This window comes from Pseudomonas poae (genome assembly GCA_028869255.1).
Lineage (GTDB): Bacteria > Pseudomonadota > Gammaproteobacteria > Pseudomonadales > Pseudomonadaceae > Aquipseudomonas > Aquipseudomonas poae_C.
This window is the reverse complement of sequence record CP110972.1, coordinates 2,076,137-2,306,822: the sequence shown is the minus strand read 5'-3', so window position 1 is coordinate 2,306,822 and position 230,686 is coordinate 2,076,137. Positions and strand designations below refer to the sequence as shown.

The 230,686-nt window shown below is 62.0% G+C and carries 179 protein-coding genes, 1 tRNA gene and 17 pseudogenes (2 of these 197 cut by a window edge); 115 read left to right on the top strand and 82 right to left on the bottom strand.

The features are described 5' to 3' along the window. Nucleotides 1-1,028 (top strand): annotated as a pseudogene (locus LRS56_10630) (efflux RND transporter periplasmic adaptor subunit); it begins 84 nt to the left of the window's first position. A 9-nt stretch (nucleotides 1,029-1,037) separates the two neighbouring features. Continuing rightward, the gene (locus LRS56_10625; protein ID WDU64871.1) at nucleotides 1,038-4,082 is read left to right on the top strand and encodes an efflux RND transporter permease subunit; all 3,045 of its coding nucleotides are present in this window, start codon (nucleotides 1,038-1,040) and stop codon (nucleotides 4,080-4,082) included. A gap of 7 nt (nucleotides 4,083-4,089) precedes the next feature. On the opposite strand, the gene LRS56_10620 is transcribed toward LRS56_10625, so the two are convergent. From LRS56_10620 to LRS56_10610, 3 genes are all read right to left on the bottom strand, one after another. Further along, nucleotides 4,090-4,287: a hypothetical protein gene (locus LRS56_10620; protein WDU64870.1), complete on the bottom strand. Its 198-nt coding sequence runs from the start codon at nucleotides 4,285-4,287 to the stop codon at nucleotides 4,090-4,092. A 113-nt stretch (nucleotides 4,288-4,400) separates the two neighbouring features. After that, the gene (locus LRS56_10615) at nucleotides 4,401-4,577 is read right to left on the bottom strand and encodes a hypothetical protein (protein ID WDU64869.1); all 177 of its coding nucleotides are present in this window, start codon (nucleotides 4,575-4,577) and stop codon (nucleotides 4,401-4,403) included. 78 nt (nucleotides 4,578-4,655) lie between these two features. Continuing rightward, nucleotides 4,656-5,402 (bottom strand): hypothetical protein, encoded by a 747-nt coding sequence (locus LRS56_10610; GenBank protein ID WDU64868.1) that lies wholly within the window; start codon nucleotides 5,400-5,402, stop codon nucleotides 4,656-4,658. Between the two features lie 253 nt (nucleotides 5,403-5,655). Between LRS56_10610 and LRS56_10605 the strand changes: the two genes are divergently transcribed. Continuing rightward, complete coding sequence (locus LRS56_10605) at nucleotides 5,656-6,261, top strand: cysteine hydrolase (protein ID WDU64867.1); 606 nt, start codon at nucleotides 5,656-5,658, stop codon at nucleotides 6,259-6,261. Nucleotides 6,262-6,323: 62 nt separating this feature from the next. On the opposite strand, the gene LRS56_10600 is transcribed toward LRS56_10605, so the two are convergent. Continuing rightward, nucleotides 6,324-6,731, bottom strand: coding sequence for a hypothetical protein (locus LRS56_10600; GenBank protein WDU64866.1), 408 nt, complete (start codon nucleotides 6,729-6,731; stop codon nucleotides 6,324-6,326). A 140-nt stretch (nucleotides 6,732-6,871) separates the two neighbouring features. On the opposite strand from LRS56_10600, the gene LRS56_10595 reads away from it, so the two are divergent. After that, the gene (locus LRS56_10595; GenBank protein WDU64865.1) at nucleotides 6,872-7,150 is read left to right on the top strand and encodes a hypothetical protein; all 279 of its coding nucleotides are present in this window, start codon (nucleotides 6,872-6,874) and stop codon (nucleotides 7,148-7,150) included. 20 nt (nucleotides 7,151-7,170) lie between these two features. Here LRS56_10595 and LRS56_10590 read toward each other — a convergent pair whose 3' ends face one another. From LRS56_10590 to LRS56_10565, 6 genes are all read right to left on the bottom strand, one after another. Beyond that, on the bottom strand, nucleotides 7,171-8,109 hold the full coding sequence (locus tag LRS56_10590) for a DUF4880 domain-containing protein (protein WDU64864.1): 939 nt from the start codon (nucleotides 8,107-8,109) through the stop codon (nucleotides 7,171-7,173). After that, complete coding sequence (locus LRS56_10585) at nucleotides 8,106-8,615, bottom strand: sigma-70 family RNA polymerase sigma factor (GenBank protein WDU64863.1); 510 nt, start codon at nucleotides 8,613-8,615, stop codon at nucleotides 8,106-8,108. The genes LRS56_10590 and LRS56_10585 overlap by 4 nt, the downstream gene beginning before the upstream one ends. A 228-nt stretch (nucleotides 8,616-8,843) precedes the next feature. Next, entirely contained in the window at nucleotides 8,844-10,391 is a 1,548-nt protein-coding gene (locus tag LRS56_10580; GenBank protein WDU64862.1) for an MFS transporter, read from the bottom strand. Between the two features lie 14 nt (nucleotides 10,392-10,405). Continuing rightward, a complete protein-coding gene (locus LRS56_10575) occupies nucleotides 10,406-11,623 on the bottom strand; it encodes a cytochrome P450 (GenBank protein WDU64861.1) in 1,218 nt (405 codons plus the stop codon). Beyond that, entirely contained in the window at nucleotides 11,623-12,300 is a 678-nt protein-coding gene (locus tag LRS56_10570; GenBank protein WDU64860.1) for an HAD family phosphatase, read from the bottom strand. Before LRS56_10570 ends, LRS56_10575 begins: the two co-directional genes overlap by 1 nt. Further along, nucleotides 12,297-13,334: a ScbA/BarX family gamma-butyrolactone biosynthesis protein gene (locus LRS56_10565; GenBank protein WDU64859.1), complete on the bottom strand. Its 1,038-nt coding sequence runs from the start codon at nucleotides 13,332-13,334 to the stop codon at nucleotides 12,297-12,299. Before LRS56_10565 ends, LRS56_10570 begins: the two co-directional genes overlap by 4 nt. Before the next feature lie 285 nt (nucleotides 13,335-13,619). Between LRS56_10565 and LRS56_10560 the strand changes: the two genes are divergently transcribed. The 9 genes from LRS56_10560 (at nucleotide 13,620) to LRS56_10520 (ending at nucleotide 25,263) form a co-directional block, all read left to right on the top strand. Next, nucleotides 13,620-16,313, top strand: coding sequence for a TonB-dependent receptor (locus LRS56_10560; GenBank protein ID WDU64858.1), 2,694 nt, complete (start codon nucleotides 13,620-13,622; stop codon nucleotides 16,311-16,313). 17 nt (nucleotides 16,314-16,330) lie between these two features. Further along, on the top strand, nucleotides 16,331-16,990 hold the full coding sequence (locus LRS56_10555) for a class II aldolase/adducin family protein (GenBank protein WDU64857.1): 660 nt from the start codon (nucleotides 16,331-16,333) through the stop codon (nucleotides 16,988-16,990). Nucleotides 16,991-17,276: 286 nt separating this feature from the next. Continuing rightward, entirely contained in the window at nucleotides 17,277-18,074 is a 798-nt protein-coding gene (locus LRS56_10550; protein ID WDU64856.1) for a transporter substrate-binding domain-containing protein, read from the top strand. Further along, the gene (locus LRS56_10545) at nucleotides 18,067-18,810 is read left to right on the top strand and encodes an amino acid ABC transporter permease (protein ID WDU64855.1); all 744 of its coding nucleotides are present in this window, start codon (nucleotides 18,067-18,069) and stop codon (nucleotides 18,808-18,810) included. Before LRS56_10550 ends, LRS56_10545 begins: the two co-directional genes overlap by 8 nt. Then, on the top strand, nucleotides 18,800-19,477 hold the full coding sequence (locus LRS56_10540) for an amino acid ABC transporter permease (protein ID WDU64854.1): 678 nt from the start codon (nucleotides 18,800-18,802) through the stop codon (nucleotides 19,475-19,477). Before LRS56_10545 ends, LRS56_10540 begins: the two co-directional genes overlap by 11 nt. An 8-nt stretch (nucleotides 19,478-19,485) precedes the next feature. Further along, complete coding sequence (metC, locus tag LRS56_10535) at nucleotides 19,486-20,688, top strand: cystathionine beta-lyase (protein ID WDU64853.1); 1,203 nt, start codon at nucleotides 19,486-19,488, stop codon at nucleotides 20,686-20,688. Continuing rightward, entirely contained in the window at nucleotides 20,685-21,719 is a 1,035-nt protein-coding gene (locus LRS56_10530) for an ABC transporter substrate-binding protein (protein WDU64852.1), read from the top strand. Before metC ends, LRS56_10530 begins: the two co-directional genes overlap by 4 nt. Before the next feature lie 26 nt (nucleotides 21,720-21,745). Continuing rightward, nucleotides 21,746-24,040, top strand: coding sequence for a TonB-dependent receptor (locus tag LRS56_10525; GenBank protein ID WDU64851.1), 2,295 nt, complete (start codon nucleotides 21,746-21,748; stop codon nucleotides 24,038-24,040). Nucleotides 24,041-24,042: 2 nt separating this feature from the next. Further along, nucleotides 24,043-25,263: a dipeptidase gene (locus LRS56_10520; GenBank protein WDU64850.1), complete on the top strand. Its 1,221-nt coding sequence runs from the start codon at nucleotides 24,043-24,045 to the stop codon at nucleotides 25,261-25,263. A gap of 458 nt (nucleotides 25,264-25,721) precedes the next feature. Here the strand turns inward: LRS56_10520 and LRS56_10515 are convergent. The 3 genes and pseudogenes from LRS56_10515 to LRS56_10505 all read right to left on the bottom strand — a co-directional run bounded on the left by LRS56_10515 (nucleotide 25,722) and on the right by LRS56_10505 (nucleotide 31,373). Next, nucleotides 25,722-27,092 (bottom strand): annotated as a pseudogene (locus LRS56_10515) (efflux transporter outer membrane subunit). Beyond that, a pseudogene (locus LRS56_10510) lies at nucleotides 27,089-30,201 on the bottom strand (efflux RND transporter permease subunit). Before LRS56_10510 ends, LRS56_10515 begins: the two co-directional pseudogenes overlap by 4 nt. Before the next feature lie 2 nt (nucleotides 30,202-30,203). Continuing rightward, entirely contained in the window at nucleotides 30,204-31,373 is a 1,170-nt protein-coding gene (locus LRS56_10505; protein ID WDU64849.1) for an efflux RND transporter periplasmic adaptor subunit, read from the bottom strand. 146 nt (nucleotides 31,374-31,519) lie between these two features. Here LRS56_10505 and LRS56_10500 point away from each other — a divergent pair, with 146 nt between their 5' ends. Both LRS56_10500 and LRS56_10495 read left to right on the top strand, forming a co-directional pair. Further along, a complete protein-coding gene (locus LRS56_10500) occupies nucleotides 31,520-32,905 on the top strand; it encodes an ATP-binding protein (protein WDU64848.1) in 1,386 nt (461 codons plus the stop codon). Between the two features lie 3 nt (nucleotides 32,906-32,908). Continuing rightward, nucleotides 32,909-33,604: a response regulator gene (locus LRS56_10495; GenBank protein WDU64847.1), complete on the top strand. Its 696-nt coding sequence runs from the start codon at nucleotides 32,909-32,911 to the stop codon at nucleotides 33,602-33,604. An 18-nt stretch (nucleotides 33,605-33,622) separates the two neighbouring features. Here LRS56_10495 and treS read toward each other — a convergent pair whose 3' ends face one another. The 4 genes from treS to LRS56_10475 form a co-directional block, all read right to left on the bottom strand. Next, entirely contained in the window at nucleotides 33,623-35,686 is a 2,064-nt protein-coding gene (treS, locus tag LRS56_10490; protein ID WDU64846.1) for a maltose alpha-D-glucosyltransferase, read from the bottom strand. Nucleotides 35,687-35,801: 115 nt separating this feature from the next. Further along, entirely contained in the window at nucleotides 35,802-36,359 is a 558-nt protein-coding gene (locus LRS56_10485) for a hypothetical protein (GenBank protein WDU64845.1), read from the bottom strand. 69 nt (nucleotides 36,360-36,428) lie between these two features. After that, nucleotides 36,429-38,246 carry a hypothetical protein gene (locus tag LRS56_10480; GenBank protein ID WDU64844.1) on the bottom strand — a complete coding sequence of 606 codons (1,818 nt, stop codon included), beginning with the start codon at nucleotides 38,244-38,246 and terminating at the stop codon, nucleotides 36,429-36,431. A 397-nt stretch (nucleotides 38,247-38,643) separates the two neighbouring features. Further along, on the bottom strand, nucleotides 38,644-39,417 hold the full coding sequence (locus LRS56_10475; protein WDU65722.1) for an AraC family transcriptional regulator: 774 nt from the start codon (nucleotides 39,415-39,417) through the stop codon (nucleotides 38,644-38,646). Nucleotides 39,418-39,602: 185 nt separating this feature from the next. On the opposite strand from LRS56_10475, the gene LRS56_10470 reads away from it, so the two are divergent. From LRS56_10470 to LRS56_10450, 5 genes and pseudogenes are all read left to right on the top strand, one after another. Continuing rightward, nucleotides 39,603-41,228 (top strand): APC family permease, encoded by a 1,626-nt coding sequence (locus LRS56_10470; GenBank protein WDU64843.1) that lies wholly within the window; start codon nucleotides 39,603-39,605, stop codon nucleotides 41,226-41,228. A gap of 12 nt (nucleotides 41,229-41,240) precedes the next feature. Continuing rightward, nucleotides 41,241-42,167 (top strand): 4-hydroxyproline epimerase, encoded by a 927-nt coding sequence (locus tag LRS56_10465; protein ID WDU64842.1) that lies wholly within the window; start codon nucleotides 41,241-41,243, stop codon nucleotides 42,165-42,167. 40 nt (nucleotides 42,168-42,207) lie between these two features. Continuing rightward, on the top strand, nucleotides 42,208-43,155 hold the full coding sequence (locus tag LRS56_10460; GenBank protein WDU64841.1) for a dihydrodipicolinate synthase family protein: 948 nt from the start codon (nucleotides 42,208-42,210) through the stop codon (nucleotides 43,153-43,155). A 61-nt stretch (nucleotides 43,156-43,216) separates the two neighbouring features. Further along, nucleotides 43,217-44,788: an aldehyde dehydrogenase (NADP(+)) gene (locus LRS56_10455; GenBank protein ID WDU64840.1), complete on the top strand. Its 1,572-nt coding sequence runs from the start codon at nucleotides 43,217-43,219 to the stop codon at nucleotides 44,786-44,788. A 2-nt stretch (nucleotides 44,789-44,790) separates the two neighbouring features. After that, nucleotides 44,791-46,049, top strand: a pseudogene (locus LRS56_10450) (FAD-dependent oxidoreductase). A gap of 24 nt (nucleotides 46,050-46,073) precedes the next feature. Here the strand turns inward: LRS56_10450 and LRS56_10445 are convergent. Beyond that, complete coding sequence (locus LRS56_10445) at nucleotides 46,074-47,057, bottom strand: GlxA family transcriptional regulator (GenBank protein WDU65721.1); 984 nt, start codon at nucleotides 47,055-47,057, stop codon at nucleotides 46,074-46,076. Between the two features lie 194 nt (nucleotides 47,058-47,251). Between LRS56_10445 and LRS56_10440 the strand changes: the two genes are divergently transcribed. Beyond that, entirely contained in the window at nucleotides 47,252-47,395 is a 144-nt protein-coding gene (locus LRS56_10440) for a hypothetical protein (protein WDU64839.1), read from the top strand. Nucleotides 47,396-47,398: 3 nt separating this feature from the next. Here the strand turns inward: LRS56_10440 and LRS56_10435 are convergent. Beyond that, a pseudogene (locus tag LRS56_10435) lies at nucleotides 47,399-48,006 on the bottom strand (LysE family translocator). A 1,399-nt stretch (nucleotides 48,007-49,405) separates the two neighbouring features. Between LRS56_10435 and LRS56_10430 the strand changes: the two are divergent. From LRS56_10430 to LRS56_10420, 3 genes are all read left to right on the top strand, one after another. Next, a complete protein-coding gene (locus LRS56_10430) occupies nucleotides 49,406-49,960 on the top strand; it encodes a hypothetical protein (GenBank protein ID WDU64838.1) in 555 nt (184 codons plus the stop codon). Between the two features lie 427 nt (nucleotides 49,961-50,387). Beyond that, nucleotides 50,388-51,332: a glycosyltransferase gene (locus LRS56_10425; GenBank protein ID WDU64837.1), complete on the top strand. Its 945-nt coding sequence runs from the start codon at nucleotides 50,388-50,390 to the stop codon at nucleotides 51,330-51,332. 20 nt (nucleotides 51,333-51,352) lie between these two features. Further along, entirely contained in the window at nucleotides 51,353-51,625 is a 273-nt protein-coding gene (locus tag LRS56_10420) for a hypothetical protein (protein WDU64836.1), read from the top strand. Nucleotides 51,626-51,782: 157 nt separating this feature from the next. Here LRS56_10420 and LRS56_10415 read toward each other — a convergent pair. Beyond that, nucleotides 51,783-51,856: transfer RNA gene (locus tag LRS56_10415), tRNA-Cys, on the bottom strand. 233 nt (nucleotides 51,857-52,089) lie between these two features. Continuing rightward, the gene (locus LRS56_10410; GenBank protein ID WDU64835.1) at nucleotides 52,090-54,357 is read right to left on the bottom strand and encodes an acylase; all 2,268 of its coding nucleotides are present in this window, start codon (nucleotides 54,355-54,357) and stop codon (nucleotides 52,090-52,092) included. A gap of 234 nt (nucleotides 54,358-54,591) precedes the next feature. Here LRS56_10410 and LRS56_10405 point away from each other — a divergent pair, with 234 nt between their 5' ends. Then, the gene (locus LRS56_10405; protein WDU64834.1) at nucleotides 54,592-54,972 is read left to right on the top strand and encodes a fe2+ zn2+ uptake regulation protein; all 381 of its coding nucleotides are present in this window, start codon (nucleotides 54,592-54,594) and stop codon (nucleotides 54,970-54,972) included. Nucleotides 54,973-54,981: 9 nt separating this feature from the next. On the opposite strand, the gene LRS56_10400 is transcribed toward LRS56_10405, so the two are convergent. After that, nucleotides 54,982-55,170 carry a hypothetical protein gene (locus tag LRS56_10400; GenBank protein ID WDU64833.1) on the bottom strand — a complete coding sequence of 63 codons (189 nt, stop codon included), beginning with the start codon at nucleotides 55,168-55,170 and terminating at the stop codon, nucleotides 54,982-54,984. Between the two features lie 173 nt (nucleotides 55,171-55,343). Here LRS56_10400 and LRS56_10395 point away from each other — a divergent pair, with 173 nt between their 5' ends. Continuing rightward, nucleotides 55,344-55,484, top strand: a complete 141-nt coding sequence (locus tag LRS56_10395; protein WDU64832.1) for a hypothetical protein — start codon at nucleotides 55,344-55,346, stop codon at nucleotides 55,482-55,484. Between the two features lie 39 nt (nucleotides 55,485-55,523). Here LRS56_10395 and LRS56_10390 read toward each other — a convergent pair whose 3' ends face one another. The 5 genes and pseudogenes from LRS56_10390 to LRS56_10370 all read right to left on the bottom strand — a co-directional run bounded on the left by LRS56_10390 (nucleotide 55,524) and on the right by LRS56_10370 (nucleotide 59,927). Next, a complete protein-coding gene (locus tag LRS56_10390) occupies nucleotides 55,524-56,285 on the bottom strand; it encodes an ABC transporter permease (GenBank protein ID WDU64831.1) in 762 nt (253 codons plus the stop codon). After that, nucleotides 56,282-57,480: pseudogene (locus LRS56_10385) on the bottom strand (ABC transporter substrate-binding protein). The gene LRS56_10390 and the pseudogene LRS56_10385 overlap by 4 nt, the downstream one beginning before the upstream one ends. Next, nucleotides 57,467-58,270 carry an ABC transporter ATP-binding protein gene (locus LRS56_10380; protein WDU64830.1) on the bottom strand — a complete coding sequence of 268 codons (804 nt, stop codon included), beginning with the start codon at nucleotides 58,268-58,270 and terminating at the stop codon, nucleotides 57,467-57,469. Before LRS56_10380 ends, LRS56_10385 begins: the two are co-directional and overlap by 14 nt. Then, nucleotides 58,267-59,326 (bottom strand): annotated as a pseudogene (locus LRS56_10375) (acyl-CoA/acyl-ACP dehydrogenase). Before LRS56_10375 ends, LRS56_10380 begins: the two are co-directional and overlap by 4 nt. Nucleotides 59,327-59,366: 40 nt before the next feature. Beyond that, complete coding sequence (locus LRS56_10370) at nucleotides 59,367-59,927, bottom strand: carboxymuconolactone decarboxylase family protein (GenBank protein WDU64829.1); 561 nt, start codon at nucleotides 59,925-59,927, stop codon at nucleotides 59,367-59,369. A 101-nt stretch (nucleotides 59,928-60,028) separates the two neighbouring features. Between LRS56_10370 and LRS56_10365 the strand changes: the two genes are divergently transcribed. Next, entirely contained in the window at nucleotides 60,029-60,934 is a 906-nt protein-coding gene (locus tag LRS56_10365; GenBank protein ID WDU64828.1) for an AraC family transcriptional regulator, read from the top strand. Here the strand turns inward: LRS56_10365 and LRS56_10360 are convergent. Then, nucleotides 60,931-61,842: a LysR family transcriptional regulator gene (locus LRS56_10360; protein WDU64827.1), complete on the bottom strand. Its 912-nt coding sequence runs from the start codon at nucleotides 61,840-61,842 to the stop codon at nucleotides 60,931-60,933. The two genes, LRS56_10365 and LRS56_10360, sit on opposite strands and share 4 nt — an antisense overlap. Nucleotides 61,843-61,960: 118 nt before the next feature. Here LRS56_10360 and LRS56_10355 point away from each other — a divergent pair, with 118 nt between their 5' ends. From LRS56_10355 to LRS56_10260, 20 genes and pseudogenes are all read left to right on the top strand, one after another. After that, complete coding sequence (locus LRS56_10355) at nucleotides 61,961-62,956, top strand: aldo/keto reductase (protein WDU64826.1); 996 nt, start codon at nucleotides 61,961-61,963, stop codon at nucleotides 62,954-62,956. Nucleotides 62,957-63,097: 141 nt separating this feature from the next. After that, nucleotides 63,098-65,092 (top strand): methyl-accepting chemotaxis protein, encoded by a 1,995-nt coding sequence (locus LRS56_10350; protein WDU64825.1) that lies wholly within the window; start codon nucleotides 63,098-63,100, stop codon nucleotides 65,090-65,092. Nucleotides 65,093-65,173: 81 nt separating this feature from the next. Continuing rightward, nucleotides 65,174-65,632: an SRPBCC family protein gene (locus LRS56_10345; GenBank protein WDU64824.1), complete on the top strand. Its 459-nt coding sequence runs from the start codon at nucleotides 65,174-65,176 to the stop codon at nucleotides 65,630-65,632. 98 nt (nucleotides 65,633-65,730) lie between these two features. Further along, nucleotides 65,731-66,176, top strand: a pseudogene (locus LRS56_10340) (DUF411 domain-containing protein). A gap of 3 nt (nucleotides 66,177-66,179) precedes the next feature. Next, complete coding sequence (locus tag LRS56_10335; GenBank protein ID WDU64823.1) at nucleotides 66,180-66,623, top strand: DedA family protein; 444 nt, start codon at nucleotides 66,180-66,182, stop codon at nucleotides 66,621-66,623. Between the two features lie 44 nt (nucleotides 66,624-66,667). Beyond that, on the top strand, nucleotides 66,668-67,681 hold the full coding sequence (locus LRS56_10330; protein WDU64822.1) for an alpha/beta hydrolase: 1,014 nt from the start codon (nucleotides 66,668-66,670) through the stop codon (nucleotides 67,679-67,681). Nucleotides 67,682-67,708: 27 nt separating this feature from the next. After that, entirely contained in the window at nucleotides 67,709-68,662 is a 954-nt protein-coding gene (locus tag LRS56_10325) for a D-2-hydroxyacid dehydrogenase family protein (protein WDU64821.1), read from the top strand. 513 nt (nucleotides 68,663-69,175) lie between these two features. Beyond that, nucleotides 69,176-70,728, top strand: a pseudogene (gene glgA / locus LRS56_10320) (glycogen synthase GlgA). Between the two features lie 19 nt (nucleotides 70,729-70,747). After that, nucleotides 70,748-72,493, top strand: coding sequence for a malto-oligosyltrehalose trehalohydrolase (treZ, locus tag LRS56_10315; GenBank protein WDU64820.1), 1,746 nt, complete (start codon nucleotides 70,748-70,750; stop codon nucleotides 72,491-72,493). Continuing rightward, nucleotides 72,490-74,573: pseudogene (gene malQ / locus LRS56_10310) on the top strand (4-alpha-glucanotransferase). Before treZ ends, malQ begins: the two are co-directional and overlap by 4 nt. Continuing rightward, nucleotides 74,570-77,320, top strand: coding sequence for a malto-oligosyltrehalose synthase (locus LRS56_10305; GenBank protein ID WDU64819.1), 2,751 nt, complete (start codon nucleotides 74,570-74,572; stop codon nucleotides 77,318-77,320). Before malQ ends, LRS56_10305 begins: the two are co-directional and overlap by 4 nt. Before the next feature lie 23 nt (nucleotides 77,321-77,343). Further along, nucleotides 77,344-77,613, top strand: coding sequence for a DUF2934 domain-containing protein (locus tag LRS56_10300; GenBank protein ID WDU64818.1), 270 nt, complete (start codon nucleotides 77,344-77,346; stop codon nucleotides 77,611-77,613). A 122-nt stretch (nucleotides 77,614-77,735) separates the two neighbouring features. Then, nucleotides 77,736-79,895 carry a glycogen debranching protein GlgX gene (gene glgX, locus LRS56_10295; GenBank protein WDU64817.1) on the top strand — a complete coding sequence of 720 codons (2,160 nt, stop codon included), beginning with the start codon at nucleotides 77,736-77,738 and terminating at the stop codon, nucleotides 79,893-79,895. A gap of 1 nt (nucleotide 79,896) precedes the next feature. Further along, nucleotides 79,897-80,895, top strand: a complete 999-nt coding sequence (locus LRS56_10290) for an acyl-CoA/acyl-ACP dehydrogenase (GenBank protein WDU64816.1) — start codon at nucleotides 79,897-79,899, stop codon at nucleotides 80,893-80,895. Continuing rightward, the gene (locus LRS56_10285) at nucleotides 80,892-81,650 is read left to right on the top strand and encodes a PIG-L family deacetylase (GenBank protein WDU64815.1); all 759 of its coding nucleotides are present in this window, start codon (nucleotides 80,892-80,894) and stop codon (nucleotides 81,648-81,650) included. Before LRS56_10290 ends, LRS56_10285 begins: the two co-directional genes overlap by 4 nt. Continuing rightward, nucleotides 81,647-82,246 carry an SAM-dependent methyltransferase gene (locus LRS56_10280; GenBank protein ID WDU64814.1) on the top strand — a complete coding sequence of 200 codons (600 nt, stop codon included), beginning with the start codon at nucleotides 81,647-81,649 and terminating at the stop codon, nucleotides 82,244-82,246. Before LRS56_10285 ends, LRS56_10280 begins: the two co-directional genes overlap by 4 nt. Then, complete coding sequence (locus tag LRS56_10275; GenBank protein WDU64813.1) at nucleotides 82,243-82,902, top strand: glycosyltransferase family 2 protein; 660 nt, start codon at nucleotides 82,243-82,245, stop codon at nucleotides 82,900-82,902. The genes LRS56_10280 and LRS56_10275 overlap by 4 nt, the downstream gene beginning before the upstream one ends. A gap of 177 nt (nucleotides 82,903-83,079) precedes the next feature. Continuing rightward, nucleotides 83,080-83,841 (top strand): PIG-L family deacetylase, encoded by a 762-nt coding sequence (locus tag LRS56_10270; protein WDU64812.1) that lies wholly within the window; start codon nucleotides 83,080-83,082, stop codon nucleotides 83,839-83,841. 257 nt (nucleotides 83,842-84,098) lie between these two features. Next, nucleotides 84,099-86,647, top strand: a pseudogene (locus LRS56_10265) (autotransporter outer membrane beta-barrel domain-containing protein). A gap of 261 nt (nucleotides 86,648-86,908) precedes the next feature. Further along, nucleotides 86,909-87,019 (top strand): annotated as a pseudogene (locus LRS56_10260) (alpha/beta hydrolase). Between the two features lie 36 nt (nucleotides 87,020-87,055). Here LRS56_10260 and LRS56_10255 read toward each other — a convergent pair. Both LRS56_10255 and LRS56_10250 read right to left on the bottom strand, forming a co-directional pair. Then, on the bottom strand, nucleotides 87,056-88,453 hold the full coding sequence (locus LRS56_10255) for an amino acid permease (protein ID WDU64811.1): 1,398 nt from the start codon (nucleotides 88,451-88,453) through the stop codon (nucleotides 87,056-87,058). A gap of 67 nt (nucleotides 88,454-88,520) precedes the next feature. Further along, on the bottom strand, nucleotides 88,521-89,555 hold the full coding sequence (locus LRS56_10250; GenBank protein ID WDU64810.1) for a histone deacetylase family protein: 1,035 nt from the start codon (nucleotides 89,553-89,555) through the stop codon (nucleotides 88,521-88,523). Nucleotides 89,556-89,676: 121 nt separating this feature from the next. Here LRS56_10250 and LRS56_10245 point away from each other — a divergent pair, with 121 nt between their 5' ends. The 4 genes from LRS56_10245 (at nucleotide 89,677) to LRS56_10230 (ending at nucleotide 95,112) form a co-directional block, all read left to right on the top strand. Then, on the top strand, nucleotides 89,677-90,174 hold the full coding sequence (locus LRS56_10245; protein WDU64809.1) for an Lrp/AsnC family transcriptional regulator: 498 nt from the start codon (nucleotides 89,677-89,679) through the stop codon (nucleotides 90,172-90,174). 56 nt (nucleotides 90,175-90,230) lie between these two features. Continuing rightward, a complete protein-coding gene (locus tag LRS56_10240; GenBank protein WDU64808.1) occupies nucleotides 90,231-91,079 on the top strand; it encodes a DUF5677 domain-containing protein in 849 nt (282 codons plus the stop codon). Between the two features lie 202 nt (nucleotides 91,080-91,281). Then, nucleotides 91,282-93,438: a TonB-dependent siderophore receptor gene (locus LRS56_10235; GenBank protein WDU64807.1), complete on the top strand. Its 2,157-nt coding sequence runs from the start codon at nucleotides 91,282-91,284 to the stop codon at nucleotides 93,436-93,438. Nucleotides 93,439-94,419: 981 nt separating this feature from the next. Next, nucleotides 94,420-95,112 (top strand): methyl-accepting chemotaxis protein, encoded by a 693-nt coding sequence (locus LRS56_10230; protein WDU65720.1) that lies wholly within the window; start codon nucleotides 94,420-94,422, stop codon nucleotides 95,110-95,112. Nucleotides 95,113-95,119: 7 nt separating this feature from the next. Here LRS56_10230 and LRS56_10225 read toward each other — a convergent pair whose 3' ends face one another. Further along, nucleotides 95,120-96,013, bottom strand: a complete 894-nt coding sequence (locus LRS56_10225; GenBank protein WDU64806.1) for a LysR family transcriptional regulator — start codon at nucleotides 96,011-96,013, stop codon at nucleotides 95,120-95,122. A gap of 93 nt (nucleotides 96,014-96,106) precedes the next feature. Here LRS56_10225 and LRS56_10220 point away from each other — a divergent pair, with 93 nt between their 5' ends. The 3 genes from LRS56_10220 to LRS56_10210 are packed head-to-tail and all read left to right on the top strand — an operon-like array spanning nucleotide 96,107 to nucleotide 97,759. Beyond that, nucleotides 96,107-96,526, top strand: a complete 420-nt coding sequence (locus LRS56_10220; protein WDU64805.1) for a cupin domain-containing protein — start codon at nucleotides 96,107-96,109, stop codon at nucleotides 96,524-96,526. Further along, nucleotides 96,523-97,359: an SDR family oxidoreductase gene (locus tag LRS56_10215; protein ID WDU64804.1), complete on the top strand. Its 837-nt coding sequence runs from the start codon at nucleotides 96,523-96,525 to the stop codon at nucleotides 97,357-97,359. Before LRS56_10220 ends, LRS56_10215 begins: the two co-directional genes overlap by 4 nt. 43 nt (nucleotides 97,360-97,402) lie before the next feature. After that, nucleotides 97,403-97,759, top strand: coding sequence for a VOC family protein (locus LRS56_10210; protein WDU64803.1), 357 nt, complete (start codon nucleotides 97,403-97,405; stop codon nucleotides 97,757-97,759). A gap of 14 nt (nucleotides 97,760-97,773) precedes the next feature. Here the strand turns inward: LRS56_10210 and LRS56_10205 are convergent. Next, a pseudogene (locus LRS56_10205) lies at nucleotides 97,774-97,908 on the bottom strand (RidA family protein). Nucleotides 97,909-98,139: 231 nt separating this feature from the next. Between LRS56_10205 and LRS56_10200 the strand changes: the two are divergent. The 3 genes from LRS56_10200 (at nucleotide 98,140) to LRS56_10190 (ending at nucleotide 99,938) form a co-directional block, all read left to right on the top strand. Next, nucleotides 98,140-98,775, top strand: a complete 636-nt coding sequence (locus tag LRS56_10200; protein WDU64802.1) for a DUF3885 domain-containing protein — start codon at nucleotides 98,140-98,142, stop codon at nucleotides 98,773-98,775. 139 nt (nucleotides 98,776-98,914) lie between these two features. Further along, nucleotides 98,915-99,535: a LysE family translocator gene (locus tag LRS56_10195; GenBank protein WDU64801.1), complete on the top strand. Its 621-nt coding sequence runs from the start codon at nucleotides 98,915-98,917 to the stop codon at nucleotides 99,533-99,535. A 10-nt stretch (nucleotides 99,536-99,545) separates the two neighbouring features. Further along, nucleotides 99,546-99,938, top strand: a complete 393-nt coding sequence (locus tag LRS56_10190; GenBank protein WDU64800.1) for an ester cyclase — start codon at nucleotides 99,546-99,548, stop codon at nucleotides 99,936-99,938. 232 nt (nucleotides 99,939-100,170) lie between these two features. Here LRS56_10190 and LRS56_10185 read toward each other — a convergent pair whose 3' ends face one another. Next, complete coding sequence (locus tag LRS56_10185; protein WDU64799.1) at nucleotides 100,171-100,866, bottom strand: GntR family transcriptional regulator; 696 nt, start codon at nucleotides 100,864-100,866, stop codon at nucleotides 100,171-100,173. Between the two features lie 2 nt (nucleotides 100,867-100,868). Continuing rightward, the gene (atzF, locus tag LRS56_10180; protein ID WDU64798.1) at nucleotides 100,869-102,665 is read right to left on the bottom strand and encodes an allophanate hydrolase; all 1,797 of its coding nucleotides are present in this window, start codon (nucleotides 102,663-102,665) and stop codon (nucleotides 100,869-100,871) included. A gap of 228 nt (nucleotides 102,666-102,893) precedes the next feature. Between atzF and LRS56_10175 the strand changes: the two genes are divergently transcribed. Next, entirely contained in the window at nucleotides 102,894-104,270 is a 1,377-nt protein-coding gene (locus LRS56_10175; GenBank protein WDU64797.1) for a cystathionine beta-synthase, read from the top strand. Continuing rightward, the gene (locus LRS56_10170; protein WDU64796.1) at nucleotides 104,267-105,433 is read left to right on the top strand and encodes a cystathionine gamma-synthase; all 1,167 of its coding nucleotides are present in this window, start codon (nucleotides 104,267-104,269) and stop codon (nucleotides 105,431-105,433) included. The genes LRS56_10175 and LRS56_10170 overlap by 4 nt, the downstream gene beginning before the upstream one ends. A gap of 115 nt (nucleotides 105,434-105,548) precedes the next feature. Here LRS56_10170 and LRS56_10165 read toward each other — a convergent pair whose 3' ends face one another. Next, entirely contained in the window at nucleotides 105,549-107,747 is a 2,199-nt protein-coding gene (locus tag LRS56_10165; protein WDU64795.1) for an OsmC domain/YcaO domain-containing protein, read from the bottom strand. Between the two features lie 163 nt (nucleotides 107,748-107,910). Here LRS56_10165 and LRS56_10160 point away from each other — a divergent pair, with 163 nt between their 5' ends. The 4 genes and pseudogenes from LRS56_10160 (at nucleotide 107,911) to LRS56_10145 (ending at nucleotide 111,507) form a co-directional block, all read left to right on the top strand. After that, a complete protein-coding gene (locus LRS56_10160; protein WDU64794.1) occupies nucleotides 107,911-109,476 on the top strand; it encodes a PAS domain-containing methyl-accepting chemotaxis protein in 1,566 nt (521 codons plus the stop codon). Between the two features lie 314 nt (nucleotides 109,477-109,790). Continuing rightward, nucleotides 109,791-110,303 (top strand): hypothetical protein, encoded by a 513-nt coding sequence (locus LRS56_10155; protein WDU64793.1) that lies wholly within the window; start codon nucleotides 109,791-109,793, stop codon nucleotides 110,301-110,303. Between the two features lie 85 nt (nucleotides 110,304-110,388). Next, nucleotides 110,389-111,009 (top strand): LysE family translocator, encoded by a 621-nt coding sequence (locus tag LRS56_10150; GenBank protein ID WDU64792.1) that lies wholly within the window; start codon nucleotides 110,389-110,391, stop codon nucleotides 111,007-111,009. 30 nt (nucleotides 111,010-111,039) lie between these two features. Next, nucleotides 111,040-111,507: pseudogene (locus LRS56_10145) on the top strand (hypothetical protein). A 1-nt stretch (nucleotide 111,508) separates the two neighbouring features. Here LRS56_10145 and LRS56_10140 read toward each other — a convergent pair. Further along, nucleotides 111,509-112,915 carry a hypothetical protein gene (locus LRS56_10140; GenBank protein WDU64791.1) on the bottom strand — a complete coding sequence of 469 codons (1,407 nt, stop codon included), beginning with the start codon at nucleotides 112,913-112,915 and terminating at the stop codon, nucleotides 111,509-111,511. A 138-nt stretch (nucleotides 112,916-113,053) separates the two neighbouring features. Between LRS56_10140 and LRS56_10135 the strand changes: the two genes are divergently transcribed. Continuing rightward, a complete protein-coding gene (locus LRS56_10135; GenBank protein WDU64790.1) occupies nucleotides 113,054-114,601 on the top strand; it encodes a hypothetical protein in 1,548 nt (515 codons plus the stop codon). Between the two features lie 19 nt (nucleotides 114,602-114,620). On the opposite strand, the gene LRS56_10130 is transcribed toward LRS56_10135, so the two are convergent. Further along, nucleotides 114,621-115,079, bottom strand: a complete 459-nt coding sequence (locus LRS56_10130; GenBank protein ID WDU64789.1) for an NUDIX domain-containing protein — start codon at nucleotides 115,077-115,079, stop codon at nucleotides 114,621-114,623. After that, nucleotides 115,072-115,725, bottom strand: a complete 654-nt coding sequence (locus LRS56_10125; protein ID WDU64788.1) for a TetR/AcrR family transcriptional regulator — start codon at nucleotides 115,723-115,725, stop codon at nucleotides 115,072-115,074. The genes LRS56_10130 and LRS56_10125 overlap by 8 nt, the downstream gene beginning before the upstream one ends. Before the next feature lie 72 nt (nucleotides 115,726-115,797). Between LRS56_10125 and LRS56_10120 the strand changes: the two genes are divergently transcribed. Beyond that, on the top strand, nucleotides 115,798-116,664 hold the full coding sequence (locus LRS56_10120; protein ID WDU64787.1) for an aldo/keto reductase family oxidoreductase: 867 nt from the start codon (nucleotides 115,798-115,800) through the stop codon (nucleotides 116,662-116,664). 5 nt (nucleotides 116,665-116,669) lie between these two features. On the opposite strand, the gene LRS56_10115 is transcribed toward LRS56_10120, so the two are convergent. Further along, a complete protein-coding gene (locus LRS56_10115; GenBank protein ID WDU64786.1) occupies nucleotides 116,670-117,101 on the bottom strand; it encodes a hypothetical protein in 432 nt (143 codons plus the stop codon). 76 nt (nucleotides 117,102-117,177) lie between these two features. Between LRS56_10115 and LRS56_10110 the strand changes: the two genes are divergently transcribed. After that, complete coding sequence (locus tag LRS56_10110; protein ID WDU64785.1) at nucleotides 117,178-117,855, top strand: Asp/Glu racemase; 678 nt, start codon at nucleotides 117,178-117,180, stop codon at nucleotides 117,853-117,855. Here LRS56_10110 and LRS56_10105 read toward each other — a convergent pair. After that, nucleotides 117,812-118,459, bottom strand: a complete 648-nt coding sequence (locus LRS56_10105; protein WDU65719.1) for a glutathione S-transferase — start codon at nucleotides 118,457-118,459, stop codon at nucleotides 117,812-117,814. The two genes, LRS56_10110 and LRS56_10105, sit on opposite strands and share 44 nt — an antisense overlap. A gap of 171 nt (nucleotides 118,460-118,630) precedes the next feature. Here LRS56_10105 and LRS56_10100 point away from each other — a divergent pair, with 171 nt between their 5' ends. From LRS56_10100 to LRS56_10075, 6 genes are all read left to right on the top strand, one after another. Further along, the gene (locus tag LRS56_10100) at nucleotides 118,631-119,203 is read left to right on the top strand and encodes a TetR/AcrR family transcriptional regulator (protein WDU64784.1); all 573 of its coding nucleotides are present in this window, start codon (nucleotides 118,631-118,633) and stop codon (nucleotides 119,201-119,203) included. 273 nt (nucleotides 119,204-119,476) lie between these two features. After that, nucleotides 119,477-120,541 carry an AMP-binding protein gene (locus tag LRS56_10095; protein WDU64783.1) on the top strand — a complete coding sequence of 355 codons (1,065 nt, stop codon included), beginning with the start codon at nucleotides 119,477-119,479 and terminating at the stop codon, nucleotides 120,539-120,541. Between the two features lie 10 nt (nucleotides 120,542-120,551). Further along, nucleotides 120,552-121,328: an ABC transporter ATP-binding protein gene (locus LRS56_10090; GenBank protein ID WDU64782.1), complete on the top strand. Its 777-nt coding sequence runs from the start codon at nucleotides 120,552-120,554 to the stop codon at nucleotides 121,326-121,328. Nucleotides 121,329-121,330: 2 nt separating this feature from the next. Then, nucleotides 121,331-122,212: a branched-chain amino acid ABC transporter permease gene (locus LRS56_10085; protein WDU64781.1), complete on the top strand. Its 882-nt coding sequence runs from the start codon at nucleotides 121,331-121,333 to the stop codon at nucleotides 122,210-122,212. A gap of 22 nt (nucleotides 122,213-122,234) precedes the next feature. Continuing rightward, nucleotides 122,235-123,302 carry a branched-chain amino acid ABC transporter permease gene (locus LRS56_10080; protein ID WDU64780.1) on the top strand — a complete coding sequence of 356 codons (1,068 nt, stop codon included), beginning with the start codon at nucleotides 122,235-122,237 and terminating at the stop codon, nucleotides 123,300-123,302. A gap of 57 nt (nucleotides 123,303-123,359) precedes the next feature. Next, nucleotides 123,360-124,691, top strand: coding sequence for an ABC transporter substrate-binding protein (locus tag LRS56_10075; GenBank protein ID WDU64779.1), 1,332 nt, complete (start codon nucleotides 123,360-123,362; stop codon nucleotides 124,689-124,691). A gap of 55 nt (nucleotides 124,692-124,746) precedes the next feature. Here the strand turns inward: LRS56_10075 and nirD are convergent, their stop codons facing one another. Next, nucleotides 124,747-125,106 (bottom strand): nitrite reductase small subunit NirD, encoded by a 360-nt coding sequence (gene nirD, locus LRS56_10070; protein WDU64778.1) that lies wholly within the window; start codon nucleotides 125,104-125,106, stop codon nucleotides 124,747-124,749. Beyond that, complete coding sequence (gene nirB, locus LRS56_10065; protein WDU64777.1) at nucleotides 125,106-127,649, bottom strand: nitrite reductase large subunit NirB; 2,544 nt, start codon at nucleotides 127,647-127,649, stop codon at nucleotides 125,106-125,108. Before nirB ends, nirD begins: the two co-directional genes overlap by 1 nt. A gap of 489 nt (nucleotides 127,650-128,138) precedes the next feature. Here nirB and LRS56_10060 point away from each other — a divergent pair, with 489 nt between their 5' ends. After that, nucleotides 128,139-132,113, top strand: a complete 3,975-nt coding sequence (locus tag LRS56_10060; protein WDU64776.1) for a bifunctional nitrate reductase/sulfite reductase flavoprotein subunit alpha — start codon at nucleotides 128,139-128,141, stop codon at nucleotides 132,111-132,113. Nucleotides 132,114-132,261: 148 nt separating this feature from the next. After that, nucleotides 132,262-134,202, top strand: a complete 1,941-nt coding sequence (locus tag LRS56_10055) for a methyl-accepting chemotaxis protein (protein WDU64775.1) — start codon at nucleotides 132,262-132,264, stop codon at nucleotides 134,200-134,202. Here the strand turns inward: LRS56_10055 and LRS56_10050 are convergent. The 5 genes from LRS56_10050 to LRS56_10030 all read right to left on the bottom strand — a co-directional run bounded on the left by LRS56_10050 (nucleotide 134,192) and on the right by LRS56_10030 (nucleotide 138,307). Then, nucleotides 134,192-134,986, bottom strand: a complete 795-nt coding sequence (locus LRS56_10050; protein WDU64774.1) for an alpha/beta hydrolase — start codon at nucleotides 134,984-134,986, stop codon at nucleotides 134,192-134,194. The two genes, LRS56_10055 and LRS56_10050, sit on opposite strands and share 11 nt — an antisense overlap. A gap of 78 nt (nucleotides 134,987-135,064) precedes the next feature. Beyond that, nucleotides 135,065-135,967, bottom strand: coding sequence for a LysR family transcriptional regulator (locus tag LRS56_10045; GenBank protein WDU64773.1), 903 nt, complete (start codon nucleotides 135,965-135,967; stop codon nucleotides 135,065-135,067). A 55-nt stretch (nucleotides 135,968-136,022) separates the two neighbouring features. Further along, a complete protein-coding gene (locus tag LRS56_10040) occupies nucleotides 136,023-136,799 on the bottom strand; it encodes a nucleotidyltransferase domain-containing protein (protein ID WDU64772.1) in 777 nt (258 codons plus the stop codon). Beyond that, nucleotides 136,796-137,260, bottom strand: a complete 465-nt coding sequence (locus LRS56_10035; protein ID WDU64771.1) for an ATP-binding protein — start codon at nucleotides 137,258-137,260, stop codon at nucleotides 136,796-136,798. Before LRS56_10035 ends, LRS56_10040 begins: the two co-directional genes overlap by 4 nt. Nucleotides 137,261-137,278: 18 nt before the next feature. Further along, nucleotides 137,279-138,307: a UV damage endonuclease UvsE gene (locus tag LRS56_10030; protein WDU64770.1), complete on the bottom strand. Its 1,029-nt coding sequence runs from the start codon at nucleotides 138,305-138,307 to the stop codon at nucleotides 137,279-137,281. 174 nt (nucleotides 138,308-138,481) lie between these two features. Between LRS56_10030 and LRS56_10025 the strand changes: the two genes are divergently transcribed. The 3 genes from LRS56_10025 (at nucleotide 138,482) to LRS56_10015 (ending at nucleotide 141,174) form a co-directional block, all read left to right on the top strand. Further along, on the top strand, nucleotides 138,482-138,895 hold the full coding sequence (locus LRS56_10025) for a hypothetical protein (GenBank protein WDU64769.1): 414 nt from the start codon (nucleotides 138,482-138,484) through the stop codon (nucleotides 138,893-138,895). Continuing rightward, entirely contained in the window at nucleotides 138,892-140,184 is a 1,293-nt protein-coding gene (locus LRS56_10020; protein ID WDU64768.1) for a sorbosone dehydrogenase family protein, read from the top strand. The genes LRS56_10025 and LRS56_10020 overlap by 4 nt, the downstream gene beginning before the upstream one ends. Before the next feature lie 69 nt (nucleotides 140,185-140,253). Next, nucleotides 140,254-141,174, top strand: coding sequence for a bifunctional helix-turn-helix transcriptional regulator/GNAT family N-acetyltransferase (locus tag LRS56_10015; protein ID WDU64767.1), 921 nt, complete (start codon nucleotides 140,254-140,256; stop codon nucleotides 141,172-141,174). Between the two features lie 38 nt (nucleotides 141,175-141,212). Here the strand turns inward: LRS56_10015 and LRS56_10010 are convergent, their stop codons facing one another. Together LRS56_10010 and LRS56_10005 are read right to left on the bottom strand one after the other, a co-directional pair. Next, the gene (locus LRS56_10010) at nucleotides 141,213-142,616 is read right to left on the bottom strand and encodes an MFS transporter (protein WDU64766.1); all 1,404 of its coding nucleotides are present in this window, start codon (nucleotides 142,614-142,616) and stop codon (nucleotides 141,213-141,215) included. Between the two features lie 144 nt (nucleotides 142,617-142,760). After that, the gene (locus tag LRS56_10005; protein WDU64765.1) at nucleotides 142,761-143,285 is read right to left on the bottom strand and encodes a GNAT family N-acetyltransferase; all 525 of its coding nucleotides are present in this window, start codon (nucleotides 143,283-143,285) and stop codon (nucleotides 142,761-142,763) included. 236 nt (nucleotides 143,286-143,521) lie between these two features. Between LRS56_10005 and proP the strand changes: the two genes are divergently transcribed. Beyond that, nucleotides 143,522-145,024, top strand: a complete 1,503-nt coding sequence (proP, locus tag LRS56_10000) for a glycine betaine/L-proline transporter ProP (protein WDU64764.1) — start codon at nucleotides 143,522-143,524, stop codon at nucleotides 145,022-145,024. Nucleotides 145,025-145,074: 50 nt separating this feature from the next. Next, nucleotides 145,075-145,581 carry a GAF domain-containing protein gene (locus LRS56_09995; protein ID WDU64763.1) on the top strand — a complete coding sequence of 169 codons (507 nt, stop codon included), beginning with the start codon at nucleotides 145,075-145,077 and terminating at the stop codon, nucleotides 145,579-145,581. Nucleotides 145,582-145,583: 2 nt separating this feature from the next. Here the strand turns inward: LRS56_09995 and LRS56_09990 are convergent, their stop codons facing one another. Continuing rightward, on the bottom strand, nucleotides 145,584-146,405 hold the full coding sequence (locus LRS56_09990) for a helix-turn-helix transcriptional regulator (protein WDU64762.1): 822 nt from the start codon (nucleotides 146,403-146,405) through the stop codon (nucleotides 145,584-145,586). A gap of 97 nt (nucleotides 146,406-146,502) precedes the next feature. Here LRS56_09990 and LRS56_09985 point away from each other — a divergent pair, with 97 nt between their 5' ends. Then, the gene (locus tag LRS56_09985; protein WDU64761.1) at nucleotides 146,503-147,714 is read left to right on the top strand and encodes an MFS transporter; all 1,212 of its coding nucleotides are present in this window, start codon (nucleotides 146,503-146,505) and stop codon (nucleotides 147,712-147,714) included. Between the two features lie 109 nt (nucleotides 147,715-147,823). Beyond that, nucleotides 147,824-148,991 (top strand): annotated as a pseudogene (locus tag LRS56_09980) (GGDEF domain-containing protein). A gap of 70 nt (nucleotides 148,992-149,061) precedes the next feature. On the opposite strand, the gene LRS56_09975 reads toward LRS56_09980, so the two are convergent. Next, nucleotides 149,062-149,424: a DUF2834 domain-containing protein gene (locus LRS56_09975; protein ID WDU64760.1), complete on the bottom strand. Its 363-nt coding sequence runs from the start codon at nucleotides 149,422-149,424 to the stop codon at nucleotides 149,062-149,064. Nucleotides 149,425-149,591: 167 nt separating this feature from the next. On the opposite strand from LRS56_09975, the gene LRS56_09970 reads away from it, so the two are divergent. Beyond that, nucleotides 149,592-151,286, top strand: coding sequence for an amidase (locus LRS56_09970; protein ID WDU65718.1), 1,695 nt, complete (start codon nucleotides 149,592-149,594; stop codon nucleotides 151,284-151,286). 36 nt (nucleotides 151,287-151,322) lie between these two features. Here the strand turns inward: LRS56_09970 and LRS56_09965 are convergent, their stop codons facing one another. From LRS56_09965 to LRS56_09950, 4 genes are all read right to left on the bottom strand, one after another. Beyond that, nucleotides 151,323-152,060 (bottom strand): CPBP family intramembrane metalloprotease, encoded by a 738-nt coding sequence (locus tag LRS56_09965; protein WDU64759.1) that lies wholly within the window; start codon nucleotides 152,058-152,060, stop codon nucleotides 151,323-151,325. Nucleotides 152,061-152,067: 7 nt separating this feature from the next. Beyond that, nucleotides 152,068-152,538, bottom strand: a complete 471-nt coding sequence (locus tag LRS56_09960) for a RidA family protein (protein ID WDU64758.1) — start codon at nucleotides 152,536-152,538, stop codon at nucleotides 152,068-152,070. Further along, a complete protein-coding gene (locus tag LRS56_09955) occupies nucleotides 152,535-152,753 on the bottom strand; it encodes a DUF6434 domain-containing protein (protein WDU64757.1) in 219 nt (72 codons plus the stop codon). The genes LRS56_09960 and LRS56_09955 overlap by 4 nt, the downstream gene beginning before the upstream one ends. A gap of 99 nt (nucleotides 152,754-152,852) precedes the next feature. Then, a complete protein-coding gene (locus tag LRS56_09950; protein WDU64756.1) occupies nucleotides 152,853-153,950 on the bottom strand; it encodes an SMP-30/gluconolactonase/LRE family protein in 1,098 nt (365 codons plus the stop codon). Nucleotides 153,951-154,170: 220 nt separating this feature from the next. On the opposite strand from LRS56_09950, the gene LRS56_09945 reads away from it, so the two are divergent. Beyond that, nucleotides 154,171-154,602, top strand: a complete 432-nt coding sequence (locus tag LRS56_09945) for a nuclear transport factor 2 family protein (GenBank protein WDU64755.1) — start codon at nucleotides 154,171-154,173, stop codon at nucleotides 154,600-154,602. A 3-nt stretch (nucleotides 154,603-154,605) separates the two neighbouring features. On the opposite strand, the gene LRS56_09940 is transcribed toward LRS56_09945, so the two are convergent. Beyond that, nucleotides 154,606-155,931: a PLP-dependent aminotransferase family protein gene (locus tag LRS56_09940; protein WDU64754.1), complete on the bottom strand. Its 1,326-nt coding sequence runs from the start codon at nucleotides 155,929-155,931 to the stop codon at nucleotides 154,606-154,608. Between the two features lie 90 nt (nucleotides 155,932-156,021). On the opposite strand from LRS56_09940, the gene LRS56_09935 reads away from it, so the two are divergent. Next, the gene (locus LRS56_09935) at nucleotides 156,022-156,912 is read left to right on the top strand and encodes a DMT family transporter (protein WDU64753.1); all 891 of its coding nucleotides are present in this window, start codon (nucleotides 156,022-156,024) and stop codon (nucleotides 156,910-156,912) included. On the opposite strand, the gene LRS56_09930 is transcribed toward LRS56_09935, so the two are convergent. Next, nucleotides 156,909-157,463, bottom strand: coding sequence for a YceI family protein (locus LRS56_09930; protein WDU64752.1), 555 nt, complete (start codon nucleotides 157,461-157,463; stop codon nucleotides 156,909-156,911). The genes LRS56_09935 and LRS56_09930 overlap by 4 nt on opposite strands. A 122-nt stretch (nucleotides 157,464-157,585) precedes the next feature. Here LRS56_09930 and LRS56_09925 point away from each other — a divergent pair, with 122 nt between their 5' ends. After that, nucleotides 157,586-158,080 (top strand): PaaI family thioesterase, encoded by a 495-nt coding sequence (locus tag LRS56_09925; GenBank protein ID WDU64751.1) that lies wholly within the window; start codon nucleotides 157,586-157,588, stop codon nucleotides 158,078-158,080. 43 nt (nucleotides 158,081-158,123) lie between these two features. Further along, nucleotides 158,124-159,011: a dienelactone hydrolase family protein gene (locus tag LRS56_09920; GenBank protein WDU64750.1), complete on the top strand. Its 888-nt coding sequence runs from the start codon at nucleotides 158,124-158,126 to the stop codon at nucleotides 159,009-159,011. A 125-nt stretch (nucleotides 159,012-159,136) separates the two neighbouring features. On the opposite strand, the gene LRS56_09915 is transcribed toward LRS56_09920, so the two are convergent. Together LRS56_09915 and LRS56_09910 are read right to left on the bottom strand one after the other, a co-directional pair. Next, nucleotides 159,137-160,321: a DUF2252 family protein gene (locus LRS56_09915; protein ID WDU64749.1), complete on the bottom strand. Its 1,185-nt coding sequence runs from the start codon at nucleotides 160,319-160,321 to the stop codon at nucleotides 159,137-159,139. A 76-nt stretch (nucleotides 160,322-160,397) separates the two neighbouring features. Continuing rightward, entirely contained in the window at nucleotides 160,398-161,264 is an 867-nt protein-coding gene (locus tag LRS56_09910; GenBank protein ID WDU64748.1) for a LysR family transcriptional regulator, read from the bottom strand. Nucleotides 161,265-161,383: 119 nt separating this feature from the next. Between LRS56_09910 and LRS56_09905 the strand changes: the two genes are divergently transcribed. Both LRS56_09905 and LRS56_09900 read left to right on the top strand, forming a co-directional pair. Continuing rightward, nucleotides 161,384-162,526, top strand: a complete 1,143-nt coding sequence (locus LRS56_09905; GenBank protein ID WDU64747.1) for a beta-lactamase — start codon at nucleotides 161,384-161,386, stop codon at nucleotides 162,524-162,526. 187 nt (nucleotides 162,527-162,713) lie between these two features. After that, a complete protein-coding gene (locus LRS56_09900; protein WDU64746.1) occupies nucleotides 162,714-163,202 on the top strand; it encodes a GFA family protein in 489 nt (162 codons plus the stop codon). Here the strand turns inward: LRS56_09900 and LRS56_09895 are convergent. Both LRS56_09895 and LRS56_09890 read right to left on the bottom strand, forming a co-directional pair. Then, the gene (locus LRS56_09895; GenBank protein WDU64745.1) at nucleotides 163,199-164,482 is read right to left on the bottom strand and encodes an ATP-binding protein; all 1,284 of its coding nucleotides are present in this window, start codon (nucleotides 164,480-164,482) and stop codon (nucleotides 163,199-163,201) included. The genes LRS56_09900 and LRS56_09895 overlap by 4 nt on opposite strands. Further along, nucleotides 164,483-165,190, bottom strand: coding sequence for a response regulator (locus LRS56_09890; protein ID WDU64744.1), 708 nt, complete (start codon nucleotides 165,188-165,190; stop codon nucleotides 164,483-164,485). Between the two features lie 157 nt (nucleotides 165,191-165,347). Between LRS56_09890 and LRS56_09885 the strand changes: the two genes are divergently transcribed. Then, complete coding sequence (locus LRS56_09885; GenBank protein ID WDU64743.1) at nucleotides 165,348-166,547, top strand: MFS transporter; 1,200 nt, start codon at nucleotides 165,348-165,350, stop codon at nucleotides 166,545-166,547. Here the strand turns inward: LRS56_09885 and LRS56_09880 are convergent. Continuing rightward, nucleotides 166,503-167,105, bottom strand: coding sequence for a tRNA-(ms[2]io[6]A)-hydroxylase (locus LRS56_09880; GenBank protein WDU64742.1), 603 nt, complete (start codon nucleotides 167,103-167,105; stop codon nucleotides 166,503-166,505). The two genes, LRS56_09885 and LRS56_09880, sit on opposite strands and share 45 nt — an antisense overlap. 149 nt (nucleotides 167,106-167,254) lie before the next feature. Here LRS56_09880 and LRS56_09875 point away from each other — a divergent pair, with 149 nt between their 5' ends. Further along, nucleotides 167,255-168,118 (top strand): universal stress protein, encoded by an 864-nt coding sequence (locus tag LRS56_09875; GenBank protein WDU64741.1) that lies wholly within the window; start codon nucleotides 167,255-167,257, stop codon nucleotides 168,116-168,118. A 128-nt stretch (nucleotides 168,119-168,246) separates the two neighbouring features. Here LRS56_09875 and LRS56_09870 read toward each other — a convergent pair whose 3' ends face one another. Beyond that, complete coding sequence (locus LRS56_09870) at nucleotides 168,247-168,717, bottom strand: DUF1289 domain-containing protein (GenBank protein WDU64740.1); 471 nt, start codon at nucleotides 168,715-168,717, stop codon at nucleotides 168,247-168,249. A 398-nt stretch (nucleotides 168,718-169,115) separates the two neighbouring features. On the opposite strand from LRS56_09870, the pseudogene acnB reads away from it, so the two are divergent. Beyond that, a pseudogene (gene acnB, locus LRS56_09865) lies at nucleotides 169,116-171,724 on the top strand (bifunctional aconitate hydratase 2/2-methylisocitrate dehydratase). Nucleotides 171,725-171,938: 214 nt separating this feature from the next. Here the strand turns inward: acnB and LRS56_09860 are convergent. Further along, nucleotides 171,939-173,216: a serine/threonine transporter gene (locus tag LRS56_09860; protein ID WDU64739.1), complete on the bottom strand. Its 1,278-nt coding sequence runs from the start codon at nucleotides 173,214-173,216 to the stop codon at nucleotides 171,939-171,941. A gap of 284 nt (nucleotides 173,217-173,500) precedes the next feature. On the opposite strand from LRS56_09860, the gene LRS56_09855 reads away from it, so the two are divergent. The 5 genes from LRS56_09855 to LRS56_09835 all read left to right on the top strand — a co-directional run bounded on the left by LRS56_09855 (nucleotide 173,501) and on the right by LRS56_09835 (nucleotide 177,826). Beyond that, nucleotides 173,501-174,094 carry a TetR family transcriptional regulator gene (locus LRS56_09855; protein ID WDU64738.1) on the top strand — a complete coding sequence of 198 codons (594 nt, stop codon included), beginning with the start codon at nucleotides 173,501-173,503 and terminating at the stop codon, nucleotides 174,092-174,094. A 181-nt stretch (nucleotides 174,095-174,275) separates the two neighbouring features. Continuing rightward, nucleotides 174,276-174,800 (top strand): cysteine hydrolase family protein, encoded by a 525-nt coding sequence (locus tag LRS56_09850; protein WDU64737.1) that lies wholly within the window; start codon nucleotides 174,276-174,278, stop codon nucleotides 174,798-174,800. A 94-nt stretch (nucleotides 174,801-174,894) separates the two neighbouring features. Next, nucleotides 174,895-175,848 (top strand): 2-hydroxyacid dehydrogenase, encoded by a 954-nt coding sequence (locus LRS56_09845; protein WDU64736.1) that lies wholly within the window; start codon nucleotides 174,895-174,897, stop codon nucleotides 175,846-175,848. Nucleotides 175,849-175,977: 129 nt separating this feature from the next. Then, complete coding sequence (locus LRS56_09840; protein WDU64735.1) at nucleotides 175,978-177,045, top strand: phosphotransferase family protein; 1,068 nt, start codon at nucleotides 175,978-175,980, stop codon at nucleotides 177,043-177,045. Nucleotides 177,046-177,058: 13 nt separating this feature from the next. Then, nucleotides 177,059-177,826 (top strand): SDR family oxidoreductase, encoded by a 768-nt coding sequence (locus LRS56_09835; GenBank protein WDU64734.1) that lies wholly within the window; start codon nucleotides 177,059-177,061, stop codon nucleotides 177,824-177,826. A 131-nt stretch (nucleotides 177,827-177,957) separates the two neighbouring features. Here the strand turns inward: LRS56_09835 and LRS56_09830 are convergent, their stop codons facing one another. Continuing rightward, nucleotides 177,958-178,401, bottom strand: a complete 444-nt coding sequence (locus tag LRS56_09830; protein ID WDU64733.1) for a carboxymuconolactone decarboxylase family protein — start codon at nucleotides 178,399-178,401, stop codon at nucleotides 177,958-177,960. Between the two features lie 155 nt (nucleotides 178,402-178,556). On the opposite strand from LRS56_09830, the gene LRS56_09825 reads away from it, so the two are divergent. Together LRS56_09825 and LRS56_09820 are read left to right on the top strand one after the other, a co-directional pair. Further along, nucleotides 178,557-179,990 carry a PLP-dependent aminotransferase family protein gene (locus tag LRS56_09825; GenBank protein ID WDU64732.1) on the top strand — a complete coding sequence of 478 codons (1,434 nt, stop codon included), beginning with the start codon at nucleotides 178,557-178,559 and terminating at the stop codon, nucleotides 179,988-179,990. A gap of 84 nt (nucleotides 179,991-180,074) precedes the next feature. After that, a complete protein-coding gene (locus LRS56_09820; protein ID WDU64731.1) occupies nucleotides 180,075-180,476 on the top strand; it encodes a cupin domain-containing protein in 402 nt (133 codons plus the stop codon). 135 nt (nucleotides 180,477-180,611) lie between these two features. Here the strand turns inward: LRS56_09820 and LRS56_09815 are convergent, their stop codons facing one another. Further along, nucleotides 180,612-181,241 carry a DNA-3-methyladenine glycosylase I gene (locus tag LRS56_09815; protein ID WDU64730.1) on the bottom strand — a complete coding sequence of 210 codons (630 nt, stop codon included), beginning with the start codon at nucleotides 181,239-181,241 and terminating at the stop codon, nucleotides 180,612-180,614. Nucleotides 181,242-181,458: 217 nt separating this feature from the next. Here LRS56_09815 and LRS56_09810 point away from each other — a divergent pair, with 217 nt between their 5' ends. The 3 genes from LRS56_09810 to LRS56_09800 all read left to right on the top strand — a co-directional run bounded on the left by LRS56_09810 (nucleotide 181,459) and on the right by LRS56_09800 (nucleotide 184,358). After that, nucleotides 181,459-182,784 carry a C4-dicarboxylate transporter DctA gene (locus LRS56_09810; GenBank protein ID WDU65717.1) on the top strand — a complete coding sequence of 442 codons (1,326 nt, stop codon included), beginning with the start codon at nucleotides 181,459-181,461 and terminating at the stop codon, nucleotides 182,782-182,784. 169 nt (nucleotides 182,785-182,953) lie between these two features. Next, nucleotides 182,954-183,655, top strand: coding sequence for a FadR/GntR family transcriptional regulator (locus tag LRS56_09805; protein ID WDU64729.1), 702 nt, complete (start codon nucleotides 182,954-182,956; stop codon nucleotides 183,653-183,655). A 16-nt stretch (nucleotides 183,656-183,671) separates the two neighbouring features. Next, nucleotides 183,672-184,358: a GntR family transcriptional regulator gene (locus tag LRS56_09800; protein ID WDU64728.1), complete on the top strand. Its 687-nt coding sequence runs from the start codon at nucleotides 183,672-183,674 to the stop codon at nucleotides 184,356-184,358. Nucleotides 184,359-184,555: 197 nt separating this feature from the next. Here the strand turns inward: LRS56_09800 and LRS56_09795 are convergent, their stop codons facing one another. Continuing rightward, complete coding sequence (locus tag LRS56_09795; GenBank protein WDU64727.1) at nucleotides 184,556-189,424, bottom strand: NAD-glutamate dehydrogenase; 4,869 nt, start codon at nucleotides 189,422-189,424, stop codon at nucleotides 184,556-184,558. A gap of 491 nt (nucleotides 189,425-189,915) precedes the next feature. Here LRS56_09795 and LRS56_09790 point away from each other — a divergent pair, with 491 nt between their 5' ends. The 11 genes from LRS56_09790 to LRS56_09740 all read left to right on the top strand — a co-directional run bounded on the left by LRS56_09790 (nucleotide 189,916) and on the right by LRS56_09740 (nucleotide 203,956). Further along, complete coding sequence (locus LRS56_09790; protein WDU64726.1) at nucleotides 189,916-190,269, top strand: hypothetical protein; 354 nt, start codon at nucleotides 189,916-189,918, stop codon at nucleotides 190,267-190,269. A gap of 375 nt (nucleotides 190,270-190,644) precedes the next feature. Beyond that, nucleotides 190,645-191,604, top strand: a complete 960-nt coding sequence (locus LRS56_09785) for a MoxR family ATPase (GenBank protein WDU64725.1) — start codon at nucleotides 190,645-190,647, stop codon at nucleotides 191,602-191,604. A 5-nt stretch (nucleotides 191,605-191,609) separates the two neighbouring features. Then, nucleotides 191,610-192,542 carry a DUF58 domain-containing protein gene (locus tag LRS56_09780; protein WDU64724.1) on the top strand — a complete coding sequence of 311 codons (933 nt, stop codon included), beginning with the start codon at nucleotides 191,610-191,612 and terminating at the stop codon, nucleotides 192,540-192,542. Further along, nucleotides 192,539-193,033, top strand: coding sequence for a DUF4381 domain-containing protein (locus LRS56_09775; protein ID WDU64723.1), 495 nt, complete (start codon nucleotides 192,539-192,541; stop codon nucleotides 193,031-193,033). Before LRS56_09780 ends, LRS56_09775 begins: the two co-directional genes overlap by 4 nt. Then, nucleotides 193,026-194,114, top strand: a complete 1,089-nt coding sequence (locus LRS56_09770) for a VWA domain-containing protein (protein WDU64722.1) — start codon at nucleotides 193,026-193,028, stop codon at nucleotides 194,112-194,114. Before LRS56_09775 ends, LRS56_09770 begins: the two co-directional genes overlap by 8 nt. After that, nucleotides 194,111-195,850, top strand: coding sequence for a tetratricopeptide repeat protein (locus LRS56_09765; GenBank protein WDU64721.1), 1,740 nt, complete (start codon nucleotides 194,111-194,113; stop codon nucleotides 195,848-195,850). Before LRS56_09770 ends, LRS56_09765 begins: the two co-directional genes overlap by 4 nt. Then, on the top strand, nucleotides 195,847-197,487 hold the full coding sequence (locus LRS56_09760) for a BatD family protein (protein ID WDU64720.1): 1,641 nt from the start codon (nucleotides 195,847-195,849) through the stop codon (nucleotides 197,485-197,487). Before LRS56_09765 ends, LRS56_09760 begins: the two co-directional genes overlap by 4 nt. Nucleotides 197,488-197,981: 494 nt before the next feature. Further along, nucleotides 197,982-198,266: a hypothetical protein gene (locus tag LRS56_09755; protein WDU64719.1), complete on the top strand. Its 285-nt coding sequence runs from the start codon at nucleotides 197,982-197,984 to the stop codon at nucleotides 198,264-198,266. Between the two features lie 220 nt (nucleotides 198,267-198,486). Next, a complete protein-coding gene (locus tag LRS56_09750; protein ID WDU64718.1) occupies nucleotides 198,487-199,728 on the top strand; it encodes an exonuclease SbcCD subunit D C-terminal domain-containing protein in 1,242 nt (413 codons plus the stop codon). Next, nucleotides 199,725-203,363 (top strand): AAA family ATPase, encoded by a 3,639-nt coding sequence (locus LRS56_09745; GenBank protein ID WDU64717.1) that lies wholly within the window; start codon nucleotides 199,725-199,727, stop codon nucleotides 203,361-203,363. Before LRS56_09750 ends, LRS56_09745 begins: the two co-directional genes overlap by 4 nt. Continuing rightward, the gene (locus tag LRS56_09740; GenBank protein ID WDU64716.1) at nucleotides 203,360-203,956 is read left to right on the top strand and encodes a glutathione S-transferase; all 597 of its coding nucleotides are present in this window, start codon (nucleotides 203,360-203,362) and stop codon (nucleotides 203,954-203,956) included. The genes LRS56_09745 and LRS56_09740 overlap by 4 nt, the downstream gene beginning before the upstream one ends. A 189-nt stretch (nucleotides 203,957-204,145) precedes the next feature. Here LRS56_09740 and LRS56_09735 read toward each other — a convergent pair whose 3' ends face one another. From LRS56_09735 to LRS56_09725, 3 genes are all read right to left on the bottom strand, one after another. Then, on the bottom strand, nucleotides 204,146-204,325 hold the full coding sequence (locus tag LRS56_09735; GenBank protein WDU64715.1) for a hypothetical protein: 180 nt from the start codon (nucleotides 204,323-204,325) through the stop codon (nucleotides 204,146-204,148). 155 nt (nucleotides 204,326-204,480) lie between these two features. Then, nucleotides 204,481-205,656, bottom strand: a complete 1,176-nt coding sequence (locus tag LRS56_09730; protein ID WDU64714.1) for a lactonase family protein — start codon at nucleotides 205,654-205,656, stop codon at nucleotides 204,481-204,483. Continuing rightward, on the bottom strand, nucleotides 205,643-205,930 hold the full coding sequence (locus tag LRS56_09725) for a DUF5629 family protein (GenBank protein WDU64713.1): 288 nt from the start codon (nucleotides 205,928-205,930) through the stop codon (nucleotides 205,643-205,645). The genes LRS56_09730 and LRS56_09725 overlap by 14 nt, the downstream gene beginning before the upstream one ends. Before the next feature lie 150 nt (nucleotides 205,931-206,080). On the opposite strand from LRS56_09725, the gene LRS56_09720 reads away from it, so the two are divergent. Beyond that, entirely contained in the window at nucleotides 206,081-210,949 is a 4,869-nt protein-coding gene (locus LRS56_09720) for a hypothetical protein (GenBank protein ID WDU64712.1), read from the top strand. 45 nt (nucleotides 210,950-210,994) lie between these two features. Here LRS56_09720 and LRS56_09715 read toward each other — a convergent pair whose 3' ends face one another. Next, nucleotides 210,995-213,370 (bottom strand): RND family transporter, encoded by a 2,376-nt coding sequence (locus tag LRS56_09715; protein ID WDU64711.1) that lies wholly within the window; start codon nucleotides 213,368-213,370, stop codon nucleotides 210,995-210,997. Nucleotides 213,371-213,385: 15 nt separating this feature from the next. Then, on the bottom strand, nucleotides 213,386-214,426 hold the full coding sequence (locus LRS56_09710; GenBank protein WDU65716.1) for a YCF48-related protein: 1,041 nt from the start codon (nucleotides 214,424-214,426) through the stop codon (nucleotides 213,386-213,388). 299 nt (nucleotides 214,427-214,725) lie between these two features. Between LRS56_09710 and LRS56_09705 the strand changes: the two genes are divergently transcribed. After that, complete coding sequence (locus LRS56_09705) at nucleotides 214,726-215,841, top strand: Gfo/Idh/MocA family oxidoreductase (protein WDU64710.1); 1,116 nt, start codon at nucleotides 214,726-214,728, stop codon at nucleotides 215,839-215,841. 125 nt (nucleotides 215,842-215,966) lie between these two features. Here LRS56_09705 and LRS56_09700 read toward each other — a convergent pair whose 3' ends face one another. The 10 genes and pseudogenes from LRS56_09700 to LRS56_09655 form a co-directional block, all read right to left on the bottom strand. Next, entirely contained in the window at nucleotides 215,967-217,670 is a 1,704-nt protein-coding gene (locus tag LRS56_09700; protein WDU64709.1) for an AMP-binding protein, read from the bottom strand. A 31-nt stretch (nucleotides 217,671-217,701) separates the two neighbouring features. Continuing rightward, nucleotides 217,702-219,000 (bottom strand): acetyl-CoA C-acetyltransferase, encoded by a 1,299-nt coding sequence (locus tag LRS56_09695; protein ID WDU64708.1) that lies wholly within the window; start codon nucleotides 218,998-219,000, stop codon nucleotides 217,702-217,704. Further along, the gene (locus LRS56_09690; GenBank protein WDU64707.1) at nucleotides 218,997-219,887 is read right to left on the bottom strand and encodes a MaoC/PaaZ C-terminal domain-containing protein; all 891 of its coding nucleotides are present in this window, start codon (nucleotides 219,885-219,887) and stop codon (nucleotides 218,997-218,999) included. The genes LRS56_09695 and LRS56_09690 overlap by 4 nt, the downstream gene beginning before the upstream one ends. Before the next feature lie 3 nt (nucleotides 219,888-219,890). Continuing rightward, nucleotides 219,891-221,233: pseudogene (locus LRS56_09685) on the bottom strand (3-oxoacyl-ACP reductase). 154 nt (nucleotides 221,234-221,387) lie between these two features. Then, nucleotides 221,388-223,913, bottom strand: a complete 2,526-nt coding sequence (locus tag LRS56_09680; protein WDU64706.1) for an acyl-CoA dehydrogenase — start codon at nucleotides 223,911-223,913, stop codon at nucleotides 221,388-221,390. A gap of 283 nt (nucleotides 223,914-224,196) precedes the next feature. Further along, complete coding sequence (locus LRS56_09675; protein ID WDU64705.1) at nucleotides 224,197-225,612, bottom strand: outer membrane protein transport protein; 1,416 nt, start codon at nucleotides 225,610-225,612, stop codon at nucleotides 224,197-224,199. A 127-nt stretch (nucleotides 225,613-225,739) separates the two neighbouring features. After that, a complete protein-coding gene (locus tag LRS56_09670) occupies nucleotides 225,740-226,243 on the bottom strand; it encodes a protein activator (protein WDU64704.1) in 504 nt (167 codons plus the stop codon). Between the two features lie 131 nt (nucleotides 226,244-226,374). Next, entirely contained in the window at nucleotides 226,375-226,869 is a 495-nt protein-coding gene (locus LRS56_09665) for a protein activator of alkane oxidation PraA (protein ID WDU64703.1), read from the bottom strand. A 132-nt stretch (nucleotides 226,870-227,001) separates the two neighbouring features. Next, the gene (locus LRS56_09660) at nucleotides 227,002-228,282 is read right to left on the bottom strand and encodes an alkane 1-monooxygenase (GenBank protein ID WDU64702.1); all 1,281 of its coding nucleotides are present in this window, start codon (nucleotides 228,280-228,282) and stop codon (nucleotides 227,002-227,004) included. A 306-nt stretch (nucleotides 228,283-228,588) separates the two neighbouring features. Continuing rightward, nucleotides 228,589-229,587, bottom strand: a complete 999-nt coding sequence (locus LRS56_09655; protein WDU64701.1) for an alpha/beta hydrolase — start codon at nucleotides 229,585-229,587, stop codon at nucleotides 228,589-228,591. A 264-nt stretch (nucleotides 229,588-229,851) separates the two neighbouring features. Here LRS56_09655 and LRS56_09650 point away from each other — a divergent pair, with 264 nt between their 5' ends. Then, nucleotides 229,852-230,686, top strand: the 5' portion of a protein-coding gene (locus LRS56_09650; protein ID WDU64700.1) for an NAD(P)/FAD-dependent oxidoreductase. Its footprint extends 704 nt past the window's final position; the window shows 835 of its 1,539 coding nt (coding positions 1-835); the start codon lies at nucleotides 229,852-229,854; its stop codon lies beyond the right edge, outside the window.

Sequence of the window (230,686 nt, the reverse complement as noted above, 5' to 3'; positions counted from 1 at the left end):
CAGTCCAAACTCACCCCGCCGCCCGCCGTGGTCACGGCCCTGCAGGTGCCGTTCGAGGACTGGCAGCCAAGTGTGTCCGCCGTGGGCTCGATGAAGGCGGTCAGGGGTGTGGATGTGACCACTGAAGTCGGCGGCATCGTGCGCACCCTGGGGTTCACGCCCGGGCAGCAAGTCGAGGCCCAAGCGCTGCTGGTGCAGTTGAATGCCGATTCGGACATTGCGCAACTGCACTCACTGGAGGCCACGGCGGACCTCGCGGTTATCGTCCTCAAGCGCGACAAGGCACAATTGGCGGTCAACGCCGTGTCCCAGGCCCAAGTCGACACCGACACCGCCGACCTGAAAGCCAAACTGGCTGCCGCCGAACAGCAGCGGGCGCTGGTGGCGAAAAAACCATTCGCGCACCGTTTGCCGGGCGCATCGGGATTACCAGCGTCAACCCCGGCCAGTACCTCAACCCCGGCGACAAGATCGCCACGCTGCAGACCTTCGATCCCATCTACATCGACTTCACCGTGCCCCAGACCCAGCTGGAAGCCATCGCCCTCGGCCAGAGCGTGAGGGTGACGGCCGAAGGTCTCGCCAACCAGACCTTCAACGGTCGTATCAGCACCATCGACACCCAGTTCGATTCGACTACGCGCAACGTCACCGTCGAAGCCACCGTGGACAACCCCAAACACAGCCTGGTGCCCGGCATGTTTGCCCGCGCCGTCGTCAACTCCGGCCCGCCGCAGCGCTACCTCACCGTGCCCCAGACGGCGGTCACCTATAACCCCTACGGCACCACGGTGTTCATCGCAACCTCACAGAAAAACGACAAGGGTGAAGCCGTGCTGACCGCGCAACAGAGCTTCATCAAGACCGGGCCGACCCGTGGCGATCAGGTCGCCATCCTGTCTGGCGTGAAGGAAGGCGACCTGTTGATTACCAGCGGCCAGATGAAGCTGAAAAATGGCTCGCCGGTGCAGGTCGATAACAGCGCCGCGCCGCTGAACGACCCCGCGCCGACTCCCCAAGAACACTAAGGGTGTCCCATGAAACTCACCGATACCTTTATTCAACGACCGGTCTGGGCCGTGGTCGTTTCACTGTTCATCCTGATCCTGGGGCTACGCTCGATCTTCGAATTGCCGGTCAACCAATGGCCACGCACTGAAAACACCGTGGTCAGCATCACCACCGCCTACTACGGCGCGGACGCATCCACGGTCGCGGGCTTTATCACCCAGCCGCTGGAATCCGCCATCGCCCAGGCCCAAGGCATCGACTACCTGGCCTCGTCGAGCATCACCGGCCTGTCGACCATCACCGCCACGCTGCGCTTGAACTATGACGCGAGCAAGGCACTGACCGAGATCAATACCCAGGTCAACTCGGTCAAGAACCAACTGCCCGCGCAGTCCCAGGAGCCGGTGCTGTCGGTGGCGGTCGGGCAGACCACCGACGCCATGTACCTGGGCTTCTACAGCGACACGCTGCCCACCAATAACATCACCGATTACCTGGTGCGGGTGGTCAAGCCCAAGCTCGATTCGATCCAGGGCGTGCAAACCGCCGAGATTCTTGGCGGGCGCCAGTTCGCCCTGCGTGCCTGGCTGGACCCGGACAAGCTGGCGGCGCACAACGTGACCGCGCAGGACGTGTCCACCGCTCTGGCGAACAACAACTACTTGTCCGCCGTCGGCTCCACCCGTGGGCAAACGGTAACGGTCGACCTCACCGCCGGCACCGATTTGCACACGGTGGATGAGTTCAAGCGGCTGGTAATCAAGCAAAAAGGCGATGCCCTGGTGCACCTGGAGGACGTTGCCACCGTCACCCTCGGCGCCGAAAGCTACGACAGTAGCGTGGCGTTTTCCGGCAAGCGCTCGGTGTTCATCGGCATCAAGGTCGCGCCCACGGCGAACATCCTGACGGTCGCCACCAGCGTGCGCGAGGCGTTCCCGGAGCTGCAATCGCAATTGCCCAGCGGCGTGCGCGGCGACATCGTTTACGACTCCACGGCGTTCATCAATACCTCGATCGTCGAGGTGGTGAAGACCCTGGTCGAGGCCATGATTATCGTCTCGGTGGTGATCTACCTGTTCCTCGGTTCGTTCCGCGCCGTGATTGTGCCGTTGGTGGCCATCCCGCTGTCGCTGGTCGGGACGTTCTTTGTCATGTACCTGTTGGGCTATTCCATCAACCTGCTGACCCTGCTCGCCCTGGTCCTGGCCATCGGCCTGGTGGTGGATGACGCGATTATCGTGGTCGAAAACGTCGACCGGCATATCAAGGAAGAAGGCAAAGGCGTGCTGGAGGCGGCACTGATCGGGGCGCGGGAGCTGGGCGGGCCGATCATCGCGATGACCGTGGTATTGATTGCCGCGTATGTGCCCATCGGCCTGCGCAGCGGGCTCACCGGGGCACTGTTCAAGGAGTTCTGCTTTTCGCTGGCCGGGGCCGTTACCGTCTCGGCCGTGGTGGCGTTGACCCTGTCACCGATGATGACTTCCCGGCTGTTCAAACCCGGCCAGGAAGAAGGCCGCTTCGCCAAGCGCCTCGACCGTTACTTTGACTGGCTGCGCGGTCGCTATCACCGCGTGCTCGCCAGCGGCCTGGACATCTGGCCGGTGCTGGTGACGTTTGGGTTCGTACTGTTCCTGCTGGTGGCTGCCAGCGGCATGACCGCCAAGAGCGAGCTGTCGCCGACCGAGGATCAGGGCCTGGTGTTCATGCAGATCAAAGGCCCGCCGACCGCCTCGCCCCAGCAGATGGAGCGCATTGCCGACCAGGCGTTCCGGATTGCCAGCAAAGAGGCGGAATACGCGCAGATGTTCCAGCTGACCGGGCTGCCTGCGCTCAACCAAGGCCTGGGCGGCGTGCTACTGAAATCGTGGGGCGACCGCACGCGCTCCCAGGCCGAGCTGGTGCTGGACCTCCAGCAAAAGTGGAACCAGGTGCCGGGCGCGACCATTGCGGCCTTCCCGTTGCCGTCGTTGCCGGGCGCCCAGGGCCTGCCGGTGCAGTTTGTGATCACCACCACCGACTCGGTGGAAAACCTCAATGAAGTGGCCCAAGCGGTGATGGCCGAGGCGCAGAAGCAACAGCTGTTCTGGTTTGCCGACATGGACTTGAAACTGGACAAGCCCCAAGCCAGGCTGGTGGTCGACCGCGAAAAAATTGCCGCACTGGGCATGACCCAAGCCGATATGGGGGCCGCCCTGTCGGCCGCGCTGGGTGGCAACTACGTGAACTACTTCTCGACCGCCGGGCGTTCGTACAAAGTGATTCCCCAGGTGCTGCAGGTGGACCGCCTTAACCCCGAGCAGATCCTCGACTACTACATCCGCACCCCCAGCGGCGACATGATCCCGGCACGCACGGTGGCGCACATCGAGACCTCGACCCAGCCGGAATCGATCAACCACTTCCAGCAACTCAACTCGGCCACGCTGGCCGGCGTCAGTGGCGTGGCCCAGGGCGAGCTGCTGGCGAGGCTCAACACGATCCTGGGCACTGTAGCGCCATCGGGTTATACCTCGGACTTTTCCGGCGAATCACGCCAGTTCATGCAGGAATCCGGCGGGTTCTTCGGGCTGCTGATGTTTTCGATCCTGATCGTTTACCTGGCGCTGGCCTTCCAGTTCGAGAGTTTCCGCGACCCGGTGGTGATCCTGTTTTCAGTGCCACCGGCGCTGTTTGGCGCGCTGGCCTTTATCACCATGGGGTTTGCCTCCATCAACGTGTATACCCAGGTCGGCCTGGTGACGCTGCTGGGGTTGATCACCAAGCACGGGATCCTGATCGTGCAGTTCGCCAACGAGCTGCAGCGCGCCGGTCACAGCAAGCGGGAGGCGATTGAAGAGGCGGCGGCGGTACGCCTGCGACCGATCCTGATGACCACAGCTGCGATGGTGCTGGGCGTGGTGCCGTTGGTGTGGGCGTCCGGCGCAGGCGCCGCGGGGCGGCATGACATGGGCCTGGTGATTTTCGCCGGGCTGTCCATCGGCACCCTGCTGACGCTGTTTATGGTGCCGGCGATGTACATGTTTATCGGCGCCACACACCGGCACGAAGACGCTGTGGAGCCGGGTTAACACCCGATCACGAATCAGGATGCTCACTCGCGACCGAATCGGCGGCGTCTACATCCGACATATCTTCTTCGAGCGGCGCATCGTCTTCCGGCGGCAGCGGAATTTGACCTTCGTCGCGTTTCGGGTCGGGGCCGGTTTCGTTGTCCGTGGTGCGCGTTACGGCCTGCTGGGATTGGTTGCCGGGGGCTTTTTCGTCAATGTGCATGCTGTTTCTCCAGTCTGGCGCACGGCGGTGCGCTTAAAGATCAGAGACAGCCAGCCTTGCAGAGTGCCGGGCAATGGACGAACGGCGGAAACCACCGACGCCCAGGGGTAGCCTTATTCCTTGGTCGACAGGAAAAACGCCCAGGTAAAAATAATGCCCATGACCACCGGTTTCACCAGGTCCGTGACCGGTACTTGCCCGGCGAAGGCCCTCCACCCCGTGAGCAGGAACCCAAAGATCGAGAGGACTACGGCCAGCACACACCACAGACGCATAGATTTCGGAAGCATGGTTTCATTCCTTTGAAGAGGGCCCGATCCTACGGCGCCAAACTGCGTCGTAGGGGCCAATGGATGCATATTTTCGCGTCAGAATTCTTTCACGAAAGTCACGGCAGAGCCCATTCGCGATAGGTCTATTAAAAACATAGCGGCCCCTATCGTTTCTAGAATCATCAACGCTAAAAGTGTCTGCCACTCGAACGAAACAGAAGCAAAAGCCTGGGGACGAAGAAGTATCCCAGTTAGCAAGGTTCCACATAAAACAATATGAATTGGAAACACCAGCCACAAGACAAAGCCGATTGTGTGATAACGCCCTGTGTTTTGATCTTTCAAACTAAACGACTGACCAGACCAGACAACATTGTTATGACAATACTTAAACAGCTTTAGAAATTTATCCACATTAGTCTTATGACCCAGCACTTGGCGCGCTGCCAAAACATTCGCATCTTTAATACCATACAGGTGTTCCAGGCCGTCTTGAATTTTGGCATCACTCCATCGCAAGTGCCCTGCCTTAAACTTGACTTTCTCTGCCCGCAGATTCTTTTTGTAGGCCGTTATCCAACGGTAGAAGGGTATAAGCAACCCCATCACTAACAAGGCCACCCCCAGGATTTCTATCGTTCCAAAGCTGCTACCTGGCGGGGGCGAACTGGCTTTCTTCAGGATCATTGTTTGAAACGCATACAACAAAATATCTTTCCAGCCAAACGATATAAGACCGATACCTAACAGCATCAAACGACTTGACGTCGTACCAAAAACAAAATTTGCCGCACGAGCTAGCAGTGCGCCGAAGTCGATTTTCGTCTGGTTCAAATTTGTCATACACCTGCGTCCTTTGCTGATTATTCCTGGCTCTATAGGTTTTCGACGAGTGCCTCATGACACCCATTCGAAGAAAGGGGTATTGCCGAACAAAAAACCGCCGCCCTGATTGGCAAAAGGCGTAATCCTAATTGCATTGTGCCCTTGCATCAACAGCCGCCGCACGGCCAGCATCCGCTACCAAACAAATCCCCCCATCGCTCGCGCCTGATCTACGATTAACGACCTACGGCCTTCCCATCGGAGAACAACCATGAACCCGCATGCCACTGCCCTTGTTTTGATCGAATACCAGAACGACTTCACCACTGAAGGCGGCGTGTTCCACGACGCCGTCAAAGGCGTCATGCACAGCACCGACATGCTGGCAAACACCGCAACCACGGTGGCACAGGCGCGCAAGCTCGGCGTGAAGATCATTCATATGCCGATCCAGTTCGCCGAGGGCTACCCGGAGTTGACCACACGCTCCTATGGCATCCTCAAAGGCGTCGCCGACGGCAGTGCGTTCCTGGCTGGCAGCTGGGGCGCCGAGATCACCGATGCGCTAAGCCGCGAGGCCGGCGATATTCTGGTAGAAGGCAAGCGCGGGCTGGATGCGTTTGCCACCACCGGCCTGGACCTGGTGCTGCGCAACAATGGCATCCACAATCTGGTGGTCGCGGGTTTCCTCACCAATTGCTGCGTCGAAGGCACGGTGCGCTCCGGGTATGAGAAAGGCTACGACGTGGTCACGCTGACCGATTGCACCGCGACCTTCACCGACGAGCAACAACAGGCGGCGGAGAACTTCACCCTGCCGATGTTTTCCCAGACGCTCAAACACACGCAGTTCCTGCAGGCATTGACCGCCCAATGAAAAAACCGGCGACTCTGCAAAGCGTCGCCGGTGTTTTCGTTATGCCGCCTGCGCGTACTGCATCAAGGCACCGTCACAGCAGCGCTTTGGCCCGTCTCGATATCACGAATATCGTAGCTCCAACGGTCCATCGATGCTTCGCCGTACAGCCCGTAGGTACGCCCGCCGACCAGGTTTACCGTCTTGCCAAGCGGCGCGCTGTAGCCCTGGCCGATCGCCCAGGTGGCTTGCAGCCTGTGGGTGCCGGCGCCCAGGCGGTATTCGTTTTGGCGGCCGAGCCAGAACAGCGTCGACTCGCCATCGATGCGGGTGATCGCCAAATGCTTGTCGAACTGTTGGATGGTCGCGACCTCGGCGCCGGGTTTGCCTTCGGCGCTCTGGTGTTCGTAATGAATACAGCCGCTCAGGCCAGCAGCGGCGAACAGCAGCGCGGCGCCGCGCAACACAGTGTGCAGGCGTGTGGTCGGCATGGTTTCAGTCCCTTGAAAAAGGCGTGATCCTAAGGGCAATCGGCAGCAGAATCCAGGCAAAGCGCTAAACCCGCATGAACTGGCAGCGAAAAAAAGTAACATCCCAGGCTCTGCTCAACGACTCATGGAAGACCTGACCAATGAACAAACTGCCTGGCTCCCTGCGCCTCGTGGCCTCCCTGCCGATTTACGCCGCCTCCGTCCTGGCCTGGATCCTCAGCATAAAACCCCCGCTCGATGCAGCGTTCATCTTGTTTTCGGGGTTCTTGACGCCTTATCGAATCGGGCAAGCGCTGGGTAATCTGTTCGCGTGCGCCGTGCTGGCCGCCATTGCCTGTGGCCTGTGGATACTGGCCCGCTACGTGCGCACCTCACAGTGGCGCAAACAGCCCAAACCGGTGAATGCGCCCCTGCCCTGATCCGTTAAAACGTGTGCTGGTCAGCCATTGGCGGCCCCGATCAGCACCACCACCCCGCCCCATTGCCTCACCCTGATCGGCAGGCTTTGTTCCAACGCCTCCAGGGTCTGGTGCGCATCATCCAGCGGAAAGCGCCCGGTTACGCGCAACCCCGCCACCGCTGAGTCGAGGCGCACGATGCCGTTGCGATAAGGCCGAATCGCGTCCACCACGCTGGCCAGGGTTTGGTTGCGCACCACCAGCCAGCCGTCGAGCCAGGCGGTTTCCGTGGCCGCCATGGGCATTTGGGTAAGGATGCGCTGGTGATCGAACAGCGTGCTCTGGTGCATCGCCACCCGTTGTTGCGCACCGCCGTCGAAGTGCAACACCGCGTCAGCGTCAAGGGTCACCAGGCGCACGGCGCTGCCCTGTTCGCTGAGCATCAGCCGGCCACTGCCGGCCGTGATGCGCCCGGCACGCGTGCTGATCTGCAGCGGACGCAGCGCATTCACCAGCATTTCCCCCGCACGCAGTTCAAGGCTGCGTTGCTCGTCGGCAAACGTCGAGACCACCTGGCTGCGGGCATTCAATTTGAGGGTGCTGCCGTCTGCCAGTTGCCAGGTGCGGCGTTCGCCCGTGCCGGTGGCATAGGACTGCCCCGCCCCCTCGAACCGCGATACCCAGCCCACCCCCGCCGCCAGCCCCACCGCGCACAGGCTGGTGCGCAGGAACGCCCGCCGGCTGCTGGGCTGCTCGAGGCTGCGCAACAGCTGCGCGCTGGAGCGCCCGCGCCACGGCGACGCCTTGAGCTGGTCCAGGCCGGCGATCAGTTGCTCGTACACCCGGCGATGATGGGCCGAGGTTTCACGCCACTGATCCAGCGCCTCCTGCTGCGCGGCACTGAATTCCCCGGACTGGATCTGCACCAGCCAGCCGATGGCCTCCTCGGCCACCGGGTCGCTCAAAGGCTGTTTGCTCACTCGCTCAACCCCAGGTAGCAGGCGCGCAGGGCCTGGGTCATCAGTTGGTGGATGCGCCCCAAGGACAGCCCCAGCCGTTCGCTGATCTGCGTGTACGTCATGCCATCGAGCTGGCTGTGCACGAACACCGCCTTGGCTTGCCCCGACAAGCCATCCAGCAGGCGGTCGATGGCCAGCAGGCTCTCGATCAGGATCAACTGCTCCTGGGGCGACGGGTGCACGTGTTCGGGCACTTCGGCGAGGATCTGCAGGTAGGCCCTTTCCAGATCGCGCCGCCGCCAGCTCTCGTACATCAGGCGCTGGGCGATAGTGGTCAGCAGCGCACGCGGTTCACGAATCGCGGTGGGATCGGGCAGCATCCATACCTTGAGGAAGGTCTCAGCGGCGATGTCCTCGGCACTATGGCTGCAACCGGTGCGGTACGACAACCGCGCACACAACCAGCTGTAGTGCTGCTGGAAAATTTGCCCGATAAGGCGGGTCTTGAGCAAAGCATTCGGGTCCATAGGTCCATAATTCTCATGGACTGCACACGCCAGCGGACAAGTGGTGGTGGGCCTGTCGGTTTGAGGTAGACCTGCATCCGGGCAGGTAAATCCAGTTTGCCCCAGCAGGCATCACCAGATAAAAGAATAAAAAAAACCAACAAACTGCATTTTTTGCATAACCTGCGACAAGCTTCCGGGCGCGCAAAAGCACCGCCTGCGGCCAGCACAGGCGGTGTGAAAGCAGGCTCAGTGCGCGGCCAGTTGCGCCTGCGTCCGCTCCTGTTCACGCAGCGGGCGCACCAGCCAGGTGATCACCACTGTCAACACCAGCAGAATCACCGCCAATGCCCACAGCACGCCGTGGAAGGCACTGTCATAGCCACCGATAAACAGGTTGTGCACGGTGCCGGCCTGGTCAGCGGCCAACGCCTGCAACGAACCCACCAGGTTGCCGGCGGCCACTTCGTCGATCCAACGTTGCAGGGTGCTCGGGTCGGGCGCCAGGCGGCTCAACGTGCCGCGCAACTGGCTGTCGAGCAGGGTCGCCAGAAGCGATCCGTACAAGGCCACGGCGATCGCCTCGCTGCCCAGGCGGAAGGTGTTGAGCAAACCGGCGGCCATCCCGGCCTTCTGCTCCGGCACGGTCTTCAAGGCCAGGCCATCCACCAGCCCGGCAGACAGCCCCATGCCGATCCCCACCAGCAGCAACGGCAGCGCCAATTGCCACAGCACCACACCGACGTGGCTGACCAACGCCAGCGACACCACGCCCACCAGCAACGCAATCAGGCTGGCCTTGAGGATGCCGATGGCCGACACCCCACGCGCCGCCCACTTGCCGGCCAGAATCGGGCAAAACAACATCGGCACCGTCAGCAATAACATCGCCAGCCCGGCATGCGTTGCGCTCAACTGCAACACGCCGAACAGGTAGCTTGGCAGGTAGGTGAGCAACGTCACGAAGCCGAACGAGGCCGCCACGGTGACCAGCGCCAGGCCGACAAAGGGCCCGCTGGCCAGCAGTGACAGGTCCAGCATCGGCTGGCGATGGCGCCGCTCCTGCCAGGTGAACGCGGCCAGCAACACCACCGCAACCGCCACCAGGCCGAGCACGCCCGAGCTGCTCCAGCCCCATTGCGAGCCCTGCACAATGGCGACCATCAGCGCCAACAGCGCCAGCACAAACAACGTCGCGCCCGGCACATCGAAGCGTGCGGTACGCTCAGCCAATTCACCGTCGCGAGTGATCAATGGGCTGCCCAGCAGCACGATCACCAGGGTGACGGCATGTGCCCAGAAAATCGCACGCCAGCCGACGCTGTCCAGCAGCAGCCCGGACAAGGTCGGCCCCAGGCTCACGCCCAGGCCGGCCACGGTGCCGAACAAGGCAAACGCCCGCAGCCGCGCCGGGCCGCTGAAGTGGGTGGACAAAATGGCGATGCCGCACGAGAAAATCGCCGCCGCCCCAATGCCCGCTAGCCCGCGTGCCGCATCCAGCAGCCACGCGCTCTCGGCCAGTGCGGATAACACCGAAGCCAGCACATACAGCGACGCACCGGCCACAAAGCAGCGCTTGCGCCCCAGCCGATCGGCGAGCGCGCCCCACGCCAGCGTGAAGCAGGCGAACGCCAGGTTGAACGCGTTGACCACCCATTGCAGGCTGGTCAGCGGCGCCTGAATATCGGCGCCGATGGCCGGCAGCGCGAGGGCCGTACCGGAGATGGAGCTGGGCACCACAAATATCGCCAGCAGGATGATGGTCAGTAGAGCCGTATCGGCAAAGGAGTTTTTCATGGGTCCTTCCAGGGTCAGGTTGAAGTAAAGCCGTGCACCGGCAAGCGGGCAGGACGGCGCAGGATGATGCCGTCGACCCAGGGCACCTGGTCCGCCGGCACCGCCAGGCGCAAGTTGGGGAAGCGCTGCACCAGTATCTGCAGCACCGTGGTGATTTCCAGGCGTGCCAGGGCCGCGCCCATGCAGTTGTGCATGCCGTAGCCGAACTGCAAATGCCGCGCATCCTTACGGTCCAGGCGAATCGCCAGCGGATCGGGAAATGCCAGCGGGTCACGGTTGGCGGCAAACGCATCGGCATAGATGATGCTGCCCTCGGGGATCAACCCCCATGGCCCTTCCAGGTCCACGCTGGCCAGGCGCGGAAAGGTCGAAATGGTGCCCAGCGGGATCAGCCGCAGCAGCTCTTCGACAGCATCCGGAATCAACCCTGGGTCCTCCACCAATTGCTGCCACAGCTCGGGCGCTGCCAGCAGGGTGTACACCGACTTGGTCAGCACGGTGAGGATATTCTGGTCGCCACCGATCAATACGCCGAGCAGGATGCCCACCAGTTCCTTGTCGTTCAGCGCAGGTTCACTGTCGGCGCGGGTGGCGACAAAACGCTGGATCAGCCCATCGGGAGAGGTCGGCCGTGCGCCGGTGACCATGTCCGTGAGGTAGTTGTACACGCCCCAGAACTGGTTCAGCAGCTCCGGCACATCCGCATCCGACGCCACCTGCACGGTATGGCTGAGCGGCCGGTAATACTCACGATCACTCAAGGGAATGCCGAGCAACTGGCAATCCACCGTCGCGGGGATGTGGTCGAGCACCTGGGCAAACAGATCCGCACCGGGCGCCTGGCGTTGCAGTACATCGAGGCGCTCATGGGTGGCCTGCTCGACCTTGTCGCGCAGCACGGCCACGCCACTGGGGCTGAAGTCCCGGGCGACCACTTTGCGCAGGCGGCCGTGGTCGGGGATGTCATTGTTAAGCAGCAGTTCGGGCGGCGTGATCGTGGGTAAAAAGCTGGCGCCATCCTCTTCGTTGCACGGTGCACGGATCGCACGGTTGTCCAGCAGCAACGCTTGCACGTGCTCGTAACGGGTCAGGTGAAACGCCAGGTGGCCGCTGGGCAGCACAATTCTCGGCAGGCCATTGGCGGGGCTGGCGGGTTGATAGGCCGGCGGCGCATCCAGATGTGGGATACGCGCCACGGTGACCTGCGGTGTGGCAATCACGGCGATATTCATCAGGCAGGCTCCACGGCAGCGGGTAACAGACTCACAGCGGTAAGCCGCTGCAACTGGGCAAGGGCCTGGTGGTTGTCGATAAAGTGCAGCACTTGCCAGCCCAACGCCGCGGCGGCTTCGATGTTTTCCGCCACGTCGTCGATCAACAGGCTGTGCTGCGGCGCGACGCCCGAGCGAGCGGTGGCCACCTGGAAAAACGCCGCGTCCGGTTTGCGGCTGCCTTCCTGACTGGAATCGACGATCAGGTCCACCACCTCATCCAGGCCCACCATGGCCCGCCAGTGCAGTTCCCACTCCACGACATTGTTGGTGAGAATGCCGACACGAAATCCGGCACGTTTCAGCGCCCGCACAGCGGCCACCAATGGCGCATTGGCCGGCACCCCGGCGAACCATTGCGCGCCGAAGGTCGTCAGGTGCGCACGGGACAAATCAATCTGCGGGTCACGGCGGCGCAACGCGTTCGCCAGGCGCGTACCCCACTGCTCTTCGGTGAGCAAGGCGTTCTCCACCGGGGCCAGCATCGGCACCCCCAGCTCATCGGCCACATCGCTCATGGCCTGCTGCAGCACACGCGGGGCCAGGCCGGTCTTGACCTGATATTGCTCGAACAGGGCCGGGATCGGCGGCGACAGCACGCCGCCAAAATCGAACCAGATAAACTGTAAATCACTCATCGCACACCCCCTGCCACCAGGGCCAGGGGCTGGCTCGCAACCACCGGCAGCAACTCCAGCTCGGCAGTGGCGATCACCACCGCGCCCTGCTCCACATCCAGCGCCAGGGTGATACGACCTTGTTCATCGCTGGCCAGGGAGTTGAGGTCGGCACGTACACGCGTCGGCAGGCCAAACTCGCCAAAGCGCGTGAACACCACATGGCAGCGCGACAACAACAATTGCTCGGGGCCGACCTGCAATTGCCGGTCAGCCACCACCAGCGCCACTTGCCGGAAACCCTCGAGCAAGAGCATGCCGGGGATATGGTCCAGGGGGTGGTCGAAGATCGCCGGGTTGTTCAGGTCCACGATCAGCGGCGCCACCAGGCTCTCGGCGCGCTGCTCCAGCTCGCGGCCCAGCACCACATTGTTCAGCCAATGCCGCCCCACGGCGGAGGGGCTCAAGGGTGGCGGTAGCTGCACCAGCGGGTCGGCATCCACCGGGATGGCCGCCAGGCCACGGGCGCGCATCTTGTTCCACGCCGCACTGCTCATCCAGCGAATGCTCATGCGCTCATGCCGTGCGGCAACTTCGCCATTGATGCTCAGCGACATGTTCAAGGTGACGCCACTGCGCTCGCCGTGGCGCAGGTACTCGTCCACGACCTGCACGTCGATCTGCGCGGAGGCCGGGCGATCGCCGACTACCAGCAAACTACGTTCGGTCACGCGGGTGACACTGTCCAGGTAAATAAACTTGTCCTGGGCACTCACACCAAGGAATGCATGGGAAATATAAATCGACGCCTGGCGGAACACTTCAAGCAATAACAGCATGTCGTAGTGTGCGGCGCGGTGAGTATGTTCGCTGAAGTAACTGTGGGTGCGCGGTAGTTGCGCACTGCAACGAAAGTGTCCTTCTTTCACCCACTCTGCGCCGGTAAGGAATACTTCGCTGACGGCAGCACGGTGCACCATGCTGCGTGGCACGGTGTTTTCGCAATGGACGCTAGGCACCGGGCCAAGCGGGTTTAACACTGATATTTCAGACATGGGCATCTGTCTCCTGATGAGCTTTTCCGTAAGCGTGCAGACCGCCGTACGCGTTCGTGAAGTTGAACGTCGTATGCTGTGCGCGGACAACCGGTGCTGGCTGTCAGTACCCTTGTGCAGATACTCCCTTATATTTTCACTGCGCACTTAGATCAGTTTGTTCGAAGCTTATACGCGCAACAAAATCATCTAGAGACCCAACTAATCGGTCTAACTTATTAGTGAAAATCTGCGCTCGAAGTTGCTCAAGGTCGTAAAGAACATCACGACCCGGAGCAGATTTGCATGTTGAAAACAGGATTCACCCTGGCGCCGCTGGCCTGCGCATTGGCCTTGGGCGGCCTGGCGCTGCCGAACCTGGCGTTGGGGCAAAACGCGGCGGCGTCCATACAGTCGGTGATTGATTTCGATATACCCGCAGGCCCACTGGATGAGGTGCTGCTGAGCATCTCCCAGCAAAGCGGCCATCCCATCGCGTTTGACCCGCCGCTGGTGGAAGGCCGTGCGAGCCGTTCGATCCAGGGCCGCCTGAGCCAGGAACAGGCGCTGGACATTGCCTTGAGTGGTTCCCAGCTGGGCTTCAGCCAGACCGCCAGCGGTGCCGTATTGATTCATCGGCTGGCCAGCCCCGGCGCTCCCGCAGCCGCCGTCAACAGCGAGCCATTGGTGCCTCGCTTGAAATCGGTGGAGGTCATCGGTACCCGCCGCAGCGACGTCACCGCCCTGCAAAGCTCGGCCCCGGTGGATGTGATCAGCAGCGCGCAGTTAGAGCGCGCCGGCACCGACAACCTGGCCAAAGCCCTGGAAAGCCTGGTGCCTTCGGTGAACTACCCGCAGGTCAACGGCACCGATGGCGTGTCATCGCAACGGCCGGTGTCGTTGCGCGGGCTGGCGGCCGACCAGGTGTTGGTGCTGGTCAACGGCAAACGCCGGCACGCCTCGGCGTTCGTCAATACCAAGGCCACCCTGGGCCGTGGCTCCCAAGCCGTGGACCTGTCGACCATACCGGTCAGCGCCGTCGACCATATCGAAGTGCTGCGTGATGGCGCCTCGGCCCAATACGGCTCCGATGCGATCGCCGGGGTGATCAATATTGTGCTCAAGGAGCAGGACCACGGCGGTGCCGTGCAAAGCACGTTTGGCCAATACACCAAAGGCGATGGTTTTCGCCGCTCGGTAGGTGGCTGGAGCGGTTTCACCCTGCCCGGTGACGGCTTCCTTACCCTCAGCGGCGAAGGCTTGCGCAGCGAACGCACCTCGACCGACGGCAAGGATGGCCGGCAGTTCTACCCCGCCGGCGATACTCGCGAAGCGGATGCCGACCGCCACTGGCGCTACGGATCGCCAGGCCTTGAGGATTGGAACCTGGCACTCAATACCGGCCTGTCGCTGAACGACGCGGTGGACCTGTACGGCTTCGCCACCTACCAGGACCGCACCGGCGAATCCCAGGCCACCTTTCGCCGCCCCATCGACCCCAACAACCTGGTGGCGGTGTACCCCAATGGTTTTTTGCCGCTGCTCGATGTGCGCTCGCGGGATGCCTCGGCCACCGGCGGGGTGAAGATTCGCGATGAGCAACTGGGGACCTTCGACCTCAGTGCCAACTACGGGCGCAACCGCATCGACTATCACCTCAGCGACTCGCTCAACTCCAGCCTCGGCCCTGCCAGCCCCACAAGCTTCAACGCCGGGGCGCTGGTCAACGAGCAAACCAATATCGGCCTGGACCATGTCAAGGAATTCAAGGTCGGCTGGGGCGCCGGCCCCCTGGTGTTTTCCAGCGGCCTGGCATGGCGCAACGAATCGTATGAGGTGATCGCCGGCGACCTCGCCTCATGGGCCCACGGCACGGCCCTGCCCACTCGCGCCGGTGGCGCCCAGGGCTTTCCCGGCACCCAGGATAGCGACGAAGGCCGCTATGCCCGCCACGTATTCGGCGGCTACCTGGGCCTGGAACAGCAAGTCACCGAGCAGCTGCAACTGGGCCTGGCCGGGCGCAGCGAGCACTACGACGATTTCGGCACCACGACCACCGGCAAGTTTTCCGCTCGCTATGACTTCACGCCCCAGTGGGGCCTGCGCTCGACCCTGAGCAGCGGTTACCGCGCCCCCACCCTGGGGCAGATCGGCACCTCCGCCACCCAGACCGAATTCAAGGCCGGTGACCCCACCGCCTACCAGGTCGGCACCGTCAGCGTGAATACCCCGGTGGCACGCGCCCTCGGCGCCAGCGACCTGAAACCGGAGAAATCCACCAGCCTGTCCCTGGGCGTGGTGTGGCAGCCGATTGAACGGGCGAGTGTCAGCGTGGATGCGTATCACATCCGCATCAAGGACCGTATCGCCCTGTCGGAAACCCTCAGCGGCCCCCAGGTCAGCCAGATCCTCGCGAACCAGGGCTATGGCAACTACTCCGGCGTGAGCTTTTTTACTAACGCGCTGGACACCAAAACCAGCGGCGTCGACGTAGCCGCCCAGTATCGCCTGGACCTGGCGGATGCCAGCCAGCTGACCCTCAACGGCGCCTTCAATTACAGCAAGACCCAGGTCACCGACATCAAGGACAACCCCGGCCCGTTGGCCGGCACCGGCATCACCCTGATCAACCGCGAAGCCCTGAGCTACGTGGAAAGCGCCTCGCCCAACAGCAAGCTGATCCTCGGTGCCGACTGGCGCAAGGGCGCCTGGCAGGCCAGCGTCAACACGATTCGCTACGGCACCTACACCCTCGATTCAAACCTTGGCGAAGCCCGCGACCAGCGGTTTTCCGCGCAATGGGTGAGCAACGCCAGCGTGTCCTACGACATCAGCCAGGCCCTCACCCTGACGCTGGGCGGCAACAATATTTTCGACAGCTACCCGGACAAGATCGACGTGGCCAACCGCTTTGTCGGCGGGCGCGTGGCCTACCAGAGCATCTCGCCAGCGGGTGCCGAGGGCGCCTTCTACTACGTGAAAGCCGACTACCGCTTCTGACCCGACAAGGAGTTCCCATGAGCTTTGATCCTGTGCGTTTTACCCAAGTGTTCGAACACGAATTTGCCCTGGCCAAACAGTTGCTGATCAAGCACCAGGTGTTGTCGAGCAATGAGGCCGGCAACATCAGCCTGCGGCTGCCGGGCGAGGAACGGCTGGTGATCGCCTCGCTCAGTGGCGCCGACAGTGGCGTGGCGGCGATTGTCGATTTCGACCTGCAACACAGCCAGGGCAGCCTCACCGATAACCTCAAGGAAGTGGCGGCGCTGCATGTGGCGATCTATCGCGAGCGGCCGTTGGTGAATGCGGTGATTCACACGCACTCGCTGTACCTGACCGCCTTCGCGATTGCCGGGCGCCCGCTGCGTGCGCATGCCACGCAGTTGCTGGGGGTGCTGGATGAAGACCAGGAGATTCCGCTGACCGCCTGGGGCCCGCGTTATGCGCCGGAGCCGGTGGTGGCGGCGTTGCGTGAACACCCTCGGGCGCCGGCGGCGTTGCTGGCCAATCATGGTCCGTTTGCCTGGTCGGAGCGGGGTGTGTTGGCGACGACGCGGTTGTTGGTGAATCTGGAGGAGGCAGCGTACCTGACATTTCTGGCGCAGCAGCTCGGTACGCCGCAGCCCTTCCCGAGTGGGGCGGCGCAGCGTTCGCGGTTGGGTTGGAGTGCGGCATGAGTGCGGTTGCTGAGGCGCGGCTGTTCAAATGTGGGAGCAGGATTGGTTGTGATGGCGGTGTGTCAGGTGCTGATTTTGGGGTACATATCCGTTGTTTTGGTGATGGCTGGTACGGGTTCCGCCCTTACGGCGGGTCACTTTTGGAAAAGAGCCCCAAAAGTAACCAAAGGGCTCTTGCCCCACCACTCGGCACCTCGCCTGCGGCCAGCGTGGTCGATGGGGCGCTCAGGATCAACAGCGAAGCGCGGCGGCCTTGGAGCCGACCGGTTTTTTTAAGCGTGCGATCTTGGTTGTAGTTGCATTGGGGGCACTGCATGCCCACGCCGAGCCCTTGCTGGAACGTGCTCTTTCGCGTGGCACTCTCAACGTGTGCACCAGCGATGAGTTCCCGCCGTTCAAGACCCTCGACGCTCAGGGCAAGCCGGCTGGGTTGATCATGGATTTGATCGTCGACCTGCAACACCAGCTGTCGGCCAAGGTGGGCCAGCCGCTGAAGCTGCAACTGGTGCAGGTCAACCCGATGAACCGTTTGCTGTTCCTCGATCAGGGGCGCTGTGAAGTGTTGGTCACCTCGCTGCTCGACACTGCGGCGCGGCGGCGGGAGGTGGATTTTGCCAGCCCGGGTTTTTACAGCTCGGCCGCTACGGTGTTTGCGCCCAAGCGCACGGCCGTGCCGGACTGGCAAAGCCTGCGCGGCAAAACCCTGTGCGCGCCGGCTACCAGTGTGTGGGTGCGCCCGTTTGAAAGCCGCTATGGCGTGCAATTCGCCTCGTTCAACGGTACCGCCGAAGTGCGCAAGGCGGTGGCTGACAGCCGCTGTGTGGGCGCAATGGGCGACGATGCGCTGTACAGCGCCCTGGCGCGCCAGCCGGAATGGGCCGACTACGAGGTCAAGTTGCCCGGGCAGGACCCGGCGCCCTGGGGCATCGCCTTGCGCAAGGGCCAGCCCGAGTTGCTCGCGGCGGTGTCGGGCATCGTCGAAGGCTGGCACGCCAACGGCGTGATTATCGGCCTGGAACAGCGCTATGGCCTGGCACCAAATGCCTGGGTGGCGCAGCAACATGCGCGGGCCAGCCATGAATGAGGTCAACCTGCGCCTGTGGCTGGAACAGCATGGCCTGCTGCTGAGCATCCTGTGGGACCCGATGGACCGCCAGCGCTTCCTGCTCGGCCTGGGCCTGACCCTGTTGCTGTCGGTGGCGAGCATTGCGCTGTCGCTGGTGATTGGCGTAGCGGGCGCCGCCGGCCTGGGCTCGCGCCGGGCGTTGTGGCGCAATCTCAGTGCGGCTTACGTCGCGCTGTTTCGCAATACGCCGCTGTTGGTTCAATTGTTCTTTTTCTACTTCGGGGTGGGTGCATTGCTGCCGTTGGTGGATGGCGCCAGTGTGCGCCTGCTCAACGGTACGCAGTGGGCAATCATCGTGATCGCCCTGCACAGTGGCGCCTTCCAGGCTGATAACCTGCGCGCCGGTATCGACGCCGTGCCTCGTACCACCCTCGATGCGGCAGCAGCCCTGGGCATGCAGGGGCGCACCGTGCTGTTGCATATCGTGCTGCCGCTGGCGCTGCGCAACAGCTTGCCGGCGATGGGCAATACGGTGGTGCAAACCATCAAATCCACCTCGATTGCCTACGCGATTGCGGTACCGGAACTGCTCTATGCAAGCAACCGGATCTGGTCGGACAACTTCAACGTCGCCGAGATGATGCAGGTGTTATTGCTGGTCTGGCTGCTGCTGATCGGCGCCAGCAGTTGGCTGTTGCGCCGCCTGGAAAACTACCTGCGCCTGCCCGGCCAGGAGCTGCCCGATGCTGCCTGAACCTACCCCGCTCACGTTGCTGTGGCAGTGGGCGCCGGCACTGCTGCAAGGCTTTGGCTTGAATATCCTGATGGGCATCACCGCCATGCTGGTGGCGACGCTGGCCGGCGTGTTGCTGGGCAGCCAGCAGGTCAGCGCTCACCCGCGCCTGCGCCGCGCCGCCGGCCATCTGAGCCGCTGGCTGCGCAACCTGCCGTGGCTGGTGGTGATGTTTTACGTGGCTTACCTGCTGCCCTATGAAGTGCAGTGGGCCGGGCGCTGGTGGCAGTTGCCGGACTGGCTCAAGGTTGCCCTGGGCCTGGCGCTGCCTGCCATCGGCTACGTGTCGGAGATCGTGCGCGGCGCCGTGCGTGCGGTGCCTACCGGCCAATGGGAGGCCGCCCAGGCCCTGGGCATGAGCCACGGCCAGGCGCTGCGCCACGTGATCATCCCACAGACCCTGCCGAGCCTGGTGGCGCCGTGGATGAACCTGTATTGCGCGGTGACCATGTCCACTTCCCTGGCCAATCTGCTGGGTGTGGAAGAGCTGATGACCACCGTGCAGTCGCACCTCGCCAGCCAATTGCGCAGCGACCTGCTGCTGCCCGCCTACGGCTTGGTGTTTATCGCGTTCTTTATCTACATCTACCCCCTTTCACGCTGGGCCAAGCGGCTGGAACGCGCATGAGCCTCTCCATGAGTACCCAACCCGTGCGCGACGACACCCTCCTGACTCACCTGGGCCGCGACCCAGCCAACCACGCCGGTACCGTCAACACTCCGGTGTACCGCAGCTCGACCTTTATCTGGCCCGACACCGGCACCCTGCAAAACCACCTGCAACAAGCTGATGACCCGCACTATCGCGGGCATATCTATGGGCGTAACGGCAACCCCACCACTGCCGCCTTCGAAGATGCCGTGGCGCAGCTGGAAGGCGGTTTCCGGGGGCTGATCATGCCCAGCGGGCTGGCCGCGATTGTCGGCGCGGTGCTGGCAGTGGCACGGGCCGGCGACCATATCCTGGTAACCGACAACTGCTACTGGCATGCCCGCCAGGTTTTCGACCAGGTGCTGCCGCGCTACGGCATCCAGGCCAGCTATTTTGCGCCGATGCTCGGTGCCGACATCGCCGGGTTGCTGCGCCCCAACACGCGCCTGGTGTATGCCGAGGCGCCGGGCTCCGGCACCTTTGAAGTGCAGGACATACCCGCACTGGCGCGTGCCGCTCACGCCCACGGCGCGTTGCTGATGCTCGACAATACCTGGGCCACGCCGCTGTTTTTCAAAGCCTTCGAGCACGGCGTGGACATCTCGATTCATGCCGCTACCAAGTACCTGGTGGGGCACAGCGACGCCATGCTCGGCGTGATCGTCACCACCCAGGCCCTGTATTCGAGCGTGCGCGAACACGTGCGCCAATTGGGCTATATCGCCAGCGCCGACGACGCCTACCTGGGCCTGCGCGGCCTGCGCACCCTGGGCGTACGCCTGCGCCAGCACCAGGATTCGGCGCTGACCCTCGCGCACTGGCTGCAACAGCGCCCCGAAGTGGCCCAGGTGCTGCACCCCGCGCTGCCGCACGCCACGGGCCACGCGCTGTTCAAACGCGATTTTCTCGGTTCCACCGGGCTGTTCGGCGTGGTGCTCAAACCGGTCCATGCGCCGCTGACCAAGACCTTTCTCGAAAGCCTGCAGCTGTTCGCCATGGGCGCCAGTTGGGGCGGCTTCGAAAGCCTGATTCGCCAACAACAACCCCACCCCTCAGCCCAGATTGAACCCGGCGTGCTGCTGCGCCTGCATGTGGGCCTTGAAGCGGTCGAGGACTTGCTCGCCGACCTGCAACAGGGCCTCGAACGCCTGAATGCCACCCCACCCGCCCCAAGGAGTCTGCCATGAGCCAAGCACTGCCCACCCACTACAGCATTTGCCCCCTGCTGGTTGCGTCGAATATCGCCGTGGAATTCGGCTGGCTGGATGAGGAATACCAACGCGTCGGCGCCGAAGCGATCTACTTGCGTTCGCTGCCCGATAACCGCGGCTGGTTGCCGCACTTCACCCATGCCGAGCCACGCTTGATTCGCGACGGCGGCGCAGTGCCGGCCTTGTGGGCGCGTGCCGACCAGGCCGATACGCTGCTGGTCGCCACCACCGCCACCCAGCGTGCCGGCCAGGTACTGGTGCGTGCCGAAGGGCGTATCCGCCAGGTCGCCGACCTGTTCGGCAAGCGCATCGGGGTGCCGGTCAGCCGCAACAAGGCGCGGGTCGATGTGCTCAAGGCGCTGGCCGAGCACGGCCTGTTCAACGCCCTGCAGTTGGCGGGGCTGGAGCCATCACAAGTACGCCTGATCGAACTGGAGGATGAAGGCGATCCCCATACCTTGCAGCCAGCGGTGCGGCCGTCGGCGTTCTGGTCGCAACTGCATGGCCTGCATGGCAAGCCCGGGCATGAGGTGCAGGCCCTGGCCGAAGGCCGCGTCGACGCTGTGCATGTGGCGGCCGGGCATGTGCCGGCGCTGCTCGCCAGCGGTGAGTTCACGGTCATCGAAGACCTGGAGCGCTACCCCGACTGGACCCTGAAAAACCACAACGGCCCCTACGCCACCACCGTCAACCGGGCCTTCGCCGAAGAACACCCGGAGGTGGTGGTGGCCTTTCTACGCGCCGCGATCCGCGCCGGGCGCTGGATCAACCAGCACCGCGACGCCGCGGCCGAACTGTTCACCCGGGTCACCTTCCTGCCGGATGCCGGGTTTATCCGCCGCGCCATCGCCGAGCTGGACTTCGTGCCGCAACTGACGCCACAGAACCTCGCCGCCCTGGAGCTGAAAAAGGACTTTCTGGTGCAGCGCGGCTTCCTGCAGAACGACTTCAGCGTGCATGAGTGGGCCCACCCCGAGTTTCTCGCCCAGGCCCACGCCGAGGCTTAACCCCACACTTTTGCCAAGGACCGACAATGATTGCTCAGTACCGTAAAACCCTGCTCGCCAGCCTGTTGGTGGCCGATTCAAGTTGGGCGGCGCAGGCCGCCAGTTCCACCGAAGCGCAACTGAGCAAAGTCGAGGTGGTGGGTGCACGCGTCACCGAAGCCAGCGCCGCCATCGGCGAAGACAAGATCAGCAACACCCTGACCATCTCCCACCAGGCTTTGCTGTCGGCGCCGGCCGGCACCTCGGGGCTGAAAATGCTCGAGGCGCTGCCCGGCTTCAACGTGCAGGTCAACGATGCCCTGGGCCTGTATGAGTTCGGCAATTCGGTGTTCGTGCGCGCCTTCAACTTGCAGCAGATCGGGTTTTCCATTGACGGCGTGCCGCTGGGCCGCACCGACCAGTTCGGCGGCAGCCCGATCTACCGCTACGTCGACAACGAAAACACCGAGCGCGTCACCGCCTCCACCGGCGCCGGCGATGTGTCGCAATCGGGCTACGCCTCGCTGGGGCCGTATGTGGATTATCAGACCAGCAACCCCACGCTCAAGCCCGGCGCCAGCCTGTCCTACACCCTGGGCAGCGACAGCTTGCGGCGCAGTTTCGTCAAGCTGCAAAGCGGTGAGTATCAGGGGCTGTCAGGGTATTTCAGCCGCTCGAAAATCGACGGAGACCTGTGGCGCGGCCCCGGCACTATCGACCGCGAACACCTGGAAGCCAAGGTGCGCTATCGCTTCGGCGACCGCGATGAGGTGTGGCTGCGGGCGGTGCACAATTCCTTCTATGACTACGACTCGCCTTACGTCAGCATCGCGCAGTACGACGGCACCGCCAACGACCCGTTTGGCCGTTCGGGCCGCTACTTCGCCTACCTCGACAGCCTGCCGGACCTGCCCGAAACCGTGCCCGGCGTGCGTTACAGCAACACCAACTACAACCAGTTCTACAAACAGGCGGTCAACCAGCGGCGTGACACGCTGTACAGCCTGGGCGGCCAGTTCGAGATCCGCCCGGACCTGCTCAACTACACCACGCTCTACTACGAGGCCAAAAAAGGCTTTGGCGTATCCCCCGAGGCCTATGGCACCTCGCTGGCGCTGCACAATGCTGAAGGCAATGTGGACGGCTTGTTTGCGCCACGCGGCGTGCAGTATGGCTTGTCGTCCCTCAGCGGCCATCGTTTCGGCGGGCGCACCGGGCTGCAATGGGAGGTCGGCCAACACCAGATCGACACCGGCCTGTGGGCCGAAACCGATGTATTCAACCGCCAGCAAGCGCGCTACAACCTGACCGATGGCAGCCCGGCCGGCGAGCCTTTGTTCGATGAGCCGGTGCACCTGCAGGGCGATTTCAGCTCCACGCGCAACTCGCTGCAGTACCACCTCAAAGACACCTGGACGCTGCTCGACGACCGCCTGCGCCTGCAGTTCGGCTTCAAGAGCCTGCACCTCAAGTACCGTATCGAGGGCTATCGCAACGCCGGCGACTACATCAACAACCGCCAGCCGCGCCTGGCCACCCAATGGAATGACGCGTTCCTGCCCCAGGCCGGGTTGGTCTACAACCTGACCGACGACACCCAGGTGTTCGCCTCCTATTCGCAAAACATGGCGCTGCCACGCGGCGCCGACGATATATTCCGCGCCGCCAGCCCCAGCGCACCGCCACCCGAGGCCGAGGCCGAACGGGCGAAGAACTACGAGGTGGGCTACCGCATCAACCACCCGACCTTCAACGCCGCCTGGGCGCTGTACCGCACCGACTTCGACAACCGCCTGCAAGCCTTCGCCTCACCGGTGCCCGGCAGCAGCCAGGTGGAAACCTACTACCAGAACGTCGGCAAGGTGCAGGCGTACGGCACCGAACTGAGCGGGCAATGGAAGCTGCCGATATTGGCTGACAAGGTCGTGCTCAACGGCAACCTGACCTACAACAAATCCACCTTTCAGAACGATGCCGGCGGCCTGTCGATTCGCGACAACGACGTGCCCGACAGCCCGCGCTGGCTGGCCCAGGCCGGGGTCACTTACGAGCTGGCGCCGTGGGCGTTGCTGAACTTTTCGGCACGCTATATCGGCGAGCGCTACAGCAACTTCACCAACAGCGAATCGGTGCCCGGCTACACCCTCTACAACGCCTACCTGGACCTGGGTGGCGAGCGCCTGCATTACGGCCCGCTGAAAAACCTCAAGCTGCGCTTCAACGTCGACAACCTGTTCGACAAGGACTACCTGGGCTACATCCTCACCAGCACCAGCGGCCCCGCCGTGTTCCGCCCGGGCTCGCCACGCACCTTCCAAAGCACCCTGAGCATGGAGTTCTGACGATGCAAAAACGCCTGCTGCTGCTTGCCTTGCTACCGCTGTTGGCGAACGCCGACACCCTGGTCAGCCCGACCACCCTGGCCTTGCACCAACGCCTGCTGGTACTCGACAGCCATCTGGATACGCCGCTGACCCTGACCCGCCCCGGCTGGAACATCCTCGAACGCCATGATTATCGCCAGGATGGCAGCCAGGTCGACTTGCCGCGCATGCGCGAAGGCGGTCTGGACGGTGGGTTTTTCGCGGTCTACACGCCCCAGGGCCCACGCACCGAAGAAGGCCGCGCGTACGCCAGCGCCTATGGCCTGGCCACCCTCACCCGCATCCGCGATGTGATCGACCGCAACCCCGACAGCTTTGCCCTGGCGCGCACCGCCGACGACGCCCGGCGTATCGCCGCCCAGGGTAAGCGCGTGGTGTTTATCAGCATGGAAAACGCCGACCCGCTCAGCTCCGACCCCGAGTTGCTCAACACCTACTACCGCCAGGGCCTGCGCATGCTCGGCCTGGTGCATTTCATGAACAACGACCTGGCCGACTCCGCCACCGCGCTGCCGGAATGGAAAGGCTTGAGCCCCAAGGGTCGTGACCTGGTGCAACGGGCCAACCGCCTGGGCATTCTGCTGGATGTGTCCCACGCCAGCGACGCGGTGTTCGACCAGATGCTGGCGTTGTCCAGCGCGCCGCTCATCGCATCGCACTCCAGCAGCCGCGCAGTCAACCCGCACCCGCGCAACCTCGACGACAACCGCGTGCGCCAACTGGCGGCCAAGGGCGGTGTGATACAGGTCAACGCCTACAGCGACTACCTGATCCCCCTCACGCCCAACCCGGACCGCAACAAAGCCATGGCCGCGCTCGGCGCACGCTTCCACAACCTCGCCGCCCTCAGCCCGGAGCAGACCAAAGCGCTGTACCAGGAACGCGACACGATCAACCAGCAATTCGCCCAACCCAAGGCCAGCCTCGATGTCTTCATGAAGCACCTGCTGCATCTGCTGGAAGTGGCCGGCCCGGACCACGTGGGTATCGGCGCCGACTGGGACGGCGGTGGCGGCGTGACAGGGCTGGAAGATGTCAGCCAGTTGCCGGTGATCACCCAGCGGTTGCTGGACGCCGGGTATAGCGAGCAGCAGGTGGCGAATATCTGGAGCGGGAATTTGTTGCGGGTATTGCAGGCGGCGCAGGACTCTGCGCACGCCGATTTTTCAGACCCGTCTTAATCCAATCCGTACCTGTCATCGCTACGCTGGGCCCTTACCCACTCGTACGCTGACAGGTACTTTCCATGATCGACAAACACCTGCGCATCCTCATCGTGGACCCCCTTCACGCCCATGTCCTGCAGATCGAAAAAATGCTCAACCGCATGGGTTACTTCTGCATTGCCACGGCAAGCAGTGCCACTGAAGCGCTGAGACTCAGCCATGCCGGGCGGACACCGTTCGACGTGTTGCTGGCGGCTGACCATCTGCTGCGAAAGCCCGGCGTGAACGGGCCTTGGTTTGAGCTGTACGACATCGAAAACGTGTTTATCTACAGCCGCCCGGCCAACGCTGAAGACCTGCACCTCCCCCGCCAGGGCGAACGTTACTGGCGCTGCGGCTTGCCGGAATACCTGGTGCTGGAATGGTTCATGGCCCGCTCCAGGCGTCGGCCGCCTGAGGCTATTGCCAACCACCCCCATCACCTTGTACAGCGTCACCCGGTTACTTTGCTCTGCCAGGCGCAGGGTAATCAGGTCCTGCTGGGCGCTGTACAACGTGCGTTGGGCATCCAGCGCTTCGAGGTAGCTTTGCGAGCCGGCGCGGTAGAGTGCATTGGACAGCTCGTAGCTTTTCTGGCTGGCATCGGTCAGCGCTTGTTGCGCGCTGAGGCGCTGATCCAGGGTGCTGCGCACGGCCAACGCATCGGCGACTTCCTTGAACGCGGTTTGCAAGGTTTGTTGGTAGGTCTGCACCTGGATCTGCTTCTCGACCTTGGCCGCATCCAGGGTTGCGCGGTTACTGCCGGCGTCGAAGATCGGCAGGCTGATGCTCGGCGCAAAGGTCCAGGCGCCGCTGCCGGCCTTGAACAGGCTGGACAGTGACGAACTGGCGGAGCCGGCATTCGCCGTGAGGCTGATGCCGGGAAAAAACGCCGCCCGCGCTGCACCAATGTCGATATTCGCAGACTTGAGGCTGTGTTCCGCCGCCAGCACATCAGGGCGCCGCTGCAACAGGCTCGACGGCAGTTCGGCCGGAACCTGTACCAACGCCGCCGCCGATTGCAGATGCGCATCGGGCAGCCATGCGTCGGGGATATCGCTGCCTACCAGCAGGCGCAGGGCGTTGCGGTCCTGGAGGATCTGGCTCTGATACTCGGCCACATCGACCCGCGCCGACTCCACGGTGGTTTGCGCCTGGGCCACGGCCAACCCCGTCGAACCACCCGCAGCGTGGCTGCGCTGGGTCAGTTCGTAGGTGGATTGCTGGCTGGCCAGGGTCTCCTGGGCCAGGTGCAGGTGCGCGTTGTCGGCCGCCAAGGTCAACCAGGCGGTGGCCACTTCGGCCACCAGGCTGATTTGCGTGCTGCGCCGGGTTTCGGTCAGCGCCAGATAGTCTTCCAGCGCTTCGTCCTGCAGGTTCTGTACGCGGCCGAACACATCGACTTCATAGCTGCTAAGCCCCAGTTGCGCGCTGTAGTCGTGGCTGGTGACCGCCGTGCCACCGCTGGACAACGAGCCCGGCGTACGGCTGTGGGTGCCGCTGACTTCGGCGTCGATGGTCGGGAACGCCGCTGCGCGCTGGATGCGGTATTGCGCCTGGGCCTTCTCGATGTTCAGGCTGGCCAGGCGCAGGTCGCGGTTATTGGCCAGGGCCAGGCTTTGCAGTTGCGCCAGGCGGCGGTCGGTAAAGAACTGCTGCCACTGGATATCGGCCGGCACCTCGCCCAGGACGCCGGCTTGCCATTCGGCCGGTACCGGGGCCTCGGGCTGCTGGTAGTGCGGCGCCAGATTGACGCAGCCACTCAAGACCAGTGCGGCGACTAACGGGCAGAGAAAGCGGATCATGCGTCACCTTTTTCGACGATGGGCGTGGTGCCGACACGGCCAAAGCGGCGGCGGATCAACACAAAAAACAGCGGAACAAAGAAGATCCCCAGCAGCGTGGCGCTGAACATGCCGCCCAGCCCCCCCGTGCCGATGGCCCGGCGCCCGGCGGAACCTGCACCGCTGCTCAAGGCCAGCGGTAACACGCCGAACATAAAGGCCAGGGAGGTCATGAGGATCGGGCGCAAACGCTGGCGCACAGCGATCAGCGTGGCCTCGCGCAGGCTGTTGCCCTGCTCTTGCAGGTGCTTGGCAAACTCGACGATCAGGATCGCGTTCTTCGCCGCCAGCCCTACGGTGGTCAGCAGGCCGACCTGGAAGTACACGTCATTGCTCAACCCGGTAAAGCGTGTGGCCCACACCGCGCCGACGATGCCCAATGGCACCACCAGAATCACCGAGAACGGCACCGACCAACTCTCGTACAGCGCGGCCAGGCACAGGAACACAAACAGGATGGACACCGCATACAGCAACGGCGCCTGGGACCCGGAAAGACGCAGCTGGTAGGACTGCCCGGTCCACTCATAGCCGATACCCTCGGGCAGTTGCCGGGCAAGCGCTTCCACCGCATCCATCGCAGCGCCGGAACTCACACCGGGTGCCGGGTCACCGACCACTTCCAATGAGGAGGTGCCGTTGTAGCGTTCCAGCAAGGGTGAACCATAGCTCCAGGCGCTGCTGGCAAATGACGAAAACGGCACCATTTCGTCGTTGCTGTTGCGCACGAACCAATGGTCCAGATCAGCCGCTTGCATACGCGTGTTTGCGTCGCCTTGCACGTAGACCTTTTTCACGCGGCCCTGGTTGAGGAAGTCGTTCACATACGTGCCGCCCAGCGCGGTGGACAAGGTGCTGTTGATGTCGCTGGTGCTCAGGCTCAAGGCCCCCGCTTTGCGGTCATCAATGCTGATTTTGAGTTGCGGTGCGTCGTCCAGGCCGTTGCTGCGCACGCCCAGCAGGCGCGGATCCTGTCTGGCCGCTTGGATAAATTGCTCACGCGCCGCCACCAGCGCATCGTGGCCAAGACCCGCGAGGTCCTTGAGCTGCAAATCAAACCCCGAACTCTGGCCCAGGCCGCGCACGGCGGGCGGTTGCATCACGAACACATCGGCATCGCCAATGCTTGCCAGGGCCAACGTGGCCCGCTGGGCAATCGTGGCGGCATCGTCTGCGCGTTCACTCCAGTCCTTCAACCGAATAAATGCCCGCGCCGTATTCTGGCTGTTGCCACCCATGCCCAGGCCGCTGATGCTGATCATGGCCTCGACTTCCGGCTGCTTGAGCATGTACTGCTCAAACTGGTGAAGGACCGCCTGGGTACGGCTGTCGGTGGCCCCCACTGGCAACTGGATTTGCGCCATGAGAATGCCCTGGTCCTCGTCCGGCAGAAACGAGGTGGGCAAGCTGGCGTAACCCGCCGCCATGGCCGCAGCGATCAGCGCGTACACCACCAGGCTGCGCCGTGAGCGTTGCAGCACACCGCCGACCCACCCTTCATACGCACTCGAGCAGCGTTCGAAAGAACGGTTGAACCAACCGAAAAAGCCCCGTTGAACAGCGTGACCCGGCTTGAGCATGGTGGCGCACAAGGCCGGCGTGAGGGTCATGGCCACCACCACCGAAAGCACCATGGCCGAGACGATGGTCACCGAAAACTGCCGATAGATGATCCCGGTGGAACCGCCAAAAACGCCATGGGGATAAACACGGCGCTCAACACCAGGGCGATGCCGACCAGTGCGCTGGTGATTTCATCCATCGACTGGCGTGTGGCGGCGAGGGCCGACAAGCCCTGCTCGGCCATTACCCGTTCGACGTTTTCCACCACCACAATCGCGTCGTCGACCAGCAAGCCAATGGCCAGGACCATGGCAAACATGGTCAGGGTATTGATCGAGTAACCGAACAACGCCAACACGCCAAACGTACCCAGCAACACCACCGGCACGGTGATCGCGGGGATCAGCGTGGCCCGCAGGTTTTGCAGGAACAGGAACATGATCAGCACCACCAGCACGATCGCCTCGCCCAGGGACTTGACCACTTCCTCGATGGACAGACTCACAAACGGCGTGGTGTCGTAGGCGATTACGTTCTTCAATTGCATTTCGGTCGGGTAAAACGGCGCCAGTTCCTTGAGCTTGGCCTTGACCGCCTCCCCCACGTCCAGCGCATTCGCGCCCGCCGCCAGTTGCACGCCCATGGCGGCGGCCGGCTTGCCGTTGAGGGCCGAGTTGATGTCATAGCTCTCGCTGCCCAGCGCCACGGTCGCCACATCACCGAGCAGTACCACCGCGCCGTCGCTGGTGGACTTGACTACCACATTGCGGAACTCTTCGGCCGTCTGCAGCTTGCTGCGCGCACTGATGGTGGCGTTGAGTTGTTGCCCCTTTACTGCCGGCAATGCGCCGAGTTGACCGGCAGACACTTCGGTGTTTTGCGCCTCCAATGCGCTGCTCACATCCGACGGCATCAGCGCATATTTTTCCAGCAGCGCCGGGTCCAGCCAGATACGCATGGCGTAGCCCGAACCCAGGGTCTGCACATCGCCCACACCGTCGATGCGGCTGATGGAATCGAGCAAGGTGCTGGAGATGTAGTCGCCGATCTGGGTGCCGGTGACGCTGGGGTTATCCGAGGCCAGGGCGGCAATCATCAGGAAGTCCGAACCGCCTTTGGTCACGGTCAGGCCCTCACTCTGCACCGACTGCGGCAGTCGCGACTCGGCCTGTTGCAGTTTGTTCTGCACCTGCATCTGCGCCACATCCGGGTCGGTGCCGGCGCCAAAGGTCAGGCTGATACTGGCGCTGCCCGCCGAGCTGCTGGAGGCCGACATATAGGTCAGGTTATCGAGGCCCTTCATCTGCTGCTCGATGACCTGGGTCACCGAGTCTTCGACCGTCTTGGCCGAGGCGCCGGTGTAAGTCGCGGAAATACGCACGGTGGGCGGCGCGATATCCGGGTACTGTTCCAGTGGCAATTGGCTGATGGACAACGCGCCGCCGAGCATGATCACGATAGCAATGACCCAGGCGAAAATCGGTCGATCAATAAAGAACCGCGCCATGCTCAACCCTCCTGCGCCAAGGTGCCGGCCTCTGCGGGCTGGGTCTGGACCACCGCACCGACGCGGACTTTTTGCCCGCCCTCGACGATCACCTGGTCACCGGCCTGCAAGCCGGCGGTAACCCACCACTGGTTGCCCACGGCGCGCTCAACCGTGAGCACGCGCTGTTCGACCTTGCCGTCCACCACCAGCAACACCGAGGTCACGCCGCTGGCGCTGCGGCTCACGGCTTTTTGTGGAACCAGGATCGCCTGGTCATCGCGGGCCTGCTCCAACACGCCGCGCACATACATGCCGGGCAGCAGCAAATGCTCCGGGTTGTCGAATACCGCACGCAAGGTCACGGTACCGGTGCTCTGGTTGACGCTGACCCCGCTGAACGTGAGGCGACCTTCGTGGTTATAGGCGCTGCCGTCGTCCAGCTTGAGGCTGATGCGAGCCTCGCCGTTGCCATTGGCCTGCAACGCGCCACGCGCCAGGTCGCGTTTGAGGGCCAGCAATTCTGTGGTGGACTGGGTCACATCCACATAGATCGGGTCGAGTTGCTGCACCGTGGTTAGCGCGCTGTCCTGGTTGGCCACCACCAATGCGCCGGGGGTGACCGTGGAGGTCTCGATGCGCCCGGCCACCGGCGAGCTGATGCGGGTGTAGGCCAGGTTGATGCGTGCGGTGTCGAGGTCGGCCTCGGCCACCTTTACATCGGCGGCGGCGGTCAGCAGGGTGGCTTGTGAATCCTCGTTGGTTTGCTGGCTGATGGCATCGATCTTCACCAGCCGGGCATTGCGCGTGGCGGTGGTCTGGGCCGACTTCAAGGTGGCACGGGCCTTGGCCAGGCTGGCCTGGGCCTCGGCGAGCGCGGCCTTGTAGGGTGCCGCATCGAGTTGGTACAGCGCCTGCCCAGCTTTCACTTCGGCACCTTCGACAAACAGCCGCTGTTGCACGATACCGCCGACCTGCGGGCGAATCTCGGCGACCATAAACGCCTGGGTGCGCCCGGCCAGCTCAGTGGTCAGCACCTGGCTTTGGGGTTGCACGGTAATCACTGAGACCTTGGCAACCGCGATGGCGGGTGCGGGGTCGCCGGCCGAGCAGCCGCCCAGCAGTACCAGAATGACGAAGGACAGGAGAACCGCGGCGGTTACCAGGTATTTGGCGAACAGTTTGGTGGACATAGTTGCCTCTGCAAGACGGGGTGGTGCAAGCCTTACCGTCATGCTGCGAGGCAAATGTGCAGGAAAATTGAAGATTGCCCGCCTGGCTTGAATCTTTAGTCCCCGGGGGCCTAAATGGGCGGGACTACTTTTTACGGCGCCTGTTCATGAAGCTGAGTATCTCCACCAAACTGTTTGTCGCCGTATCGGCCGGTGTGCTGCTGGTCATCCTTTGCATGGGCCTGGCCACCGGTTGGAGTTTTGGCCGCGGGTTTCTCGGCTATATCAATGAGCAGGCGCTGGAGCGCATGGCCACGGTGGTGCCGCGCCTGGCCAGCGCCTATGCACGCGAAGGCAATTGGGACTTCATGCGCAACCACCCGGATCGCTGGTTCGACATCATGCGGCCAGACCCCGGCGAAGAGCGCGTCACGCATGATCTGCGCACACCGTTGGCTTCGGACTTGACGGGCGCGCTGTTTCGCATCGCCCTGCTCGACAAGGACAAGAAACGCGTCACCGGCTACCCGGCGATTGGTGAGGACGCGCTGGTGAGCGCCATTGTGGTCGCGGGTGAAACCGTGGGCTGGCTGGCAGTGACCCCGTTCCAGAGCGTGACCGAGGCCGGTGGCGAACGCTTCCAGCAATACCAACTGCGCGCAAGCCTGGTGATGGGCGTGTTCTCGTTGCTGCTGGCGATGCTGGTTGCCTGGTGGATCGCCCGTACGCTGCTGGAACCGGTCAAGCGCGTGGCCGCCGCCACCCATCGCTTGGCCAGCGGCGACTACAGCAGTCGCGTGGCCGTAGCCTCCCACGACGAAGTGGGCCAACTGGCCCGCGACTTCAACCAGTTGGCCTACACCCTGGAACGTAACGAGACCATGCGCCGTGAGTTCATGGCCGATGTCTCCCACGAACTGCGCACCCCGCTGTCGGTGCTGCGCGGCGAGCTGGAGGCGATTGAGGACGGTGTGCGCAGCCTGAACCCAAGCACCCTGAAATCGCTGCTCGGCGAAGTCGGCATGCTCAGCAAGCTGGTGGATGATCTGTATGAGTTGTCCTTGGCGGATATCGGCGCCCTGACCTACCGCAAGGCCCCGTGCGTGCTGAACGAGCTGCTGCAAAACAGCCTGGCGATGTACCAGGAACGCTTTAACGCCCGCCAGTTGCAGATCGACCTGGAGCTGCCGCGCCAGTCCGTCGAGCTGCTGGCGGATGCCGGGCGCTTGCAGCAATTGTTTAGCAACCTGCTGGAAAATGCCGTGCGCTACACCGACGTCAACGGCACGTTGCGCATCAGCGTCGGCGTGGACCGCGACACGGTGCGTGTCGACTTTCTTGACTCCGGGCCAGGCGTGTCGGCGAAGCAGTTGCCACGCGTGTTCGAGCGCTTCTACCGTGGCGAGGCATCGCGCAACCGCGAGCATGGTGGCGCGGGCCTGGGCCTGGCAATCTGCCGTAGCATCGCCAATGCCCACGATGGCAGCCTGGTTGCCGATCACTCGCCCTACGGCGGTTTGTGGCTGACCCTGCGCCTGCCCCGGAGCCTGTGAACCATGCACGATGAACAGCCGATCCTGATCGTTGAAGACGAACCCAAGCTCGCCGCACTGATGCGCGATTACCTGGCAGCAGCCGGCTACGCGACGGTGTGCCTGGACAATGGCTTGCAGGTGGTGCCCGCCGTGCGCGCCCACCCGCCTAAATTGATCCTGCTCGATTTGATGCTGCCCGGCCGTGACGGCATGCAGCTGTGCCGGGACCTGCGCGGTTTCAGCGCGGTGCCGATTATCATGATCACCGCCCGTGTCGAAGAAGTGGACCGCCTGCTCGGCCTGGAACTGGGCGCCGACGATTACATCTGCAAGCCCTTCAGCCCCCGCGAAGTGGTGGCGCGGGTCAAGGCCATCCTGCGCCGCGGCCCGCAGTTGCTGGGCACCAGCGCGTCACGCCTGCTGATCGACGAGGCGCACTACCAGGTCTCGCTGGACGGCATCGCGCTCGACCTCACGCCGCTTGAACTGCGCCTGCTCAACACCTTCGCCCGCGCCGCCGGCCGCGTATTCTCCCGCGACCAGTTGCTGGATCACCTCTACTCCGATCACCGCGTGGTGACCGATCGCACGGTGGACAGCCATATCCGCAACCTGCGGCGCAAGCTGGAACAGGTGTGCCCAGGGGAAACGCCGATTGAGTCACTGTATGGGGTGGGGTATCGGTTTCAGTTGGCTGAAAAGCCCACCCCTCCCTGAAAACACCGCTACCGGGGGTCAGATCGGTGAGTTGCTGATCACACGCAACGCCAGCCCCTCATACGCATCCAGCGTAATAGTGAACTCGCCCTCGGCGGTCAGATCGCCTTCCACCCGTTCGTTGATGATGTCCACCACCATCCCCGCCGCGATGTCCGGCAGGTGCAGGGTTTCGGTGATGGGCGTGGCACCAAAGTTGAGCGCGGTGATTTGCGTACCTTTGCCGGCCGGCAATTCGTGAACCATGATCAACAGGGCCGAGTTCTCTACCTCCGGCACCTGGATCTGGCGGCTGGCGGCAATGTCATAGGCGCGGCGTACCCCAAGGATTTTCTGCAGTTGCGAGGCGAATGACTCCGGGTCCTGCAACTGGCTGTTCAAGCTGCCGTACAGGCTTTTGGAACGCGGCATTTGCCCGGCAGACAGCTCTGCATCCGGGTTCAGGTCCACCAGGTCATACGCGCCGCGATGAATCCAGCGCGTATCGCCATCCTGCATCAGGTGCTCCACCTCTTCGGCGGCCAATGGCAGCGCACCCACCAAGTCCCAACCCGACAAGGCGAATACCCCTGGTTGCATGGCGTTGTACATCACCAGCAGCAAATGAATCTGGCGAATCTGCTGGATATCGGCCGGGGTAATCGCATCCAGGTCACGAATACCCAGCGCCGCCGTGATGATGCTGGCGGTGGTGCAGGACACGCCATTGGTCACGAACTTGAGGTTGTACGGCGCATGTTCGCCCGCCAGGCGCTCATACATCTGCTCGCGGATGTGCTCGCGCAGGATATTGCCGGGGAAGGTCTGGCCTTGGTAAAGGAAGGTGTCATGGGCGTGCAACGTCCAGAAATGCACCAGTTCCAGCGTCAGCTCATCGTGGTTTTGCAAGGCATGGATCAGCGAGCCGGGGTCGATGCCCTGGCGGTGCATTTCGCGCAGCATCAGGCGCAGGAATTCGGCATCGCCCATCAGCAGCGCATGCTGGTACGCCGGGCGGGTGATGAAGTCATAGGACAGGTCGGCGCCGCCATGCGACATCGATGCAATGTCATCCACGGTGAGGTTCAATTCCTGAAAACTGAACCCGCCGGCCTTGCGAATCGCCCCGCCGAGCAACTGGTTACCGGTGATCGACAGCGGATGGCTTTCCGACCAGGCCGTGCCGTCGAGCTTGCGCTCCACCCCGAGAAAACCATTGGCGTCCAGGCGCAGGATTTTTGCGCCCATCACGTCAATGGCATGCAGGGCGTCACCGATGATCATCTGCTGCGCGGCAAAGGTCGGGTCCAGCCAGTTCAACGATGGCTGACCTTCCTTGAAATAATGCAGGTACACCCAGCGACGCGGCTTGCCATCCACGCCCAACACCACGTTGGTGGCACTCCAGTCGGTTTCCTTGACCCCGGGCTCAAAGAAAATCACCCGCTGCAGCTGACCGACGATGTAGTGCTTGTCACGCAGCGCGTCCACCTGCGGCGGGCTGAGGTTCTGCGCATCGCGCCCCTCGGCCACCTCGGGCAGCAGCGACCAGTCTTCCTCACGGATTTCGACCATGTGATACAGGCCGGGATAGTCCTCATAGGCCATCTCGGCCAAACGAAAATCCGCGCCCTTGCCGGTATGGGACGGGATCACGTCGTCAATGATCACCGCGTTGTGCGCCGCTGCCATGCGCGTCAACGCCTGCAACTGCGCTTCAGTGCCCAGTTGCGGGTCGATCTCGAAACTGATGCGGTCAAAATTGCCGTCGATGGTCGGCGTGTGCTCGGTGCCGCTCAGGCCGCCGGACTTTTTCAGCGGGCCGTTATGGATGCCCTGAATGCCGATCTTCGACAGCGCATGCCACAGGCTTTCATCCCCCAGCGCCTCCAGCACCGTGCCGCCCTCGCGGGTCACAATCGACGCCGGATAGGCGGTAAACCACACCGACGACAACGCCGAAGCATCCCGCGGCCGGGTCTGCGCGTAAGGCTGTTGCCACAACCGGCCCTGCCCCGAATAGAGCTTGGCGCGCTGGCGTGCCGCATGCAGCATCGATTGCTCTACCAGCCAGTTCACATGGTTGTTTTCAGCCGCGGTCATAAGCGTGGTACCTGTCGTGGAGAAGGAGCACAACGCGGTGGTTTTAACCGGTTGTACTCATATGAGGCGTCAGGCTGCTAATCGTTGCATCGAATCCGCGATTGCGGCGGATTGTTCACACTCCTGGTTCTATTTGTTCGAAGGCGTATAGCCAATACAGCGTGTTGCTTCCTTCCCACGCCTTGACCTCGACAAACCCGCGATCTTCGGGGAGCCAGGTGTTGTCCCAGCTTCTGCTGTTATCTCGCGCCACCCACCAGTCCACGGTCTGTTTTTGCCACGTTTCGGTGAGCATGACGCGGTAGACCTTGCGCTTGGTACGCTGAAACGCTTCTAACTTCTTCACTATAGGCGTTAGGTTCGCCGCGTTCATTCGCTCGAAATCCTTGCTGAGCTGGTCGGCCTTTTCCGGGCTGTACAGGCGCTTGCATTCGACGAAGGCGACTATTTTAGGGTCAACCAGCATGCAATCTATACGGTACGAAAAGCGCTTGGTATTTGAATTCTGAAAGGGTACTTCCATAAACGCGTGTGCGCCCTTTCGCGTTTCGAACACCTTTGCCAGTTGATAGCTCAGGTTGCGTTCATTGAAGCCATTGCGTCCGTGGGCCGGATAAAACACATCCAGGCTCGCGCTCAGGTTTGCGGCGGCCTGCTTGATGACCTGCTTCATTACATGTTTCAAAGCCCTGCTCCATTCACATCCAAGAAGTTGACGGGTTACGCACTATATTGAATCCATTTACTCACTGCGCCTGGCCTCAAGTGACACTTGCACACGGCCATGTCGTGCGAGGTATGCAGCCTCATGCTGACGCGCACTGTTCTGGATGATTTTAAGAATCTCGACCGAGTACGGCAGGAATTTTGAGGTTACAAGCATCTCCCAACGCACCGCCGGTACCGTACTCAAAACGTCCATTGATTTCAGGTCTGTCGTCGACAACAACTTTGCGAGGGTGGCATTCGTGAACACCTCCGTGCGAAGCAAGTATTGTTGAAGTTCGCGATGCCGGTCGGGATGGCGCTCCCACAACGTGGGCTTCAAAACGTCTACGTGCCGCTCAATAAACCCAGCCAATATCGTCTTGTCGAAATTAAACCGTTCAACCCCATCGTTCTCGATAAAATAATCATCCTCACTATTTGCAACTGTTGGCTGCAAAAAGTAGGTCCAAACAGCATCAGCCCTGTTACTGATTCGATCGACATTGAGCAACAGTTCCCAGGTTTGAGTAGGCACGCTTTCAAGTGACCTCAATTGGCAGCTTGTACGTTCGAGCAATGGCGCAACCCAATTCGACTTGCCACCGACAGCGGCCAACAAAGCGCTCAAGGACTCTGAGGATTCGTCCAACATCCCCTCCTGGCTGAGTAATTGCCCAACAAACTCATTCGGATCCAGCGATAGCAAACTGTCTATACCGTCCAGTTGCAACGCCTGTAGCCGACGAAAGGTAACCGGACCATCACCCTCGCCGTCTGCGTCAGAACTAAAACAGATCAGGCGCAGCATCTCGAGTCGGGGCGCAACACAGCCCCAACTCAGCAGCTGCTTGAGGTCATCGGCTGGCGTCGTATCACTGAGGTTATAAAAGTGCACGGGATTGTTGCGTAGCCACTCCCATGTATCGTTGCCATGGGCGAGTAGCGGCATCACCTGGGTGACATCCTCCAACCCAGCAAGGCTATCCAGAATCCCGGCGTCACTCAGGGCCTGGACCTGTTCCGGTGTCAAGCTGCTGAAAACTGCGCATACGAATGCCTGTCGGGGCCCACTAGCCTGAAAACGCGTTGAAAAAGTGAACAGATCAATCAAAAGCAGGGGATCGGTGCGGTGGATCGCCTGAATCAACACCCGTGTGTTCGGGCCCGGCAGAAGGGAGTCAATTACCTCAGCCAAACGGTCCATAGAGAGCCTGGCCATTTTGAGTGTCGCATCAAGCGCACCCGCGAAAGGATCGTCAGTCTGTCCCTCTATCGAATCTGCATCCGGGTCGATGTATTGGCTGCACATATAATCAACCAAACCTGCGATCAGGCCGCGGCCACCTTCAAGTAATTCATGGTCCAGTTTACCGAGCACTAACCCCGGATTATTGACGAGGGTACTAACCTCGGGCATCTCACCCTGCCGCAGAGCAAGGATCAGGTTCTTGTCACCCTGCGTGAGCGAGCCCTCGTAGAAGAAGCCAAGGTAATCGTTGTAATCCGTATCGAAATACCCCGCGCGCATCAGATAGGTCACGGCACTTATGCTTTTGAGCCTGCGACCAATCACTTCGCCGAATTCATTCTTTGCGGCCACCCTGAATGGCATTCGTTTGATGAGTCGGCACTTATCGTTCAGCGCGCCTATTTCCAGTCGAACGTTTTCTCGCTGCCAGGTCAGGCGTAAAGCGCGCTCCCGGTAAGAGGTCAGTTCCAGGATGGAATCACTGTTCACGGGCTTTTTCCGAACACCTCCGACAAAGAGCGTACTCACATCCATCGACAGCAATTGGTTTGAGTTAAATATCTCGTCAAAAACTTCGTCCTGTACAAACTCTGGCAAGGTCACGGTCTGATCATGGCCATACTTCAACTTTGTGGGGTCTACAGGCTGCAGCGATTTAACAATCTGATACCAGACGCACACGCGCAACTCTTCCAGCTACATCCAACCCGACACAGCCCAAGGCCGGCAATGCATCAAGGACCTCGATCAACGCGTCGCTGAATGCGTGAAAAAAGCCGCAGACAGCGTCCAGGGGCAAAAGCTGATTTACGACGCGCAAATGCACACTTACCAAAGCTGCCTGCAAAACAACCCTCGCGACACACAGGGCCAGCCGATGTGCCCGCCTCCGCCGATGGAGCCGACGGTGGACAGCGCTTACTGCCGCCGGGCTTACGACTCAAGCTTTGTAAAGTGTGGTGGGCGCAAGAAGCAACTCACCAAAGATTAACCGGTGCCGTTACTCGTTTGAGCCCCCCGTGGCCTGCCGGTACTGCCTCGGCGTAAACCCGGTCAACGCCTTGAACTGGCGGGTAAACGCGCTGTGGTCGGTGTACCCGCATTGCAGCGCAACGTCGGTGATCGGCAAGTCGGTATGCAACAGTCGGTGCGCATGCTCCAGCCGCACTTTCTGGATCATCTGCCGGGGTGTGAGGTGGAATACCCGTTTGCAGTAGCGCTCCAACTGCGCCACGGAAACACCGGCGATGCGGGTCAGTTCACCGAGGGTGACGCGGCGGTTGAAGTGCGTACGGATGTACTCATCCACCGCCGCCAGGCGCTGGTACGCCGGGTGGGTTTCGCTGGCTGATTGCAGGTCGACGGAGATCCCCGCCAGGCCGATGATCTCGCCGGCATGGTTATACAGCGGCCATTTGTGCGTCAGGCACCAGCCCGGTTCACGGGTGCCGTAAAGGTGCAGCTCAAGCTGATCTTCCAGCACAAAGCCCTGCTCCAGCACACGCCGGTCCTGCTCGGTGTAACCCGGCCCCAGTTGCGCCGGGAACACTTCGGCGCTGGTCTTGCCCAGCAGCGGCTGCAGCTGCTTGAGGCCACAGCGTTGCACCAGCGTGTGGTTGGCGAGCACGTAACGGGCGTCGACATCCTTGATGAAAATTGTGGCGTTGGGGATCACGTCGAGCATCGGCAACACCTGCGCCATACCCGCCAACAGCTGCTCGATGCTGTGTGGGCGACTCCCCTGAACAAGGGCCGCAAACGCGCTCTGCACCATGATATTCACCGCCCATATACGCCTTGATGGCGAGCAGATTGCGCTATGTCGCAGGCACTGTCGAGCGTGGAAACTGTGCCGAATTCGTCATCCTCGCATGCGCAAAACATCAATCGCCCGAGCTTTGACGAGTTCAGGATATGGCCACTGCATGCCTATCCAATAACTCACAAGAAGGCGCCGCCATGTCTGCTCAAGGCAAGTTCAAGAAACAACTTTCACTGATGGACCTGACCTTTATCGGGCTGGGCGCCATCTTCGGTTCGGGTTGGTTGTTTGCGGCCAGCCACGTGTCTGCGATCGCCGGCCCGGCGGGGATTTTCTCCTGGTTGCTCGGCGGTTTTGCGGTGCTGCTGCTGGGTATCGTGTACTGCGAACTCGGCGCCGCCCTGCCCCGCGCCGGCGGCGTGGTGCGTTACCCGGTGTACTCCCACGGGCCGTTGCTGGGTTACCTGATGGGGTTTATCACGCTGATTGCATTCTCCAGCCTGGTGGCCATTGAAGTGGTCGCCTCGCGCCAATACGCCGCAGCCTGGTTTCCCGAGCTGACCAAGGCCGGTTCCAGCGACCCGACCACCCTCGGCTGGCTGGTGCAACTGGCGCTGCTGTGCCTGTTTTTCGTGCTCAATTACCGCAGTGTGAAAACCTTCGCCATCGCCAATAATCTGGTGAGTGTCTTCAAGTTCATCGTGCCGCTGCTGGTGATCGGTGTGCTGTTCACCTTCTTCAAACCGGCGAACTTCCAGATGCACGGGTTTGCGCCGTTTGGCCTGTCGGGCATCGAGATGGCGGTGTCGGCTGGCGGGGTGATTTTTGCCTACCTGGGGCTGACGCCGATCATCTCGGTGGCCAGCGAAGTGAAGAACCCGCAACGCACAATTCCCATCGCGCTGATCCTGTCGGTGCTGCTGTCGACCGCCATTTACGTGCTGCTGCAAACGGCATTCCTGGGTGGTGTGCCGACTGAAATGCTCGCCAATGGCTGGGCCGGCATCAGCAAGGAACTCGCGTTGCCTTATCGCGATATCGCCCTGGCGTTGGGCGTGGGGTGGCTGGCTTACCTGGTGGTGGCCGACGCGGTGATCTCGCCCAGCGGCTGCGGCAATATCTATATGAACGCCACGCCGCGTGTGGTGTACGGCTGGGCGCAGACCGGCACGTTCTTCAAGATTTTCACGCGTATCGATGAGAAATCCGGCATCCCGCGCCCGGCGCTGTGGCTGACCTTCGGCCTGTCGGTGTTCTGGACCCTGCCGTTCCCGTCCTGGGAAGCGCTGATCAATGTGGTGTCCGCCGCGCTGATCCTCAGCTACGCCGTGGCCCCGGTGACCGTCGCCGCCTTGCGCCGCAATGCACCGGACATGGCCCGCCCGTTCCGCGTCAAGGGCATGGCGGTGCTCGGACCGCTGTCGTTCATCATCGCGGCGCTGATCGTGTACTGGTCCGGCTGGAGCACCGTGTCCTGGCTGCTCGGCCTGCAGATCCTGATGTTTGTGGTGTACCTGCTGTGCGCCCGCTGGGTGCCGACCGCGCACCTGAACCTCAAGCAACAAGTACGCTCGTCGGCCTGGCTGATTGGTTTTTACGCGGTGACTATCCTGCTGTCCAAACTCGGCAGTTTTGGGGGCCTCGGCGTGCTCAGCCATCCGTTCGACACCTTGGTCGTCGCACTCTGCGCCCTCGGCATTTACTACTGGGGCGCTGCCACCGGTGTGCCGGCTCACCAGGTACGCCTGGAGCATGAAGCGGATGAAAGCGAAGCCGTCGATGAACCTCACGCCCACACCACGCTGACCCCGGCCACCCACTGATTGGAGCGTTTTATGAAGCGACTGCATGTGATCGACTCCCACACCGGCGGTGAACCCACGCGCCTGGTGATGACCGGCTTCCCCACCCTTGAGGGCGCCAGCATTGCCGAGCAGCTGGAGCACCTGCGCAGCGAGCACGACCAATGGCGCCGAGCCTGCCTGCTGGAGCCGCGTGGCAACGATGTACTGGTCGGTGCGCTGTACTGTGCGCCGGTCACGCCGGGGGCTACCTGCGGGGTGATCTTCTTCAATAACGCCGGTTACCTGGGCATGTGCGGCCACGGCACCATCGGGTTGGTCGCCTCATTGCATCACTTAGGAAGCATTGCACCCGGGGTTCATCTGATCGACACCCCGGTCGGCCCGGTCAGCGCCACCTTGCACGAGGACGGCGCGGTGACCCTGGGCAACGTGCCCGCCTACCGGCATCGCCGCCAGGTGTCGGTGGATGTGCCCGGCCATGGCGTGGTGCAGGGCGATATTGCCTGGGGCGGCAACTGGTTTTTCCTGGTCTCGGAACATGGCAAGACGCTCGACATGCAGCACGTCGACGCCCTCACCGACTACACCTGGGCGATGCTCAAGGCCCTGGAGGCCCAGGGCATTCACGGCGCGAACGGCGCACTGATCGACCATATCGAACTGTTCGCCGATGACGACCACGCCGACAGCCGCAACTTCGTGATGTGCCCCGGCAAAGCCTACGACCGCTCCCCCTGCGGCACCGGCACCAGCGCCAAGCTGGCGTGCCTGGCCGCCGATGGAAAACTGAGCCCCGGTGAGCCCTGGATACAGGCCAGCATCACCGGCAGCCAATTCGAAGGCCGCTATGAATGGGACGGCGAACGCGTGCGCCCTTTCATCACCGGCCGCGCCTATATGACCGCCGACAGCACCTTGCTGATCGACGAGCAGGACCCGTTTGCCTGGGGTATCTGAGCCCGCCAAATTCAACTGAACGCTGCAAGGAGTTAGAACAATGAGCGACAACATCTTTACCGGTTGCATCCCCGCGCTGATGACCCCGTGCACCGCTGCGCGCACGCCGGACTTCGACGCCCTGGTCGCCAAGGGCCGTGAGCTGATCAATATCGGCATGAGCGCCGTGGTGTACTGCGGCTCCATGGGTGACTGGCCGCTGCTGACCGAGGCCGAGCGCCAGGAAGGCGTGGCACGCCTGGTGGCGGCCGGTGTGCCGACCATCGTCGGCACCGGCGCGGTAAACAGCCGTGAAGCCGTGGCCCACGCCGCGCACGCGGCGAAGGTCGGTGCCCACGGTTTGATGGTGATCCCACGAGTGTTGTCCCGTGGCGCCTGCGCCACCGCGCAAAAGGCGCACTTCTCGGCAATCCTCAAGGCCGCGCCAAACCTGCCGGCGGTGATCTATAACAGCCCTTATTACGGCTTTGCCACCCGCGCCGAGCTGTTCTTCGAACTGCGCCGCGAACACCCGAACCTGATCGGCTTCAAGGAGTTCGGCGGTGGCGCCGACCTGCGCTATGCGGCGGAACACATCACCTCCCAGGACGACAGCGTGACCTTGATGGTCGGCGTTGATACCCAGGTGGTGCACGGTTTCGTCAACTGCAACGCCACCGGCGCCATCACCGGCATCGGCAACGCCCTGCCACGGGAAGTGCTGCACTTGGTGGCCTTGAGCAAACAGGCCGCCACGGGGGACGCCAAGGCCCGCCGCCAGGCGCGTGAGCTGGAAGCCGCGCTGGCGGTGTTGTCGTCGTTCGACGAGGGCTGTGACCTGGTGCTGTACTACAAGCACCTGATGGTGCTTAACGGCGATAAAGGCTACGAATTGCACTTCAACCAAACCGATGCGCTCAGCGACGCCCAGCGCCGGTATGCCGAAACCCAGTACGCCCTGTTCCGCCAGTGGTACGCCAATTGGTCGGCCGAGCAGAACGTTGCCTGATGCTTTACGCGCCGCTGTGGTTCTCACGGCGGCCAACCCCTCTTTTTTCCAGGACGACCCCATGACTCTGACGGGCAAGATGCTGATCGGTCAGCAAACCCTTACCGGCACTCGCGACGCGATCCGCGCGATCAATCCCGCCACCGACACGCCCATGGAGCCGGCCTACGCCGGCGGCAGCGCTGAGCACGTCGAGCAGGCCTGCGCCTTGGCATGGGCGGCGTTTGACGGTTATCGCGAAACCTCTTTGGCGGATCGCGCCAGGTTTCTTGAAACGATTGCCGACAACATCGAAGCCCTGGGCGACGCGTTGATCGAGCGTGCCGTCGCCGAAACCGGCCTGCCGACGGCACGCATCCAGGGTGAACGCAGCCGCACCTGCGGGCAGCTGCGCAGCTTTGCCCGCACCGTGCGGGCGGGTGAATGGCTGGACGTGCGCGTGGACACCGCACAGCCGCAGCGCCAGCCCCTGCCCCGCGCAGACCTGCGCCAGCGCCACGTAGCGCTGGGTCCCGTGGCGGTGTTTGGCGCCAGCAATTTCCCCTTGGCGTTTTCAGTGGCGGGTGGCGATACCGCTTCGGCGCTGGCCGCCGGTTGCCCGGTGGTGGTCAAGGCGCACAGCGCGCACCCCGGCACCAGTGAGCTGGTGGGCCGTGCCGTGGCCCAGGCGGTTAAGGATTGTGGGTTGCCCGAAGGCGTGTTTTCCCTGCTCTACGGTTCCGGCCGCGAAGTAGGGATTGCATTGGTGAGCGACCCGCGCATCAAGGCGGTGGGTTTTACCGGCTCGCGCAGTGGCGGTGTTGCGCTGTGCCAGGCGGCGCAGGCGCGGCCGGAGCCAATTGCGGTGTATGCGGAAATGAGTTCGATCAACCCGGTGTATCTGTTTGCTGGCGCGCTCGAGGCGCGCAGCGAAGCCCTGGCCCAAGGGTTTGTGGCGTCGCTGACCCAGGGCGCCGGGCAGTTTTGTACCAACCCGGGCCTGGTGATTGCCGTCCAGGGCCCAGCCCTCGACCGCTTCATCCAGGCGGCCGGCGAACGGCTGTCGCACTGCGCGGCACAGACCATGCTCACACCGGGCATTTTTGCTGCTTACGAATCGGGGGTCGGCGCCTTGACCGCACACGCCCAGGTGGCCGCGCAGGGCTTGCCGTCACACAGCCCCAACCAGGGCCGGGCGCGTCTGTTCGTGACCCAGGCCACAGCGTTCCTCGCCAACGAGCACCTGCAGGCGGAAGTGTTCGGCGCGGCATCGTTGGTGGTGGTGTGCGCTGACGGCGATCAAGTACGCCAGGTGTCCGAACTCCTGGAAGGCCAACTGACCGCCACCCTGCACCTGGACGACGCGGACCTGGCGAGCGCCAGGGCCCTGTTGCCGGTGCTGGAGCGCAAGGCCGGTCGCCTGCTGGTCAACGGCTGGCCGACCGGGGTGGAAGTGTGCGACGCCATGGTGCATGGCGGGCCATTCCCGGCCACCTCGGATACGCGCAGCACCTCGGTGGGCACGGCGGCGATCCAGCGGTTCCTGCGGCCGGTGTGCTACCAGGACTTCCCTGACGCATTGCTGCCGCAGGCGCTCCAGCACGGCAACCCCTTGCTGTTACGCCGCCTGCTCGACGGCGAGCGGGAGGCTTGACTATGGCGGACCCCAACCGTGCAGAGATCGCCGTGGTCGGCGCCGGTATCATCGGCGTCGCCTGCGCCCTGCAACTGGCACGTCAGGGCCGGCAAGTGGTGGTGATCGACCAGCAGGCCCCCGGCATGGGCGCCTCCTTTGGCAATGCCGGCCACCTGGCCACCGAACAGGTGTTTCCGATTGCCGACCTGTCGATCTTAAAACGCTTGCCCGCCATGCTGATGGACCCGATGGGCCCATTGCGCCTGGACTGGAAATACCTGCCCCGCGCCCTGCCCTGGTTTGTACGCCTGTTGCTCAACTTGCGCCCAAAGAGCTACCAGCAGACGGTAGCGGGCATCCGTGCCCTGAACGAAGGCAGTTTGGCCGCGTGGCAACGCTTGCTGCACAGCATCGACCGGCCGCAATTGCTGCGCGAAGACGGCTCGTTGCTGGTGTACGAGCGAGCGGATTCGCGGGCGGCCCTGGACGCCTTGCAACACCGCATGCAACAGCAGCAGGTGCCAGTGCAATTCTGGTCGGGCGATGCGGTACGCAAGGCCGCCCCGGGCTTGAGCGAGGCCATCCTGGGTGGGCTGTTTTTTCCGGGCACCGGGCACTTTCTGGACCCGTACCAGGTGGTGTGTGAGTTGGCACAGGCGGCCAAGGCCAGTGGCGTGCAATTCCTCAAGCGCGAGGTGCTGGATGCACGCGTTGAAGAGCATGGTGTTGCGCTGAGTACCGATCAGGGCCCTTGGCGGCGCGACAGGTGCTGATCGCTTGCGGTGCCCACTCGGCCAGGCTCACTGGCGCACTGACCGGCAAAAAAGTCCCGCTGGACACCGAACGCGGTTATCACCTGATGCTGCCCCATGAGCCGCAACGCCTGCCCTTCGCCGTCACCTCGCTGGAACGCAAGTTCATCATGACGCCGATGGCGGGCGGCTTGCGCCTGGCCGGCACGGTGGAATTCGCCGGCCTCGACCGCCCGGCAAATATGCAGCGCGCCTGGCAGTTGCATCGGTTGAGCCAAGGCTTGTTTCGCCAGGACTTGAGTGCGCAGGATGCGACCCCGTGGATGGGGTTTCGGCCATCGTTGCCGGACTCGCTGCCGGTGATTGATCGAGTATGCGCGGGCAAGGTGTTGCTGGCATTTGGTCACCAGCATCTGGGCTTGACGCAGGCGGCGCTGACGGCGGAGCTGGTTGCGCAGCTGGCGAGTGCGGCCCCGCTGATGTCGGGGTTACCCGCGCTCGGGCCTTATCGCCTGCAGCGTTTCTGACACACGCCCGGCTGCCGGGGCGGGCTACTTGACCAACCGCTTTTCCTTGGAGGGGCGATAACCGAAATATGCGCTGTAGCACTTGCTGAAGTGGCTCGGGGACACAAACCCGCACGCCACCAGCACTTCCACCTGTGACAGTTCGGTGTGCTGCAACAGCCGTCGCGCCTCGGTCACGCGCAATTCCATGTAGTAACGCTGCGGTGTGGTGCCCAGTTGTTCCTTGAACAGGCGTTCGAGTTGGCGGCGGGAGCGGCCGGCATACACGGCGAGTTGGTCGAGTTCCAGGGGTTCTTCGAGGTTGGTGTCCATCAGCTTCACCACTTCGCGCAATGGCGCGCTGACGCTGATGTTTTCGGTGGGTTTGATACGGCGGTAGCGCGACTCCTCAAACGCCAGGATGTCTTCGATGCCCTCAACCAGGGCCTTGCCGTGCAGGCCCTTGATCCAGTCCAGCGCCATGTGGAAGGACCCGGAGGGGCTGGAGGCGGTGAGGCGGTCGCGATCGATAACGTAGGGTTCACTGGTAACCTGCGCGGCCTTGGACACTTCGGCCAGCGCCGGGCGATGTTCGGGGTGGATCGCGCAGCGGTAGCCTTGCAACAGGCCCGCACGCCCGAGAAACCATGCGCCGTTCCACAACCCGGCAAGGCTCACGCCCAGCTCGGCAGCGGTGCGCAGCAGTTGGATAACGTCGTCGCCGGCTTTGAGCTCGGTGCGAAAGCCACCGCAAATTACCAGCAAGTCAAGGTTCTGCAGTGCAGCGGCATCCAGTTGCGCATCGGGGCGGATCACCAGGCCCAGGTCGCTGATGACTTCCCCGTCGCAGCAGCCGAACGTGCGCGAGGCGAACAGCTCGGGGCGCAGCAGGTTGGCCGTGACAAAGGTGTCGAGGGTCTGGGTGAACGCAGGCAGGGAGAAGTGTTCGAGCAGCACGAAGCCGACGCGGGTCTGCGCTGCCGCCTGCCGGGAGGTGTCGTTGAGGTAGCGCAGGTTCTTGCCTTGCATGCCACCGCTGAACTGGCGTCTTTCCATCGGGGGTGTGCCCACTTTTATTGTTGATGCAGTGGGCGCCATCTTAGGGGGAAATCCGGTGGCTGTCTCAAGCACTGATCTTGAGAAAACCGTACCCGCCCAAAGCCCGTAGCAGAACACTCGCAGGCGCATCTGATACGGTTTTTTCTTTGCCATCTGGGTCTGTATTGAAACGTCGCCTGGGCGGACAATGGCGCCAATTCCACCCCCTTCCCTTCGGAGGCCTTATGACCAAGATGGCACTTTTCCTGTTCGGTTTTCTGGTATTGACCATCGGCATCGGCCTGCTGGCGACCATCTCACCGGTCTGACCTTCATCCGGCAAACACCATCGGGTACAGCGACAGTACCAGCAACGCCGCCATCGACCCGTTGAACAGCCGCAGCCAGCGCGGCTCGCGCAACACATTGCGCAAGCCACTGCCACACCCCACCCATACACACACGCTGGGCAGGTTGACCACTGCAAACACCAACGCGATGACCAGCACGTTGGTGACGTACCCTCCGCCGGCGTATAGGTGGTGATGGCCCCCAGTGCCATGATCCAGGCCTTGGGGTTGACCCACTGGAACGCGGCGGCGCCAAGAAAGGTCATGGGTTTGCCGTGTTCATCACTGCTATCGGACATGCCGCCTGCCGTCGCGATCTTCCACGCCAGGTACAGCAAATACGTCGCGCCGACATAGCGCAACAGCGTATACGCCCACGGGAATACCTTGAACACCTCGCCCAACCCCAGGCCGACCGAAATCACCAGTAGCATGAAACCGATGCTGATCCCCAGCGCATGGGGCATCGAGCGGCGAAACCCGAAGTTCACCCCCGAGGCCAGCAACATGGTGTTGTTGGGGCCTGGAGTGATCGAGGACACAAAGGCAAACAGCACAAAGGCTGACAGTAAGCTGGTAGACATGAACATGACGCGGTATCCAAGCGGGGTGATAGGCCTGCGACAGTAAAGGCATATGCCACCCACCGCCCCGTACAGCTAGAAGCGGATCGAGGAATACACTTTGGTAGTGCTTGAAAATGTCGGCAGCCCCGCTGATTTTTCACAAACCTTTCACAGATAGGCGCCTATGGTTGATCCAGCTCCTAAGCGAACACCTTTTAGCCCGCACTCCCCATCGCGGGCTTTTCTTTGCCCGGGATTTGGCACAGGCAAAAAAAAGGCAAGCCATTTGGCTTGCCTCGCTTGGCTACCCGTCAGCGCTGGCCGCCACCGCCCCCAGGACCGCCACCTTGACCATGCCCACCGCCAGGGCCGCCCCCGCCGCCACCGCCCGGTGGCATAAATATCCAGCAGCCGGACAACGTGGACAACAGCGCGACAACCACCGCTGCCTTAGTTAGGTAATTCAACTTCATAACCACACTCTCTTACTTGACGAGATTAACTTCTCGTTGGGTATGACAGCGCAAAATGAAGTGCGTCACGACTATCGTGTAACCTGTTGGTAGGCTTTGTAAGGTTAACGGTACACCGTGTTTTTAGTTCTGCGAACCGTTGCGTGGTCGAATCCAGCTCTGCTTTTTTATCAGTGGAGAGTTCCGTGATTTGCGCAGACTTGGCAATTGCAAAATCGAACGGGACGGTAGCTTGGGCATGTGAACAATTCATAAACGGATTAACCGGTTTGCGAGCCACAACCCTGACCGCCGGTCAGCTACCGGCTGAATCCGAAGCGCGCCGAGCCGTGAGCGTGATTACGCTCAGCTAGCTATAGGTGAAGCTCGTCAATGTATCTCGGCCTTTGATGGCTCTAGGTCGACCACACCGTGGGCAGCATAAGGGACAAGCATGGACGCTAGCTCAGAGCCGTCCATCAAATGCAGAAGGCACGGCTGAGAGACGGCTAACGTGATTTGGACGGGCCCTCTTTAGGTAAACAGGATGTTGAGGCTCACGACCAAAACGTGCTATTTAAGATGAGTTTTTCAAGAAAGCAGCCTAAAAGCAGCCTAATAGAAAAGCATCCGGGCGCACGGCAACGCTCTGCGACGCACCAGTGCTTGAGCCTGAACTTGATCGGCGTGGAGAATTTTCCGGAACTCACCGATCAAAATAAATGATATGACAAGGATTACTTTACTTCCCCAATGAAATCAATCATCCCAAAAGAAAAGAACCCTTTTTATATCGTTACGCCCCCCTACACAAAAGTCTCCGCAGGCGTAACCACACTTCATCTACTGTGCCACTATCTAAACCTGGCTGGAGAATCAGCCTATATAGTGCACTACCCTGCGGCACAAGTTGCGATCAGAAGTCTCCCAGGTTACGTGACGATCCAGGGCAATCCGAGTTCCCGGGCGGGATGATAGTTCCAGCGCTGACACAGGACATAATCGACCACTACGACCAACGCAAGCTCACACCGATCGTGGTCTATCCAGAAGTTTTTGATAACCCGCTGAAAGCCAGTTTCTTTGGCCGTTTCATCCTGAACTATCCAGGAAAACTCAATACAAAATACACGCAGGCAGCCGATTTTGGGGTGGCTTACGCCAAAACCCTCAGCGAATTTTGTGCAACCGAATTCCCGGATCACCCGCCAATCAACGACATACTGTTCGTACCCACGGTTGATCTGGATTTCTGGCACTACCCTGAAGACGACGTGAAGCGCCAAGGCAGCTGTTATTACGCTGGCAAACTGAAAGGCATTCACGGGGAAACACCTGAAAACGTCCCGGAAGGTTCTATAGAGATCCTGCGCAGCGACAAAATGAGCACAGAGGAAGTTCGCGACTTATTCTGGCGCTCTGAGGTGTTTTACTGCTACGAGGACACGGCGCTGGCTATTGAAGCAATACTCTGCGGTTGCCCCACCGTGTTCGTTAAAAACAAATACTTCGAGGGCCGCCGTTAGCGGCCAATGAAACCGGCAAACTCGGATGGTGCATGTTGGGTGAAGCGGGTGGGCTCGAACACGCTCGCGCAACCACTGGCCAATTTGCAGAGCACATCAGCAGTTACTTGCAAAACATTCCAGCGCACATTGCAACGCTAGGCGCCGCATGGAGAATGCAAGCCAGCGGCAAGCCCTATGCGGGCACGATTACATTGCCTCTAAAACCGCGCATCATGCTGTTTGACCAACCCCTAACGCCTTCATACGCACTCGGGCAGGATGAGTTCAGTTCACTCTCCAGGTCTCCCCGAGATCGGGTATCCGAGACACTCAGAAGTCATGGCATACGCGGCACCGTTCGCGGCGCACTTCGAGTCTTGAAAAATCATGGCCCTGCCGGGGTTTTGCGTGTCCTCTCCGGCAAGCCAGCAAAAAGGCAGGAATAATGAGCTATAAGATCACTATTCTTATCCCTAATTACAACCGCGTTGACGCGCTTGATCGCTTACTTGAAAGTGCATTTGCCTCTATTGAGAAGGCGGGCGCAAAAAATCAGTGCGCGGTACTGGTCGTCGATGATTTTTCCACAGACGACCTGTCAACAGTAGTCACCAAGTACAGCAAACACTCAAATTTCAGCTTTAAACTTCAAGACAAAAAATGCGGAAATGCGGAAACCGCGTTCTTGAACGCGCTGTCATGCGTCGAGAGTGAATATTTCTGGCTGCTGGGCAATGATGACAAGATCACAGTGTTCGGTGTTGCACATGTGCTGCGCTTGATCGAAGACTCAACAGTCGGCTTTATACTGCTTAACCCGACTATACATAAAGAAAAAATCTCTCATAGTTTCGTGCCGCTGCAAGTCACCAGCCCGACAGTTTACTATGAGCGGGGCGCAGATCTGTTTTTTGATTTCGGCTTTGTCACATCAACCACGACATTCCCGTGCTTGCTGGGTAAAACCGCACCCGTGCTGAATCATCACAACCTTTATAACCTTAACGAATTTGCAAGGGTCTATTCTCACAGCTTCACACTGTTCGGAGCCTTCAAGGATGCACCCGCACTTTTCGTCAATACGCCGATCGTCAGTTTCACACTAAATGAAGCACGCGAAGAATTTCATAAACTATTGAAACAAGCGCCGGCAGGGATCGCCTTTTACCACCAGACACTCGGGTTAATTCGCCTGATACGCGAGTCCGCACGCGTAACCGGAACCACTATCGCCGAGTTCGGGGCGTCGGTAGAGGATGAAATAGATAAAAATGACATGCGCGTCTATACGACTTGCTTATCGCATTTCGTAGGTGCTTTTTTCATTGAACAACTGTGTCGGGAACAGAGCAACATCATTAACCCTGACCCCAACTTTGGCCACCTGTAGTTCGCTCGGAACTGGATGAAATGATGCAGGTTATAGAAGCGTTCGACGACATCGATCTCTATACGCTTTGTACTGATGCGCTTGCAGTATTTAACTGGCAATCGCCGCCTGCACAGTGGAAATATGGTTTTCTGCGAACCGCCCAGTCAAAACTGAGAAAACTGGCAGGCATAAAAAACCGTGCTGGCTCACTCAAGACGCCGAGCAGCAACCCGAGAAAGATAGCCGTCGAGACCCAGGTGGCAGCGAAGTTACGCGGGATTTCGGCCGGGTTTAACGGGAAACCGGTTTAGGTTGAAACACGGCTTGCGCCTGACGGCACTCGGCCAAAACTAGCGCGTATATACGTATCAGCCCCCTGCGCCCAGAGACGCAGGGGGTTGCACAAGCGATCATAAAACCCAGGCAATAAAAAACCCCGTAGACGTTAATCTACGGGGTTTTCAAGAGTGGAGGCCGAGGTCGGAATCGAACCGGCGTAGGCGGATTTGCAATCCGCTGCATAACCATTTTGCTACTCGGCCTCAAACGATCAGTGTCAAAACCTCTAACACCCACCGCATAAAAACTTGAGTGGGCTATAAAACCCTGCCTCTACTCTAACTCATTGAATACATTGAAGTTTTTAATGCTTCATTGCGTTCGATGGGCGCCATTATGTACTCATTTGCTTTTGCCTGCAACCCCTTGATTTCAAAAATATTTCGTATTGACATCAAGGGGTTGCGTGCCCGCCCTACTCCTTGATGTGCTGCTCCTAGTACTGCGGATCAGCCTTGATCTGGGCTTCGGTGAAGGGCAGCGGGCGCAGTTTTTTCTCGGAGAACATTTGCGTCTGGTCCTTGGCGTATGGGGAGCCGGGGTTGCTGGACAGGGAGAACGCCAGCACGCCTTGGGCATGCGGGCCCTGGTCGTCGAAGGTGACGATTTGCAGGTAGCTGCTGCCGCTGACCACTTCGCGTTTGCCATCGGCCCTGGGCACGGTTTGCATGGCGTTGTAGATCCCCAGCTCCTGCGGGCCGCCGTGGATCGGGGTTTGGCCGGAGAGCTGGATGTCGCCCCATTTACTGTTTGCGTCCAAGCCGAGTTTGGCGACGTCGGCGCTGGAGGCCAACATGGCTTCGCGCAGGGCTTTGGCCACCGGTTCGCGGTCGATGGCCAGGCCGCGTGGTGTCGTCAGGGGTTGGGCAGGGTCGAAGGCAACGCGCCAGGCATCCGGGATTTGTTGCAGGTGTTCGACCAGATTGATGAAGTGCACAAGGCCCACGCCGCTGTCGAGGTTGGCGCGCCGGTCCCAGGTTTTCAGGCTGGTGCACAGCGGCTGCAACGCGGCGGCGTCGGTGCCGAGGTGTTTGGCACAGAATTCGAGCAGGTCAGGCATGACCTGGCCGGCCAGGTACACCTCGTTGTCCATGACCATGTTTTGCAGGTCGGTGACGCTGATCGGTTGCGTCTCCAGGGATTGCAGGCGTTGCACGGCGAAGCGCGCACGCGGGCCGAGGCCGATATGATCCTGGCTGATCACCGGGGAGAAACCGGTCAGCGGCGCCTTGGGGTTGGCCAGCCAGGCCGAGTCGTTGGAGTGCTGGACGTAGTCGGTGCGCTCCAGTTGTGGGAGTTGGTCGGCCGCGAAGATACCGGGCTGGGCCGCACGCGGGTCCACATCCCAGGCGCAGGCACTGTGGGCGCCGTCGAGCATGATCATCTGCAGGCCGGCGCGTGGGTCGCTGCATTGAGCCAGTTTGGCCGCGCTCACGTTGGGCACCACAGACAGGTTCATGTACAGGCTCTGGCCCTGGTCATCGGCGGCCAGAGTGTTGACCCACGGGATGCCTTGCAGGGTGTGCACCGAGGCTTGCAGCGCCTTGAGGCTGGTGGCGCGGTTCATCGCGTACCACTGCTGCAGCACGCGGTCATTCCCCAGGTTGGCGTCGCGCAGGCTGAACGCGTAGTGGTTGTCCCAATCCAGCTTGCCGGGCCATTGCACCACCGGGCCGAATGGCGAGCTGTAGACCGTGTGTGCCACAGGTTTGAGACTGCCATCCGCCTGCTTGACCTGTACCGTCACCGGGGTTTTTTCCAGGGCGATGGATTTGCCGTCGAGCATGTAACGCGTGGCATCCTTGGGGTCCAGCGTCAGGCGGTACAACGTGAAGTGCTTGGACGTATCCACCGTGTGGGTCCACGCCACATGCTGGTTAAAGCCGATATTGATCACCGGCAGGCCCGGCAAGGCGGCGCCCATCACATCCAGTTGGCCGGGGATGGTCAGGTGCATTTCATAAAAACGCATGCCACCCACCCACGGGAAATGCGGGTTGGCCAGCAGCATCCCGCGCCCATTGAACGAACGATCACGGCCCACCGCCACGGCGTTACCGCCACGGTCCAGGGTAAAGCGCTGTTGATTGGCGGCGGCCAGTGCGAAGGCCTTGGCGCTTGGTTGCACACCAGCCGTGGCCTGGGGCGGGGCCGCGCCGACCAGGGCTTCGGCGAATTGGCCGACACCGCCCTCCACTAACAGCCTACGGGTCAACTTCACCAGGTCCTCAGCCACCAGCGGCCTCACCCAGGCGGCCTGACACTGGGCAGGCGCGCCCTGCTCTTTCAGGTAGCGGTTATAGCCGGCTACGTAGCCTTCTATACGCTGTTGGATCTGCGGGGTTTGTGCCTTCCAGAACGCGGCGACGGCGTCCGGGCTGTTCAACCAGGTGAAAAACACATCGCTGGCGAGGTTGTTGCGCTCTTCCAGAGTCGACTGTTCCGGGCCGAAAAATTTTGCCCGCTCGCCATTCACCGTAACCACTTCATTGGCCAGCAGGCACAGGTTGTCCTGGGCGTAGGCGTAACCAATGCCAAAGCCCAGGCCGCGCTCATCGCTGGCGCGAATGTGGGGTACGCCGAAACTGGTCCGCCGGATATCCGCCGACGCCTGTGTCACCTGCTCCCGCGCCGCTGCGGCCAGGCTCAACCCGAGCAACAGTCCCGCCACGCCTACCCTGGACAACCGATTGGAAATAATCACGCCGACTCCACCGTCAAATTGAACACCCTCACGGGGTAGCTACCCCACCGTAAGGACGCAAATTAAGCGCAATAATTTAGTCGCGAGGCTTATGTCTATCGGGTCCGCACGCGTGACAAAGCCGATACCGACAAAATTTCTACATCCAACACTTCATGATTTTGCTCGCTCGTTCGTCTTATTACTTAAGAGCGCTCATTTTTCCTGATCAGGCTCTGATAAGGAGTTTTTTGCATGTACAACCCGCAAGTGCCCACGGATGGACATTCATCGGCCACAGATGCCGGTTTTGGCAACGGCGCGCACACGTTCGGCAAAGCACCCGAACAGCAAGGCAACCAGCGTATTCGCCATCTGCTCAAGTGTTTCGGCTTGCGCACCAGCCTGATCCGGCTGAAGGTCATCGACGCGCTGCTCACCGCAGCCGACAACCAGCGCACCCTCGGGGTGCGCGGCGTGCACAGCCATTTGCTGGAACTGGGCATACCGTTGTCGTTTCTGAGTGTGCGCGAGGTGCTCAAGCGCCTGTGCAGCGAAGGGGTCATCACCCTCAACGCCGATAAAAGCTACAGCCTCCATGAAGAGGCTGCCAAGGTACTTGAAGGTCGGGCCTGACGTCAGCGCTTAGAGCTTGACCTTGCGGCGCATGATGCCGTTGATCACCACCACAACCACTGCGACGGCAATGGCGATGGTCTGGAACGTCTTCTCACTGATAACCCCGGTGTTCTGCAGATAGGACAGGCCAAACATCGTCGCCAATACGGCCAGGGCGATCAGAATCGAGTATTTCAAACGTTGCTTTTGGGTCATGACGGGTTCCTGAACCTGAAAAAATGTATCCACTGTGTATCGCCGAACATGCCAAGTGCATACCCGGCGACGGGGATGGACCGGGGTCGGCAGGGTCTCATGTTACAGGCGCTGAGAAAATTTGGCTTGCCCAGCGCCTGATCGACCCTGTGAGTACCTGAGAGGATTCCCAAATGTTGCGTCGAATCACACTGCTGATTCCCGTGCTGATCATGCTGACCATGAGCGGCTGTTTTTTCTTCCCCCACGGTGGCGGAGGCGGCTGGCATGACCACCGTTATGACGACGGCGGGCACGGTTACTACCACCGTTGATTGATCAGGGGCCTGGCTTTCCCATAGGAAAGCCAGGCATCAGCCGGCATGCACCCAGCGCTGATGCAGCCACCGCGCAAATGCATCCAGGGCAAAGCCCAGCAGCCCGATCAGCAGCACCATCGCCATCAGCTCGGAGTAGGCCAGCCGATCTCGCGTATCGAGGATGTAATACCCCAACCCCGCACTGACCCCGAGCATTTCGCACGGCACCAACACGATCCACAGGATGCCGATGGCCAGGCGCACGCCGGTCAACACGTGCCCCACCACCCCGGGAATGATTACCCGGCGCAACGTTTCCCAGCGCGTGGCGCTCAGGCTGCTGCTCAATTGCAACCAACGCGGGTCGAGTTGCCTGACACCGGCTGCAGTATTGAGCATGATCGGCCACACAGCGGCAAACGCCAGCAGGAAGTAGATCGGCTGGTCCCCTACCCCCATCAGCATGACCACGATAGGCATCCACGACAGCGGCGAAATCATCCGCAGAAACTGGAACGCCGGCGTGGTCGCCGCCTCCAGGTTGCGTGAACTGCCCACCAGCAACCCCAACGGCACCCCCACCAGCAAGGCCAGGAACAGCCCGACAAAAATCCGCTTGAGGCTCACGGCAATGTGCAGATACAACTCGCCGCGCCCAAGCAATTCCCACAGGCTGCTGAAGGTGGCCGCCAGTGAGAAGCGTGCCGACAAACCATCGGCATCGCCAAACACCTTTACACCCAGCCACCACAGCAACAGCAAGCCCGCCAAGCCGATCAACCCGAGCAACCAGCCCGGGATTCTGCGGTTGTTCAAACGCCAATCTCCTCGGTTCGCTCAAAGCCCTCAGGCAAGCCGAAGGTCTGCATGCCGCCCACCGCCGTGATCGCGTTGCGCACAAAGCGGTCGTCCACCAGGTCCTTGGCGACAAAAGCCGGGTCGAGGTCGGCGAGGAATTTCTTGTCGCCTTCGATCAGCGTGTCTTTCAGGCGGCGCACCAGTTCCTCGGTGTAGCTGGGGAACGGGTAAGGCTGGAAGTCGATGCGGTGCTCATCCCAGTTGGCGTGCTGGATCGCGCCGTCAGCCAGGTAGGCGGCGCGGTCGCCGGCAGCCGGGGCCAGGACTTTGCTCAATACCGGTTCGGCATGCGGGGTGTACCGGTTCGGGCCGTCCTTGGACAGCAGCTTCACCGCCTCTTCGCGGTTGTCGCGGGTCCAGACCTGGGCCTTGACGATGGCATTCACCACCTTCTGCGACCACTCCGGGCGGTTGGTCAGGTCGTGTTCATGCATAAACACCACGCAGCACGCATGGTTGCGCCACACGTCCCCGGTAAACCGCTGCACACGCCCCACCTTGAGGTTCTCCGCCAAAGCATTGAACGGCTCGGCGACGATATAACCGTCGATGCGTTTGCTGGCCAGGGCCGGAGGCATGTCCGATGGCGGCAGCACGATCAGGTTAACCTCATTGGCCGCAATCGCACTGCCCGCCGCACGCGCCACCGGTGTCAGGCCGTTGTCGCGAAACAGCTGCTGCACCACCACGTTATGGATCGAATACCAGAACGGAATCGCCACCGATTTGCCGCCCAGTTGCTTCACATCGTTGATCCCCGGCGCCACGGTCAGCCCCGAACCGCCGACGTGGTTCCACGCCACCACCTTGGCCGGCACCTTGCTGCCATAACGCGCCCACACGGTCATCGGCGACAGCAGGTGAATCACATTCACCTGGCCCGAGATAAACGCTTCGATCACCTGGGCCCAACTGCGCAACAGCACCGGGCGTTCGGCCTTGATGCCCTCGGCTTCGAACAGGCCATTGTTATGCGCCACCAGCAGCGGCGTGGCGTCGGTGATCGGCAGGTAGCCGATGCGCACCGGCGCGTCCGGCTCGCTGGCGGCACGTGCCTGTAAGCTGCTCAGCAGCGGCAGGCACCGGCGGCGCTGAGCACCGCCGAAAGTTTGAGAAAGTCACGCCGCGAGTGGGTCAGGTCATCCAGGCACATGGCTAGGCTCCAGCAGGTCAAGGGGGTTGGGTTGAGGGCGGCTCGCCTGCCGTAAGGTTTTAAGAATCTCGATACGCAGTGCGCCGATGGCTTCCACCTGTTCTTCGCGGGGTTGCGGCAGGTCGATCAGCCATTCGCCCAGGGTCCGCGCCGGGCGGTTACCCAGGAGCAGGATGCGGTCGGACAACAGCAACGCTTCATCAATATCGTGGGTGATCAAGACCGCCGCCGAACCTTGCTCGCGATTGACCTTGAGCAACAGGTGCTGCATATCGGCGCGGGTCACTTCGTCCAACGCGCTGAATGGCTCATCCAGCAACAGCACTTGCGGCTGGCGTGCCAGGCAACGGGCCAACGCCGTGCGCTGGGCCATACCGCCGGACAACTGCGCCGGAAATTTCTGACGCGCATGTTCCAGCCCGACTGCAGCGATCGCATGGTCGACGCGCTGGCGCCGCTGTTCGGCGCTCAAGTGTGGCTGGCGGGTGAAATCGAGGCCAAAGGCCACGTTCTTTTCGAGGCTCAGCCAGGGCAACAGGCTGGGGTCCTGAAACGCCACCGCCACCCGTGGATGCGGGCCGTCCAGCGGCTCACCCAACACCCGTACGCTGCCGCCCTGGGGCGCCTGCAAACCAGCGAGCACGCGCAACAGGCTCGACTTGCCGACGCCGCTGGGGCCAAGAATCGACACCACTTCACCGGGCTGCAACTGCAGGTCGAACCCTTGCAGCACCGGGCCACTGGCGTACCCCAGGCAAACCGCCTGGGCGCTCAATACGGCGTGGCTCATAGGCTGGCCTGACGCTGCAGCTCTGTACGCAACTGCACCAGGCTTGGCGTCACGATCGGCACAAACGCCGACTCCCGCCAGCGCCGCGCAAACCCGCTGCCGTGCGCGGTGAGGTAGGCCTTGCCGCCACTGGCCTGCAACTCCAGCTGCACCGCACTCGCGGCGGTTTCCGCCAGGGCGATGCGCAGCTTGAACAGCGGCACCGGCTCGGCGCCAGCGCCCGGCCAGCAGGCCATTTTTAAGTTCGGTAACCAGGTGATCAAGGGTCACGCGCAAGGCTTCCAGCTCCTCGCGCAACACGGTGCGGGTCGCCCCCAGGTGGTTGGCGACTTCCGCCAACGAACGGCGGGCCAGGCCAATCGACATCCCACACTGCAAACCAAGAAACGCCGGGCGTACGGCCGGCAAAAACTTGCGCGCATCGTCATGCAGCAGCCAGTCGCGGCTCAATTCCACGCCTTCCAGGCCCAGCGCCGCGGTATTGCTCGATTGCAGGCCGAGCAGATCCAGGTCGCGGGAGCGCTGCAAGCCGGCGACCGAATCCGGGATCGCCAAGATAAATGGCGCGCCGCCACCGGCATGCTCGATGGCAGCAGCCGCCACAAACCCGTTCTTGCGCAGGTTGGTCACCCAATGCAGGCGGCCGTTAAGGGTCCAGCCGTGGTCGTTGGGCGCGGCGCTGATCTGCAGCGTCTCGATACCCGACAAAAACTTCATCGCATTCGACAGCCCGGTCGCCCCGGCCAGCTTGCCGCCCAGCAGGTCCGGCAGCAGTTGCTCGCGCAGCCGCTCATTCGGGCTTTGCAGCAGATACTCGATAAACGAACGCTGGCCCCAGCATACAAACGCCGCCGCCAGGGAATGGCTGGCGACATTGGCGATGGCTTCCACCGCGCCGGCGACATCGCCGCCCAGGCCACCGAGGTGTTTCGGCACACCGATACGCAATACATTGGCTTGCGCCAGCCGTGGCAGCACTTCCTGTGGATCGCAACTGCCCACATCCAGGGCCTGCGCTTGAACATCGAGCCAACGGCTCAAGATTGGGTCAAGCATTCATGTTTCTCCTTGTTGCAGCAAATGGACCATCGCCGATTCAGCTTGCCGGTTTTTCCCAACGGTATTGCGCCAGCTCCGGGTTCAGCGGGGTACGGGCAAACACGTTAGCGAAGTTGCACAGGGTTGCCAGGCTCACGCCCAAAATAACTTCCAGCGCGTTGCCTTCGGAGTAACCCGCGGCGCGGAACGCGTCGTAGCCGGCATTGCTGACATCGCCACGGGTGGCGATCACTTCACGCGTGAAGGCAGCGAGTGTTTCATAGCGGGCGTCGGGCAATTCACCGTGGCGGCGCAGGGCGTCGATCACCTCTTCCGGCAATTTGGCTTTGTTGCGCGCCACGGCAGTGTGGCCCGCCACGCAAAAATCGCAGCCGTGGGTGGTGGCCGCAATCAACTGCACCACTTCGCGGTCTGCCAGGCTCAAATCAGACTTGGCGTTCAGCCCTGAGACGGTGATGTAGGTTTCCAGCGCCGCCGGGGCATTGGCCAGCACGCCCAGCAGATTGGGAATGAAGCCCGAGGCTTTCTGCGCGTTTTCCAGGAAAGGCTTGGCAGCCTCCGGGGCGGTTTCAGGGGTGAGCAGCGGTACACGGGACATGGAGTGGTCTCCTGATGGGTTCGTGTACCAGTCTGTTGGTTATAAAAAATCGCCTCAATAGGCTAAAGTAGCGATTACTTGCTCTTGAGTCTTTCCATTAGATGAATTCGTCCAGTGCACTTGTCGATTGGTTATTAGACAGCCTCGAACTCAACACCAGCCTGTTTCATATCGGCCGTTATTGCGGCGACTGGCACGCCAGTACCCATGGCCTGGCCAGGGCGAGTTTCCACCTGATTGTGCAGGGCCAGTGCTGGCTGCATATCGACGGCGAACCCACGCCGGTGCTGTTGAATAACGGCGATGCGGTGTTCCTGTTGCGCGACCTTGAGTACCGGCTTTCCGGCGCAGCCACGGCGGCCGCTGCACAGGAATGCCCGCCCCGGCCGATGCTGCCCCTGGACAGCAGCGCCACTGACGGCGTGGGCTTGGTCTGTGGTTTTTTTCATTTCCAGTCCGGGCTGTCGGCGATGATTGTCGATAGCCTGCCCGCGTGGATCATCCTGCGCGCCGGCGACCCGTCGCTGATCGCTGCGCGCAACCTGTTCGAACTGATCCTGCATGAATGCGAACGCACGCCGGCACCGTCTTCGGCCTTGCTCGAACGCCTGTGTCACTTGCTGTTTCTGTATGTACTGCGCCAACAGGTGCTGGATAACACCGAGCTGGGCGGCCTGGCTGCGTTGGCGCGCCAGCCGGCGTTCGCCAACTTGCTGGAACAACTGATCGCCCACCCGCAGGAAGCCTGGAGCCTGGAGAGCATGGCGGCCTGCACCGGGCTGTCGCGTTCGGCGTTTTTCAAGCGTTTTAATGAACTGTGCGGGCAATCACCGGGGCAAGTGCTGCTGATGATGCGCATGCGCCACGCCTGCCAGTTGTTCAAGCAGGACCAGACCGTGGCGGATGTGGCGCTGGCGGTGGGCTATCAGTCGGTAGCGGCGTTTACCCGCGCCTTTCACAAAGTCACCGGGCAGCAGCCGGGGGCTTATCGCAAGGCGCAAGCCTAGCGTTGCAACCCGCTGCCGGGTTGCGCGCACAACTCAACCAGCCAATCCACAAACACCCGCACCCGCTGCGACAACTGCCGATGCGGCGGGTACAACGCGGTCAGGGCCATTTTCGGTACGGCCAACTGCGGCAGCACCTCCACCAGCGTGCCCTCGGCCAATCGCCGCATCGCATGGTAATGCGGCGCCTGGATCAGCCCGTAGCCGGCCTCGCAGGCACAGAAGTAGCCGTCGGCACTGTTGACGGCGACCACCTTGGGCAGGTTGACCGCACGCACTTCGCAACCCAGTTGAAACTCCAGGCCAAAGCGTTTGCCACTGGTGCTGGACACGTACTCGACCATCTGGTGATGGGCCAGGTCCTCAAGGCACTCGGGCACGCCCATGCGCGCCAGGTAAGCCGGGCTGGCCAGGGTGACTTGATCCATCATCGACAGGGGCCGTGCCACCAGCGATTCGTCCAGCGCCAGGCCACCGCGCAGCACGCAATCCACGCCTTCGCGGATCAGGTCCACGGTGCGGTCATTAAGGCCGATTTCCAACTCGATCTGCGGGTACCGGGCGGTAAACGCCGGCAGGGCCGGAATCACCAGGAAGCGCCCGATGCCCGACGGCATGTCTATGCTCAGCGTGCCCCGTGGATTCTGGCGACGGTTGGAAAACACCGCCTCGGTTTCCTCCAGGTCGGTCAGCAACTGTACGCAACGCTGGTAATACGCGGCGCCATCCAGCGTCGGGCTGACTTGGCGCGTGGTGCGTTGCAGCAACTGCACACCCAGGTGAGCCTCCAATTGCTTGATCAGGATGGTCACCGAAGCGCGTGGCAGTTGCAGGCTGTCCGCCGCCTTGGCAAAACCGCCCAGCTCGACGATCCGGGTGAAGACGCGCATTGCATTGAAACGATCCAAGAGAAAGCTCCGCACGTGATTATTTAGAAAATACGAATAGTGATAGTGCTTTTAGCCGGTTTATCCCGGTTTTGTCGAGGGTAACAATGGAGCCCTTCCCCACCCCGGAGCTGAACTCATGCACACTCGTCAACTCGGCAACAATGGCCCTCACGTGTCCGCCATCGGCCTCGGCTGCATGGGCATGACCGATTTCTACACCACCGGCACCGACACCCACGAAGCCGTCGCGACCCTGCACCGCGCCCTGGAGCTGGGCGTCAACTTCCTCGACACGGCTGACATCTATGGCCCGCACACCAATGAACAACTGATCGGCAAAGCTATCGCCGGCAAACGTGACCAGGTGTTCCTGGCCAGCAAGTTCGGCATCGTTCGCGACCCGGCGAACCCGGCGCTGCGCGGCGTGAATGGCCGCCCCAATTACATCCGCAACGCCATCGACGGCACCCTGCAACGGCTAGGCGTGGAAACCCTGGACCTGTACTACCAGCACCGCATCGACCCCGACGTGGCCATCGAAGAAACCGTTGGCGCCATGGCCGAGCTGGTACAACAGGGCAAGGTGCGTTACCTGGGGCTCAGCGAAGCCTCGGCCGCCACCTTGGAGCGCGCCCACAAGGTTCACCCGATCAGCGCCCTGCAAAGCGAATATTCGCTGTGGAGCCGTGATCAGGAACCCAACGGCTGCCTCGCCGCGTGCCAACGCCTGGGCATCGCCTTTGTGCCCTACAGTCCGCTCGGCCGGGGTTTTCTGACGGGCGCATTAAAAAGTCCGGATGACTTCGCCGCCGATGACTACCGCCGCTTCAGCCCGCGTTTCCAGGGCGAGAACTTCGCGAAAAACCTGCAGTTGGTCAAACAGGTCCAGACACTCGCCGCCGACAAAGGCGTGACGGCCGGGCAACTGGCGCTGGCATGGGTGCTGGCACAGGGCGACTTCATCATCCCGATCCCGGGCACCAAGCAGCGTAAATACCTGGAAGAGAACGTGGCCGCCGTCTCACTCACCCTCAGCAGCGCCGAATTGGCCGCCCTGGAGGCGATTTTCCCGGCCGAGGCAACCGCCGGCCTGCGCTACCCCGAGGCGGTGATGGCGATGCTCGACATCTGACCCGCCCGCTGGAGCACCTCGCTACGGGTGCTCCAACTTTCTTGCACGCACGTACCTAAAGCTCCTCCTCGCCAAGCCGATAGCCCTACGAAGCTCTAACAAAGCCGCGTCGATAATAAACGCTTCGTAAGGACGACCCTCATGCCCCCACTGCGCTCCATCCAAGCCCGCTATACCCTGTTCCTCGTGCTGTTCGTCCTTGTTTTATCGGTGTTGACGGTTGTCGGTATCGGCCAGTTGGTCGCGCCCACGCTGCGCCACACTGAAGAACAGGTGGTGCTCAACCGCATCGCCGAGGTGGCCGAACAGATCCAGGGCGAACTGAACAAGGTTCAGGCCCAGCAACGCAGCATCACCCAAACCATTCCGCTGCTCGACAGCGATGCCATCGACAAGGTCCTGCCCGGCCTGGTGGACCAGTACGGCGAGCTGAAAGTCTTCGGCGGCGGCATCTGGCCTTTGCCGAACCAGCGCACTCCCGGGCGCAACAAGCACAGCACCTTCTGGCACCGCGATGCCTCGGGCAAGCTGGCGGTGAACACCTTCTGGAACAGCGACCCAGCCCCCAACTATTACGACCAGAGCTGGTACAAGGGCGGCCTCGCCTCGCCTCGCGGCCAATGTGCCTGGGCCGCCGCCTACAAGGACGACGCCAGCCAGGAGCCGCGCACCAACTGCGCCATGGCGATCCAGCGCGACGGCGCAGCGTACGGCGTGGCCACCATCGACGTGACCCTGGGTTTCTTCAACACGCTGGTGGCCAGCAAGGAAAAAGACATCGGCGGGCAGATGCTGATCGTCGAAGGCGACGGCAAGATCATCAGCAACAGCACCCGCCTGAGCAGCCCCGTGGTGTTGAAAAACATCAGCGAGCTGGCCGGCACCTCGGCGTTTGCCGCCCAGGTCAGCAAGGCCCTCGCCCACCGCGACCAAGGCTTGCAGCGCAGCGAGTTCGACAACCAGGGCGTGGCCAGCACCTTCTATATGCGCCCGATTGAAGGCACGCCATGGTTCCTGGCCACCGCCCTGCCCACCTCCTTGATTACCGCGCAGCGCGATGATGTGATCGGCAGCCTGGCCCTGCTGCAAATCCCCATGGTGTTGTTGCTGGTGCTGCTGGCGTTCTATGCGATTCGCCAACTGGTACAGCGCATGAAGGCGCTGAAGACCAATATCGACGCACTCTCCGCCGGCGACGCCGACCTGACGCGGCGCATCACCATCCGCGCCGAAGACGAACTGGGCGCCATCGGCCACTCGGTCAACCACTTTATCGTCTACCTGCAAAACATGATCGGCGAAGTCACCCAGGCCACCGGCGCCATGTCTTCGGGGCTTGAGCAACTGCAGAAAACCTCGGCGCACACTAACCAGATCCTGGTGCGCCACGCCTCGGAGACCGACCAGACCGTCACGGCCATCACCGAGATGAGCTCCACCGCCGACACCGTGGCGCAGAACGCCGCAGAAACCGCCTCGTTCACCCAGCGCGCCAACGAGCACGCCGACCGTTCCCGTGTGGTGGTGGGCGAAGCGTCCAACAGCGTCAGCGCCTTGATCGGCGAAGTCGCGAGCGCCACCCACACCGTAGAAAACATGCGCCAGGACGCCGCCCGCATTACCGAAACCCTCGGAGTGATCGGCGCGATTGCCGGCCAGACCAACCTGCTGGCCCTCAACGCAGCCATTGAAGCGGCACGGGCCGGCGAGCAAGGCCGTGGTTTTGCGGTGGTGGCCGACGAAGTGCGCGCCCTGGCCGCACGGACCCAGGCCAGTACCTCGCAGATCAATGAAATGCTCGCGCGCCTGACCACCGGCGTGAGTTCGTCGGTGGCGGCCATGGAAAATACCCAGGCCAGTTGCCAGTCGGCGGCGGATGCCACGGCGCGGGTCAACACCGGCCTCGACGAAATGGCCGGTTCGGTCAGCCACATCAACAACCTCAGCACCCAGATCGCCACTGCCGCCGAGCAACAGAGCGCGGTGACCGAGGAGATCAACCGCAGCATGGTGCAGATCCGACATATGGTCGAAGAATTGGTGGAGAGCGGCCATGCCACTGAAACCAATACCCAAAGCCTGCTGGACGCCAATGGTCGGGTGATTGCGCTGATGAGCCGCTTCAAAGTCCGTTGACGATTTGCCTGGATGCTCCCGTGCAATGCGCGGGAGTCGGACTATTCTGACAGTTCGACGTCGCTACACAGGAGGTGTGCCATGCGCGCAGCCGAGCAGTCGGTCCGCTTGGAGCGGATCAGTCAGGAACGCTTTATCCAGGCCCCCATTGATGCCGTTTACGACTATGTGACCCAACCGGATCGCTGGCACGAGTGGCATCCCACGTCCCTCGGTGCCGAGACCGGCACCACCGGGCCGCTTCCCGCCGGTGCGCGGTTTACCGAAATGATCGACCTGCTGGGCGTACGCGTGCCCATGAGCTACCGCGTGCAGGTTGCCCGGCGCCCGGGCGAGTTCAAAACCGTGTTCACCTCCCTGGCCGTCGATGGCTCGATTCACTACTTCCTGCAGCCCTTTCGCGGCGGCACGCTGTTCAAGCGGGTGCTGACCTATGAAACCGAATTGCAACTCGCCACCTTGCCTGAGCGCATGATCGAACTGTCGGCCATTGCCCTGGACCAGCTCAAGCATCGGCTGGAGAATCCGCCCTTCGTATAATTTTGAAACATTACCGGCGCAGTTGCTCACCTGGGGCGCTGGCTTGCCTGCGATGACGTCGTCATGATCGCCGCCATCCCAACGTTTGCGAGCCCCTCATGAAAACCACCCCGCGCCTGGCGTTACTCTGCGCCCTGTTCACCACCCCCTGGCCCAGGCGGCCGACTTGATCCCGATCGATGTGCACCGCGACGCCAATTGCGGTTGCTGCAAAAAGTGGATCAGCCACTTGGAGAGCAACGGTTTCAAGGTCAACGACCATGTCGAAACCAATATGAGTGAAGTCAAGCAACGCCTCGGCGTGGCCCCGCGCCTGGGCTCGTGCCACACCGCGGTGATCGACGGCAAGTTCGTTGAAGGCCATGTGCCCGCCGAGCAAGTGCTGGCCCTGCGCAAGCGCACCGACCTGCTGGGCATTGCGGCGCCGGGCATGCCCATGGGTTCGCCGGGCATGGAAGTGGACGGACGTGGCGAGGCCTATCAAGTCATCGGCCTGACCCGAGACGGTGAAGACGTGGTGGTGGCCGAATACCCGGCGCACTGACTGGTGCTGGCCGGTTACCTGGGGCTGTTTTTCGCGGCATTTGGCGCCGCGACGCTGCTGCCGCTGCAATCCGAAGCCGTGCTGGTGGGCCTGCTGGTCAGCGGGCATTACAGCCTGTGGTGGCTGCTGGGGGTTGCCACCTTGGGCAATGTCCTGGGTTCAGTGGTGAACTGGCTGCTGGGGCGCGGGGTGGAACATTTCAAGCAGCGGCGCTGGTTTCCGGTCAGCGACAAGCAACTGGACAAAGCGCGTAAGCATTACGCACGCTGGGGGCATTGGACGCTGTTGCTCAGTTGGGTGCCGATCATCGGCGACCCGCTGACCCTGGTGGCCGGCGTGATGCGCGAGCCCTTTTGGCGGTTCTTGCTGCTGGTGACCCTGGCCAAAGGCGTGCGGTATGGCGTGCTGGCAGCGCTGACCTTGCAGTGGGTGTTAATCCCTGCTTAATCCCCTCGCAACAGCATCCGAGCATCTTGTTTGGAGCCCCGCCCATGCCATTGATCCGCGCTTTTTGCATCGCCAGCCTGCTCGCCGCCGGCGCCACGCCGGTTTTCGCCGCCACGCAAGGACCGACCTACGGCCCCGAGCTGCAAGGCTTCCAATACCCCTATCCCCTCGAGCATTTCACCTTCCAATCCCAAGGCAAATCCCTGCAGATGGGGTACATGGACGTGCCGGCCAAGGGCAAGGCCAACGGACGCAGTGTGGTGCTGATGCACGGCAAGAACTTCTGCGGCGCCACCTGGGAAGGTACGATCAAAGCCTTGAGCGACGCCGGCTACCGGGTGATCGCCCCCGACCAGATCGGCTTTTGCAGCTCCAGCAAGCCTGATCATTACCAGTACAGCTTCCAGCAACTGGCGACCAACACCCATCAATTGCTGGAAAAACTCGGGATTCAAAAGGCCACGATCGTCGGCCACTCCACCGGTGGCATGCTTGCGACCCGTTACGCGCTGATGTACCCCACACAAACCGAACAACTGGCGATGGTCAATCCCATCGGCCTGGAAGACTGGAAAGCCCTGGGCGTGCCCTCCATCACCGTCGACCAGTGGTATGAGCGTGAGCTGAAAGTCAGCGCCGAGGGCATTCGCAAATACCAGCTCAACACCTATTACGTGGGACGCTGGAAGCCGGAGTACGAGCGCTGGGTCGACATGTATGCCGGCCTGAGCAACGGCCCCGGCCATACCCAGGTCGCCTGGAACTCGGCATTGATTTACGACATGATCTTCACCCAGCCGGTGTACTACGAGTTCAAGAATCTGCAGACGCCGACCCTGCTGCTGATCGGCACCGCGGATAACACCGCCATCGGCAAGGACCTGGCGCCACCTGAGGTCAAGGCCAAGCTCGGCAACTACGAGGTCTTGGGCAAGCAGGTGGCCAAGCTGATCCCCCATGCCACCCTGGTCGAATTCCCGGGCTTGGGGCATGCACCACAAATGGAAGAACCGGCCCGGTTTCACACAGCGCTGCTGCAGGGTTTGAACGCACTTTAATCCACGCTTTTTTCGAGGCACTCGTGAATGTCGGTACAGATCGCAGTCATTGATGATTGGCAGAATGTGGCCAGTGGCATAGTCGATTGGTCGGCTCTGGCGTCGGTGGGCCAGGTGCATTTCCTGCACGACTACCCGGCGGAGACCGCCACCATGGTCGAGCGCTTGAAGGGCTTCGAGGTGATTTGCGTGATGCGCGAACGCTCCACCTTCGACAAGGCGCTGTTGCAGGGCCTGCCCAAGCTCAAGCTGCTGGTCACCGGCGGCATGCGCAATGCAGCCATCGACATTCCCGCCGCCAAGGCGCTGGGCATTCAGGTCTGCGGCACCGACAGCTATAAGCAGGCGGCGCCGGAGCTGACCTGGGCATTGATCATGGCCAGCACCCGCAACCTGCTGGCCGAAGCCAACGCCCTCAGAGCCGGCGGCTGGCAGGTGGGCCTGGGCGGCGACCTGTATGGCAAGACCCTGGGCATTCTCGGCCTGGGCAGCATTGGGCAAAAGGTCGCGCAGTTCGCCCAGGTGTTCGGTATGCGCGTGATTGCCTGGAGTGAAAACCTCACACCGGAGCGTGCGGCCGAGTCAGGGGTCACCTGGGTCAGCAAACAACAGCTGTTCGAGCAGGCCGACATCCTGACCATCCACCTGGTACTCAGCGACCGCAGCCGTGGCCTGGTAGATGCCGAGGCACTGAGCTGGATGAAGCCCAGTGCGCGCCTGGTGAACACCGCCCGTGGCCCGATTGTGGATGAGCAGGCGCTGGTGCAGGCCCTGGAAAGTGGCCGCCTGGCCGGGGCGGCATTGGACGTGTACAGCGCGGAGCCGCTGCCGGCCGATCATCCGTTCCGCCGCTTGCCCAATGTCTTGGCCACGCCGCATGTGGGCTATGTGAGCGAGCAGAATTACCGGCAGTTCTACCAGCAAATGCTCGAGGACATTCAGGCATGGGCAAACGACATGCCCATTCGCGTGCTCGGCTAACGCACCCTTTCAGGGCATCTGCCCTACTGTGGCGAGGGAGTTTGCCCGCGTTGGGGCGCAAAGCGGGCCTAAAAACCAGGTAACGGCTGCGCAATCAGGCCCCCTCGCCACCGAATTTTCCCTCTCCAGCCAACGTGCCGGGCACGCTGCGCCCGCGCACTCGCTCCATATCGCATATCGTTACAAGTTTTTTGTCCTACAAAAACATCTCACAAACCCTACAGGCTCTGGAATCTGTCCTAGACTGGTGACCGATGGGTCCGTTCCAAAACAAAAACCCCGCGAAAAAATCTAAACTTTCCAACTCTGCCATGGGTCAGGTTTAGGGTAAGGCGTGCACAAGCGGTTCACACCAACTGCCGTCTATCCATTCTTTTTGAGCTAACCGTGCAACTGGCATACGCCTTGCGAAGTATGTAATGAGCGTAATTGCGCTTGTGCGCCTGGCCGCAGGATGCGGTCTTCGGAGCTAGTGGCAGCGGGCCATTAGCCGACCAACACGTGGAGAGAACTATGATCAGTGCCGCTGCAAGTATTCAGGGAGAGCGTGTTAGTCAGCCAGTTGGCGGGTCGACCTCTTTGGTTGACCTCAACACGGTGCGGCCGGTCCCTAGTCATAACCCAAATCGCAAGAAAGTCCTGTTTGTAACCTCCGAATTCGCTGACCTGGTGAAAACCGGCGGCCTGGGTGACGTGTCCGCCGCCCTGCCCCGCGCCATGGCGCACCTGCACGATGTGCGAGTGTTGATTCCGGGCTACCCACAGGTCATGGAGAGCGACAACCCGATCCACATTATTGGTGAGCTGGGCGGCCATGCCGCGTTGCCGCCGTGCAAGATCGGGCGCATGGACCTCAAGGACGGCCTGGTCATCTACGTGCTGATCTGCCCCGAGCTGTATGAGCGCGAAGGCACTCCGTACGGCGCCAACAACGGCCGCGACTGGCCCGACAACCATATTCGCTTCGCCCGCCTGGGTTTGGCCGCCGCCGACATGGCCGCCAACCTCGCCCAGATCCACTGGTGCCCGGACCTGGTGCACGCCCACGACTGGCCTGCCGGCCTGGCCCTGCCTATATGCACTGGCGTGGGTCACGCACGCCCACCCTGTTCACCATCCATAACCTGGCCTACCAGGGCGTGGTCAGCCTGGCTTCCACGCCGGAGCTGGGCATTCCGCCCCACGCGCTGCAACAGGAAGGCATGGAGTTCTACGGCAAGATGTCGTTTCTCAAGGCCGGTATGGCGTATTCCAGCCATATCACCACCGTGAGCGCGACCTACGCCCAGGAAATCACCACCCCGGAATTCGGCTGCGGCCTCGACGGCTTCCTCGCCGCCAAGACCCAGCAAGGCTTGCTCAGTGGTATTCCGAACGGCATTGATGAAAGTTGGGAAACCTCTACCGACACGCACCTGACCCACAACTTCAATATCGGTGACTGGGAAGGCAAGGCGGTCAATGCCGCCCATGTGCGCGAACTGTTCGGCCTGCATGACTCCACCGGCCCGCTGTTCGCGGTGGTCTCACGCCTGGTGTACCAGAAGGGCCTGGACCTGACCGAAGCGGTGGCCAGCTTTATCGTCGAACACGGTGGCCAGATCGCCATCATCGGTCGCGGCGAACCGGAAGAAGAACAAGCCATGCGCGAACTCGCACTGCGCTTCCCGGGCCAGGTGGGCGTGCGCATCGGCTTCAACGAAACCGATGCTCGGCGCATGTTCGCCGGCAGCGATTTTCTGCTGATGCCTTCGCGCTACGAGCCTTGCGGCCTGAGCCAGATGTACGCCCAGCGCTTCGGCTCGCTGCCGGTTGCACGCAATACCGGCGGGCTGGCGGACACCATCGAAAATGGCGTCACCGGGTTCCTGTTCAATGAATCCACGGTAGAAAGTTATGAAGAAGCGCTGAGCCGTGCGCTTCGCGTATTCGACAACAAAGGCTTGCTCAACGCCATGCGCAGCCGAGCCATGACCCAACCCTTCAACTGGTGCCAGGCGGTAGAACCCTACGCCGAACTGTACGAACAACTGGTGGCCAAGGCTTTGGGGAAGTCGACTAAATAATCAAGGGAGGTCTTCATAGATGCCGTTACGGACTCTGGAAACCTGGCCCCACGGCGCAATCATGCTGGACGCGCAACACACGCGTTTCGCCTTGTGGGCGCCAGACGCGTTTTATGTCAGCGTTGAATTGGAAGGTGGTAAATCAGTCGCCATGCTGCCTCAGGCAGAGGGTTGGTTCGAGGCAGAAGTGAAGTGCCCTGCGGGCACTCGCTACCGCTACAACATCGATGGAGAAATGGATGTACCCGACCCCGCGTCCAGGGCCCAGGCCACGGACGTGCATGGTTGGAGCCTGGTGGTCGACCCGCTCGCCTACCCATGGCGGCATACCGCCTGGCAAGGCCGCCCGTGGCATGAGGCGGTGATCTACGAGTTGCACGTGGGCGCGCTGGGGGGCTACGCCAACGTTGAAAAACACCTGCCACGCCTGGCCGAGCTGGGCGTCACCGCGATTGAACTGATGCCTTTGGCGCAATTTCCCGGCGAACGCAATTGGGGCTATGACGGCGTGCTGCCGTATGCGCCGCAGTCTTCCTACGGCACCCCCGAACAGCTCAAGCATCTGATCGACAGCGCCCATGAACACGGCCTGGCCGTGATCCTCGACGTGGTCTACAACCACTTTGGCCCTGATGGCAATTACCTGGGCCAGTACGCCGCAGGTTTCTTCCACGAAGACGTGCACACGCCCTGGGGCGCCGGGATTGATTTCGAACGCCGTGAAGTGCGGGACTTCTTCCTCGATAACGCGCTGATGTGGTTGCTCGAATACCGCTTCGACGGCCTGCGCCTGGACGCGGTGCACGCCATCGACAACCCGGGGTTCCTGCAGCAACTGGCGCATCGCGTGCGTGAGCAGGTGGATATCGGCCGGCATGTGTGGCTGGTGCTGGAGAACGAACTGAACCAGGCAAGCCTGCTCAAGCACGATTTCGACGCGCAATGGAATGATGACTTTCATAACGTGTTGCACGTGTTGCTGACCGGCGAAACCGATGCCTATTACAGCGACTTCGCCGAAGACCCCACCGCCAAACTCGCCCGCTGCCTGGGCGAAGGGTTTATCTACCAGGGGCACACCACCCGTCACGGCCATGCGCGCGGCGAGCCGAGCGGCGACCTGCCGCCCACGGCTTTTGTGGCGTTCCTGCAGAACCACGACCAGATCGGCAACCGCGCCATGGGCGAGCGCCTGCACCAGCTCTGCCCGCCCCAGGCGCTGGAGGCCGCCACCGCCCTGCTGCTGCTGTCGCCGATGATCCCATTGATGTTTATGGGCGATGAGGTCAATGCCGAGCAACCTTTCCTGTTCTTCACCGACCACCATGGCGAACTCGCCGAGGCGGTCCGTGAAGGCCGGCGCGATGAGTTTGCCGACTTTGCCGCCTTCAAGGACCCCGAGCGACGCGAACGCATTCCCGACCCCAACGCGCTAACGACCTTTGAGCAGTCGGCGCCGTCCTTTGCCGATACCCCGCACGCCCGGCTCTACCGCCAACTGTTGAGCCTGCGCCATCGCCACATCGTGCCGCGGCTGCCCGGCAGCATGGCACTGGGCGCGCAGGTGCTTGGCGATGCGGCCGTGAGTGCACGCTGGCGCCTGGGCGACGGCAGCCTGTTGCAGATCGACCTGAACCTGAGCGCCATCGCGCTGCAGCACCCGGCGACCGCGCATGTCCTGTTCCAAACGCCTGCCGACCACGGCGCCAACCTGCCGCCGTACAGCGCACGCGTCACCCTATTCCCTGTTGGAGAGCACCCTTGAGCGAAGCGAACCTGGAAATCCTCGCCAGCCGAGCGGGCCTGGCCGTCGATTGGATCGACGCAAACGGCCGCCCGCAACGAGTGAAACCCGACGCCCTGCGCGCCGTCCTCAAAGGCCTGGGCCACCCGGCCGACACCGATGCCGAGATCGACGCCAGCCTGCTGGAACTGGAGCAGGTGCAACAAGACAAACACCTGCCACCCTTGATGACGGTCGAGACCAGCATTGGCCTGGACCTGGCGCGTTATTTCGAACCCGACACCCTGTGCCGGGTCAACCTCGAAAACGGCGAAACCCTGGAGTTGCGCCTCGATGGCGACGCGGTGCTACCGGGCGTCATTGCCCTGGGCTATCACCAGGTGCATATCAACGACCAGACCTTCACCCTCGCCGTCGCCCCCACCCATTGCTACAGCGTGGCCGAAGCGGTAGACACCCAACCGGCCCGCGCCTGGGGCCTGAGCGCCCAGCTGTATGCACTGCGCCGCCTGGGCGATGGCGGCTTCGGCGACACACTCGCCCTGGAACACCTGGCGCGTGCCGCCGCCGAACGCGGAGCCGATGCCCTGGCAATCAGCCCGATGCACGCGATGTTCAGCGCCGACACCGAGCGCTACAGCCCGTACTCCCCCTCCAGCCGCTTGTTCCTCAACAGCCTCTATGCCTCGCCGGCGTGCATTCTGGGCGAGCGCGAAGTACGCAACGCGATTGAAGCCCTGGGCCTGGCCGAAGAGCTGCACACCCTGGAGCAGCACACCCTGATCGACTGGCCTGCCGCCGCCAAGGCCAAGCAACGCCTGTTGCGCGCCTTGTACGAAGATTTCCGCCACGGCCAGCATCCGCAACATGCGGACTTTCTGAGTTTCCGCCAGGCCGGCGGCGAAGCCCTGGAAAACCACTGCCGCTTCGAAGCCGTGCAGGCGCACCGCGCCGCTGCGGGCGAAGACCTTGACTGGCGCCACTGGCCCGAAGCCTGGCGCTCGCCACAAAGCCCGGCGCTGGTGGAGTTTGCCGAAGCCAATCAGAGCGAAATCGGCTTTTACGCTTTCGGCCAATGGTTGATCGCCCGCAGCCTGGAACGCGCCCAACAAGCTGCGCGAGGCAGCGGCATGGGCGTGGGCCTGATCGCCGATCTGGCGGTGGGCGCCGACGGCGGCGGCAGCCAGGCCTGGAGCCGTCAGGATGAACTGCTGGCCGACCTGACCGTGGGCGCGCCGCCGGACATTCTCAACCGTGCAGGCCAAGGCTGGGGGATCTCCGCGTTCTCCCCGAAGGTCTCAAGCGCAATGGCTTTCGCGCGTTTATCGAAATGCTGCGCGCCAATTTCGCGCATGCCGGCGGCCTGCGCATCGACCATGTGATGGGCCTGCAACGCCTGTGGGTGATCCCGATGGATGCCTCCCCTCGCGAGGGCGCCTACCTGTATTACCCGGTGGACGACCTGTTGCGGTTGCTGGCGCTGGAGTCGCACCGCCACCAGGCCATCGTACTCGGTGAAGACCTCGGCACAGTACCCGACGGCCTGCGTGAAAAACTCATCAGCCGCTCGATTCTGGGCATGCGCGTGCTGCTCTTCGAACAGGGCCACGATGGCCAGTTCAAGCCGATTCTCGACTGGCCGGATAACGCACTGGCCACCACCAGCACCCACGACTTGCCCACGCTTAATGGGTGGTGGCACAGCCGCGATATCGACTGGAATATCCAGCTCGGCCTGATCGACGCGCCCACCGTGGAGCAATGGAGCGAACACCGCCTGCGCGAACGCCAGGCCCTGCGCCAGGCCTTGAGCCAGGACCCGCAGAATTTTGTCGAAGAGATCCGCAACGAAACCGACCATATGATCGACGCCAGCGTGCGCTACCTGGGCCACACCCGTGCGCCGCTGGTGCTGCTGCCGCTGGAAGACGCGCTGGGCCTTGAAGAACAAGCCAACCTGCCCGGCACCACCGACACCCATCCCAATTGGCGCCGCCGCCTGCCGGGCGAGGCTTCGAGCCTGCTCGACAACGCAGGCGCCGCCCGCCGCCTCGAACTGCTGGCCGTCGCGCGCAACCAAGCCTATGAGCGTGACCGATGAACGTACTGCCCCTGCGCGCTACCCAGCGCCTGCAATTCCATAAAGGTTTTACCCTCGATGATGCGGTGCCCCTGGTGCCGTATTTTGCCCAACTGGGCATCAGCCACCTGTACGCCTCCCCTCTGCTCAGCGCCCGTGCGGGCTCGATGCATGGCTATGATGTGGTCGACCCCACCAGCGTCAACCCGGAGTTGGGCGGCGAAGCAGCCTTGCGGCGCCTGGTCGGCGCCCTGCGTGAACACGATATGGGGTTGATCCTGGATATCGTGTCCAACCACATGGCCGTGGGCGGTGCCGATAACCCCTGGTGGCTGGACCTGCTGGAATGGGGCCGTTTAAGCCCGTACAGCGAGTTTTTCGACATCCAGTGGCATTCGCCCGACCCGTTGCTCAAGGGCCAATTGCTCATGCCGTTCCTCGGCAGCGACTACGGCGAAGCCTTGCAAACCGGCACGCTGACCCTGCATTTCGACGCCGAGCATGGCGCGTTTTACGTCGAGCATTACGAACACCGCTTCCCGATCTGCCCGCGTGATTACGCGCTGATCCTGGGCAGTGATGAGCGGCTCAAGCCCCTAGGCGACCGCTTCAGCGCCCTTGCCTATCAGGACGATGCCTACGCCGAAGCGGCCTGGCTCAAGCAGGTATTGGCCGAACGCGCGACCGAAGTGCTGCCCGCCATCGAACACCGCCTGGGCGAGTTCGACGGGCGCGACCCCGAGGGTTTCAAGCGCCTGCATCAGTTGCTCGAGCAACAGGCCTATCGCCTCGCCAGTTGGCGCACGGCGGCGGACGATATCAACTGGCGGCGCTTCTTTGATGTCAACGAACTCGGCGGCCTGCGCGTGGAACGCAGCGCCGTGTTCGAAGCCACCCACGGCAAGATTTTCGAACTGATCAGCGAGGGCCTGGTGGACGGCTTGCGTATCGACCATATCGACGGCCTGGCCGACCCACGGGGGTATTGCCGCAAGCTGCGGCGCCGCGTGGATTCGCTGTCCCCCGAGCGGCACTTGCCGATTTTCGTCGAAAAGATTCTTGGCGAAAGCGAGACGCTGCGCGAAGACTGGCGTGTGGACGGCACCACCGGTTACGAATTCATGAACCAGCTGTCGCTGCTGCAACACAACCCTGAAGGCTTTGCGCCGCTCGCCGAGTTGTGGACGCGCCACAGTGAACGGCCGTCGGCGTTTATCGAAGAGGCGCGGTTGGCGCGCCAGCAGATCCTCAACGGCTCCCTCGGCGGGGATTTTGAAAGTGTGGCCCAGGCCCTGCTGCAAGTGGCCCGTGATGATGTGATGACCCGCGACCTGACCCTGGGTGCGATCCGCCGCGCCCTGCAGGAGCTGATCGTGCACTTCCCGGTGTACCGCACCTATATCAGCGCCCGTGGCCGCAGCGCGGCCGACGACAAGGTGTTCCAGCAAGCCCTGGACGGCGCCCGCAGCACCCTCGGCGAAGGCGACTGGCCGGTGCTTGAGCACCTCGAAAACTGGCTCGGCGGCCAGCCCTGGCGTGAGCGCCCGGTGGGCCGCGAGCGCAAGATCCTCAAGCATGCCTGCGTGCGCTTCCAGCAATTGACGTCGCCGGCTGCCGCCAAGGCCGTGGAAGACACCGCGTTCTATCGCTCGGCGGTGCTGCTGTCGCGCAACGATGTAGGCTTCAGTACCGAGCAGTTCAGCGCGCCGCTGGCCGAGTTTCATGCGGTCAACCAACAGCGCCTGCAAGCCTTCCCCGACAACCTGCTGGCCACTGCCACCCACGACCACAAACGCGGTGAAGACACGCGTGCGCGCCTGGCGGTGCTCAGTGAGTGCGCGCCGTGGTACGCCAAACAAGTGGAGCACTGGCGCAGCCTCGCCGCGCCGTTGCGCAGCAATGCCGACAGCCCCTCGGCCGGTGATGAACTGATCCTCTATCAAGTGCTGCTGGGCAGCTGGCCGCTGGACCAGGCGGATGACTTCGAGGGCTACCAGCAACGCCTGTGGCAGTGGCAGCAAAAAGCTTTGCGTGAAGCCAAGCTGCAAAGCAGCTGGAGCGCGCCCAACGAAGCCTATGAACAAGGCGTCGAAAGCTTTCTCTCACGCCTGTTGCTCAGTGAGGAGGGCCGCCCGTTACGCACCGCCATCGGCAACGCCGCCCAGGCCATTGCCCCGGCCGGCGCCCTCAACGGGCTGGCGCAATCCTTGCTTCGCATCACCGTGCCGGGTGTACCGGACCTGTACCAGGGCGATGAGTTCTGGGACTTCAGCCTGGTGGACCCGGACAACCGGCGCCCGGTGGATTTCAACGCACGGCAACACGCGCTGGCAACCCCACCGGACATTGGCGAGCTGCTGTTCAACTGGCGTGACGGGCGCATCAAACAGGCATTGATTGCCCAGGTGCTGGCCTTGCGCAAGGCCGATCCCGAGCTGTTTCGCAGCGGCACCTATACGCCACTGGAAGTGGTGGGCCAACACGCCGAGCGGGTGCTCGCGTTCTGCCGCGAGCACCACGGCAAACGCCTGTTGGTGGTGGTCCCGCGCTGGCCGTTGCAGCTGCTTGAAAACGGTGTGCATCCCCAGATCAATGCGCAGGTTTGGGGCGATACACGGGTGAAATTACCGTTCGCCGCGTCAACCCAAAACTGGAAGGGACTTTTTCACACAGGCGCAGTCACACCAGACAAGGAGCTGTTGATCAGCACTGCCCTGGGGGATTTCCCGGTCAATGTCTTTATCAATCCTGATGATCAAGAAAGCTGAAATTTTCTGTGAGGAGCATTGCGATGAGTACTGAAGACAAACGCATACGCGAGTTAGCGCATCAGATCTGGGAATCTGAGGGCAAGCCCCATGGGGAGGATGCGCGACACTGGGAAATGGCGCGCAAGCTGGCGGAAGCCGAAGCCCTGACGCCGAGCAAACCCAAGGCTGCGGCCAAGCCCAAGACCGCACCCAAACCGCCCGCCAAGGCCAAGCCACCCGCGCCGGCAGCCAGTAAGCCGGCGCCCCCGGCCGCTAAAAAGCCTGCGGCGCCGAAAAAGCCCAAGGCTTGACCTTCAAGCCTCCTGCCGGCGCTGCCGGCAAGAGGTGATTTCACTTTTTCCCTACTGTCCGCTGAATTCTCGTCAGCAAGGCCGCGTTCGGCCTGAAAAAAGACCTTTGCAGGAGCAACTCCATGAGCAAACCCCATAAAACCCCTTCGACGCCGGGTAACGAGCCGTCGCGGATTCGTGAAGGTTTGCCCTTCCCTCTCGGCGCCACCTGGGATGGCCTGGGTGTCAACTTTGCGCTGTTCTCCGCCAATGCGACCAAAGTCGAACTGTGCCTGTTCGACGACGCCGGTGAAGTAGAACTGGAACGTATCGAACTGCCTGAATACACCGACGAGATTTTCCACGGCTACCTGCCCGACGCCCACCCCGGGCTGATTTACGGCTATCGCGTGTACGGTGCTTATGACCCAGCCAATGGTCATCGCTTCAATCACCACAAACTGCTGATCGACCCCTACGCCAAACAGCTGGTGGGCGAGCTTAAATGGTCCGAAGCGCTGTTCGGCTACACCATCGGCCACCCCGATGACGACCTCAGCTTCGACGAGCGCGACAGCGCGCCGTTCGTGCCCAAGTGCAAGGTCATCGACCCGGCGCACACCTGGGGCAACGACCAGCCGGTGCGCGTGCCATGGGACCGCACGATCATTTATGAGACCCACTTGCGCGGCATCAGCATGCGTCACCCTTCGGTGGGCGAGTCGGTGCGCGGCACCTGCGCCGGTCTGATGGAAGACGACGTGCTCAAGCACATCCGCCAACTGGGCATTTCGTCCGTGGAGTTGCTGCCGGTACACGCCTTTGTCAACGACCAGCACCTGCTGGAAAAAGGCATGACCAACTACTGGGGCTACAACAGCATCGCTTTTTTTGCCCCCGACCCGCGCTACCTGGCCAGCGGCAAGATCGCCGAGTTCAAGGAGATGGTCGCGCACCTGCACGAGCAGAAGCTCGAAGTGATCCTGGACGTGGTCTACAACCACACCGCCGAAGGCAACGAGCGCGGCCCGACCCTGTCCATGCGCGGTATCGACAACGCCTCGTACTACCGCCTGATGCCCGACGACAAGCGTTTCTATATCAATGACTCCGGCACCGGCAACACCTTGGACCTGAGCCACCCGTGCGTGCTGCAAATGGTCACCGACTCCCTGCGCTACTGGGCCAACGAGATGCACGTCGACGGCTTCCGCTTCGACCTGGCAACCATCCTCGGTCGCTACCGCGATGGCTTCGACGAGCGCCACAGCTTCCTCGTGGCCTGCCGCCAGGACCCGGTGCTGCGCCAGCTCAAGCTGATCGCCGAACCGTGGGATTGCGGCCCCGGCGGTTATCAGGTGGGCAACTTCCCGCCGGGCTGGGTGGAATGGAACGACCGGTTCCGCGACACCGTACGCGCATTCTGGAAAGGCGATGACGGCCAACTCGCGGACTTCGCCGGGCGCATGACCGCCTCGGGCGAGATGTTCAACCATCGCGGCCGTCGCCCCTACAGCTCGGTGAACTTCATCACCGCTCACGACGGGTTCACCCTGCACGACCTGGTGTCGTACAACGACAAGCACAACGAAGACAACGACGAGAACAACCAGGACGGCAGCAACAATAACCTGTCGTGGAACCACGGCGTCGAAGGCCCCACCGACGACCCGGAAATCAACGCACTGCGCCTGCGCCAGATGCGCAACTTCTTCGCCACATTGCTGCTGGCCCAGGGCACGCCGATGATTGTGGCCGGGGATGAATTCGCCCGCACCCAGCACGGCAACAACAACGCCTACTGCCAGGACAGCGAGATCGGCTGGGTCAACTGGGAACTGGATGACGACGGCAGGGCCTTGCTCAAGTTCGTAAAACGCCTGATCAAGCTGCGCCTGGCGTATCCGATCCTGCGCCGTGGCCGCTTCCTGGTGGGCGACTACAACGAAGATATCGGTGTGAAGGACGTGACCTGGCTGGCGCCGGATGGCAACGAGATGACCACCGAACAGTGGGAAGACAGCCACGGCCGTTGCCTGGGCATGTTGATGGATGGCCGCGCCCAGGAAACCGGGATTCGCCGCGCCGGTGCCGATGCCACGCTGCTGCTGGTGGTAAACGCCCACCACGACATGGTGAATTTCCGCCTGCCGCCGGTGCCCGAAGGTGAGTTCTGGACCTGCATGCTCGACACCAATGAGCCCGCAGTACGTGGCCAGGAGCGTTTCGAGTTTGATCACGAGTACGCCGTAACCGGCCGCTCGCTGCTGCTGTTTGAATTGCAGCGTGACGAAGAGGTGTGACATGGCACTGCATGGATTCCTTCAAGGCTTCCCGGGCTATGCGGACACGCAAGCCCTGGGCACAGCCCTGAAGGCACTTCAGGAGGAAGGCCTGGACCAACTGCCGCTGCCTGGCGGCGGGGAAACACTGGCGCGGTTCAGCCGCTTGGCACAGGTGGCAGGCCATGACCTGCGCTTGTGCAAGCTGTTCGAAGGGCATACCGACGCCTTGGCGATCATTGCCGAACTTGGCAGCCCACTGCCGCCTTTGGGCAGCACCTGGGGCATGTGGGCGGCTGAGCCGCCGAACGCTAAAGTGCAGGTACGCCAGCAAGGTCATCGCCTGTTGATTGAGGGGCGTAAAGCCTGGTGTTCCGGCGCCGCGGTGGTCAGCCACGGGTTGCTGACGGCCTGGGATGAACAGGGTTGCCAGCAACTGGTCGCGGTGCAGATGGACCAACCCGCCGTCACGGTGACTGACCAGGGCTGGCATGCTGTGGGCATGGCCGCCACCGGCAGCGTAGAGGTGATATTTGAAGGCGCCGGCGCCATTGCGGTGGGCGGCCCCGGCGACTACCTCGCCCGCCCCGGCTTCTGGCAAGGCGGTATCGGCATCGCCGCGTGCTGGTACGGCGCGGCGCAACGTCTGGCCGAGGTGCTGCGTGAACACTGCAGCAAACGCTCGGACCCGCATGCTCTCGCCCACCTTGGCGCCGTCGACAGTGCACTCAACAGTGCGGCCTGTGTGCTGCGTGCCAGCGCGGAGCAAATCGACCGCGAACCCAAGGCCAATGCCAGGCAACTCGCCCAGCAAGCCCGGGCCTGTATCGAAGATGCCGTTGAACAGGTGATGCACCATGTGGGGCGTGCCGTGGGCGCTGGCCCGTATTGCAAGGACCCGCACTTTGCCCAGTTGATGGCGGACCTGCCGGTGTATGTGCGCCAAAGCCACGCCGAACGTGACCTGGCGGCCCTCGGCGAACGGGTCGCCGCTGAACCCGCTGGGAGGTGGCAGTTATGAAGCCCAATCCAATTGTTGGCCAGGGTACGCCGCTGCACCACTGGCAGGCCTCATCGATGATGGCCGAGCTGCCGCAGATCAGCGTTCAAGCACTGGTGCCCGACGGCCATCGCGCCGTGATCATCGCCCCGCACCCGGACGACGAAGTGCTGGGCTGTGGCGGCTTGTTGCAAGGCTTGGCCGCATTGGGGCGACCCATGCAACTGATTTCGGTAACCGACGGCAGCGCCAGCCACCCCGGTTCCAAACGCTGGCCGGTGGAGCGTTTGAGCGTGGTACGCCCGCAGGAATCGGCGCAGGCTCTGCATCGCCTCGGTTTACCGTTGCACAGCCTGAAATGGCTGCGCGCAGGTTTTACCGACAGCCAAGTCGCTGCGCGGGAAGACGAACTGGCCGCGTTTATCCAGCGCTACCTCAAACCCACTGACGTGGTGTTCACCACCTGGCGTGAAGACGGCCATTGCGACCATGAAGCCGTTGGCCGCGCCAGCGCCAAGGCGGCACACGCAGCAGGCGCCACCCTGTACGAGCTGCCGGTATGGACCTGGCACTGGGCCTCACCCGAAGACAGCCAGGTGCCGTGGCACCGCGCACGCAAAATCCCTCTGACCTGTGAAGCGGTGGCCCGCAAGCGCCACGCCATCCATGCGTTCGCCAGCCAGTTGGAGGGCGACCCGCAGATCGGCCTGCCACCGGTGCTGGCGCCCTATGTGGTGGAACGCCTGCTGCAACCTTTTGAAGTGGTGTTTGTATGAGTGTGGCAACGCCTTATTTCGATCAACTGTTTGCCGATAACGATGACCCTTGGGCGTTCCGACAACGCTGGTATGAGCGCCGCAAACGTGCGCTGACCCTGGCCATGTTGACCCGCCCGCGCTATGCCTCGGTGTTCGAACCCGGTTGCGCCAACGGTGAACTCAGTATCGAGTTGGCCACCCGTTGTGACCGCCTGCTGTGTTGCGATACCGCCTCGGCCGCTGTGGACCTGGCCCGTGGGCGGCTGCTGGGTTTTGCCCATGCCCAGGTGCAGCAAAGCCGCTTGCCTGAACAATGGCCGGCGGGCCAGTTCGAACTGATCGTACTGAGCGAGCTGTGCTACTACCTCGACGCCGATGACCTGGGCCGCGTGATCGATCGCGCCCTCGCCTGCCTGACCAGTGACGGCCAGGTGCTGGCCTGCCACTGGCGGCCGTCTATCGAAGGTTGCCCGCAGACCGCCGAGCAGGTGCACGCCTTGCTCCATGAGCGGCTGGCGATGCCCCTGGTCGCCAGGCACCACGAGCACGACTTTCTCCTCGACCTCTGGAGCCGCGACGGCACCTCGGTCGCCACCCTTGAGGGCCTGCGATGATCGGCATTCTGATCCCGGTGCACAACGAAGAAGCGCTATTGGGCGAGTGCCTGAAAGCCGCATTGATTGCGGCCAACCACCCGGAGTTAATGGGCGAGCCGGTGCAGATCCTGGTGATGCTCGACAGTTGCAGCGACGCGAGCGCGGCGATTGCCGAAGATTTCCCGGTACAACGCTTGGAAATCCAGGCGCGCAATGTGGGCCAGGTGCGTGGAGTCGGCGCACGGCACCTGCTCAACCAGGGCGCCCGCTGGATATCCTGCACCGACGCCGACAGCCGCGTGGCCCCCGATTGGCTGGTGGCCCAGTTGGCACTGGAGGCCGACGCCGTCTGCGGCACGGTGACCGTGGACGCCTGGAGCGAAGACTTCGACCCGGCCGCGCAGATCCGCTATCACCAGGCGTACGAGGCGCGTGAGGGCCACCGCCATATCCACGGCGCCAACCTCGGTGTGAGTGCCGGCGCCTATGTGCGCGCCGGCGGTTTTGAGCCGCTGGCCTGTCACGAAGATGTGCAACTGGTGCGCAGCCTGGAACGCTGCGGCGCGTCCATCGCCTGGAGCCATACCCCGCAAGTCATCACCAGCGCACGTCTGCAAGCGCGTGCTCAAGGCGGGTTTGGCGATTATTTGAAGAGCCTGACACTCGCCTCCTGAAAAAAACGACGTTGCCGAATGTAAAAGCAGCCGATCCTTGTCTATGCTGATAACGCCTTGCTGGCAATCCAGGGTTGGATTGCCACGCAACCCCCACGGCGGAGTCTGTGGGGAATAAAAGAGAGTCGTCCCGTCAACGGGGCACGACCCGCATCAATCGACAAGGATGTGACACCCATGAAGCTTGCCTCCTTAAGCGAGGGCCGCCGTGGTCCTGCGCAAATCTGGAACAGTGCCCCGCAGTTGGCGCAGATCCCCCCTATCACGCCGGCCGCACTGGTCCCGTCTGGCGCACGGGTGGTGATCGTCGCCCCCCATCCCGGTGACGAGGTGCTGGCCTGCGGTGGTCTGCTGCAATTGCTCAGCACCCTGGAACACCCCCTGCAATTGATCTCCATCACCGACGGCAGCGCCAGCCATCCGGGCTCGCATGTATGGCCGGCCAGCCGCCTGAGCGTGGTGCGCCCCCAGGAAAGCGCCGAAGCCCTGCGCCGCCTGGGCATGCCGCTGCACAGCCTGAAGTGGATTCGCGGCGGCTTCTGCGATAACGCCCTCGCCGCACGCGAACCGCAGATGAGCCAATTTATCGCACGCTACCTGCAGCCGGGCGATGTGGTGTTTTCCACTTGGCGCCACGACGGCAATGACGACCACGACGCCGTCGGCCGGGCCAGCGCCCAAGCCTGCAACCTGGTGGGCGCGCAGCTGTATGAACTGCCGATCTGGGCCTGGCACTCGCCGGTACGCGACGGTGCGCTGATCCCCTGGCAACGTGCGCGCAAAGTACGGCTGGACTCCTGGAGCGTGGCCCGCAAGCTCCACGCCGTGCATGCGTATGCCAGCCAATTGGTCGGCGACCCGCAGATCGGCCTCGCGCCGATGCTGGCCCAGGTGCTGCTGGAGCGCATGCGCGAGCCTTACGAGATTGTACTGTCCTGAGGTTAGCCAGGCTTTCAACTGGTCTATACGTGTTATTTCTCACAGTAGCGACCTCCGCCGGGCGTGGTTATGGTGCTTCAAGCACTGCATGAGTTGAAGCGCAGTCGAGAAAGACATGCCAACCCTTTGCATTGGCCGGTGTTTTCGAACAGGTAACACGCTCTCCCTGATCCGTATCGCGCATCCCGTTGTCATGGTCTGGCCCCGCCCGCCGCAGCAGGCGCCGGGGCAACAATCCCCTCGAACGAGGTTGGATCATGCACACACGGATTCCACGCCAGTGCTACGTGAGCGTTGCCACGGCAATCGCTCTCAGCGTCTGGCCATTGCCGTCCCACGGGGCCTGTAACATCGCCCCCACCGCCGGCAATGACACCTTCACCTGTGACAGCGGCAGCAGCCCGGGTTTCAGTGACCTTGGGGGCAATAATCAGCTGCTGTTCCCCAGCGGCAACGGCTCCATTACCGGCAATGTCACCTTGGGAGCCGGTAATGACCTGCTGCAATTGGACGCAATGGCCGCGAGGCTCACTGGCTCAGTGAACATGGGGGATGGCGCCAATGTATTGCGGCTCAACAGCGGCACCGTCACCGGGGCGCTCAGCCAGGGGCGGGAGCGGATGCGGTGCAGATCAGCGGCGGCAACGCGGGGGCGATCAGCCAGGGTGCCGGTATCGACAGTTTTTCCATGAGCGCCGGTACGATTGCCGCGCTGGCCCAGGGCGACGGGCACGATCAGTTCTTGATGAGTGGCGGCACCATCACCGGCGCCTTCGAGGATGGCGATACCGCGCTGATGACGGGCGGCAGCATCGGCCGAGTGGACATGAAGCTGGATAACAACCTTTTCGACATGCGGGGCGGCACAATCATCGGCAACCTGGTCACCGGCTTTGCCAACGATACCGTGCGGGTGTCGGGCGCAAGCTTGATCGGCGGCAACCTCAGTACCAGCGGCGGTACTGACACGATTACCGTCACGGGCGGCACCGTCAACGGGCAGATCCTCGCCAGCACCGGCGCAGACACCTTCAGCTGGATCGGCGGCGGGAAAATCAATGCGCCGATTCTACTGGGCCCGGACAACGACATCGCCCTGCTGCAAAACCTTAACGAAACCCTGCTGGCCTCCACACCGCTGATCGATGGCGGCACCGGCACCGACACCCTGACCTTCGACAATTCCCAGACCAATACGCCGGGGCGCTACGCCCACTGGGAACGGGTGGCGCTGAGCAACAACGCCACCGTAACCCTGGGCGGCAGCTTCGTGCTCGGCGATGCGGGCACGGGGTCCGGCACGCTGGCGATCAATAACGGCAGCACCTTGCGAGTCACTTCCGGCCTCCTCCGCCCGTTCAGCAGTGGCCAGGCGGTTAACCTCAACAACAGCGGCCTGATCGACATGGCCACCGGCAGCACCCTCGCCACCGACACCCTGACGGTCAATGGCAATTACACCGGCAACACCGGGCTCCTGGCCCTGCAAAGCGTGCTGGGCAGCGACGACTCGCCCAGCGACAAACTGGTGGTCAGCCAGGGCACGCTCCAGGGCGCCACAGGGATCCGCATCAGCAACCTGGGCGGCGCGGGCGCGGCAACGTTGCAGGACGGTATCCAAGTGGTGCAGGCCAGCAACGGCGCCACCGGCAGCAGCAGTGCGTTCAGCCTGGCGGGGCGCGTGTCTGCCGGCGCGTTCGACTATTACCTGTTCAAGGGCGGCGTAACGGCCGGCACGGCGCAAAACTATTACCTGCGCTCCACGCTGCCTGTTGCGCCTGCGCCCCAGGTGATTGACCCGCCCGTGCCTGAGCCCGTCAGCGGCTCACCAGCGTTGCCGCCCAACCCCGACGTTTCCCCGCTCCCCCTTTACCGCCCCGAAGTACCGCTCTACACCGCGCTGTATCCGGCCGCGCAACAGATTGTGCAAGGCATGCTGGGGACGTATCACCAACGCATGGGTGAGCCCGGCACGCAACACTATAGCGGTACCTTGCCGACGGGCTGGGGCCGGGTGTATGGCAGCAGCCGCCGCCAGTCCTTCGCCGGCACGGTCAGCCCGACACTGGACAGCTCAATCACCGGCTTCCAAGTGGGCAGCGATGTGTACGCCAGTCGGCGCCAGCGCGGTGGTTTTTTTATCGGCCACAGCACCCTCAAAGGCGACGTCAAAGGCTTTAACGCTGGCCGGCAGAACCAGCACGCCGGCCGCACCACCTTGCGTGGCGACAGCCTGGGCGTGTACTGGACGCTGATCGGCACCCACCGCGCCTACCTCGACCTGGTGCTGATGGGCACCCGCTTCGATGGCAGCAGCCGGTCCGCCCCGGGCATCCAGTTGCAGACCCGTGGGCACAACCTGCTGGCCTCCGCCGAAGTCGGCTGGCCGTTTGCGCTGAGCCCACGCTGGGAGCTTGAGCCCCAGGCTCAATTGATCGTCGGTCGCACGCAACTCGATAGCCGCAATGACGGCATCGCGGACGTTGCCTTTACCGCCGACAGCAACCTCGTCACCCGTCTCGGCGTGCGACTGCGCGGCAGCTACCCGGTGCGCGGTTTGCCGTTGCAGCCTTATGTGCGGGCCGATGTGTGGCACGCCAAGGGCGGGACCAACACCGTGACGTTCAACGATGTGACCGCCATCGACACCGAGCAACGATCCACCACCCTGGGCCTGAACCTCGGCGCCAGGCTGCAGGTCGCCAACGGCGTAAATCTGTATGGCGAGGTGGGCTACATGCGCAACCTGGACAGCCACGCACTGAACGGCCGCGACGCAACGCTGGGCGTGCGTGTTGAGTTCTAGTTGTGTATCGCAATGTGTACGCAAGGCACCGCGATACACAGGCTTAAACCCGACGGGTTTCCAGGCACAGGCCAGATACAGCACGGCGTTCAACTGAGCCCCAGGCACCCTCAGTTCAAACCTCACGCCCTGTTCCTGGCCTTCACCGCGTTGCAGTTCGGCATCCTTGGCACAGCCAGCGCCGAAATGCCCGAGCCACCGGCAAATCCCGTGGCGGCGGCCAATCAGCCCTCGGCACGCTCAAGCATATCAAGGCCGGCCTACGCCAAGCGATTCACCGGCAAGTACGAATGCCGCCTGATCAGCGGCGGCATTGGCCACAACTTGCCGCAGGAAGCACCCGCGGCGTTCGCCAAGGCCGTGATCGACGCGGCCCCCCCCTGTGATCCGCATCGGGTGAGGCCGCGACTAGGTTTTCACCAGGCTGGCCCCGCGAAAGCGCGAGAATTGAAAGGCGATGCCCAGCCAGATAAACCAGGCGGGCATCACGCACAGTGCCAGCCGGGTATCCGGGCGCAGCGCCAGCAAGCCGAGCACAAAGGCCAGAAACGCCAGGGAAAACCAGGCCATCGGCACCCCGCCGGGCATCTTGTAGATGGATTTGGCATGCAGGTCCGGGCGCTTTTTGCGGTAGGCGATGTAGGACGCGAGGATGGTCGACCAGGTAAAAATCACCAGGATCGCCGAGACCGTCGACACAATGGTGAAAGCCGTCATCACCTCCGGCACCACAAACAGCAACACCAGCCCAAGCAGCATCAACAGCGTGGTAAACGCCAGGCTGATAAACGGCACGCTGCTGGTCGACAGGCGCCGGAATATGCCCGGCGCATCGCCCAGATCAGCCAGGCCGAACAACATGCGGCTGGCGGAAAACACCCCGCTGTTGGCCGACGACGCCGCCGACGTCAGCACCACGAAATTCACGATACCCGCCGCAGCCGGAAATCCCGCCACCAGGAACAACTCAACAAACGGGCTTTTGCTTGGCGACACCTGCTGCCACGACGTCACCGCGATGATGCACGCCAGGGCCAGCACATAGAACAGGATAATGCGCAGCGGAATCGAGTTGATCGCCTTGGGCAAGGTCTTCTCCGGCGCCCGTGTTTCAGCGGCTGCGGTGCCGATCAGCTCGGTGCCGGCAAAGGAAAAGATCGCCATCTGGAACCCGGCGAAGAACCCGAACAACCCGTTGGGAAACGCCGCCTGTTTATCCAGCAGATGGCTCAAGGAGGCGGTAACCCCGGTGGGCGAGACAAATGAACTGGCGATCAGCACCACGCTCACGCCGATCAAGGTCACCACGGCGATGATCTTGATAATCGCGAACCAGAACTCCACTTCGCCAAACAGCTTGACCGTCAGCACATTCAGCGCGAACAGCGTGAGCAACATGCCCACGGCGGGCATCCAGGCCGGCACATCGGGAAACCAGTACTGGAAAAACCCGCCGACCACCACCGCATCCCCCACCACCGCCACGCTCCAGCTCAGCCAGTACGACCAGCCCAGAAAGAACGCCGCGCGCGGCCCCAGGTACGCCCCGGCAAAGTCGGCAAAGCTCTTGAAGTTGAGGTTGGACAGCAGCAGCTCACCCATGGCGCGCATCACGAAATACACGAACAGGCCGATGATCATATAGATCAGGATGATCGAGGTACCGGAGAGCGCAATGATCTTGCCGGAGCCCATGAACAGGCCGGTTCCGATTGCACCGCCCATGGCCATCAGCTGGATATGGCGGTTGCTCAGGGTGCGTTGCAACGCAGGCTTTTCATAAAGCCCGGGCGTGGTTGTTTTCATCACAAAACCTCTTGTTATGTTTTTTGAGTTTTGGCAGAAAAAAGTTGAGCGTTGCTTGTTATGGGTATCAGGCGGTCTGGCTTTCAAAACCGTGCAGCACGTTGACGGCATTGATGCCGATCTCATCGACCATATAGCCGCCTTCCATCACAAACAGCGTCGGCACGCCCACGCCGGCGATGATCTCGCCCATGCCGAGGAAATCCTGGCTGTCGAGCAGAAAGTGGCTGATGGGGTCGTCCTTGAAGGTGTCCACGCCCAGGGAAATCACCAGCACCTCGGGGGCAAAAGCGCGCAGTTGGCGGCAGGCGTCGGTCAGCGCGGTTTGGTAGTGGGCCCAGGTGGTGTTTTTCGGCAACGGGTAGTTCAGGTTGAAGCCCTCCCCGGCACCGGCACCGCGCTCACTGCTGAAGCCGGAAAAATACGGATAGGACACCGACGGTTCGCCGTGCAGGGAGATGAACATCACATCCGGGCGGTCGTAGAAAATATTCTGCGTGCCGTTGCCATGGTGGAAATCCACGTCCAGTACCGCCACGCGCTTGGCGCCTTGGGTAATGGCCTGTTGCGCGGCAATCGCGGCATTGTTGAGGTAGCAATAGCCGCCCATGTACTCGCGAGCCGCGTGATGCCCCGGCGGCCGACACAGCGCGAAGGCACTGTTATGACCTTCATCGATCAGCGCCAGGCCGGTCAGGGCGATATCCGCACTGGTTTTCACCGCGTTCCAGGTGGTGCCGGTAATTGGCGAACCGGCGTCCATGGCATAGAAGCCCAGCTTGCCGTCGATGAAATCCGGTACCTGTTGATTGGCCAGGTCACGCACCGGCCACACCAGCGGCAGTGCGTCATGGCTGCGCCCGATGGCAGTCCACTCGGCCCAGGCGGTTTCGAGGAACGCCACGTAGCGCTCACTGTGGGCATTGACGTAACAGGCACGCTCAAAATGGCGCGGCACGATGATGTCGCCCAGGCCCACCTGCCGCACGCGATCACGCACGGTGTCGGCGCGACTCGGTTGCTCGAACGAGGGCTTGAGCACGCCGTCTTTCAGTTCGGTGCCATGGTGCAAACGGTGGTCATCACTAAAAACAGTCAGCATTTCTCTAGATCCGCCAGTAAAAGACAGGATCTATTTTGTTCTGGCAGCCCAGGGCTTTCTTTGCTTTTAGTTGCGACGCTGTTAGCTTTATCGGGCGTTTTTACCCCCGGGATAGCCGAACATGAAAAATAAAACCAAGCAGGTCGCACTTGACGACACTGATCTCGCCATCCTCGCCCTGCTGCAGGCAGACGCCAGCATTTCCAACGCGCAACTGAGCGAGCGCCTGTCCCTGAGCCTCACACCCTGCTGGCGGCGCCGCAAACGCCTGGAAGAAGAAGGTGTGATCAAGGACTACCAGGCCAACCTCGACCGCAAGATGCTCGGCCTGGATATCATGGCGTTTGTGCACGTGCGCTTCGCGATCCACACCGACCACGCGCCCGACGCCTTCGAGGCCGTGGTCAAGGAACTGCCCCAGGTGCTGTCGTGCCACAAGATCACGGGCGATGCGGACTACCTGCTGCAAGTGCTGGCGGAGGACCTGGACAGCTACAGCGAGTTCGTGGAAAGCGTGCTGCGGCGCCAATTGGGGATTGCGTCGATCCAGTCGAGCCTGGCGTTGCGGGAGGTGAAGGCGACGAGTCGGGTGGCGATTGCGACGCGCGATACTCGATGACATCACCCACCACTGCGCGGCGTTATACCGTTCGCATTCAACGTTAAGGACAACCGATGCAAAGCTACAACGAGGACCTCGCGTCCATCACCCAGTGCGTGATTGCCCTGCAGAAACTGGTGACGACACACAAAGAAATCGCTTATGGCAACCTGCCCTGCGCCAAACAAAAAATAGTCGTTCAACGCTATGCGCAGATCGTGGAAGAACTGACCCAACAGCTGTGTATCAGCCTGAAGTTGCGTGCGATATCGACCGCAGAATCACTCAACCGGGTGCTCATCGAACAGTCGGTGAACTTACTTTACGTCGCCCTGGATACCGATGGCAGCAAGCTCAAGGCATTGCTTGAAAACAGCATCATAGAGACGCGAAAGAGCGCCACGCGCTGGCTCAAGCACCTTGAATCCATCGGCCAGGAAAGCCCGGTTGCCCAGGCCAGGTTCGATAATGCGGTACGGATCAAGGCTGACTTTGAACAGCGCAATGGCCGGGCCGACGATTTCCCGAAAATCCGCGAGCGATTCGCAGCGGTGGGTTGGGAGGATTACTACTACATGTTTTACGCGCCGCTTTGCGACTCGGTGCACACCTACTCCGATGACATGCTGAACCTGGTCAACTTCGAGATCCATATGGCCGACGACGTGAACGCGCACGCCATGCGCGGGTTGATGGAGAGCGAACGCAGGCGGCTGACAATCTATCACTCGGCTGTATCCGTCAGCCTGTACGCGGAAAGCTTCGGCCGCATCTTCATGATGTCGGCAACGACCGACGTGATAGAGGCTATTCGCCTGGCGTTGAAGCCGGTGATTTCACTGGTGGAACGCCATGAATCCCACGACGCGGATAATCGTGAACGCGCAGACCTGGGCAACCTGTTCAAAGGCTACGAGATCTGAAACCCGCCGAGCAATACACCGCGTTAACGGGCCTTGCTCGGCCGCAATAGCGGCAATCTGCCTTCAACGAAGATGTGAAAAATTCGTTAACCAATTCTCCCCAAAGGCTTTTTTACGCGGACATACTCTGTCACACTGATGCGAATAATTATCAACATCTTTATTATTCGCTAGGGACGGCGTTTTGGGGAGAGTCCGCTCGATGTCTGCGCAACACTACGCCGCTAAAGGTTTTACGCCCAGCTTGATGGCTTTGGCTGTCTGTCTCGCCGCCTCACACGCGGCCTTCGCCGACGACGCGCCGGCCACCACCCTTGAATTGGGGGCCACGCAAATCTCCGGTGAAGGGCAACTGGCCGAAACCACTGAAGGCACGCAGTCCTACACCACCGGCTCGATGAAAACGGCGACCAAGCTGCCACTGACCCTGCGTGAAACCCCGCAGGCCGTCACGGTCATTACGCGCCAGCGTATGGATGACCAGGCGATGACCAGCATCAACGACGTGGTCAATGCCACGCCCGGGTTGTTTCTGAACTACTCCAACGGGCCTGGACGGCAGTCCTACACCTCGCGTGGGTTCGACATCGACAACCTCATGTATGACGGCATCCCCAGCGGCTATAACGGCGTTTCCGTGGGCGCCCAGCCGAACCTGGCGATGTTTGATCGGGTTGAGGTGGTGCGCGGCGCCACCGGCCTGGTCACTGGCGCGGGCAACCCTTCGGCCGCCATCAACCTGATCCGCAAACGGCCGCTGGATGAGCAGAAAGTCACCCTGACCGGCGCCGCCGGCAGTTGGGACGATTACCGTGGCGAGATCGACGCGTCCAGCCCGCTCAACGACAGCGGCACACTGCGGGGCCGAGTCGTCGCCTCGTATCGCGACGCCAACAGTTTCATCGATAAAGTCGAGGAAGATCACGGCCTGTTCTATGCCGTCACCGAAGCCGACCTGAGCGAGGACACCACCCTGACCCTCGGCTTTTCCAACCAGAAGGATAAAACCAACTACTTCTGGGGCGCCTCGATGATCGGCCAGGATGGCCATCACCTGAACCTGCCGCGCTCCTACAACCCAGGCACCCCCTGGGAGAACAAGGATCAGGAAATCAACACGGTGTTCGCCGAACTGCGCCAGCGCCTGGCCAACGACTGGAAGCTCCAGGTCAACGCCAACTACGCCCAGCAGGACGCGTTGTTCTCCGGTTCCTATCAGTCGCGCTGGGTCAACAACACACTGGCCCGCACGGTCTACCAGGCCGCCTACGATGAAAACCAGGCCGGCGTCGACGCCTTTGCCAGCGGGCCTTTCGAAGCGTTCGGGCGTAGCCATGAACTGGTCGTGGGGGCCAGCCGGCGCATCTATGACATGACCACCCACAACTACAGCCCGTACAACCTGAACTGGCCACTGACCGCGGGCAAACCGGACTTCGTCCATACCACCAACGACCGCGAAGTCACCACCCAGGACGGCGTCTACGTGACCACGCGCCTGAGCCTGGCCGACCCACTGAAGCTGATCCTCGGCGCCCGTCTGGACTGGTATGACTACGACGCCCATGGCAGCAACGACGGCGACTACCACGTCACCCGCAACCTCACCCGCTACGCAGGCTTGATCTACGAGCTGGACGAGCACCACTCGGTCTACGTCAGCTACAGCGACATCTTCACGCCGCAAACCGGCAAGGACACCTCCGGCACCCCGCTCAAGCCGATTGTCGGTAAGAACTATGAGGTCGGCATCAAGGGCGAATACCTGGGTGGCGCGCTGAATGCGAGCGTCGCGCTGTTCAACGTCGACCAGGAAAACCGTGCCGTGCAGGTGTTCGTGGCAAATTGCCCGCAGGCATCCTGCAATGAAGCTTCAGGCAAAATTCGCAGCCAGGGTATCGACTTCGAACTGCAAGGCGCGCTGACCGAGAACTGGCAGGTTGGCGGTGGCTACACCTACGCACGTACGCACACCATCAAGGATGACGCCAACCCACAGAACGTAAACAAGCAGTTCGACACCGACACCCCGGAGCAACTGTTCAAGCTGACCACCAGCTACCGCTTCCAGGGCCCGCTGGAAAAACTCCGCGTCGGTGGCAACGTCTCGTGGCAGAGCCGTATGTATAACGACGTCAAGCTGGCTGACGGCAGCACCTATCGCCTCAAACAGGGCGCTTACGCCGTGACCGACCTGATGGCCGGCTACCAGGTCAACCAGAACCTCGACCTGCAGCTCAACGCCAACAACATCTTCGACCGCCGTTACTACTCCGCGATTGCCAGCGACATCAGCTATGGCGGCGACTCCTACGGCAACCCGCGCAGCTTCGGCGTCACCGCAAAATACACCTTCTAACCCCGCCCCCCTGCGGCTACCCACCCGGGTAGCCGTTGCTAAAGTCCCCTGCCCCAACGCCGATAACCCATTGGCATTTCTGAATCTGCAAAAACCCGGATTTCTGCTTTGCTGTACCAGCGGGCCATCGTGGCACGCCGCATGCTTTGTTCCTGGCTCGCCCACATGGAGTAAGAGTGTATGCCCGCACGCGCACGTTTCCTGGAGCACTACCGCAAGGCCGACCGCATCATGCTGGCGTTGGTCTGGCTGATGTTCCTGTTCTCCCTCGGCCTGGCGTTCTGGCACGACACCTTGCTGCAAGCCGTGATTGTCGGCGGCGGCACCAGTGTGGTGCTGACCGCGCTGTATCGCGCATCAAGCGGAACCCGCTTGATGCGTTGCGCACTGGGCGCCGGCCTGATGGTCATGGCCGCGCTGCATATCAACCAGGCGCAGGGCGTGATCGAATCGCACTTCGGGATCTTCGCACTGCTGGCGGTGCTGACATTTTACCGGGACTGGCTGCCGATCCTGGTCGCGGCGCTGACCATCGCGCTGCACCACGTGGTGTTCCATGCGCTGCAGCATCAAGGGTTCCCGGTGTTTGTGATGGAACACCACGGCGGCTGGACCATGGTGTTCGTTCATGCCTTCTATGTAGTGATGGAAACCGTCGCCCTGCTCTACCTCGCCGTGCACAGCCAGGCCGAAGCCGTGGAAAGCCAGGAAATGCTCGAGAAGATGCTCGCCGTCACCTCGCAGTTCACCGTAGAAACCGCCCAGGGTGAGGGCAAGGTGCATGTGTCCCTCGCCAAGCGTTTCGACCACTTCCTGCAGCAGATCACCCACCTGATCGACGGTGTGGCCCGCGACTCCCATGGCCTCGGCCAACTCGGCCAGGAACTGGCCAGCGCCAGCGGCACCCTGGAAAAAGGTGCGCGGCATCAACTCGCCGAAATCAGCCAGATGACCGGCTCGATGCAGCGCATGGAAGACGCCATGGGCCACATCGCCGTGCACGTCGAACACGCGGTGGAGCACGCGGGCAAGGCCAGTCAACAAATCATCCGCGGCCAGGAAAGCGTTGGCCGCGCCCAACAAGAAATCAGCCAACTGGCCTCACGCCTCATCGGCACCAACCAGACCGTGGAAGGCCTGGCCGTACAAGCCGAGCAGATCGGCACCGTCATGGAAGTGATCAACAGCATCGCCAACCAGACCAACCTGCTGGCCCTCAACGCCGCCATCGAAGCCGCCCGCGCCGGCGAACAAGGCCGTGGCTTCGCCGTGGTCGCCGACGAAGTACGCAGCCTCGCGCAACGTACCGCCGTGTCCACCCAGGAAATCAAAACCATCATCGAAAGCTTGCAACACGGCAGCCGCCAAGCGGTTGAAGCCATGCACGACAGCCGCCAGGGCGTGGAGCGCTGCGTGGAAGACAGCCAAGTGGCAGTGGACATGCTGCGGGCGGTGGGCGCCGATATTCAGCAGATTGATCAGCTTAACGGGCATATCGTCAACACCACCCGTGAACAGACCTCGGCGAACCTGGAGATTGTGGGGCGGTTGCAGGCGGTGCAGAGCATTGCGCAGAGCACGGCAGACGATGTGGAAACCCTGGCAAGAAGCAGTGAGCAGTTGCCGCCGATTGCAGTGCGGTTGGATGCGTTGGGGAGGCGGTTTCATCAGTGAGCAACACTCACCCCCGATAACGCAACGCCTCCACCAACAACGCAAACGCCGGCGATGCCTGCCGCCGGCTGGGGTAGTAAAGATGAAAACCGGCAAACTGCGGCGACCAGTCTTCCAGCACTTGCACCAGGTGGCCGCTCTTGAGGTGAGGCGCGACCACGTCGTGGGGGATGTAACTCAACCCGAACCCGTCCAGCGCCGCCTCCAATAGTTGATAAACGCCGTTGTAGGTGACCTGGCCCGTCACGCGAACCTTGAGGGTTTCGTCACCCTTGGCGAACTCCCAGGCGTAGAGACCGCCATTGGTGGGCAGGCGCAGGTTATTGCATAAGTGCCCGGTCAACGCCCGGGGCGTATCGGGCGGTGTGCGCTGGGCAAAATAGGCGGGCGAGCCGACCACCGCCATCCGCATGTCCGGCCCGATGCGTGTGGCAATCATGCCCTCGGCCACGTCTTCACCCAGCCGCACACCGGCATCGAAACCTTGCGCGGCGATGTCGACAAAACCGTAGTCGCAACACACTTCCACCGAGATGTCGGGGTACTTGGGAAGGAATGTCTTCAGCACCGGCCGGATGATCTGGTCCAGGGCATGGTCCATGGCGTTGATGCGGATCGTGCCGGAGGGCGTGTCGCGCAGATCGCTCAGGCCCGCCAACTCGAACTCGATGTGCTCAAAGTGCGGCCCTACCCGATTGACCAAACGTTCACCCGCTTCGGTAGGCGAAACACTGCGCGTGGTACGCGTCAGCAAGCGCAGGCCAAGACGCGCCTCCAACCCGCGAATCGTGTGGCTGAGTGCCGACTGTGAAACGCCCAGCCGCGCCGCCGCCTTGGTGAAACTTCGCTCCTTGGCGACGGCGAGGAAGGCAAGCAGATCGCTGGCGTTTTCCCTAAGCATTGATGAGCTACCCACATAAGTATTATCGGATTTTAGCCGCTAATTACATCAATGCGCAGCTGGTAGATTAATCGCCATCAAGAGGAGAACGCCATGCTCATCATCAACCCCAACGGTTCACAGCCCTCGGCCAGCGGGCCGGCGGATTATTTCACCGGCACCGTGCGTGTCGACGCGCCCTTCAAGGGGACCGATGACGCACGTGTCAGCGGCGCCACCGTAACGTTCGAACCCGGCGCCCGCACGGCCTGGCATAGCCATCCTCTGGGCCAGACGCTGATCGTCACCGCAGGATCGGGCCTGGTCCAGGAGCTGGGGCAGCCGGTACGCGCCATCAACCCCGGCGACACGGTGTGGATTGCGCCCAACGTCAAACATTGGCACGGCGCGACCGCCACCACCGCCATGACGCATATCGCGATTGCCGAAGTGCTCGACGGCAAGGTGGTGGACTGGATGGAACAGGTCAGCGATGAGCAATTTTCCTACGAACCCCACACGAGGTCGGCATGAAAAATACGCGTAACGTCACCGTCGTGATTGGCGCCGGTTCGATCGGCCAGGCCATTGCGCGTCGCGTCAGTGCAGGCAAGCACGTGGTGCTGGCGGACCTGCGCCTGGAACAGGCAGAAGCCGCCGCCAAGGTGCTACGGGATGCCGGTTTTGAGGTGACCACAACCAGCGTCGACGTGGCGTCTCGCGCATCGGTCGAAGCCTTGGTGCACACCGCCACCGCCCTCGGTGAGATCACCGGTGTGATCCACGCCGCCGGGGTTTCCCCCTCTCAGGCGCCGGTGGCGACTATTCTGCGGGTCGACCTCTACGGCACCGCCCTGGTGCTGGAGGCATTCGGTAACGTGATCGCCGAAGGCGGTGCTGCAGTCGTCATCGCCTCGCAATCCGGTCACCGCCTGCCTGCGCTGTCGGCTGCCGAGAACACAGCATTGGCCAGCACCCCCACCGAAGAGCTGCTGGCCCTGCCGATGCTGCAGGCCGACAAGGTGCTGGACCCGCTCCACGCCTATCAGCTCTCCAAACGCGGCAATTCGCTACGGGTGATGGCCGAGGCGGTGCGCTGGGGCAAGCGCGGCGCGAGGGTCAACACCATCAGCCCCGGCATTATCTTCACCCCGCTGGCCAGGGATGAATTGAGCGGGCCACGCGGTGAAGGCTATCGACGCATGATCGAATTGAGCGCCGCCGGCCGAGGCGGCACACCGGATGAAGTGGGCGCCGTCGCGGCATTGCTGATGGGGCCGGAGGGCACGTTTATTACCGGCAGCGATTTCCTCATGGATGGCGGGGTTACCGCAGCGTATTGGTATGGCGACCTGGCGGCCGGATGATGCGTTACACTCGCCGCCTTCAACATCCGCCAGGAAGGCAAGCATGAGTGTTCGCGGTAAAGACCGGCAAATCGACAATATCGAATTCAATGTGGGCGACATTACCCGCAGCAAAGCCTTCTACGGCGGCGCATTCGGCTGGACCTTCGTCGACTACGGCCCCACCTACACCGAGTTCAGCGATGGCCGGCTGACCGGTGGCTTCACCACCGGCGAGCCGGTCCGACCGGGCGGACCTTTGATCATTTTGTACGCGGAACATCTCGCCGACACACAACAACGGCTTCAAGCCCTGGGCGCTGTGATCACCCGTGAGACGTTCGCATTTCCGGGTGGAAGCCGGTTTCACTTCACTGACCCGGACGGTTATGAACTGGCCGTCTGGACCGCGCACGAATAGGCCGGCCCCTCCCCTCACTCCCCAGTAGCTTGCGGCAGCTTGGCGATCACCTTGATCTCGAACTGGTAACCGTACAGCCACGTCACACCGACGCCGGTCAGCGTCGGGTGTGGCACGTTGCCCCAGAACTCGGGCAACCATACCGCTTTATGTGCCCTTGCGCCGAACCGGCATATCAGCCTCAAGTTGCGCGTGTTTATCGATTGGGTCGCGGAGTTGATGGCGCAGCATGCGCCTGTTGGGCGTGCATAGGGTTCTGGAGTACGTTATCCGGGTTGGGCCAAGCAATAAATATTGAGCGGCCTCCAGTGCTGGATTTTCGATAACATCGATAAACCACCGACAAGAAGGGTCGGCTTCGATTTTCAGGACGATACCCAGTGACGCTTAAACACAGAATTCTGCAAACTTTCGGTGAGAATATTTTCGACAGACCGCTGTTCTACACCTATCCAGGCGGGCTGCGTTTTGAGCTTTCAGAAGCGGGGAACTCCATTGAGCGGTTCCTTACGGCGTTACGTAAGGCGACCGCGATATGCCAAAAGATTTTCACCGCCGAAGACTCGCTGGTGATCACTTTGCGCGTCCACTCTGGAAGCAACGCGTTCAATCACCGGCAAACGCTCAGATCGCTGAGGTCCGCCGAAATCCACATCCCTGCGCAACGCTGGATATGGAGCGAGGAAATAGACCCGGGCGACTGGCTCAGTGAGTCTGAGCCCGAATATTGGCTCAACCTGGCATTCGAAGCGCCGGTTGCGCTGCTGGAGACTTGTTTGTGGTGTGCGTTGGCCAGCGACTTTCACGCCATAAAGCCTTCGCCTTGGTGCGACTTCTACCTGTTTAACCTGGACAAAAGCATTCTGGTATTACCTTACGACGACCGAGGAATGGACGTGGTGGGACCCAATAAGGAACTGCTGTCTGCACTCTACAGAGCACATCAGGCATACCTACTGGACTACGACCGTCCGATCATGGATCACACCTTCAGCATCACACCTGTGTCGCCATAATCCAGTGCCCTACGTGCAAGTAATGCGTTCGACGCAGATTTCGTTGTGATGATAAATTTCTGCAAGAGCCATTCATTGTCCAACCACACTCACTCCCCTTATCCTCCAACCTTCCCGCCCCCGCGATCCCGGAGCCGCCATGGACCTCGCCACCCTCGCCCTTTTCCTCCCCGCCTGCTTCGCCCTCAACATGGCCCCTGGCCCGAATAACCTGTTGTCGGTGAGCAACGCCACCCGCTACGGCTACGGCACCTCGTGCCTTGCCGGTATCGGCCGGCTGCTGGCCTTCGCCGGCATGATCGCGCTCGCCTCCGCCGGGCTGGCGGTGGTGTTGCAGACGTCGGAATTGTTGTTCTACGGGCTCAAGATCCTGGGTGCGGCGTATCTGTTTTATCTGGCGGTTCAATTGTGGCGGGCCAACCCCGAGGCAGAGGCGCAATCGGCGGGCGCTAAGGTGGGATTGTGGGCGTTGGCGCGTCAGGAGTTTCTGGTGGCGGCGGGCAACCCCAAAGCCATCCTGATCTTCACCGCTTTCCTCCCACAATTCGTGGTGCCCGGACAACCGGTCACCCCGCAGTTCGCCCTGCTGGGTGCGATGTTCCTGGTGCTGGAATGGGTCGCCATCAGCGCCTATGCGTATATGGGCCTGCATATGCGCCGCTGGTTTGCCGAGCCGCGGGGCAAGCGGATGTTCAACCGCTGCTGCGCCGGGTTGTTGTCGGCGGCGGCGAGCGTGTTGTTGATGGCGCGTCGCGCTTGAGGAAAAACCGATGACCGCAAACCAGCTCGCCGAGCTTTACCGTGGCTACATTGACTGCCTGAACCAGCAAGACTGGGACCGCCTGGGCCGCTTCGTCCACCCGGACGTGACCTACAACGGCATACGGGTCGGTCTGGAGGGCTACCGCGCGATGCTGGAGCGCGACTTCCGCGAAATCCCCGACCTGGTGTTTCGCATCCAACTGCTGGTGGCCGATCCGCCCACGGTTGCCAGTCGCCTGAATTTTAATGTCACGCCCAGAGGTGAATTCTTCGGACTGCCGATCAATGGCAAGAAAGTGAGCTTCGATGAAAACGTCTTCTATGAGGTCGTCGATGGCAGGTTTGCGCAGGTCTGGTCAGTGATCGACAAGGCGGCGATTGAACAGCAGCTTGTCGTCTAAACGCCAGCTCCCGACTGCACAGTGCAGCCGCGCCATGCCCACAAAACCACGCTACTGGAATGCCATCCTCAACAGCGCCTGCGGCTGGTATGTGGCGAGCGGGCTTGCCCGCGTTGGGCTGCGCAGCGGCCCCAAAAATCACCTGACGAGGTCTACCTGATACACCCGGTGCCTCTTTGATCAAGCTGCTGCGCAGCCCAACGCGGGGCAAGCCCGTTCACGGCTGAGGACATCAGCCCGACCTGGCCATATGCAACCTGTGCAAAGTGATCTCGCGCACCGCCTGCTTGCTGAGTTGGATATGACGTTCAAGCAACTGCTGCGCCAGCTCACCGCGCCGTTGCAGGATGGCCGTGAGTATTTGCCCATGCTCCTCGTAGGTCGCCGCAATCCGTGCAGCCTGGGTAAAGTCGAGCCGGCGAATGATGCGAATCTTTTCCGTAATACCGTAGTGCATGCGCGCCATTTCACGGTTGCCGGTAGCCTCCACCAACGCGCAGTGAAAGCGCTCATCCAGCGCGGACACCGCCTGAGTGTCCTGCAGGCGCTCGCTCGCCGCCACCAGCCAGGTGGCCTGCAGCGTTTGCAACACCGGGCTCGGCGCCTGCATCGCGCATAAACGGCTGACTGCCGCCAGTTCCAGCACGATGCGCAGGTCATACAGCTCTTCGAAATAGGCAAAGTCGAAGGGTTTGACTTGCCAGCCGCTGCGGAAATACACCTCCAGATACCCCTCCTTCTCCAAGCGATACAGCGCCTGACGCACCGGCGTGCGGCTGGCGTTGACGCGCCCGGCCACTTCGCCTTCGCTGAAGCGATCACCCGGCAGCAGGCGAAACTCGAAGATATCCGCCTTGAGCTGCGTATAAATCTGCTCCGCCAGGCTGTCCGGCCGCGCTTTGGCGGTTCTCGCCGTTGCCAGTTGCATGCTTACTCCCGGCTCGCAATAAAGGCGCGCCAGCCGCCGAACTCGGTGATATCAAGGGCATCGGCCAACGCCCAGGGCTCGCAGATAAAGCCTTTGACGCTGCGACCGTCCGCCAGCACCAGGTTGCCGATCCCCAACGGTGCGGGAATTTCGGCGACAAATTCGCCGAAACGCGCGATGGGCATGTCCCACAATTCGACGATGATCGCCCGCCCGCTGTCCGCTTTGGCCAGCCCCGGTTTGGGCGGGACGGTGCCTGGCAACGCGTAAAGACGGTAGTTGTCGCCAGTGTGGGTCTGTTCCACCAGCACCGCGTTGCGGCCAGTCAGCTGGAAATTCAGCGGCATACCGCGAAGGTGAGCGCCCACCACCGCCACGCGCACGGTGCCAGGCGCTTGCAGCGCCGCAGCCGCTGCAGGCAGGCGCCGTTGCGTGGCGCCCAGTGGCAGGTCGAGGCTGGCTTGCCAGCGTTTGCCCAGATGGGCCAGGGCACGGTCGTGCCAGGCCGGCGCGAGCAAGGTGATGCCGCTGGGCAAACCGTCGTCGCGCAGGCCGGCAGGCAGCGCCAGAGCCGAGAGGTCCGCCAGGTTGGTGAAGTTGGTGTAATAGCCGAACTGCGAGTTGTAGCGCACCGGTTCCTCGGCCATTTCCGCCTGGGTGCGAATCGTCGGTGAAGTGGGCACCAGCAACGCGTCAAAATCGGCCAGGCTGTGGTTGATGCGTCGGCTCAGTTCGGCGCGCAGGTATTCGGCCTTATAGGCATCACAGGCAGTGTATTGGCGCCCGCTTTCGACAATGCCGCGCACCACCGGGTTGATCGCCTCGGGTTGCTGTTCCAGCATGCTCTCCAGGGCGACGGTGCGCTCGGCGACCCAAGGGCCGAAATACAGTTGGTCCGCCAGCGCCTTGAATGGCGTGAAGTCCACCGGGGTGATGACTGCGCCCAACGCCTTGAAGCCCTCGACCGCCTGCTCGAACACCGCCTGGTTTGCGGTGTCGCCAAAAAACTCCAGGGTCGCCGGGATCGCCAGCTTGATCGCAGCGCCCACCGCGACCGGCGCGGTATTGGGGTTGGCACGCGAATAGGCATCACTGGCGTCATAGCCCTCGGCGAGGTGCGCCACGGTTTCGGCGCATTCCACGGTGAGCGCGAATACCGAGATGCAATCCACCGTGCGGCACGCGGGCACCAGGCCGGTGTTGGACAAACGGCCCTTGGTCGGCTTCAACCCCACGATATTGCTGAACCCCGCCGGCACACGCCCGGAGCCTGCGGTGTCGGTGCCCAGGGAAAACGCCACCAGCCCACGGGCCACCACCGATGCCGAGCCGGAGCTGGAGCCGCCGCTGACATACTCGGCATTAAAGCTGTTGTCCACCGCGCCATACGGCGAGCGCGTGCCCACCAGGCCCGTGGCGAACTGGTCGAGGTTGGTCTTGCCCATCAGGATCGCGCCGGCTGCGCGCAGCTTTTGGACGACAGAGGCATCCTGCGCCGCACTGTAGGCAAATTCGGGGCAGGCGGCGGTGGTTTCCCAGCCGGCCGCGTCAATATTGTCCTTGATCGCAAACGGCACACCGTACAGCGGCAATTGGGCGATATCGCCGCCCACTGCCGCCAGGCGCTCACTCAGTTGGGTGAGCTGCGCGGCCAGTTGCGCCGGTGTGGCGCGGGCGATCCAGGCCGTGTCGGCGGAGGGGTATCCAGCGGCCAAGGTCAGCAAAAGATCCGGAGTGATGGCGCCGCTGCGGTAAGCGCTTTGCCATTCGCCGACGGTCCAGCCTGTAGGGTTGTGCATGGGGAACTCCATCTTGTATCCAAGTTTGAATTTCTTAAAGCAAACCTCAGGCCAATCCCAAGGCCCAATGAATACGCGGATATGGCGTTACCGCGTGCGCACTGATGGCGCATCCCCCGTCGCCCATGCGCCAAAAAAGACATTCAGCGGACCGCCCGGTTGCGACCCGTCCGATACCGGCCTATGTTCCAAGCCATGCTTTGCATTTTGCTCTCCATAGGTGACGACATGCCCACGCCTTCGCGCCCCGCCGTACTCGAACTGATCGGTAACACACCATTGGTTCGGGTCAGCCGTTTCGATACCGGCCCTTGCACGCTGTTCCTCAAACTTGAGTCCCAGAACCCCGGCGGTTCCATCAAGGACCGCATCGGCCTGGCGATGATCGACGCCGCCGAACGCGATGGCCGCCTGCGCCCCGGCGGCACGATTATCGAAGCCACGGCGGGCAACACCGGCCTGGGCCTGGCACTGGTAGGCCGCGCCAAAGGCTACCGCGTGGTGCTGGTGGTGCCCGACAAGATGTCCACCGAAAAGGTGCTGCACCTCAAGGCCATGGGTGCCGAGGTGCATATCACCCGCTCGGACGTCGGCAAGGGCCACCCCGAGTATTACCAGGACGTGGCCGCACGCCTGGCCAAGGACATCCCGGGTTCATTCTTTGCCGACCAGTTCAACAACCCGGCCAACCCGCTGGCCCACGAAACCAGCACCGCGCCGGAGATCTGGGCGCAAACCCAGCATGATGTGGACGCGATTGTGGTGGGCGTCGGCTCGGCGGGCACCCTCACCGGCCTGACGCGCTTCTTCAAACGCGTGCAACCCGAGCTGGAGATGGTGCTGGCCGACCCGGTGGGCTCGGTGATGGCTGAATACAGCCGCAGCGGCCAGCTGGAAACGCCGGGCTCCTGGGCGGTAGAAGGCATTGGCGAGGATTTCATCCCCTCGATTGCCGACCTCTCCAGCGTGCGCCACGCCTATTCCATCAGCGATGAAGAAAGCTTCGACCACGCCCGCCAACTGCTCAAGGCCGAGGGAATTTTGGGAGGCTCGTCCACCGGCACCCTGCTGGCCGCCGCGCTGCGTTACTGCCGCGAACAGACCGCGCCCAAGCGCGTGGTCACCTTTGTGTGCGACACCGGCACCCGCTACCTGTCCAAGGTCTACAACGACCAGTGGATGAACGACGCCGGCCTGCTGCAATACAAGCACTACGGCGATTTGCGCGACCTGATCGCCCGCCGCTTCGAAGACGGCCGCGTGATCAGCGTGAGCCCTGACGACAGCCTGCTGACCGCCTTCCAGCGCATGCGCCTGGCGGATGTGTCGCAGCTGCCGGTGCTGGTGGAGGGCCGCCAACTGGTCGGGGTGATCGATGAATCCGACATCCTGCTGGGCCTGCACCAGGACGCCACGCACTTCACCTTGAACGTCGCCAGCGCCATGACCAACACCCTGCAAACCCTGGCCCCCAGTGCCAGCCTGGCCGAGTTGCAGGCGGAACTGGATCGCGGCCTGGTCGCGATTATCGCCGATGCATCGGGCTTTCATGGCCTGATCACCCGCGTCGACCTGCTCAACCACCTACGGAGATCCCTTGCATGAGTCAGCCCGATAACACTGCATTTGCCACCCGTGTGATCCATGCCGGGCAGTCCCCCGACCCGACCACGGGCGCGCTGATGCCGCCGATCTACGCCAATTCCACCTACCTGCAAGACAGCCCCGGTGTGCACAAGGGCTTCGACTACGGCCGCTCCCACAACCCCACGCGGTTTGCCCTGGAACGCTGCGTGGCCGACCTGGAGGGCGGCAGCCAGGCGTTTGCCTTCGCGTCCGGGCTGGCGGCGATTTCCACGGTGCTCGAATTGCTCGACGCCGGCGCCCATATCGTCTCCGGCAACGACCTGTACGGCGGCACCTTCCGCCTGTTCGACAAGGTGCGCCAACGCAGCGCCGGGCACCGTTTCAGCTTTGTCGACCTGAGCGATGTGTCGGCGTTTGAAGCCGCACTGCAGGACGACACGCGCATGGTCTGGGTCGAAACCCCGAGCAACCCGCTGCTCAGCCTCACCGACCTCAGCGCCATCGCCCGTATCTGCCGTGACCGCGACATCATCTGCGTGGCCGACAACACCTTTGCCAGCCCGTGGATCCAGCGGCCGCTGGAGCTGGGATTTGATGTGGTGGTGCACTCCACCACCAAATACCTCAACGGCCACTCGGATGTGATCGGCGGCATCGCCATCGTCGGCGACAACCCGGCGCTGGCCGAACGGCTGGGCTTCCTGCAGAACTCGGTCGGCGCCATCGCCGGGCCCTTCGACGCCTTCCTGACCCTGCGCGGGGTAAAAACCCTGGCGCTGCGCATGGAGCGCCATTGCAGCAACGCGCTGGACCTGGCCACCTGGCTGGAACAGCAACCCCAGGTGGCGCGGGTGTATTACCCGGGGCTCAAATCCCACCCGCAGCACGCACTTGCCCGCACACAGATGCGCGGCTTTGGCGGGATGATTTCAGTGGACCTGAACAGCGACCTGGCCGGTGCCACGCGCTTCCTGGAAAACGTCAAGATCTTCGCGCTGGCCGAGAGCCTGGGCGGCGTGGAAAGCCTGATCGAACACCCGGCGATCATGACCCATGCGAGCATCCCGGCGGCGACGCGGGCGCAGCTGGGGATTGGCGATGGTTTGGTGCGGCTGTCGGTGGGGGTTGAGGACGTGGAGGACCTGCGGGCAGACCTGGCCCAGGCCTTTGCGCGCATCTAACCGCAAAAATCGATCACCTGTGGGAGCTGGCTTGCCTGCGATAGCATCACCTCGGTACACCTGACACAACGCGGTGTGCGCATCGCAGGCAAGCCAGCTCCCACAGGAACGTAGGTCAGGCCGAAGTGATGTTGGCCCGCGCCGAGTGCAGCTTCTTGTAACTGTCGATCAAGCGCAAATGCCGGTCCAGGCCTTCCAGCTTCATGCTGGTCGGCGTCAGCCCGTAGAACCGCACGCTGCCATTGACCGAGCCGATCACCGCATCCATCCGCTCATTGCCGAACATGCGCCGGAAGTTGGCCTCGTAATCCGCCAGCTCCAGGTCGTCGTCCAGCTCCATTTCCAGCACCGCATTCATCGCTTGATAGAACAGGCCGCGCTCGGCCGTGTTGTCGTTGTACTGGAGGAACATCTCCACGCACTCCTTGGCTTCTTCGTACTGCTGCAAGGCGAGGAAGATCAGCAGCTTCAGTTCCAGAATGGTCAGCTGGCCCCACGCGGTGTTGTCGTCGAACTCGATGCCGATCAAGGTGGTGATATCGGTGTAGTCGTCCAGCTCGCTTTCGATCAGGCGCTCAACCAACGCGTTCAGCTCGGCGGCGTCGAGACGGTGCAGGTTGAGGATGTCTTCGCGGAAAAACAGCGCCTTGTTGGTGTTATCCCAGATCAGGTCGTCCACCGGGTAGATTTCCGAGTAGTCCGGCACCAGGATGCGGCAGGCGGTTGCGCCGAGGTGTTCGTACACCGCCATGTAGGACTCTTTACCCATGTTTTCGAGGATGCCGAACAGGGTCGCGGCCTCTTCGGCGTTGGAGTTTTCACCCTGGCCGCAGAAATCCCACTCCACAAATTCGTAGTCCGACTGGGCACTGAAGAAGCGCCACGACACCACGCCGCTGGAGTCGATGAAGTGCTCGACGAAGTTGTTCGGCTCGGTCACGGCCTGGCCTTCGAAGGTCGGCTGCGGCAGGTCGTTCAAGCCTTCGAAACTGCGGCCTTGCAGCAGCTCGGTCAAGCTGCGCTCCAGCGCCACTTCCAGGCTTGGGTGCGCACCGAACGAGGCGAACACGCCGCCGGTACGCGGGTTCATCAAGGTCACGCACATCACCGGGAATTCACCGCCCAGGGACGCGTCCTTGACCAGCACCGGGAAGCCCTGGGCTTCCAGGCCCTGGATGCCGGCCAGGATGCTCGGGTATTTGGCCAGCACCTCGGCCGGTACGTCCGGCAGTGCGAACTCGCCTTCGATGATTTCGCGCTTCACCGCCCGCTCGAAGATTTCCGACAGGCACTGCACCTGGGCTTCGGCCAGGGTGTTGCCCGCGCTCATGCCATTGCTGAGGTAGAGGTTTTCGATCAGGTTGGACGGGAAATACACCACCTCGCCGTCCGACTGACGCACGAACGGCAGCGCAACAATGCCGCGTGCTTCATTGCCGGAGTTGGTGTCGAACAGGTGCGAGCCACGCAGCTCGCCATCGCGGTTGTAGACCTTGAGGCAGTAGGCGTCGAGGATTTGCGTCGGCAACTCATCCTCAGGCCCTGGCTGGAACCAGCGCTCATCCGGGTAATGCACAAACGGCGCGTTGGCGATTTCTTCGCCCCAGAACTGGTCGTTATAGAAGAAGTTGCAGTTGAGCCGCTCGATAAATTCGCCGAGTGCCGACGCCAGCGCGCCTTCCTTGGTCGCGCCCTTGCCGTTGGTGAAGCACATCGGCGAGTGCGCATCGCGGATGTGCAGCGACCATACGTTCGGCACGATATTGCGCCACGAGGCGATTTCAATCTTCATGCCCAGGCCCGCGAGGATCCCGGACATGTTGGCGATGGTCTGCTCCAGCGGCAGGTCCTTGCCGGCGATGTAGGTGCCGGATTCGGAAGTGGCGCTTGGCATCAACAACGCCTGGGCATCGGCGTCGAGGTTTTCCACTTCTTCGATCACGAACTCGGGACCGGCCTGCACTACTTTCTTCACGGTGCAACGGTCAATGGAACGCAAAATGCCCTGGCGGTCCTTATCGGAAATGTCAGCGGGTAATTCCACCTGAATCTTGAAGATCTGGTTATAGCGATTTTCCGGGTCGACGATATTGTTCTGCGACAGGCGAATATTATCGGTGGGGATATTGCGCGTTGCGCAGTACAACTTCACGAAGTACGCCGCACACAAGGCCGACGAGGCCAGGAAGTAATCGAATGGCCCCGGCGCCGAGCCATCGCCTTTATAGCGGATCGGCTGGTCGGCAATCACCGTGAAGTCATCGAACTTGGCTTCAAGTCGGAGGTTGTCGAGAAAGTTGACCTTGATTTCCATGGGGGCACACCAGAATAACGGGCTATATAAAAATGGCCGCCATTATGAAGTGTTTCACCCACAAGTTTCAGGCTTTTGACCAGCGGCTGGCGAAATAGCCAATGTGCATTAATCTTCTGCCAGTTGGCGCCGATGGACTGAGTGCAACCAGGGAGTAGTCGGAATGCGCAACAACCAGCCAGTTACACAACGCGAGATTTCACTCGCGCCGCAACAAAAGCTCATCTCGGCGACGGATGTTCGAGGTGTGATCACTTACTGCAACGATGCCTTCGTCGATATCAGCGGCTTTGAGCGTGACGACCTGATCGGCGCGCCACAGAACATCGTGCGTCACCCCGATGTGCCGCCGGCCGTATTTGCGCACATGTGGGGTGCACTCAAGCAAGGTCTGCCGTGGATGGGCATCGTCAAGAACCGCTCGAAAAACGGCGACCACTATTGGGTCAACGCCTACGTCACACCGATCTTCGAAGGCAACAATGTGGTGGGTTTCGAGTCGGTGCGGGTCAAGCCCACGGCCGATGAAATCCGCCGCGCGCAGGCCCTGTACCTGCGCATCAGCCAGGGCAAGCCAGCAGTGCCGCGCCAGGATGCCTGGCTGCCGACAGTCGCCAGCTGCATACCGTATGCGGCAACCGCAGTCGCCGGCAGTGTTGCCGGGCTGTTTCTCAGTGCACCGCTGGCCATCGCGGTGGCTGTGGCGGTCGCCGTGCCGGTGGGGATGCTCTGCTCGCGCTGGCGCCAAAGCAGTACCTTGCGCCTGTTGGCGGGTGTCGAACCCTCGACCTCGGATGCCTTGATCGCCCAGATGTACAGCGACGCCCGTGGGCCCCAGGCCCGGTTGGAAACGGCGTTCCTCAGCCAAACCGCACGCCTGAAAACCTGCCTGACGCGCCTGCAGGACAGTGCCGAACAACTCAGCGCGCTCGCCGGGCAATCCGACCAGTTGGCCACGGCCAGCGCCAAGGGTCTGGACCGCCAGCGCGTCGAAACCGAGCAGGTGTCGGCCGCCGTCAACCAGATGGCTGCGACCACCCAGGAAGTTGCCAGCCACGTGCAGCGCACCGCCGACGCCACGCAGCAGGCCAATGGCCTGACCGGGCGCGGGCGCGAGGTGGCACGCGATACCCGTGAAGCCATCGAGCGCCTGTCCGCCGTGGTCGCCGAGACCGGGGTTACCGTGGCGCAATTGGCCCGGGACAGCGATGAAATCGGCAGCGTGGTTGACGTGATCAAAGGCATTGCCGATCAAACCAACCTGCTGGCCCTCAACGCCGCCATTGAAGCCGCCCGCGCTGGCGACATGGGCCGCGGCTTTGCGGTGGTCGCCGATGAAGTGCGTCAACTGGCCCAGCGCACGTCCCAATCCACCACCCAGATCCATGGGCTGATTACACAGCTCCAGGCGTCCTCCAGCAATGCCGTGCATAGCATGGAAAATGGCCAGCGCCAGGCCCAGGAAGGCGTGGCCTGGGTGCTGGAAGCGGACAAGGCGCTGGTGGGCATCAGCGAGGCCGTGTCGCATATCACCGACATGACCACCCAGATTGCCGCCGCCACCGAAGAACAAAGTGCGGTGGCCGAGGAGATCAGCCGCAACATCACCACCATCGCCGAGCTGGCCGATCAGACCTCGATCCAGGCCCATCAATCCACGGACCTGAGCAAGGAACTGACCAATACCGCGTCCACCCAATACGCGCTGGTTGAGCGTTTCAACCGCTGACCACCGGCCAAACAGCGCCCGCCATCGTGCATGACGGGCGCCGTGCTGTTTTTTTTCGACGAATCCGGCACCCTGTTCTAACCTTGCAAAGCGCCCCGACAGCTTAAGCTGTTGGTGGCCAAGGTCATGGATGAGAGAAGGACAAGCCGTAACGGAAGCTGGTGATCCTCGCCAAGTCGTAGCACAGGCCCAAGCAGTTGTGCACAGGGCGCAACCTGAATTATTCCCGCGATCCTCCCCTGCGTTATCCCCCCGCATTATGGCTTTGGCCCGGGCGATTGATCCCTTGTATCAATCCGCTAAGGAGTAAACCCATGAGTGACTCAACGATCCCTTCCAAAGACGACCAGCCCTTCATCCCTGAAGGCGCGCCCCTGCCTGCACGTGGCTCCGGCCAGGCCCTGCCGGAAAACAAGTGGTACAACCTCAAGCTCGACTACACCGATGACAATGGCGAAGTACGCAGCAGTTGGGCCTATTTTGTCGGCAACCAGGCCAGTTGGAGCTTTTGGGACTACATGAGCGCCACGCCGTCCAACGGCGATAAAGCCAAGTTCAAGAATGTCTCCACCGAAGACAACCGAATGCAGCTTGAGATGCAAGATGGTAACTACCTGTCGTGCCGTGCGGCCCCCCGCCTTTGGCTGTACCGTTCCACCGCGCACTACTCAGTGCGCTGGGAGATCGTCAACGGCCAGCTGTTCACGAGCTACCACGAGGGGCCGGTAGGCACTTCCCATGAGCGGGTCCTGGCGCCGGATGCGTACTACCTGCGCGTGGGTGGAACGCCGTTGACCAACTGCCAATGGGTCGAAGCCGCCGATTAATGGCGGTAAAGGCAGGGCCGCCCGTTTGCAGGGCGGTTCTGCCTGCGCTAACGTCCTTGCTCGTCCTTTTATGATGCCTGCGCCCATGTCCGTCGCCGACAACCTCCTCGCCTTCACCTTCGCCGCCACCCTGCTCACCCTCACGCCCGGGCTCGACACGGCCTTGGTCCTCAGGACCGCCACGGTGGAAGGCAAACGCCAGGCGCTGCAGGTCACGTTGGGGATCAACGCCGGTTGCCTGCTGTGGGGAGCTGCCGTTGCCTTTGGCCTTGGCGCGTTGCTCACCGTGTCGCAAGTGGCCTTCAACCTCCTCAAGTACTGCGGCGCCGCCTACCTGGCCTGGCTGGGCCTGAATATGCTGCTGCGCCCACGCCGCTCGTTGGCGCTCGCCGTGGTGGACGGCAAAGCCAGCGGCAACTGGTTTATCAAGGGCCTGCTGGGCAATGTACTGAACCCCAAGATAGGGATTTTTTACGTGTCGTTCCTGCCGCAATTCATTCCCCAAGGCCAATCGATGGTGGGCTGGACCTTCGGCCTGGTCAGCATCCATGTGGTGCTCGGGCTGGTGTGGTCGCTGGTACTGATCGGCGCCACGCAGCAACTGTCCGGATTCCTGCGCCGCGAGCCGGTCATTCAGTGGATGGACCGCACCACCGGCGTGATCTTTGTGCTGTTTGCCGCACGGCTGGCGTTCAGTAAGCGCTGAGCGCGAAGTGCATAAGGTGAGGACTCACTTATCCCAGGCGGATGGAAAGTTCGATGTCATCGGCAAAGGGCACAGACAGGATTTGCCAAGCGCAAACAGCCGCAGAAAGCCCGGCCCACCTAGCTGGTGGCCGCGATTATGTTCCAGCTACAGAGTGATGAATGCCAGCAAACCACGCAGATGCTGCGCGCAACTTTCGAAAAAACCGAGGAAACGCCGCTGGATCGTCTGCGCACGTTGGTGCACGCCTTTAGGAACTGCGGACGGGGGGCAGCAGGCATTTCAGACATTCATGCTGGAGTTGCTGCCGCAGGTATCGCCGGATACCCGCGCACTGGTGTGCGATTTGATCCTGACCACGCTCAGTTCAGTGGGCAAGGATTTTCCGGGAGCCCACGCACGGACGCAGAAATTACTGTTTATGCCGATGGGATGGCTGATATGTTTCGCGCTTACGTGATCATGCTGACGACGGCCCAACTTAGGATTCGTGATTAACTCAAAGCCGCTTCCGATACTTCCCAGTCAAATAGTCCTGACTGTCCGGCGCCGAGTTGTGTTCGATCACTGCGAAGCCTTTCACCAGTTGAATGTGATACGGCCCGGTGCGTGGGGTCGCCAGGGGTTGCGGCACGATGATCAGGTTGTCGGTTGTCATCGGCATGCGGTGCTGGGCGGTGAAGATCACGTTCGCGGTGCCGGCGTGCTTCATCGTTACGCTGAACTCTGCGACTTCCCGGCCCTGGGCGTCGCGCTCGGGCAGGATGTTCAGCTCCAGGTCGCCGTCGCGGTCGAGGAAGTCGTCGCGCAGTTGGTAATGACCGTTGCGTTGGTCCCGGGGGACTCCGCTGAGTTTGCTGTACTCGGGCTCGCGGTCCTCCTGGTGCAGCTGGATTGGCAACTCAGGCGCGTCGCCCTTGGCGCTGCTGACCCAGGTGCCGCTGTAGCGATAGGGTTCGACGGTTTCGCGGGTGATCCGCCAGATTCCGGTCTGGTGGCCATCGTCGGCATATTCGAAGAGGTAATCGAACGCCTTGCCGTCGTACTCGCCCTGCTCGCCCACCAGTTTGATCGGCTTGCCGCTGCCACTTTTGGTGTAACGCACCTCGCCAATCAGCACCGCGCCCTGCTGCTGGTACCAGAGTTGTACCGGGATCTTGCCGTTGAGTGTGCCGACGAGCGTCTGCGGGTCTTCATTCACCGGGCCTTCGAGGCGCGGTGTTTCCTGCCATTGGCCGTCCTTCCACTCACCCGTCGTGCGCAACATGTAGCCACGGGGCATGCTATCGGTCTCGCTCCAATCCGTAGCGGGCACTGCTTCCTGGGTGTAGAAACCCAGCCGCACCAACTCGCCGCCCTGCATCTGCCATTGACTGGAGCGTGTCCAGCAGCAACCACGGTCGGTTTGCGAATGGATCATGCCGTCCTTGGGATTGACCGAAAACATCCCGCCTGAGGTCTCGTTTGCCAAGTCGGTCAATGCGCGGTTCAGCACCCACTGAGGCTGCTGCGGGTCTTGCAGGTATACGTCGTAATTGGACTGGAAATCCGCATCGGCGCCGTTGCCGTTACGGATCGCCAGGTCCTGGCGACCATCCTGGTTGATGTCGGCGAAGTACACCACGCCGTTCTCCCCCAGCAATCGCCACTCTACGGTTTTGCCGTGCTGGTCCAGCGGCACACTGGCAGCTGGCGTCTGCAATTGCTGAAGGATGGCGAGCGTGGTTCTGTCACGCACGGTGATCAGCGCCCGCGCCAGTGCTTGCAGGTCCTCGGGCACGTCCGGGAACAACACCTCGACCAGGTACTGGCCGCTGGGATCATTGACCGAGAACGAGCGTGGCTCGGCCATGGCAGGGGCCGCGAGTGTCATTGAAAGGAGTACACCGCTGACGAGCGAACGCATCCAAAGCATCCTTGCTGAAATTCGGGCCGGCAGTGTAATAGCAAATGGCCCGGTGTTTCGAACAAAACCCTATTGAGTCCCGCGCCAAGGCTGATATGTTGCGCGCCTGACCTCGTCGCACCAGGAACACCGCGAATCATGGAAGAAGCCGCCGTACCCGAGTCTCGCCCCAACTACTTCACCCGCCACTGGCGTGGCGAGCTGTCGCTGGCGCGGTCGTTCTGGATCAATGAAGTGTTACTCGGGCTGTTGGTCCTGCTCGCATTGGCGCCGCTGTACTTCCTGTTGATACGTTACCCGCCAAGCCCTGCCAGCTTGCTGATGTTGCTCGCCGTGTTCCTCACCTTCACACTGGCCATGGCCACCTGGCAAGGCGTGGGGGTATGGCGCTCCGCCAGGCTGCACAAGCAACGGGGTGGAAAACAGCGCTGGGTGCTGGTGGTGCGCCTGCTGATCATTGCCGGGGTGATTCATACCGGCGTGTCCATGGTGGAGCTCCTCCCCACGCTTAAGTCGGCCCTACAACTGGCGCTGAACCCCAACGCGTTCGCGTCTTATCGAATCACACCGCTGAGTGAAACCGAGCTTGAATTCAGCGGCGGCATTGCGCCCGGCAGCCTGGCGGCGTTGGAACAGGCGCTGGCGGCTCAGCCGACGGTCAAGGTTATTCAGCTGGACAGTGGTGGCGGGCTGTTTGGCGAAGCACGGGCCATGGCCATGCTGATCGAAGAAAAGCGCCTCACCACCTTCACCAACGGCGAATGCATGAGTGCCTGCGCGCTGATGTTCATGGCTGGCAAGGAGCGACTGCTGGGCAGCCAGGGCGTATTGGGGTTCCATGCCGCGACGCTGTTCGCCTCCCATGAACAATCATCGGCGGTGGTGGATCAGTACCGCGATGCCCTGCTGCATTACGGCGCGTCCAAGGGTTTTGTGGCCAAGGTGTTGGCCACCGGTCACGACGACATGTGGTTTCCGAATGCGCAGGAACTCAAGCGTGAGCACATCATCACCGACACCGTGGACGCAAAGCGCTTCACCGATGCGCGCCTGGTCCGGCTTCGGGAACCCGGGGTACTGGACAACTACCTGCTCAAATTCTTCCAGTTCAAGACGCTTGCACAGGTCGCGCCGGAGCAGTTCCAGAGTGAAAAGGCCGAGGCACTGGCGGCGTTGAACAGCGCCGCGACCTTCGCGCAATTCAACGGGCAGCTACGCCAACGCAATGCCTGGCTGGGCGACGACTACCTGCGCAAGACCCCCAACCCGCAATTACTGCAGTTCTGGCAGACCCAGGTGGCGTTGCTGCAGGCACTCTACGAGAGCAGCGCGCAGGACTGCATCGCGCATATCACCGGGCAATACCCTGCGGCTTACCACACCCGGCGGGAGATCCCCCAGCCGATCTTCATGGCGGCGCAAGAGGCCGGCAGGGAAATGATCAAGGCCGCCGTCGGGGTCACGCAGAACGTCGCGCCCTCAGTGGCCGCCAAGGCTGATCTGGACGCAGTGTTCGCTGCCGCGCCAGCCGGGACCTACGAGGTCTATGCACGCCCGCGCAAGCATAGCGACGACCCCGAGAAGCTCTGTACGACCTACCTCGACCTGTACCGGCGGCTGCTCGCACTTCCCGATAACGACCGCGCCGCAGCGGCGTTTCGGCAGTTGCCAGGCTACCGGCCCTGAGTCGAGATTCTCGAGCGTGTCATTCGGGCCTGAACACCCCCGCTTGCACCAGCATGTCGGCGAGCCCTTCGGGCCATACCTGTTCCTCGGTGGATCGCAGCGCCTGGGCAGACCACCAGCGGTGGTCCTCCATCACCTGGGTTTCCTCCAGCGTCCATCCGACTTTTGACAGCACGGTGCTGGAGGTGTGAACCACAAAAAACTGCTCGATGGCCAGCACCGTTTCGCCGCTGGGCAGCATCATGGGGAACCTGCGGTCTGCGATCGAGGCATCCACGCCGCTCACCTGAATACCAGTCTCTTCGCGCAGCTCACGGATGGCCGCCGTCTCGAACGTCTCCAAGGCTTCAACCCCACCGCCAGGGGTGGCCCAGTAATTTTTACCGGCCAACGCGCCGTCTTTATGGACGAACCTGAACAGCAGCACCTCGTGCGCGGGGCTGATCACCAGTAGCCGTGCGGCCTTTCGTTCACGCATCTGAATCTATCGTCCTTGAAGGGGTGTGATGGGCTTGCAGGTACGCGCTCAGCAGCAACGTGGTCTGTTGCTCAAGCGCGGCTTCAAACGCCGGCGGCGCGTTACCTTCCAGCAGGGTACGCACCGGGCCGACGATGGCACTCAGCGAAATCGCCGCGATCAGCGCAGGGTCTTCAAAGTGCGCATCGGGCGCCGTCGCCAGCATGGCGGCAATCGCGCTCACCATACGCGTGTTGATCCGTGCGACCAACTGCGCCCCGCCCCGCTCGGCCGCAATCGCATACAGCGCCTTGGACACCGCCTGCTCACGCAGTTTGGCAGCCAATAGCGTCGTGACCAGCCCGGCAGCCATCTCGGCCACCGGGCTGCACTGCAGCTCAACGCACACGCCCTCAACGGTCTCGGCCACCCGCACCAGGTGCTTTTCCAGAATGGCCGCGAGCAACGCATCTCGATTGGGGTAGTACTGATAGACACTGCCCACCGACATGCCGGCGCGTTCCGCCACACGGGTGGTGGTACAACGCACCAGGCCCTGCTGGGTCAAAACCTGAAGGGTTGCCTGGTGCAACGCCTCGACGGTGGCGGCCGAGCGTGCTTGAACGGCCGATTTCCGGGGCTTTAAAGACGCTTTGACGGTGCTCATGGAATGCGAATTCCAAAATCTGAAGGTTCCTTCATATTAGAGGCTTACTCAGTTGAAGCAAAGGCGATGGTCATGAGCAACCTGGCACACGGCGGTACCTTCACCCTCGGCGACCGCACGGTCAACCGCATCGGCTACGGCGCGATGCAACTGGCAGGCCCGCACGTGTTCGGCCCACCCAAGGACCGTGAAGCGGCACTGGCGGTGCTGCGCGAGGCTGTCGCAGCCGGTGTGAACCATATCGATACCAGCGACTTCTACGGGCCGCACGTCACCAACCAGATTATCCGCGAGGCGCTGCACCCGTATCGGGACGCTCTGACCCTGGTCACCAAGATCGGTGCCCGTCGCGACAGTGAGGGCGGATGGCATGCCGCCGCCTCCAAGGAAGAACTGACCCAGGCCGTGCACGACAACCTGCGCAACCTGGGGTTGGACGTGCTGGACGTAGTGAATTTTCGCTGCGCATACAACCTGATGGGGCCGGGCGAAGGCTCGATCGAAGCGCCCTTGACGGCGCTGGCCGAACTGCAACATCAGGGCCTGGTGCGGCATATCGGCATCAGCAACGTGACCCCGACACAAGTGGCCGAAGCGCGCAGCCTGATCAAATTCGTTTGCGTGCAGAACCTGTACAACATTGCGCATCAACACGACAACGCCTTGATCGACGAACTGGCCAAGGATGCGATTGCCTACGTACCGTTCTTCCCGCTGGGCGGTTTTACCCCGCTGCAGTCAGCCTCATTGACCAACATTGCCGAGCGCCTGGGCGTTACGCCCAAGCAACTGGCACTGGCCTGGTTGCTGCGCCGCTCACCGAATATCCTGTTGATTCCCGGCACCTCATCGGTCGCCCATTTGCATGAAAACCTCGCCGTTGCTGAACTGCAACTGACGGACGAGGTGCTGGCGCAACTGAACGCAATAGCAGACTGAGCGCGTCAGGCTGCCAACCAGTGCGCAATCGCCTTACGCAGATCGCCATGCACGGATTCTGCATAAGGCACCGCGTTTTTCCAGTCGTAAAACCACGCGGGCATCCGGCGCTTGTCATCTGGCTCCGAGGCGTAGCGCGGGAAGAGATGACAATGCAGCTCCGGCTCTGAATTGCCGAGGATCTCGTAGTTCATGCGCAGCGCGCCGGTGGCCTGCAGCACCGCATCGCCGAGGCGCGCCATATCCAGCAGGTAGGTGGCCCGGGCGTCGGCGTCCAGGTCGTTGAGGCTAGCCACCACCGGGTCGGGCAACAACAGGCAGTACCCGGGCAGAAACTGCACATCCCCCATCACCGCCCAGCCTGAGGCCATGCGGCAGATAACCTTGCCGTTGGCGCCGTTGCGGGCCTGCTCCACGCGTTCCATGATCAGTGCCATAAGCGGTCCTTGATTAAGCTGAGTGCGGGCGGCATCTTAACGCGCCATGACCCATATTTTCAGCACAGGACACCCCATGCGAATTGCCTGCCTGCATACCGCTGCCAGCAATATCGGCGTGTTTGACGCGGCGGCGCACGCATTGGGGCTCGGCCCCGAAGTGCTGCACCACGACGTTCGCGCCGACCTGTTGGCCGCAGCCGAAAGCGCGGGCCATGTGACGGACGATATCGCCGCGGCAACCGCATCGGCGCTGGTTGCCCTTGCTTTGCACGCCGATGTGGTGGTGCTCACGTGTTCGACCCTGGGCCCGGTGGTTGACGGCATCGCCACCCTCATCCCGATTCTACGAACGGATGCAGCCCTGGCCATCTCAGCGGTTCAGGGCGGGGGCAAAATCGTGGTGTTGTGCGCGGTGCAAACCACGCTTGAGCCTACCTCGCAGCTGTTCCACAGGGCTGCGCTGCCATCGGGCGCCACCGTCGATGTACGGCTGGTTGCGGGCGCATGGGACCTGTTCAAAGCGGGCAACATCGAAGCTTACCTGGCGACGGTCGCCAAGGCCGCCGATGCCGCCTACGTTGAAGGCGCAACACGGGTTGCGCTGGGCCAGGCCTCAATGAGCGCTGCCGCAGTGCAAGTAACGGCAGGCCCGACGCCGCTTACCAGCGCCTGCGCCGGGCTGGCCGCTGCGCTGCAAGCCATGGGTATCAGCGCGGCTGCGCGACCCTCTCACGCCACGCCTGCACACTAGCGCGCTCATTCACCTTGGCATGCCAGCGGTGCAGGGCCGCACACTCCGCAGGTACCGGCAGCTCCACCAGCGCGGCGAAAATCAGGCCGCCAAGCAATGCGATATCGGCCATCGAGAACTCATCCCCCGCCACAAAGGGTCGGCTCTTCAGAACGTTATCGAAGTAGTGCATGCCTCTGACCGCCTTATCCTTCATGCGCAGGCCCCATTCGGCGTTCTGATAAAGCTCGACTTCCGGCCCCAGCCCCGGCGTTGCATGGTGGAAATACACGCTGACCGCGTCCATCAGTTCAATCTCCGCACGCTTGGTCATCATATGGATAAGGCCCTGCTCGGTCGGCGTCTTGCCGGTGAGGGTCGGGTTGGCGTCCAGGGCATCCAGGTACTGGGTGATCGCAGTGCATTCGGCGATCAAGGTGCCGTCTGCCAATTGCAGCACCGGTAACGTACCGGAGTAGTTGAGGGCCAGGAACGCAGGCTGTTTGTGCTCGCCCTTCCACAGATTCACCGACACAAATTCGATGCTGGGCAGCAAGCCCTTTTCGGCCAGCGCAATCCGCACGCGTGCCGGATAAGGGCCGTTGTACCAGTCGAAGATTTTCATCGTCGGTTGTTTGAACGGTTGAACAGTCATGATTTCAGAACCTACCTGTCAAATGGTAGGTAAAGACTGGAAGCTTTTTCCACTCCCGTCAACCTCTACCTGTCAGTTGGCAGGTAAACCTGACGAGCGTAGACTGCGCTCCACTCCCCCCACCTGCCGAGGAATCACAACGTGAGCGAAAACGCCCGTGAAGCCATCTTGGAAGCCGCCAAGGTCGCAGCTCAGCACTACGGCTACAGCGGCATCAATTTTCGTAGCATCGGCGAGACGGTGGGGATCAAGAACGCCAGTATCTATTACCACTTCCCAAGCAAGGCGGACCTCGGTGCGGCCGTCGCCAAACGTTATTGGGAGGATGCCGCCGGGGTCCTTGAGGCCATACGCCGCGAAAACCCGGAGCCGCTGCGCTGCCTGCAGCTGTACCCGAGCATCTTTCGAACCTCACTCGAGAGCGGCAACCGGTTGTGCCTGTCCAGCTTTATGGCTGCCGAGTACCAAGACCTGCCCGACGCCGTGAAGAACGAAGTACTGGCGTTTGCCGATCTCAATGTGGCGTGGCTGGCGCAGCGGCTGAATGAAATCGGCACCGGCAGTACCGAGGTCTGCGAACGACGCGCCCGTGCCATCTACACCGCCATTGCCGGCGCGCAATTGATCGCCCGCACGCGCGCCGACATCAGCCTGTACGACGAACTGGTGCAAACCTATCAGGACTCGGGGCTTATCCCGACCTGCAACCCGTAAGCCTCCAACAGCGCCAACTGCTGCGACGACACAATCGCCTCGACATACCCCCATCAGGGCGTTTGCCGACGAACTCAAGGATGATTCGATTCGGGCCACCCAAGACATCTACTGAAAGCACTGTTGGCGCAACAACAGTGCTTGGACAGCTTGTGCTGAATCAACACACGCCAATTTCCCCAAAACAACACGTATGTATTTGAATTAAAACGATTAAACCCACTGGCATGGCGCGTGCAAACACCTTCGCATCCCCCCTCGAAGGATGCACCCATGCCACAGACACTGCCCCAGGCATTGTTGCTCCAGGCCCAACAACGCGGCGCGGCGATTGCCTTGCGCTTCAAACGCCTGGGCATCTGGCACGAGCGTAGCTGGAGCGCACTGGCAGTCGACGTCAACCACCTAGCAGCGGCCCTGCACTCACGGGGCCTCGGCCACGGCGACAACCTACTGATCATCAGCCAGGCGCGCCCCGAAGCCCTGTTACTCGCACTGGCCGCGCAATGGCTGGGCGGCAGCGTCACGCTGCTCGACCCGGACCGCGACAACCGCACGCTGCTGGCGAGCCTCAACCCGGGCTTTGTGCTGGCAGAAGACTTGGAGGCGGTACGGCAAGTCCGTGAAACCCGCCACCCTCGGCGGGTCTTGCTGTGCCTGGACGGGCGCGGACTCACGGATCAAGACAGCGACGTGCTCGCGTATGCCGACTTGAATACGACTGCAGCTGCGCCGGCCTGTGCCACTGAGTCAACCGCGACGGCCTTCGCCTTTCACACCAACACCGCCGTGCAATTGAGCCATGCGCAATTGTTGGCGGACGCACGCACGCTGGTGGCCAGGGAACACCTGAGCAGCAACGAAGAGGCGCTTGCGGCGCGTGTGTTCGCCGCCAGCGGGCAGGCGCGCTACTTGCTCGCCCCCTGGCTGCATAGCGGCTTTTGCCTGAACTTCCCCGAGGCCCTGGCCACCCGCGATACCGACCGTCGAGAGCTTGGGCCCACGCTGGTACTGGGCACCCATGAATCCTATGCACGCCTTGAGCAATGGGCACGTGAGCGCCTGCCCCTGCCGGGCACCTTCAGCCATCGCCTGTACCACTGGGCCATGCAGCCAACACCTTCACCGCTGGGCCGCTGGCTCGGGTACTGGCTGGTGCGGCGCCCGCTGCGCGATGTACTGGGCATGAGCCGCCTGCGTGTGCCGTTGCTGGTCGGGCCACCGCTGGCGGCGCCAAGTGCGGCGTTTTTTGCGGCCCTGGGCATTCACCCCGGCCACTGGCATGAACCGGCCAGCCGCTACGAACCCAGCGCCCCCCAGCTGTCTCACACTGTCTGACGAGCTCCCCATGCACGCACCCACTGAATCGGTATTACTGCGGCTCGATGACATCTCCCTGTCGTTCAAGGGCATCAAGGCCATCACGTCCATCAGCTTCGACGTCAAGGCCGGCGATATCTGCGGGCTGATCGGCCCCAACGGCGCCGGTAAAAGCTCGCTGCTCAATGTGATCAACGGGGTCTACCACCCCCAGAGCGGCAGCATTCACTACGCCGGCAAAACCCGCCGGCGGATGCGCGCCCATCAAGCGGCCGAAGGCGGGATTGCGCGCACCTTTCAAAACATCGCGCTGTTCAAGGGCATGAGCGTGCTCGACAACGTGCTCACCGGGCGCAACCTCAAGCGCCGCAGCAGTTGGGTTGAGCAGATGCTGCGCCTGGGCCGCGCCCCTCGCGAAGACGACGCGCACCGCCTGTATGCGGAAACGGTGATTGCCTTCCTGCAGATTCATCCCTGGCGCCACGTGCTGGTGGGCACCCTGCCCTATGGCCTGCAAAAGCGTGTCGAGTTGGCCCGCGCCCTGGCGGCCGAGCCTACCTTGCTGTTGCTGGATGAACCCATGGCCGGCATGAACGCGCAGGAGAAGGCGCAGATGAGCCAGTTCATCCGCGACATCAACCGCGAGTTCGGCACGACCGTGGTGTTGATCGAACACGATATCGGCGTGGTCATGGGCTTGTGCGACCACGTAGTCGTGCTCGACTACGGCCGCAAGATTGGCGACGGCACCCCGGAACAGGTGCGCGCCAACCCCGATGTAATCGCAGCCTACCTGGGGGCCTGAACATGCAATTCTTCTTTGAAGTGCTGATCGGCGGGCTGCTGGCGGGCGTGATGTATTCCCTGGTGGCGATCGGTTTTGTGCTGATCTACAAGGCCTCGGGCGTCTTCAATTTTGCCCAGGGCGCCATGGTGCTGTTCGCCGCCCTCACCTTTGTGAGCCTGCTGGAGCGCGGCTTCCCCTTTGCCTTGGCGTTCCTGATCACCCTGGCAAGCATGGTGGTGCTGGCGTTGCTGATCGAAAAGGTGGTGCTGCGGCCCCTGGTCAATCGCCCGCCGATCATCTTGTTTATGGCGACCCTCGGTCTGTCTTACATGATCGAAGGCTTCGCCCAGTTTCTCTGGGGCGCGCAGGTGCATGGGCTGGACCTGGGCATCGCCGATGAGCCGCTGGAAATCCGCGGCATGCTGTTGTCGCAATTCGATCTGTTTGCCGCCGGCACCGCCGCCGTCCTGGTGATCGCCCTGTCGCTGCTGTTCAACAAGACACGGGTCGGCCTGTCGCTGCGGGCAGTGGCCGATGACCCGTTGGCGTCCATGGCGGTGGGCATTCGCCTGCCGCGCATCTGGGCACTGGTGTGGGCGGTGGCAGGGTTTGTCGGGCTGGTGGCCGGGTTGCTCTGGGGCGCACGCCTGGGGGTGCAGTTCTCGTTGTCGCTGGTGGTGCTCAAGGCGTTGCCGGTGCTGATCATCGGCGGTTTCTCCTCGATTGGCGGCGCAATTGTCGGCGGTTTGATCATTGGCGCGGCCGAGAAAATCGCCGAGATCTACCTTGGCCCGATCATCGGCAGCGGCATCGAAAACTGGGTGCCGTACGTGCTTGCCTTGCTGTTCCTGCTTGTACGCCCTGCCGGTTTGTTCGGCGAGCGCGCCATCGAACGCGTCTGATAGCCCTTGAGGAAATGCCTGCATGCTGTATCAGGAAGTCGGTCAAATCAGCACCTCTTACGCGGCCGAGCGCCGCACCTTTCGCTTGCGCCAGGACCGCGTCGCACTGTGGCTGCTGCTGGGTTTCGCCTTTGCAGTAGTGCCCTGGCTGGGCAATGACTATTGGTTCAGCGCGATTCTGGTGCCGCTGTTGGTGCTGTCGCTGGCGGGGCTGGGGCTTAACCTGCTGACCGGCTATGCCGGGCAACTCTCCCTCGGCTCGGCGGCGTTTATGGCGGTGGGCGCGTTCGCCGCCTACAACCTGCAATTGCGCGTGCCCGGTTTGCCGCTGCTGGTGAGTTTCGCCCTGGGTGGCGTGATCGCCGCGCTGGTGGCGGTGCTCTTCGGCTTGCCGAGCCTGCGCATCAAGGGGTTCTACTTACTCGTGGCGACCCTGGCCGCGCAGTTCGTGGTGGAGTGGGTGCTCACCCGCTTCAGTTGGTTCACCAACGATAACGCCTCGGGGGTCATCACCTCGCCGCCTTTACTGATTGCAGGGCTGGATTTCAGCTCACCGCGAGGCCGCTATGTGCTGACCCTGGCCGTGGTGGCGGCGCTGTTCTGGCTGGGTAAAAACCTGGTGCGAAGTGAACTGGGCCGCAACTGGATGGCCGTGCGCGACATGGACACCGCCGCCGCCGTGATCGGTATTCGCCTGTTGAAAACCAAGCTGCTGGCGTTTGCGATCAGCGGGTTCTACCTGGGCGTCGCCGGTTCGTTGTGGGCGTTCGCCTACCTCGGCACGGTAGAGCCCCACGGCTTTGACCTGAGCCGTTCGTTCCAGGTGCTGTTCATCATCATTATCGGCGGCCTGGGCAGTGTGCTTGGCAACTTCCTGGGGGCCGCGTTCATCGTGCTGTTCCCGATCCTGCTGGGCAATCTGTTCGCCCTGCTGCCCGCCGGGCTGATGGACGCCGGGCAACTGGAAAACATCCAGAAGATGCTGTTCGGCGCCCTGATCATCGCCTTCCTGATCAAGGAACCGGAAGGCCTGGCGCGGCTGTGGCAGCGCTTTCGCCAGCGGGCCAGGGCCTGGCCGTTACGTTACTGAATTCGCTGCGTTCTTACCCAACCCCCAACCCCCAGCTTCTCCCGAGGAACCGCCTCCATGACACACCGTACAGCGCTGCGCCGCCTGGCATTGGGCCTGGCTTTGATCACCGCCGGGCTCTCGGCCGGTGCCCAGGCTGCCAACGAACAATACTTCCCCTTGCAGAGCTACCGGGTCGGCCCATACGCCGCCGGCGGCACGGGCTTCTTCGGCGGGTTTATCGACTACCTGCAATACATCAACGCAAAAGGCGGGGTGAACGGCGTCAAGTTGACCTGGAGCGAATGCGAAACCGAGTATGTGGTGGAAAAAGGCGTCGAGTGCTATGAACGCCTCAAGGGCGGGCTCAATGGTGCCCCGGCAGCGGCCACCAACCCGCTGTCGGTGGGCATCGCCTACGCCACACTGGAACGCTCGACGGCCGACAAATTACCGCTGATCACCATCAACCACGGTCGCACCGACTCCACCGACGGCAGCGTGTTCCCCTACGTGTTCCCGCTGCAGCTCAACCCGTATTCGGAAGTTTCGGCGATCATCAATTACATCGGCCAACGCGAAGGCGGTGCCGACAAGCTCAAGGGCAAAAAAATCGCGGTGCTCTACCACGGCTCGCCGTACGGCAAAGAAACCAATGGCGTCCTGGAAACCCTGGCGAAAAACGCCGGTTTCGAACTGACCCTGCTTGAAGTACCGCACCCCGGCAACGAGCAACAATCGCAATGGCTGAATATTCGCCGCCTCAAACCGGATTGGGTGATCCTGCGCGGCTGGGGCGTGATGAACCCGGTGGCGCTCAAATCCGCGCAAAAAGTCGGTTACCCGGCGGATCACATCATCGGCAATATCTGGAGCAACTCGGAAGAAGACGTGGTGCCGGCCGGTGCTGCCGCCAAGGGCTTTATCTCGATCACCACCCACCCTTCGGGCACTGACTTCCCGGTGCTGCAAGGCATCAAGCAAAGTGTGGTGGATGCGGGCAAGGGCAACCTGGCCGACCCCAAGCGTTTTGGCACCGTGTATTACAACCTGGGCGTGGTCAACGGCATTCTGAATGTCGAGGCACTGCGCCTGGCCCAGGAAAAATACGGCCAAAAACCGCTCACCGGCGAGCAAGTACGCTGGGGGTTCGAGCACCTGAACCTGGACGATGCGCGGCTACAAGCGCTGGGCGCCAAGGGCCTGGTACAACCGCTGAAACTGTCCTGCGCCGACCATGAAGGCGGCGGTGCCGTACGCTTCCAGCAATGGGATGGCCAGCGCTGGAACCTGATCAGTGATTGGGTGCAGGCCGACCGCGCCTTGTTGCGGCCGATCATCGAAGCCTCTGCGGCGCAGTACGCCAAGGAAAAAGGCATCACGCCGCGTGATTGCAGCAAGGAACAGTAACGCAGCTCAAAGGGGGGAGCGGGCTTGCCCGCTCCCACATTTTGGCCCAGGCGTATCAGTCCACGCCCAACTCCACTACCCCGCCATTGAGCCGCACCGGCCACACCCGCAGTTGGTGCGGCGCCTCCAGGCATTGGCCGTCTTGCAGACGGTAATGCTGCTTGTAGATCGGCGCGGCCACCACCAGCTCGCCCTTGATGCTGCCGACCAGGCCGCGACCGATCACGTTGGCACCGGATTGCGGGTCATGGTTGTCGATGGCGTAGAGGGTCTGGTCCTGCGCGCCCGGCAGGTAGAACAGCGCCACCTGCGCGCCGTCCAGCCACACCACCACGCCGGAGTCGCGCACCAGGTCTTGCTCATTGCACACGCTTTTCCAGGTGGCGAGGTTTTGCTGCGGGTTGGGCTGGTTCATCAGGCAATCTCCTCGATGACGGGAATCAGGTTGAGTTCAGCAGCCATGATCGGCCGACGCTGGCCGCGTTCCTGGACAAAGTGGATGTCCGGGTCGGGGCGTTTGTCGTTGACGAAGGTGCGGAAACGCTTGAGTTTTTCCGGGTCCTTGAGGGCATTGGCCCACTCGCATTCATAGCGGTCCACCACCAGCTGCATCTGCGCTTCGAGTTCCGCGCCCAGGCCCAGGCTGTCGTGCAGGATCACGTCCTTGAGAAAATCCAGGCCGCCTTCCAGGCTTTCGCGCCACACCGAGGTGCGCTGCAGCTTGTCGGCGGTGCGGATGTAGAACATCAGGAAGCGGTCGATGTACTGGATCAGCGTGGCGTCATCCAGGTCGGTGGCGAACAGTTCCGCATGGCGCGGGCGCATGCCGCCATTGCCGGCGATATACAGGTTCCAGCCCTTCTCGGTGGCGATCACGCCCACGTCTTTGCTCTGGGCCTCGGCGCACTCGCGGGTGCAGCCGGACACCGCAAACTTGAGCTTGTGCGGCGAGCGCAGACCCTTGTAGCGGTCCTCGATCAGCAGCGCCATTTTCACGCTGTCCTGCACCCCGTAGCGGCACCAGGTACTGCCCACGCAAGACTTCACGGTACGCGTGGACTTGCCATAGGCATGCCCGGTTTCAAAGCCCGCGGCGATCAGCTCGGCCCAGATGTCCGGCAGCTCATGCAACTGCGCGCCAAACAGGTCGATGCGCTGGCCGCCGGTGATTTTGGTGTAGAGGTCGTATTTCTTCGCCACTTCGCCAATCACGATCAGCTTGTCGGCGGTGATCTCACCGCCCGGAATCCGAGGCACCACCGAGTAGGTGCCGTTCTTCTGCATATTGGCCATGAAGGTGTCGTTGGTGTCCTGCAGCGGCACCAGGGAGGCGTCCATGATCGGCTGGTTCCAGCACGAGGCCAGGATCGAGCCCACCGCCGGTTTGCACACATCGCAACCGGTGTGGCCACGGCCGTGCCTGGCCAGCAGTTCCTCGAACGTGGTCACTCCTTCTACGCGCACCAGGGCATACAGCTCCTGACGGGTGTAGGCGAAATGTTCGCACAGGCTCTTGTCGACGCTGACGCCACGGGCAATCAGCTCGTGCTCGAATACCTGCTTGAGCAACCCGGCGCAGCCACCGCAGCCGGTGCACGCCTTGGTCTGGGATTTGAGCAAGCCGAGGTCGCTGCAACCGCCGTCGATGGCCGCGCAGATCGCGCCTTTGGTCACGTTATGGCACGAGCAAACCGTGGCCGACTCCGGCAAGGCGCCCGGGCCGAGGGTCGGCGCGCCAGACGAGGACGGCAGGATCAGGCTGGCCGGTTCCGACGGCAGCGCGATGCTGTTCTGCATGTATTGCAGCAGGGTGTCGTAGTAGCTGTTGTCGCCGACCAGCACCGCGCCGATCACATGCTTGCCACTCGCATCCACCACCAGGCGCCGGTAGCTGGCGCTGGCCTCGTCGATAAATTGGTAGCTGCGCGCACCCGGCGTGTGGGCGTGGGCGTCGCCGATGGAGCCCACGTCCACGCCCAGCAATTTGAGCTTGGTCGACATATCGGCCCCGATAAAGGGCTCGGCGGCCTGCTCGCACAACAGGGCGGCCACGCCACGCGCCATCTGATAGCCCGGCGCAACCAGGCCGAACAGGCTGCCGTTCCAGGACGCGCACTCGCCGATCGCGTAGATATGCGGGTCGCAGCTCAGGCACTCGTCATTGATCACCACCCCACCGCGTGGGCCGATCTCAAGGCCAGCCTGGCGGGCCAGGGCATCCTGGGCGCGGATCCCGGCGGAGAACACAATCAGGTCGGTTTCCAGAAATTCGTCATTGGCAAAGTTCATGCGGTAGCGGTACTGCTCGCCCGCACTGATCGAGGCAGTGGCGCGGGACAAGTGCACACCGACGCCCAACCGTTCGATCTGGGCCTTGAGTGCCAGGCCGCCAAAATCATCCAGCTGCACCGGCATCAGGCGCGGCGCGAACTCCACCACATGCGCCTCAAGGCCCAGGCTCTTCAGGGCGTTGGCAGCCTCCAGGCCCAACAGTCCACCGCCGACCACCACCCCGCGCCGGGCGTTGGCCGCCGCAGCGCGGATCGCATCGAGGTCTTGGAGAGTGCGGTACACCAGCCGCGAATTGCCCTCGGCGCCTTCGATTGGCGGCACGAACGGATAAGAGCCGGTGGCCAGCACCAAATGGTCATACGCCACGCAGCCATTGGCTGTGATCACCTCACGCCGGGCACGGTCGATCTCCAGCACCGGCACGCCCAGGTGCAAGGTCACACCCGGCGTCTGATACAGCGCCGCCTCGGACAATGCCAACGATTCGGCATCGCGGCCGGTGAAGTACTCGGACAGATGCACACGGTCATAAGCGCGCATCGGCTCTTCGCTGAACACATGCAACTGGTAATGCTGCAGCGCACCGCGCTCGATCAGTTGCTCGACACAATGGTGACCGACCATGCCATTGCCAACGACGATCAGGTTTTTCAGCTGTTTATTCATATCAAGCACCCGACAACGCTCATCACGGTTTAAAAAAGCAAAAAAAAACGCCTGAAACCTTGCGGTTCCAGGCGTCTTTGCCTGTTCTTATTGCGGGATCGGATCCGGCGACTGCGCCGGATCTACCGCTATTGCCCTTGTAGTCGATCGTCGTTGACCGAGTGGGTTGCAGGTGGACTTGCAGGCGCCGTGCCAACCGGCGGATATGCCCATTTCAATGGCTCCAAGCGGTATCCGTCGCGACCCGACACGCCTCCAACTGGTGCGCTGCGCTTCATAAGCGTGCACGCCCGCTTCGGTGGCGAGGGCGCGTGCTCCCGTTAGAACAGGCCGGCGTCAAACCTGGCGCGTGACTTGCTAGGGAGACACCTACCAAGCAGTCAACGCTGATTGCCCACTCACGACAAAGGCGCCGTGCAGCCCCCGTTTCCAACGGAGGGCTGCAGGGCGCTTTTTTTGTTGGCGGCAAATAAGTTTCGAGGGTTACGGATGGCAATTCAAAACGTGCGCAGCGTGTGCCCCTATTGTGGTGTGGGCTGCGGCATCGTCATGCAGGTCGAGCACAACAAGGTGGTCAAGGTGATCGGCGACAAGGCCCACCCCACCAACTTCGGCCGCCTGTGCACCAAAGGCACCACCTGCGGGCAAGCCATCGCCGAGTCCGGCCGCATGGAAAACGCCTACCTGCGCGAAAAGCGCGAAGCCGACCCGGTGCGCATCGCCATGGACAAGGCCATCAGCGAGACGGCCAACCGCTTGCGTCACCTGCTCGATACCCACGGGCCCGATGCGCTGGCCTTCTACGTGTCCGGGCAGATGTCGCTGGAAGCCCAGTACCTGATCAATAAACTGGCCAAGGGTTTTGTGCGCACCAACAACATCGAATCCAACTCCCGCCTGTGCATGGCCAGCGCCGGCAGCGGCTACAAACTGTCCCTGGGCTCCGACGGGCCGCCCGGCTCCTATGAGGACTTCGACCGCGCCGACCTGTTCTTCGTGATCGGCGCCAACATGGCCGACTGTCACCCGATCCTGTTCCTGCGCATGATGGACCGGGTCAAGGCCGGGGCGAAGCTGATCGTGGTCGACCCCCGGCGCAGCGCCACGGCGGACAAGGCCAACCTGTTCCTGCCGATCAAGCCTGGCACCGACCTTGCCCTGCTCAATGGCCTGTTGCACCTGCTGGTGAAAAACGGCCACACCGACCCGGGTTTTATCGCCGCGTTTACCGAAGGCTGGGACGCCATGCCCGGGTTCCTGGAGGACTACCCGCCACACACCGTGGCTGAAATCACCGGCCTGCCCGAAGCGGATATCCGCCAAGCCGCCGACTGGATCGGCCAGGCCGCCGAGTGGATGAGTTGCTGGACCATGGGCCTTAACCAGAGCACCCATGGCACCTGGAACACCAACGCGCTGTGCAACCTGCACCTGGCCACCGGCGCCATCTGCCGCCCCGGCAGCGGGCCGTTTTCCCTGACCGGCCAACCCAACGCCATGGGCGGTCGCGAAATGGGCTACATGGGCCCGGGCCTGCCGGGGCAGCGCTCGGTGCTGGTCGAGGCCGACCGCGCCTTTATCGAAGACCTGTGGCAACTGCCGTCCGGCAGCTTGCCGCGCAAGGTCGGCGGCGGCACCGTGGCGATGTTCGAGCAGATGGCCGCGGGGCAAATCAAAGCCTGCTGGATCATCTGCACCAACCCGGTGGCCAGCGCGCCCAATCGGCGCAAAGTCATCGAAGGCTTGCAGGCCGCCGAACTGGTGATCACCCAGGACGCCTTCCTCGACACCGAGACCAACCGCTACGCCGATATCCTCTTGCCCGGCGCGCTGTGGGCCGAGGCCGAAGGAGTGATGATCAACTCCGAGCGCAACCTGACCTTGATGCAAAAAGCCGTCGACGCCCCCGGCGAGACCTTGCCCGATTGGCAGATTATCGCCAGGGTCGCCTGCGAAATGGGGTTTGCCGAGGCGTTCACCTATGCATCCGCCGCCGAGGTATTCGACGAAATCAAACGCGCCTGGAACCCCAAGACCGGCTATGACATTCGCGGCGCCAGCCACCAGCGTTTGCGTGAAAAACCCTTGCAGTGGCCCTGTGCAGCCGATGACGGCGCGGACCGCAACCCGATCCGCTACCGGCACGGCAACACCCTCAAGTTCGCCACCGAAAACGGCAAGGGCCAGTTCCTCGCCCGCCCGCATATGCCGCCGGCGGAGATGCCCGACCAAGCCTTCCCCTTCGTGCTCAACACCGGCCGCCTGCAGCACCAATGGCACACCCTGACCAAGACCGGCAAAGTCGCCACGCTGAATAAACTCAACCCCGGCCCGTTCGTTGAACTGCACCCCGAAGACGCCGCCCACCTGGGTATCAAGGACAAAGACCACGTCGAAGTGCGTTCCCTGCGCGGGCGCGCCGTGCTGCCGGCGGTGGTCACCGACCGTGTGCGCCCCGGCAACTGTTTTGCGCCGTTTCACTGGAACGATGTGTTTGGCGAAAACCTCGCGATCAATGCCGTGACCAACGACGCGGTCGACCCGATCTCGCTGCAGCCGGAGTTCAAGTTCTGCGCCGTTGCGCTGGCGCGGGTCGAGTTGATCGACCATGCATTCCTTTCGCCTTCCACAGAGGACCCCGCCATGTCGCACCTCGACGCCTTCGCCGAAATCACCGGCCTCCGTAACGTGCCGACGCCGCAACTGAGCGACAGCGAGCGCACTTACCTCGCGGGCTTCCTCAGCGGTCTGCAATCGAATGCCGGGCGCCAGGTGGCCGGTGTACCGGTGATGCCGACCAGTGCGCCGCTGGCCAGGGAATCGCGGTTGTGGCTGGACGGTTTGCTCGCGGGCTTGTTCAGCCGTGCAGAGGCGGCTGAAGTGGCCGCGCTGCCCTCCTCGGCCGTCACCCTGTTATGGGCCTCGCAAACCGGCAATGCCGAAGCCCTCGCCGGGCGGTTCGCCCAGCGCCTGCGCGACGCCGGTATCAGCGTGGAGCTGAGCGCCATGGCCGACTTCCCGCCGAGCAAATTGGCGAGCACGCAAAACCTGGCGCTGATCAGCAGCACCTTCGGCGACGGCGACCCACCGGACAATGGCGAGGGCTTCTGGCACAGCCTCAAGAGCGCCGACACTCGCCTGGAATCCCTGCGTTTTGCGGTATTGGCCCTGGGCGATCCAAATTACGACCAGTTCTGCCACCACGGCAAGCAACTCGACCAGCGCCTGCTGGAACTGGGCGCCACGCGCTTGCTGGAACGCGTCGACTGCGACACCGAATTCGAAGAACGCGCCGATGCCTGGCTGACCCGGTTCCAGCAAACCCTCAACCCGGCAAAGCCCGTCACCCTCGCGACCCCCGCCGGCAAAACCAAGCTGCATGGCTCACGGCTGCTGCTCAACCGGCACCTGAACCCGCACAGTGCCCACAAGGAGACCCGCCAGTTTGCCCTCGACCTGGCCGACTCCGGCCTGACCTATGAAGCCGGCGATGCCCTCGGCGTACGACCGCGCAACTGCCCCGAGCTGGTGAGCGAACTGCTGGACCTGACCCACCTGGGCGCCGGTACCAGCGTGAACATCGACACCTTTGGTGATGTACCGCTGCAACAGGCACTGACCCAGCACTTCGAAATCGCCCGGCCCAGCAGCGAGACCCTCGCATTTATCGCCGAGCGCAGCGCCAATTCGGGCCTTGAGCAATTGCTCAGGCCCGAGCACAAGGCCGAACTGAAAGCCTGGCTATGGGGCCGCCAACTGGTGGATGTGCTGCAGGAATACCCCATCGACTGCTCGGCGGATGAATTGCTTGGCACCCTCAAGCGCCTGCAACCACGCCTGTATTCGATTGCCTCCAGCGCCAAGGCTCATCCGCAGGAAGTGCACCTCACCGTGGCCGCCGTGCGCTATGGCAAGCGCAAGGGGGTGTCCTCGACCTTCCTGGCCGACCGTGTCGGCGACGGCGAAGTGCCGGTGTTCGTACAACCGTCCAAGCATTTTCGTACACCCACCGACGGCAACGTGCCGATGATCATGATCGGCCCCGGCACGGGGGTGGCGCCGTTCCGTGCATTTTTGCAGGAGCGCCGGGCCCAGGGGCATCAAGGCCGCAACTGGCTGTTTTTTGGCGAGCAGCACGCCGCCAGCGACTTCTATTACCAGGACGAACTGCAAGGCATGCAGCACGATGGCTTGCTCACCCACCTGAGCCTGGCGTTTTCTCGCGACCAGGCCCAGAAAATCTACGTGCAGGACCGCATCCGCGAACACGGCGCCGAGCTGTGGCGCTGGCTGCAGGACGGCGCCAAGCTGTACATCTGCGGCGATGCCAGCCAGATGGCCAAAGACGTCGACCTGGCCTTGCGCCAGGTGGCGCACACCCATGGCGGGCTGGACATGGAGGGGGCCGTGGATTACTGGCGTCAGTTGAGTGAGCAGAAGCGTTATCTGCGTGATGTGTATTGATTGGATACAGAACAATCAAGGATTGTATTGTGTACAAAAAACCCTAAAGGTTTACCTGCCTCGGGCCGAAACAGCGGTGATAGCAAATCGCCGCGTCTTTTTCTGAAACGCGACGATTTGGCCGCCCTCCACGCTGATGGTCGTCTCGATGAAAATAAAAAATAAGCTTGTACTCGCGTTTGTCTCGGTCGCGTTTATCCCGGTAAGCCTGGTGGCCGTGATCTCGGTGATGAATACGCGAACCCAGGCGGTTGATCAGTTTATCGATGGCAGCACCCGGGAAATTCGCCAGATCGATGGCAATATCCGTCAGTTCTTCGACGGCACGCTGCAAAACGTCGATCAGATGGCCACTGATCCTGTATACACGTCGGTGAACACGCTGAAGAACTATCAGCCTGCCGACGCCGCCAATCAGCCAATGCCGGCCGAGGCGCAAGCGCTGATCGAGCGTTTTTCCCGGTTTGGCGCCACCCATCCGGCGGCAGCGATCCTGTCCATCGGCCTGGAAGACGGCACCTACGCCAAATGGCCCGATGACCCGCAACTGGCCAAGTACGATCCGCGCACCCGCCCCTGGTACAAGGCGGCGATGGCCAGCCCCGGCAAAACCGTGCGTACCCCGGCTTACTATTACGACAAAGACGACGTGGCCCTGGTGGGCACCGCACGGGCGCTGCTGGACAACAGCGGCAAGGCCAAGGGCGTGTTCGTGGTCAGCGTTTCGCTGAAGAACCTCACCGAGCTGGTCAAGAGCATCAAACTCGGCGAAAGCGGCTACGTGATGCTGATCGAAGACGGCGTGGTGCTGGTCGACCCACGCGACGCCGCCCACAACTTCAAGCCGCTCAAGGACCTGGGCGCGCCCTATGCGCACCTGGCCGAAACGACCCAAGGCTCCACCGAAGTAGAAATCAACGGCGTGCGCTATATGGCCAATATCTGGACCTCCCCAGGGTTGGGCTGGCGATACGTCGGGCTGATCGAGCACCGCGAAGTGATGGCCGAGGCCACCCGCATGACCTACCTCACCGCCGTTATCGTCGGTGTGCTGGTGTTGATCTTCGGGCTGATCGCGGCGGCGTTTTCCAAGGTCATCGTCAAGCCCATCGGCCAGGTCAGCACCGGCTTGCAGTCGATTGCCCAGGGTGAAGGTGACCTGCGCCATGAGCTGCAGGTACAGGGCAAGGACGAAACCGCCGAACTGGCCGGCTGGTTCAACAAGTTTCTCGCGGCGATCCGCCAACTGATCCAGCATATCGGCGCGGCCTCGGCCAATTTGCAGAATGCCTCGAAGGTCAACAGCGAAGTGGCGCACAACATGAACGAGGCCGCCGGGCGTCAGCGCGAGGCGGTGGAATTGGTGTCCACCGCGTTCAATGAGATGGTCGCCACCGCCAACGAAGTGGCGCGCTCCTGCAGCGGCGCGGCGGAGTCCGCCGAGAACGGCCATCGCCGCGTGGCCGAGGGCAAGCAGCAGATCGAAGTGACCACCGATAACGTCAATCGCCTGGGCCGCCGCCTGACCGAGTCGTCCCAGGCCATGGTCGAGCTGGAGGCCGGCAGCCGCAGCATCAACCAGATCATCGGCACCATCCGCGCCATTGCCGAACAGACCAACCTGCTGGCGCTCAACGCCGCCATCGAGGCCGCCCGCGCCGGCGACCAGGGCCGTGGTTTTGCGGTGGTGGCCGACGAAGTCCGCGCATTGGCCAAGCGCACGTCCGACTCCACTGGTGAAATCGAGCAACTGCTCGGCACTTTGGGGAGCAAGACCGAGGAAGTCACCCAGAAAATGAGCAGTTGCCTGGACCTGTCACGGGCCAGTGTGTCGTCCATCGAAAGTGCGCGGGACAGCTTTGAAGGCATCCAGCTGTCGGTCAACGAGATTCGCGACCAGAACCTGCAGATCTCCGCCGCCGCCGAGGAACAGCACAGCGTGGCGGAAGAGATCAACCGGCATATCCAGCAGATCTACGACGAGGCGCGACTGGTGGAAAGCCTGGCCCACTCGGCCCAGGACGACTCGGGAAGGTTGTCGAACCTGTCGGACGAACTGAACGGGTTGGTGGGGCGGTTCAAGTCCTGAGGAAGTCAGCGATCTGTTGCCACATCGCACTCGGGTTGGAATACATGGGGAAATGCCCGCACTGGGCAATCGGCGCCAGGCGCACACCGTGCGCCCGGAGGTGCGGCAGGTAGGACAGCGTGGCGTTCTGCTCGCCGTACATGAACATTTTCCGGCATGGCAGCCCGAGGAACTTGCTCATCAGGTCGGCGTTATCCGACAGCTCGACCATCGACCGGAAAATCCCGCGCACCGCGCCGGCCCGCACTTTGTGCCGCAGGCTCGCTGAATACAACGCGCTGGCATACGCCGGCGTCTGGCGGGCGCGTTCGATAAAGGCGCTGAAAAACGCCTCGGGATCGTCCGCCGGGTAGTCAACGATCTGCCGGCTGAGAAAGCAGTCTTCGGGGGCGATATTGCCTTCGATATCGGTGAAGCTCAGCACCCGGTCCGGGAAACTGTGCGCCAGCATCAACGCCGTCAGGCCGCCCATGGAGTGCCCGACCAGATGGAAGCGCTCGACCTCAACCTGTTCCAGCACCTGTAACGCGGTTTGCAGCAGGAACGGAATATTGATTTTCGTCAGGTCGGCGCACTGGCTTTCACCGCAGCCGGGGGCGTCGTAGGCGATAAAGGGGTGCCCGTCGAAGGCCGGGTGCAGGGCGATATCGGCGTAGTCTTCCTTGGTCGAACCAAACCCGTGCAGGAACACAATGGGTGCGCGTTCACCGCCGCGTTGGATCGCGGCGATTTTCAATGAGGTGGCGTCTACCGTCAGTGGAATAACAGAATGAACGAACGACATACCGGGGTTTCTTGGCTACAAAGGGCGCCAATATCGAGGGTCAGCCGCGTTGTGTAAATAACGTAAAACGGAAGACTTTCATACGCCACTCGTATGAGCCTGAAACTGCGCGACCAACTCGCTCACCAACGGGTTGGGCCGCGCGCTGTTCCAGGCCACCGCCGTGGTCACCACCTTGAGTTTCTGCGTCAGTGAGCGCAGCACCACGTTATCCGGCGCGAGTTTCTTCAACGACGCAGGCACCAGCGCAATGCCCTGGCCGCAGCTGACAAAGGCAATTTGCGAGGCCACCGAACGCACCTCGTGCAACACACGCGGCGAAAACCCGCAGGCGCGGCAGGTGGCGATCAGGTTGTCGAAGTACACCGGGCTGACCTTGCGCGAAAACATCACCAACGGCTCACCGGCCAGGCTCGACAGGCTGATGCGCGTGCGCGATGCCAATGGGTGGTCGCTGGGCAGCGCGACCATCAGGCGGTCCTCGCGCAGCGGCAGCGACTGGATCGCCGGGCCCAGGTCGCCGTCCAGCCGGGCGAAGGCCAGGTCGATGTCCCCTGCCTCCAGTGCCGGCAGCGCCTCCACGCTGTCGATCTCGCGCACCGACACGCTCAGGTGCGGGTACTGCTGCTTGAGTTGGTCGATCAAGCCCGGCAACACATCAAACATAGCCGTGGAAATCGCACCGATGGTGAGCATGCCCGACTGCCCCGCCACCGCCTCCTCCACCGCCAGCTCCAGGCGCTCCAACTGCTCGGCGAACTTGCGCACCGCCGGCAGAATCGCCGCACCCACCGGCGTCAACTTGGCCCCACGCCGCGAGCGCTCGAACAGCGTGACCTTGAGGGCCTGCTCCAGCACCTGGATCTGCTCGCTCAATGGCGGCTGTGACATGCCGAGGCGTTTGGCAGCGCGGCCGAAATTCTGCTCCTCGGCAACGGCCAGGAACAGCCAGAGGTGACGAATCAGGCGAAAGTTGATCATGGGGTTTCCATAGGCTTGGCGTATGCAATACGTGGTTGAACGCCAATATACCTATCTATCGCGATTGTGAAACCATCCAGGCCACAAAGGCCAGAAGCCGCACGCAGAAGTTATCGCCCGCAGCACTCGGGTTGCGTGCCTCAAACAGAAAAAATGCAACCTGCGTCACCTTGGCCGGGTAGTGCTGGACGAACAGCGCGACATGCTCTTCCAGCGTCTGCGGCCACGTCAATTCGTGTTCAGGGCGTAACACCTGGGTGGCCCTGAGCAACTTGCGTGATGCTTCACGCTGCAGGCGAAGCCGCTGCTGCTCAGTATCGGCGTGCGCGATGCGCGCCACGTAGTCACCCAATACCGCTTCGAAGTCACCATTCACCGCAAGCGCGATAGCACGCGACGGCCGAAACCGCTCGAAGTGCAGCGACAGATCATCGCCCCACAGGCAGCGGCAATGATGCTTAAGCCAAAAACCCCAACTGTTGCTGTTTTCCGGGGCCAACACCTCTGCACGGTTGCCGATATCGAAATCGACTTTGGTAACGTGCGCATGGCGCCGCTGCAGGTCGCAGCGAACCTCTTCCAGCTGCGCCAGCACCTGTGACGTCGGCGGCTCACGCAGCACCAGCGTTAGATCAAGGTCGCAAACTCCGGGGCTGGCGTTGCCCTGCGCAACGCTGCCATACAGATAAATGCCGTCCAGGCCCAGTTCCGGCAGCGAGAGCGAGGCGCAGGCATCCTTTAGCAATGACCGGAATTCTGGCTGCACGGCAGTCTCGGCAACCGTGAGAATAAAACCTTCGGCGTCGACGCCTTTAGAATGGGTGGTGCTCAAGGGCGATGCACCTCAATCACCAAACCCTCCTCCTCACTCGGGGCGCAGAAGTGGCGCGTGATCAGATCAAACTCGGCGTCAGTGGCGGCAAAGTCATGCTCGCCCCCGGCATTGCGCACATGCAGGCGGGCACGGCAGGTGTCATCGTCCAGTTCCAGGTAATGCAGGCGGTGCGGCGCGCCTGCCGCGTGGGCCAACCCCACTAGCCATTCGCGGTTGGCCTGGGTATTGGCCGGGAAATCCAGCACCACAGTGGTACCTGATTGCAGCAGGCCCACCACCCCGCGGATGCGTTGCGCGCAGCGCAGATAATCGGTTACCGACAGGATTTCGCCGGGGTACAGGTGTGCCAGCCAATGGTCTTCGCTTAACAATGTCGCAGCGTGTTCAGTGCGCAGGTGCTGGGCAAGCGTGGATTTGCCCGAGGCGATCTTGCCGCACAGCAGATGCAGGGTCGGCATCGGTGAAGGCTCCTTCTTCTAGAGTGAACGTCGCTTGAAATGCTCATAAAACGCCAACGCGGCCACGTTCTTGGCCTTGGCTTCCAGCATGATGTCGAAGCGATCGAGAAATTGCAGCGCGTAGTCGTTGGTCCAGCGGTTCCACATCTGTGAGCTGTGGGCGTAAAGGTCACGCTTGGAGACCACTTGCAACAGCGCGCCCATTTCCAGCTTGTGCTCGGCGTCGAAGCCCAGTTCCTGCAAGCTCTCCTGGGGTTGGGAGTAATGCATGGTCGGCCGTACGCCGCGCCAGCTTTCAATCACTCGCGCAACCCGTTCCGAATGGGGGTCGATGTAGTGGTCCTCGTTGATCCAACAATGGTGAATGTCCAGCACCACCGGCGCCAGGTCGGCCACTTGCAGGCAGTGGTCCAGGCCGTAGGTCTTCTCGTCGTTCTCGAAGGTGATGCAGTTGCGCGCCACTTCCGACAGGCGAGGCCACACCGCACGGGTGCCTTCCACGCCGAGGCGGCCGGCGATATGCACGTTGCATTTGAGGTCCTGGAAGCGCCGGCCGTAGCCCATCATGCGGATCATGTCGGCGTGGTATTCGAATTCGGCCAGGCTGTTTTCCACCACGCCTGGGTTCTCCGAAGCGAGCACACAGTACTGGCCGGGGTGGAACGACAGGCGGATATCCGCAGCGCGTGCCAGGTCTCCGATAGCGGCAAACCCCTCGGCCAACTGACGTTCGATGGCCGGATCCTTGTACACCGCGGCCACTTTCGGGTGGCTATAGAAAGGCAAAAGATCACTGCTTAATCGCAGCATGTGCAAGGTCGGCGGCAGTTCGGCGACAAAGGCCAACAAACGCAATTGGGCGGCCAGGTTGTGGGTGACCACTTCCACCAACTTATCGCGAGCCACCTGCGGCGTGACACTCTCCATCCAACGTAGCGTGGTGGTGCGCGGGTTGAAGGGGCCTTCGATCAGCTTCAACGCGCTGGCTGACAGCAGGCGGTCAGGATGCTGGTACTGGCATGCGAAACCGATGCGAGGGTGAGTCATGGAAGCGCCTTGCGTTGGAAAAGTGCGGGATGATAAGGCGTTAGGCCGGGACCCACACAGTGGGTTCACAATATTTCGACACGATTTGATGCTGAACTTTCTGACGCGTGGTGCGTTCACTTCCTATGCGCTGCCCCGCCCAGGGGCGTTGTACAACAAGGAGCCGCCACGACCATGACTACCCTCCCCACCTATCGATCCACGCCGGGCCCGCTGCATGCGACGCTGCTGGCCGGCACTGTGCCGCTGTTTCTCGGCGCCGTGCTCAGCGACATTGCCTACACCCAGACCTACCAGATTCAGTGGGCCAACTTCGCGTCCTGGCTGATCGCCGGCGCGCTGGTGTTCGCCGGGTTCGCGTTTCTGTTTGCGCTGGTCAACCTGCTCCGCGCCGAGCGCAAGGCCGGGCAACCGACCCTGTATGTGCTGCTGTTGTTGGCCACCTGGGTCCTGGGGCTGGTCAATGCCTTCCAGCATGCCAAGGACGCCTACGCCGCTATGCCCGCCGGCCTGGTGCTGTCGGTGATCGTCTTACTGCTGACCCTGGCAGCCACCTGGACCGGCCTGCGCTCGGGAGGTGCACGATGAACAAGCTTCATACCCTGACGCTATTAAGTGCAGCGCTGTTACTCAGCGCCTGTGGCGCCGAAGGCGACAAGACCCAGGCCCGTGGCCCCGACCCCAAGCTGCCGGAACAGCAAAGCAGCCTGTTGCCGAGCATGAAGATCGCTGAACCCGCGCCCTGGGGCGAGCAGAAACCCAAGGTCCCCGAAGGCTTCAGCGTGACCGCGATCGCCACCGACCTGGCCATCCCGCGCCAGACGCTGGTGCTGCCCAACGGCGATATTCTGATCGCTGAAGGCCGTGGCGGCAGCGCGGCCAAGCTCAAGCCCAAGGATGTGATCGCCAGCCTGATCAAGGCCGAGGGCAACACCAAGGTCAAGGGCGGCAACCGCCTGACCCTTTTGCGCGATGCCGACGGTGACGGTACCTACGAGCTGAAAACCATCTTTGCCGACAACCTCAACGCGCCCTACGGCCTGGCATTTGCCAACGGCAAACTGTACGTGGCCAACCAGGACGCACTGGTGAGCTTCGACTACGCCGACGGCCAGACCAAAGCCGGCGGCCCGCCGACCAAGGTCACCGACCTGCCCGCACAGATCAACCACCACTGGACCAAGTCCCTCGCCGTGAGCGCCGATGGCCGTCAGCTGTATGTGGGCATCGGCTCCAACAGCAACGTCACAGAACGCGGCATGGAAGTGGAAATCGACCGGGCGATGGTCTGGCAGATCGACGCGACCACCGGCGCGCACAAACCCTATGCCACCGGCCTGCGCAACCCCACCGCACTGACCATCCAACCCGATACCGGGCAACTGTGGACGGTGGTCAACGAACGTGACGAACTGGGCCCCGACCTGGTGCCGGACTACCTGACTTCTGTACGCGAAGGCGCCTTCTACGGCTGGCCCTACAGCTATTGGGGCCAGAACGTCGACCCACGCGCCCAACCGCAGAACCCGGCCAAAGTCGCCTCCGCGATCAAGCCGGATTACAGCCTGGGTTCCCACGTGGCGGCGCTGGGCGTGGACTTTTCCATCCCGGCCATGGGCGACACGTTCGCCGACGGTGTGTTTGTTGGCGAACACGGCAGCTGGAACCGCGATAACCCGGTGGGCTACAAGGTGATCTTCGTGCCGTTCAGCAATGGCAAGCCGTCCGGTGAGCCGATTGATTTCGCCACCGGGTTTCGCGGTGACGACGGCAAGACCCGGGGCCGCCCGGTGGGCGTGACAGTGGACCCCAAAGGCGCGCTGATCATTGCCGATGACTTGGCCAATACCGTCTGGCGAGTGACGCGTAACCGTTAAGCAAAATGGTTGACATGCTTGCCTGAGGCAACAATATAATTGCCTCAGGCAACCATTCGAGCATCCGCCATGTCTACCCCTCTGCTTGTGGAACGCGCCGGCATCGTGCGCGGCTTCAATCGCTTTTACACCCACCAGATCGGCGTGTTGCAGGAACACCTGCTGCAAAGCGATTTTTCCCTGACAGAAATCCGCGTGATGTACGAACTGTCTTCGCGTGGCGACCTGACCAGTGCCGACCTGTGCCAGATGCTCAGCCTGGACGCGGGTTACCTGAGCCGGCTGACCAGCGGGCTCGAGAAAAAGCGCCTGATCCAGAAAGTCCGCTCCGTCACCGATGCGCGTGCCGTGCTGTTACACCTCAGCGACCTCGGCCGCAGCGTGTTGGCGCCACTGGAGCAACAAACCCAGAACGAAGTCATCGCCCTGCTCGGCGGCCTGCCGGAACCCCAGCAACGCCAACTGACCGACGCCATGAAACGCATCCAGACCCTGCTGCAAGGCACCGCGCCGAGCTACCTGCTGCGCGACCCGCAACCTGGCGATATGGGCCTGGTGGTGCAGCAGCAATCGGCGCTGTACGCCCGTGAATATGGTTGGAATTGGGAGTTCGAAGCATTGGTGGCAGAGATAGTCGCCAAGTATTTGCGCGAGTTCGACCCGGCGTGCGAGCGCTGCTGGATCGCGGAGAAGGACGGCGAAGTGGTGGGCTCGGTATTTGTGGTGCGCCATGATGACAGCACCGCCAAGCTGCGCATGCTCTATGTGGACGCCAACGCACGTGGCATGGGGATCGGCCAGCGCCTGGTGGATGAATGCCTGCGGTTTGCCCGGCAGGCCGGCTACAGCAGCATGCTGCTGTGGACCGTGAACATCCTGACCGATGCGCGCAAGCTCTATCAGAAAGCCGGGTTCGAGTTGACGGAGGAAGAACCCACCGTCAGCTTCGGTAAATCACTGATCAGCGAAACCTGGAGCCGCACACTCTAAAAAGCCCTCCCGCGCTGCCCGGCGCGGGAGGTTGTGCCTTACAAATCAGTGATTTCCTTGTGACGCGGCACCAGCGTCTTCATCACGCTCCAGGCCACCAGGTAGGCCAGGGCGCAGATCGCGAACATGATCATGTAGCCGGTGTGAATATCGTTGATCGACTTGTAGTAGTCGAACACCCAGCCGCCGATCTTGGTCATCACCACGCCACCCAGGCCACCCGCCATGCCGCCGATACCGACCACCGAAGCCACGGTTTTTTGCGGGAACATGTCGGAAACGGTGGTGAAAATGTTGCACGACCACGCCTGGTGCGCGGAAGCGCCCACACCAATCAGCAGCACCGGCACCCAGAAGCTGATATAGCCCAACGGCTGCGCCAGCAATACCACCAGCGGGAACAGTGCGATCAGCAGCATGGCTTTCATGCGGCCGTCGTAGGGTGCATCACCCCGGGCCATAAAGTAGCTGGGGAACCAGCCGCCGCCGATACTGCCGACCATGGTCATGCTGTACAGCACGGCCAGCGGCATCACGATGTCCGCGCCTTTCATGCCGTATTGCGCCGACAGGTAGGTGGGCAGCCAGAACAGGAAGAACCACCACACGCCGTCGGTCATGAACTTGCCGAAGGCAAAGGCCCAAGTCTGACGATAGGTGAGCAGCTTGAACCACGAGACTTTTTTCACCGGCGTGCCGGCAGGCGCCAGGGTGAACGGCTGCACCGTCTGGTCGCTGCGGATATAGGCCAGCTCTTCGGCCGACAGGCGCTTTTGCTGGTCAGGCTTTTCATAGATAGCGGCCCAGATCGCCACCCACACGAAGCCGAGCATGCCGATCACCATAAAGGCCGCTTCCCAGCCCCAGATCCCGGCAATCAGCGGCACGCAGATCGGTGCCAGGATCGCGCCCACGTTGGCCCCGGAGTTGAAAATACCGGTGGCCAGGGAGCGTTCTTTCTTCGGGAAATACTCGGCGGTGGCCTTGATCGCAATCGGGAAGTTACCCGCCTCGCCAATCGCCAGCACGGCGCGCGACAGCATGAAGCCGGCAATCGAGACCGGAATGACTGCCAGCCCGATCGCCCCACTGACCGCCGCGATGCCCTCGCCCATCGGCACCGCAAACGCATGCATGATCGCGCCGGTGGACCAGATGCCAATCGCAACGACGTAGGCGGCCTTGGTGCCGATCTTGTCGACAAAGCGCCCGGCAAACAGCATGGAAATCGCATAAACAAACTGGAACACCGCGGCAATGTTGGCGTAGTCGGTGTTGCTCCAGCCAAATTGCGTCGACAACTGCGGCGCCAGCAGGCTGAGCACCTGGCGGTCGAGGTAGTTGACGGTGGTCGCGAAGAACAGCATCGCGCAGATGGTCCAGCGATAGTTGCCTACCGCCTGGCCAACGCGGTGGGCGTTGATGGGCTCGTTCAAGTTCATGGCATCACTTTTTATTTTTGTTAGGTAGGACATATGTAACGTCATATGTCGTCGTACAACTGTGACTTTTATATCGGGCTCCCTTTGCGCTGTCAATCTGAAAGATTGCGGTTTTTGTGGGGTATCACACCGGTGTGAAAAGTGTCAGATGAGACGAGTTGTAGGATGACAAACCCGCATCACCAGGCTGGGCGCTTTGCCGGGCACGTCATCGAGTACGCCAAATGGTTGCATGCCGACCTTTTCCAGCACCCGGATCGACGCGGCGTGGTCCGGCCGCACCAGACCGAACACCTCGGGCAGCCCCAGGCTTTCAAACGCTAGCACCAGCGCATCACGCGCCACCTCGGTGGCATAGCCCTGCCCCCAGGCTTGCACGGCGAAACGGTAGCCCAGGTTGATACGCCGCTGCGTGAGGTAATTGAGCGGCGCGATGCCGCCAAACCCGATGATGTGTTCCGGTGCGTTGCGATGAGCGATGGCCCACCAGCCATAGCCCAGAGTGGCCCACTGTTCCAGCCAGTGGTCGAGCAGGCGCTGGGCGGCGGCAAGGTTAGGCATGGGGCCGGAGGGATTGAAGAGGTTGGTCTGCGGGTCACCGAAGATCGCGAACAATCGCTGCACATCCGCCGAGTGTGGCTTGCGATAGACCAGGCGTGAGTGTGGCATTTGATTGGCTCCTTTTTTCCGTGCACAGGGTTATTTGTTTTGCCAATCGAACTTACGTGGCCTGCCCACCCATCAGGCCCCATCCACCACAAAAGCCCGCTAAACACAAAAATCCGTTACCGCTGCAAAAAAACACAAATAGTGGTGAATTATTTCGTATGCAGTTGTATCTGAACTGACAGAGCGGTGCCATTGCAACGATGGCACCTCCCCTGTTCAGTTTTAGAGTGGCCCGCATGAAATTACGTAAGAAAAGCGTCAAACCCATCGGTTTGAAAGACATCACCATCGTCGACGATGCCAAGATGCGCAAGGCGATCACCGCCGCCGCACTGGGTAACGCCATGGAATGGTTCGACTTCGGCGTCTACGGGTTTGTCGCCTATGTGCTCGGCAAGGTGTTTTTCCCCGACGCCTCGCCCAGCGTCCAAATGATCGCCGCACTGGCCACCTTCTCCGTGCCCTTCCTGATTCGCCCCCTGGGCGGCCTGTTCTTTGGCGCGCTGGGTGATAAATACGGGCGACAGAAAGTCCTCGCCGCCACCATCGTGATCATGTCCCTGAGCACCTTCGCCATCGGCCTGATCCCCGGGTATGCCTCCATCGGCATCTGGGCGCCGATCCTGTTGCTGCTGTGCAAGATGGCCCAGGGTTTCTCGGTGGGCGGTGAGTACACCGGCGCCTCGATTTTCGTCGCTGAATACGCGCCGGATCGCAAGCGCGGCTTCCTCGGCAGTTGGCTGGACTTTGGCTCCATCGCCGGTTTCGTGCTCGGTGCCGGCGTGGTGGTGCTGATTTCCAGCGTGCTCGGCGAAGCGGACTTCGAAGCCTGGGGCTGGCGCCTGCCGTTCTTCCTGGCCCTGCCCCTGGGCATGATCGGCCTGTACCTGCGCCACGCCTTGGAAGAAACCCCGGCGTTCCAGCAGCACGTCGACAAACTCGAACAAGGCGACCGCGAGGGCCTGACCCACGGCCCCAAAGTGTCGTTCAAGGAAATCGCCACCAAGCACTGGCGCAGCCTGCTGACCTGCATCGGTATCGTCGCCGCCACCAACGTGACGTACTACATGCTGCTCACGTATATGCCGAGCTACCTGTCGCATAACCTGCACTACTCCGAAAACAGCGGCGTACTGATCATCATCGCAATCATGGTCGGCATGCTGTTTGTGCAGCCATTTATCGGCTTTGTCAGCGACAAGATCGGCCGCAAGCCCTTCATTATCGCCGGCAGCATCGGCCTGCTGTTCCTGGCGATTCCGGCCTTTATGCTGATTACCAGCGGCAAGACCGGGCTGATCTTTGCCGGCCTGCTGATCCTCGCCGTGATCCTGAATTTCTTTATCGGCGTGATGGCCTCGACCCTGCCCGCGATGTTCCCCACCCACCTGCGCTACAGCGCGCTGGCCAGTGCCTTCAACATCTCGGTACTGGTCGCCGGTGTCACGCCGACCGCCGTGGCGTGGCTGGTGGAAAGCACCAACGACCTGTTCATGCCCGCCTATTACCTGATGGTGTTTGCCGTGATTGGCCTGATCACCGGCCTGACCATGAAGGAAACCGCCAACAAACCCCTGCGCGGCGCAGCGCCGGCCGCTTCCGATATGGAAGAAGCCAAGGAGTTGCTGCAGGAACATCACGACAATATCGAGCAGAAAATCGAAGACATCGACGCCGAGATTGCCGCATTGGAAGCCAAGCGCCAGAATCTGGTGCAGCAGCATCCACGCATTAACTGAGACAGATCGTGCGTGGCGGCCTCGGCCGCCACGCCGTTGGAGTGTTTAGCATGGTCCCCAGCGTCACCTACGCACAGTCATTACTCAGCGCCGATGAACGCGCTGCCATCGCCGAAATAGAAGCCACCACCAGCATCCTGCAGCTGGTTACCCGCCTGACCGGCATGCGCTTTGCCGGCATCGCCAAGTTCACCGACCTCGAATGGGTCGTCTGCTCGGTGCACGACACCGTCGACATGGGCATTCATGTCAATGACGTGCTCGACCTCGAAACCACCCTGTGCAGTGAGTTCTGCATCAACCCGCAGACCTTGTTTATCCCGCAAGTCAGCCAGAATGGCCGTTTTGCCGCACGCCCGGTGGTCAAGCAATACGCCATCGAGAGCTACGCCGGAGCGCCGATCTTCCTGCCCGATGGCCGCCTGTTCGGTGCGTTGTGTGCGCTGGATTCCAGGGCGATGCTGTTTGACGACCCCAACCTGCCGGAAACCCTCAGCCTGTTTGCGCGGCTGATCGGCTGCATCTTCTACGCCAATTTGACCACTGGCGATCAATAGCCCTACCTGAAAAACAGACTCGGCGTCTTGCCAAACTGTTTCTTGAACATGCTGGTAAACGCGCTGGGGCTTTCATAGCCCAGCTCCAGGGCCACATCGATAATCTTCTGCCCCACCGCAATGCGCTCCAGCGCCAGCAGCAGCCGTGCCTGTTGGCGCCACTGGCCGAAGGTCATGCCGGTTTCCTTGCGGAACAGCCGCTGAATGGTTTTCTGGTCCAGGGCCAGGCGCTCGCTCCAGTCGGCCACGGTGGAAGCGTCGCCGGGGTCGTCCTGCCAGGCCTCGCAGATCCGGTGGATGCGTGGGTCGGCGGGCTGCGGCAGCGACAGCGGCAAGGCCGGCAACAAGGCCAGCTCGTCGAGGATCAGGTGCATGATCCGTGCGTCCCGCGAGTCTTCGGCATACGGCGGTTTCAAACTCACCGAGGCCTTGATCAGCTCGCTCAGCAGCGGCGAAATGCTCACCGCCTTGGTCTCGGTGGGCAAGTTGGGGAAACAGTCGGGGCGTACAAACACGCTGCGCATTTTCAGCGGCCCCACGCAACGCAGGGAATGCACGTGCCCGCTGGGCATCCAGAAACCGCGATTGGGCGGCACCGTCCATTGGTTCTGCGCCGAATGCACCACCATCACGCCTTCGGTCGCGTAGAGTAGTTGGTGCTTTTCGTGGCTATGCTCAGGGATCACCCAGTTTTCCGGGTAGTCGGTGGCCGAGCTGATGACCGCCCACTCGCCCGCGTCGATCTCCTGCAGAAATTTATCCAGTGATTTGATCATTTCGCCCTTTTTGCGATGGTTGCCTCCCGAATTACGCGAGACAGGCATTTGTACCGAATCTAGCATGAATGCCGAAACAATTTGAAATGGGCAGCCAGCATCCGTACTGACTGCCTCTGTTTGCTGCCTTGATTGGAATGCCTGCATGTCGACCCTGACCGCATCACCTGCCGCAACATCGAGTCCGCCCCAAGTAAGCCCGTTAGTCATGCGCATCCTCGGCGCCTGTGCCCTGGCGCATTTGATCAATGACCTGATCCAGGCCGTGCTGCCGTCGATTTACCCGATGCTCAAGGCCAACTACGGGCTGACGTTCACCCAAGTGGGCCTGATCACCCTGACCTTCCAACTGACCGCCTCGCTGCTGCAGCCGTGGATCGGCTACCACACCGACCGCCACCCCAAGCCGTGGCTGTTGCCGGCGGGCATGGTGTGCACCCTGGTCGGCATCCTGATGCTGGCGTTTGTCGGCAGCTTCCCGGCGATTCTGCTGGCAGCGGGCCTGGTAGGCGTCGGCTCATCGACCTTCCACCCGGAAACCTCACGCGTTGCGCGCCTGGCCTCCGGCGGGCGCTATGGCTTGGCGCAATCGACCTTCCAGGTCGGCGGCAACACCGGCAGCGCCTTGGGGCCCTTGCTCGCGGCGGCGATCATCATTCCTTACGGCCAGAGCCATATCGCCTGGTTCGGCCTGTTTGCGGTGTTCGCGATACTGGTGCTCTATGGGTTGAGCCGCTGGTACCGCAACCACCTCAACCTGTTCAAACTCAAGCAAGGCGCCAAGGCCACCCATGGTTTGTCCAAAGGCCGCGTGACGTTTGCCCTGGTGGTGCTGGCGCTGCTGGTGTTCTCCAAGTATTTCTACATGACCAGCCTGACCAGCTACTTCACCTTCTACCTGATCGAGAAATTCCAGCTGTCGGTCGCCAGTTCCCAGATGTACCTGTTTCTGTTCCTCGGTGCGGTCGCCGTGGGCACCTTCGCCGGCGGCCCGATCGGCGACAAGATCGGCCGCAAGAAAGTTATCTGGTTCTCGATCCTCGGCGCGGCACCCTTCACCTTGGCCCTGCCCTATGTCGATTTGTTCTGGACCGCCGTGCTCAGCGTGATGATCGGTTTTATCCTGGCCTCGGCGTTTTCGGCCATCGTGGTCTTCGCCCAGGAACTGGTGCCGGGCAATGTGGGCATGATCGCGGGGATCTTCTTCGGCCTGATGTTCGGCTTCAGCGGCATCGGCGCGGCCTTGCTGGGCTTGCTTGCCGACAGCCACGGCATCGCGTACGTCTACCAGATCTGTTCGTTCTTGCCGCTGGTGGGGATTCTGACAATCCTGCTGCCCTCGACCAAAGGCGTCTGAACCACCGATCATCGGCTGGCTGTATGCCATTACCGTTCGTGCTCTGAAAAACCTGCGTGTGCGCTTACAATCCCGGTCTAAACGCACCCGCAGGCAGACCCGACACGAAATGACGCTCGACCCTCCCACTATTTTGGCACTCACCGTTGCCCTGGCAGCCGCCGCCGCCCTGTACCTGGCCGTGGAATGGCGCAGCGTGCGCGAACCCTCGCTGCTGTACTGGAGCGCCGGTTTCGCCACGATCACTGTCGGTTCCACCCTCGCCTTGCTGCGCATCAATGGCTATCTGGTGATCGGCATCTGGTTCGCCAATGGCTTGCTGGTGACCGCGCACTTCCTGTTTTTGCTCGGCGTGGCGCGGTTCACCCAGGTGCGCCTGTCGCGGCTGTGGCTGCTGATGCTGGTTATCTGGCTGGGCATGCTGATGTTGCCGCCCGACCTGCCCTGGTCCAAAGCCATGCTGGCGGTGCAGTCACTGCTGGTGGCGCTGCCGACCCTGCGGGCGAGTTTCCTGCTGCGGCCCCATGGCAAATCGCTGAGCATCGGCGCCGTGCAGTTGCGCTATGTGTTGCTGGTGCACGGGGGGGTTCTACGTGGCCAAGGCGCTGTCGGTAGTGATCCCGGGCACCTTGATCGACCTCGCCGCGTTCAAGGGCGAAATCATCCAGGTTTCCCTGGTGGAAGGCGCCATGGCGATCATGCTGATCGCGCTGTCCATGACCGGCTCCGAGCGCTACCGGCGTGAACAGCAGATCGCCCGCCTCGCCGCCCGCGATCCGCTCACCGCCCTGTACAACCGCCGTGCGCTGGATCTGCGCGCACCACGCCTGCTGGCCCAAGTGTCACCCGCGCAACCGGGCGCGGTGCTACTGATCGATATCGACAACTTCAAAGGCGTCAACGACCTCTACGGCCATACCGCAGGCGACCGTTTGTTGATCGCCTTGAGCGAGATGATTCGCGGGGTGGTGCCCCAGGGCGCGATGGCGGCGCGCCTCGGCGGTGATGAATTCCTGATCCTGCTGAACCAGGCCACCACCGAGCAGATAGTCGAGCTGGGCAGCCGCCTGCGCGACCAGTTTCAGCAACTGGCCTCGCAGACCTTCGCCACCCCGCAGCCGGTGACGCTGAGCATTGGCGCCAACCTGTTCGACCAACCGCCCGCCAGCCTCGCGGCCTTGATCGAGCAAGGCGATACCACGCTCTACGAATCCAAACGTGGCGGCCGCGACAGCATTCGCCTGGTGGACCGCACCGGCGCCGGGTCCTACAACTAATCACCCTCTGTGGCGAGCGAGCTTGCTCGCGTTGGGCTGCGCAGCAGCCCCATCAAGCCCCCGGGTTGTGTCAGTCAGACCCTGGCGTCGGGTCTTGGGGCCGCTTCGTGGCCGAACGCGAGCAGGCTCGCTCGCCACAGAATCCATTCACCACGATATACAGCAGCGGCCCCACCGACACGAACACCGCCGTCAGCAACAAATAAGGCAACACCGAGGCTGCCGAGCGCCCTCTTTGGCGCGCATCCCGGTACATCCACACACACCCCAGCACCGCCATCAGGTACAGATCAATCACCACCTGCGCAGTGTCCGGCCGCGACATCAATTCCAGCCCAAAGGCCAGCAGCGACTGCTCTGCCGTGAGCATCGTGGCCAGGGTGTACAGCGAAAACCCAAGCAAAGCAGCCAGGGCGATATAGGGTCTGTGCATTGTCTCTTCCTTGAAATAATCGAGGCCCACCTTAGCGATAAGGCGCTGCGTCTCGCAATCGCGCCGACGGCAATCGCGGCGCCTATGATGATTATGCCGCACTGGTTTTGTGAAATATCTGTACGTAGACTGCCGCCATACCCCCATCTGAAGGCGGCGAAAAAAACCTGATGCAAGTTACCGAAGTCTCGATTGCCCAATTGCGCGCTGCGCTTGAAACCGGCCAGACCACTGCCGTTGAACTGGTTCAGGCGTACCTGGCGCGAATCGATGCCTACGACGGCGCACTTAACGCCGTGGTGGTGCGCAACCCCGAAGCCCTTAAAGAAGCCGAGGCGGCTGATGCGCGCCGGGCCAAGGGCGAAACCTTGGGGCCTTTGGATGGCATTCCCTATACCGCCAAGGACAGTTACCTGGTCAAAGGCCTGACCGCCGCCTCCGGCAGCCCGGCCTTCGCCAAGCTGGTTGCCCAGCGCGACGCCTTTACCATCGAACGCCTGCGGGCCGGTGGCGCTATCTGCCTGGGCAAGACCAATATGCCGCCGATGGCCAATGGCGGGATGCAGCGTGGCGTGTATGGCCGTGCCGAAAGCCCGTATAACGCCGACTACCTGACCGCGCCGTTCGCCTCCGGCTCCTCCAACGGTGCCGGCACCGCCACCGCTGCGAGCTTTGCGGCATTCGGTCTGGCTGAAGAAACCTGGTCCAGCGGGCGCGGCCCGGCATCCAACAATGGGCTGTGCGCCTACACCCCGTCCCGTGGGGTGATTTCGGTGCGTGGCAACTGGCCGCTGACACCGACCATGGACGTGGTAGTGCCCTACGCTCGCACCATGGCCGACCTGCTGGAAGTGCTCGACGTGGTGGTGGCCGATGACCCGGACACCCGCGGCGACCTGTGGCGTCTGCAACCCTGGGTGCCGATCCCCAGCGCCGCCTCGGTGCGCCCGGCGTCCTACGCTGAGCTGGCCGTGAGCGCTGAGTCCCTCGCCGGCAAACGCTTCGGCGTGCCGCGCATGTACATCAACGCCGACCCCGAGGCCGGCACCAGCGAAAAACCCGGCATCGGCGGCCCGACCGGGCAGAAGATCAACACCCGCGCCAGCGTGATCGACCTGTGGCAAGCCGCCCGCCAGGCCCTCGAAGCGGCCGGCGCCGAAGTGATTGAGGTGGACTTCCCGCTGGTGTCCAACTGCGAAGGCGACCGCCCGGGCGCACCGACCGTGTTTACCCGTGGCCTGGTTTCCAAGCAATTCCTGCACGATGAACTGTGGGAGCTTTCGGCCTGGGCCTTTGACGACTTCCTGCGCGCCAACAACGACCCGGCGCTCAACCGCCTGGCAGACGTGGACGGGCCGAAGATCTTCCCCCACGACCCGGGCACCCTGCCCAACCGTGAAGACGACCTGGCGGCCGGCATGGACGAATACGTGCGCATGGCCGAGCGCGGCATCACTGCGTGGAATGAAATCCACAGCGTACCCGACGGCCTGCGTGGCCTGGAGCAAACCCGCCGGGTCGACCTGGAGGACTGGATGGACACGCTGGGGCTGGACGCGGTGCTGTTCCCGACCGTGGCCGATGTAGGCCCTGCGGACGCCGATGTGAACGAAGCCAGCGCCGACATTGCCTGGAGCAACGGCGTGTGGGTGGCCAACGGTAACCTTGCGATCCGCCACCTGGGCGTGCCCACCGTCACCGTGCCCATGGGCGTGATGGCGGATATCGGCATGCCGGTCGGGCTCACCTTTGCCGGGCGTGCCTATGATGATTCGGCGCTGCTGCGGTTTGCGGCGGCGTATGAGGCGACGGGCAGCAAACGCCTGATTCCGCCGCGCACGCCGGCGCTGCCCTCTGAATAAACGCGGTTAACAAAGGTGGCAGGGGCGTATTTCAACTCAAGCCATGTAAGGCACGGCAATCAACAGGATTGCCGTGCCATGGGTCAGCGTCGCCGCCAGCACGCCATAGCGCATGCGCACCAGCGCGCAGGCCAGCCCTTCGATCAGGGTAAACAGCAACACCGGCCAGCCCAACTGGGTGACACTCAGGGCCAGGAAGGCATGGCAGGCCGCAAACGCCACGCCACTGAGCCAGGCCGCACGCAACGGCGTCACCTGTTGCTCCAGGTAACCCTGCAAAAAACCGCGAAACAACACCTCTTCCAGTGCATTGCCACCATAGGCCAGCACCACCATGCCCGGCAGCCACGCCCAATAGCCGGGGATCACCTGCGCCTCGATGCCCTGGTAAAGCCGCAATGGCACACCTATCAGGCAGCCCACGGCCAGCCCCGCCGCAAGCCCCGCCACCGGACGCCCTTTGACCCACACCACCAACCGCCATAGCTCCGGCGCCACCCGCGAAAGCACGCCAATCATCAACATCGACAGGCCACCCAGGGCCGCCAGCACCAAGGTATTGGCGGTGAAGCTGATACTCACTGCGTCGCTGAGCGCCCACATGCCCAGTGGGGTCATCGCGTCGCGCATCAGCACAAATGCGACCAGCAGAATAAGAATGCGCAGCGCGGTCATCGCCTTGGGCGTGAGGGCAAACCACAGGCCAAACAGCGCCAGGCCCGGCGCGAGGTAGCTGCCGTAGTGGGTCAGAACCAGCATTCCTTGGGTAATCATTGCGTATTCAGTCGTGGGCCACTGCAATCATGTCAATTTCCACCGCCGCCGATTTCGGCAACTGCATCACCCCCACCGACGTGCGCGTATGCACCCCGGCGCTGCCGAGAATCTCGTGGAGCAAGTCGGACGCGCCGTTGGCCACCTCACTTTGCTGATCAAACTCTTCAGAACTGCGCACATACACGGTGATCCGAGGGATAGCCTTGATCCGGTCCAGCGACCCCAGCGCCTGCTTGAGCAAACCCAGGCAACGCAAGGCACTGATACCGGCGGCGATTTGCGCCTGGGCCAAGGTGAGACTGTCACCGACCTTGCCCGGCAGCACGATGGCATCGCCTACCCGGGGAATCTGCCCACTGATGTATAGGTGGTTGCCGTCACGCACCAGCGGCGTGTAGTTACCGCCAACTTTGAACTCATCCAGTTGGTAGCCGAGGCGTTGCTGGGCGGCCTGGTATTTTTGATCGGGCGTCATGGGCGTGTTTCCGGGTTCCGACGTTGCCATTCATCCACCACATCACCGAGGGTCTTCGGCTGATCGTTACGAATCCAGGCCATGAACGGCCGGTCGAACTTGAACCCCGGACCACAGTGCTCGAGCATGAAACGGCGTACGTTCTGGGTGTTTTTATAGTGTGGCGTCACGGGCGTGGCGCGAGTGATGGGGTCGCTGTGCCAGTCAAAATCCATTTGCTTGCGTCTCTGAACTCACAGGAGCACGCAGCATAACCAAAAAACGCCACGCTGAGCGCCGATACACTGACGCTGAACGTGTATTTTTTCAGCGCCTCACGCCGCGAAACTGGCGTCTCGGGTATTCACGAACAGCGCATAGATCGAATGGCTGCCGGCCATGAACAGGCGGTTGCCTTCCTTGCCACCAAAGCACAGGTTGGGGCAGCGTTCCGGCAGCGAGATATGCCCGATGGCTTTGCCCTGGGGATTGAACACCCGTACGCCGTCGAGTTTTTCAAGGTCAGCCTTGGGGTCGCCATTGCCGCCCCAGCCACACCAGAGGTTGCCGCTTTCGTCGCACTTGATGCCGTCCAGCGCGGCGTATTCCAGCCCTTCGATATGCTTGCGGCGTGCGCCGAGGGTGCCGTCGTCCTTGACGTCGATGGCCCAGATCAGTCGGTTGGGTTTGGCTCGCCCTTCCACCACATACAAGGTCTTTTCGTCCGGCGAGAAGCACAGGCCGTTGGGCCCATTGAGGTCGTCGATCACCCGCGTGACCTTGCCACTGTCCGCGTCGATTCGATAGACGCCATGGGGCTGGCTAGGCGAAATCTTGTGCCCTTCGTAGTTGTTGCCGGTCTGGAATGGCGGGTCGCTGAACCACACCGAACCGTCGCGCTTGCACACGATGTCGTTGGGCGAGTTGAAGGGTTTGCCGTCGAAGCTGTCCGCCAGCACCGTGATGCTGCCGTTGTGTTCGGTGCGGGTGATACGCCGCCCCTCCTTGGAGGTGGTTGAGCCTTCACACACCAGCAGGCGCCCCTGGCGGTCGCGGCACATGCCGTTGGAGAAATTCGACTGTTCGCGGTACACCGACAGGCTGTCGGTCACCTCGTCCCAGCGCACGATGCGGTTATTGGGGATATCGCTGACCAGCAGGTAACGACCATCGCCGACCCACACTGGCCCTTCGGCCCAACGCAAGCCGGTGGCGAGCCGTTCGACGCTGGCATTGAACAATCGCAGCTCGAGGAAACTGTCATCGAGCACCTTGACCAATGGGTCCGGGTAACGCTGGCTCAACGGCTCTGCTGCGCCGGCCAACTGCGGCAGGTTGCCCAGCACCGCCACCGATGCGGAAACCGCCAGGGAGCGCTTGAGAAAGACCCGGCGACTGTGATCCGCTCCGGCAGGCAAAGGGGAAAGATCCATCATGTGTCTCCGTTATTTTATTGTTAGACGGGAGGCCATTTGTAACGCGTGATGAGACATCGTACAAGACAGATCCGGAGATCAAGCTCCACAAACCCTAGCAGCCGCGAAAATACTCGAAATTTAACTTTCCAAATCACCCGAATCTATTGCATGTTGTACGACAACACACTTAGTAACGTGTTGCCCGAACATCCCCAACAACAATAAGGAAACACCCATGCAAAAAATCAAAGTGTTGATCGGTTTTCTGTGCCTGTTCAGCGGTTATGTCGCAGCGGCACCCGCCCCAGCGGAAAAAGATGTAGCTCAAGCGGTCGACCAACTGACCCAAGCCATGCTGCACCTGGACCTCAAACAACTCCACGCGCTGACCGCCGATAAACTCACCTACGGGCATTCCAGCGGCAAGGTGCAGAACAAGGCGCAATTTATCGCCGACCTCGAAACCCACACCAGCGCGTTCAAGACCCTGGAAATGCAGAACCAGACCATCACCCTGCAAGGCGACACGGCCCTGGTGCGCAACCACTTCCATGCCCTGGCGGTGAACAGTGGCGTCGAAGTGCCGACCGATATCGACAACTTCCAGGTCTGGCAGAAGCAGAAAGGCAAGTGGCTGCTGATCGGGCGTCAGGCTTACAAGTACTGACAGCTACCACTCCACCGCCCTGCGCACCTTGATCAACGCCTCGCGCAGGGCGCCCATCGCCACCGACCCCAAGGCCAGGCGCAACGCGTGCGGCACATGGGCCGAGACGGCAAACGGCTCGGCGGTGGACACGCTAACCCCCTCGCGCTGCAAGGCCATGGCAACCTGATCGGCCCGTGCTTCTTGCGCCAGCGGCAACCATAAAAAGTACGACGTGGGGTGGCTGATGTACGCAAGCCCGTGCAGTACCTGCGCCGCCAGCGCCTGCCTGGCCTGGGCATCCCGGCGCTTGTGGGCTTCCAGTTGCGCCACCGTGCCGTCCTCGAGCCACGCCACGGCAATCGCACTCATCACCCCGGGCACGTTCCAAGTGGTGGCCATGATGGTGCGCTCCAACACCTTCACCCAGGCCAATGGCGCGGCGATAAACCCCACGCGTAAACCGGTGGCGACGCTCTTGGACAGCCCGCCGATATACACCGTGCGTTCCGGCGCCAACGTCGCCAGCGGCGGCGGTGGGTTTTCGGCGAGGAACGCGTAGGCCGCATCCTCGATGATCATCAGATTGTGCAGCCGGGCGATAGCGACCAACTGCTCCCGCTGCGTCAGGTCCAGTACCCAGCCCAGTGGATTGTGCAGGGTCGGCATGCAGTACACAGCGCGCACCGGGCGTCGGCGACACAGGTGCTGCAAGGCATCCAGGTCCGGGCCGGTGGCGGTGAGCGGGATCGCGAGCATTTCCAGGTGCAGGGTCTCGGCCAACACCTTGAACCCCGAATAGGTCAACGCGTCGACGGCGATCACATCCCCCGGCTTGAGCAGCGCCATCAGGGTCACCGCCAAGCCATGCTGGGCGCCGCTGACCACCAGCACCTGTTCGGCGTCGAGTGCCAGCCCTCGATTTAGCAAATGCCGGGCCACTGCGGCGCGCTCATGCAGACGCCCGGCGTGGGGTTGATAACGCAGCAGCGCTTCGAGGTCACCGGACAACGCCAGCTGCCGTAACGCGGTGCGCAGCAGCTCGGCCTGCCCCGGCAATGACGGGTAGTTGAAATTGAGGTCAAGCAGGCCCGCCGTGATTGTCATCTGCCCGCTGCCCTGCCCCGGCGGCAACGAGATTTCACGCACAAAGGTGCCACGCCCGGTTTCGCCGCTGACCAGGCCCATGGCTTCCAGCTCGGCGTACACCCGGCTGGCGGTGACCAGCGCCAGGCCATGCTCGGTGGCCAATTGCCGATGGGTCGGCAAGCGCGTTCCGGGAGCCAGTTGGCCGCTGCGAATTTTCTCGGCAAAGGTGTCGACCAGTGATTTGTATCGCGCGCGCGGCATACGGGTGTATCCATGACAATTTTTTGATTGTCCTAATGCTCACCCCTAGGATGGCGCGAACGCAACCCCTCTTTACTCGGGCCTCTCGTCATGGAACGCACCTCTGCTCTCAACACCCTCGACACCAGTACCCAAGGCTGGATCAACGGCTTTATTGGCGTGGTGATCTTCAGCGGCTCCCTTCCCGCCACACGCCTGGCGGTGATGGAGTTCGAGCCGGTATTCCTCACCATGGCCCGCGCCGCCATCGCTGCCGTACTGGCATTGATGCTGCTGTGGCTGCTCAAGCAGAAACGCCCCGCACGCCACCAGTGCGGGCCTTTAGCGATCGTTGCGCTGGGCGTGGTGATTGGCTTTCCGCTGCTCACCGCGTTGGCGCTGCAGCATGTGACGTCGGCACACTCGATTGTGTTTATCGGCCTGTTGCCGCTGGCCACGGCGGTGTTTGGCGTGCTGCGCGGCGGCGAGCGACCGCGCCCGGTATTCTGGCTGTTTTCGATCCTCGGCAGCCTGCTGGTGATGGGCTATGCCGTGGCCCAGGGCTTGAGCGCCGCGCCTGCGGGTGACGTGCTGATGCTGCTGGCGGTGCTGGTGTGCGGCCTGGGGTATGCCGAAGGCGCCAAGCTGTCGCGCAGCCTCGGCGGGTGGCAGGTGATCTGTTGGGCGCTGGTGTTGGCGCTGCCGGTGACGGCGCCGTTAAGCCTGCTCCTTGCGCCATCGACCTTCACCGGCATCAGCCTCGCGGCCTGGTTGAGCCTGGGCTATGTGGCGCTGTTCAGCATGCTGATCGGTTTTGTGTTCTGGTATCGCGGGCTGGCTCAAGGTGGTATTGCCGCCGTCGGCCAGTTGCAACTGCTGCAACCGTTCTTCGGCCTGGCACTCGCGGCGGGGTTGCTGCATGAACCGGTCAGCCTCGGCATGCTGCTGGTGACGCTGGCGGTGATCGGTTGCGTGGCGGGGGCCAAGCGTTTCGCCCGCTAGCGCTGCGGCGCGACCATCTTGAATTTGATGTTGATGTCATTCGACACCACGCTGTTACCGGCCCATTCGCCCTCGCCGATCCTGAAGTCGCCACGCTTGAGGATGAACTCACCGTCGAACACGCCGATGCCGCGTTGCTCCTTGAGCACCACGTCCACCGTCACCGGGCGCGTGGTGCCCTTGATCGTCAGGTTGCCGCTGATCTTGAAGCGGTTATCGCCCAGCGCCGTAACGCCAGTGGATTCATACACGCCCACCGGGTAGGTCGCGGTATCGAACCAGGAGGCCCGTTGCAGTTCGTCGTTGGCGTCGGGGCTGCCGGCATCGATACTCGCCAGCTGGATCTTCAGCAACGCATGCCCGGCTTCGGGCTTTTGCGTGTCAAAGCTCAACGTGCCCTCGAACTCACCGAACGTGCCATACACGCGTTGCCCCAGTTGTTTATAGGTGAAGCTGATCTGGCTGGCCGTGCGGTTGACGTCGGTGTACTCCACGGCCTGCGCGCTGGTAAAAAAACCAAGGAGGATGGCCAGGTAAATTCGCGGCTTCATGCAACGCTCCACAAGAGGACAGGACACAGATACTGAGCTAACACTTCATGCCAGGGTTTTATTCCCATCCGATGTATCTCCTGTTAAACAGAGTAGTCGCCCAAGAACAATAAGGACGTTCCATGCATTCCCCTTCACTACAGGATCGCACCGCGCCGGAAGGCATTTGCTACGGCTGCGGCAGCAGCAACCCCCACGGCCTGCACATCAAGAGCCGCTGGGATGCCGACGGTGTCCACGTGGTCGCCGAGCACCTGCCCGAGGCCCAGTACAGCGGCTGGCCCGACCTGGTCTACGGTGGCCTGATCGCGATGCTGGTGGACTGCCATTCCAACTGGACCGCCATGGCCTACCACTACCGGGCCGAACAGCGCGAACCCGGCAGCCTACCGCGCATCGACTGCGTCACCGGCAACCTCGGCATCAAATTTATCAAGCCCACCCCCATGGGCGTGCCGCTGACCCTGCGCGCACGGGTCGAGGGTGAGGTGGGGCGTAAAACCCGCGTGGTCTGCGAGGTGTACGCCGACGGCGTGCTCACGGCCATCGGCGATTCGCTGTTCGTGCGCGTCGATACCGCGCAACTGGCCGCCGCCGCCCATGGCCGCGTGGGCTAAAGCTGGTCTACAGTACTTGCCACCGCTAATCGAGGACTGCCCGATGACTCGTCTCACCGCGAAAGACTTTGCCCCCGAACTGCTGGAACTCTACGACGGCTATGCCCACGGCAAGATCAACCGCCGCGAATTTCTCGACCGCGCCGCGCTGTTCACCTTCGGCGGCCTCACCGCCTCCGCCTTGCTCGCGGCCCTGAGCCCCAATTACGCCCTGGCCGAACAGGTAAAATTTACCGACCCGGATATCGTCGCCGACTACATCACCTACCCCTCGCCCAAGGGCAACGGCACGGTGCGCGGTTACCTGGTGCGCCCGGCCAAGGCCGCCGGCAAGTTGCCGGCGGTGGTGGTGGTGCACGAAAACCGTGGCCTCAACCCGTATATCGAAGACGTGGCGCGGCGCCTGGCCAAAGCCGGGTTTATCGCCCTGGCGCCGGATGGCCTCACGTCGGTCGGCGGCTACCCCGGCAATGATGAAAAAGGCGTGGAGCTGCAGCAGAAAGTCGATCCCGAAAAACTCATGAACGACTTCTTCGCCGCCATCGAATGGCTGATGCACCACGACAGCAGCACCGGCAAGGTCGGCATCACCGGCTTCTGTTATGGCGGCGGCGTTACCAATGCGGCGGCGGTGGCCTACCCGGAACTGGGCGCGGCGGTGTCGTTTTATGGGCGCCAACCGGAGGCCAAGGATGTGCCGCGCATCAAGGCCCCGATCATGCTGCACTTCGGGGAGCTGGATACGCGGATCAACGAAGGTTGGCCGGCGTATGAAAAAGCCTTGAAGGCGGCCGGCACGACCTATGAGGCGTATATCTACAAGGGCGCCAACCACGGTTTCCATAATGATTCGACGCCGCGGTATGACGAGGCGGCGGCGAATCTGGCATGGGAACGCACGCTGGGCTGGTTTCGCAAATACCTGGCTTGATGGTGTTCTAAATGTGGGAGCGGGCTTGCTCGCGAATGCGGTGTGTCAGGCTCAGGATAGGTTGACTGAGACCGCGCGCTCGCGAGCAAGCCCGCTCCCACATAGGAGCGTCGCCATTTTTCAGGTCAGTGTTCCAGGGCATAACGGCGGCAATGGTTGAGGTAGCCCTGCTCATGGCTGCCCACCAGTTGCACCACACTGGTCCATAACCACGACGGCGCATCCAACTGCCTTGAGCGGTTTTCCTGCAGCACCGCCATCCAGTCCTTGCGGGTGGCCCGGTCCATCTGCCGGGCGTGAGCGATGCCCACGACCCGCGCCAGGTAGCCGGCGGCGTGCATGGCGTCAGTCTCGCTCAACTCGTCCAGCTCCAGCTTCATGTCCTGGGGCAACAGTTCGCGGATGAAAAAACCGTGGTCCAGAAACCGCGTCGCCACCATGCGCTCGCCCAGGCCCGGAGACAGCTTGCGAGCCCCCTCCACCACCCGGCGCCCGTTATCGCGGGGCATCTTGGCGCGGGCCGCACGCGGTGCAGCGGCGCCGACGGCTTCCTTGATGTCGATCAGGCAATATTCCTGGTCGTCCTTGTCACCCACGCCCAGCAATGCCGCATAACGCAACAGGCCGAGGGAGCTGCAGCCCTTGACCCAATAGGCCGAGTCCAGCAGTTCGACCCTGGCGTCCTTGGGCCGGCCTTTGAGCGAGGTGACCAACTGGTGGATCTCATCCGACGCGCAGAGGCTTTCCAGTGCGGCTTTTTCAGCGCGTGACAATGACCAGAAATGCTTGCCCAGCGGGATCGTCGGCCGAACGTTCTGGATACGTTCACGGGCGAGGTTTTTCCAGGTGCGCTCCACGGCGCTGCGCATCCCGGCCTTGACCTGTGACGGGCGCGGCGGCACCTCGTCGGGCTTGTCCTTGAACGCTTGCTCGTAGCCCACCATCATTTCTTCGAGCATGCGCGCAGAGGTCACGCCCGGCAGGTCCGAGCCGCGTGCGGCAGTGGCCAGGGACAAGGCCAGGCGCACCAGGTCATGGGCCGGGTTGCCGATTACCGCCTGGTCAAGGTCGCGGATATGCATATCGATGCGGCCCTTGTTGTCACCGGTGGGGCCCAGGTTGCCGGCATGGCAGTCGCCGCAGATCCAGATGGCCGGGCCTTGAGGCAGGCGCCTGCCCATCTGGCTGTGCAGCCACTCGTAGAATTGCACGGTGCTGCCGCGCACATAGGCATGGGCCGAGCGCGCCATTTTCAGGTTTCGCAGTTGGGTCAGATGAGGCATGCGGGCGGAGGGGCGCGGTGTTTTCATGGAATCACTCAGGGCAGGTGTAGCGGTAGAACGCCGACCCCGAGCAAATGTTTCATTATGTTTCAAAAAATAAAACTCAGCCCTCCAGCAACCAGCCCTTGAACGCCAGCATCGCCGAGGTTTCGGCCCGCGACTGCAAACGCGTCAACCAGTAACTGCCGGTGGTGATGCCGACGTCGAACGGCTGGCGAATCACGTCACTCTCCAACTGGCGCGCAAACATCCTCGCCGGCGCCAGCGCCACGCCGATGCCTTGCAGCGCCGCCTCCATCATCGCCAGCGAAGAGTCGAACACGATGCTGCGCGGCACCAGGGTGTCGGCGGGCAGCCCGGCCGCTTGCAACCACAGGCTCCACTCATCGGCGCGGTAGGAGCGCAGCAGGGTGTGCTGCAACAGGTCGGCCGGCGTCTGCAATTGCTCGGCAAGTTGAGGTACGCACAGGACCGTGAGCGGTGCTTCGAGGATTTCACAGGCCTCGGTGCCATGCCAGGCGCCGGCGCCAAAACGGATCGCGTAATCCAGGCCCTCGGCGGCCACGTCTACGCGGTTGTTGTGGGTGGACAGGCGCAAGTCGATAAACGGGTAGCGGCGTTGAAAATCCGCCAGGCGCGGCAGCAGCCAGCCCACGGCAAAGGTCCCGACCGCGCCCACCGTCAGCACCTCGCGGTAATGCCCGCCCTCGAACTGGCCTAAGGTATGGGCAATGCGATCAAAGGATTCGCGCACCACCGGCAGCAGGGTTTCGCCTTCACGGGTAAGCATCAGGCCGCGTGGCAGGCGCTTGAACAACAGGATATTGAGCTGCGCCTCCAGGCTTTTGACTTGATGGCTGACCGCCGCCTGGGTCACGCACAACTCAATGGCGGCGCGGGTAAAGCTCAAGTGCCGGGCGGACGCCTCGAATGCGCGCAGGGCATTGAGTGGCAGATGGGAACGCAGCATGGCCTACCTCAAATTTTTCTAATGACTGGTGCGAGATATCATCGTTTGTAGAAGGCTCAAAATCTACCTAGATTTGCGGCGCCTGCGCAGGCCATCACTTAATAGGGAAGCGATACACCATGAATCACACATTAAAAAAAATGCTGATTTGCACTGTATTTCTAGGCGCCGGCACCTGCATGGCCGCCACCGATATGCGCAAGGTCGTGGACGCCAGCGTAACGCCGCTGATCCAGCAACAACACATCCCGGGCCTGGCAATCGCGGTGGTGAACAAGGGCCAGGTGCAATACTTTAACTACGGTGTTGCATCCATGGAAACCCAACAGCCAGTGACCGAAGACACCTTGTTTGAAATCGGCTCGGTCAGCAAAACCTTCACCGCTACCCTCGGCGGCTACGCCCAGGCCACCGGCAAGCTCAAGCTCTCGGACAAGGCCAGCCAACACTTGCCAGCCCTGGCCGGCAGCGCCTTTGACCAGATCAGCCTGCTGCAACTGGCGACCTACACTGCGGGCGGCCTGCCCCTGCAGTTTCCGGACGCCGCCGACACTGCCGACGCCATGCTCGGCTACTTCCAGCACTGGAAACCCACCTACGCGCCAGGTGAACAGCGTTTGTATTCCAACCCCAGCATCGGCTTGTTCGGCTACCTCGCGGCGCAAAGCCTGGGCCAGCCGTTCAACGTCGCCCTGCAGAAAACCCTGCTGCCCAAGCTCGGCTTGAGCAACACCCACGTCAGCGTGCCCGCGGACAAATCCGGCCAATACGCTCAAGGCTACGATAAGCAGCAAAAACCGGTACGCGTCAGCCCCGGCGCACTGGACAGCGAAGCCTACGGCATCAAGACCAGCACCCAGGACCTGGCCCGCTACGTGATTGCGAACATGCACCCGCAAACCCTGGAACAACCGCTGCAACAGGCTATCGCGGCCACCCACGCCGGCTACTACACCGTCGACGGCATGACCCAGGGCCTGGGCTGGGAGCGCTACCCCTACCCGATCAAGCTGCAGGCGCTGATTGACGGCAACTCCACACCGATGGCGATGGAGCCCCACAAAGTCCAGTGGCTGGCTGCACCGCAGCCGCAACCGGCCAACGTGCTGTACAACAAAACCGGCTCAACCGGCGGTTTTGGTGCCTACGTGGCCTACGTGCCGAGCAAGGATATGGGCGTGGTGATTCTGGCAAACAAGAACTACCCGAATGCCGAACGGGTCAAGGTGGCCCATGCGATCTTGAGCGCGATGGATAAATAAGCTCAGCGAACACCAAATGTGGGAGCGGGCTTGCTCGCGAACGCGCTGCATCAGTGACAGATGGCGTGACTGGCACGACGCCTTCGCGAGCAAGCCCGCTCCCACATTTAGATCTTTGTCGCTTTATGCGCAAACATGTCCGCAAAGCACCTAAGCTCAACAGTCACCTTGCCAGAGGAGACTCCCCATGCAACTCGAAGGATCCTGCCACTGCGGCGCCGTGACGTTCAGCCTGAACAGTGCCCAGCCCTACCCCTATCAGCGCTGCTACTGCTCGATCTGCCGCAAGACCCAGGGCGGCGGCGGTTATGCCATCAACCTTGCCGGTGACACCCAGAGCCTGAAGGTGCGCGGGCGCAAACAGATTTCGATCTACCATGCCAGGCTCAAGCCCGAGGGCGCCAGCCGGGCCCATGCCAGCACGGCCGAACGGCACTTCTGCTCGCAATGCGGCACCGGGCTCTGGCTGTACAGCCCCGAATGGCCGGAGCTGATCCACCCGTTCGCTTCGGCCATCGACACACCGTTGCCGGTTCCACCAGAACATACGCACCTGATGCTTGGGTCTAAGGCGCCCTGGGTTGAAGTCAGCGTGCGCCAGGGTGACCTGCAGTTCGATGAATACCCCGAGGAGTCCATCGCCCAATGGCATGAGCGCTTGGGACTGAGCCGTTAAGGCGGGTCGGCATACGCCCAGGTCATCCGAAACGACGCCCCGCCCCATTCCGAATCCAGCACGTGCACCTGCCCGCCATGCCACTGCGACACCCGCTGCACCAGCGCCAGGCCGAGGCCAAAACCGCCGGTGCGGCGGTCGCGGCTGGCGTCCAGGCGCGTGAATGGCTGGAAAATCTTCGCCCGGCCGTCTTCGGGCACGCCGGGACCGTCGTCACACACCCGCACCTCATAACCGGTGCCGAACGTGATCAGCGACACTTGCACCCGGTGCTCGGCATAGCGGATGGCATTGCGCAGCAGGTTGATCACCGCACGCGCCATAAAGCGCGGCTCGATCTGGATAAAGTCCACCTCGCAGGTGCGCAACGATAACTGTATACCGGCCGCCTCCGCCTCCAGGGCCACGCTGCCGATCACGCTGTCGAGCCAGCTATGGGCCTCGATGCGCTCACGGGTGACCTGGGTGGCGCCGCGCTCCAGGCTGGCGTAGGTCAACAGCTCGGAAACCATTTCTTCCAGTTCACCGAGGTCGGCGTACATGTCGGCGATCAACTCGCGGCTTTGGCGCGGGTCAGCCTGTTGCTTGAGCTGATCAAGTTCGAACGACAAACGTGCAATCGGCGTGCGCAGCTCATGGGACACGGCGTTGGTGAGTTCGCGCTGGTTGGCGATCAGGCTTTCGATGCGTTCGGCCATCTGGTTGAAGTGCCCGGCCAGTTCACGCACGGTGGAGCGGCGTGGCAACAGAATGCGCGAACCGAGGTCATTGTCGCCAAAACGCTGCGCGGCCAGGCGGATATGCTCCAGATCGCGCCAGTGCGGGCGCACCCAAAAATACAGGACGATGGCCAGACACACGCCGAGCAAAACATAGGCCCACAGGTACAGCCACTTGGGCTCTTCCGGCAGCTTGATTTCCAGCAACTGCGGGCCGCCGTCGATGTGGGTGAGGAACTCCATGAAGTCGCCGCGCACCACCAGCAGGCCGTCGGTCAGGAGTTTTTGTTCGCGCTCGGTCAGCGCCTGGGTCTCGCTTTGCACCAGCTTCAAGCGCAACCCGTAATGCGCTTGCAACTCAGCCAGCCGCGCCTGGCGCTCGGCCTGCGGCACCGCACGCAATTGCTCCACCAGCGCGTAAGCCGGGCCACGCATGGCTTCGCGGTTATAGGTTTCGTTGGCTTCGGGCAGCAGCTCGTCGAAGGTGTAGTTGACCAGCCAGATCGCCCCCGCCAGCCCGATCGCCAGAATCACATACAGGCGCAGAAACAGCCGCAGCATCTAGACCTCCCACGCAAACGGATTGAACAGATAGCCCTTGCCCCAGATGGTCTTGATGCACACCGGTTCACGCGGGTTGTCATTGAGCTTGCCGCGCAATTTGCTGATGTACACGTCGACACTGCGGTTAAGCCCGTCGAACGCGATACCGCGCATGCGGTTGAGGATGTCATCGCGGGACAGGATCTTGCCCGCGCTGCTGGCCAGCAACCACAGCAGCTCGAACTCCATGGTGGTGAGGTCGATCTGCTCATCCCCCAGGCTGACCACCCGGCAGCTGCGGTCAATGGCCAGCCGGCCGAACTCGAGGGCGCCGCGCACGGTCGGTTCCGGAGCCTGGCGACGTTGCAAGGCACGCAGGCGCGCCAGCAGCACTGGTGGCTTGATGGGCTTGATCACGTAGTCATCGGCACCCGACTCAAGGCCCAGGATATGGTCCAGGTCATCTTCCTTGGCGGTGAGGATCACAATCGGCGTGTCCGCCACGGTGCGGATCTCACGGCACACCTGCAGGCCGCTCTGGCCCGGCAGCATCAGGTCGAGCACGACGATTTTGGGCTTGAAGTCGAGAAACATTGCCAAGGCTTCATCGCCCCGGTGCACCACACGCACCTCAAAGCCATGCTGTGACAGAAAATGCGCGATCAGCCCTGCCAGCTTCTCGTCGTCCTCAACGAGCAGGACCTTGCCCAAACCCAGGTTTTCCATAAGTTCTCAGTGTGCAGACGCGGATTGAAGAGCGGGCATTATAGGTGGCAAGCTGTGCAACCGATCCAACTGGCCGGCAGCGGCCGGCGAAGCTTCATGTTTTTAAGAGTTTTTAACAAATAGCCTGCAATCTTTAACGCGATTCACAGGGAGTTGTATGCGCAAGGATTATCTGGCGTTCTTTGTTTCACTGTTCCTGTCGCGGCTGGCGGACCAGATTCTGTTGTTTATCGTGCCGTTGATCGTGTTTCAGACCACCCAGAGCGTTTCCTGGGCGGGCCTCGCGTTTTTCGTCGAGTCACTGCCGCGCTACCTGGCGTTTCCGGTGTGCGGGGCATTGTGCGACAAGTTTTCGCCGGTGCGCATCCTGCATATCAGCCAGGTTTACCGGGCGCTGGTGTGCGTGGCGGCAGTGGCGCTGTACGGGGTATTTGACGGGATCTACTGGCTGGTGATCCTGTCCGCGCTGTGCGGGGTATTGACCACCCAGGGCATCATGGCCCGTGAAGTCGTGATGCCGCATGTCTTCAAGCATTACACCTATGCCAAAACCCTCTCCTACTCGCAAATCGCCGACCAGAGCGGGCTGGTACTGGGCCCGCTGGTGGCGGCGCTGATGCTGCAAGTGTGGGCCTGGCACTGGGCAGTGCTGGGGGTGGCCGGGCTGTTTGTGCTGGCAGATCTGGCGATGCGAGTCTGGCAGCGCCACACCACGGTGCAACTGCAGCGTCATGCGCAACATCAGGATATCTGGCTGCAACCGTTGCGCATTGCCTTCGGGCATATCCGCCACCTGGCAGAACTGAAGCGGATCATTACCCTGGCGGTCGGGGTGAACCTGCTCATCGGGGTGACGCTGGCTACCTCCGCCGCGATGGTCACTGGGCTCTACGGTGCCGACAAGGACGCCTATGCCCTGCTGCAGGCTGCCGGCGCGGGGGTGACCATCGTGATTCTGTTTTACCTGGCGCGCGCCACCTTGCCCTTGAAACTGCTGGGCGGGCTGTCCTATTCGATGATCGGGGCCGGAGCGTTGCTCATGGCGATCAGCCCCAACCTGTGGGCCTACACCCTGGGCTTTGTGCTGTTAACCGGCTTCGACAAGATGTTCAACGTCTACCTGCGCAGCACCCGCCAGCGGGTGATTCCGGTACAGGATTTCGGCAAAACCGTGGGCGTGATTACCCTGCTCAATAACCTGGCCCAGCCATTGGCGGGCTTGCTGATTGCGCTGCTGGCCGCGCCGCTGGGCATGCAGGCGGTGATTTTGCTGCTGACCGGGATCGCCGCACTGCTCGGCGTGGCCGTCGCCTCAGGCTGGCACGCCACTGTGAAAGCGGAACTCGATGTCGGGTGACTCGATCAACTCTTGCTCGGCCGCCCTCACCCGCTCGATCACCTGGGCGATGTCCTTGGCGTCGCCGTACTGGTAGGCCAGCTTCAGGTAACCCTGGAAATGCCGCGCCTCGCTTTTCAGCAGGCCGAAGTAGAACTTGCCGAGTTCTTCGTCCAAATGCGGCACCAGTGCTTCGAAACGCTCGCAACTGCGCGCTTCGATAAACGCCCCGACCACCAGGGTGTCGACCAGTTTGACCGGTTCATGGCTGCGCACCACCTTGCGCAAACCCGAGGCATAGCGCCCGGCATGCAGCTGGCGCAGCTCGACCTTGCGCTTTTTGATCAGGCGCATGACCTGTTCATGGTGCACCAGCTCTTCGCGGGCCAGGCGCGACATCATATTGATCAGGTCAACATGGCCGTGGTACTTGGCGATCAGGCTCAGGGCGGTGCTGGCGGCTTTGAATTCGCAGTTCTTGTGGTCGATCAGCAGGGTGTCCTGATCGGCCAACGCAGCCTGGACCCAGGCGTCGGGGGTGCGGCAGCCGAGGAATTCGTGGATTTCGGGCAGGTTCATCGGGCTCACGGGCAAAGGATCACAAAAGGCCGGCGATTATACCGACCACGCCGCAGACCACCAGCCACTGGCCTTGATGTGCATCAACATGACGGCTGGCGCGCAGCAACTATAGTTATTCCACGCCCACGCCTTTGGAGATCCCGATCATGCAAGCCATCCGCAGCATCCTCGTGGTGATCGAGCCCGAACACTCGGAAAGCCTGGCGCTCAAGCGCGCCAAATTGATCGCCGGGGTCACCGGCGCGCATCTGCACTTGCTGGTCTGCGACAAAAAGCATGAACACTCAGCGCTGTTGAGCCTGCTCAAGTCGGGGTTGCAGGAGGATGGTTACAGCGTGACCACCGAGCAGGCGTGGAATGACAGCCTGCATGAAACCATCATTGACGTGCAGCAGGCCGAAGGCTGTGGCCTGGTGGTCAAGCAGCATTTCCCCGACAGCCCGCTGAAAAAGGCCCTGCTGACACCGGCGGACTGGAAACTGCTGCGCTATTGCCCCACCGCCGTGCTATTGGTCAAGACCGCTACGCCGTGGGTCGGCGGGGTGATTCTGGCGGCGATCGATGTGGGCAATACCGACGCAGAGCACCGCTCGCTGCACAACTCGATCATTGACCACGGCTTCGACATCGCCAGCCTGGCCAAGGCGCAGCTGCATGTGATCAGCGCCCATCCGTCGCCGATGCTGTCGGCGGCGGACCCGACGTTCCAGCTCAAGGAAACCATCGAGGCGCGTTATCGCGAGCAGTGCAAGGCGTTCCAGGCGGAGTTCGATGTGGACGACGCGCACCTGCATATCGAGGAAGGCCCGGCGGATGTGCTGATTCCGTTTGCGGCGCACAAGTGGCAGGCGGCGGTGACGATCATCGGCACCGTGGCGCGCACCGGGATCTCCGGGGCGTTGATCGGCAATACCGCTGAAGTAGTGCTGGATGCGGTGGACAGTGACGTGCTGGTGCTCAAGCCGCAGACACTGATGGATCATCTGGAGGCGCTGGCGAGCAAGCCCTGAATCTGCCAGATACGAGCGATCAACGGTGGGAGCTGGCTTGCCTGCGATAGCGCTGTGTCAGGTTAGGTATTCATCACTGACACGACGCCATCGCAGGCAAGCCAGCTCCCACATTCTGATGTGAGTTGTCAGCCGGCGAACGCGTCCTTGAGGAAACCCGGCGCGATATAGCGCTCGTAATGGGCCTCGGACAGGATAAAGAACTCGCGGTCGATGGCATCGCGCAGGTCCGGCAAGGCCCAGTCGCGAAATTCCGGCAGCAGCACCATGCCGTACGCCTCCAGATTGGAGATCACCCGTGCGCCACGGGCGATCAACTGGTAGGCCCAGCAATACTCGGACTGGTGCGGCACGAAGCGAATCTTGCGCTGTTCCAGCTGGCCGCGCAGGGTCTTGGGGTCGAAAATCTCCAGTTTGCCGGCCATCACCTGCACTAAAAGCTGCTCCAGGCGCAGCCAGACCGCACGTTTTTCCTCCTCGTTATAGCCGTTCCACTGGATCACTTCGTGGTGAAAACGCTTACAGCCACGGCACACGAGATCGCCGTAAACCGTGGAGCACAGGCCGACGCAGGGGGTTTTGATGGCTTGGTTGGACATGGGCAGCAACACGCAAATCAGCGAAACAGTGCGCCATGTTAGCCCTTTGTCTAAGGTTGATCACCCAGCAAACTTGGTGAGGCAACTTACCTTTAGATTTTTTTTGCCGTAGAATCATCCGGCCTTGTAAGGCGCCAATAATCCGCTGGAAGCTGTTTTCAAAGCGTCACGAGCACAGTCGTTCCTTCAGAACGGTGTTGGCGATGGTGAATGACCCGGTAGGTCAGTAGCCAGCGCCAACCCTCATCAGCTCCGTTCTGCAGGCGTAAAACTTTGAAAGCAGCTTCTGTGAGGAATGCCGGCAGCGCTGGCTTTGCGGCCCAAAAAGCCCCCGAGCGCATGCGTGCCGTTCATTTCTGGATGAGCGTCCCGTGGGACCACTGATGAGGGTAATAACTGTGCTTGAAGCCTACCGCAAACATATCGAAGAGCGTGCAGCCCTGGGTATCGTTCCCCAGCCGCTTAACGCCGAACAAACCGCAGGCCTGGTCGAGCTGCTGAAAAATCCTCCGGCTGGCGAAGAAGAATTCCTCGTTGACCTGATCACCAACCGTATTCCACCAGGCGTTGACGAAGCTGCCTACGTCAAGGCCGGTTTCCTGTCTGCCCTGGCCAAGGGCGAAGCCACTTCCCCCTGATCGACAAGAAACGCGCTGTTGAACTGCTCGGCACCATGCAAGGCGGCTACAACATCGTGACGTTGGTCGAGCTGCTGGACGACGCCGAGCTGGCGCCTGTCGCCGCCGCCCAACTCAAGCACACCCTGCTGATGTTCGATGCGTTCCACGACGTGGCCGAAAAAGCCAAGAACGGCAACGAACACGCCAAAGCCGTGATCCAGTCCTGGGCCGACGGCGAGTGGTTCAAGAACCGCCCAACCCTGGCCGACAAAATCAGCCTGCGCGTATTTAAGGTGACCGGCGAAACCAACACCGATGACCTGTCCCCTGCCCCGGACGCCTGGTCCCGCCCTGACATCCCGCTGCACGCCCTGGCCATGCTGAAAATGGCGCGCGAAGGCATCGTGCCGGACGAGCAAGGCAAGACCGGCCCGATGAAGCAGATCGAAGAAATGCGCGGCCAAGGCTTCCCGATCGCCTACGTCGGTGACGTGGTCGGTACCGGTTCGTCGCGTAAGTCGGCCACCAACTCCGTCCTGTGGTTCTTCGGCGACGACGTGCCTTACGTGCCGAACAAGCGCGCCGGTGGTTTCTGCTTCGGCAGCAAGATCGCTCCAATCTTCTACAACACCATGGAAGATGCTGGCGCACTGCCAATCGAATTCGACGTTACCAACATGAACATGGGCGACGTGATCGACCTGTACCCGCATGCTGGCAAAGTCTGCAAACACGGCACCGATGAAGTCCTGACCACCTTCGAAATGAAGACCCCGGTTCTGTTGGACGAAGTTCGCGCCGGCGGCCGTATCCCGCTGATCATCGGCCGTGGCCTGACCGAGAAGGCTCGCGCCGAACTCGGCCTGCCGCCTTCGACCCTGTTCAAGCTGCCGGAAGCTCCGGCCGAAAGCGACAAGGGCTTCACCCTGGCACAAAAAATGGTCGGCCGCGCCTGCGGTCTGGCAGAAGGCAAAGGCGTTCGTCCTGGCACCTACTGCGAACCGAAGATGACCACCGTAGGATCCCAGGACACCACCGGTCCAATGACCCGTGATGAACTGAAAGACCTGGCGTGCCTGGGCTTCTCGACCGATCTGGTGATGCAGTCTTTCTGCCACACCGCGGCTTACCCCAAGCCGATCGACGTGACCACCCACCACACCCTGCCTGACTTCATCATGACCCGTGGCGGTGTATCGCTGCGTCCAGGCGACGGCATCATCCACAGCTGGCTGAACCGTATGCTGCTGCCGGATACCGTGGGTACCGGTGGTGACTCCCACACCCGTTTCCCGATGGGCATCTCGTTCCCGGCCGGTTCCGGTCTGGTCGCGTTCGCCGCAGCCACTGGCGTAATGCCACTGGACATGCCGGAATCGATCCTGGTGCGCTTCAAAGGCAAAATGCAACCTGGCATCACCCTGCGTGACCTGGTTCATGCCATTCCTTACTACGCGATCCAGGCTGGCCTGCTGACCGTAGAGAAGAAAGGCAAGAAAAACGCCTTCTCCGGCCGCATCCTGGAAATCGAAGGCCTGAACGACCTGACGCTGGAACAGGCTTTCGAGCTGTCCGACGCCTCGGCTGAACGTTCGGCTGCCGGTTGCACCATCAAGCTGTCGAAAGACTCCGTGACCGAGTACCTGAACTCCAACATCACCCTGCTGCGCTGGATGATCGGCGAAGGCTACGGCGATGCACGCACCCTGGAACGTCGCGCTCAAGCGATGGAAGCCTGGGTTGCCAACCCGGAGCTGATGGAAGCCGATGCCGACGCGGAATACGCCGAAATCATCGAAATCGACCTGGCCGAAATCAACGAGCCTATCCTCTGCGCGCCAAACGACCCGGACGACGCTCGTCTGCTGTCCAGCGTTGCCGGTGAGAAGATCGACGAAGTGTTTATCGGTTCGTGCATGACCAACATCGGTCACTTCCGCGCTGCCGGTAAGCTGCTGGAGCAGGTCAAGGGCCAGCTGCCAACCCGTCTGTGGCTGTCGCCGCCGACCAAGATGGACGCTCACCAACTGACCGAAGAAGGCTACTACGGCATCTACGGCAAAGCTGGCGCACGCATGGAAATGCCGGGCTGCTCGCTGTGCATGGGTAACCAGGCACGTGTAGAGCCGAACTCGACCGTGGTGTCGACGTCGACCCGTAACTTCCCGAACCGTCTGGGCGATGGCGCGAACGTCTACCTGGCTTCGGCTGAGCTGGCGGCAGTCGCTTCCACGCTGGGTCGCCTGCCGACTGTCGAAGAGTACATGGGTTACGCAGCGAAACTGGACACCATGGCCAGTGACGTTTACCGCTACCTGAACTTCGACCAGATCGCCGAGTTCCGCAAGATCGCAGCAAGCGCCAACATCCCGGTGATTCAAGCCTAAGATGTTGATGTAAAAAACGCCGCGTATCGCACGATACGCGGCGTTTTTTTATGCCTGGAATAAACCTTTACCGCCACCCCAAAACAAATGTGGGAGCGGGCTTGCTCGCGAATGCGCTGGGTCAGTCACTGATGATTTGACTGATAGACCGCATTCGCGAGCAAGCCCGCTGCCACATTTTTAGATTTTCACAACTTCACAGCAGCGCTACGACTCAAGCAACCAACGAATACACCAACGCCGTAATCGCCACCAGGCCTACCGCCGTGACAAACACGTTGGACGCCTGCCCACGGTACTTGGCCATCGCCGGCACCTTGCGGATCGCGTACATCGGCATCAGGAACAGGATCGACGCAATGATCGGCCCGCCCAGGGTTTCGATCATGCCGAGGATGCTTGGGTTAAGCGTCGCGACCAGCCAGCACACCACCAGCATGAACGCGGCGGTCATGCGGTCCAGGGCCTTGGCGGCCGGGCGGCGGCCAGTCTTGAGCACCAGGCCCTTGAGCCCCTCACTGGCGCCGATGTAGTGACCCAGGAACGACTTGGCAATCGCCACGAACGCAATCAACGGCGCAGCGAAGGCGATGGTCGGGTTGTCGAAGTGGTTGGCCAGGTAGGACAGGATCGACAGGTTCTGCGCTTTCGCTTCGGCCAGTTGCGCCGGCGACAGCGTCAGTACGCAACTGAACACGAAGAACAGCACCATCACCACCATCAACACGTGCGCGCGGGACAGGATCTGCGAACTGCGCTCATCGGCGTGGGCGCCGTACTGGCGCTTCTGGTCCACCGCAAAAGCCGAAATGATCGGCGAATGGTTGAACGAGAACACCATCACCGGAATCGCCAGCCATAGCGTATTGAGCAACGCCGACGGCGCCGGCACTTCGCTGGCGGTGCTGAGGATGCCGCCGGTCCAGTGCGGCACCAGGTACACCGCCAGGAACAGCAAGGCAACGATAAACGGATACACCATCAGGCTCATGGCCTTGACGATCACTTGCTCACCGCACCGCACCACGGCCAACAGGCCGAGAATCAACACCAGCGACAAAATCGCCCGCGGCGGCGGCAGGATGTGCAACTGGTGCTCCATGAAGCTGCCCACGGTGTTGGTCAGCGCCACGCTGTAGATCAACAGGATCGGGAAGATCGCAAAGAAGTACAGCAAGGTGATCAGTGCACCGGCCTTGATGCCGAAGTGTTCTTCAACCACGTCGGTGATGTCGGAGCCTTCCCGGCCGGACAGTACGAAACGGGTCAGGCCACGGTGGGCAAAGAACGTCATCGGAAAGGCCAGTACGGCCAGGATCACCAGGGGCCAGAAGCCGCCCAGGCCCGCGTTGATCGGCAAAAACAAAGTACCGGCGCCAATGGCGGTGCCGAACAGGCCAAGCATCCAGGTGGTGTCCTGGCGGCTCCAGCTTGTGAGGGTTGCAGGTGTCGTTGCATAGCGTTCGTCGACGCTATTGGCCTGATCATTCATCCGGTCGGATCTCCGCATTTACATAGCCGGGACGAGTCAGAAAAACCTGACAGGCAGCGCCCCGACCATAGAAGGGGCGCGATTGTCCGGGATTCTTTTGAATAAGCAAAGACTTAGCTGAGGAACGGTTAGCCGGTGCAGAGCCTCAAGCGCGGCCCCAGGCAGTGGTTTTCGCGGGCTCTGGCGGGGTACGCATTATACATTCCCGCAAAAATCTATTTTAGAATCCGTTGCGATCCTGTAGTTTTCACCCGTGCCCGCCGTTCATTCTGAGAGCTTCCGCCATGCCTCGCGTCTCCCGCAAACAAGCCGAACTCAACCGCGAAATCATCGTCGAGGCCGCCACGCACCTGTTTCGTGAGCGTGGGCTGCACGGCATCAGCCTATCGGACGTGATGGCCGCCGCCGGCCTGACCCACGGCGGTTTCTACGGGCACTTTGCGTCCAAGGAGGCGCTGGCGACGGAAGCCTGCCAACAGGCGTTCGAGCAAGCGAACCTGGGCTGGCAGGACAAGATCAGTCGCAGTGAGGACCTGCCCGCGGCCCGGCAGGCGGTAATGGCCCCGTACCTGTCGGCGATCCATCGTGATAACCCTGGGGACGGCTGCCCGATCTCGGCATTTACCCCGGACATGTGCCGCGAACCCGCCGACACCGCCTTACAGCACGCGTTCATCGCGGGCGTCGAGCAGTCGCTGGAGATCTTCGCGCAGCTTGAAGGCGGTGACCGCCAGAACATGCTGGCCAAGTACGCCATGATGATCGGCGCCATTACCCTCGCTCGTGCGACACGAGGCAGTGAACTGTCAGATGAATTCCTGGATGCCGCACGAAACACCCTGCTTCCCGTTGACAGCCCTGCGCCTGCCGCAGCATGATCGGGCCATGAACCTGACTCAGCTGAACCTCACCCGCACCACCACCACCACCGCTTACGGCGGGTCGCGCGGTGGCTGTGAGGGTTAGCAAAACACTTCACAGATTCAACCCAAGGCCCCGCCAGCAATGGACGGGGCCTTTTTATTGCTCCGCCATCTGGCATTCACAAGGAGCACCACCATGGCTGACGCCCTGTTGATTATCGATATGCAAACCGGCTTGTACGATGGCCCGGAAAAACCCTTCGAACGCGAGCGTGTACTGGTCACTATCAACCAGCTGATCCAGCGTGCCCGCGAGGCCCACGCGCCGATTTTCGTCGCCCGTCACACTGGCCCGGCGGGCTCGCCGATCGAGGCAGGCAGTCCGCTCTGGCAGCTGTGGCATGCACTGCACGTCGATGAAACCCGCGATCATTGCTTCAATAAAACCCGCCCCAGCTGCTTCCTGGGCACCGACCTGGCGCAGCAACTCAAGGCCGCCAACGTCAAGGAACTGGTGATCGTCGGCATGAAAACCCAGTTCTGCATCGACACCACGTGCCGGGTGGCGGTTGAGCTGGGGCTGTCGGTGGTATTGCCCGAAGACGGCCATACCTGCATGGACACCCCGGCGCTGAAGGCCGAGGCGATTATCGAGCATCACAATGCGACGCTGGCGGGCGCGTTTGTACGGCGCGTGCGCGCCGCTGATCTCAACTTCTGACCACGCTAACACGCTCGGTGCGAGCAAGCTCGCGCCTGCCGTAAACTTTTTCGCGCATACTCATCCCCTCAAACCCTTCAGGAAGAGCGTTCCGATGACCACCACTGTTCTGGTTCTGGTTGAAACCATCAACGAATACCTGCAAATCATCGAGAGCAATGACTTTCACGTCATCCTGGCGCCGACGCCCGCCGAACGCGCGCAAGCCATCAAAACCCATGGCGGGCAGATCCAGGCGGTGCTCACCCGTGGCCCGCTGGGGCTGTACGCCGAAGAAATCGCCGCGCTGCCGCTGCTGGAAATCATCTGTGTGATCGGCGCCGGCTACGAGCACGTCGACCTGCAAGCCGCCAGCAACCGTGGGATTGTGGTAACCAACGGCGCAGGCGTGAACGCGCCATCGGTGGCCGATCACGCCATGGCGCTGCTGCTGTCGCTGGTGCGCGGCATCCCGCAAACCGACGCGGCGGTGCGGCGCAGCGAGTGGCCCAAGGTGATGCGTCCTTCCCTGGGCGGCAAACAACTGGGCATTCTCGGGCTGGGCGCGGTGGGCCTGGAAATCGCCAAGCGCGCAGCCCTGGGCTTCGGCATGGAAATCAGCTACCACAATCGCCAGCCACGCGATGACGTGGACTACACCTACTGCGCCACGGCCGTTGAACTGGCGCGCACCTCGGACTTCCTGATCCTGGCCACGCCCGGCGGCGCCAGCACCCGCCACCTGATTGATCGCCACGCCCTGGACGCCCTGGGCCCGAACGGTTACCTGGTGAACATCGGCCGTGGCAGCGTGGTGGTGACCGCCGACCTGATCGCCGCGCTTGAACAGCGGCGTATCGGCGGCGCAGCCCTGGATGTGTTCGACGATGAGCCCAAAGTGCCGGATGCCCTCAAGCGCCTGAACAATACCGTGCTCACCTCGCACGTTGCCGGCCTGTCCCCCGAAGCCGCTCACGACACCGTGCAGCGTGTGGCCGACAACCTGGTGGAATACTTCGCCGGGCGCCCGGTGCTCACGCCGGTTGCATTGCCTGCGCCCGAAAAATGACCGATCAGGCACGCTGATCTACATTCAACACGCTAACCTATTAAGCCGCCCCGACCTTGTCGCTGGGCGGCTGCGCGCATTAGATTAGGAAATAGTCCAAGGCCTTTAGAATAAGCAGAAGGGATAAGCATGGCGCTGAACGACCAATCGACCCAGATTCGCCCAGGCGAAGAACTTGATGCCGGCCTGATCGATCCCTACCTCAAGGCCCACATCCCGGGCCTGAGCGGCACGCCCACGATCAGCCAGTTCCCCGGCGGCGCGTCGAACCTGACCTACCTGTTGGAATACCCCGGCCAGGAGTTCGTGCTGCGCCGCCCGCCTTTTGGCCACAAGGCCAAGTCCGCCCACGACATGGGCCGCGAATACCGCATTCTCAACCAGCTTAAAGATGGCTTCCCGTATTGCCCCAAAGCCTACGTGCATTGCACCGACGAGTCGGTGATCGGCGCCGAGTTCTATGTGATGGAGCGCGTCAACGGCATCATCCTGCGCTCCGACCTGCCCGCCGAACTGGGCCTGGACGCGAGCAAGACCGAGGCGCTGTGCAAAAGCTTTATCGACAAGTTCGTCGAGCTGCACCAGGTGGACTACAGCGCCTGCGGCCTGGCCGACCTGGGCAAGCCCGAAGGCTACGTGCAACGGCAGATTCGAGGTTGGAGCGACCGCTATGAAAAGGCCCTGACCCCCGATGCCCCGAGTTGGGAAAAGGTACGCAACTGGCTCAACGACAAGATGCCGGCCGACCACCCGACCTCAAGCATCGTGCACAACGATTACCGTTTCGATAACGTGATCCTCGACCCGCACAACCCGATGCAAATTATCGGCGTGCTCGACTGGGAACTGACCACCCTCGGCGACCCGCTGATGGATTTGGGCAACAGCCTCGCCTACTGGATCGAAGCCGGCGACCCGGCACCGGTGCAACTGATGCGCCGCCAGCCGAGCAATGCCCCGGGCATGCTCACCCGTCGCGAGTTCGTCGATTACTACGCCGAGCGCGCCGGCATCCGCATCGACAATTTCGACTTCTACTACACCTACGGCCTGTTCCGCCTGGCCGGCATCGTGCAGCAGATCTACTACCGCTTCTTCCATGGCCAGACCCAGGACAAACGCTTTGCGCAGTTCATCCAGATGAACAAGCTGCTGGAGCAGATGAGCCTGAATGTCATCGGCAAATCCGCACTCTGATTAAGGAACCGCTATGTCCAAGACCAACCTGTTTGACCTCGACGGCAAGATCGCATTCGTTTCCGGCGCCAGCCGCGGTATCGGCGAGGCTATTGCCAAGTTGCTGGCCCAGCAAGGCGCCCATGTGATCGTCTCCAGCCGTAAGCTTGAAGGCTGTCAGCACGTGGCCGACGCGATCATCGCCGACGGCGGCAAGGCCACGGCCATTGCCTGCCATATTGGTGAAATGGAGCAGATTACCCAGGTGTTCGCCGGTATTCGCGAGCAGTTCGGCCGCCTGGATATCCTGGTGAATAACGCTGCGACCAACCCACAATTCTGCAACGTGCTGGACACCGACCTCGGGGCTTTCCAGAAGACCGTTGACGTGAACATTCGCGGTTACTTCTTCATGTCGGTGGAAGCCGGCAAGCTGATGCGCGAAAACGGCGGCGGCAGCATCATCAACGTGGCCTCGATCAACGGCATTTCGCCCGGTGTATTCCAGGGTATCTACTCGGTAACCAAAGCCGCCGTGATCAACATGACCAAGGTGTTCGCCAAGGAATGCGCCGAGTTCGGCATTCGCTGCAACGCCCTGTTGCCGGGCCTGACCGACACCAAATTTGCCTCGGCCCTGGTCAAAAACGACGCGATCCTGAAAATGGCCCTGGCACAGATCCCGCTCAAGCGCGTGGCCGACCCCAGCGAGATGGCCGGCGCGGTGCTGTACCTGGCCAGCGATGCATCGAGCTACACCACCGGTGTGTCGCTGAATGTGGATGGCGGCTTCCTGTCCTGATCGTTCAGGCTCCGCCGAACCCAATGTGGGAGCGGGCTTGCCCGCGAAAGCGGTGGGTCAGCCAACACATTGGGTGCCTGACACTCCGTATTCGCGGGCAAGCCCGCTCCCACCTTTGAGCGGCGGCGTACTCAGGCATTCGGCGGCTGTTGCCGAAAGCTCACCGCCAGGCGGTTCCAGCCACTGATGCTGGACACCGCCATGGTCAGGTCCACCAGTTCCTGCTCGCTGAATTCCAAGCGCACCGCCGCGAACAAATCATCCGAAACGCTGGAGGTCGGCAGCGTCGCCACCGACTCGCTCCAGGCCAATGCCGCCTTCTCCCGCGCTGTAAAAAACGGCGAATCACGCCATACGCACAGGGCAAACAGTCGCCGTTCGGTCTCGCCACGCTGGCGGGCCGCCATCGAATGCATATCGGTGCAAAACCCGCAGTGGTTAAGTTGCGAGACGCGGATCTTGATCAACTCCAGCAACGGTTGCTCGATGGACAGGCCAAAGGTCGTCGCCTCCAGCATCAGCATGCCCTTGAGCGCTTGCGGCGAGGCGGTGTAGTAATCCAGGCGGGGTTCCATGAGGTGGTTCTCAAGCAGCGAAGGCAGTCACGAACTAGCCTAGAGCCCTTCTGGCATAAGCCCTATAGCCAATCAGGCGGTTTACGCACAGACCATTTTGAGCGCGCCCCATGAGCGAGTAGTCTTGGCGCAGAGTGAATGCATCTGGGTAAAACATGGAACTGCACATCGTGATCCACGGCCGCAAGGATCTGGCCGAACAGCTGTACCAGCAGTTACGTGAAGCCATCGGCTCCGGGCGCCTGGCTGCCGGCGCGCAACTGCCGCCCAGCCGTTTGCTGGCCGAACAATTGGGCGTGTCGCGCAAGACCGTGTCCGACACCTACGCCACCCTGACCTACGAAGGCTTGCTGATCGGCAAGACCGGCCGTGGCACCTTCGTCAACGCGCACGCCCCGCAGACCGAACACCTTCAAACCGCCACCGACCTGGCCTGCGCCGCCAACCTGGCGAAGTGGGCGGCACTGCCCTCCCCCATGCGCCACCCCACCCGCGACAGCACCTTGCGCTACGAATTTATCGGCGGTGCTACCAGCCGCCACCAGTTCCCCCAGGATGAATGGCGGCGCTGCACCCAGGACGCGCTGCGCCGCATTGCCCAGAACAGCGGTTTCTACAGCCAGCCCGAAGGCTTGCCCGCACTGCGCAGTGCCATCGCCGGGCATATCGCGTTTTCGCGCGGCGTCAAATGCCGCGACAGCGACGTGGTGGTCACCAATGGCGCGCAGCAGGCCCTGGACCTGATCGCCCGTGTGGTGCTCGAACCGGGCAGCATCGTCGCCATGGAGGACCCGGGCTATAGCCCCGCACGCCAGTTGTTCCAGGCCATGGGCGCCAGCGTTGCCAGTGTGCCGGTGGACGCGCAGGGCATCCAGGTCGAGCTGATCCCGGCGGGCACGCGGCTGATCTATGTCACGCCGTCCCACCAGTTCCCGCTCGGCATGCCCATGAGCCTGCCACGCCGTGAAGCCTTGCTGGCGCGTGCGTTCGAGCTGGGCGCGATCATTATCGAGGACGACTACGACAGCGAGTTCCGCTACGAAGGCCGGCCCACCGACTCGCTGCAAAGCATGGACAGCCGGGGGGTGGTGACCTACGTCGGAACCTTCTCGAAAACCCTGCTGCCGGAGCTGCGCCTGGGCTACGCGGTACTGCCGCCGGCGATTTACGGCGCAGTGCTCAAGGCCAAGCAACTGACCGACCAGCACAGCTCCACCCTGGCGCAATGGGCGCTGGCCAAGTTCATCAGCGAAGGCTACCTGCTCAAGCATATTCGCCGCTGCCACACGGTGTACGCCGGGCGCCGCGAGCGCATCCTGCAGCGCCTGGCGGGGGATTTGTCGCCCTGGTTCGAAGCGGTGCCGACCGTGGCCGGCTTTCACATGGCCGCGCTGTGTAAGGTACCGGTGAATATTCCGCTGCTGATCCAGCTGGCGCGCCAGGTGGAGGTGGGCTTGTACCCCCTCGCGGTGTTCTTCCACGACGCACCGGTGCGCGATGGCTTGATCATCGGCTTTGGCGCTATCGAGACCCTGGACATCGACCCGGCGCTGGATAAAGTGCGCGATATTCTGCAGCAGATTGGCTGAGCGGTTTTCCGCAGGATTGGTCATTGGTGGGGCCCAGCCCTGAGCGTAGGGTGAAGAGGTCTCGAATTACTCGGAAACCCCACCATGAAACGCCTGCTCGCCACCAGCCTGATGCTCGTCTCCCTCGGCGCCTTTGCCCATGAACCGGTGTACAACCAGGAATCGATCAAGGTCCTGCAAGAACACGCCCTGGCCAATGTGCCCGGCAAAAAAACCATCATGCTCACCGTGAGCTACGCCCCTGGCCAGGCCACCGTGCCGCATAGCCACACCGGCACCGCCGTGGCCTACGTGCTAGAAGGGGCGATCACCTCGCGGGTGAATGATGAGAAGGCGGTGACTTACAAGGTCGGTGAGTCGTTCTATGAGCCGGCCGGTTCGCGGCACTTTGAATCGAGCAATGCCAGCCAGACCAAACCCGCCAAGCTGCTGGTGGTGATGGTGCTGGATGACAAAGCTGACGTGCTGACGCCCCTGCCACAATAATCCGCCACACCAAAATCCCCTGTGGGAGCCGGGCTTGCCCGCGATGGCGGAGTATCAGGAACAGAAGTTTTAGCAGCCCCACCGCTATCGCAGGCAAGCCAGCTCCCACAATTCCAAGCGGGTGCAGTCAGTGACTCAGGGGCGTTTGAACTGGCGGCGCAGGTGCTCGATCCGTGGCCGGCAGGCGCAGCCTTCAAGGTGGTCATTGACCATCCCCATCGCCTGCATCAGCGCGTACATCGTGGTCGGGCCCACATAGGTCCAGCCGCGTTTTTTCAAGGCTTTGGACAAGCGCACCGAAGCCGCCGACGTCGGGTTGCCGCTCCAGTAAGCCATATCCACTACGCCCGGGCGCTCCTCCGCGCCAGGTTCAAACGCCCACATCCAGCGCGCCAGCGACCCGGTTTCGTCCACCAGCTCACACGCCCGGCGTGCGTTATTGATGGTTGAGACGATCTTCGCCCGATTGCGCACGATGCCCGGGTCCTGCATCAAGCGTTCGATATCCGCCTCGGCGTACTGCGCCACCCGGCGAAAATCAAAGCCCTCGAACGCCAGCCGAAACTGCTCGCGTTTACGCAGGATGGTGATCCACGCCATGCCCGCCTGAAAGCCTTCCAGGCAGATCTTCTCGAACAGCTGGATGTCATCCGCCACCGGCACGCCCCACTCGTGGTCGTGATAATGCAGGTACTGCGGCGCGGCCGTGCGCCAGGTGCAGTAGGTTTGCCCGGTTTCATCGGTGGTCAGTCCTGGTTTATCCATCCATCACCTCATGTGCCGAGCGGCGGATGATAAGCGAAAAATTTTCCAACCCGCCAACCGCTCAAGCATCACCCTTGCCGACCAACTGGTCAGACCGGGACCCGTCAACCGACGAATAATGACTTGTTATTTCAAAAAAACCCGGCGTAGACTGGCCGCGCACTGGACTTACCGGTAAGACCACAACAATTAAGCCCTGGAACCACCAGGGCACCGAATAGAGATCCCTCCCATGCTCAGATGGTGCTCGCGTTCGATTTTCCTGCAAGTCGTGATTGGCCTGATGCTCGGCATCGCCTGCGGCCTGGCCCTTCCCGAATTCTCCTCGCAACTCAAACCCCTGGGTGACGGCTTTATCAAGCTGATCAAGATGCTGATCGGCCTGATCGTGTTCTGCGTGGTGGTCAGCGGTATTTCCGGCGCCGGCGACTTGAAAAAGGTCGGGCGCATCGGCCTCAAGTCGGTGATCTACTTTGAAGTGCTCACCACCATCGCCCTGGTGATCGGCCTGATCATGGCCTTCAGCACCGGCATCGGCCAAGGCGCCAATATCCACCTGGAGCAGCTCTCCTCCGCCGGCCTGAACGAACTGGCCGACAAGGGCCAGCACATCAAGGGCACCAGCCAGTTCCTGATGGACCTGATACCCAACTCGGTGATCGGCGCCTTCGCCGACAACAACGTGCTGCAAGTGCTGCTGTTCTCGGTGCTGTTCGGCAGCGCGCTGAACCTGGTGGGCGAAGCCGCTTCGGGCATCTCGCGCTTGATCAACGAACTGAGCCACATCATTTTCCGCATCATGGGCATGATCGTGCGCCTGGCGCCGATCGGCGTGTTCGGCGCCATCGCCTTCACCACCAGCACCTATGGCCTGGATTCCCTGCAACACCTGGGCAGCCTGGTCGGCCTGTTCTACCTGACCTGCTTCGCCTTTGTCGCACTGATCCTCGGGCTGGTGATGCGCCTGTCGGGCTTGCGCATGTTGCCGCTGCTCAAGTACCTGCGTGAAGAGTTGCTGATCGTGATGGGCACCGCCTCCTCCGACGCCGTGCTGCCGCAAATCATGCGCAAGCTCGAGCACTTGGGGATCGGCAGCTCCACCGTGGGCCTGGTGATTCCAACCGGGTATTCGTTCAACCTCGACGGGTTCTCGATCTACCTGACCCTGGCCATCGTGTTTATCGCCAACGCCACTGGCACACCGCTGTCAATGACAGATTTGCTGACCATCCTGCTGGTGTCGCTGATCACCTCCAAGGGCGCCCATGGGATTCCCGGTTCCGCGTTGGTGATTCTGGCGGCCACCCTTACTGCGATCCCGGCGATTCCGGTGGTCGGCCTGGTGCTGGTGCTGGCGGTGGACTGGTTCATGGGCATCGGGCGTGCATTGACCAACCTGATCGGCAACTGCGTCGCCACCGTGGCCATTGCCCGCTGGGAAAAAGACATCGATATCCAGCGTGCAAACAAGGTGCTTGATGGCCAGCAAGGTTATGCCTTCCAGACCAAGAAACCGGTGTTACCGGCGCATCAGGAGTTCTAACCCATTCATGAGCGACACAGATCAAATGTGGGAGCGGGCTTGCTCGCGAATGCGGTCTTTCAATAACAGATGTGTTGACTGATACACAGCATTCGCGAGCAAGCCCGCTCCCACATTTTGAACATCGCCCATTTGGCTAGCGTATTTGCAACATCAAGGAGACGTAGACGTGATCAGCACCTCAACCGTCGTCAATTCAGTCGTAGAAAAACTTCGCGCCGCCCTGGCGCGGGGCCAGTGGCGGCGCGGCGAAATGCTCCCCGGCCAACGCGAACTGGCCGAACAGATGGGCATCAGCCGCCCCAGCCTGCGCGAAGCCGTGATCGTGTTGGAAACCCTCGGCCTGGTGCGCTCCATGCCGGGCAAAGGCGTGGTGGTACTGGAAACCAGCGTCAGCGACACCCCATCCAGCGACGCGGTGGCCGATGCCAGCCTCGAAGATATCCTGCAACTGCGCTACACCCTCGAACCGTTTATTGTCGGCCTGGTGGCCCAGTCCATCAGCAGCAAGGAAGTCGGCCAACTGCGCCTGACCCTGATGGACATGCGCGAAGCCCTCGACGCCGGGGATGCCGAAGCGGGCATGAATGCCTACATCGGCTTCCACGAAGAATTGTTCGCCCTCACCTCCAACCCGATTTTCCAGAACGTGGTGCAGCAAACCAGCAACGCGCTCAAGCAAAGCGCCCAGGTGCTGCGTAATTCGCCCGAGCACCTGGCGGAACGCCTGCAGGAAAACGAAGCCGTGGTGCGCGCCATCCGCAATAAAAACAGTGCGGTGGCCAGCGCCGAAATGCGTCGGCACATCCTTCAGGAAGGTCTGCGCATGGGCATTCGCTTGAACATCCCGGACGACCACCTGGGTAGCTGATTTTTGGAGACCGGCCATGAACGCCCACGCCCTGCAACGCGAATCCATACTCCCTGCCCTGCGCCTGGTGGCGGGCAAAAAGCCCTCGGTGGATGACATCTACCCACGGCTGTTCGACGCCATCCTCGAACAACGCATCGCCCCTTCCAGCCGCTTTACCGAAGAAGGCCTGGGCGAAACCTTTGGCGTGAGCCGCAGCGTGATCCGTCGGGTGCTGGCCAAGCTGTCCCATCAGCAAGTGGTGATTCTGCGCCCCAACCAGCGAGCCCAAGTTGCCGCGCCGGATGCCCAGCAGACGCGGCAAATCCTCGAAGCGCGGCGCATGACCGAAGTCACCGTGGTGCAGCTGGCCTGCGCCCAGGCCACCGCCGCGCAAGTACGCCAGTTGCGCGAGCTGATTGCCCGGGAACGTGAGTGCATCGAGCGCGACCACCGTGGGCCGGCGATTCGGCTTTCCGGGGAGTTTCATCTGCAACTGGCGGCGATCGCGGGTAACGCGCCATTGGCGCAGTTCCTCAATAGCCTGGTGCCGTTGACCTCGCTGATCATTGCCCAATATGAAGCGCAAGCCTGCACGTATTGCGCGTGGCAGGAGCATGTGGCGATTGTGGATGCGATTGAACAGCGCGACTCAACCGCCGCAGTGGCCCTGATGACCCAACACCTGGATCACCTGGAAAGCAAGTTACTCAAGCATCACTGATCCCAAGCAAATGGAGACCAACAGTGTGGGAGCGGGCTTGCTCGCGAATGCGCTGGTTCAGGGAGTACATAATTGACTGATACACCGCATTCGCGAGCAAGCCCGCTCCCACATTTGTCCCCCATTGCTGGATAAATAGTATTCCAACAAAAAGCCCCCGCATCTCACGATACGGGGGCTTTTGTTTTACCGAGGGATCACGCCGGTTGCAGCACCGACTGACCACTCAACGCCAGGTCCAGCAACTCACGGTTGGCCACCGCGTACATGGCGTAGTCCGTGCCGACTGCGGCACGAATTTCCACCATCATGGCGCGCCAGCGATCAGCCATGTCCTGGTGCTGCTCAAGCCACAGGGCCACGCGGGCTTCCATGTCGTGTGGCGCGTCGGCCATTTGCAGTACCGAAATGGTGATCGCCCGTTGCTGCCAGTCCACGTCGTCGCGGAAGGCTTCGCGGGCCTGGGCCTGCCAGTTGTTGCCCACCGGCAGATCGCTGATCTGCTGCAGGTACCACGGCAAGTCCAGGGCGCTGCCGACGGCGAAGTAGGCCTTGGCCACTTCGGCGGCATCATGCCCGGTGACGTCGGCGGCTTCGATGATCGGCAGCAAGGTGTACAGGTGAGTCGTACCTGCAACCATGCGCGCCAACAGCTCAGGTACACCGGCTTCGGTGTACGCCTGGTAGCGGGTCTGCCAGCCTTCGCGGGTCGGACCTTCCAGCAGTTCGTCGAGTTTGAGGCCCAACGCCGCCAGGTGCGGACCGAAGTGCGCGGTATCACGCCCGGCGTCCTGCTCGTTGCGACGGCTGCGCAGGAACCAGCGCGTAGCGCGGCGGCCCAGGCGCATCAGCTCATCCATCAGCTCCAGTTGCACGTCGGCGGAAACCTGGTGGTCCAGGGCTTCGATCTGACGGAACCAGTGCGGGAGGTGGAAGATGTCGCGCACGATCACATAAGCGCCCGCCACATTCGCCGGGCTCATGCCGGTCGACTCTTTGAGCCGCTGCACGAAGGTGATGCCCATGTGGTTGACCAGGTCGTTGGCGATCTGGGTGCTGACGATCTCGCGCTTCAGGCGATGGCGACGCATCGCTTCACCGAACTTGGCGACCAGGCTCGGTGGGAACGCGGTCTCCATGTCACGGGTCAGGTAGTCGTCATCCGGCACCAGCGACTTGAGCAAGGCTTCCTTGAGGTCGATCTTGCTGTAGGAGATCAACACCGACAGCTCCGGACGGGTCAGGCCCTTGCCGGTGGAAGCGCGCTCGGTGAGCTGCTCCTCGGTCGGCAGGTACTCGATGGCACGGTCCAGCTTGCCACGGCCTTCCAGGTCGCTCATCAGGCGCTTGTACTCGGCAGCACGCTCGTAGGCACGGCGCGCAGCCAGGGACAGGGCCTGGGTCTGCTTGTAGTTGTTGCCCAACACCAGGCTGCCGACTTCGTCGGTCATGCTCGCCAGCAACTGGTTGCGCTGCTTGTCGGTCATGTCACCGGCCTGCACCACTTCGTTGAGCAGGATCTTGATGTTCACTTCGTGGTCGGAGCAGTCCACGCCACCGGCGTTGTCGATGAAGTCGGTGTTGGAGCCGCCGCCATTGAGGCCGAACTCCACACGACCCAGCTGGGTCATGCCGAGGTTACCGCCCTCGCCCACTACCTTGCAGCGCAGCTCATTGCCGTTGACGCGCAGTGCGTCGTTGGCCTTGTCGCCCACATCGGCGTGGCTTTCGGTGCTGGCCTTGACGTAAGTACCGATGCCGCCGTTCCACAACAGGTCCACCGGTGCCTTGAGCAAGGCGTTCAGCAGCTCGGTCGGGGTCAGCTTGTCGGCTGAAATGTCGAAGCGTTCTTTCATCTGTGGCGAGATCGCAATGCTCTTCGCGCTGCGCGAGAAGATACCGCCGCCTTCGGACATGATGCTGGTGTCGTAGTCGGTCCAGGCCGAGCGCGGCAGGTCGAACAGGCGCTGACGTTCAGCGAAGCTGTTGGCCGGGGTCGGGTTAGGGTCGATAAAGATGTGCAGGTGGTTGAAGGCCGCGACCAGTTGCAGCTTGTCGGACATCAGCAAGCCGTTACCGAACACGTCACCGGCCATATCGCCGACACCGACCACGGTGATGCTGTCTTCCTGCACATTGATGCCGCGCTCACGGAAGTGGCGCTGCACACCGACCCACGCGCCCTTGGCGGTGATGCCCATTTTCTTGTGGTCGTAACCGGCGGAACCACCGGAGGCAAACGCATCGCCCAGCCAGAAGCCGTAGTCGATGGCAATGCCGTTGGCGATGTCGGAGAAGGTCGCAGTGCCCTTGTCCGCCGCCACTACCAGGTAGGGGTCATCGTCGTCATGGCGCACGACGTTGGCCGGTGGCACCAGGGCGCCGTCTTTCAGGTTGTCGGTGATGTCCAACAGGCCGGAAATGAAGATGCGGTAGCAGGCGATGCCCTCGGCCGCGATCTCGTCCCGGGTGCCGCCCAATGGCAGGCGACGCGGCAGGAAGCCGCCCTTGGCGCCCACCGGCACGATCACCGAGTTCTTCACTTGCTGGGCTTTTACCAGGCCGAGCACTTCGGTACGGAAGTCTTCTTCACGGTCGGACCAGCGCAGGCCACCGCGTGCCACGTTGCCAAAGCGCAGGTGCACGCCTTCGACACGCGGCGAGTAGACGAAGATTTCGAACTTCGGCACCGGCTTAGGCAGCTCAGGGATCGCATGCGGATTGAACTTGAAGCTGAAGTACGACTTGTTCTGGCCGTTGGCGTCGGTCTGGTAGAAGTTGGTACGCAAGGTGGCCTTGATCAGGTCCAGGTAGCGACGCAGGATGCGGTCTTCATTGAGCACCTGAACATCGTCCAGAGCGGTCAGAATCGCTTGTTCCAGGCGTTGCTGCTTGTCTTCCAGGTCATCGGCGGTGAGCTTGCGCGCCAGGTAGAAGCGGGTCTTGAACAACCGGGTCAACTCGCGGGCGATGTCGGTGTGGTTGTTCAGGGTGCTGGCGATATAACCCAGGTCGAAGCCCAGGCGGATCTGCTTCAGGTAGCGGGCGTAAGCACGCAGCAGCGCCACGTCGCGCCATGGCAGGCCGGCGGTGAGTACCAGGCGGTTGAACGCATCATTTTCGGCGTCGCCGTGCACGATGTGCACGAACGCGTCTTGCAGGGTGTCGTTGAGCTGCTGGATATCCAGGTTCACGCCTTCGGCGGCGATAAACGCAAAATCATGGATCCAGAACTCACGGCCATTGGCGTGACGCAGGCGGTACGGGAATTCGCCCAGCACGCGCAGGCCGAGGTTTTCCAGGATCGGCAGTACGTCGGACAGCGCCAGCGGGGTATCGGCGTGGTACAGCTTGCAATGCAGCTCGCGTTGGCCGGAAACCTGGCCCAGCGGCTGGTAGAAGCTCATCACCAGCGGGTTGGCTTCGGTCAGGCTGAGCAGGTGCTGCATGTCGACCACGGCCGAATGCGCGGCGAAACGCTCGCGGTAACCGGCCGGGAAGCCTTTCGGGAAGTCGGCCAGCACATTGGTGCCGTGGGCTTCGCCGAAGCTTTCGACCACCAGGCTTGAGTAGTCGTCCTGCCAACTGCGGCACGCCTGCACCACTTCTTTTTCGAGTTGCAGCGGGTCGATGTCCAGGCGGTTCTTGGGGTCTACCCGCAGAATCAGCTGCACACGCGCCAGCACGGACTCAGAGAAGAAGGTCCAGAACTCGCAGTCCGAGGCTTTCAGGCGATCCATCAGCACTTGCTGGATCTTCTGGCGCACTTCGGTGGAATAGATGTCACGCGGCACATAGGCCAGGCAGTAGCAAAAACGACCGTACGGGTCTTTGCGCAGGAACACGCGGATCTTGTTGCGTTCCTGGATCTGCACAATCGACATCACGGTGCTGAACAGCTCGTCGACCGGGGTCTGAAACAGATCGTCACGTGGCAGCACTTCCACCACTTGAGCCAGCTCTTTGCCCAAATGCGCCTTGGGCTGGAAGCCCGAGCGGCGTTCGATTTCCGCCACCTTGCGACGGATATACGGGATCACCCGCACGCTTTCGCCATACACCGAGGAGGTGTACAGGCCCATGAAACGGTGTTCCTTGATGACCTTGCCGTCGGCGCTGATCTCACGGATCGACACATAGTCCGGATACGCCGGGCGGTGCACGCGGCTTGGGTGCGCAGCCTTGGCGAACGACAGCACGGTCGGCTCGCGCAGGTAGGCCACGGCGTAGTCTTCGATGCGCAGGTCTTCAGCGGTGAGGCCGGCACGCAGCAGTTTGGTCAGGCCGAGGAAGGAGCTGGTGTCATATTCGATATGCCCGCCGTCCGCCTCGTCACGTACCACGAACTCTTCGTAGCCGAGGAACGTGAAGTGGTTGCCCACCAGCCATTCCAGGAAGTTCTTGATCTCGGCTTTTTCTTCGCCGTCGATGCTGAACGGGCTGGCGTCGATACCGGCCAGCAGGTCCTGGACCTTGGCTTTCATCGGCTCGAAATCGGCCACGGCCACGCGCACTTCGCCCAGTACCTGCTCAAGCTCTTTGCTCAGCACGTTGAGTTCGGCGGCATTGGCGCAGCGGTCGATTTCCAGGTACATCAGCGATTCTTGCTGGATGCCTTCGCCCTGGGTGCCTTTGGCCAGGATTTCCAGCAACTCGCCTTTTGGGCCGCGACGCACGCTGAGCACGGTGGTTTGCAGGGTGTGAATGCTGTAGCCACGGCGGTTCAGCTCGGTACGTACCGAGTCCACCAGAAATGGCAGGTCATGGTGCAGGACTTCGACCGCAGTGTGGGTCGACTGCCAGCCATGACGTTCGTAATCGGGGTTGTAGACCCGCACTTGCGGTTGGGTGTGATCAAAGCGCTCAAGCAGGCGCCAGGCAGACAAGGTGCAACCGGCCAGGTCGGAAAGGCGACGCTGGGTCAGTTCGTCCAGGGAAATAATGCCGAAGAATTGCTCAGCGAACAGCGCCACTTGTGGCAGTGCCTGTTCACTGATGTGCTGCGCCAGTGCCGCTTGCAGTTGATGCTGGAAGTCGGCCTTGCTGGCTGCGGTGAAGAACGCCATCTGTGGTACTCCGCTTGGGCTTGTTATTGATGGAAGCGTCGCGTGTTATCCCCTTGCGGGGAGACCGTCAGCTCTGTTCGCAGGTAGTGACAATAAGCACCATAAACGAATCAGGGTGACAGGTGGGTGAAGCTGGACAAGACAATGAGGTCACATACAACTTCCATAAGATGCACACCACGCCGGGTGACGGTACGACGGGCAGGTCAGACGCCAGGCCGGTGCACATCCGTTGCGCAGCTTAACGAGTGTAGGAAGACAGCTGCTTGCGACGCTGCGACATATTCGGTCATCGGTAAGCAGGCGCGGGGTTGCGATGGGCGCAACCCGGATTTTCCGGCAGAAAAACCGGCTATTCTCAGGCCCACGAGTACCAGAAATGACCGATTCGGCCCGTCAGGTCATGCATTGGGTCTGACACAGAATGCAGCACAAAATTCGCCGCAATGGCACAATTGCCCTGCTGCGCCCTACTCCAGACAGGATTTCCCATGCTGCAACTTAAAACCGACGCACTGATGGCCACCCCGTGCGACGAAGAAGAAGACAACATGGCCATGCTCTGCTGCCACGGCAAAAACGGCGAGATGTTCATGCTCAGCCGTTACCCGGATGAAGATGAGGTGGAGCTGACCTGGGACTACGAGCCGTCGACCCTGGACGGGCTCAAGGTCACCTTGAGCGACACCACCCTGCTGATTGAACTGGCGGCCGGCGATGCCGATGCGCTGGGCGGCAAGGACCAGTTGCAGATCACCCACGCCACCGCCGCGCCGGACCTGGCTGAGCTGGAAGAAACCCTGCAGAACATCCTCAAAGGCACCGGTACTTTTACCCGCACCTAACGGCCGAACTCCGCTTTTTGGCGCTCGGGGCCCCTGTGGCACTCGGGCCTCCCTCGTGGCGAGCGGGCTTGCCCGCGTTGGGCTGCGAAGCGGCCCCAAAGGCCACCGCGTTTTTTCAGGTAAAACTCGGTTGTTCGTATCAGGGCTGCTTCGCAACCCAACGCGGGCAAGCCCGCTCGCCACTAGGGCCGCTCGCCACCAAGTGCGCTCGCCACAGGAAGCAATTTGCGCAATCCGCACAAAATTCCTACAAGTTTTGCTAAAAATACCCCGCGCGCCGTTAGTCGCCACACCCCGCGATGCATTAAAGTAAGCGCCCCAGGCCCGGCGTTTTTTTCTTGACGCCCGGGCTCATCTCTCCAGGAACCGTCATCGATGGAACATCGTGAAGCGCTGCTTGCGCTGCGAACCTTTCTTTCTACGCAGATTCTCGGCCAGGAAAAACTCATCGATCGCCTGCTGATCGCCTTGCTTGCCGACGGCCATATGCTGGTGGAAGGCGCGCCGGGCCTGGCCAAGACCAAGGCCATCAAAGAGCTGGCCGAGGGCATCGAAGCGCAGTTCCATCGTATCCAGTTCACCCCCGACCTGTTGCCCGCCGACATCACTGGCACCGAGATCTATCGCCCGGAAACCGGCAGCTTCGTGTTCCAGCAAGGGCCGATCTTCCACAACTTGGTGCTGGCAGACGAAATCAACCGTGCCCCGGCCAAGGTCCAGTCCGCGCTGCTGGAGGCCATGGCCGAGCGCCAGGTCAGCGTCGGGCGCAGCACCTACGACCTGTCGCCGCTGTTTCTGGTAATGGCCACGCAAAACCCCATCGAGCAGGAAGGCACCTACCCGCTGCCCGAAGCCCAGCTCGACCGCTTCCTGATGCACGTGAAAATCGGCTTCCCGGACGCTGCCGTCGAACGACGCATCCTGCAACAGGCGCGTGGCGAAGCGCTCAACGGTGAAACCAAGCCTGAGCGCCGCGTCAGCCAGCAGGCAATTTTTGCTGCGCGTAAGGAGATCCTCGGCCTGTACATGGCCGACGCGGTGGAGGAATACCTGGTGCAATTGGTGATGGCCACGCGCACCCCGGCCAAGTTCGACCCGGAAATGGCCGAGTGGATCGCCTACGGCGCCAGCCCGCGTGGCTCCATCGCCCTCGACCGCTGCGCCCGCGCCCACGCCTGGCTGGCCGGTCGCGACTTCGTGAGCCCGGAAGACATCCAGGCCGTGCTGTTTGACGTGCTGCGCCATCGCATCATTCTGTCGTTTGAGGCCGAAGCGGCCGGCATTGACCAGGACCGCGTGGTGCAACGCATTCTCGACGTCGTTGCCGTCGCTTGAAACCCATGAATGCCAGCGATGGGATCCGCGTCACGCTCAGCGAACTGATTGAGATGCGCCACCGCGTGCGCGAAGTGCAGCTGTTTTCCACGCCGAGCCAGCGCAGCCCGCTGATCGGCCTGCACCACTCCAAGCTGCGCGGGCGCGGCGTCGACTTCGACCAGGTGCGCGTGTACCAGGCCGGGGACGACGTGCGCACCATCGACTGGCGCGTCACGGCGCGCACCCAGGAGCCGCACACCAAGCTGTTCCACGAAGAGCGCGAACGGCCGATTTTTATCATGGTGGAGCAAAGCTGCCGGCTGTTTTTCGGCTCCGGCCAGATGTTCAAGTCGGTGCTCGCCGCCCAAGCCGCCAGCCTGATCGGCTGGGCGGCGTTGGGCCATAACGATCGCGTCGGCGGGCTGGTGTTCGGCGATAACGAGCACTACGAAATCAAACCCCGGCGCAGCAAGCAAAGTCTGTTGCAGTTGCTCAACCGCCTGGTACGGGTCAACCAGAGCCTCAATACCGAAAGCCGCCCCGAAGCCGACGCCCTTGGCATGGCCCTGCGTCGCGGCCGTGAAGTGCTGCGCCCCGGCAGCCTGGTGATCGTGATTTGCGATGAGCGCGCCCTCACCGAAGGCGCCGAGCAACAGCTGAGCCTGCTGTCGCGCCATTGCGATGTGCTGCTGTTTCCGATCTCCGACCCACTGGACCACGCCCTGCCCGCCGCCGGGCTACTGCGTTTTGCCGAACGCGGCGCGCAGCTGGAACTGGACACGCTGAACTTCGACCTGCGCCAAGCCTACAAGGCCCAGGCCGAAGCCCGCATTGCCCGCTGGGAACTGCTCGCACAAAAACTGCGCATCCTGCTGATGCCCTTGAGCACCCAAAGCGAAATGGTCGAGCAACTGCGCGAATACCTCAACCCGCAACGCCCGGTTAAAAAGCAATGAGCAGCCTCGACCAACTGCAACCGCTGATCGCCCCACCGGCCATTGGCTTCTGGCCACCTGCACCGGGTTGGTGGCTGTTGTTGCTGGTGATTCCGTTGCTGGGCTGGGGGCTGTGGTCCCTGCGGCGCTTTTTGCCCGCGCGCCGACCATTGGCCCGCGCCGAACAACCGCTGGACCCGTTGCGCATCGCCGCTCTGGCCGAGCTGGCCTTGATGCCCAAACCCTACGACGGCGCACCCGCTGGCGCCTGGCTGCAACAACTCAACGGCCTGCTCAAGCGCCTGTGCCGCAACGACTACCCCTACAGCCAGAGCCACACCCTCAACGGGCGCAAATGGCTGGCCTTCCTCGACAACCGCTGCCCCGCCGCCGGCCTCACGCGCTGGATGGTGCTGGTGGAAGGCGCCTACAAGCCCGAATGCAAACTCGACGACAAAGCCATCGCCGGGCTGACCCAAGCCGTCGACACCTGGATTCGCAAACATGTTTGAGTTCGCCTGGCCGTGGATCTTCGCCCTGTTGCCATTGCCCTGGTTGATGCGGCTTATTTTGCCGGTGGCCGACAGCGGCGAGCCTGCGCTCAAGGTCAGCTACCTCAGCGACCTCGAGGGCCTGGCCCGCCGCCGCGCCCGGGTGAACCTGCCGGGCTGGCGCCAGCAAGCGCCGTTCGTGGTGTTGTGGCTGCTGCTGTTGACCGCCGCCGCCCGCCCGGAATGGCTTGGTGAACCACTGCCGATTGCCGCCAGTGGCCGCGACCTGCTGGTGGCGGTGGACGTGTCCGGCTCCATGGACTTTCCCGATATGCACTGGCAGGACGAGGACGTCAGCCGCTTGAACCTGGTACAGCATTTGCTCGGTGACTTCCTCGAAGGCCGCGAAGGTGACCGCGTGGGCCTGATCCTGTTCGGCAGCCAGGCGTACCTGCAAGCGCCGCTGACCTTCGACCGGCGCACCGTGCGCACCTGGCTCGATGAAGCGCGCATCGGCATCGCCGGCAAAAACACCGCCATCGGCGACGCCATCGGCCTAGCTTTGAAGCGCCTGCGCCAGCGCCCGGCGCAAAGCCGCGTGCTGATCCTGGTTACCGACGGCGCCAACAACGCCGGGCAGATCGACCCGCTGACCGCCGCACGCCTGGCCGCCGAAGAAGGCGTGAAAATCTACCCGATCGGCATCGGCGCCGACCCCGAGCAAACCGGCTCGCTGGGCATCCTGGGGGTTAACCCGAGTTTGGATCTGGACGAACCTGCCCTCAAGGCGATTGCCGAGGCCACCGGCGGGCAATACTTTCGCGCCCGCGATGGCAACGAGCTGCAAGCGATCAAGCAAACCCTCGACCAGCTTGAACCGGTGGAACAACAACCGACCCAGGCCCGCCCGGCCCAGGCGCTGTACAGCGCGCCGCTGGCGTTGGCGCTGGTGTTGAGCATGTTGCTGGTGATCCAGGAACGCTGGCCGAACAACGCGTTGCAACGGCTGTTCAACAAACTGACCAGCAAGGGGATTTTCCTGCAACAACACCCGCAATGGCGCCAGCGCCTCAAACGCCTGCGTTTGCGGAGGCGTCGATGATCGACCTGTGGCCGCACTGGTTCCGCCCCGGGTGGCTGTTGCTGCTGCCGTTGCTCGGCTGGTTGCTGTGGCAGCTGTGGCATCGGCAAAAGCGCGCCGGGCGCTGGCAGGTGATCCTGCCGCCGGCCTTTCACGCGGTGCTGCTCAGTGGCGGCAACGGCCGCGAAAGCAAAGCGCCGTGGGTGGTGCTCGGTATTGCCTGGCTGTTGGCCGTACTCGCGCTGCTCGGCCCCAGCTGGCAAAGAGTCGAGCAGTCCAGCCAGAAGCCCTCCGACCCGCTGGTGGTGTTGCTGGAGCTGACCCCGGAAATGCTCGCCACCGACAGCCCGCCCAACCGCTTGGAGCAAGCGCGGCGCAAGCTGTATGACCTGTTGCAGGCGCGCACCGATGCGCAAACCGCCATCATCGTGTACGCGGGCAGCGCCCACACCTTGGTGCCGCTGTCGGACGACCTGGCCACCAGCCGCAACCTGCTCGAAGCCCTGCGTCCCTCGCTGATGCCCGAGCCCGGCCACCGCGCCGACCTCGCGGTGGAAAAAGCCCTGGGCTTGCTCAAGCACGGTGGCCTGGGCCAGGGCCGCCTGCTGCTGATCGGCTCCTCGCTGTCCAAGCAGGAACGCCAAGGCATTCGCCTGGTGCTGCAAAGTGCGCAGGCGCCGAGTCTGTCGATCCTCGGCATCGGCAGCCGCGAGGGCACCCCGGTAACCCAGGAGAGCGGCGAATTCCTCAAGGATGAACAAGGCGCGATCCTGGTGCCGCGCCTCGACAGCCCGACGCTCAAAGCTTTCGCCAGCGAAATGGGTGGCCGTTACCGGGCTGCGCGCCTCGACGACAAAGACCTGCGCCAACTCGGCGTGTTGGACACCCCGCAAGCCCTGCGCAATGACGGCCAACTGCTGCACCTCGATACCTGGGCCGATCAGGGTTACTGGCTGCTTCTGCCGCTGTTGTTGCTGGCCGCCTGCGCCGCGCGCCGTGGCTGGCTGTTTTGCCTTCCCCTGTTGTTGATGGCTGCGCCGCAGCCCAGCTACGCCTTCGGCCTGCAAGACCTGTGGCTGCGCCCCGACCAGCAGGGCCAATACCTGCTCAAGAAAAAACGCCCGGCCGAGGCCGCCGAACACTTCGAAGACCCGCAATGGCAAGGCGTGGCGCTGTATGAAGCGGGCAACTACGCCGACGCCATCAAGCGTTTTGCCGAGGGCAATGACGCCTATTCCCACTACAATCGCGGAAACGCCCTGGCTAAATCCGGCGAATTGGAAGCCGCAATCGACGCCTACGAACAAGCCCTGGAAGCCCAGCCCGACTTGCAGCCGGCCCTGAAAAACAAAGCCCTGGTGGAAACCTTATTGCAGCAACAGGCGCAGCCCGAGCCCGAAAAACCGGCAAAAAACGAGGATGACGAAACCACCCAACCCGGCCAAACTGCGCAACCGGGCGCCAGCGGGCAAAATGCAGCGGGCGGTGAACAGTCATCCCAGGGCCAGAGCGAAGCCGGTACCGGCGAGACCAAACCCGGCAGCACACCGCAAAGCGGCGGCAATGAAGTACCGGGCAGCGAGCTTGGGGATGAGCAAACCACCACCCCGCCGCTGCGCCCCACCGACGCCAGCCTCGACGGTGAACACCGCCAGGCCCTGGAACAATGGCTGCGGGAGATCCCGGACAACCCCGGCGAACTGCTGCGACGCAAATTCTGGTACGAACAGCAACAACATCAGGACAAGACTCGATGAGCCGCCGCACCACCCTACTGCTTTTGCTCGCGTTGTCGGCAGGCCACGCCCAGGCGGCGACCCTGACCGCCAGTGTCGACCGCAGCCGCCTCAATTCCGGCGAAACGGTAGAGCTGACGGTGGAATCCAGCGACGTCACCCAGTTCGGCAAGCCCGACCTGTCGCCGCTGGACGCGCAGTTCGAAGTCAGCGGCACGCGCCAGCTCAACCAGCTCACCACCCTGGGCGGCGATAACCATGCCACCACGCGCTGGATCATCACCTTGTTGCCCCGGCAGAACGGCACTGTGGTCATCCCGCCGCTGCAAGTGGGCGACTACAAGACCCAGCCAATCAGCCTGCAAGTGGTGGAAACCGCCAGCCAGAACACCAGCGCGGAACTGGCCCCGGTGTTTGTCGAAGCCAACCTCGATCAGAGCACCGTGTATGTGCAGGCTCAGGCGTTGCTGACGGTGCGCGTGTACCACTCGGTGTCGCTGTATGACGACAGCAGCCTCACGCCCTTGCAGATCCCGGATGCGCGCGTGGAGCAGTTGGGCGAGTCGCGCACCTATGAAAAAGTCATCAACAGCATCCGCCACGGCGTGATCGAAACCCGCTACGCGATCTACCCGCAGCACAGCGGCAGCCTGGACATTCCCACGCAAACCTTCAGCGCCACGCTGGTGGAGTCGCGCCCGCCACAAGAGAACACGCTGCAAGGCACCAAGCCGGGCAAGCTGATTCACGTCAGCTCCGCGCCCTTGCAACTCACGGTCAAGCCCAAGCCGGAGCTGTACCCCGCCGACGCCCCCTGGCTACCGGCGCGCAGCCTGACCCTGAGCGAAAACTGGAACCCGGTGCCCGACCACGTGCAGGTCGGTGACTCGCTGACCCGCAGCCTGACGATCAAGGCCGAGGGCTTGTCCAGCGCGCAACTGCCGGCCCTGCCCAGCACCGACATCAATGGCCTGCGCCGTTATCCGGACCAGCCGGTGCTCGGCAACCAGAGCAATGATCGCGGCCTGATCGGCAGCCGCGAAGACCGCGAAGCGCTGGTGCCCACCCGCATCGGCGCGCTGGAACTGCCCGCCGTGGAAGTGCTGTGGTGGAACACCCACGAAGACCACCTGGAGCGCACCAGCCTGCCGGCCCGCACCCTGCAAGTGGCGAACAACCCGAGCCTGGTGGTGGACACCCCGGCCACCCCCACCATCATCACCGCCCCCGACGACAGCCGCCTGTGGCTATGGCAGCTCAGCACCTTGATGCTGGCCTGCACCACCCTGCTTGGCTTCGGCCTGTGGTGGCGTGCGCGCTGGCAACCGGCGGTGCTGCGCGCCGCGCAAACCGGCCCGAGCCCGCGCAGCCTGCTCGACGACCTCAAGCGCGCCACCCAGGCCAACGACCCCCAGGCCACCCGCCAGGCACTGGATGCGTGGGCGCGCCAGCAACCGGAAACCCTGGCCGACATGGCCGCACGGTTTGTGCCGTTGTCCGACGCCCTGGACGGGCTGAACGGTGCGCTGTACAGCGAGAGCGGCCAGTACTGGCTGGGCGAAGACCTGTGGCGTGCAGTCAAGGCCATTCCAGTGGCCGAGCGCGAGCAAGACCCGGCGACGGATACCACCAGCTTGCCGCCTCTATACCCTAAGTAACCGATGGACTTTTGTGTCTCGCAGGCTTGTTGTGGCGAGCGGGCTTGTTGTGGCGAGCGGGCTTGCCCGCGTTGGGCTGCAAAGCAGCCCCAGTAAAGCCACCCCATTAATCCAGGCAAATCGCGATCACCGGTTTAGGGCCGCTTCGCAGCCCAACGCGGGCAAGCCCGCTCGCCACAAAAAAGCTCATCGCCAGCAATCCTTATCCCTTTAATTTGCGGGAAGTTTCCTAGACAATCCCACGGGCTTGCGCCTGCTCATTTCACTGGCTAGCCTTCGCTCCGTCGCTGCATATCAGCGATCGGGTGTGGAAACCTGTGAACTAGTAGGCGTCATGATCGTATGAAAACGCTCAATGGCGGCTGTACGCGGGCAGACTTCGGTCTGGCCGAGTCCTACTACTCGGTTTTCCACCCCGCGTATGGCTGCCACCTAATCTGCCGTGTGGAAACGGCACAGGATGGCTCCCCAACTTATTAGTAGGAGCTTTACTCATGAACAAAATCGTCCCAGACCCACCCCGCGAAATCTTCGAGCGCGCCCTCAGCCACTACCTGAAACCCGACTCACAACCGCCTTTCTCCGTGCACCAGGACCTCAGCTTCGAAGACGCCCTCGCCCAGATCTGCGACCTGCTGCGCTGTGCAGCCGCCACCGCCGCCGGCACCACCCAGGCGCTGCTCGGCAATGAGCGCCACATGGCCGGCGCCACCGAACACCTGATCAACAATGCCAAAACCCTGGCCGACCGCGCACTGAACTGCCTGCACAACGCGTAATCCCTGTAGCACACCGTTGTGGCGAGCGGGCTTGCCCGCGTTGGACTGCGTAGCAGTCCCATTCTTTTAAACAAAGCACGGGGTCGCTTCGCGACCCAACGCGGGCAAGCCCACTCGCCACAGGTACAGTGTTTGGCCTTAAAAGTGGACAGCATTCAGGCTAGCCGCAGGCTTTTACAGGTAAACTCCCCTCCTTTTCATCTTCTGCACGGAGTTCGCCTTGCGTCTGTTTCACACCTCCGACTGGCACCTCGGCCAAAACCTGCATGGCCAGGAACGCGACTTCGAACACGCTTGTTTCCTTGAGTGGCTGCTGGGCCAATTAAACGCCCAGCGCCCGGATGTGCTGCTGATCGCCGGCGATATCTTCGACACGGTCAACCCGCCGCTCAAGGCCCAAGAGCGGCTGTATGACTTCATCATCAGCGCCCACGAACAGAACCCCAAACTGACGATTGTGATGATCGCCGGCAACCACGACTCCGGCTCGCGTATCGAATTGCCTGCGCCGTTGATGCGCCGCCTGCGCACCCATGCGCTGGGCCGCGTGCTGTGGCTGGACGATGGCCAACTGGATGCCGAGCGCCTGCTTATCCCGTTGCCCGATGCCAAGGGCAAAATCGCCGCCTGGTGCCTGGCACTGCCGTTTTTGCGCCCGGCGGAAGTCACCGGCGCGCACCTGGGCGACGATTACCTGCGTGGCATTGGCCAAGTGCATGAAAGGCTGATCGCTGCCGCGAATGCCAAACGCAAAAAAGGCCAGGCGCTGATCGCCATCAGCCATGCGCACATGGCCGGTGGTTCGGTGTCGGAAGATTCCGAGCGCAGCCTGATCATCGGTAATGCCGAGGCGCTGCCCGCCAGCCTGTTCGATGCCAGCGTGGGTTATGTCGCCCTTGGCCACCTGCACAAGCCGCAACGGGTGAATGGCGAGGAGCGTATTCGCTACAGTGGCTCACCGATTCCGCTGTCATTTTCCGAAATCGGCTACAAGCACCAGATTCTCGATGTGACCTTCCAGGGCCAATGCCTGGTGGGTGTCGAACCGATCCTGATCCCCCGTTCGGTCGACCTGCAACGCCTGGACGCCGCACCGCTGGCGGATATTCTCAAGGCGCTGGCCGAGTTGCCCGACGTCGACCTGCTGGCCGAAACCCAGCGCCACCCCTGGCTGGAAGTGCGCGTGCGCCTCGACGAGCCGCAACCCGACCTGCGCCAGCAAATCGAAACTGCACTGCAAGGCAAAGCCGTGCGCCTGGTGCGCATTGCCGCCGAATACGCCGGCAAGGGCCGTCGCGAAGATGACAACGAAGAACGCCTGATCGAGCTGGACCAGCTCACCCCGCAGGAACTGTTCAGCCGCGCCTGGCAGGACAGCTACGGCAGTGAAGTGGATGAACAGACCTTGAAGGATTTCGCCGTGCTGCTCCAGGGGGTGCAACAGGAGGAGCAACAGCCATGAAGATCCTTGCTATCCGCCTGAAAAACCTCGCCTCGCTGGCCGGCCCGTTCGAGATCGACTTTACCGCCGAGCCCCTGGCCAGCGCCGGGTTGTTTGCGATTACCGGCCCGACCGGCGCCGGTAAAAGTACCTTGCTCGATGCCTTGTGCCTGGCGCTGTTTGGTGCAGTGCCACGCCTGGGCGACACCGGCCAGGCGAAAATGCCGGACGCCGATACCGATATATCCATCGGCGACCCACGCACCCTGGTCCGTCGCGGCACCGGCGGCGGGTATGCCGAGGTGGATTTTGTCGGCGTCAGCGGGCGTCGCTACCGCGCACGCTGGGAAGCCAACCGCGCCCGCGACAAGGCCAGCGGCAAGTTGCAGAACAGCCGCCAGAGCCTGATCGACCTGGACAGCGACCAACTGCTGGCCAGCCAGAAAACCGAATACAAGACCCAGCTGGAACTGGCCCTGGGCCTGAATTTCGAGCAGTTCACCCGCGCCGTTTTGCTGGCGCAGAGCGAGTTCAGTGCCTTCCTCAAGGCCAACGATAACGAACGCAGCGAACTGCTGGAAAAACTCACCGACACCGCGCTGTATACCCAGCTCGGCCGCCGCGCCTTCGACAAGGCCAAGGACGCCCGCGACGCCCATAAAGCCTTGCAAGACCAGGCCACCGGCGTGGTGCCCCTGGCGCCGCAAGCCCGTGCTGAACTGGATCAACAACTGGCCGAGGCCCAGCTACAGCTCAAGACTCAGCAAGCCCAACTCAAGCAGTTGGAGTTGCAGCACACCTGGCTCAAGGAACTGCGTGAATGGCAGGAGCGCCAGCAAAGTGCTACGGAGCAACTGCAACGGGCGCAGGCGGATTGGGACAGCCAGGCCCCGCAACGCCAGGACCTGAGCCGCCTGGACCAGTTGGCGCCGCAACGCCATCAGTTCGCCCGCCAGGCTGAACTCGGGACGTTGCTGACCCCACTCGCCGCACAGATTCAGCAGCACCTCGAGCAGCAAACCGCGCTGCAGGCCCGTCAGGAGCAGGCGCAACAACAGCAAGCCGCCGCCCAGGCGGCCTTGGCTGAAGCCCTGAAGCAGCAGGCTGACGCGGTGCCGTTGCTGCGCCAGGCATTTGAAGAACAAAGCACCCTCGCCCACCTGACCAAAGACCTGGCCAGGCGCAGCGACGACAAACAGCAGCAGGAAAGCGCCTGCACTGACGGCCAGGCATTGCTCAATGGTTTGCTGGAGAAGCAAGCCCAGGTCGCTGGGCGCCTGCAACGCCTGGCCGCCGAGCTTGAACGCAGTGCGGCGTTTGCGCCGTTGAGCGATGCCTGGGTTGCCTACCGCGACCGTTTACAACAATTGATGCTGATCGGCAATCGCCTGAACAAAGGCCAGGCCGAACTGCCGCAGCTTGAACAGCGCGCCACCAGCGCCGCCGAACAGTTCACCCAACAACGCGAAGCGTTGGACCTGCTGTACCAGGAAGCCGGTGCCGAACCGCACGCTGTCGCCGAACAAATCCAGTTACTTGCAAGCCTCCTGCAAGACAATCGCAAGCAGCAACGCGCCTTCGAAGACCTCACGCGCTTGTGGGACAGCCAGCAGCAGTTGGATCAAGAAGCGGCCAAGCTGACGCAAAAACTTGCGCAGGCGCAGCAACAACGCGAACAGCTGAACCAGACTGGCCTGCAAACCAAAGCCGAGTTGACGGTGGCCGAGCAAACCCTGACGGTGACCAAACAATTGCTGGAGCGCCAACGCCTGGCGCGCAGTGCCAGTGTCGAGGAGCTGCGCGAGCAATTGCAGGATGATCAGCCGTGCCCGGTGTGCGGCAGCCATGAACACCCGTACCACCAGCCCGAAGCCCTGCTGCAAAGCCTCGGCCGGCATGATGAAAACGAAGAAGCGGCGGCGCAGAAAGCCGTCGACACGCTCAAGGAAAAACTCACCGAACTGCGGGGCGAAGTGGGTGGGTTGATCGCCCAGCAAAAAGAATTCCTGCAACAGCAGGAGCTGTTATCGACGCAACAACAGGGCCTGGCACCAAGCCTGCAAGCACACCCGTTGTCCGCCTCGCTGTTCAATCAGGAGGCGGCAAAACGCAGCGCCTGGCTGGCGCAGCAGTTGAACCAACTGACGCAAAGCATCGGCCAGGATGAACAGCGCCAAGGCGCCCTGCTCAACCTGCAACAAAATGCCGGGCGTTTGCAGCAGCAACTGCAAGCCGCCCAGGACGCGAGCCAACAAGCCCGTCAGTTGCTGGTGGACCAGCAGCGCGAGCTGTCCAACGACCGCGAACGCCTCGACGAAGAATTGCAGGCGTTTTCCGGCCTGCTGCCCGCCGAGACACTTGAAGGCTTACGCCGTGAACCGGCAGCGACCTTTATGCAGCTGGACCAACACGTCAGCCAGCGTCTGGAACAGCTGGGCCATCAGCGCGATGAACTGGCCGAGCAGCAAGAGCGCCAGCAGGCTATCGAGAAAGAACAGACCCATCAGCAGCATCGCCAGCAGCAACTGCAAGCCCTGCAGCAGCAAGTCACTGACCTGGCCACACAGCAACAGGCCGCCGAGGAAAAGCTCAGCGCCCTGCTGGGTGAGCACGCCAGTGCCGAACACTGGCAACTGCAGCTGGACCACGCGGTGGCGCACTCACGCCAGAGCGAGGCCGACGCCAATCAACAGCTGCAAGACTTGCGCAACGCCTTGATCCAACTGGCCGCCGACCTCAAGGCCCAGCAGGAACGCCAACAGGCATTGGGCGCCGAACAGCACAGCCTCAACGAACGCCTGAGCGAATGGCGCGCCTTGCACCCGGAATTGGACGACGACGGGCTCACGCGTTTGCTGGCCTTCGATGACAACCAAGTCAACGAATTGCGCCAACACCTGCAACACAGCGAAAAAGCCGTCGAACAAGCCAAGGTGCTGCTGCAGGAGCGCGAACGACTTCTGGCCGAGCACCAGAACCTGCACAACGGCAACCTGGAGGCCGAAGAACTGGACAGCACCCTGGCCGCGCTTAATCAGCAATTGGCCGATGGCGAAAAACACTGCGCCGAACTGCGCGCACGCCAGTCCGAAGACCAGCGCCGCCAGGACGCCAACAGTGCCTTGGCCGAGCAAATCGCCAACGCCTACGACGAGTGGCAGCGCTGGGCGCGCCTGAACGCGCTGATCGGCTCGGCCACCGGCGACACTTTCCGCAAGATCGCCCAGGCTTACAACCTCGACCTGCTGGTGCACCACGCCAACGTGCAACTGCGCCAGCTCGTGCGGCGCTATCGCCTCAAGCGCGGCGGCAGCATGTTGGGCCTGTTGGTGCTGGACACGGAAATGGGCGACGAATTGCGCTCGGTGCATTCGTTGTCGGGCGGCGAGACGTTCCTGGTGTCGTTGGCGCTGGCGTTGGGCTTGGCGTCGATGGCGTCGAGTACCTTGAAAATCGAATCGCTGTTTATTGACGAAGGCTTCGGCAGCCTCGACCCGGAATCGCTGCAATTGGCCATGGATGCCCTGGACGGCTTACAGGCCCAGGGCCGCAAAGTGGCGGTGATTTCCCACGTGCAGGAAATGCATGAGCGCATCCCGGTGCAGATCCAGGTCAAGCGCCAAGGCAACGGCCTGAGCACCCTGGAGGTCAAGTGAGCGAAACGCTGCTGTATTCGTTTCGGCGCTGCCCGTATGCGATGCGCGCGCGTTTGGCCTTGCGCTACGCAGGCGTGGCGGTGCGGATCGTCGAGGTGAGCCTCAAGGCCAAGCCGGCCGAGATGCTGGCGCTGTCGCCCAAGGGCACGGTGCCGGTGCTGAACGTGGATGGCGCGGTGATCGATGAAAGCCTGGACATCATGCGCTGGGCCCTGGCGCAGCATGACCCGGATAATTGGCTGCTGGGCGGCGACCCGGCGGTGGCGGCACTGATCGCCGAAAATGATCAGGTGTTCAAACATCATTTGAATCGATACAAGTATGCCGAACGCTACCCACAGCAGCCGATGGAACACTATCGAGCCGAGGGCGAGGTGTTTTTGCAGAAACTGGAGGAGTTGTTAGCGGGCCGTGCGTATTTACTGGCCGATCACCCGAGCCTGGCGGACATGGCCCTGGCGCCGTTCGTGCGCCAATTCGCGCACGTGGACCGGGACTGGTTTGCCGGCACGCCGTATAGCCGATTGCAGCAGTGGCTTGAGACGATCGTGCAGTCGCCGCTGTTTATCGCAGTGATGGCGAAGGCCACCTAACGCCCGGTGGCGAGCGGGCTTGTCGTGGCGAGCGGGCTTGTTGTGGCGAGCGGGCTTGCCCGCGTTGGGGCGCGAAGCGCCCCTACAACCCGGCACCGCAGGCTTACCGACACCCTGTATTCATCTTGATAGGAGCCGCTTCGCAGCCCAACGCGGGCAAGCCCGCTCGCCACTGACCTTCGATCAGGCTCATTGCTGGGTTTTGTGGTCCAGGGCGGCGTAGAAGTTGGCGCTTTGTTGCAAGTATTTCTGGGTGTAGGCGCTGGTGCTGGATTTTTTGCCGCTGACTTCGACGCTGGCGGCAGCAGGCAGGGCCACGGTGGCGGAAACAGCGGAAGCGGCGATGATGGAGAAGAGATTCAAATTCATGTCGGTAACCCTTGTGTTCGTTTGGTTGAGTGGCCGGGAAGGCCTTGGAACCAAACTTACGCCCGAGGGCCAAGCCTTAGAAATGCTTTGAAACAGTAGCCGCTATTAATACAATTAATACTTAAGGTCAGGCCCCGCACTGCGGGGCCTGTGGCTTATTGACGCAGCACAAACTTGAGGTCGCTGGGCGCATCGATCGGCAATGTCTGCACGGTTTTACCCAGCAGGCCGGTCTTGGGGTCGCGCTCAACTACCACAATCGCGTTGCTTTTCTGGTTGGCGATCAGCAGGTACTTGCCACTCGGGTCGAGGCTGAACTCGCGGGGGTGGTCACCTTCAACGGAGCGACGTTGCAGCTCTTTGAGGTGCGCAGTGGCCGGGTCGATGCCGAACACCAGCAGCTGGTTGGCCGTGCCGCGATTGCTCACATACAGGAATTTGCCATCGCTGGACGCATGCAGCGCAGCTCCCGCCTTGTCAGACACCGGCTGGCCGGCCGCAAAGTCCACAAGTTGGGTCTGGGTCAGCTTGCCATCCTTGTAGTCGAACACCGCGACCTGCGCGCTCATCTCCGTGGTCAGCCAGGCGTGCTTGCCATCAGCGCTGAACAGCAGGTGACGCGGGCCGCTGCCCGGCGGCAATTGCACAAAGGCAGGCTCCGCCGGGGTCAGCGGCAGTTCCTGGTTGGCCTTGGGGTCATAGTGGTAGGCAAAAATCCGGTCTGCACCCAGGTCCTGCACAAACACGTATTTGCCATCCGGCGACGACACCACCGAGTGCACATGGTTGGACGCCTGGCGCTCAGGGTTGACCCGGCTGGCTGGGTGCCCGCTCAGTTGCACCGGCGCCGAGAGCTTGCCTTGGGCGTCGACCGGCAATACCGCCAGGCTGCCGCCCGGGTCTTCGAGGACCGAATAGTTGGCGACTAACAGGTAACGCCCGTCTGCGGACACGCTGGAATGCGTGGGCTCGTTGCCCAGGCTCTGCACCTGGTTGATCAGGGTCAGCTGATGATTCTGCGGGTCGATGCTGTAGCTGCTCACGCGGCCAACCGGGTCTTTCTGGCCCGGGCCGTTCTCATTGACCACAAACAGATGCTTCTGGTCTTTGGACACTGTCAGCCACGATGGGTTGGCCACCTTGGCCGCCAGCACCGGCTTACCGCTGAACTGCCCGGTACGGCTATCGAACTGCAAGCGGTAGATCCCTTCACTGGTGCCGGCGGTGTAGCTGCCGACCAACAGTTCATAGGTGTCCGCCGGTGCGGCTTGCACCGACATCGCGCCGACACTGCCGGCCATCAGCAGGGGCCAGAATTTACGCATCATCATCCGCTTCATCCTCATTGTTATTGTTGCCGGTGAAGGCGCTCATACAGATCAGGCGGTGCTCGCCCGAATCACCGGTAAGTATCCAACTGTGCAGTGTGTCATCGAAACGCGCGGCCTTTACCTGTTCCAGGCTGAAGTGCCAGCGTTTTTCAGCACGGCCGTCCATGGCAGTGATCAGCAGTTGCGTGTCATCGAGCTCAAACTCGAAGGCGTGCAGCCCGTCGATTTCGAGCATGTCGCTGGTGGCAAGGACGGTCGTCAAATTATCAGTCATCACAGTCTTTCATCAGGTTCAAAGTGCTCATGATAGGCCAGTTTGTGACTTCAGCCTAAACGGATACCCGAGTTAACGGGCTACCACCTGCTCCCGTGTCCCGAACACTAACGTGCGTATCACTCCCACCCGATACCGAGGCATGCATTCATGTCGCACACACTCGTTCCACACGTTAGCAACGCGGCACAATCGGCCGTCCGCGCGCAGTTCGCTGAGCGCCCGACACTGCGCTCGGTGGTTGCTCAACGCCTTCGCAGCAGCTTGCTGGAAAAATACCCGCCGCTGACCCTTCCAGTCGATCAACTACGCCTCGCCATTCCACGCGACAGCGGTGGGCGTGGGCTCTATCCACTGCTGGAGGTAGCGCTGCAGTACCTGGCCGATGGCACCTACCCTGACCTATCGACTCGAAATAATCTCGACGGCTATTTAAGTGACGCCACGGGTACACGATTGACCTATACCCTAACGGTCGCCAAACCCTACGACCTGAACGTTGTCGAGGCGGTCATACGGGAGCTGCAATGGTTGGTGTATATCGATTTTCAAGATGCACTCGCGCAGTTCTGGGGGCAGCCCGACGCGCCTGCCATTAGCCACTGGTCGTGGTTGTCGGGGTTGCTGCAAAGCAATCTGCGGGAGACTGCGATTCGCCACTCGCACACTGATGAAGCGCAGTTGCGCGGGCTCACCGCTCTCACAAACTGCCCGGATCGCCAGTCCCGCCTCGCCCTGCCGTGGCCCGACAAGGGTGTTCGCGCGTACACCCTGGAAAGCACGGTGACGTGGGCGGGTCATTCCGTCAGCGTGCAAGCGTGCGACATCCTGGTAACGGCTGCCAATCGGGTCTGGCTGTGCCGGTTTTCGGGAGAAATCGAACCCTATGCCAGCCTCGATGATTTCGGCAAGGCCTGGGGCGAGCGCCTGCAACAGCACTACCTGGCCGATGCCATTACCTGGCGTCAGTACGAACCTGACGGCTCGATTTTTGACAATCAGGCGGCGCTGGCACTTAACCAGCAACTGGAGGATCTGGCCCAGACCACACTGCCCGCGCGGTGCAGCGTGGCACAACTGGAACAACGCTTTGCCGACATTACCGACCCAGCCCCGTTGTTTGACGCCGCCCTTTCCCCTATCCGCGCCATGAGCGTGATCGCAGCTGGCCTGCCGGACTGGCTCAAGGACGCCTCCCCTGCCGACCGTTTTGCCTATCGCCAGTGCCTGCTGGAAGAGGCCAGCGCCAAGAAGCTGGCCAACGGCGACAGCTACTTGAACGGACTGGACAGCATCAAGGACTTCGCGAAAAAAGCACTGAATAAACAATTGTGCCTGGGTTACATGAAGGCGCACGCGCCGCAAGGTTCCGAACTTTCGCAGATGTGCGCTGACGGGGCGCTGCCCTCACCCTATGACGCAGACAAGCTGCAGGTGAACTTCAAGGTGCCCTATGGCGACCTGCGTGGCGGCTTCGTGGAATCCGTCAATATGGGCCTTATCGACCTGGCCCTGAAAAACCTCTCGGGCAAGCCCAAAGGGACGATGACGGTAAGCCACAGCAACGGCGAGGTCCTTGAAGCGTGGCTGACCCCGGAGTACCTGTTGGACATTGTGCAGGCAGTGGATATCGGTAAAACCTACCCCGACTACATCCGCACGCATTTGATGGGCGAGAGCCCGGAGGCGCAACGGCGCCAGCAGCTGTTCGCCCAGTTACAGCCCGTGTTGCTGTCCACCCAGGCAACTGAGTACAGGATCCGTGGTTTGCACGGTTTTACGGCTCGTGGCCTGCAGTTAATCAAAGCCGTATTCAACCCTGTCCGGACACAACGCTGGGTGCAGGACGATGAAATTGTCATGCGCCCACTGGCCTTTCAGCGCAAACCCGGGGCCACGGCTGATGTTGTACAAAATATGTTTATCATCGAGACGCGCAACACCAAGAGGGGACCGCACCTGCTCTATCGCCCCTCCTACCAGGCCCAACTGATTCAGTTCGAAACCCGCGATGCGTTACTGGCAATGATTGCCACGCCAGGAGCGCTACAGGAGAGCGTCCTGGCATGGTTATCAGACGGCGCTCGGGGGATCTACAGCAATGGCGGCTTCCTGGAGCCGCACTATGTACGGATCGGCATCGGCTCGGAGTTCGACATGTTGCCCCCCGTCCCCAAACCGGCAACGCTGGCGAGCGTCGATGACAGCAGTGCTGACGAACTTCTGCAGTTTTTGCAGAGCGGCAAGCTCATGCAATTCCTGTATGGCAGCGAGGTATGCACGCTGCTGAACCAGGCAGAAGCCGACTCGACCTCCAATACCGAAAGCCGGTGGGCGCTGATTCTGGAGGGTCTGGAAATTGGGTTCAATACGGTGTTGACTGTGGCACGGGGCCCCATCGCAATAGTGGGCTGGATGCTGCAACTGGCCATGAGCCTCAAAAAGGATATTCCGGCCTTGGAGAGCGCTGACCCAATCGCTCGAGAGCTGGCCTGGGTCGACGTGTTAATGAATATTGGCATGTTGCTGCTGCACATGGGCCAACACACCGACATTGCGCCTGCCGCCAGCTCGGATACCACTCGCGTGCTGGCACTTGAACCGCTGCGCCGTAAAGCCTCCTCGCCCCTCACCCATGCACCGACCATCAGGCGTGGCGCCGTGGGCGTTGCATCAGAGCCGCCGGGGGACGGTAAGACCCCACTCGACTTTGATCGATCCTTCAGCGGTGATTCGGCTGCGGGCGTCGCCCTTGAAAAACTGCGGGCGATCAGCGTGCCCTGGCCTGTCCCATTGCCGGAGCCAATCAGCATCGGTCTGTACGAAGGCCTCTACAGAATAGGTACGCGGTGGTACGCCAGCGTCGGCGGTCTGTTGTTTGCGGCGAACATCGTCCCTGGTTTCGGCGAGGTGTTCATCATCGACCCGAATAGGCGGGAGCAGCCAGGGATAAAGCTCCAGTCACTTGGCCGAGGCCGCTGGATCCTTGACCGAGGGCCAAAAATGCTAGGGGGTGGCCCGAAACGCATACAGGCTGCAAGGCAAAGACTTCAAGAAACGAGGGACAGACTTACCAACAGGCTCGGCGAGCTAACGACAGAGTTCTCGGCGTTCTCGCAACCGCACGAGCAATTGAACGGGCGGTTGAGGGACGCCAGCAAGACGATGGAGACGGAATACAAAAAACTTCACGAATCATGGAAGCTGCTCCAAAACGCCACCGAAACCAACCGGCCGTTTCTAACAAAGTGGCACGCGCAGGCAAAACTTCGACGACAAAATGCATCCATTCAATTCAAGGGTTTCCTGGACACCTTTCGAGATAGCCTGCCCAGGACAACCGAGTTAATTCAGAATATCAGCACAGTGCTAAAAGACTTGGCTAACGCGGGAGTGGAGACGCCAGGCAGGGAACAACACCTGCGACTGATCTGGCAGGATCTGAATCTCATGCGCGAAATGCTAAGCAGCAGAACTGGAGACCTTTCCTTCAGCAGTGACGGCGAACGCATGCAGGACCTGATCAAGCGCGTGTACCCAACCGATGGGGCCCTGGTTGACAGCATCGCCAGCTCAGAATACCAAGCCAATACGCTGGAGCTGTTCAATTCCTGGGACGAGGAGACGACCTTTGCGAGTGACATGGCGTCCGTGCTTGAGCAGCTCAATAATTATTCCAAAGCCGGGCGGGCGCTGCGGGACACACTGCTGGCCACTATCGATCCGCCGAAGTTCTTTGCCGCGAACGTAAAGCTCAAAGCCACCAGAATCCTGTTGATACTCGGTGTTGATATGGGCATCGAACCTCAGTCGCCCCAGGAAGACCAGGCCCTCGGACACCTGGACAGAACCGACCTGTACAAAGTAATGAGCACCCACATCGAGGTTCGTAGCAATGATGGCTACTCCCTCACGGAACAACGCGAGGTATACCAGACACTTATCAGCAAATATCGCCGCTATGAGGGGGCGATCAGCGCACTTGTGGATATTCACTCCGACAGCATGAAGCCGCCCTATTCCGACCAGCTTCTGCAGCGTTTGCACGAAGCACGAGCCATGGCAGAAAGCGAATTGGAAGACGTCGTGCGTAAGCAGGAAAAACTCGAAGTAAAACTGCCAAGGCCAATACCACTGAAGGCCAAGAAAGCCACAAAACGCGTATTCAAGACCCGCAAAAAGGAGTTCCTGATTGGTGACTTACAGCCGGCTGAAGGGGAGAACGCCCACGACCACATCATCATTACGGACGCCGCCAATGGCGACACCATCGCCTCCTATGAAGCGAATGAAGACGGTTGGAGCGACCCCGCCGACGCTCGGCAGACACGGCCTGCCCCACTGCTGGAAGAGTCGCTGCCGACACTCAGGGATCAAGGGAACCGTCTGGTCCAGCAACGCTCCGACATCGAGCACTGGGTTCGCAGCCAACTGTTGAAGCTCGACAGCCCACTCACCCGCGAAGACGTAAACCCTGCCGACTGGAGTGCGCTGCTCACCAACCATGCCGACGAACTCGCAGCCATCGCGGATGCGTTGCAGCAACACCGCCCAGGCTCACAGACGGCAGCCAAACTGATCGAGGACTATCGCGCGCACGCACGAGACATTTCCCGCTGGGCCGAGCAAGTCTGCGGCGACGCCTACAAGCGCCAATTACCGAGCATGGAGGGCCTGCAATACCTGTGGGACCATCAGCAAATCGATATCAACCTGACCAGTCGAGCCGACCCTCAGCGGCCAACCCTCAGCGGCGATTTCTTTACCGAGTACGCGGTTTATGACAAAGCTGCAAAACCGCCGAAAGTGTTGTGGTACGCGCACTTTCACTACGCCAGCGCCGACGCGGGTGCGCTTTGCACCCGCGCTCATTTGAAGTTGCCCGAGCAACGCAAATACACTCAAAAGGATTTGCTCAAGGTGCATGTACAAGCGGCTGCCGAGCCGTTGGGCAAAATCATCTACGTGTTGATCACCGCGCCTCAAGACCAGCTATTTTTAGCCATTACCCACTCTTGAGGGCATTGACCGAAAAGCCGGGCGCAACGCCCGGCTTTTCCCAGCCTAATGGGCAAACAGCGAGTTGCCCTTCTGCCCCGCGAGCTTCTCTGGTTTGATCAGGAAGCGTGCCAACGCCGGCAACAGCCACAGCGCGCCGAACATGTTCCACAACAGCATAAAGGTCAGCATCAAGCCCATGTCGGCCTGGAACTTGATCGCCGAGAAAATCCAGGTGCACACGCCGATCGCCAGGCACAGGCCGGTGAAGAGCACGGCTTTACCGGTGGACTTGAGCGTCTGGTAGTACGCCTCTTGCAGTGGCAACCCGGCGCGCAGGAAGCTTTCCAGGCGACTGTAGATATAGATACCGTAGTCCACGCCGATCCCCACGCCCAGCGCCACCACCGGCAAGGTCGCGACCTTGACGCCGATGCCCATGAACGCCATCAACGCGTTGCCCAGCACCGAGGTCAGCACCAGCGGCAGCACGATGCACAGGGTCGCCGCCCAGGAACGGAAGGTGATCATGCACATGGTGGCCACGCACAGGTACACCAGAATCAGGATGGTCAGTTCCGACTCCTTGATCACCTCGTTGGTGGCCGCTTCGATCCCGGCGTTACCGGCAGCGAGAATGAATTCCAGGCCGTCCTTGTTGTTTTCCTTGGCGAAGTCCTGCACCGCATGCACCGCACGGTCGAGGGTTTCGGCCTTGTGGTCGTTGAGGAACACCAGCACCGGCGCCAGCGAGCAATTGTTGTTGTACAGGCCATCGGCGCGGGCGATGGAGTTGTTCAGTACGTCGGGGTTGCGCGACAGGGTTTCCCATTTCAGGTTGCCCTCGTTCATGCCCTTGATCATCTGCTTGGACACGGTCACCAGCGAAATCGCCGACTGCACGCCCTCGGTGTTCTGCATCTTCCACATCAACTGATCGATGGGCGCCATGGCTTCATAGCGCGAACACCCTTCAGCCTTGGTCTTGACCATCACCACCAGCACATCGGAGCTGGTGGAGTAGTTGCTGATGATGAAGTTGTTGTCTTTGTTGTAGCGCGAGTCCGGGCGCAGTTCCGGCGCGCCCTGGTCGAGGTCGCCGATCTTCAGGTTCTGGCTATACCAAAGGCCGCCGCCGAAGGCGACCAGCGCCAGCAGGATCGAAACCGGCGCGACTTTGGCGCTGGCAAATTTCGACAGCAGGCGCCAGAACGGGTGGTCGCGGTGCGCATCCTTCTTGCTCCGGGCAATGGCGCGCTGGCTGATGCCGGCATAGGAAATCGCCACCGGCAGCAGGATCAGGTTGGTGAACACGATCACCGCCACACCGATGGAGGCGCCGATCGCCAGTTCACGGATCACGCCGATGTCGATGATCAGCAGCGTGATAAAGCCCACCGCATCCGCGAGGATCGCGATCATCCCGGGCAGGAACAGTTGTCGGAAGGTGCGGCGTGCGGCCGTAAGCGCGTTGTCCGCCTCACTCGATTGCAGGGCGATCCCGTTAATTTTCTGCACGCCATGGGAAATACCGATGGCGAAAATCAGGAACGGCACCAGCATCGAATACGGATCGAGGCCGAAGCCGAAGAAGTGCATCAAACCGAGTTGCCAGACCACCGCCACCAGCGTGGTGCTCAATACTGCGATGGTGCTGCGCAGGCAGTTGGTGAACCACAGCAGCAGAATCAAGGTGATGACGAACGCGACGCCGAAGAACAGCACCACCATCACCAGGCCGTCGATCAGGTCGCCGACCTTCTTGGCAAACCCGACGATATGGATCTTGACGTTGGGGTTCTGCGCCTCGAACTTGTCGCGGATCTTGTCTTCGAGTTCATGGGAGAACTTGCGGTAGTCCAGGGCCAGCAACTTGCCCTGGTCCTGCGGATCCGGGTAGGACTCCAGCAGCGGGATATCGACGATGCTCGACTTGAAGTCGTTGGCCACCAGGCGCCCGACCTGGCCGGACTTGAGTACGTTATTGCGCAGCTGGTCGAGGCTTTGCGCCGAGCCGTTGTAGCTCTGCGGGATCACTTCACCACCGGCGAAGCCTTCTTCGGTCACTTCGGTCCAGCGTACGCTGGGGCTCCACAGCGACTTGAGGCCCGAGCGGTCGACGCCGGAGATGTAGAACACCTCGTCGTTGATCTGGCGCAGGGTCTCCATGTACTCCTTGGTGAAGATGTCACCGTCCTTGGCCTCCACCGAGATGCGCACCGTGTTGCCCAGGTTCGCCAGGTCGTTGCGGTGTTCCATCATCTTTTCGATGAAGGGGTGCGTAAGGGGGATCATCTTTTCAAAGCTGGTGGACGGGCGAATCAACGTCGCCTGCCAGAACAGGAAAATGCTCACCAGCAGGCAGATCACGATCACTGCCGGGCGGTTGTTGAAGATCAGGCGCTCAAGAAAGGTCGCTTTATCGTTGTGATGACTGCTCATTCTTTCCCCGCCTTCTTATTGTTTTGTCGGTTCGGCGCCGGTGGCCGTGGCGATACGCACACCACCCTGCCCGGCCAGAATCAAGTTGCCATTGCCTGCCGCCGTCACCGACGAAAGCGAAATGCGATCCGGGCGATTGAACACGCTGAAGGTCACCCCATCGTCATGGCTGACCACCACGCTGCCGCCGTTGCCGACCACGACGATGGCGCCGTCATCGAGCAAGGTCGCGCCCGACAGACCAAACTCCAGCGCCCCACGCGCCGCGTTCAATTCGACCTGCTCCCAGGTGCTGCCGAAATCCGTGGAGCGATACAGGTTGCCGCGCAGGCCGTAAGCCAACAGGGTTTGCGGCTGTGCGGTGCTGATCACCCCGAACAACGAACCCTCGTAGGGGCCTTCGAGTTTTTCCCAGGTCTGGCCGTCGTCGCTGGAGCGGAACATGCTGCCCTGCTCGCCCACGATAAACAGGCCGGCGTCCTTGATGTGGGCGATGGCGTTGAGGTGGAACTGGTCTTCGTTGTCGAGGCGGTCGCTGACGTCGTCCCAGGTTTTACCGCCGTCGGTGGTTTCGATCAGCGCACCGTAGGCGCCCACGGCCAGGCCGTGGTTGGCGTCGTTGAACCACACGTCGAGCAATGGGGCTTCGCGCTTGAGGTCCTGATATTGCTGGGCCCAGGTGGCGCCGCCGTCGGAACTGGCGAGGATCTGCGCATCATGGCCGACCGCCCAGCCCTGTTTGTCGTCGACGAAATACACCGCCGTGAGCAGTTGCCGGGTCGGCACTTTGGCCTGGGCCCAGGTGCTGCCCTGGTCATCGGAATAGAGGATGTGCCCGCGATCACCGACCGCCACCAGGCGTTTGCCTGCATGCACCACGTCGATCATCAGGCCCTTGGCGGCCTTGGGGGATTCAATCGCAAAGCTGGTATCGCCGGCGGCCTGGACGGAGGTGGACAACGCGGCTGCCGTTACCCCCAGTCCAAACAGCGAGAGCGCTGCGGCCAGCATCGCAACCCTGCGTGCGGCGCGTGGGCGGCAAACAACCCAACCCATGACAGGCTCACTCATAGACCTTTCTCCCGATTTATTATTGTTAGGTCGTCTTGCCTTCCTGGCCTCTGAAACCTGCAATCTAGAGCGCCTGAGGAAGCAGGGGCCATCCTATCGGGGTTTCGAATCGTCTGACAATCGGCGCTACGTTATCTTTTGTTAACTGGCGGCTTCAGGTCCTACCCTGAATATGTCTGCATCAGCCAGACTAATTAATGAATTTTTATTCCATCTATTGAAATTAAGGAATTTTTATTCCATTAATAGCCTTCCTGAAAACAATAATCCAAAGGACCACGGCTATGCGTGAACTCGGAATCGGCTTGATCGGCACAGGCTTCATGGGCCGCGCCCATGCGCTGGCGTTCAACAATGCCCGGGCGGTATTTGAACTCCCGGTCACCCTCAAGCTGGCCGCCCTGGCCGATGCCGACACCGAACGGGCGCAACACTGCGCCAAGGCCTGGGGCTTTGCCCAGGCGCACGGCGACTGGCAGGCGCTGATCAACGACCCCACGGTGGAGGTGGTGGCCATTACCACACCCAACCATCTGCACTACCCCATGGCCATGGCCGCGATTGCCGCGGGCAAGGCGGTGTACTGCGAAAAACCCCTGGCGGTCAGCCTGGAACAGGCCGACGCCATGCGCCGAGCTGCCAGCACGGCCGGCGTGGTGACGCGGGTCGGCTACAACTACCAGCACAACCCGATGATCAGCCTGGCGCGGCAGATGATTGCCAATGGCGAGCTTGGCGACATCATCAGTTTCCAGGGCGAGTTCAGTGAAGACTTCATGGCCGACCCGACCTCGCCCTGGTCGTGGCGCTGTGAAGTGGCGCATGCCGGTGGCGCGCTGGCGGACCTGGGCAGCCACTTGCTGTCGATGGCGCACTACCTGGTGGGCGAGGTGGTCAGTGTGTGCGCCGATACCCAGACCGTGCATGCGCGACGCCCTGCCGTAAAAGGCAGCGCCGAACTGAAAGCCATCGCAGTGGATGACCAGGTGCACGCCCTGCTGCGTTTTGCCAACGGCGCACGCGGCACGGTGAGCAGCAGCTGGCTCAAGCACGGCTACAAGAACCACCTGAGTTTCGAGATCAGCGGCACTCAAGGCACGCTGGCATTCGACCAGGAACGCCTGAACGAACTGCGCCTGTGCCGAGTCGGCCAGGACGGCTTCCAGCGTTTGTTGGCCGGCCCCGCCCTGCCCGGCTACGCCGCCTTCAGCCCGGCTGCGGGGCATCAGTTGGGGTACAACGAACTGAAGACGCTGGAGGTGCAGGAGTTGATCATGGCCGTGGCCGGCCAGGGCGCGGATGGCACTGATTTTGAAGCAGCGTGGGCGGTGGAACGGTTGGCGACGGCGATTCGGGTGGCGGCTGCCGAGGAGCGCTGGGTCACGGTGAACGCAGTCTGAAACCCTGCACGGTCTCCTGTGGAGCCGGGCTTGCCCGCGATGACGGTGTATCAGTCGCTGAATTCATCGGCTGAAATACCGCCATCGCGGGCAAGCCCGGCTCCCACAGTGTTAGGGGTGATGGCTTAACGCAAAGCTCTTCGCAGCACTTTACCGACCGTGGTCTTGGGCAGCTCGGTGGTTCGAAACTCCACATACTTGGGCATTTTGTAGCCGGTCAGGTACTCGCGGCAGTGCGCCAGAATCTGCTCCTGGGTCAGGTCCGGGTCCTTGCGCACCACGATGATCTTGACCTTCTCGCCGGTCACGCCATCCTCCACACCAATCGCCGCCACTTCGCCGACACCCGGGTGCAACGCCACCACGTCTTCGATTTCATTGGGGTACACGTTGAAACCGGAGACCAGAATCATGTCCTTCTTGCGGTCCACCAGGCGGATATAGCCGCGCGCGTCCATCACCCCGATATCCCCGGTCGACAGCCACCCTTCGGCATCCAGCACCTCAGCGGTGGCTTGCGGGCGTTTCCAGTAGCCTTGCATCACCTGCGGGCCGCGCACCTGCAACTCGCCCGGCTCGCCGATATCCGCCAGCTCGCCGTCCTCGCGAACAAACCGCACCCAGGTCGACGGCAAGGGCACGCCAATGCTGCCGGTAAACTCCATCTCGCGCATGCGCGCAATGTTGATCGGGCTGATGCTCACCACCGGCGAACACTCGGTGAGGCCGTAGCCTTCGATAATCGGCAGCCCGGTCACTTCCTTCCAGCGCTTGGCCACCGCCGTGTGCGTGGCCATGCCACCGGCGATCACCATGCGCAGGTCGGAAAAGTCCCGCGCACAGAACGCCTTATTCTCCAGCAAACCGTTGAACAGCGTGTTGACCCCGGCGATGCCGTTGAAACGCTCCTTGCGCAGGATCATCTGCACGCGTTTCACATCCCGTGGGTTGGCGATCAGGATGTTGCGCCCGCCCAGGCACATGAACATCAGGCAGTTCACCGTCAGCGAAAAGATGTGGTACAGCGGCAGCAAGGTGACGTTGGTTTCCTGCTTGTGCTGGTCCAGTTGGTCGCCGACCCACGCCTTGGCTTGCAGCAGGTTGGCGATGATATTGCGGTGGCTGAGCATCACGCCCTTGGCATCTCCCGTGGTGCCGCCGGTGTATTGCAAAAAGGCCAGGTCGTCGAGGTGCATCTGCACCGGCAAGTGGTTCAGCCCCCGGCCCTGCTTAAGGGTCTGATTGAAACGCAGCGACCCGCGCAAATTGAACCGGGGCACCTGTTTTTGCACGCTGCGCAGGATAAAGTTCATCGCCGCGCCCTTGAAGGTGCCGAGCAGGTCGCCGATGGCCGCCACCACCACGCGCTTGACGCTGCTGCCACCGATGACTTTCTCCAGGGTATGCGCGAAGTTTTCGAAGATCACCACGGTTTCCGCACCGCTGTCCTTGAGCAAATGCTTGAGCTCATGCGCGGTGTACAACGGGTTGACGTTAACCACCACCGCCCCGGCCAGGATGGTGCCCAGCAGGCAGATCGGGTACTGCAAGCAGTTGGGCATCATCAGCGCCACGCGGTCGCCCGGCTGTACACCCTGGCCCTGCAGCCAGGCCGCAAACGCGACGCCTTGCACCTGCCAGTCGGCGTAGGTCATTTCGGTGCCGATGCTGACGTACGCGACCCGTTCGCGAAACTGCTCCAGGTGCTCCAGGAATACCTCGCGCAACGATGGGTAGTCCTCGATACCGGCCTCGATGTCTGCCGGGACGCCGGGCAGGTAAGCGTTCAACCAGATCCGTTCGGTGTGTTCCTGGCTTACAGCGTTCATGGCAGTCTCCTTGTTGTTGTTTTTGACAGCGCTACTTTTCGACGATGGCGGTAATGCCCAGCCCGCCTGCCGCACAAATCGAGATCAGGCCGCGCCCACCGCCGTTTTCATTGATGATTTTGGCCAGCGCCGCCAATTGCCGGCCACCCGTGGCAGCAAACGGATGGCCGCAGCCGAGCGAGCCACCGTTGACGTTCATTTTGGCGCGGTCGATGGCGCCCAGCGGCGCTTCCAGGCCTAGCCGTTCGCGGCAGTAGTCCGGGTCTTCCCAGGCTTTGAGGGTGCACAACACCTGGGCGGCAAACGCTTCGTGGATCTCGAAGAAATCAAAATCGGCAAAGCTCAGCCCTTCGCGTTTGAGCATGCGCGGCACGGCATAGGCCGGGGCCATCAGCAAGCCTTCGGTGCCGTCGACAAAGTTCACTGCCGCCGTCTCGCCGGTACGCAGGTAGGCCAGCACCGGCCAGCCATTGGCTGCCGCCCAGGCCTCGCTGGCCAGTAACACCACCGAGGCGCCGTCGGTGAGCGGCGTGGAATTACCCGCCGTGAGGGTGCCGTTCTGGCGGTCATAGGCCGGGGCCAGGCCGGCGAGTTTTTCCAGGCTGGCGTCGGCGCGCAGGTTGTTGTCCCGGGCCAGGCCACGATGGGGGCTGATCAGGTCATCAAAGAACCCGCGTTTATAGGCCGCATCCAGGCGCTGATGGCTGGTGAGGGTCAGTTCATCCTGGGCCAGGCGCTTGATCTGCCAGCGCTGGGCCATTGCTTCGCAATGCTCGCCCATGGACAAACCGGTGCGCGGCTCACCATTACGCGGCAGCAGCGGTTTGAAGAACATCGACGGGCGCACGTTCAGCAGCGCCTTGAGCTTGTCGCCCAGGCCCTTGGCGCGGTTGGCCGCGAGCAAGGTGTGGCGCAGGGATTCGTTGATGCCGATCGGGGCATCGGAGGTGGTGTCGGCGCCGCCGGCAATGCCCACCTCGATCTGCCCGAGGGCGATTTTATTGGCGACCAGCAAGGCCGCTTCCAGGCCGGTGCCGCAGGCTTGCTGCACGTCGTAGGCCGGCGTGTCCGGCGACAGCGTGGTGGACAGCAGCGACTCACGCGCCAGGTTGAAATCCCGCGAATGCTTGATCACCGCCCCTGCGGCAAACTCGCCCAGGCGCTGGCCGTGCAGGTCGTAGCGGTCGACCAGGCCCTGCAAGGCGGCCACCAGCAAGTCCTGGTTGCTGTCGTGGGCATACACCGTGTTGGAACGGGCAAACGGAATGCGGTTGCCGCCGATAATTGCCACGCGGCGCGTCGGGGCTGGATTGAAGCTGTAGTCACTCATTTAAGGCTCTCGTTCCAGATGAATAGCCCGCGCATATGGGGTTTGTCGCCGGCCAGGTTGCGCACTTCGAACTCACGGCGCGGGCCGGTCACGGGGTGGCTCCACAGGGCGACCTGGCCGGGCAGGAAGATCGGCAGCTTGAAGTCGCAATGCGCTTGCGCCCGCTCCAGCCCGCCAGGAGGTTGCTGGGCCGCCAGTGCGCGACCGAGGGTCCACATGCCATGGGCGATGGCGCGGCGAAAACCGAAGATTTTCGCGCCGATCAGCGAGGTATGAATCGGGTTGAAATCCCCCGAGACCTTGGCAAACCGCCGGCCCAGATCAGCGGGCAGCACCCAGCGCTGGGTGCGCAGCAGGCCCTCTTCCTGTAACGGCAACGCGTCACCCCACGGCTCGCCCACCGGTTTTTTCACGTCACGGCGCAGGTACAGGCTGTCGCTTTCCCACACCCGCACGCCGGCACTGTAGGCACGCGTGGCGATACTCAGCGCCTGGCCCTTGGGATGCGCGACCCAGCGCTCGCAGAACACCTCCAGGCGCAATGCCTGGCCTTCGTGCAGGCGCTGGTGCTGCCGGATCCGATTGGCCAGGTGCACCATGCCGCTCGCCGGGTACGGGAAGCTCGGCCGGGTCAGCAGCATCAGGTGCAGCGCGAACGCCAGCACCTGCGGATAGGTCAGCGGCACACCCTGCTCGTGCCTGAAACCACAGGCGCGGCCATAGGCGGCGATTGCGCTGGCATCCAGCTCCACCGCCGAGCGCACCAGGCGCTCTCTGGGCAGGAGGGGTTCACCCTCAAGCGCGGGTTTGCGCAAAGCGCGCACGCCGTCCAGCAGCAGGCGCGTGCGCGAGGGCGGCGGGTCGATGATCTGCGTCACGTAGTCCATGGCTCAAGCTCCCAGCAGGCTTTGGCCGCACACGCGTACGACTTGGCCATTGACCCCGCCCGACGCCGGGTGCGCCAGCCAGGCAATGGTCTCGGCCACGTCGATCGGCTGCCCCCCTGGGACAGCGAGTTCATGCGCCGCCCCGCTTCGCGAATCATCAGCGGGATTTTCGCGGTCATCTGGGTTTCGATAAACCCCGGCGCCACCGCATTCACCGTGACCTGCTGCGCCGCCGCCTGCGGTGCCAGCCCCTGCACCAGGCCGATCACCCCCGCCTTGGAGGTGGCGTAGTTGCTTTGCCCCAGGTTGCCGGCGATGCCGGAAATCGACGACACACAAACAATGCGCCCGCCAGGGTTCAAGCCCTGGTGTGCCAGCAAGGCCGTGCTCAAGAGCAACGGCGCTTCGAGGTTGACCGCCAGCACACTGCGCCAGGCCGCTTCGCTCATCTTGGCGAGGGTCTTGTCGCGGGTGATCCCGGCGTTGTGCACCACCACGTCGAAGGCGCCGTATTGGCGTACATGCGCCTGCAACAGTGCGGCCGCGTCCGCTGCGCTAATGTCCAGCGGCAATGCCGAGCCACCCACGCTGTCGGCGGCTTGCGTCAGCGCGTGCTGGGCTTGGGGCACGTCCACGCACACCACATGGGCGCCGTCCCGCGCCAGCACCTGGGCAATCGCTAAACCAATGCCCCGCGAGGCGCCGGTGACCAGCGCACGGCGGGCGGCGAAAGGTTTATCCCAATTGACGCTGACGTGGCCGTCCACCGGTGTGTCCAGGCGCACCACCTGCCCGGACACATAGGCCGAACGGCGCGACAGAAAGAACCGCAGGCTGCTGCCCAGCGCGTCTTCGGCACCCGGCGCCACATACAGCAACTGCACGGTGATCGCCCGGCGCAGTTCCTTGGCCAGCGAGCGCACCAACCCTTCGAGGGCGCGCTGGGCGATGGCCTGGGGCAAGTCGGCGCAGTGTTCCGGTGCGGTGCCCAGCACCACCACCCGCCCGTGCTGGCCGAGACGTTTGCCATTGGCGTGGAAGAACGCATACAGCTCATCCAACTGTTGCAGGCTGGTCACGCCGCTGGCATCAAACACCGCGCCCTGCACTTTGACCGTGGACGGCGCCTTGAGCGTGGCCGCCGTGGCGCTGACTGTGTCGGTGGCGGCGAACACCTGTTGCACCTGCGTGACGAGCCGCCCTGCCCCGGCGACGATCACCGGGTTGGCCAGACCCTGCTGGCCGCTGCGATGGCGCTGCAGTGGCAAGGGCTGCGGCAAGCCGACCGCCCGGGCCAGGCGCCGGCCCCAGGGGGAATTGACGAACGAAAGGTAGCTGTCACTCATAGATAGATTCACTCACAACACAATCCTGCCTTGTAAACCCGATCCAGTGTGGGAGCGGGCTTGCTCGCGAATGCGGTGGGTCAGCCCACACATAGGCTTCTGATAGACCGCCTTCGCGAGCAAGCCCGCTCCCACAGTTGGATCGGGTGTGTTCTTAGTTGACCGAGGCGTTTTCGCTGTGGCTGGTGCGGCGCTTGGGGGTCGGTTCCAACGCCTGCTTGCGCTGTTGCAAAGCCTCCAGCAAACCGAAGTCCTGCGGGAAATCGTCCACCTGGATGCCGTGGTCGGCGTATTCCACATAGCGCGCCAGCAAGGCGTCTTCGTCTTCGCTGATCAGCTCCAATGCCCGCGCCTTGACGCGCCAGGCGGCAAAGGCGGTGGCAGAGATCGGCAACGGGTCGAGCAAACCTTGTTTGATCGCGGGTTTGAGGCGGGCGTCGATCAACTCGACTTGCGGCAACAAGCGAAAACCCATTTCGCCATACGCCAGCTTGTCGATTTCTGGACGTGGAATGTAGGAATCGGCCAGCAAACGGTCACGGGTTTCGCCCGGTGTCTGCACCACTTCAGCGACCTGGGTCAGCAACTGATCGGACGGTTTAGGCAGCGCAATACCGAACGGGAAGCTCAAGCCCCGCACCACCGCGGCAGCGGCTTTCGACGGGTAGTTAGCGAGCACTTCGGCCAGGGCTTCATGGGCGCGCAGCAACGCGTCCTGAGCCGCCCAATGCACCAGTGGCAGGTCCGCCTGGGGCCGGCCGTCATCTTCAAAGCGCTTGAGCACGCAGGAAAGGATGTACAGCTGCGACAGAATATCCCCCAGACGCCCGGTGATACTTTCCTTGCGCTTGAGGGCACCGCCCAGCACGCCCATGGAAATATCCGAGATCAGCGCCAACACCACCGACAGACGATTGGCCTGGCGATAGTAGGACGCCAGCGCCGGGTCGGTCTTGGCCGGGACAGAAATCAGCCGCCCGCCTGTAAGGGAATGCACCACCGCACGTACGCTGTTGGCCAGCACAAAGCTGATATGGCCGAACATCGCGCTGTCGAACGCCTCCAGGGCCTTGCGCCGATCCGGGTTGCGCGCCGCTTCCATCTCGCGGAACACATAGGGATGACAACGGATCAGCCCCTGGCCAAAGATGATCAGGCAGCGCGTCATGATGTTCGCGCCTTCCACCGTAATCGCGATGGGGCTTTGCTGGTAGGCGCGGGCCAGGAAGTTATTCGGCCCCATGCAAATGCCCTTGCCGGCGACGATATCCATGCCGTCGTTGACGATAATGCGTGCGCGCTCGGTCACGTGATATTTGGCGATGGCCGAGATCACCGAGGGTTTCTCCCCCGCGTCCAGGGAGGCCACCGACACTTTGCGCACCGCATCACAGGCATACAAATGCCCGGCCATGCGCGCCAGTGGCGCCTGCACGCCTTCGAACTTGCCGATGGGCAGGCCAAACTGCTTGCGCATAGCCGCGTAGGCGGTAGTGCCACGCACCGCGACTTTGCCCAGGCCAACGTTGGCCGACGGCAGCGAAATTGCGCGGCCGGCGGCCAGGCATTCCATCAGCATGCGCCAGCCGTTGCCGACTTGCTCGCGGCCGCCGATCACCCATTCCAGTGGAATGAAGACATCCTTGCCGGTTGTAGGACCGTTCTGAAACACAGCGTTCAACGGCCAGTGGCGGCGGCCGCTGTTCACCCCCGGATGCGAGGTCGGGATCAGCGCGCAAGTGATACCCAGCGAACCTGGCTGGCCGAGCAACCCGTCCGGGTCTTCAGCGCGAAACGCCAGGCCCAGCACCGTGGCAATGGGGCCCAGGGTGATATAGCGCTTGTCCCAGGTCACACGAAAACCCAGCACTTGCTCACCTTCATGCGTGCCTTTGCAGACGATGCCCTGGTCCGGAATCGCCCCGGCATCCGAGCCGGCATAGGGGCTGGTCAGGGCAAAGCACGGAATGTCTTCACCGCGGGCCAGGCGCGGCAGGTAGTAATTGCGCTGGGCGTCGGTGCCGTAGTGCAGCAGCAACTCGGCCGGGCCCAGGGAGTTGGGTACCATCACCGAAATCGCCGCCGCCGAGCAGCGCGTCGACAGCTTCATCACCACTTGGGAATGCGCATAGTGGGAGAAGCCTTTGCCGCCGTACTGCTTGGGAATGATCATGCCGAGGAACCCGGCGTCCTTGGTGTATTGCCAGCCTTCGGGGGACATGTCCTGCCAGACCTGGGTGGTTTCCCAGTCGTTGGCGATGTCGCACAGGGTTTCCACTTCATTGTCGAGGAAGGCTTGCTCCTCGGCGCTCAGGCGGGCCGGTGCGGCTTGCAACAGGCGCTGCCAGTTGGGCCTGCCGCTGAATAACTCGGCGTCCCACCAGACCGTGCCGGACTCGATGGCCGCACGTTCGGTGTCGGACATCGCCGGCATGATCGTACGAAACAGGCTCAGGGCCTTGCTGGTCAACAACGTGCGGCGCAGGGGTTTGACTGTCATCAGCAACGCCGGTGCTATCACCAGCAGCGCCGTGACGCCGGTCCCGAAACCTGCCACCACATTGAACAGATAACCCAGCGCCAGCCAGATCAGCCCGGCGCCCAACCACAGCGCGGCGCCAGCTTGTCGATACGCCAGGGCAATCGCGGCTGCGAAACCCACCAATAACCAGATAACCATGGGGATACCTCTACTCGATTCAGGGCATGGCAAAAGCGCGGGCGGGTCGAAATGACCGGCGGCGTAAAACCACACTACAAACTTGCAAAGCCAAATTCAAATTTTGTTTTGAAATTTTTATTTAATGCTTTGGCAAAACACTAACAGGCTGATTGGGTCAGCCTGGTCGCATGATTTATCAGGGGAATCAGAGCGGGTCGCGTCGGCGACCCCTCGATGCATGACCGGCATGAAACACGGCAGACAGATGCGTCTGACTGCCAGGTCACGCCGGCATTACGGATCAGAACTCGTAGGTGACCCCCAGGCTGACCACATCGCCGTAGGCGTCGGCTTTGCCATCCAGGGTTGCACCGCCCAGGCGGTCCTGGTTCTGGGTTTTCAGCTTGGCCTTCTCAACGAACTGGTGGGAGTAGGAACCGTCGATGCCAAGGCCCGGGATAGCACGCACCTTGTAGCCGAAGCCCAGGGACGTGAAGATCCGGTCACCGTCGGGGATGCGCGGGTCACGGGTGGAGTTGCGGGTTGGCGTCTGGTCGGTGGCCACACCGGCGCGCAGGGTGAAGTCATCGGTGAGTTTGTAGTCGCCGCCAAGGGAGACCATCCAGGCGTCCTTGTAGTTGTAAGGAATGGCAACAATCGTCGACCCCTCGGACTTCAAGGTCAGGCTCTTGAACGATGACCACTGCGTCCAGGTGACGCTTGCGCCGAGGGCAAAACGATCGGTGAACTGGTGCACCCAGTCGAACGAGGCGTTGGCCGGAACATCCAGTTGGGTCGAGGCTTTACCGTTCATCTGGAGGTTAAGGCCGGGGTACAACAGGCCGGGCAACCCACCTTCAATCAGGGCCGTGGAGCCTGGGTCGGCGTAGATGTTGTATTTACCCTCAAGTTTATTCTTGATCTTGGCGTGGTAGTTCAACCCGAGGGTGTCTTGGGGAGTCGGCTTCCAGGCCAGGCCGGCAAACCAGCCCACCGAGGTATTGTCGACTTTGACGCGCATCAGCGAATAGCCGACGCCCGCCGGAAATGGAATCGAATTGGGCGCCAGCGCTGCGGCGGCATACAAGTCGACGTTCTGGCTGACGAAACCTTTGGTGTGCTGAACAATCGCACCACCGCCGATGGAGAATTCATCGTTGACCTTGAACGACAGCGAGCCCGTCAGACCCACGGTTTCGATATGCGTGTCGACCGCAAAATCGCGGCCCTTCCAATCATTGTCCCACGTGGTACGTGCGCCCAAGGGCACCACCTGGCTCAGGCCAAAGGCGAAGCGATCACCGATGGGCATGACCATAAAGCCGGTCGGCAGCCACGCGGTAAAGCCGCCTTGCCCGCCATCACCGGTGCGCGGCACCGAATTGAATTCAAAGGTGTCGGGGTCGATGGTCGTGGCCGAAGTAGGATTGCCCGCATAGTCTCTGGCAGTGCCCTTGTACTTGATATTGATGCGTGCATAGTCAACGTTGAATTGCGAAATATTGTGATCGATAAACGCCATTGCCGCCGGGTTGTTATAGGCCGATGACGGATCATTCTTGAACATCGACCCCCCACCGAACGCACGGCCCCAGCCTTCGGCCCCGAACGTCGGCGTGGCAAAGCCGCCCGCTTGCGCAGTGCCTGTCATTGCCAGGAGCCCGCCCATGATCGCCAGGCCCAGTAACGTGCGCGCCGGTTGTTTCTTATTATTCATGCTGCACTCCTTATTGTTTTTATCCACCACGGTCGGCTTTCCCGATCTGGCCAGCCGCAACAAGTGCCTCTTTCGAGGCACTTGCTCTTTTCAACGTGTGATCATCACGTCAAGCGCGTGCAGCCGCTTAGGGAGTAACGGTAAAGGCAGGGCTTGGCACTGCGGTCAACGCAGTGATTTTGCAAGAACCCACGGTCTGAGTGCTTGGCACCTTCAGCGTATTGGTGCCGTTGTTAAAGCCGACCTGGATGGTCACCGGAGAAGCGCTGCAGTCAGACAGGATCTTGAATTTCACGCCCGACACCGTGCCGGCAAAGTCCGTCGGGCCGCCCCCCGTAACGGTGAGCGCCCATGGCAGCCCCTGCAGAACTGGGACCGCACACAGCGAGTTGGAACCGCTGACAGAGGCGCCGGTGATAGAGGCGCCAGAGCCGTTGGCGGCGACGGTCCCGGTAAAGACGATGTTGCACGTAACCGGGAGGTTCAAGGAGGCTGGCGACGTTACAGTAATCGAACCGGTAGTTGTGAACCCCGCACCGGCAGGCGCGATAGTTGCCGCATTGGCCATCGAAACTGCACCGAAGCACAGCGCAAAAGAAGATGCACAAACGAGGGTTTTCAAACTTTTCATTGTTATTCCTCACATGTTATGGCGAGTCATTTCGCCAGGGGGTAATGGCCATGAACGAGAGGTCACGGTGAAACTGCAGAACTTCCCTTTCCAGCCAAATTTCAATTCAATACCGCTTCAACATCCGACGCTTATTCAACAACTTTGAAGTTCGGCGGCATCTTGATCGACACCGTCTTGATCTTGCAGTCTTCGCCAATCGGCACATTCGCCGCTTCCAACTTGCCGGTGGCGTTATCCCAGGTGCCGTCGGCGGTAGACGGCCCGCACTTGCCACCCAGGCCGAAGGCGTGCACGTCCACGCTGATCTTCGACATGGAACCGCTCCTAGTATCTTTGGCAACTAACACCCACGGCAAGTTGATGGCTTCGACCCGGCTGCACTTGAGGCCGCCGTCGAATTCAACTTTCTCGACAGCCACCGAAGCGCCGTCGGCAGCGACTTTGCCGGCAACCTTGATGGTGCAGTCGGCACTGATCAGCGCGCCTTTGGAGAAGCTGATCGGGCCTTGGGCGGTAAAGACGCTGCCGGCCGGTTCGATACGGGCGGCCTGGGCCTGGTGACAGGTGATCAGGCCCAGCGCAGCCAATACGATAGAGGTAGTGAACTTGGCAGTTGATTGCATGTGTACGTCCTTCCCTTTAATTATTTTTGTTCGGGTCAAACAACTTTGTTGCCACTAAATCGGTAAACCTTGGGCGAAACAGACCCGCGCAGCACACGGGCCCCGAGTAGATGCATAACCGGTTACTTCAGATCAGAACGGCTTGGCGCTGTTGCTGTACTTCTCCAGATACTTCAAGCGTTGTGAAGGTTGAAGATTGGTCAGGGTAATATCCCCGGCGTAATGATTAAGCACCCGATGGTCCATGCGCCGTCGCCACAAGTACGGCACATAGGCCCAGACAATCATGCTGGCGTAGCCATACGGCAGTTGCGGTGACTCATCAAAGTGGCGCAACGACTGATAACTGCGAGTTGGATTGGCATGGTGATCGGAATGCCGTTGCAACTGGAACAGAAAGATATTGGTGACAATACGGTTACTGTTCCAGGAGTGCCGAGGCGAACACCGCTCATAACGACCGTTGGGCAACTTCTGGCGTTTGAGGCCGTAGTGCTCGACATAGTTAACGACTTCGAGCAACGAGAACCCGTAGATGCCCTGGATAATCAGGAACGGAATCACTGCCGCCCCCAGCCAGACAATCATCGCGCCCCACAACACCACGCTGTACAGCCAGGCACTGAGTACACCGTTGCGCCAGTGCCAGGCCGGCAGGCCGAGTTTGCGCAGGCGCTCACGCTCCAGGTTCCAGGCCGAGCGCGCACTGAACCATACCGAGCGCGGCAGGAAAGCCCAGAAGCTCTCCCCCAGTCGCGAGCTGGCCGGGTCTTCCGGCGTGGCAACACGCACGTGATGGCCACGGTTGTGTTCGGTGTAAAAGTGCCCGTAAAACGTCGGCGCCAGGGTGACCTTGGCCAGGAACACTTCCAGTGCGTTGGGTTTGTGCCCCAGTTCATGGGCGGTGTTGATCGCGATGCCGGTGGCGGCGCCGGTCGACATGGCCATGCCCAAGTAGGTAAACCAGCTCGGCTCACCCTGCAGCTGAGTGCGCGCCGTGATGTAGCCGGCGGCGTGCGACAGCCAGCTGGACGGCTCCAGCTGCGCCGCAGCCTGCACCAGGCCGCCCTGGATGATCCAGTCGATACCGCCTGCAGCCAGCCAGCCAGTGATCACCACCGAGGCGATCACAAACACCACGCCGGTGTAGACGATCCAACGGTAGTAGCTTTGGGATTCAAGGTGGCTGACGGCGGACTCGGGCGGGTTGCTCACGTCTTCACCGAGCAGGCCGTCGATCAGCGGGATCAGGCCGAAGATCACCAGCACACCGACCCACCACAGTTGCTGGATGCCGGTCGTGATGGCCAGGGCACCGGACAACAAGGGGGTGGCCAGGGGCAGGATGCCCAACCACCACAGGTGCCGCTTGCCGTCGGCCCATACACTTGGCGCTGCCAGACTCTGGTTCATGGCAGCCTCCGCACGAAACGGGTGGGCAGGGACGCAAAAAAACGGTTCAGGGAGCGCTGAAGGCCCCGGGAAATCAACCATGCGATAAAAGACGTTTTTTTCATTTTTATTCGCTCTTAGGCATTTCAAAAATCATTTCAAAATAAATATTGAAATATTTTTTTAAATAAATAACGCGGAATCGATAGCTCGTCAACTACTTTTTTGAACCCTTTTAAACGTGACCCGGCAGTCTTTTTTTCAGCCATTTGGTCAGGTCTCTAGTGCAAGCATTTGCCAGGCTCGACCGCGTTATGTCGGGCACGATTATTGGCGCGCCAGGGCAAACGTCGGATGCAACACCGTGGCGGTTGGCGGCGGCCGCACACGCTTGGCCACGTGCTGCACGGCCTCGACCACCCGCGCCGGGGCGGTAATCGGCAGCATATGGCCACGCCCCTCCACCAGCTGCAGCTTCAGGCCCGGCACCTTGTCGGCCAGGGCCTGGCCGTGTTTGCGAAAGTCCAGCACCTTGTCCCGCGCACCATAGATCAGGCCGATGGGCAGGGTCAGCTGCGGGTAGCGCTTGACCATGTCCGGCAGGTGATCGTTGACCAGGGCAATCTCGCTGGACGCGGCGTAATAGTTGCCCGGGCGCATGCCCAGCAACCCGCCGCCACGGGTGGCGAAATCCTCCGGGGCCGGGTCCGGCGCGAACATACCTTTGACCACTGAATGCCGCGTGAGCAGCCCCATGGGCATGGTCAGGGTGTGGGCGACCCAGCGGCGTAGCCAGGCCGGTCGCACCGCCAGCGACCAGAACACCAGAGGCAAGGTGGGTTGCGGATGAGTCAGCGGCGCCACCAGGATCAGGCCCGACACCGCCTCCGGGTGGTCGAGGGCCAGCGCCAGGGAAATCGCCCCGCCGAGGGAGTGCCCCAGCACCAGGGGTTTGTCCAGGCCCAGCGTGTTGATAAACGCCGCCACTTGCCGTGCCTGCGCTGGCAAGTGCGCAGCGGTGCCGGCATGCCGGGTGGAATACCCCGACCCCGGGCGGTCGAGAGTGATCACGCGAAAATGCTCACACAACCGGCCGGACAAAGCGTAAGTCAGGTTGCGACTGCTGCCCATCAGCCCGTGAATCATCACCAGCGGCGGGCCCGTGCCCTCATCTACATAATGAAAGCGCTCGCCGTTGACCTCGACAAAGCGCCCGTTGATCGGAACGGTGGCTTCAATACGCCGCGTCATCCAGCGGCTGAACCCCCACAGCACGGCGCTGACGCCGACAAACACAGCTGCAGCAAAAACCCACTCAACAGCCATAGCTCGGTCCTCTGCTTCCCTGCTGCTGGCGGCCTGACCGGGATTGGTCATGGCCTCAGCACATCGTCCGACCCTGGACCTGAACTTCGTATAGACCGTGTTCGTCCGTCGGACGAGTCGCACATGAAGACGCAGGGGCTAGCGTAGGCGATATTTTCAGGTAGATTATTTAAAATCTTTTTTAAAATAATTAATTCATTTTTCCTTTGCAATGGTGTTCTATCTAAAAGAGCCAACAAAAAACAGGAGCACGGGAATCTGCCTATGAATGCCCACAGTGATTCAATCGACATCGCCATCATCGGCTCAGGCTTCGCCGGCCTGTGCATGGCCATCAAGCTCAAGGAAGCCGGGTTCAGCGACTTCTTTATCGCCGAGCAGGCCGACACCCTCGGCGGCACCTGGCGGGACAACCACTACCCCGGTTGCGCCTGCGATGTGCAGTCCCATGTGTATTCGTTTTCCTTTGCGCCCAACCCCGACTGGACACGCCAGTTCGCGCCGCAAGCGGAGATCCGCGCCTACCTGGAGCAATGCGCTGCGCGCTATGGGCTGGCGCCCTACCTGCGGTTCGGCCTGGGCCTTGAACGGGCGGTGTTCGATGAGCCGCAGCAGCGCTGGCAGTTGAGCTTCAGCGATGGCCGCCAGGTCAGTGCGCGGGTCCTGGTGTCGGGCATGGGCGGCCTGTCGCGCCCGGCGCTGCCGGATATTCCGGGGCTGAACAGCTTCAAGGGCAAGCGCTTCCACTCCCAGCAGTGGGACCACGACTACTCGCTGAAGGGCAAGCGTGTGGCGGTGATCGGCACCGGGGCCAGTGCGATTCAGTTTGTGCCGCAGATTGCGCCGCAGGTCGCCCACCTGGATCTGTTCCAGCGCACCCCGCCCTGGATCATGCCCAAGCCGGACCGTGCGATTTCACCCCTCGAGCGCTGGCTGTTCAAGCACCTGCCGTTCACTCAACGCTTGGTGCGCGGCGCGTTCTACTGGGCATTGGAAGGCCGCGTGGTGGGTTTTGCGCTGCACCCACGGCTGATGAAAATGGTGCAGAAAATCGCCCTGCGCCACCTGCACCAACAAGTCGCCCGCCCTTCCCTGCGCA

Bases quoted from the DNA above. Each gene is read 5' to 3' on its own strand.
- LRS56_10615 (WDU64869.1), bottom strand. From the start codon at position 4,577: ATGCTTCCGAAATCTATGCGTCTGTGGTGTGTGCTGGCCGTAGTCCTC.
- nirD (WDU64778.1), bottom strand. From the start codon at position 125,106: ATGAACCAGCCCAACCCGCAGCAAAACCTCGCCACCTGGAAAAGCGTG.
- LRS56_10250 (WDU64810.1), bottom strand. From the start codon at position 89,555: ATGCTGACTGTTTTTAGTGATGACCACCGTTTGCACCATGGCACCGAA.
- LRS56_10020 (WDU64768.1), top strand. From the start codon at position 138,892: ATGAACAAGCTTCATACCCTGACGCTATTAAGTGCAGCGCTGTTACTC.
- LRS56_10575 (WDU64861.1), bottom strand. From the start codon at position 11,623: ATGAATATCGCCGTGATTGCCACACCGCAGGTCACCGTGGCGCGTATC.
- LRS56_10090 (WDU64782.1), top strand. From the start codon at position 120,552: ATGCACGCACCCACTGAATCGGTATTACTGCGGCTCGATGACATCTCC.
- LRS56_10165 (WDU64795.1), bottom strand. From the start codon at position 107,747: ATGGAAATCAAGGTCAACTTTCTCGACAACCTCCGACTTGAAGCCAAG.
- LRS56_09815 (WDU64730.1), bottom strand. From the start codon at position 181,241: ATGGATAAACCAGGACTGACCACCGATGAAACCGGGCAAACCTACTGC.
- LRS56_09925 (WDU64751.1), top strand. From the start codon at position 157,586: ATGCATTCCCCTTCACTACAGGATCGCACCGCGCCGGAAGGCATTTGC.
- LRS56_10215 (WDU64804.1), top strand. From the start codon at position 96,523: ATGAAAAATACGCGTAACGTCACCGTCGTGATTGGCGCCGGTTCGATC.
- LRS56_10300 (WDU64818.1), top strand. From the start codon at position 77,344: ATGAGTACTGAAGACAAACGCATACGCGAGTTAGCGCATCAGATCTGG.
- LRS56_10220 (WDU64805.1), top strand. From the start codon at position 96,107: ATGCTCATCATCAACCCCAACGGTTCACAGCCCTCGGCCAGCGGGCCG.
- LRS56_10405 (WDU64834.1), top strand. From the start codon at position 54,592: ATGTACAACCCGCAAGTGCCCACGGATGGACATTCATCGGCCACAGAT.
- LRS56_09785 (WDU64725.1), top strand. From the start codon at position 190,645: ATGGAACATCGTGAAGCGCTGCTTGCGCTGCGAACCTTTCTTTCTACG.
- LRS56_09700 (WDU64709.1), bottom strand. From the start codon at position 217,670: ATGAACGCTGTAAGCCAGGAACACACCGAACGGATCTGGTTGAACGCT.
- LRS56_10530 (WDU64852.1), top strand. From the start codon at position 20,685: ATGAGCCAAGCACTGCCCACCCACTACAGCATTTGCCCCCTGCTGGTT.
- LRS56_10570 (WDU64860.1), bottom strand. From the start codon at position 12,300: ATGAGTGATTTACAGTTTATCTGGTTCGATTTTGGCGGCGTGCTGTCG.
- LRS56_09705 (WDU64710.1), top strand. From the start codon at position 214,726: ATGCGTGAACTCGGAATCGGCTTGATCGGCACAGGCTTCATGGGCCGC.
- LRS56_10240 (WDU64808.1), top strand. From the start codon at position 90,231: ATGCAAAGCTACAACGAGGACCTCGCGTCCATCACCCAGTGCGTGATT.
- LRS56_10015 (WDU64767.1), top strand. From the start codon at position 140,254: ATGTCTACCCCTCTGCTTGTGGAACGCGCCGGCATCGTGCGCGGCTTC.
- LRS56_09900 (WDU64746.1), top strand. From the start codon at position 162,714: ATGCAACTCGAAGGATCCTGCCACTGCGGCGCCGTGACGTTCAGCCTG.
- LRS56_09940 (WDU64754.1), bottom strand. From the start codon at position 155,931: ATGCCGCGCGCGCGATACAAATCACTGGTCGACACCTTTGCCGAGAAA.
- LRS56_10525 (WDU64851.1), top strand. From the start codon at position 21,746: ATGATTGCTCAGTACCGTAAAACCCTGCTCGCCAGCCTGTTGGTGGCC.
- LRS56_09845 (WDU64736.1), top strand. From the start codon at position 174,895: ATGACCACCACTGTTCTGGTTCTGGTTGAAACCATCAACGAATACCTG.
- LRS56_10255 (WDU64811.1), bottom strand. From the start codon at position 88,453: ATGAAAACAACCACGCCCGGGCTTTATGAAAAGCCTGCGTTGCAACGC.
- LRS56_10210 (WDU64803.1), top strand. From the start codon at position 97,403: ATGAGTGTTCGCGGTAAAGACCGGCAAATCGACAATATCGAATTCAAT.
- LRS56_10380 (WDU64830.1), bottom strand. From the start codon at position 58,270: ATGAGCCACGCCGTATTGAGCGCCCAGGCGGTTTGCCTGGGGTACGCC.
- LRS56_09905 (WDU64747.1), top strand. From the start codon at position 161,384: ATGAATCACACATTAAAAAAAATGCTGATTTGCACTGTATTTCTAGGC.
- LRS56_09725 (WDU64713.1), bottom strand. From the start codon at position 205,930: ATGACTGATAATTTGACGACCGTCCTTGCCACCAGCGACATGCTCGAA.
- LRS56_10350 (WDU64825.1), top strand. From the start codon at position 63,098: ATGCCCCCACTGCGCTCCATCCAAGCCCGCTATACCCTGTTCCTCGTG.
- LRS56_10620 (WDU64870.1), bottom strand. From the start codon at position 4,287: ATGCACATTGACGAAAAAGCCCCCGGCAACCAATCCCAGCAGGCCGTA.
- LRS56_10225 (WDU64806.1), bottom strand. From the start codon at position 96,013: ATGCTTAGGGAAAACGCCAGCGATCTGCTTGCCTTCCTCGCCGTCGCC.
- LRS56_09875 (WDU64741.1), top strand. From the start codon at position 167,255: ATGCAAGCCATCCGCAGCATCCTCGTGGTGATCGAGCCCGAACACTCG.
- LRS56_09910 (WDU64748.1), bottom strand. From the start codon at position 161,264: ATGCTGCGTTCCCATCTGCCACTCAATGCCCTGCGCGCATTCGAGGCG.
- LRS56_10330 (WDU64822.1), top strand. From the start codon at position 66,668: ATGCCATTGATCCGCGCTTTTTGCATCGCCAGCCTGCTCGCCGCCGGC.
- LRS56_10010 (WDU64766.1), bottom strand. From the start codon at position 142,616: ATGAACTTGAACGAGCCCATCAACGCCCACCGCGTTGGCCAGGCGGTA.
- LRS56_10445 (WDU65721.1), bottom strand. From the start codon at position 47,057: ATGCAAGGCAAGAACCTGCGCTACCTCAACGACACCTCCCGGCAGGCG.
- atzF (WDU64798.1), bottom strand. From the start codon at position 102,665: ATGCACAACCCTACAGGCTGGACCGTCGGCGAATGGCAAAGCGCTTAC.
- LRS56_09715 (WDU64711.1), bottom strand. From the start codon at position 213,370: ATGAGCAGTCATCACAACGATAAAGCGACCTTTCTTGAGCGCCTGATC.
- LRS56_10465 (WDU64842.1), top strand. From the start codon at position 41,241: ATGAAGCGACTGCATGTGATCGACTCCCACACCGGCGGTGAACCCACG.
- LRS56_10120 (WDU64787.1), top strand. From the start codon at position 115,798: ATGAGCAACCTGGCACACGGCGGTACCTTCACCCTCGGCGACCGCACG.
- LRS56_09850 (WDU64737.1), top strand. From the start codon at position 174,276: ATGGCTGACGCCCTGTTGATTATCGATATGCAAACCGGCTTGTACGAT.
- treS (WDU64846.1), bottom strand. From the start codon at position 35,686: ATGACCGCGGCTGAAAACAACCATGTGAACTGGCTGGTAGAGCAATCG.
- LRS56_09670 (WDU64704.1), bottom strand. From the start codon at position 226,243: ATGAAAAGTTTGAAAACCCTCGTTTGTGCATCTTCTTTTGCGCTGTGC.
- LRS56_09950 (WDU64756.1), bottom strand. From the start codon at position 153,950: ATGGATCTTTCCCCTTTGCCTGCCGGAGCGGATCACAGTCGCCGGGTC.
- LRS56_09760 (WDU64720.1), top strand. From the start codon at position 195,847: ATGAGCCGCCGCACCACCCTACTGCTTTTGCTCGCGTTGTCGGCAGGC.
- LRS56_09965 (WDU64759.1), bottom strand. From the start codon at position 152,060: ATGATTACCCAAGGAATGCTGGTTCTGACCCACTACGGCAGCTACCTC.
- LRS56_10600 (WDU64866.1), bottom strand. From the start codon at position 6,731: ATGCCGACCACACGCCTGCACACTGTGTTGCGCGGCGCCGCGCTGCTG.
- LRS56_09935 (WDU64753.1), top strand. From the start codon at position 156,022: ATGGAACGCACCTCTGCTCTCAACACCCTCGACACCAGTACCCAAGGC.
- LRS56_10135 (WDU64790.1), top strand. From the start codon at position 113,054: ATGGAAGAAGCCGCCGTACCCGAGTCTCGCCCCAACTACTTCACCCGC.
- LRS56_10230 (WDU65720.1), top strand. From the start codon at position 94,420: ATGGGCCACATCGCCGTGCACGTCGAACACGCGGTGGAGCACGCGGGC.
- LRS56_10595 (WDU64865.1), top strand. From the start codon at position 6,872: ATGAACAAACTGCCTGGCTCCCTGCGCCTCGTGGCCTCCCTGCCGATT.
- LRS56_09880 (WDU64742.1), bottom strand. From the start codon at position 167,105: ATGAACCTGCCCGAAATCCACGAATTCCTCGGCTGCCGCACCCCCGAC.
- glgX (WDU64817.1), top strand. From the start codon at position 77,736: ATGAGCAAACCCCATAAAACCCCTTCGACGCCGGGTAACGAGCCGTCG.
- LRS56_10325 (WDU64821.1), top strand. From the start codon at position 67,709: ATGTCGGTACAGATCGCAGTCATTGATGATTGGCAGAATGTGGCCAGT.
- LRS56_09945 (WDU64755.1), top strand. From the start codon at position 154,171: ATGCAAAAAATCAAAGTGTTGATCGGTTTTCTGTGCCTGTTCAGCGGT.
- LRS56_10520 (WDU64850.1), top strand. From the start codon at position 24,043: ATGCAAAAACGCCTGCTGCTGCTTGCCTTGCTACCGCTGTTGGCGAAC.
- LRS56_10605 (WDU64867.1), top strand. From the start codon at position 5,656: ATGAACCCGCATGCCACTGCCCTTGTTTTGATCGAATACCAGAACGAC.
- LRS56_09975 (WDU64760.1), bottom strand. From the start codon at position 149,424: ATGCACAGACCCTATATCGCCCTGGCTGCTTTGCTTGGGTTTTCGCTG.
- LRS56_09690 (WDU64707.1), bottom strand. From the start codon at position 219,887: ATGGACTACGTGACGCAGATCATCGACCCGCCGCCCTCGCGCACGCGC.
- LRS56_09735 (WDU64715.1), bottom strand. From the start codon at position 204,325: ATGAATTTGAATCTCTTCTCCATCATCGCCGCTTCCGCTGTTTCCGCC.
- LRS56_10585 (WDU64863.1), bottom strand. From the start codon at position 8,615: ATGGACCCGAATGCTTTGCTCAAGACCCGCCTTATCGGGCAAATTTTC.
- LRS56_10060 (WDU64776.1), top strand. From the start codon at position 128,139: ATGGCAATTCAAAACGTGCGCAGCGTGTGCCCCTATTGTGGTGTGGGC.
- LRS56_10555 (WDU64857.1), top strand. From the start codon at position 16,331: ATGAGCTTTGATCCTGTGCGTTTTACCCAAGTGTTCGAACACGAATTT.
- LRS56_10045 (WDU64773.1), bottom strand. From the start codon at position 135,967: ATGATCAACTTTCGCCTGATTCGTCACCTCTGGCTGTTCCTGGCCGTT.
- LRS56_09955 (WDU64757.1), bottom strand. From the start codon at position 152,753: ATGGATTTTGACTGGCACAGCGACCCCATCACTCGCGCCACGCCCGTG.
- LRS56_10110 (WDU64785.1), top strand. From the start codon at position 117,178: ATGCGAATTGCCTGCCTGCATACCGCTGCCAGCAATATCGGCGTGTTT.
- LRS56_10485 (WDU64845.1), bottom strand. From the start codon at position 36,359: ATGAAGCAGGTCATCAAGCAGGCCGCCGCAAACCTGAGCGCGAGCCTG.
- LRS56_09675 (WDU64705.1), bottom strand. From the start codon at position 225,612: ATGAATAATAAGAAACAACCGGCGCGCACGTTACTGGGCCTGGCGATC.
- LRS56_10175 (WDU64797.1), top strand. From the start codon at position 102,894: ATGCCCACGCCTTCGCGCCCCGCCGTACTCGAACTGATCGGTAACACA.
- LRS56_10500 (WDU64848.1), top strand. From the start codon at position 31,520: ATGAAGCTGAGTATCTCCACCAAACTGTTTGTCGCCGTATCGGCCGGT.
- LRS56_10025 (WDU64769.1), top strand. From the start codon at position 138,482: ATGACTACCCTCCCCACCTATCGATCCACGCCGGGCCCGCTGCATGCG.
- LRS56_09855 (WDU64738.1), top strand. From the start codon at position 173,501: ATGCCTCGCGTCTCCCGCAAACAAGCCGAACTCAACCGCGAAATCATC.
- LRS56_10580 (WDU64862.1), bottom strand. From the start codon at position 10,391: ATGAAAAACTCCTTTGCCGATACGGCTCTACTGACCATCATCCTGCTG.
- LRS56_09720 (WDU64712.1), top strand. From the start codon at position 206,081: ATGTCGCACACACTCGTTCCACACGTTAGCAACGCGGCACAATCGGCC.
- LRS56_09895 (WDU64745.1), bottom strand. From the start codon at position 164,482: ATGCTGCGGCTGTTTCTGCGCCTGTATGTGATTCTGGCGATCGGGCTG.
- LRS56_10150 (WDU64792.1), top strand. From the start codon at position 110,389: ATGTCCGTCGCCGACAACCTCCTCGCCTTCACCTTCGCCGCCACCCTG.
- LRS56_10185 (WDU64799.1), bottom strand. From the start codon at position 100,866: ATGCAACTGGCAACGGCGAGAACCGCCAAAGCGCGGCCGGACAGCCTG.
- LRS56_10505 (WDU64849.1), bottom strand. From the start codon at position 31,373: ATGTCCACCAAACTGTTCGCCAAATACCTGGTAACCGCCGCGGTTCTC.
- LRS56_09990 (WDU64762.1), bottom strand. From the start codon at position 146,405: ATGCCTGTCTCGCGTAATTCGGGAGGCAACCATCGCAAAAAGGGCGAA.
- LRS56_09860 (WDU64739.1), bottom strand. From the start codon at position 173,216: ATGAATGATCAGGCCAATAGCGTCGACGAACGCTATGCAACGACACCT.
- LRS56_10125 (WDU64788.1), bottom strand. From the start codon at position 115,725: ATGAGCACCGTCAAAGCGTCTTTAAAGCCCCGGAAATCGGCCGTTCAA.
- LRS56_10610 (WDU64868.1), bottom strand. From the start codon at position 5,402: ATGACAAATTTGAACCAGACGAAAATCGACTTCGGCGCACTGCTAGCT.
- LRS56_10455 (WDU64840.1), top strand. From the start codon at position 43,217: ATGACTCTGACGGGCAAGATGCTGATCGGTCAGCAAACCCTTACCGGC.
- LRS56_10080 (WDU64780.1), top strand. From the start codon at position 122,235: ATGCTGTATCAGGAAGTCGGTCAAATCAGCACCTCTTACGCGGCCGAG.
- LRS56_10495 (WDU64847.1), top strand. From the start codon at position 32,909: ATGCACGATGAACAGCCGATCCTGATCGTTGAAGACGAACCCAAGCTC.
- LRS56_09840 (WDU64735.1), top strand. From the start codon at position 175,978: ATGGCGCTGAACGACCAATCGACCCAGATTCGCCCAGGCGAAGAACTT.
- LRS56_09660 (WDU64702.1), bottom strand. From the start codon at position 228,282: ATGAACCAGAGTCTGGCAGCGCCAAGTGTATGGGCCGACGGCAAGCGG.
- LRS56_09800 (WDU64728.1), top strand. From the start codon at position 183,672: ATGAACGCCCACGCCCTGCAACGCGAATCCATACTCCCTGCCCTGCGC.
- LRS56_10055 (WDU64775.1), top strand. From the start codon at position 132,262: ATGAAAATAAAAAATAAGCTTGTACTCGCGTTTGTCTCGGTCGCGTTT.
- LRS56_10115 (WDU64786.1), bottom strand. From the start codon at position 117,101: ATGGCACTGATCATGGAACGCGTGGAGCAGGCCCGCAACGGCGCCAAC.
- LRS56_10170 (WDU64796.1), top strand. From the start codon at position 104,267: ATGAGTCAGCCCGATAACACTGCATTTGCCACCCGTGTGATCCATGCC.
- nirB (WDU64777.1), bottom strand. From the start codon at position 127,649: ATGAATAAACAGCTGAAAAACCTGATCGTCGTTGGCAATGGCATGGTC.
- LRS56_10565 (WDU64859.1), bottom strand. From the start codon at position 13,334: ATGTCTGAAATATCAGTGTTAAACCCGCTTGGCCCGGTGCCTAGCGTC.
- LRS56_09830 (WDU64733.1), bottom strand. From the start codon at position 178,401: ATGGAACCCCGCCTGGATTACTACACCGCCTCGCCGCAAGCGCTCAAG.
- LRS56_10105 (WDU65719.1), bottom strand. From the start codon at position 118,459: ATGAAAATCTTCGACTGGTACAACGGCCCTTATCCGGCACGCGTGCGG.
- LRS56_10160 (WDU64794.1), top strand. From the start codon at position 107,911: ATGCGCAACAACCAGCCAGTTACACAACGCGAGATTTCACTCGCGCCG.
- LRS56_10140 (WDU64791.1), bottom strand. From the start codon at position 112,915: ATGCGTTCGCTCGTCAGCGGTGTACTCCTTTCAATGACACTCGCGGCC.
- LRS56_09780 (WDU64724.1), top strand. From the start codon at position 191,610: ATGAATGCCAGCGATGGGATCCGCGTCACGCTCAGCGAACTGATTGAG.
- LRS56_10050 (WDU64774.1), bottom strand. From the start codon at position 134,986: ATGTCGTTCGTTCATTCTGTTATTCCACTGACGGTAGACGCCACCTCA.
- LRS56_10290 (WDU64816.1), top strand. From the start codon at position 79,897: ATGGCACTGCATGGATTCCTTCAAGGCTTCCCGGGCTATGCGGACACG.
- LRS56_09655 (WDU64701.1), bottom strand. From the start codon at position 229,587: ATGGCTGTTGAGTGGGTTTTTGCTGCAGCTGTGTTTGTCGGCGTCAGC.
- proP (WDU64764.1), top strand. From the start codon at position 143,522: ATGAAATTACGTAAGAAAAGCGTCAAACCCATCGGTTTGAAAGACATC.
- LRS56_10235 (WDU64807.1), top strand. From the start codon at position 91,282: ATGTCTGCGCAACACTACGCCGCTAAAGGTTTTACGCCCAGCTTGATG.
- LRS56_10280 (WDU64814.1), top strand. From the start codon at position 81,647: ATGAGTGTGGCAACGCCTTATTTCGATCAACTGTTTGCCGATAACGAT.
- LRS56_10475 (WDU65722.1), bottom strand. From the start codon at position 39,417: ATGGTGCAGAGCGCGTTTGCGGCCCTTGTTCAGGGGAGTCGCCCACAC.
- LRS56_10075 (WDU64779.1), top strand. From the start codon at position 123,360: ATGACACACCGTACAGCGCTGCGCCGCCTGGCATTGGGCCTGGCTTTG.
- LRS56_09775 (WDU64723.1), top strand. From the start codon at position 192,539: ATGAGCAGCCTCGACCAACTGCAACCGCTGATCGCCCCACCGGCCATT.
- LRS56_10085 (WDU64781.1), top strand. From the start codon at position 121,331: ATGCAATTCTTCTTTGAAGTGCTGATCGGCGGGCTGCTGGCGGGCGTG.
- LRS56_10245 (WDU64809.1), top strand. From the start codon at position 89,677: ATGAAAAATAAAACCAAGCAGGTCGCACTTGACGACACTGATCTCGCC.
- LRS56_09765 (WDU64721.1), top strand. From the start codon at position 194,111: ATGATCGACCTGTGGCCGCACTGGTTCCGCCCCGGGTGGCTGTTGCTG.
- LRS56_10305 (WDU64819.1), top strand. From the start codon at position 74,570: ATGAACGTACTGCCCCTGCGCGCTACCCAGCGCCTGCAATTCCATAAA.
- LRS56_09995 (WDU64763.1), top strand. From the start codon at position 145,075: ATGGTCCCCAGCGTCACCTACGCACAGTCATTACTCAGCGCCGATGAA.
- LRS56_09820 (WDU64731.1), top strand. From the start codon at position 180,075: ATGAAACGCCTGCTCGCCACCAGCCTGATGCTCGTCTCCCTCGGCGCC.
- LRS56_10035 (WDU64771.1), bottom strand. From the start codon at position 137,260: ATGCCGACCCTGCATCTGCTGTGCGGCAAGATCGCCTCGGGCAAATCC.
- LRS56_09710 (WDU65716.1), bottom strand. From the start codon at position 214,426: ATGGGTTGGGTTGTTTGCCGCCCACGCGCCGCACGCAGGGTTGCGATG.
- LRS56_09915 (WDU64749.1), bottom strand. From the start codon at position 160,321: ATGAAAACACCGCGCCCCTCCGCCCGCATGCCTCATCTGACCCAACTG.
- LRS56_09890 (WDU64744.1), bottom strand. From the start codon at position 165,190: ATGGAAAACCTGGGTTTGGGCAAGGTCCTGCTCGTTGAGGACGACGAG.
- LRS56_10195 (WDU64801.1), top strand. From the start codon at position 98,915: ATGGACCTCGCCACCCTCGCCCTTTTCCTCCCCGCCTGCTTCGCCCTC.
- LRS56_10430 (WDU64838.1), top strand. From the start codon at position 49,406: ATGATAGTTCCAGCGCTGACACAGGACATAATCGACCACTACGACCAA.
- metC (WDU64853.1), top strand. From the start codon at position 19,486: ATGAGTACCCAACCCGTGCGCGACGACACCCTCCTGACTCACCTGGGC.
- LRS56_09960 (WDU64758.1), bottom strand. From the start codon at position 152,538: ATGACGCCCGATCAAAAATACCAGGCCGCCCAGCAACGCCTCGGCTAC.
- LRS56_09825 (WDU64732.1), top strand. From the start codon at position 178,557: ATGGAACTGCACATCGTGATCCACGGCCGCAAGGATCTGGCCGAACAG.
- LRS56_09770 (WDU64722.1), top strand. From the start codon at position 193,026: ATGTTTGAGTTCGCCTGGCCGTGGATCTTCGCCCTGTTGCCATTGCCC.
- treZ (WDU64820.1), top strand. From the start codon at position 70,748: ATGCCGTTACGGACTCTGGAAACCTGGCCCCACGGCGCAATCATGCTG.
- LRS56_10560 (WDU64858.1), top strand. From the start codon at position 13,620: ATGTTGAAAACAGGATTCACCCTGGCGCCGCTGGCCTGCGCATTGGCC.
- LRS56_09790 (WDU64726.1), top strand. From the start codon at position 189,916: ATGCTGCAACTTAAAACCGACGCACTGATGGCCACCCCGTGCGACGAA.
- LRS56_09870 (WDU64740.1), bottom strand. From the start codon at position 168,717: ATGTCCAACCAAGCCATCAAAACCCCCTGCGTCGGCCTGTGCTCCACG.
- LRS56_10005 (WDU64765.1), bottom strand. From the start codon at position 143,285: ATGCCACACTCACGCCTGGTCTATCGCAAGCCACACTCGGCGGATGTG.
- LRS56_10540 (WDU64854.1), top strand. From the start codon at position 18,800: ATGCTGCCTGAACCTACCCCGCTCACGTTGCTGTGGCAGTGGGCGCCG.
- LRS56_10365 (WDU64828.1), top strand. From the start codon at position 60,029: ATGAATTCGTCCAGTGCACTTGTCGATTGGTTATTAGACAGCCTCGAA.
- LRS56_10460 (WDU64841.1), top strand. From the start codon at position 42,208: ATGAGCGACAACATCTTTACCGGTTGCATCCCCGCGCTGATGACCCCG.
- LRS56_10395 (WDU64832.1), top strand. From the start codon at position 55,344: ATGTTGCGTCGAATCACACTGCTGATTCCCGTGCTGATCATGCTGACC.
- LRS56_10400 (WDU64833.1), bottom strand. From the start codon at position 55,170: ATGACCCAAAAGCAACGTTTGAAATACTCGATTCTGATCGCCCTGGCC.
- LRS56_09745 (WDU64717.1), top strand. From the start codon at position 199,725: ATGAAGATCCTTGCTATCCGCCTGAAAAACCTCGCCTCGCTGGCCGGC.
- LRS56_10270 (WDU64812.1), top strand. From the start codon at position 83,080: ATGAAGCTTGCCTCCTTAAGCGAGGGCCGCCGTGGTCCTGCGCAAATC.
- LRS56_09695 (WDU64708.1), bottom strand. From the start codon at position 219,000: ATGAGTGACTACAGCTTCAATCCAGCCCCGACGCGCCGCGTGGCAATT.
- LRS56_10345 (WDU64824.1), top strand. From the start codon at position 65,174: ATGCGCGCAGCCGAGCAGTCGGTCCGCTTGGAGCGGATCAGTCAGGAA.
- LRS56_10275 (WDU64813.1), top strand. From the start codon at position 82,243: ATGATCGGCATTCTGATCCCGGTGCACAACGAAGAAGCGCTATTGGGC.
- LRS56_10370 (WDU64829.1), bottom strand. From the start codon at position 59,927: ATGTCCCGTGTACCGCTGCTCACCCCTGAAACCGCCCCGGAGGCTGCC.
- LRS56_09835 (WDU64734.1), top strand. From the start codon at position 177,059: ATGTCCAAGACCAACCTGTTTGACCTCGACGGCAAGATCGCATTCGTT.
- LRS56_10470 (WDU64843.1), top strand. From the start codon at position 39,603: ATGTCTGCTCAAGGCAAGTTCAAGAAACAACTTTCACTGATGGACCTG.
- LRS56_09930 (WDU64752.1), bottom strand. From the start codon at position 157,463: ATGAAGCCGCGAATTTACCTGGCCATCCTCCTTGGTTTTTTTACCAGC.
- LRS56_09920 (WDU64750.1), top strand. From the start codon at position 158,124: ATGACTCGTCTCACCGCGAAAGACTTTGCCCCCGAACTGCTGGAACTC.
- LRS56_09795 (WDU64727.1), bottom strand. From the start codon at position 189,424: ATGGCGTTCTTCACCGCAGCCAGCAAGGCCGACTTCCAGCATCAACTG.
- LRS56_10355 (WDU64826.1), top strand. From the start codon at position 61,961: ATGCACACTCGTCAACTCGGCAACAATGGCCCTCACGTGTCCGCCATC.
- LRS56_09665 (WDU64703.1), bottom strand. From the start codon at position 226,869: ATGCAATCAACTGCCAAGTTCACTACCTCTATCGTATTGGCTGCGCTG.
- LRS56_10420 (WDU64836.1), top strand. From the start codon at position 51,353: ATGATGCAGGTTATAGAAGCGTTCGACGACATCGATCTCTATACGCTT.
- LRS56_10130 (WDU64789.1), bottom strand. From the start codon at position 115,079: ATGCGTGAACGAAAGGCCGCACGGCTACTGGTGATCAGCCCCGCGCAC.
- LRS56_09885 (WDU64743.1), top strand. From the start codon at position 165,348: ATGCGCAAGGATTATCTGGCGTTCTTTGTTTCACTGTTCCTGTCGCGG.
- LRS56_10155 (WDU64793.1), top strand. From the start codon at position 109,791: ATGAGTGACTCAACGATCCCTTCCAAAGACGACCAGCCCTTCATCCCT.
- LRS56_09985 (WDU64761.1), top strand. From the start codon at position 146,503: ATGTCGACCCTGACCGCATCACCTGCCGCAACATCGAGTCCGCCCCAA.
- LRS56_10285 (WDU64815.1), top strand. From the start codon at position 80,892: ATGAAGCCCAATCCAATTGTTGGCCAGGGTACGCCGCTGCACCACTGG.
- LRS56_09680 (WDU64706.1), bottom strand. From the start codon at position 223,913: ATGGTTATCTGGTTATTGGTGGGTTTCGCAGCCGCGATTGCCCTGGCG.
- LRS56_10425 (WDU64837.1), top strand. From the start codon at position 50,388: ATGAGCTATAAGATCACTATTCTTATCCCTAATTACAACCGCGTTGAC.
- LRS56_09730 (WDU64714.1), bottom strand. From the start codon at position 205,656: ATGATGATGCGTAAATTCTGGCCCCTGCTGATGGCCGGCAGTGTCGGC.
- LRS56_10030 (WDU64770.1), bottom strand. From the start codon at position 138,307: ATGACTCACCCTCGCATCGGTTTCGCATGCCAGTACCAGCATCCTGAC.
- LRS56_10095 (WDU64783.1), top strand. From the start codon at position 119,477: ATGCCACAGACACTGCCCCAGGCATTGTTGCTCCAGGCCCAACAACGC.
- LRS56_10545 (WDU64855.1), top strand. From the start codon at position 18,067: ATGAATGAGGTCAACCTGCGCCTGTGGCTGGAACAGCATGGCCTGCTG.
- LRS56_10190 (WDU64800.1), top strand. From the start codon at position 99,546: ATGACCGCAAACCAGCTCGCCGAGCTTTACCGTGGCTACATTGACTGC.
- LRS56_09755 (WDU64719.1), top strand. From the start codon at position 197,982: ATGAACAAAATCGTCCCAGACCCACCCCGCGAAATCTTCGAGCGCGCC.
- LRS56_10625 (WDU64871.1), top strand. From the start codon at position 1,038: ATGAAACTCACCGATACCTTTATTCAACGACCGGTCTGGGCCGTGGTC.